This is a genomic window from Micromonospora inositola (genome assembly GCF_900090285.1).
In the GTDB taxonomy this organism is placed as follows: domain Bacteria; phylum Actinomycetota; class Actinomycetes; order Mycobacteriales; family Micromonosporaceae; genus Micromonospora; species Micromonospora inositola.
In genome coordinates this window covers 4,656,358-4,883,502 of the sequence record NZ_LT607754.1, presented here as the reverse complement: position 1 = coordinate 4,883,502, position 227,145 = coordinate 4,656,358, and the positions used below count along the sequence as shown (strand labels likewise).

Sequence of the window (227,145 nt, the reverse complement as noted above, 5' to 3'; positions counted from 1 at the left end):
CCTGCGGGAACGCGACGAACTGCTGCACACGTACGCGCCGCTGGCCCGCATGCGGGGCGCGACCGGCATCCGCCGGCGGACGGCCAGCCTGCTCAACGACGACCGGGGGCAGCTCGAACTCGCCTTCGCGTTGTTGTTGTCAATGCCCGGCGTTCCGGTCGTTTACTACGGCGACGAGATCGGCATGGGCAAGAACCTGTCGCTGCCGGGCCACCTGGCGGTCAACACGCCGATGCAGTGGGCACCGGACCGCAACGGTGGCTTCTCCGTGGCACAGCCGGAGAACCTGCCGGCGCCGCTGATCCACGAGTCGATCTACGGCTACATGGCGGTCAACGTGGAGAACCAGCTCCGTTCACGGTGCTCCCTGCTGCATGTGGTCGAGAAGCTGATCGAGACGCGTCACGCCTGGACGGCGTTCTCCCGCCCTGGCTGCCGCATCGTCCGGTCGACCAACCCGGCCGTTCTCGCATTCCTCCGTGGCGAGCGCGGCGACGACGGCGCCGAGTTCCCCAAGGTGCAGGAGTCCGGCGAATACGACTGCGGCGTGGCCGGTCATGGCTTCTTCTGGCTCTCGCTGTCGACAGCGGAGGCTCGGCCCTCGCCCGCCTGAGGCCGGGCCCACGCCGCTGGCCGGCGCCGGTCGTCTTCCCGCCAGGCATGTTGGCGTCAGCCGTACCGGCGGAACAGGCATGATCGCCTGGGCGTGGTCATCCTGGCGAGCCCGCACGGCCTCGCACCGGTGCGCCGTGATGACGTCGCTGATTCGTGTCCGTCACGGAGGCGGTCGTGGCGTTGATCGTGAACGCGCAGCTCGCCGAGCTGCGGGGGGCTGAGCAGGTTCACGGCGGGTGGCGTCGACCTGGTCTGCATCGGGCGCGGAGCGGAGATGGATGAAGTCCGTCGCGCCGATCATCCCGACGACCTGGCGGACGACCGGCGGCATGTCCCGGCGGGTGGGGTCGTGCACGAGGCGGGGACTCGTGAGGCGCGCTCGCCGGCCGCGGATCTCCAGCTCACAGCCGCCCGCCGCCAGCACGTTTCTCGCCCAGTCGGTGACCCCGTAGGTCAGGGCGGCGACGTAACCGTCGGACGTCCGGAAGATGTTGATCGGCGTCCGGTACTCGCGACCCGAGCGACGGCCCCGATGGATGATGACGCCGAAGCCGGGCAGCCACCCGGCCAGCGGACCGGTCACGCGGTTGGTGACGACCCGGTTGAACCGCGCCAACCGTCTGGGTAACACCATGGCCACCATGTTCCCCCAAGCTGCGAGCAAACGTCGGCGCGACGCGCCACCCGCTCGCGGTCCGGGTGCACCTCACCGTTCACCGGGCTGAACCGATTGTTCATCGGCAGTTAGCCGGGTCACCTCGACAAGGCACCCGTGGGAGCCGCTAATTGAGAGCGCCTCTGCACGGTCTCTCACTGCTGGGAGGCGTCCTCTTCCACCGCTGGTCCTGATGCCCTTCCCGCAGGGTGGGGCAACTGGCACGCCTGTTACCCATCGGAGTCCACGTGGATGACGCTGCCGTACTCACGGAGGCCACCGCCGCAGCCTATGTCGCCGCCGCCGCTTTCCGGATCGGCACCCCGGGAAGGGTCGGGGTGGAACTCGAATACACCGTACGAGACCCCGCGTACCCCCTCGACCGGCCGGAGATCGCGCGGCTCCGCGCCGCCCTCGCCCATTTGGGCGACCCGCTGCCCGGCGGCGGCCGGATCAGTATCGAGCCCGGCGGCCAGGTCGAACTGTCCTCGGCGGTCGGTGCCACCATGCAGGACTGCATCGACGCTGCCGCGAGCGACCTCGCGCTCATCCGGGCCGCGCTCGCCGCGGATGGCCTCCTGCTCGAGGGCACCGGCCTCGACGTCAGCCGCGCACCGCGGCTCGTAACCGAGCACCCGCGCTACGTCGCGCTGGCGGCCTACCACGACCGCGCCGGCCGGAAGGGTCGCGAGATCATGTGCAACTCCGCCTCCGTTCAGGTCTGCCTCGACGCGGGCGACGACTCGGACGGCTGGACCGGATATCGCCGCCGCTGGCGGCTCGCTGATGCGATCGGCCCGGTGCTCCTGGCATCGTTCGCCAACTCACCGCACCGCACCCGATCCGGTGTCCGCTGGGTGTCCCAACGGCAGGCCCTACGCTTCGGCACCGACGCGAGCCGCACCCGGGCGCCGCGCCACAGCGCCGACCCGCGAACCGCGTGGACCCGCTACAGCCTCGCTGCACGCGTCGCCATGATCGCCGAACCCGAGTCACTGCCGTGGCTCGTACCCACGGGCCTGACGATGCGGGACTGGCTGCGCGGTCACGGGCCGCGTCCGACCACCCTCGGTGACCTGGAGCGTCACCTCGGCACTCTCGTACCGCCGATCCGTCCCCGCGGACACCTCGAGTTCCGCATGATCGACCAGCAGCCAGGTGACGGCTGGATCGTGCCAGTGGCCGTCGTGAGCGCGCTGCTGGACGACCCGACCGCCGCCGAAACGGCGGCGGCGGCGACCGAGCACCTGCGCTCTCCCCTACGGCGGCACCGCGACTGGCTGACCTCAGCCCGCGAAGGCCTGGCCGATCGAGAGCTCGCGGGCGCCGCACTCGCCTGCTTCACCGCCGCAGCCGACGCCCTGCAACGGCGAGGCGCGTCAGCCGAGGTCAGACGGACCGTCGCCGACTTCATCAACAACTACGTCGCCCACGGTCGCTGCCCCGCTGACGACCTCCGACCCCAGGCACCAGCGCTTCTGCAGTCCTGACCGGCGCCGCTCGATTCCCAAAACCAGACCGGTGAACGTTCGTGGTCGGCGCACCAGTCGGGCGTGTGGTGGTGGTCCGGGGCCGCGGGCCGCCCCGGACCACCACCGCACGGGTCACGCCGTACGCAGCCAGCCGAGGGTCTTCATGGTGGAGAGGCTGGTCGCCTTGAGGCCGGCGTCGGAGACGGTCCAGAGCACTCCGTCGACCACCAGTGACCGGCGGATCGGCGCCAGATCCTGGGGACGCCGCGTGCCCAGGGTGTGGTCGATCGTGCCGACCTCGGTGAACCCGCCGTCTCCGACCCGCAGAGCCACCGCCACACTGGTCGGCAGGCCCGGGCTGCCAGCGCCTTTCTGGTCGTTCACCGCACCACGGCTGCTCGCGGCGCCCGTGCCGTAGACGGTCAGTGGGACGACGACCAGGCGCTCGGCCGGCCAGTAGAGGAACGCGTGCGGGTCGAACTCCGCCTCGGAGTGTCCCTGCTTGACGTGATACTGGGCGATCCGGGTCGGCTTGGTCGGATCGGAGACGTCGAAGAGCGAAAGCTGGGTGCCCTGGACACGGCCCCGGTCGGACGCCTCCTGCCCGACACCGAGCAGCCGCCCTTCGCCGGCCGGGTGCAGGTACGCCGAATACCCGTTGATCTTCAGTTCGCCGCTCACCTTCGGCGCCGTCGGATCACGCAGATCGACGGTGTAGAGCGGGTCGGTCTGCCGGAAGGTGACGACGTACCCGGTGCCGCCGACGAACCGTACGGCGTGGATCCGCTCCCCCTTGCCCAGTCCGGTGACCTTGCCGACCTGGGTCAGGCTCTTGCCGTCGGCGCGCAGGGCGTACACGCTGGACGTCGAGTCGGGCTTGTCGCCCCAGGTCCGGCCACTGGTGGTGGCCACTCGCAGGTGCCCGTCCCACTCCGACATGGCGTACTGGTTGATCAGCCAGCCCGGTACGGACGCGGCGGCGACGTACTGCGGGGCATCCGCCCCGGAGGTGTCGAACTGGTAGATCTCGGTGGTCTCGTCCTTGGGACCGGGTGCGACGTTCCGCGCGGTCAGCATCGGCAGCACGCGCCAGCGCTGGTCGTTGGCGACGTACAGCCGGGGTCCGTTGCTGTAGACGGTGTCGCCGTCGGCGATCACGGTGACCGGGTCGCCGGCGCCGAGCGTGGCGACACCGAGGTCGAAGCTGAGCACGGTCACCAGCGACGTGCCGGAGTAGCTGGCCGGCCTGCTCACCCGCTCGCAGCCGACCCGTCCGGTGCTGGTTCGCCCGCCGGAGGCGACCTCGTACCGGGGCAGCCAATCGTCGGCGGTGGCGTTGTCGATGATCTCGCGGTTGGCGGCGGTGCGCTGCCCGTCGGTGGCCTGTTCCCGGTACGGGAAGTTCAGCCGCGGCGCGGAGCGGACCACGACGCGGACGGTCGTGCCCACCTGGCGGGCGTCCACCAGATTGCCGTCGATCCGGTATTCGCCGATGACCTTCGGCGCGCCGGAGAGGTCGACCATGACCAGCCGTGGACCGACGATGTCGTCCGGCATCGGGGCAAAGCCCCCATCCGCCGGAGCGGGGCGCCCGCCGCCCTCCGGGACGGCGGGTTTCGCCATCCCGGCCCACCCCTCACGGAGCAGCACCAGCGCCCGGTCACCCTGTAGCAGCAGGCTGTCTTCGGCCCCGCCGAACCCGTCGGCACCGGGTACCAGTTTCAGTTCCCCGGTCAGCTGGCGGGTGGCCGGGTCGATGACGTAAAGCTTGCCGTGGTGGACGGTGACGATCCGCTTGCCGTCGGTCTTGACCAGGTCCGGTTCGTCGACCCCGGCCTCGTGCGTGTTGGTGCCCGAGTAGCCGGGGGCGGCAGCGCCGGCCGCCGTGTCGCCCGGAGCTGCCGCGTTGCCCCCGGGCCCCGCATCCGCCCGCTTCGCTACGGCCGGCGCCCCGACCTGTTCCGCATTGTCGAAGGCACGGATGCCCCCGTTCGGCCCGAACCCCCAGGGCCCGACGTACGCCTTGGCAGCCGTCTTGAGCTGCTGCAGCGCCTCCGCGCAGGAGTCGAACGCGACGAGCCGGAACCCGCCCGCCGGCACTCCCCGGTCACGTGGTGGCGCGGGGACCCGCTCCGCAGTACAGCCGCTGAGCAGGGCCAGGCTGGCGACCAGGGCCAGCCCCATGACTCGGGCTGGAGTCATGACTCGGGGAACGCCGCTGGCGTCCGTTCGACGGCGTGCGTGGACGCTATTACCTGTCATGCGTCCTCCGACGTGTCTGCCCCGGCCTGGGTTCCCAGTCGCGGGCAGACACCGCGTTGAGTGGTTGACCTGGCGTGCGGTGCGCGGCTCGCGTCCGACGAGTCGAGCTGGATCACCGGCGTCATCGTCGACATCGCTGGCGGCGCGGTGCTGACCTGAGCCCGAAAGTCGGCCGCCCCCGGCAGCAGCGATCAGCGGATTGTGGACGGTCCATCATCCGGCGTTCTATTCATTGCGAGCAAATTTCCCGGCCACCGCATGCCTGGTGTGAGCCACCATTCCGTCTTCCATCAACTCCTTCAACCTTTGCAGATTCGACGGCACCTCGCCGGCCGGGGGCTTCCCGATCAGAGCGAGACCGACGCGGCCCAGCCTCCCGAACGGTGTCTTCATCACCGCGCGAACCTCCGTCTGCCCAACCTCGGAGCCGGGTGCGAAATGGACTTCCCAGGAGGTCCTCAGCCCGGTCGGAGCTACCGTCTCGTAGCGAATCAACTCGTTCGCGCGCTCCTCGGTCAGCCTTACCGTCCACTTCACTCGAACGCCCAGGGGACCTTGTATGGTCCACCGGGAGCTTCCCGGCCCGATCTGCTTCACGGTCATGACGTCTCCCAGGAAGCGGGGCAGATTCGTGAAGTCTCGATAGAACCTGAAGACGTCCTCCACGGCGCACCGAATCGTTATACAAGCCTCAACCCATTGAGGTTCCGCGGCGGCCGCGAGCTCCTTTGCATTGTGACCTCCGGTTGGTCTGGCCGGGCAGGTGGGCCGCGCCGATCACTGACGGTAGGCAGGACGGGTCGGCGGCGGCCGGCGGCCAGTTGGCGCGGCCCTGCGCGGACATCAGATCGCCGCCGCAGCGCCACTGCCCGGTCATCTCGGTCGGGCACGCTTCGCGTCGGTTCATCTACCTCGAGGGGAAACCGATGCGACGCGCTCATATCGCCGTCCTTGCCGGGTCCGTCATTGCGGCGGTCGCCATGGTCGCCACGTCTGCCCAGGCAACGGAGCAGCACCGAGACGACGCGGTCACGGCCGCCTTCGCGAAGACCACGCGTTCGACCGCCTGGCAGCAGGTGCAGAAGATCCCGCTGCGCTTTCCGACGTACCACCCGCAGGGCTTCGCGCTCGTCGGCGACAAGATCTTCATGTCGACGGTCGAGATCATCGAGCGGCCGGTGCCCTATCCGCAGCCCGTCGATGGATACGACCGCACGCCGGGCAAGGGTGTCGGGCACGTGCTCGTCCTGGACCGACAGGGCAACCTGCTCAAGGACGTGCAGCTCGGCCAGGGCACGGTTTACCACCCGGGCGGCATCGACTTCGACGGCGAGTCCGTGTGGGTACCGGTTGCGGAGTATCGGCCGAACAGCCAGGCGATCGTCTACCGGCTCGACCCGCAGACCTACCAGGTCACCGAGGCGTTCCGGGTCGCCGATCACATCGGCGGGTTGGTCCGGGACCGGGTGAGCGGCAAGGTGCATGGCGTCAGCTGGGGCTCGCGCACCGAGTACTCCTGGACGCCGAACGGCCACCAATTGAGCAAGCAGGCAAACCCGGACCACCTCGTCGACTACCAGGACTGTGACTACAGCGGCTGGCAGAAGCAGATCTGCTCCGGCGTCACCGGGCTGCCGCGTTCGGATGGCGGAAGCTACGAGCTGAGCGGACTGGCCCTGTTGGACCTTCGGGACAACCGGATCCTGCACGAGATCCCGTTCCCGAAGTTCTCCACGGCCGGGCACGTCGTGACGCGCAACCCGGTCGCGCTCGAGGTGGCGGGCGACAAGCTTCGGATGTTCGCCGCGCCCGACGACGGCGAGGAAGCCGCCGGGACTGAGCTGCTGGTGTACGAGGCCCCGCTCGGCTGACCCTGCGTACGGGCGCCAGCGGCGCCGCACCCACGAGGGCTCTTTCCCGCGACCCGGCGGGGAAGAGCCCTCTGCCGGGTCGGAGACAACCAGTCTGGCTCGGGTCACGCCCCGAATCCGCGGCCCACCGGATGAAGCAGCTGCCGGATGTCCTTCGGCAGCTCGGATTCCAGGTCTTCGAGTTCTTCGGCGCTCACCGCCTCGCGCAAGGTGGTCAGCACCGCGCGGGCGCCCTCAGCAGCCCGCTGGTCATCCATTCCCGCGCGCGCCTGTACCTCGCTGAGGAACTCCACGAGATCGAGCTGTTCGGCGAAGTCCACTTCCTTGCGCAGGTACCCTCGGAACTCCTCGGGGAGCTGCATGGCCAGGTCGTGGGCCTCGCCGCCACTGATTCGTTCCGTCAATGTCGTGAGCGTGGCTCGGATGACGTTCGCCGCCTCCGCCGCCGGCATTCCCGCCCGCTTTCCCACCGCTTCGAGAAAATCGGCGCAGTTCACGCGTTCTCCTTCCGGACCGTGCGTCGCGTCCCATCAGGCGGAGGGGCCCCTGCCCATCTCGGCGAGGATCCCGGTGCCCTGACCCAGCTCGATCAGGTAGCCGTCCGGATCCCGCAGGTAGCACCGGATCTCCACGCCATGGTCCTTCGGCTCGGTCAGGAACTCCCCACCCCGTGACCGCCACTGCTCATAGACCGCTCGGACGTCGGTGACCCGGACGTTCATCGCGCCGCTGAGCGTGTTCGGATCCGGCGGCGCCTGTGCTTGTACTCCGGGCTTGTCGTCGGTCGGACCGCCCTCGTTGTTGATCACGATGTAGCTGTTGTGGAACCGTAGGATCGCCGGCTGGCGTTCGCGCACCACCGTCGCTCCCAGCACCCGCTGGTAGAACTCCCGTGAACGGTCCACGTCCCGCACGATCAGCAGGTGGGTGAGCACCAGCCCGCCCTCGGGCTGAAAGTAGTCGGGCGCCTCGGTCGCCATCACGCCTCCCCCGGTCCAATCGGCAGGGGCTACCCGATTGCGGCGCCGGCACACCTGCCGTCGGGCGAGTGCCGACAATGCCGTCCGCCCTGGTCATGGCCGACTTGACCACGACGACAAGATCCTGCCCTCGCCCGTCCCGGCCCGGAACCGTTGCGTCGGCCCTCGGCCGAGGCACCGGTCCCCGGCGTCAGGCCGCGGCCGGGGCCGGTGCGGTGACCCGGCGGCGGATGAGGGCCGCCGCGGCGCCGAGCACGGCCACGCCGGCGCCGAGCAGCAGGACCGCGTCGGCGCCGTGGGCGCTGAATCCGCCGATCTGGCCGGCCGGCAGCAGGCTGGAGGCCACGGTGACGCTGGCGGCGACGCCGAGGGCGGAACCTACGTAGCGGGCGGTGTTGTTGGCGCCGGAGCCCATCGCGACCCGGTCCAGGGGGACGCTGGTGACGGCGAGCCGGGCGAGTGCCGCGTTGAGCAGACCGCTGCCCGCCCCGGAGATGAGCAGGCCGGGGATGGTGCGGACCCAGGAGTGCGCGTCGGCGTAGCCGAGCATGGCCAGGTAGCCGGCGGCGGTCAGGGCGAAGCCGAGGACGAGTTGCCGAGCGGGCGCGAAGCGCGTGCCGTGGTGGCGCATCTGGTTGCTGACCACGAACGAGGCCCCCGCCCAGACGAAAGCCAGGCCGGCGGCGCCCAGCGTGCTGACGCCGATCAACCGCTGCACCAGGGTGGGCAGGACGGTGCTCGGCCCGAGCGCGGCGAGCCCGGTGAAGAACGCGCCGACGGTGGCGATCCGGAAGTCCGGCCGGCGGAACAGGGCGAGGTCGAGCATCGGCGCCCGGCCGCGGGCCTCGATTGTCACGAAGGCGGCGAGCAGCAGCGCCCCGAGCACCAGGGGGATCAGCACCGCGGCCCGCAGCCAGCCGGTGCGTCCGGCGGTGACGGCGACGAGCAGCAGCGACAGGCCCGCGCCGAGGGTCAGCACCCCGGATACGTCGATGCGGGCCGTCCGGTCGGCGCGGGACTCGGTGAGCAGCCGTCCGCAGAGCGCCGCCAGCACCGCGGCCAGCGCCGCGAGCATCAGGTGGGACCAGCGCCAACTGCCGAGGCCGGTCAGGACGGCCGAGGCCAGCGGTCCGACGGCGATGCCGGCGCCGAGCATCGACGCCCAGCGGGCCGTGGCGTGGGACCGGCCATGGTTGGTGTGGAAGGCGTGCCCGAGCAGGCCGAGCCCGGCGGCGAGGATCGCGGCGCTGGCCACGCCCTCCAGCACCCGGGCGGCGATGAAGGTGCCGGCGTTGGGGGCGACGGCGGCGCCGACGGTGCTGACGGCGAGCAGCGCGAGGCCTGCCCGGAATATCCGGCGGCGTCCGAAATCGTCGCCGAGGCTGCCCGCCACCAGCAGGGTGGCCGCGAGCCCGAGGGTGATCGCGTTGATCAGCCAGGTCTGGGTGGTGAGGCCGGCTCCGAGGCTCCGCGCGGTCTGCGGCAGTACGGCCACCGGTGCGGTGTAGTTCATGAGGACGAGCAGGGTCGCGGCACAGACCGCGAACAGGGCCCGGGAGCCGGAGCGGGTCGCGTCCGGGACCGGGGCGGCGGACGGCGCGGTGACGCCGGCGGGTGTCGACATGCGGAAGGGCCTCTCGGTTCGGTGAGTGAACCGACATTAGCAGAGACGGTTCGTTGAATGAACCGACCGCGTGTAGGATCGATTCCATGGCACTGGGGAAGAACTACGAGGGGCAGCCCTGCTCCCTGGCCAGGGCGCTGGAACTGGTCGGCGAGCGGTGGACGCTGCTCGTCGTCCGCGACGCCTTCTACGGCGTACGCCGCTACTGCGACTTCCTCAGTCACCTGGACATGCCCCGGGCCGTGCTCGCTGACCGGCTCAACACCCTCGTCAACGCGGGCATCCTCCGGCGCCACCGCTATCAGGACTCCCCACCCCGGGACGAATACCTGCTCACCGACCGGGGCACCGAGCTCTGGTCCGTGATCTACCCGCTGATGTGCTGGGGCGAGCGGCACCTCGCCGTCGGCGAGCCGCTGCGGACCTTCCGGCACGCCGTGTGCGGCACCGAACTCGACCCGGCCAGCCGCTGCCCGGCCTGCGGCCACGTCGACGTGCCACCCGGCGACATCGAGGCCCACACCGGGCCGGGCATCCCGGCCCAGCCGCGCCAGGACCCGGTCAGCGTCGCGCTGCGCCAGCGCCCGCACCGGCTCCTCGAACCGCTGTTCTGATGGACCGGCCCGTCGGCTGCCGAGACGCGGGTCGCCGTGGCGCGAGCGGGCTGGTCGACGATCCTTTTCGGCACCTCTGTGCTCGCTCGCGAAGGATTGGAAGTGTTGGGCGGAAGAGCACGAATGGCGTCGTCGATGGCGACGGTCCGCGGCACCATCAGCTCGGCGCTGGCGGTGTCGCGTTCACCGGCTGTGGTGCAACCACCGGCCGGGTCGTGCGCGTAGGTCTGGAGGCACCCAGGCGGCGGGCCAGCCCGGCGACGACCGCCAACGTAGCCGCGACGAGGTAGGCGAAGGCGAGCCCCAGGGTGGGGTGGCTGTCGAAGAGTGCGCCGCTGGCTTGACGTTCTCTCCGCCCTAAAGGGCGGAGATTCCCTCCACGCTGCGCGTGGAACACGCGGCGTGCGGGATTCCTGCTTCTCGGCGCGGTGCCGGCACGGGTGCCGGTCTTACCTGCGCTCCACAGGCGTTTAGGCTCTCCCAGCGTCCCTGGGTGAGGATATTGATCGCCGCGTTGACGTCCCGGTCATGGACGGTCCCGCAGGGGCAGGTCCACGACCGGACGGACAGCGGTTTGGGTCCGTCGAGCCGCCCGCACGTAGAGCATGTCTGCGATGTGGGCGCGAACCGGCCGATGCGGCGGAAGGTGCGCCCGTAGCGTGCGGCCTTGTACTCCAACATGTGCGTGAACTGTGTCCAGCCGGCGTCGTGCACCGACTTCGCCAACCGGGTCCGGCCCAGACCGGTCACGCACAGGTCCTCGACGTACACCGCTTGGTTGTCGCGGATGATCCGTGTCGAGAGCTTGTGCTGCCAGTCCCGCCGCGCGTCGGCCACCCGGGCGTGCGCCCGGGCGACCTTGACGACGGCCTTGCTGCGATTTGCGCTGCCCCGCTGCTTGCGGGACAGGTCCTGCTGCAGCCGCCTGAGCTTGCGCGCGGCGCGGCGCAGGAACCTCGGCGCGGTGATCTTCCTGCCGTTGGACAGGACCGCGAAGTGCGTCAGCCCGAGGTCGATACCCACCTCGGAGGCCGCCGGCGGCAGCGGCTCGTCCGTGGTCTGCACAACGAATGAGGCGAAGTACCGCCCGCCGGCGTCCCGAACGACCGTGACCGAGGTGGGCGCGGCCGGCAGTTGCCGGGACCACCGCACCGCCACGTCACCAACCTTCGGCAGCCGAAGTCGGCCGTTGTCGAGCACCTTGAACCGGGCGTTCGCAGTGAACCGGATCGCCTGCCGGTTGTCCTTGCGCGACCGGAACCTCGGCGGCGCCACCGTGCGGCCCTTGCGCTTGCCGCTGATCGAGGCGAAGAAGTTCCGGTACCCGCTGTTCAGGTCCGCGAGGGCCTGCTGGAGCACCACCGCCGACACCTCGCCCAGCCACGCCCGCTCCGGCGTCCGCTTCGCCCGGGTGATGACCCGCCTCGACAGCTCACCATCGGACAGGAAGGACTCGCCCGCCTCGCGGGCCTGCTGACGTGCGCGCAGCCCGTCGTTGAACACCACCCGCGCGCACCCGAACGCCCGCGCCAACGCTGCCTGCTGCGCCGGCGTCGGGTAGACGCGGTAGTTGTACCGAAGCTGCACATCGGACAGCCTGGCATCGGCCTACGACAGATATCAGCATCCGCACTGGCATGCACTGCGTCTTCGTCCTCCACGCCCACTTGGTCTTCGTCACGAAGTACCGGCACAAGGTGTTCACCGACCGGCACCTCACCCGCCTGGAAGACATCATGCAGACGGTGTGCGCCAACGCCGACACCGAGCCGGTCAACTTCAACGGCGACGACAATCACGTCCACCTGCTGGTCAACTTCCCACCCTCGGTCGCCCCGTCGAAACTGGCCAACAACCTCAAGGGCGTATCCAGCCGCCGGCTGCGCCAGCAGTTCCCCGATCTCGTGCGCCACTACTACCGCGCCAACCGGCCCTGGTCGGGCTCGCACTTCGCCGGCTCCCTCGGCGGCGCACCGCTAACCGTGCTGCGCCAGTAGACGAGCAGCAGAACCGGCCAGGTTAGAGCACGCTCGGGCCTAGCCGGCCCTCCCGCGCGGGCCTTCACCCCCGCCCTGAAGGGCGGAGCACTGGCCCGCACCCTGGTAGCCGAGCAGCGCCGCCCAGACGGCCCAGATGGTGACCGCCAACGCGGTGAACCGCTGGAACCGGCCCAATGGGTAGCCGACCAGGCCGGCGGTGATCGCGGTCGCCGAGCGCCCACCCGGCAGGTAGCGGCCGAAGACAATCAGCGTCTGACCGCGCCGGTGCATCACGCGATGTGCCAGCTCCGCCATGGCGCGGGTTCGCCGGCGCCGCTGCAGCCGGGCGGTCATGGCTGGCCCAAAGCGGCGGCCCACGCCGTACGCGAGCCGATCTCCACCGTACGCACCGAGCGCCGCAGCGACGACGATGAAGACCAACGGCGGGCGTCCGCTGGCGGCTGACGCCACGGCGACCGCGATCAGAGTGCTCTCGCTCGGTGCCAACGGGACGAGTGCATCTGCCGCTGCCAAGACCGCGACGACGAGCAGCACCCAGTGACTTCCCGCGACCGTGGCCAACGTCGCGTCGACCGTGTCGAACACCTGGTCAGGTTCGGCCGGAAAAGCATCTCGCGTCGGACATCGGCCTGACGTCGCGGTGGCTACTGGGCGGCCAGTTCGTCGATGGGCTGGCCATCGACGCGTCCCCGACGCATCGCGGATGCCCTCCTCAGCCGCCGGGCGGCAGGTCAACGCCGACGAACCCGCCAGGATGCCTGAAGTTGGCCCGGCGACCATCCAGTCTTTAGCCCGTGGTCAGCGATCACCGCCTACTGTCCTGGGACCGCACACCCCAAGTGGGGCCTACGCACCGCCGAACCACCGGCGCGCGAGTTCGGCCACCTGATCCGGGTCCGACCTGACGAGAGCACCGCCCGCCGGTCGGACCCGGACCGCAGCGTCGCCCGCACCCCCGGTACCGCAGAAGGAGACCTGGTGTCCAGCTACACCGCCCGGGAGGGGAACGTCCCCGACCAAGTGTTGATCGTCACCGGCGGGGTCGGTGCCGGCCACGACGGGGCCGCGGCCGAGCTGCGCGCCCGGCTGGAGCGGGACGGGCTCCACGTGGAGGTACGCGACTTCCTCGACGCCGTGCCCCGGTCCTGCCGGCTGGTGCTGCGTAACGGTTATACCGGCAGCGTCCGCTACGCGCCGGCCCTGTTCGAACGCGTGTTCCAGGGCATCGAGCGCGGCACGTGGGTGCACGGGGTCGTGGACTGGATGTGCCGGGTCGCGCAGCGGCGGGTGGGCCGCTGGACGGAGGGGTTCCCCGTCGTGGTGTCCACCTATCCACTGGCCAGCCAGACCCTCGGCCACCTGCGGAGAGCCGGGCGACTGCACGCCACGGTCGTCACGTACCTGACCGACCCGGCCGTACACCGGCTGTGGGTGCATCCTGACGTCGACCATCACGTGACGGTCACGGAGGCCACGGCCGCGATGGGTACGCGTGAGTTCGGCGTGCCGATGCGCGCCGTCGGCGGCCTGGTGTCCCCGACGTTCGAGCAGGAACAAACGGCGGCGCAACGGATCGCGACGCGGCGGGCAGTCGGCCTTCCGGTGGAACGGCGGGTGGCGCTGCTGGTAGCCGGTTCCGAGGGCATGGGCGAGGTGGTTCCCACAGTCGACGCGATCGTGGCGTCCGGGGTCGCCGATGTGTTGGTCCTGTGCGGACGAAACGACCGGCTCCGCCGCCAGTTGTCCGGCCGGGACCGGGTGGTGGCGCTGGGCTGGCGTTCGGACGTGGCCGCGCTGATGGCGGCCTCGGATGTGTTGGTGCACAACGCGGGTGGGCTCTCGCTGACCGAAGCGCTGACCGCCGGCCTACCGGCCGTGACGTTCCGACCGATCCCCGCGCACGGCCGTGCCAATGCCGACCTGCTCGCGCGCGCGGGGCTGGTGCCGTGGCCGCAGGACGACGCGGAACTCTCGGCCGCCATTGTCGCGCAGTGCGAGGCCGGCCGACAGGACCGACAGGTGGTGCTGCACCACCAGGACGCCAGCCAACTTGTGCGCTCGCTGCTCAACCGGGGCGAAGCGGAATCGTTGCTGAGTTCCGGCGAACAGGTGCCCGATGCTGTGGTGGCCGGGTAGACGTGGCGCGGCCACTTGACCGAACGTAGTGACCGGGTCGGGCCCGCGGCGACGGATTGCCGAGGGCAGCCCAGGTAGCCCGATTAGCACCTTCTCGCCGTAGATGTGGCGTTGCAAGCATGGCACAACCCGTATGGCCAGGCGGGGAGACGTGCAGCAGCATGTAGGCAAGGCTCTAATGGGGTGGTTCCTGTGGTCAGCACCTGCAAGGCAGTTCGGAATTTTCGCCAGTTCCCCGTGGAAGCCCAGCGATCGGCGGAGGCGGCAGCGGAGGAGCGAGAGCAGCGTCTCCGGAAGATCACCACGAAGCGCAGCAGCAAAGCGGCAAAACTGTCGGCTGAGGCAAGCCACCGGCTGCGGCGCCTGCTGGGAGACGACAACTGGGCGGACCTGAGGGAACTGATGCAGCAGGAACGGATGACTGTTCGTGACCTGCTTCAGCCGCCCCAAGGGTTGGAGTCGAGCTACGACAAACTGAACAAAGCCAGGAAACGGAAGGCCGACGCATTCCTGCGAAGCCGAGACGTCCGGCGCGACGCGATCGTCGCGATAGCTGAGGACTACCACGAGGCGATGGCCGACGTGTTCGCGGCCGACGGGAACATCAGCCCCGGCTTCCACCTCTCGAACAACCTCGACAAATGGCTGAGCCTGTCTCCGTTCCACGATCGCGCGCTTCCGTGGGGGGTCTTCGAACCCGACGACAGCCAGGGCCCGCACCGGTGGGAGGTCTTCCGGCCGCCGTTCTTCGGGTTCAACTTCGGCTTCGTCCCGGTACACAATGACAACTTCGTCGTCGACCGGATTCACACGCTGAACCCGTCGGTCGGGGACGTCGGCATCTCCATCACGATGGAGGACAGCGATGCCGGCGACTTCGACTACGCCTCCGGCGACGCCTTCAGCGCAATAGCATTCGCCTTCGTTCCGCCGACGACGGGTCTGGTCGAGGTCCTCATCGACGCGCAATGCGTCGAGGCAACGCACCGGTTGGACACAGAGGACGAATGGGGATGGTCGAACTCCCACACGACCCAGCAGAACTTCCTGATGCTCGACGTCCTGCATCCCAACGTGTCCGAGCCGTCATACGCCGAAATGTCGACCCTCGACGAGAAGACCGACGACGACGAGAGCTTCCTGCAGGAGAAGTTGACCCGAGGTACCCACTACTTCGCGCAGCTGTTCAGCGCGGGGCCGGTGCCGGCTGGTCAGTCCGTGGTCGTGTGCGCCGGCACGCGTTCGTTCGACAAGAGCGGCACGAACGATGTGTCCATTGACAGCACGTCCGACTTTCGGTGGTTCATCAGCTCCGTAGAGGTCCGAATCTCACCGTAGGCCCGCGTGGAAATCGACCACCGAGCCGGCCTGCACCTTGGGCCCAGGCTTGTTGGCTGCGATTCGGTCTGCCGGGTCAGCGGCGCAGGCGGCGGGAGCAGGGGCCGTCGTGGTCGGCGCGGAGCAGGCAGCGCCGGCCGCCGGGCATCAGCAGGTCGCAGAAGAACCGATACGGAGGTTCTGGTCGTCCTCGGCGGAGACGGTGGTCTCCCCCGGGTCGGTCTGGGGCAGAACCAGCAGCCAGCGGCCGGCCACCCGGGCCAGGCGCTGCGCGGCGGGCAGGTCGGTGGCGACCACGGGCAGGTGGATGACGTACCGCTGGGTCACCGGTCGTGGCCCCGGTCGGTGCGGACGCGGGCCTGGTCGGACTGCCAGCGGCGCAGCGCGTCCTTGATGACGGCGGTCTCCCGGCGGCTGGCCGCCAAAGCGGCGTAGACGGAGGCCATGTCGCCGGCGACACGGTCAAGGAAGGCGTACACGTCGTCCGGGTTCGTGCCGCGGCTGGCGCAGACACAGCGATCGAGCGGCCTTCCGAAGGCTCCGACTGCGGCATCGGAGGAGCGCTACCTCGACCTGCTGATCGGCTCTGCTCAGATCTGGGCTCAACGAGTCGGTGCCGTATCGAGGTCACCGACGAGCGAGTCCGGGGCACGCATGCGCCACGCGTCGGTGACGAGCTCCTTCAGACGATCGACGCTCACCTGCGTCAACCGCAGCATGACCAAGGGCAACCCGTCATACGCCGGCGTGGTGAAGAAAAGCTCGGGTTCGCCGAGGAGCAACGCCTGCTTCTCCGCTTCGTCCCCGACGTACAGCACCGCGATATCGGTCCGGATGAGGCGCGACGTACCGGGTCTGCGCTCGGGGTAGGACCAGACCAACCCCTTGTCGGCGACCCGGAAGTCGAAGCCTTCACTGTCGATCTCGACCACGTGAGGCAGCGCCAGCGCCAGCTGACGGACATCGTCGGCATCAGACATCGAGGTCGCTCCGGGACACCGCCTCCTGCATCCGTACAGCTTAACCACCGCGCCGCTCCGCATCCGCCTCACGCCGTTCGAAGAAAAAGCGGTATGGCTGGACTAGTACTGGATCTGATAAAGTACATGCCATGTTTGAGAGAAGCGGGAGTGATGCCGCCCTTCTCGGTGACGCCTTCGCCGCCGACCTGCTACGCGGGCACACCGACACGATCGTGCTGGGGGTCCTGCGCCGCGGCGACAGCTACGGCTTCGAGATCTTCAAGACGATCCGCGACGCGACCGGCGGGGCGTACGAAATCAAGGAAGCGACGCTATACGCGAGCTACCGGCGCCTCGTCAAGGACGGACTGGTCGAGGCCTACTGGGGCGACGAGACCAAGGGCGGGCGCCGGAAGTACTACCGCATCACCGACGCCGGCCACGCCGTTTACCGCCGCAACGTCGCGGCATGGGTGGTCACGCGCGATCTCATCGACTCTCTGCTCGACCTCGGCGAATAACCCACCCCGGGCAACCGACCACTGGAAAGGCATCGCCATGACCGCCTCGAACGGCACCACGCGCGACACCGCAACGGACATCCACCGCCTCCTCGACCAGGCCTTCGCAGGCGTCGAGATGACCGCCGAACTCCAGGACCTGAAGGAGGAGATCCGAGCCAACCTGGTGGCCCGGGTAGCCGACCTCGAACGCGCCGGGCTCTCCCCGACCGCCGCCACCGGCCGCGCGATGGCCGAGTTGGGCGACGTCCGATCCCTGATCGATGAGATGGAGACCGGCTCCGACTCGCCCGCCGCCGCGTGGGCTCGTCACCGAGTCCGACCCAACCCCGGGTTCCTGGTACGCATGATCGTCCTGGCGGCGATCGCGGTCGCCGCGCTCGCCATCCTCGTCCTGGCCGCGGTCGACGTCGCGGTGCCCGAGCCGGCGCAGCTCACCGCGATCGTCGCCGTTGCGCTGCCCGTCGGCATCATCGTGGCCGACGCCCTGCGGCAGGAGACCACCACCAACTATCCGATGCCCAGCCTTCGCGCCGCCGGATACGGGGCCGCCGCGACCCTCGCCCTTGCCGGCGCCGGCTCCAGCTGGCGGTACCTGATCGGGACCGAACTGCCCTGGCTGATCGGCGGCGCACTCGCCATCGTGGCGTCAATCGTCGCGTTCACCTGCCTCGGCGCCACGCAGACCAACCGCCACAAGCCGTGGGTACTCCAGCAACACGCATCCCACCACGAAGTCGGCGACCGTTTCACGAACGACCCAGCGGCCGCCGCCCGGTTCGGCCTGTACACCCTCACGCTCTGGCTGATCGCCATCGCGGCGTTCGCGGTGCTGGGCTTCACCATCGGCTGGGCATGGTCCTGGCTCGCCCTGGTCGGCGGCCTTGCGGCGATGATGCTCATGCTGGCGCGCATGCTGTTCGCGCCCCGGAACTGACCCGACGATCAACCAGGCGGAGCTTCGGCTCGGTCAGGATTTGCGTGCTACGAGCCGGGGCGCCGCCGGCCACCGGCACCCACCGGTTCGATCACCTGCCAGAACTCCTTCTCAAGCTGGGCCATCGCGTCCTCGAACTCGTCACGGGAAACAGCCTCACGTAGCGTGGTGAGCACCGCGCCGACACCGGCACCGGCGAGCGCACGGTCGACGGCCGGGCGATCCCCCACCCGCCGCACGAACTCTTCGAGCCCGAACGACTTGGCATGTTCCCCTCTACCTCTGAGCGGTGGCGGTTTGCGCAGGGGATCGTCAAGCCCTTCCGGAAGCTGATAGGCAAGGTCCTCGGCCTGGCCGGCGCTGATCCGATCTGCCAATGTCTCCAACGTCGCGCGGGTGAGTGTCGCCGCCTGATCGGTCGACACCTTTGCCCGCGTGGCCACTGCGTTGATGAAATCCTGGTATTCCACCTGATTTCTCCTCTCCGGGCCCGATCGCCGTCGAACCGCCGGTTACGAGCCCTGACCTCAATGCGCCGCGGTACCTCGACAGCGTTCCGGGACGGGGGGTGACCCTGCCTCATCCCGATCGGGCGAATCACCAAGGCGCCCTACGGCGACATCCTCGACATTCCTACGGACCGGGACGGGAGGGCGAGCTGTTGGCGAAGCTGCGCCGGCGCGCTACGAGGTCACCCGCCACCACGAAGTCATCAACGTGCTCGCCCGGGGGCTGCCCGCCGATGCAGCGGTGGCACTGGCGCGTCGCCTCCAGGACCTGCCGCCGCACCCGGACGTGGTGCCCGCGCTCACCCTGCTCGCCGAAGCCGGCGCCCGCATGGCGACGCTCACCAATTCACCGACACCCGTCGTGCAGAACCAGCTGCGCAACGCCGGCCTCAGTGACTACTTCGAGGCGGCGATCTCCTGCGACCAGGTCCACGCGCTCAAGCCCGCCCCGCAGCCCTACCGGCACGCCGCCGACGTACTCGGTCTGCCGATCGGGGAGATCACCCTGGTGGCAGCTCACGGCTGGGACATCCACGGGGACCAGACAGCCGGGGCTCGGTGCGCCTTCGTCGCGGCCGCCGGGCGCGGGAGGTGAACATGCCGGAAGCTTTTCCATCGCGTTGCCCTCTAACATGCCGCCATGCCGACACACCTGAGCTTGGAAGATCACCTTGCGGCTCTTGTCCGCAGCGGCGCCGCCCTGCGCGAGGCGGCTGCCGCAGCTGGGTTCGATGCAACGGTCCCCACATGTCCCGGCTGGGATGTCACCGAGCTCGTGACCCATCAGGGCATGGTGCACAGATGGGCGGCGGCGAACCTGCGCGGCGACACCGACCACGACACCTCAGCTTCACAGGCCGAGGGCAAGGCCGCCGCCGATCTGCTCCGCTGGTACTCGGACGGCCTCGCCACCCTGGTCGATACATTGCATGTGAGGGCGGAGGACGTCCAGGCGATGGTGTTCCTCAAGGACGCCCCACCGCCGCGCCGATTCTGGGCGCGGCGCCAGGCACACGAGACGACCATCCACAGCGTCGACGCGATCTCGGCCGTCCATGGACGGTGGCCGGGAGCGTCGGACGTGGACATCGATCCGGTGCTGGCTGCCGACGGGATCGATGAGCTTCTGACCGGCTTCATCACCCGAGGCAAGGGCCGGCTCCACTCGGTCGAGCCGTACAGCGTGATGGTGAGGACCGACGACACCGGTCACGCCTGGATGGTACGGATCAGCGAAGGTCCGATCGTGACGACCCCGGGGGAGGCCAAGCGGGCGGACGTGGTGTTCTCCGGCACCGCGGTGCAGGTCTACCTGAGCCTCTGGAACCGGGCGGACGAGATCGCCACGGAGGGCCGATCCGACGTCGTCGACCAGTGGCGATCACAGATCCAGATTCGCTGGAGCTGACGTACCGAACGATCCCACAGCCGGCTGTCGATGCAGCTCGTCTGCCCTGTCGCCACCGGGTACGACAAGACCGCCACCTCGTACCAGGCGGCGGTCACGGTCGCCGCGCTACTGCAATGGTGGTAACCCTTTGACGACACGCCTGGGTCGGGACCGCGATGGGGGCGGAAAACCTCCAGGCGGAGTCGGATGGTTTCCGGCTTCCGACCGCCGACGGCGTTGCCTAGCGTCGATCGTGTGATCGAACTACGTGAGCTGACGAAACGCTACGGCGATCGGGTCGCCGTCGACGGGCTGAGCGTCCAGGTGCAGCCGGGGGTGGTGACCGGCTTCCTCGGCCCGAACGGATCCGGCAAGTCGACGACGATGCGGATGATCCTCGGCCTGGATGCCCCGGACCATGGCGAGGCACTGATCGGCGGCGTCCGGTACCCGGACCTGAACTGGCCGTTGAAGTCGGTCGGCGCGCTCCTCGATGCCGGGGCGTTCCATCCCGGCCGCAGCGCCCGTGCGCACCTGACCGCGCTGGCCGCGAGCAACGACATCGCCGGTTCCCGGGTCGAGCAGGCGCTGCGCATCGTCGGTCTGTCCGACGCGGCAACGCGGCGTGCCGGTACGTACTCGCTCGGCATGCGCCAGCGGCTCGGCGTCGCTGTGGCCCTGCTCGGCGACCCGGGCGTCCTCCTGCTCGACGAGCCGGTCAACGGACTGGATCCGGAGGGCATCCGCTGGATCCGGGACCTGCTGCGCGGACTCGCCGCCGAAGGCCGGACGGTGTTTGTGTCCAGCCACCTGATCGCCGAGATGGCGCTGACCGCCGACCGGCTGGTGGTCATCGGCCGCGGCCGGCTGCTGGCCGAGACGACCGTCGCCGAACTCGCCGCCGGCGACGACAGCCTGGAGGACGCGTTCTTCCGGCTCACCTCACAGGCCACCGACTATCGCGGAGTGGGAGCGTCATGAACGGGTACGGATTCCGGCACGCGGCCCGGATGGAGCGGATCAAGCTGGGCAGCGTCCGGTCGACGTGGTGGCTGGCGATCGCTGCGGTGGTCTCGATGGCCGCGGCCGGGGCCGGGGTGGGACTCGGGTACCGATCGCACACCCCGGTCGCCACCGCCGCCCAGATCCTGAACAACAGCCTCGGCGGCGCCATTGTGGCCCAGCTGCTCCTCGGAGCGCTCGGCGTCCTGATGGTGACCGGCGAATACGGCACCGGGATGATCCGCTCGACGTTCGCCGCCGTCCCGCGGCGTCGGATCGTCTTGGCCGCGAAGGTCGCCGTGTGCGGCGGCGCGGCTCTGACCGTCGGCCTGGTCGCGAGCTTCGCCGGCTATCTGAGCGGGCAGCTCGCGATCCGCGGCACCGCCATCCCGGCCGCTTCCCTCGGAGACCCGGCGATCCTGCGCGCGGTCGTGCTGACCGGCGTGTATCTGGGCGTCACCGCGCTGATCGGGGTCGGCATCGGGACGATCGTGCGGCACTCGGGCGCCGCGATCGGCACGCTGTTCGGTCTGATGTTCGTCCCGATGATCGTGGCCGGCCTCTTCGGCGAGAGCGGAATCCGGGTCGGCCGCTTCGTCCCGCTGTTGATGCTGCTCAACTCGATCGCGGTGACCTCGCCGGTACCGGGGCTGTTCTCCAGCTGGATCAGCGCGCTGCTGATGTGCGGGTACGCGGCGGTAGCGATTCTGTGCGGCGGCATGCTGCTCCGCCATCGCGACGCGTGACCAGCGACAATGGGCTGATGACCACGCTGCGCGCTTCGTTCACCACACTGGCCCTGCGCCGGGCGGTGTTCTGCGTCGTCGGCGTGGTCAGTGCGGCCGCGATCCTGAGCGTACCGGCGATCGTGCCGGCCCTGGGCGTCCTCATCCTCTGGGCGACCGGAGCCATGTCCAACCAGCCCGCACCTACCGTCGCACCGGTGTTCCTGGTCCTGTTTCCGCTCACCATCGCGCTCCTGGTCGTGCTGGCCGCCCCGATCGGGCGCGCGATGGGAGCCGTGCATCGCTCACTCGCCGACCGGCTGCTCGACGTGCACGTGGACGCCCCGCCGCCCCGGCTCTCGAAGCGGATCAGCGCCGTGGTCTCCGACGGACCGGGCTGGCGCGCCGTCGGGTACGGCCTGCTCAAGGTGCCACTGGCCATCCCCGAGGGCTACGGCGCGTTCTGCTACGTGTTCGGCCTGGTCAACCTCAGCTACCCGGTGTGGTGGCCGCTGTTTCGCAACCACCCGGCCGGAACGCGCCTCGGACCGGTGTGGGCGCTGACGCCGTTCGGCACTATCGGTACGCGGACGTTCGCCGGAACGTTCCTCATCGCCGCGGCCGGCCTCGCCATGCTGCTGGTCGCACCGTGGTTGATGCGGGCCGGTACGACACTGGACCTTGCCGCGATGCGACGGCTGCTCGGTCCGCGTCGGCTCGCCGAGCGGGTACGCGAACTGCAGGTCAGCCGGGCCCGCGCGATCGACGACGCGGCCGCGATGATGCGTAGGCTGGAACGGGACCTGCACGACGGCGCGCAGATCCGGCTGGCCACGCTGGCGATGAACCTCGGCATGGCGACCGAGAAGCTCGGTGGCGACGGCCCGCCACCCGACCTCGCACAGGCCCGCGAACTGGTCGCGCTCGCCCACCGCGGAGCGAAGGATGCCCTCGCCGACCTGCGCGACCTGGTGCGCGGGATCCACCCGCCGGTCCTCGACAACGGTCTCGGCGACGCGCTGGCGACGCTCGCGACGAGCAGCGCCATCCCGGTCGCGGTGAACGTCGAGCTGCCCGACCGCCCGGCGCCCGCGATCGAGACCATCGCGTACTTCTGCGCCTCCGAGCTGCTCGCGAACGCGGCCAAACACAGCCGGGCGACCCGTATCGGGCTCGGCGTCGTCCGATCCGGCGAGCGCCTGATGTTGACCGTCAAGGACGACGGCATCGGCGGGGCGAACCCGGACGGTCCCGGCCTGTCCGGCCTGGCCCGCCGCATCGCCGTCGTGGACGGCCGGATGCGCGTACACAGTCCGACCGGCGGTCCGACCCGGGTCGAGATCGAGCTGCCCACACACGTGTGAACGGAGGCGACGACATGCGGGTGGTGATCGCGGAGGATGCCGCGATGATGCGCGAGGGGCTGGTCCGGCTGCTCACCGACCGCGGTTTCGAGGTATGCGCGGCGGTGGCCGACGCGGATGCGTTGCGGTCCGCGATTGCCGCCAGCGTACCGAATGTAGCCATCATCGACATCCGGATGCCACCGACGCACACCGACGAGGGACTGCGCGCCGCGATCGACATCCGACGCGACCATCCCGACGTCGGTGTGCTGGTGTTCTCCCAGTACGTGGAGACCCGCTACGCGACCCGCCTGCTCGCCGACCGGCCGACCGGCGTCGGATACCTGCTCAAGGACCGCGTCGCCGACGTCGCCGATTTCGTGGACGCGCTGACCCGGGTGGCATCCGGTGGCACCGCGCTGGATCCGGAGGTGGTCGGCCACCTGATGCGGGCCGGGCAGGACACGGCCGGGAGGGCGTCGCTGACCCCCCGGGAGCGTGAGGTGCTTTCGCTGATGGCCGAGGGACGATCCAACGCCGGGATCGCGGCGGCTCTTGTCATCACCTCCGGAGTCGTGGAGAAGCACGTGGCGAACATCTTCGCGAAACTCGGTTTGCCGTCCTCGGATAGCGACAACCGCCGGGTCCTGGCCGTCCTCCGCCACGTCAGCGGCGGCTGATGTCACGTGATGCTGTTGTCTCTACGTGACGACGGTGTGGTTGGCACTCGGGGGGAGTTGACGGCGGAGCAGCGTGCTGAGCTCCCTGCGCTCATGACCAGCACGGAGGTGTCGGCGGCGCATCCACGACTACGTGCGGCACGGCACGACCAACTTGTTCGCCGCCTTGAACATGAACACCGGCGAGGTCGTCGGTGACTGCATGCCCAGCCACAACGGAGCCGCGTTCGTGGCCTTCCTCAAAAAGGCCGTCGCCCCGCATGCCGGCCGAGAGATCCATGTGTTGCTGGACAACCTGTCCACCCACACCACCCCCGTAGGTCAGCGTCGGCCGTCGTCTACGAACGCACCTGAGGTGAATCGGCGCTGCATGCGGCATTGCTCAGGGGAAATTGGCAGGATGGGGCCATGGCCACGGTCGCTGTGATCGGTCTGGGTGGGATGGGTAGCCGGATGGCGGGCCGGCTGCTCGATGCCGGCCATGACCTCGTTGTCTGGAACCGCACGCCGCAGCGGGCCAGCGATCTTGTGGCGCGTGGCGCGGTCCCTGCCGACAGCCCGGCAGAGGCTGCCCGCCGCGCCGACATGGTGATCACCATGCTGTCCGACCCGGCGGCCCTCCAAGATGTGGCCGAGGGCCCGCAGGGCATCCTCGCCGGTGTCACCGCGTCGACGACGCTCGTTGAGATGTCCACGGTCGGGCCGGCTGCCGTGCGACGGTTGGCAGGGATGCTGCCGGATGGCGTTGGCCTGCTCGATGCGCCGGTGCTGGGCAGCGTCTCGGAGGCCGAGTCGGGTTCGCTGCGGATATTCGTCGGAGGGCCGGAGCCGCTTGTCCAACGGTGGATGCCGGTGTTGGGCGCGCTCGGCTCGCCGCAGCATGTCGGGCCGCTCGGTGCCGGCGCGGCCGCCAAACTGGTCGCCAATTCGACCCTCTTCGGGGTGCTCGCTGTTCTCGGTGAGGCGCTCGCTCTCGCGGACGGGCTTGGGCTGCCGCGGGACATCGCGTTCGAGGTCCTGTCCGCGACTCCCGTCGGCTCGCAAGCGGATCGGCGGCGGCCAGCGATCGAGTCCGGTCAGTTCCCGCTGCGGTTCGCGCTGTCACTCGCCCGTAAGGACGTCGATCTGGTCCTGTCTGCCGCCGAGTCGGCAAGTGTCGAACTGCCGGTCGCGGCCGCCGCCCGGCAATGGGTCGTGGCAGCCCAGGAAGCCGGCCTCGGCGACGGGGACTACTCGGCCGTAATCGCGCACATCACCGACGCTGCCCGATCAGCCTGAAACCCGGGTGCGACCGGCCCGTCAGGTGGCGGGTGAACTCCGGCTGCACGGTTCAGCGGGGTCGGCTCAGCCGCTGCCAGGCGCGGCGCAGGTCCGCCTGCACCGGGTTGTGATCCGCGTTCTCGACCACTCCTACCGGCGGGTCGTCGCCCGGTTCGTGCATCTCGGCACCGGGTACCGACAGCACGACGCCCCGCTCGTACAGGTCGGCGATCTGCTCCCGGTGGGCGAAGCGGTGGGACTGGTCCGGCCCGGGCGGTGCCACGATGACGCCGTGGAAGATGTCCTGCCGTTCGTCGGCGACCACGTGCTCGACCACGCCGACGGGTGCCGAGTCGACGTCGTAGACCCGGGTGCCGACGGCGAGCGCGAGGTACGAGACCTTCGCGCCGAGATCCTCCACGACGTTCACGGTACCCGCCGCCTGATCACCATGGGCCCGATCACGACGGCCGGTCTGGCCATGACCTGGACTGCCGGCCGCGCCGATCGTCAGGCTCAGGCGGAAGCTGCCCGACCCATCTCGGCGAGGATCCCGGTGGCCTGACCAAGCTCGATCAGGTAGCCGTCCGGATCCCGGAGGTAGCACCGGATCTCCACGCCGTGGTCCTTGGCTCGGTCAGGAACTCGCCACCCCGTGACCGCCACTGCTCATAGACCGCGCGGACGTCGGTTACGCGGACATTCATCGCGCTGCTGAGCGTCATCGCCACCGCTCGCCCCGGTGCCGCCACCGACTTCGTACGACAGCTGGGCGCTGCCGAGGCGGTGGACCACACCGCCGACCTCAGCGGCCAGGTCCGGGCGGTCGCCCCGGACGGCGTACCCGCGGTGGTGCACCTGGCCGGCGACGGCGCGCAGCTGGCCGGGCTGCTCACCCCCGACGGGCGCCTCGCCTCCACCATCGGCTTCGGCCCCGACCAGCACCCGGCCGCCACCTCGATCATGGCCAGCCCACAGCCGGCAACCCTCGACCGGCTCGCCAGCGACGTCGTAGCCGGTCGACTGCGCGTACCGATCACCAGACGCTATGACCTGGCCGAGGTGCCCCAGGCACTCGCCGACTTCTCCGGTGCACTCGGCAAACTCGGCATCACCGTTTCCTAGCTCGCGCGAGCGGCGGTCGTACCGTTCTTTCAGTGGCCAGTTGGCGGGATCGCCGAAGGTTTGTCCGCATGCTTGGCCTTCTTCGCCGCCCGCTTTTCCTTCAAAGTCATGGCTGGCTTCTTCATACTGCTCTTCTGGGGAGACTTGTCGGACATGTCGACCTTTCCCACACAATGTCAGGATGGCGGTCCGCTGCGGCGACTTCGGTGCCCTGCCAAATGCGATCCGCCGGACGAAACCATGAACAACAGGCGATGCCCGGCGGTTGGCCACCCTGAGTCAAGAAACATGGTCAGACGACCACTTTCCCTAGCCTACTCCAACAGGACGTTGTGACCGTGGTCCTCGTCCACGCCGGGCATCACGGTCACCAGCGCTTCCCCAGTTCCTGGGCTGGTCGATGAGATCCACCGCGCTACGGAACCAGACCAACCAGACGCGGCCAGCGACGTGACGGACAACCGACACGCCCGCGGAGTTGTCAGCGGCGCAGCCGGCGGGTGCAGGGGCCGTCGTGGTCGGCGCGGAGCAGGCAGCGCCGGCCGCCAGGCATCAGCAGGTCACAGAAGACCCGATGGCGTACGTTCTGGTCGTCCTCGGCCGAGACGGTGGTCTCCCCCGGGTCGGTCTGCGGCAGCACGAGCAGCCAGCGGCCGACCACCCGGGCCAGGCGCTGCGCGGCGAGCAGGTCGGTCGCGACGACCGGCAGGTGGATGACGTACCGCTGGGTCACCGCTCGTTTCCCCGGGCGTCGCGGGCGCGGGCCTGGTCGGACTGCCAGCGGCGCAGCGCGTCCTTGATGACGCCGGTCTCCCGGCGGCTGGCGGCCAGGGCCGCGTAGACGGCGGCCAGGTCGCCGGCGACCCGGTCGAGGAAGGCGTACACGTCGTCGGGCTCAAGGCCGCGGCGTCCGAGCCCGACCAGCTTGAAGCTGCGCTCGCGCACCTGCCACGGCAGCAGACTGGTGTACGCGCCGGAGCGGTAGGTCGCTGCGCTCCCCCGCGTCGGTCGCTGGTTGCGGACGCTCATTCGCTGGCCTGCCTCTCGTCGTGATTGGAAGGGGTGGGCCACCCGCCCTCCCCGCACCGGCGGACCCACCCCGCCCTGCCACCGCAGCTTCGATCAGCGGTACGGCACCAGGGCTGCTCATGGACTGTGCTTGTCGGTCCTGGTAGCTACCGTCGGCGCCGCACCGGGCCGCGTCCTTGTAGTCAGCATGTGACAGTGCGAAGTGGAAGCGCAACGTTCCACGGCAGAATTCTTGCCAGAAGTATTGACTTCTTTTACTGAAACCTGTACGTGTTGCAGTGCGGCGTCACGCAGTGTTGCAGGACGGAATCAGGGAGTGCTCGGATGGCAGAGGACATCGGATCGACCGTGCCGCGCCGGCAGCTGGGCCGGCTCCTGCGCCAGTTCCGCACCGAGGCCGGCGTGACGCTCGACGCCGCCGCCGAGGCGCTCGAATACAGCCGGCAGAAGATCTGGCGCATCGAGTGCGGCCTGGGCGCGGTCCGGGTGCTCGACGTCAAGGCGATGTGCGAGCTGTACCACGTGTCGGCGGAGATGACCGAGGCGATGCGCGGGCTGGCCGCAGAGACGAAGTCGAAGGGCTGGTGGCACGCGTACGGGGACGCGGTGCCGAGCTGGTTCGAGCTGTACGTCGGCCTGGAATCCGCCGCCGCTTCCCTTCGGCAGTATCAGGAGACCGTCATCCCGGGCCTACTGCAGACCCGGGAGTACATCCAGGCCCTGGCGTGCGTCGACCAGCCGTCGGCGAACGATGAGGAACGCGAGCACGCCGTGCAGGTGCGCCTGCAGCGGCAGAACCTGCTGACTCGTCGGCTGCCGCAACCGCCCCGCTTGGACGCGGTCATCTCCGAGGCCGTGCTGCGGCGGCGAGTTGGCGGGCAGGCGGTCATGATCGGGCAGCTCAACGGGCTTCTCGAAGCCTCCGATCGACCCAACGTCTCGCTGCGGGTGGTACCGCTCGCCGCCGGGCCGCACATCGGGGCCGTCGCCGGCTCGTTCGTCATCCTGGATTTCCCCACCACCAAGGGCGGCCGAGCCGCACCTGAACCGTCCGTCGTCTACAGCGAGTCGCTCACCGGTGCGCTCTACCTCGACAAACCTGCCGAGCTGCGGGCATATGAAGACGCCTTCAACAGCGCAGCTCGACTGTCGCAAGGTGAGGCAGAATCAAGGGACACGATCAAGAGGATCATCGGGGAGCATCGACATGACTGACCTGACGCGCGCCGTCTGGCGCAAGAGCACCCGCAGCGGTGGCAACGGCGGCGAGTGTGTCGAGGTCGCCACCAACCTCCCCGGCATAGTCGCCGTACGTGACTCCAAAGACCAGCTTGGCGCAGTTTTGGCGTTCACGCCGACGGCTTGGGCCAGCTTTGTAACGCAGGCCAGCGCTCCCGGCTTCATCGGAGAAGAGTGCGGCTGATAGCAGTGAGAGCGCCACTGATGGCTCCTGGGCGGTCCAGCCTGAGGACCCGTCGCATGAGAGCCTCTCTACCGTGAGCGACCTGACTACTCAGGTGAGGGCCTTCGCCGAGGAGCGGGACTGGCAGCAGTTCCACACGCCAAAGAACCTCGCCATGGCCCTCGCCGGCGAGGTCGGCGAGCTGCTGGCCGAGTTGCAGTGGCTCACTCCCGAGCAGGCGGCCGCCGTGATGGAAGACCCGGAGGCCGCTGCCAGGGTGAGGGCCGAGATCGGTGACGTAATGATCTATCTGACCCGACTCGCCGACGTCCTCGGCATCGACCTGGTCGAGGCAGCCCTCACCAAGCTCGACGAGGTCGCCGTCCGCTATCCCGTCCATCAGTCGAAAGGGTCCGCCGCCAAGCGGTGAGCGGGCATGCGAGGAGTTGATCTCTTCGCTACAGTCCACCTCATAGAAGCGCGTTTCGACGGGCTTCCGGCTGTCGCCGGACACGCCCCCCATGCGCACGATCACTTCGTGCTGCCCGGGGGCAACTGTTGTCAGCGTTCCGCACCTCCGCCGACGGTCTCCTGCGCCTGGCCACCAGCGGCACCCTCGCCGATCGGATCGCCGAACAGGTCGGGCACGCCGTGAGCCCCAGCGAGCGCCGGTCTTGGGAACGCAGCCTCCCCATGCTGGCGCAGGATCTCGCCGATGCGGGTCTGGGGCAGGTGGAGATGCTGGTCGAGTACCAACTCCCGTTGACCAGCAAGCGGGTCGACGTGGTGCTCGCCGGGGTGCACCCCAAGAATGCCGACGACTCCTACGTGGTGGTCGAGCTGAAGCAATGGTCGCAGGCGGAGTCCTACGAGGGCTCCGACCGGCTGGTCCTGGTCGAGCATGCGCGCGGGCCGCGCCTCCACCCGGGCGTCCAGGTCGGTGACTACTGCGAGTACCTCACCGACTTCCTCGGCGTGCTCTCCCACCGGCGCAGCCCGATCGTCGGCGCCGCGTACCTGCACAACGCCGTCGACCGGGACGTCAACGACCTCTTCGCGCGCCGTCCGACCGAGCAGAGCCGGATCTTCACCAAGCAGCGGCGCGGCCAGTTCCTCGATTACCTCCGCACCCACCTGGCGCCCACGTCGGGCGCGGCCGCCGCCGACCGCTTCCTCACCAGCGCCGTCCGGCCCAGCAAGCATCTGCTGACGTACGCGGCGCAGGAGCTGAAGGAACGGTCGCACTTCACGCTGCTGGACGAGCAGCGCCTGGCGTACGAGCTGGTGTTGCACGCGGTGGAGCGCGCCCGCGCCGCGGACCGCAAGTCGGTCGTGGTGGTGTCGGGTGGGCCGGGCAGCGGCAAGAGCGTGATCGCGCTGTCGGTTCTCGGGGAGTTGGCCCGCCAGCAGCGCTCGGTCATGCACGCCACCGGCTCGCGCTCGTTCACCCAGACCCTGCGCAGATACGCTGGCAAGGGCTCAACCCGCTTGAAGAATCTATTCGGCTACTTCAACAGCTTCATGGCGGCCGAGCGGAACGGCCTTGACGTGCTGATCTGCGACGAGGCGCACCGGATCCGGGAGACGTCGGTCAACCGCTTCACGCCCAAGGCGAAGCGGGACAAGGCTCGCCCGCAGATCGACGAGCTGATCGCCGCCGCTCGGGTACCGGTCTTCCTCCTCGACGAGCACCAGGTCGTCAAGCCGGGCGAGCTCGGCAGCGTCGACGTCATCTCCGCGTACGCAAAGCAGCTCAACCTGGACGTGGAGGTCGTGTCGCTGCACGACCAGTTCCGGTGCGGCGGCAGCGAGGCGTACGAAGAGTGGGTCCTCGACCTGCTCGGCCTCGATGGCGGTGAGCCGTCGGTATGGACCGGTGACGGTCGGTTCGACCTGCGGCTGGCGGAATCGCCGGAGGAAATGGAGGCGTTCCTGCAGGCGAAGCAGACCGCCGGAGAGACCGCTCGCATGTCCGCGGGCTACTGCTGGCCGTGGAGCGACCCGCGACCGGACGATTCCCTGGTCCCGGACGTGCAGGTCGGTGGCTGGACCCGGCCCTGGAACGTTAAAAGCGACCGCAGCGTCGGTGACGCGCCGGGTAGCGCGTTCTGGGCCACCGACCCGAACGGCTTCGGCCAGGTGGGGTGCGTCTACACGGCCCAGGGCTTCGAGTACGAGTGGTCGGGCGTCATCATCGGGCCCGACCTCGTTGCCCGCGACGGCCGGCTGGTGACCCAGCGGACGGAATCGAAAGACCCGGCCTTCCGCAGTCGGAAGCAGCTAAGCGACTTCGAGGCGGACCGGCTGATCCGGAACACCTACAAGGTGTTGATGACCCGAGGCATGCGCGGCACGATCCTCTACTCCACCGACCCCGAGACACGCGCCTATCTGGCTGCATTGGTCCACGTGAAGCGTCTAGTAGAGACGACTTACGAACCCGTCGTCGACGGAGCCGCGCTGCACAGCTGAGGCGCCCTGGCCCTGCGCCCAGGGTGCTGGCTAGAGTCGACCATGTAAGGCGGTCCGACAGGCTTCCGAAGACGGCCGGTTCGGCCTCGTCCACGGTCGTCGAGGGCCCCTATCAGGGCGTTCTCATCCGCCGCGCCGTATCGGGTGCCCCCACAGGGGCATTCGCCAGCGTCGGAGGTGGGGAGGCTCAGGCCTCCCGCCACATCTGCTCGAAGTCGGTGAAGGCGAGCTGTTGCTGATGGTTGATCACGTTGTCTCTCACGTTGAGGATCAGGCAGCGCTCGGTGCCGTTGTTCCGGGGCCCACGTAGGCCACGACCGATCATCTGCTGGTACACGTTCGGGCTATAGGTGGGCCGTGCCACGACGACGACTCGGGTCGCCGGCGCGTCGAAGCCTTGGTGGAGGACGCCGTAGTTGGTGAGGACTCTGAGCCTGCCCTTGCCGAACTGTTCGATGATCTGTTGCCGCCGCTTCGTGGGTGTCTCGGAGTCGACGGAGGCGGAGTGCACGCCCTGGTCGTTGAGGACGGCCGCCAGGAACCGCGCGTGGTTGACGGAGGTGGCGAAGACGAGCACCGGCCATTCCCGGTCGAGGCCGAGTAGAGCATTGATCAGGGTCCGGTTCCGGGAGTGGTCTTCGGCGAGACGCCGTTCGGCGTTCGGCGGGAGGGTGCCTCGGCCCATGGACATCATGTGCAGTTCCTGGGACGTGAGTTCGAGCTCGCCGCCTTCCAGGACGGCGTGGTCGGTGCGGGCGAGGATGCCCATGTCCTGAAGCCGGGCGTAGGGGTTCTCGCCCAGCGCTCCGTCGTCGAGTCGGTTGCTGCCGTAGCGAACGATCAGTCGTTTCGTCTCGTCGGTGCTCTTGCCGCGGAACGGGGTGGCGGTGAGTCCGATCAGCGGTCGTGTCAGGCGGTGGTGGGTGATGCCCATCTGTTCGAGCAGCGCGGTGTAGCCCTTGGTGGTCGATCCGTGGGCCTCGTCCACGATCACCAGCAGGGGCTCGCGCAACCACTGGTAGGCAGGCTGGTGCAGCCGGGCGGTCAGCTGGTCGTCGGTGGCCACGACCAGGTGCGGGTTGCCGGTGATCTGGGTCGCGTCGCGGCTGTTCCAGAAGCGGCTGATGCTGAGGCGGGTGCCGCCGAGGCCGCTCTTCTCCCAGACGTACTTCCAGCTCTGTACGGCCTGCTCGCACAGCTCGGTGGACTGGGCGATCCACAGGATCGGCCGGCCCGGGCCATCGGCGCCGAAGGTCTTGAGGTAGCGGATGACGGCCTCGGCTGCGACACGGGTCTTGCCAGCACCGGTGGGGAGGCTGAGCATGCCCCGCATCGGTTGCTTCTGCATCAGCAGCTGCAGCATTCGGGAGGCGAGCACTTCCTGGTAGTCGTGCAGCGGGTAGTGCGGCGTGGGTCCCTCGGCGGTCTCCAGCGGCGGCGGGGTCTCCTCCTTGGTGCCCGCGTACCGGTCGTCGAATCCGAGGTCGGCGACCTTCTGCCGGGACTTGGTGTCCCCGGTGAACGGCAGTTTCAGGCTCTCGTCGATCAGTTTCAGGTCGCCGCGGTGGTGACGCAGGATGGCGTCCCCGTGGGCGTGCAACGCGAGCTCGGCGATGCGCAGGTCCTCGACCACTGCGCCCCTCTGCGCCTGTTCCCAGGCGAGCAGGCCCTCAGGGAGTCCCCGCCGCAGCCGTTCGGCGCCGACGAGCAGCAGGATCTTCTCGATGTCGCTGTCCGTGGCGCGGACCTGCTTGAGGATGTCCTGGTTCTTGGCCTCCTCCCGCATGTCGAGGATCTTCTGCACCTCGGCGGGCGATAGGCGCAGGTCGAGTTCCTTCGAGACGGCCTGCAGGATGCGCCGTTCGTCGGCGGGGTGGCGCACGTAGACCACGCGGTCCCGGTTCGCCGACTCCAGCGGGGTCGTCCGCATGCCGGCGGGGGTGCGCTTCACCTCGTCGAGTTCGCCGCACACCACGTAGGACCAGCCGTTGGCGAGCCGGCTGCGCAGGACGGCCAAGTGCGGGAACTCGGTGACGACGGCGACCGGTTCGGTCTCCTCGGCGGTGCGGATCTCCATGCTGACGGCGTCGGCGTATCGCAGCATCCCCCACGTCTCGACCATGTTCTCGACGTCGGTCACGGTAGGTGCCAGCAGTGCGGGGACCCGCTCCATAACGAGGGTGTCGTACTCGACCCGGTCGGCTGTGACGCAGATCTGGTCGTCGGGTCGCGTGCCCCAGGTGTCCCCGATCCGGCACCGGGTCTCGCCTCCGGGCCATTCGATGCCCGAGCGCAGGACGAGCGCGTAGGCCTTCCCGGGGACCACGTCGTCCTGTGACTTTTCTACCGTCTGCACCACGTACCGCCACAGCGGTTCCTGAATCCGGTCGACGGTAGACGGCAGGTTGAGGACGTCGGCGACATCGCGGTCGACGCTCGCCACGGGCAGCACGTCGTCGTACTCCTGCAGGCCCGGGTTGACCGTCATGCGCACGGGCAGCAGCCCCTGACTACTGTCGATCTTGCCGTGCTGGCGGACCATCCACACCAGCGGCGACGGGACGTGCAGCGTGCTGCTGTGCGCCCGGGCGGTCCAGTCGCGCACCAGTCGCCCGGCGGGCAGGTGTTTGACGAACAGTGCCTTGCCTTCGTCGCTGAGTTCGGTAAGGACGCCGAGCGGGCCGGGCGGGGTGGTCCCGTCGACCTCGAGAGCGGACAGTTTGCGCAGCCGGACGTGCTTGTCCAGGCTGTCGTTCAGACGCTTCAACGCGAACTCGCGGTACTCCTCGAACCAGTCGTCCTCGCGTGGGTCGACGCTCATCTCCGGCACGTCGGACATGCCCAGTGCCGTCAGAGCCGGCCGGTCGGCGCCGTGGACGCGCAGGTCGACGACCAGGTCCTGGTCGCGGCTGCCGTCGGCGGGGATGACCCGCCCGGGCAGCAGGCACTCGGCCAGCGGCCGGAACCGGCCCGCCATGGTGCGCACCCGGATCGCGCGCATGGGATCGGGGAGGGCCTTGCGGATGGCGTCGGCGGCGTCGTGGGGTGTCACCCGGCCCACGAGCCCCCACAGGGCCTGCCAGTCCTTGTCGCCGTAGCCGTCGACACCGCGGTCCAGGACCGCCTTGAGCTTGCCCATCGGCGTCGCCTCCCGGACCCCCAGTTCGTTGAGGTCGCTGCGCAGACCGATCTCGTCGGTGACCGTCGCGTCGACGTAGATCAGATCGTCGGCGAGTTCGTCGAGGCCGCTGCGCTGGTACAGGCCGGGGTGGTCGACGGAGACCATGCCGTGGGACTCGGTCAACACGATCCGGGCCCGGCGCGCGGCGTCGGCGTGCTCGGAGTTCTCGCGGCGCAGCCCGGCGAGGATGCGGATCGCGCAGATGGACGCTTCGGCGGTGCCGTCGTGCACCAGCGACTGCAGCCACCGCACGATCGGCGCCTCGCTCAAGCCGGCGGTCTCGAAGATCAGACGCGCGCGGGCACGCCGTTCGCGCTGCTCGATCGACGGGTGGGTCCAGTCGTGCGGGCGCCCGCTGTAGCCGACCCACAGCTGCATCAGGGGGGCGGGGATGTTCTCCGGCGGCATGGACAGCTCGTCGGGAATGCGCAGCACACCGAGCTGGTCAGGCAGCGACGGACGCACCGCCGTGGTCTTCCAGACCTCCTTGGTCAGCCGGTCGTCGGCCCACTGCGGTGCCTCCCTTCCCCGGCCCGGCAGCAGCGTCAGGTAGGAGCCGGGATCGGCGATGTCGACCAGTTCCGGCAAGGACTCGACGATGAGCAGCGCCGCCTGCTCGATGAGTTCCTCGTTGAACGGGTTGTTGTCGTAGAGGTTCTGCCGGTCCTCGCTGGTCTTCCAGGGTGCGTTGAGCAGGCCGCGCAGGGTGGTGGCGTAGTTGGTGGGGAAGAACGCCCAGAAGGTGCCCCGCTCACCGCGGCCCTTGTCCTCCGGCACCGCCCAGGAGACGTCGATCCGGGGGCGGTCGTGCAGTTCACCGGCACCCTGCTGCGCGGTCGCAGAGGGGTGGAACGTGCGGGTGAAGACCCGCCAGCGGCTGGTCTCGTCCCTACCCGTGGTGGCACTGCTCTGGAGGGTGAAGCGGTTGCCGTCGTTGCGCACGAACAGCTCCCGGACCAGCGGCGGGCGGGGCCCGGAGCGGTCCTCGAGGATCAACGACCCGACGTGGGGTGAGAACAGTTGGAACTCGGCGGGAAAGCCGCGCAGGTCGAGGCTGAGCCGGGCGGCCTTCCCGGGTAGCAGCGGCAGCCGCACGACGGTGGCGGCCCACCCGAGCAGCTCGGCGAGGATCGGGTCGGACGCGGCCTCCCCGGCCGTGTCCAGGACTTTCCCCATCCGCAGGATGGGGATGTCGACGGCGCCAGGTACCACGGCTCGGATGGTCTGTTCGGCCCAGGCCCGGTCGAAGCCGAAGGAGCCGCCGGTGCTGAAGAACTGGGGGGTGTCGCTGACGCTGAGCACGGACTTGACACCCACGCCGAAGCGGCCGATCTGCCCGCCTCGCTTGCGGGAGACGCCCATGCGCAGGATCGTGTCCGCCCCTGCCGGGGTCATCGGGTTACCGGCGTTGGCGCAGTAGAGGTAGTCGTCGGTGAGGATCACCCGAATCTCACCGTCCGGCAGGCCTCGCATCTCGTCGGCGCCGTTCTGCACCAGCTCGTAGACCTGACGGTCGCCGTATCCGCCCTGGGTGATACGTCGCTCGCCGTTGGCGTGCTCCTGGACCATCCCGGCGTCGATCTCGTAATGCCGGAGCGCGACGGCGGAGAGCGCTTCGACGGTCTCACGGACGGACGCGTACGACGATGGGGTGGAAGAACTCATCAGATCCCGCCTCGAGCCGAACAGAACGAACACGCGGCGCACGACGCGACATCGATTCTCCGGATGCGCGCTCGGACTTCGATCTTGACGGCTCCGCCGTCCGGATGTCCCGGCCCGGCCGACCGGCCGAGCGCTTGTGCCCTACGCCCGCTCACCGTAGCACCGCTGTTAACATTGTCAACATCGGAAAACGGGTAGAGTTTTGTCAACGAAATCGGTCCGGTGATGGCCGCCACGACGATCGCGATCCTCCGTACATCATGGAGAAGCGCGCCACTCCCCCACGGCGTTACCGACGAGCGGTCTCCACCTCGGATCGATCGAGCGAAGACACCGCCTCACCCCGGAGAACGCCACAGATACTCGAAGTCGCGGAACGCGAGTTCCGCACCGAAGTGGGTGATGTTGTCGGCCACGTCCAGCACCAGGCACTCCTCCTTGCCGCGGTTCCTGGGACCGCGCAGACCTCGCCCGATCATCTGCTGATACACGTTCGGGCTGAAGGTGGGCCGGGCCACCACGATCGCCCTCGTCGCCGGTGCGTCGAAGCCCTGGGTCAGCACGCTGTAGTTCGTCAGCACCCTGATCTCCCCGTCACGGAAGCGACGGATCGTCTGCCGGCGCAGACCATGCTCGGTCGACCCGGTGACGGCCGCCGACCTCACCCCCCGCCGATTGAGCAGGGCGGCGAGGACGTGGGCGTGCTCGACGGAGGTCGCGAACACCAGGATCGGCCACTGCTGCGGCAGTGCCGTGATCTCCTTGACCAGCATCGCGGTGCGCTCCTGATCGGCCGCCAGACGGTTCTCCGCGCTGGTCGGCAGCCACGGATGAACCGCGGCTTCGGCGCGTTCGCTCTCCGACAGCTGGATGGTCGCCCCGTCCAGCTCACGATGACGTATGCGTGCCAGGACGCCCATCTCCTGCAGGCTCTCGTACGGCCGCGGCGCCAGCACCTCCCGCCCGTCGACGTCGAAGTCGAGCCGGTTGCGGTTGTAGCGGCGGGTCAGACGCTCGGTCTCCGGCGCATTGGTGCCGATGAACGGGGTCGCGGTCAGCCCGATCAACGGGCACCTCGTGCGATGCGGCGTGATACCCAGCGACGCCAGCACCGACGTGTAACGCGGGCTCAGGGACGTGTGCGCCTCGTCGATGATCACGCACTGGGCGTCCCGCAGCCACTCGTAGTCCGGCGAGTCGATGATCAACGCCAGTTTCGCGTCGGTGGCGACCACCAGATGGAAGCCGTCCGTGACCGGATCGGCCGTGTTGCCGGACCAGAGCCTGCTGATGGTCAGCCGCGCGGCGCCGCCGAGGCTGCGCCACGCGCTCTGCCAGCTGTGCACCGCCTGTTCGCACAGCTCCTCCGACTGCGCGATCCACAGGATCGGCCGCAAACGCGGCAACGCCTCGTCGCGCATGGACTCGATGAGAGCCTGGACCGCGGTGCGGGTCTTGCCGGCACCGGTGGGCAGACACAGCATGCCGCGCAGCGGCGGCCGCGACTCGGCGACCGAACGGACCCGCCGCACCATGATCTCCTGGTACTCGTGCAGCGGCGGGAACGCGGCCGGGCCGTCGACCACGACGCTGGCCTCCAAGGAAGGCTGCCGCTCCCCGGCGAACGTCACGGGGAAGCCCAGGTCGGTCACGAGTCGACGGGCCCGATGGCCGCCGGCCCACTGCTCCGGCACGTCGAGACCCAGACGGTCCAGGTCGCTGCGGTACTCCCGCAGCACCGTGGAACCGAACACATCCAGGGCGAGCTCGGCCACCGTGCGATCGTCGAGCGGCCCCTCGGCGGCGGCCACGGCCTCCAGGACCGGCTGCGGGATGCGGGTGCGCAGAACGTCGGCGCCGAGCAGGACGAGCAGCCGAGCAGCGTCGTCGGGCTGGTCACGGACGGCGACCAGACGCGCGTCCCGTCGCACCTGCTCGTTGTGGGCCAAGATCTGCTCGACCTGCTGATCGGTCAACTGCAGACCGAACCGCTCCCGAAGCCGACGCAGCAACGTCGCGTCGTCATAGGGTTCCAGGCTGTAGACGACGTCGTCGGACCTCAGCACCGACGCCGGCCGCGCCCGCCGCCCGTTCGGCCCGCTGACCAGCTCCTCCAACTCACTGCACGCGACGACCCGCACGCCGTGCAGGGGCCGGCCCGGGAGGAAACGCAGCCGCGGGAACAGGTCCTCCACCGGCACCGGCTCGCGCACGGGAACCGCCCTCACCTCGTTGCTGAGCACGTCGTCGAGGACTGACAGACCCCACGCGGCCCTCAACCCGTCGACCGCCTCCGGCGGTACCGGCAGCACCGGGACGTCGTGGTCGCGCAGCCGCCGCCGTTGCCCGGCGTCGGCGGCCATGGTGACCTCGCCGGGCGCGGCCCACCCCGGGTCGGCGCCGACCAGGCAACGGATCCGGGGCGGCGCGACGGGCAGATACGAGCAGGCCAGCCCGTAGAGTTCACCCACCTGCTCGACCTGAAGGTGCTCCTCGGCATGAGCGACCATCCGCCGCCACCGGGCCTCGCCGATCTCGTCGGTGTGTTGCGGCAGTCCCAGAGCCGTCGCCAGGTCGGCGCCGATGTCGGCCGCCGGCAGCACTCCCGTCGGGAGAGCCAGCCCGGGACCCACACTGTCGTCGACGGGCAGGAGACCCCACGCGGTCTGCAGATGTCCGTAGCGACGCGCCGCCCACACCAGCGGCGACGGCACGTCGAGCCGCCGGTCGACGCGGGTGGTCGCGGTGACGTGCCACGTCGTGACGACGCCGGCGGGTGGCACATGTCGGAGGAACCGCGCCGTCTCCGACGGGGTGAGGGTGGTCAGCAATCCGAGGGGGCCTGCAGGTGCGACGCCTGCGACCTTGATACCGCGCTCGACCGGCCTGCTCGCCGACGGCGGCAGTGACGCGTAGAAGGCCAAGATCATCTTTCGTCGGTACTCGTCGAGCCACCCGTCCCGGCCCGGATCGTCGGACTCCCTCGGCACGTCGCTCACATCCAGCAGCCCCAGCAGCGCCACATCCTCGCGGTGGAAGTCGACGTCGACGGCGACCGAGGAGCCGGCCAGCACCACGCGACCGGGCATCAGGCACTCACGCAGCCCCATGAACGCACCCGAGCCGACGCGGACCCGCACCCGTGCGGTGAACCCCTGCTCGTCGATCATCTCGGCGGCGACGGACGGGACGAGGCGTCGGGTCAGGGCCCAGAACGTCTCCCACGACTCGTCGTCGGCATCCGACAGGTCGCTCTGCAGCAGGGACAGCAGCCGCCCGGCGGCATCGGCCTCGTAGATCCCGAGATCGGTCAGAACCTCGTCGAGCTCCGGGTCCTCGTCGAGGCGCCGGTCGATGTAGGTGAGCCCGTCGGCTTCGGGCTCACCCGGTGTGCGGCGGAAGACCTGGTCCGACAGTGTCAGGACCCGGCCGTCGGCGACGAGCACGATCCGCGCGATGTGACCGTCGTCGAGCAGGGGATGCCTGCGGTCGCTCATCTGCGCGACGATGCGCAGCGCCGCCGCCGTCCCCGGCGGGGAGCCGGGCAGCGCCACGGCCTCCAACCAGTGCCGAAGCGTGGCCGGCCCTCTACCGGCTCCGGCCAGGATCTGTTCCGCCCGTGATCGCCGCACCGTCTCCTCGACGGAGTGATGACACCAGTCGTCGGGACGTCCGGGCACGCCGCGCCACCGCGAAAGCCACTCTGGATCGAGCCGGGCGGGATGCAGCCGGACCTCGGTGGGGGTGCGCAGACGACCGGTTTGATCCGGCAGGCTCGGACGCCGCGCGGCGAGCCGGTAGATCGCGGCGCTCAATTCCTTGTCGGCCCAGTTGCGGGCCTCACGGCCGCGGGCGGTGATGAACAGCAGGTGGCGGGCCGGGTCCTCGTCGGTGCTCAACTCCGGCAACGAGTCCACGATCAGCTCCGCCGCGGCGGTCATCAGCTCATCGTTGAACAGGTTGTCCTTGAGCAGGTTCTGCCTGTCCTCGTTGGTCTTCCACGGGGCGTTCAGGATGCCGCTGAGCGTCGTCTCATACGTCGTCGGGAAGAAGGCCCAGAACGCACCGGTCCCCTGGCCGCCGCCGGAGACCGGCACGGCCCAGGACAACGGGATCTCGTCACGGTCGTGGAACTCCCCGGCGTCGCGGCGCGCCTGCTCACTGGGGCGGTGGATCCGTTCGAAGACCTTCCACGTAACGGTGCGCTCCGCGCCGCCGGACTGCTCGACGACGACCCGGTCGGTGCCGTCTCCGCTGACGGTGACGGTCTTCCGCTGTGGCACGAGCCCGGTCCGGTCGTCGAGATCCAAGCGGCCGATGTGGGGGGAGAAGATCACGAAGTCACTGGGGAAGTCGCGCAGGTCCTGGGCGAGCCGGTCCAGGTGCCCCTCGAGCAGAGGCAGCCGGATCACCGTCGTCGCCCAGCACATGAGCTCGTCGAGCACCGGGTCGCCGGCGCGGGCCGCGTCCGCGTCCAGCACCCGCGCCACCCGCAGCACCGGCGTCGGCCCCGTCGTGCCCGTGTGGGTGCGGATCGTCGCCTCGGCGTGGCGCCGATCCCACCCGAACGATCCACTGCGGCTGAAGAAGTCCGGGCTGTCGCTGATCGACAGCACGGACTTGAAGCCGAGCCCGAAACGTCCGATCTCGGTCCCGCGCTTGCGGGACAGATGTGAGGCCAGGATGGTCTCCGCGCCGTCCTGCGTGATCGCCGTCCCCCGGTTCGCGCAGTACAACGCGTCGGGGGTCAGCACGACGTGGATCCCGCCGCCCGGTTCGCGTTGCAGCTCGTCGGCACCGTTCTGGATCAGCTCGTAGAGCTGACGCCGGCCGTAGCCGCCCTGGGTGATCGACCGCTCGATGTTGGCGTGTTCCTCGATCAGTCCGGGATGGGCCGCATAGGCCCGAAGGTACTGATCCGACAGCTCCGTCACCCGACGGGCGACGGCGCTGTCGGGTCCCTCCCAGAGCGGCTCCGGTGCCATGGTCTCAGTCCTCCAGGCGGGCGAGCCGGTAGAAGCCCGGGGGGATCTCCGGGTCGTCCTCGTGGCTGTGGATCAGCCAGCCCTCGTCGATCAACGTCTGCAGGTCGGTGCGCCACCCCGCCGACCTCGCCACGCGTTCCAGTCGGGCTGCGGCGACCGGCCAGGGCGCGACGTGGAAGAGGTATTCGATGAGGCGGTCCTTGGGGTTTCCACCCCTGATCTGCGCGATCAGCGCGTCGTCGTCGACGACCGACCGGTCCAGCTGGTCGGCTCTGAGCCGGTAGGAACGCCCCGGCCCGCTGCCGAGCGCCTCGATGTCCCAGCCGAGGTCACGCAGTTCGCGGATACGACGCGTCCACTCCTCGATCCCGGAGACACCCTCCAGCTCGCCCGCCGTGACCGCGTGGCCGACCCGTTGCCGCAGGTACGCCAGGACGGCCGTGCGCGCCCCGCCCAGCAGTTCCTGGCGAACGCCGCTCAAGGCGTCACGTTCGCCTGCGACCAGACGCCCGATGTCCGCGGAGGTCGTCAACCATCCGGTGGCCGTCTGCTCGGTTCGCTGGGCCCGGTGTACCAGGTCCAGCGCCTCCCTCAGCCGGCGTTCCAACACGTCCAGGTGATCGGCGACGTTCTTCCTCGACACCGCGGCCTTCCTCGACACAGCCTCCCCCTTCCTCTCACCGTGTCAGCGGACGCTGAAGAACCCGCCGTCGGGATGCGTCGGCCAGCCGATCAGCAGACCCCGGTCCAACAGTGTGTTGTTGTGCTCGCAGCTGGTCTCCGGCAGCAGGCTGCACACGTGACAGGCGGCGAGGTTGAGGCTGTCGGCCCCTCCGGTCTCCGACTCCATGCACAGCGGGTCCGCCGAGCACCATTGAGCCCGTCGCAGCGCCGAGCGCAGCGTGCGGGCCAGACGGTCCGGGTCCGCCTGGCGGACGATGCCGCCGAGGCTGCCGGCGGAGTCGCTGGTGGCGGTGTAGATGAGCAGACCGGCCGTCTCACCGTCGGTGTACAGCCGCTCGCGCATCGCCGACGCAGAGTATCCGGAGTCCAGACTCCACTCGTTGATCAGCAGGTGCGCCAAGGTGTGCAGCAGGATCGCCCGCGCCGTCAGCCGGGTCGGCGGGGCGGGACGACCAGCGGCCTCCGCCCGCCGGCGAAGCAGGGCGGCGTGGTTGGCGATGAGCAGCCCGGCACGGTCGACGACGGCCTCACGCTGCTCCCATTCCCGCAACAGCGGCTCGCTGATCCGCAGGAAGACGCCCTCCCCGATGACCTCCATCGCCGGCAGCCACTCCGGGTCGCCCACGGTCAACGCGGCGTGTCGGGTGGCCGCGTCCGCCGCGCTCGGCGGCTCCACTCTGGTGAACGACTGCAGCACGCGCACCTCCCGCAGCCGGGTCACCTTCATCACCTGACCGATCTGCGGCATCGGCGGATCACCCTCGACGGGGCGGCACTCGAAGTCGTCGTACTCCTCGTCACCACTGGTGCCGGTGCACAGCTGCTCGTACTCCTCGGCGCGCAGTTCGGCGTCCAGGTCGCCCGGCTCCGCGGTGGTCCCCTCCTCCTCGAAGCGCGCCCGCTTGCGCACGGCGTCGACGACCTGCGTGCCGGTGATGCCCCTCTTCAGGATGCCGACGGCCTCCGCCTGCTGGGCGATGACCTCATCGCTGGACGTGCGCCACATCGTGTAATAGCGGTCGATGGCCGTCTGCACCTTCTCCGACCACGGGGGGATCGCCAACGAGGAACGCACCATGCCGAACCACGCCGCCGAGGAACCGCGTTGCAGGGTCCGCGGCGGTCGGGCGCAGTCCACCTTGCCCGCGTCGCGCAGCCACGGACGCGCCCCCGAGCAGCGGATCCCCAGTCTGCGCAGCTCGCTGCGCCGGAACGCGCCCTCCATCGACGCCTTGCGGCCGCACCCGCACTCGATCTGGATGGACCGCAGGCTCGCCGTGCGTCCCGTGGTCACCATCTTGAGGTCCCGCATGCACGACACGGCACCGTCCGGAGATCCGCGGTGCACCCACTTGCGGTAGGGGAAGTCCTCCAGATGCCCGTCGTCGCAGGCCAGCACGAATCGGCTGGGGATGAGCGAGCCGCCGCAGGCGCACGTCGAGCCGCGGCCGCCGAAGCCCCCGTAGGGCTGCAGCAGCCGGCACTCGTGACAGGTGTAGAACTCCGGGAACCGCTTGAGGCCCGCACCGTAGTCTTCGCTCTCCGCCGGCGGCAGGTAGAGCTTGTCGACGCGCAAAGCACGCTGCAGCCGCGGCTCGCTAGTCTCCTCCCGATTGTTGATCCGCCAGCTGTCCAGGCCCAGCACGATGTAGGAGGCCTCGTCGATCGCGATCATCGATCCGACGCCGTACGTGGTGATCATCTGGGCGCGACGGGCCTTACCGATCGTCGGCTTTCTGGCCGGTGCGCTCCGCGTCGGCCGCTGCGGCCTGCGTACGGGCATGCTTATCGCCCCTCTCGTGGGAACAGGCTGGTCTCCACGTCGACGTCGCGGAGACTGTTCATCGTCTCGAAGGAAAGCGGCAGGTCGTCGTCCTCGAAGGTGCACAGCAGCGCCGAGTTCTCCGGGCGGGCTCTGGGGTCGTTCGGACTCCTGTTGACCCGGTACTTCAAGCCGCTGTTCCAGTCGACCATCCCGACCCAGCGTCGGATGATGTCGTCGAGGTGTTCGGCGGTCGCCTGCACCTCGTCGGGAGCGACCCGGCGCACCCGCTCCAGGATCCGGTCGGCCAGGTCCCTCAGATCGGCCTCGAACATGTCCAGGTTCCCGGCGGCGTCGTTGTCACGGGCGTCCGCGACCGTCATGCGCACGGCGCTGATCAGCGCCGCGTGCAGCGCCCGGTCCCGGGCACGGGCGGAGAACGGCGTGACGCTGGTCGACTCCACCTGCCGGTACAGCGCCGAGTGATACGAGCGGAAGTTCTCGTAGTGCGAACGGTCGCGCGAACGTGCGGCGTTGTAGAGCATCACCACGATCCCGGGGTGCTTGCGCCCCACCCGGCTGGTGGCCTGGATGTACTCGGCGGTCGTCTGCGGCTGACCGGTGACCGCCATGAGTCCGAGACGGTCCACGTCCACCCCGACCGAGATCATGTTCGTGGCCAGCATGACGTCCAGCGCATCGGGCTGCCCGTACGGCACGTCGAGCTGGCGCAGCAGGCGCGGGATCTCGCTTGCGTTGGCCCGGCTGGTCAACTCGCGGGTCTCCACCTCACGCGGCTCGCCCTCGCCCTCTCCGGCCAGGCGCTGCAACCGCAGCACCACGTCGTCGTTGACCTGCAGTTCCGCAGCCGCCAACAGGCGCAGACTGTTGAAGTAGCCGACCAGCGTCCAGTAGGCGTCCCGGACCTCGTCCTTGGCGTCGATCTGCGCGGCGTGATGCAGCAGGGCGGCGTACGCCCGTACCAGCAGCGTCGCCTGGCTGGTTCCCGGCGCGAACAGGCCGACGTAGCGACGCGTCGGCTTACGGTCCGCCGGCGCCTGCACCGCGAACCACGAGTCACGGGCGTCGAGCCCGGACGGCGGGAACTGGTGCACGTCCCGGTCGAAAAGCGCCTTGCCCTGTTCCCGGGCCCGCCGGATCGTCGCCGTCGACGCGACCACCTTGGGCCGGTCGCAGGCGATGTCGAGAGCGGACTCGTACAACCCGACCAGGGTTCCCAGCGGACCCGAGATCAGGTGCAGCTCGTCCTGGATGATCAGCTCCGGAGGCGGTGTGTCCGCCGGCGCGCCGACCCGGTTGAACAACGCCGCCGGCTCCGGCTTCCACGCCATCTGGGCGAACTTGTCCACCGTGGCGATGATCAGCGTCGGGCGGTACGCGTACACCGCCTCGTCGACCAGGTGCACCGGCAGACCGTCGCCGAACTCGCACTCGTCGTTACCGCACGCGACGACCATCCTGGTGATGCGGCGATCGACCCGGTAGTGGACCGCGTCGATCTCGATCCCGCACCAGGGGCAGCGCCGCAGCTGGACCGGGTTCTTCTCGCGCAGGGTCTCCTGGTTGCGCAGCTTGCGCAGCGCCGCCTCGGCGTCGTCGAGGTCGTTCGGGGTGGCGCTGGCGCCCACCCACATGCCGATCGACACCTCCTCGGCGCCCAGGTCCGGCTCGTCGTGTCTGATCCGGTCCATCGCGCAGATCAGCGTCGCGGCGCGCTCGAACTGCTGCAGGGTGAGCAGCCGCAGCGTGTAGCGCATCAGGACGGTCACCCCGGCGCCACCGTCGCCCCGGCGCAGGCGGCGCAGGAAGACGGTGAAGGCGACCAGCCCCAGATACGCCTCGGTCTTGCCGCCACCCGTGGGGAACCACAGCAGATCGGCGACCTGCCGGTCCTCGTGGTCGGGATCGGCGATCCCCTGTAGGCACAGCAGGATGAAGCCGAGTTGGAACGGATACCACCGCCCGGCCGTCAGGTCCAGGGCCGCGGTCCGGTCGCGCAGGTGCAGCGTGCGGGCGCGTTGCAGCGCCATGGCCCGGTTGGCCAGCTGGAAGGCTCGCAGCACCTGCGCGTCGCGGGCGAGCAGGTCGATGCCCGCCACCATCCGGTCGTGCGCCGTGGCGCACAGCCGCGCCTGCTCGGCGGCGACGCCGCCGTGGGGCGTGTCGGCCAACGCCGCGGCCCGGTCCTGCAGGTCCCGAACCCACTCCCCGTATCCGGACAGCAGCGTCCGCAGCCGGCCGACGACGTCGTCACGGTCGCCGGTGGCCAGCGCCCACATGCCGAGGCCGGAGGCGTCGATGCCGCTGTTGGACTCCGACAGCAGCACGTCGAACGACGGCACGAACGACGAGCGCACCTCGGCCACCCGCCGGGGCAGGCCGGCGCCGTCCGGCTCGACGGGATCGCTCCATTCGCCCGCGCAGCCGTGTCCGGTGGCGAACGACGGGGCGTGCCGGTAGAGCAGTTCGGCCAGCAGCGTCTCCTGGTCGTCGCCGACGACCGGCGCCGACTGTTGGATGATCGCCGGTACGGTGCCCTGCGAGGCCACCGCCAGCTCGCATTGGAAGAAGCAGTACGGGTCGCGCATCGCCCCGGCGGCGACGTGGACGTCGACGAGGGTGACGGTGACGGTCACGAAGCCTCGCTCGTCGGCGGGCCGCACCAGGGTGCGCACCTCGAGCCCGGGCGCCGCCTGCACCGTGTCGGCGCCGGTCCGGGTCGGGTCCAGCGGGATCGCCGGCACCGACACGCCGTGCCGGCGCCACCGCACGTCCGACTCCTCGGTGGAGCGCGCCGCCTCCGACTGCGCCTCGGCCGGGCGCCCCGCCTCGTCGATCGGCTCGTACACACCGGCGGCGACCCGCACCTCGAGGCCGCCGGCGCGGGGGTCCGCCACGAACGTCAGCCCCATCGAGGACGGGCTCTGCACGTTGGCCATCGACACGCCGGTGTCGGGTCGTTCGTCGGTGTCGAGCCGGGCGGAGGCCAGGTCCACGTCCGACTCGGCCACGTCCTCGATCCGCAGTTCGATGTCGCGCTGCGGGAACAGCACCCCGGTCAGGTAGCTGTTGACCGGTGGATCGGTCAGGATCTCCTCGTCGCCGTCTGCGGGCCCGAGCAGGTCCAGCACGAGTCGTCGGGTCAGTTCGTCACGGAACCCGTAGTGTTCGTCGAAACCGCTCACCGGCGATTCACCCTTCTGCCTTCTCGTAGTGGAAACGGCTCAGGCCGCTGATCCGCGGAGCCAGCCAGACCCCATGCTCGCCCAGACCCGCACGGGCGCCCGCCGCGGTACTGCCCGCGGCCACCTCGACCGCCTCGACACGGCAGTCGGTGATCGTCGCCGGCCAGCTCCGACGGTCCCCGGCCGTGCGGCCGCCCAGATGCCTGCCCATCGCCTCTCGGAACGCCCGCGACATGACGGCGATGAAGCGGCCCCGGTGTTCGGCGCCGTACAGCGGTACGGGGCAGTCGTCGACGTCGCGGGCGAGCACCGCCATCCGCACCTCGTCGCCCGGCCGGACCACGTCGGCCAGGTACCGCTGCAGGGCGGCGGGGTCGTCGCTGAAGCCGCGCACACCGGCCGGGAACTCGTGGTCGACGTCCTGCCCTTCGACGGCCATCCCCAGGAAGGGACGCCGACTCACGGTGCGGCCGTGCATAGCCAGCCCCCACCGCCCGGACTCTGCGGACTTCCTGCGGTACACCCGTCCCCGGGCGGGCAGCGCCTCGAGCCGGAACAGTTCCCTACGCGACCGGGTCATGGCCATGTACGTCAGCCGGGCCTGCTCCAGCGGGTCCTCGTCGTCGCGGGGGTCGCTGTCGAGCAGGAACACCCGGTCGAACTCCAGACCCTTCGCCCGGTGCAGCGAGGATACCGTCACCGCGACCGCCGGTGCGGGCAGCCGCAGGCGACCGATGCCGCGTGCGGCGATCAGGGCACGCAACCGGGCCAGATCGATGCGGTCACGACCGCGCCCGAGCGCCCGCAGGGCCTGCCAGGCCGACTCCGCGGTGTCGGCGTCCAGACCGCAGGCGGCGAGGAACTCGTCGTGGGTGACGCTGAGCGCGGACCCGCTACCGAACAGCTCCAGCAACCAGCGGGGGTTGAGGTCGTCGCCGGATCGGCGCTGCAGCTGGTGCGCGACACCGGCGGCGTGCAGGACCGCGGAGACCTCCAGTGCCTGACCGTTGTCGCGGCACAGCACCGCGCAGTCCCCGTCAAGATAGGAGAAACCGGTGACGATGTCCTGCAACGCCCCGGCCGTCTGCACGTCGAGCAGCTCGCGCCGCATGGACGAGGCGATCTGCCGGGGGTCCACGATCCCGGTCTGTGACCGCAGCGCCTCCCCGCACGCGAGCAGTCCCGCCGGGCGCGGGGTCACGGCCCGGAAGTCGCGGGTCAGCGACAGCTCGACCAGGTCGTCTCGGTAGCGGCCCCGCAGCCACGAGAAGACGTCACCGGTGTCGCGCCCGCCGCGGGACTGGAAGTCGTAGACGGCCTGGGCGGGATCACCGACGGCGGTGAAACCGGTGTCCAGGGCCTCGAGCAGCGCCTGCACGAGTCGTCGGCGGTCGCCCACCAGGTCCTGGACCTCGTCGAGCATCACGTGCCGCAGACCGTCGAGGAACTCCTCGGCGTCCCCGGCGAGGATCGCCTCGGTCGCCGTGCGGATCCGCTCGTCGAAGCCGAGCAGCTGCCACTCCCCTGCGTAGGTCTGAGTCAACAGCTCCAACGCCCAGGCGTCGAAGGTGCGGGGTTTGACGAAACGGCCTGCGCCGGTGGATCGGCTGGAGCGCCGCTCCAACTCCTGCACGGCGGCGCGGGAGAACGACAGCACCAACACCTCGTCGGCGTCGAGACCCAGCGCCGACAGCCGGTCCAGACGCTGGACCAGCGTGAACGTCTTGCCGGTGCCCGCGGGGGCGATCACCAGCGTGCGGGCGTCCCACGGCTGGTCAACGACCTGCCGCTGCTCTGTGGTCGCCTGATCCTCACCGGCTCGGCCCGCGCTCACCGGATGCCCCACGTCGTCTATGAGTCCGCCCACACCAGCTCCCCACCGTGCCTCGAGTGCCCCGCCCCGGGCGCGCGGTCTCGGCCGGCCCGGTCGGAGCTGCGTGCTTGTTCGCCCGACCACGCCGCGGTCAGACTGACCTCTCGTCCTTCGCACCGACACGCTCCGCTCGACCGGCAGGCGAGTGCGCCCCGTGTCGTTTCAGCGGCTCGACCGGGTGGGAGGACCGCCTTCCGTCGCGGCTGGCGCTCACTTTAAACCCGGCTGTGAACCAAGTCAACAGAAGAATTTCGGGCCGCGTGTGTAAACACCGCTAGTATGGCGGTGGCAGTCCACCGAGGAGGCGCACGATGCGGTCCAGGCCCCACTGGCCCGAACTGACAAGCGGGGGCCGGCGCATGCCTCACCGAGCATCTCGCAGCGGCGCCACTCCCGCCAGCCGTGAGGACCGGCCACCCCGCTGTAAGACCCCCAGAAGCCCGCGACCTGCACAGGAGGACCTCGATCTCGCGAGCGAGGCCGCCGTATCGTCTCACCGTGACAACCGTCCCGAGGGACCGGGGGATGCAACCACCTCGGGCATCCGGGGTCCGGAGGCCGGCGTGGCCGCTCGCCGCGCGGGGGGAGTGCGCCATGCCCCGCACACGACCTGTAGCGGGGCGGTGTCCTCGCCAACGACGGATACAGGAGACTGCTCGGCGGGAACCTCACCGAGCGGCGAACCGCAGACGCTCGATGAGCGGTCGGTCGACGGGGGGCGAGGAACCGAGTGCGAGCACTGACGAGCCGGGACCCGCGCTGGATCGGCCGTAACCGGCGATACGAGATCCTCGCCGAGTTGGGCGCGGGCGGCATGGGGAAGGTCTACCTCGGTCGATCACGCACCGCGGAGCTGGTCGCCGTCAAGGTCATCCAGTCCCACCTGCTCGACGACGACACCGTCCTGCGCCGCTTCCGCGCCGAGATCGCGCACCTGCGCCGCGCCCAGGGTCTACGGGTCGCGCACTACCGCGGTTGCGAACTGAACCGGGACAACCCGTGGCTGGCGGTGGAGTACGTGCCCGGCTCGACACTGCGTCGGTACGTCGCGGACAACGGCGTGCTCGACGGCGCGGCCACCGCCGCCCTCGGCGCGATGCTCGCCGAGGGTCTGGAGACCATCCACGGCGCCGGACTGCTGCACCGGGACCTCAAACCCAGCAATGTCATGCTGGGTCCCGACTCACCCCGAATCATCGACCTCGGCCTGGCGGTCCTGCGTGAGCGCGACGACCGTCTGACGCAGCTCGGTCACGCGGTCGGCACCGTCGCCTACATGCCCCCTGAACAGGCGGTCGGCGAGACCGAGCTGACCGAGGCGGTCGACGTCTACGCCCTCGGCGCCACGCTGCTGTACGCGAGCACCCGGCGCCACCCCTACCCGCAGGCCACCCCCCTCGTGCTCACCGGCTGGATCACCGACCCCGCCCACAGCCCCGACCTGACCGGGGTGCCCCGCGACCTCGACCCCCTGCTGACCGCCATGCTGGCGCACCATCCCGGCGCCCGCCCCGGCGTCGCCGACCTCATCGCCGAGTTCTCCCGCATCGTCGAGGCCCACCCCGGCGGGTTCGCCGCCGTACGTCGCCGACTGCAGGACCATACGCCCGCCGAACCGCTTCCCGAGTCGCTTCGGTCCGTCGCCGTCACCGACGAGACCGACCCGTGGCCGGAGGGACCCACCGAACTCGTCATCACCGGCACGTCCGTGCGAGCACCTCGCACGACCGTGCACCACGGTCCGCCCACGCCGTCGAAGGAGCAGCCCATGACCACAGGGGGACGACTGCGCGTGCTGCAGAGCGCAGAGAAGGAGATCCTCAAACTCTCCCGGGCCGACGTCGGCGCCGTCTACGAGTTCCAGCACAAGTTCCGTTCCAACCCCGAGAACCCCGGACTGCGGCTCAAACAGCTCAAGGGCGGCGACCGGTTGTGGTCGGCCCGGGTCAACGCCGACCTGCGCGCGATCCTGCTGCACATCGCCGACCGCGAGTATCTGCTGGTCGACGTCAAACACCGCGGCGAGGTCTACGAGGAGCTGGACCGTTACGCCTACCGGGTCAACCGGGTCACCGGCGCCCTCGAGGTGGTCGACCTCGAACCCGTTCCCGACACCGTGCTCGTCGACGTCCTGCCGCCCGAGGCGCCCCCACTGTTCGACGACCACGCCGACACCGTGCTGCTGGACCTCGGCGTCGCCGAACCACTGCTGCCACGGATCCGCTCCCTGCGCACCGAGGACGAACTGTTGGAGCTCGTCGAGGGCGCACCGCAACTGACCGCGGACGTGCTGCTCTCGCTCTACGACGGCATGCACGTCGAGGACGTGCGACGGCTGATCACCGAACCCGTGCGCGTCACCGAGCAGGTCGACCCCGACGACCTCGCCGCCGCGCTGGTGCGCCCCGCCACCCAGGTGACCTCCGACGACAAGGCATTGCAGGCCGTCCTGTCGGAGTCGTTCGAGTCGTGGCAGGTGTTCCTGCACCCGACCCAGCGCAGGCTCGTCGACCGGGCGACCAGCGGACCGACCCGCGTCAGTGGCGGGCCCGGCACCGGCAAGACGATCGTGGCCCTGCACCGGGTCGCACACCTGGCCGCCGGGCTCAAGCCGGGCGACGGTCGGATCCTGCTGACCACCTTCAGCCGAAACCTCGCCGTCGATCTCCGCAGCCGCCTCGAATCCCTGGCCGGCGTCGAGGCGCTGCAGCACGTCGACGTGATCAACATCGACCGGCTCGCGAGGAGGATCGCGACCCAGTCGCCGGACGACGCCGGCCGCACCCTCGTCGACGACCATCGCATCACCGACTACTGGCGGGCTTTCCTCGGCCGGGAGGATTCCGACTGGACGCCGGAGTTCCTGTCCGCCGAGTGGACCCAGGTCGTGCTCGGGCAGATGCTCGACAGTGGCGATGAGTACGCCACCGCACGCCGGCCGGGACGCGGACGCCCGCTGAGCCGGCCGGACCGGGCCAGGATCTGGGAGCTGTGCCGACGCTTCGAGGAGTGGACCGCCGAACAAGGCGTCTGGACGCATGCGCAGATCGCCGTCCACGCCGCCCGCGCCGAGCAGGCACGCACGCGACGGCCCGGCACGGCCGCCCGCTACCGCCATATCGTCGTCGACGAGGCCCAGGACCTCAGCACGGCGCACTGGCGTCTGCTGCGGTGCATGGCACCGGCCGGACCCGACGACTTGTTCGTCGTCGGCGACACCCACCAACGCATCTACGACAACCGGGTCAGTCTGTCCCGGTTGGGCATCGACATCCGCGGCCGCTCACACCGGCTCACCCTCAACTACCGCACGACCCGCCAGATCCTCGCCACCGCTCTGGAGCTGATGAGCGGCGAACGGTACGACGACATGAACGGCGCGACCGACACACTCGACGGCTACCGCTCCCTGCTCAGCGGCGGACACCCGGCTCTGCGCCGAGCCGCCGACTGGCCGCAGGAGATGGACCTGATTCGGCGGCAGCTCAAGGCCTGGGGCGACGAGTCCGACGGCTCCGTCGCCATCTGCGTACCCACCCACGATCTGGCCGCCGATCTGGCGGCCCGCCTGAGCGCCGACGGCGTCGACGTCGTCGAGGTCGGCTCGGACGGTCCCGTTCGAACCGGCGGAGTGCACCTGGGCACCATGCACCGGTTCAAAGGTCTGGAGTATCGCCGGATGATCATCGCCGGGGTCCGTGAAGGGCTGGTCCCGCACCAGCGCATCAACGGCTTCCGGGAGTCGGACCCCACCCGCTACCAGCGGGAACGGCAGCGCTACCGCTCCCTGCTGTTCGTGGCCGCGACCCGCGCCCGGGACGACCTGGTGATCTCGTGGCACGCCACGCCGAGCCCGTTCCTGACCCACCGTCAGGTCACCGGCGCATGAGCGTCACGACATCCGGTGCAGCGAGGACAACGTCGACGAGCCCGCAGACGATCGGGCAGCGCTACGAGTTGTCGGGCCCCCCTCTGCGGGGCGGCATGGGCGACCTCTACCGGGCCTACGACCTGTCCCTCGACCGCGAGGTCGCGGTCAAACTGATGCGTGCAGACCTGGCCGACGACGACCAGCGCACCGAACTCGTGCGCCGCTTCCGCCGCGAGGCGAGGCTGCTGGCCAGGATGCGGCACCCCGGAACGCCTGCGGTGTTCGACACCGGAGAGGACGACGGCCGACCGTTCCTCGTGATGGAGTACGTGGAGGGTGCGACGCTACGCAATCTGATCGACGAGGTGCAGCCGGTCCCCCGAGACTGGACGGTATACGTCATCGCGCAGATCTGTGCCGTGCTGGCCCGCGCGCACGAGTTGTCGCTCGTACACCGCGACCTGAAGCCGGACAACGTGCTGCTGTGCGCCGACGGCACCGTGAAGGTCGTGGACTTCGGGTTGGCCATCGTCACCGACAGCAGCTCGACCCACCTGACCCCACCCGGAGTGGTGACCGGCGACTGGCGCTATCGGGCACCCGAGTGTGACCTGGGCATCGCGTCGTCCCGCACCGACCTCTACGCCGTCGGACGCATCCTCGAGGAGCTGCTCGAGCAGACACCCGCCGACGACGACCTGTGGGAGCTGGCCGCCTTGCTCACCCACAACCGCCCTCAAGACCGACCCAAGGACGCCACCGACGTCCTCGCGCCCCTGACACCCCTGCTGCGCCGTCCGTCACCACTGCCCGGCTTCGTGACGGCCACGACACCCGAGGGATACGTCGAGACCACAACCGGCCTGACCGGCGGGGCCTCCCGCCGCGGTCAGACCGGACACCCCGAGTGGACCCCGGCGGCGTTGCGACGGATACGCGCCTCCGCCGCCGAGCACGCCGAGCAGGGCCGACCCGGCCGAGCGGTCGATCTGCTGCGCACCGTCCTCGACGACCCCCACGCACCCGAAGACGCCCTCATGGACGTCCGCCGTGATCTCGCGAACCTGCTCGTCGAGGCCGGTGAGACCGGCGACGCCCTACGCGCCTGCAACGACGCGCTCACCGTCATGACCCGCCGGCTGCCTGAGGACCACCCCGCGGTCGTCTCCCTACGTCTGACGCTGGCCCGCCTGCACGCCCGCGCCGGTGACGTCACGACGGCCGCCGACCTGTACGCCACCGTCGCAGAAGATCTCGGCGGGCAGGCGTCGACGCGTTCCGAACGGGCGACCGCCACACGCGAGCTGGCGATCATGCAGGCGGGCGCGGGCGACAGGGCTGGGGCCGAAGCGATCCTGACGGGGCTGCTCGCGGACCTGCGCGATGCGGCACACGTCGACGACGAACAGGTCATAGCCACCGTCGACGCGTTGATGCTCGTGCGTGCACCCGTACGCCGCTACGTGCCACCCGCGCGTGGCGCACGCGGCTGACCCGTCCTCGCAACGGAGACGCCGCGAGGACGAGGTTCGGTGGCACACCTCTCAGGTCGGCTGCAACCTGCCCGAGGCCAGACCGTCCGCCGTGAGCCGCGTGATGTCGGCGCCCAGCGCCGCGGCCTCACGGATCGTCTCGGTCAACTCGTTCAGACGGCGGAAGACCTCGCCCTGTCGCCGCTGCTCGCCGATCGCCGCCCTCGGCAGCTGTATCCGGCGCACATCGAAACGCGACGTGCCCAAAAGGCTTCCGGCCAGTCTCTGGTTAACCGTCGTGAGCAGGTGGCCGGCGAGGAACCAGGAGTCGAGGGCCTGCGGGTCCGGACGTAGCAGCCAGAGGTGTCTGCCGAGCAGCGGACCCGACTCGGTGTTGACCCGGGCGGCGAGTCGTCGTTCGCTGACGGACACCACCACGTCCCCCGGCTGCAGGGCGATCCGCGGGGTGAGTCGATCGTCGGCCGTTCCCGAGGCGGGCCGGCCGACCATCAGGTCCTGCACGGTGAGGGTCAGTCCCTCAGCCTGCTGCCCCTCACCACCACGGACGGGTCCGAGGATCTGTAGCGATCTGCTGCGGAGCAGGTCGCCGACGGTGAACGGGGAGACACCGGCCTCGGCCGGGCCGTCCACCAGGTCGGACAGCAGGCCGGGCATCCGTGCGGCGGAATCCGTCAGACGCCGGTTGGCATCGGCCAGTCGCGATCCGATGTCGGCGAGGTCGGCATCGTCGAGGTGGCGACGCCCGGGTGACAGGTCGACCTCCTCGTCGAGCAGGTCGAGCACGGGGACCGTGTGCGCTTCGACGGATTCCGAACGGTCTTCGGAGCTAAGGAACGCCGTGACGATGTCAGCGATGCTCCGATAGGCCGCGTCGAGATCGCAGTCGGTGGTGTCCAGCAGCAACACCTCCGCTGCCCCCCTGTTCGCCTTCTGCAGGATCCACAGGTGCAAGGGCACCGCGTGCGGTGGTGCGGCGCCGGGCGGCAGTGCGATCACCGCGCGCAGGGCACCTCGGCGCAACATGTTGGCGCGGATACGGCGCCCCGCACGTCTCGTCGCCACTGACGGCGGCATGAGCAGCACGGCGCGCCCGCCCGGTCTCAGGTGGGCGATCGCGTGCTGTGCCCAGGCCAGTTCCGGTTCGGTGCGCGGCGGCGGCCCGAACTCCCACGGTGCGTTGCCCAGCTCCTCGTGTCCCCAGTTGGTCTGGCCGAACGGCAGGTTCGACAGGACGGCGTCCGCGGCGAGGTCGGGGAAGGCGTCTGCGCGTAAGGAGTCACCGGTGCAGATCTCGCCGGTCCTGCCGTTGAGGGCGAGCCACAGGTCGGCGAGGCGGGTCAGGGTCGGTTCGTCGTCCTGCCCGTACAGGTGTGCGGCACCGGCCCGGGCGGCGGCACGCAGCATGCCACCGGCACCACAGGCCGGATCGAAGACGGCCCCTCCGGCGACACCCGCCACCGTGGCCATCAGGTCGGCCAGATCGTCGGGGGTGACCACGGAACGTTGCGCGGGTAGGGCGGCGTAGCGACCCCACAACTCGTCGAACGTCGCCACCGGCCCATGAACCTTCGCGAGGTCGTCGAGTCCCGGCCGCGGGAAACCGCGCGGCAGAGCTCGTCGGCCGAGTAGGTGCTCACCGGCTGCGGCGAGCGCCTCGGCGGGGTCGCCGGCTGCCGCCAGCAGATTGCGCCAGAGCCGGTCCTCGTCCGCGACCGCGGGCGCCTTGCCCTGACCAGCGAGCCACTGCTCGACCTCTTCGAGGTCGAACTGAGGGGACGCAGCAGTCCCACCCACCGGTACGGGGAAGTCGTCGTACCGCTTGCGCCAGTTGCTGACCGCCGCCCGCCCCACGCCGGCGAGGCGGGCGATGTCAGCCGCGGTGACCCTCGCTCTCTGATGCACGACAGCAGTGTACAGGGCCGTCAAGCTACTCGCCTGTTTACACAGGTTTCGCAGCTTGACCCCATTTTCAACGTCGTATCGCTTGCCGTGGCGTGAACATGCTCATGGCGTCAGGAGCGCCCCCAGACCCGCATCGCCGGGATGGCGGGGTCCTGTGTCCTCGTCAACGGATACGCACGCCCATCGATGCTACCCGTTACCGGAAGCGGGTCACCGGCGCCGGCGACGGGAGCATGCCGCGCTGCTCCGAGTCCCCTATCAGTGGCTCCATGTCTCCCTCCAGATCTCAGATCGGATACCGATCCTCGCCTCCGCAGGGTCCGATCTCCGGCTTGACCTCCTGAGCCCTGAGAGGGTGAATGTCGTGACGGCAGCGTGGTGCCGCGGAAAGTCGCCGGGACCGGTGGCGGCTCAGAAGGCCACGCCGCCCTAGGAGTGAAATCGATGTCAACGGTGCGAAGAGGTGCCGCGCATCGCGGTGATCGTCTCGGCGATCCGGGCCGCGGCCTCGGCGACCGGTTCGTGCTCCCAGATCCGGATGACGGTCCAGCCCTGGGCGGCCAGCCGCTCGTTCGTGTCGGCGTCGCGGCGGCGATTCGTGGCGACCTTCTCCGCCCAGAACGGCGCGTTGGTCTTGGCGACCGTGTGATGTTCGGGGCATCCATGCCAGAAGCAGCCGTCGAGGAACACCGCCAGCTTGAGCTTCGGGAACAGCAGGTCAGCGGTGCGTCGCACCGCCTTGATCGGCCGGCGGTTGACGTAGTAGCGCAGACCCAGTGCGTGGACGGCACGCCGCAACGCCAGCTCAGGCTTGGTGTCGCGACCGGTATTGGCCTGCATCGACTTGCGGACGCCGATCGAGGACGCCCAGGAACTTTCGGACATGCGTTCTACCTCACCCGCGCGGCTGGCGTGTCGCAGACGGGAGGGGAACTATCATGTCGCACGTGAGTGATCGCTTGAGCATGATCGACCTCTTCGCCGGATGCGGCGGCATGACCGTCGGCTTCCATAATGAGGGCTTCCGTCCGATTCTCTCGGTCGAGTGGGATCGTGCCGCGGCCTCCACCTACGCCGCGAACTTCGGCGAGGAGCACACCCGGTGGGAGGACATCGAGAAGATCAAGGATGACGATATCCCCGACGCGGACGTCATCATCGGTGGGCCGCCATGTCAGGGCTTCTCCAACCTCGGCACCAAGTCGGTCGAGGACCCACGCAACAAACTGTGGAAGCAGTACCTACGCTTCGTCGTCAAGGCGAACCCGCAGGTCTTCGTGATCGAGAACGTCGAACGGTTCTCGCGCACCAACGAGTTCGAGTTGTTGATGGAGGAGGCCGACCACGGCATCCTCAAAGGCTACAAACTCACCCCCGGCGTCCTGCTGGCGGCCGACTACGGCGTCTCGCAACGCCGACCGCGCACCATCGTCATCGGGTCCCGGATCGGCAGGATCCCGCTCCCCGACCCGACGCACGCGAAGGTTCCCTCCGGGGACCTGAAGCCGTGGAGGACGGTACGCGACGCGATCGGATGGGTCGACGAACACCCGACGACCACCGAACTTCCGCAGAAGGACAGCTTGTTCTTCGGACACAGCATTCGCGGCGACTTCTCGGGATACGACATCCACTTCGGGCGACAGCCGACCCCGATGTCGCTCGCGCGCTACGACCACATCCCTCCCGGTGGCGGCCGGTTCAACCTGCCGGATCACCTGCTGTCGCGATGCTGGCGGGAGAAGAAGACCGGCACGACCGACGTCATGGGCCGTATGCGCTGGGACGCGCCGTCGTTGACGATCCGCACCGAGTTCTTCAAGCCGGAGAAGGGCCAGTACCTGCACCCGCAATGGGAACCGGACCGCCCGGAGCGGCGCGTGAACCGGGTCATCACTCACTACGAGGCGTCGCTGCTGCAGGACTTCCCGAAGGACTACAAGTGGTGCGGATCCAAGACGGAGATCGCCAAGCAGATCGGCAACGCCGTTCCCTCCGGTCTGGCCGCGGCCATCGCGAAACACCTCAAGAAGTATCTGAACTGACCCGCCGCTCCGGCAGCGGCATCCGGCACCGAGGTGATTGACCGGCGGTTCGCCGCTCTGACACCCTGCCCACGTGTCGAGCGTCCAGGGTGAGCTGTTCGAAGACGATGCGGTCTGGGCCGCACTTCCGCGCACGCTGCGCGTCCACCGCAGCAGGGTCCTGCCGGTCCGCCCGTCGACCGTCGGCAGGCCGCGGATGCTGACCGGGCCGTCGGCGTTCCGCACCGACGCCCGACCGCCGTCGCCAGCCGAGGATCCCGAGATCCAGGCGGTCCACGCGGCGATTCGCTCGGCCGATCCCGACGGCGTTCGGACGGGATACGCCATCCGGGAAGCGCTCGACCAGATCTACGACGGCCAGCGCACCGGGCGGTGGGACTACACCCAGCTGCTGAAGACGGAGAAGACGCACGTCGGCACTCTCGTCGAGATCTGGCTGCAGCGAGAGTTCGGGTTCGACGACGGCCAGGACCTCGACTACCGGATCGCCGGCGTCGACGTGGACTGCAAGTGGTCACTGAATCTGTACGACTGGGAGATCCCTCAGGAGATGTACAGCCGGGGCGACAAGATCGCCCTCCTGGTCTGGGCGAACGAGTACACCGCCCGCTGGGCGTCGGGCCTCGTCCGCATCAGCGAGGACGTGCTCCGACCGCTCGGCAGACAACGCGACGGCAAGCGCCGGCTGAACGATCGAGGCCGAGACCGCATCCTCTGGATCCATCCAGGCGCGGACCTGGTCAAGAACACCCTTCTACACATCAGCGACCCGAGAAAACTCGAGCTCATCGCCTACGCCACACACGGGCAGACGGCGGTCACGAACCTATTCCAGGAGCTGACCGGCGAGCTGATCAACCGAGCGACCGTACTCACCGCCGCTCAGCAGGTCGACAGCGCCAAGCGAGTACGGGACGCCCGCCGCAAACTCCAACCCGAAGGCATCGTGATCTTCGGCCACTACCAGCCGCATCCGCGGATGGCCGCGGAACTCCACCTCCCGGCGCCCACGTTGGGCAGGTTCGTCAGCATCCGACTGCACCCGTGGAAGCCCGGCGACGAGGAGCCGCACACCGAGATCGAGGGATCGCTGTGGCGGCGCGCGCGGCAGCGGGACCCGGTGGTGCCGGCTCCGACGCTGCCCAGCCAGGGCAGTGACGGATGAGCGCCGCAGGCCGCGTATCGGCCTCGATCATCGGCCCGCGAGGGCCCCGGTCCGAATTGCAGAACACATGAACAGTCCTGCCGGCACCGCAGATGAGGTCCTGAGTCTCTGCACAGCGCTGCGGGGGGCGAAGGGCTTGCTCGGCTTGACGGAAGCGGAGGAGCCGGATCTTCTCGAGCACGTGGCCCGAGCCCCGCAGGCCGCCCGGGCGACTCCGCTGGACCTCGCGGGCGTGGATACGCAGGTACGCGCCATCCGCTACCTCCTCGTCGAAGTGGCCGACGGAGGCGTGTCGGCCTTCATGGCCGATACGGCCGCACGCATCCTGGGTGACGGCATCGGTCGCCTGTTCTTCTAGAGTTCTGAGCTCTCGGACGGGTCGCGAAGCGAGGCAGGCGCCCGCCGTCGAGCCGGGCGTTGGTCAGCCGGTCCACCGCATCGTCGGCTGGTCGACTGATCCACGGCGTTACCGAAGCGCAGCGCCAGCCACAATCCGGCGAGCCGGGCCAAGTCCTCGTCGATTTCCTGGCCACACGCGGAGGTGCAACCGGCCCGGACGGCGGCTCGGAGCGTGGCGCCGGAGCCGGCGGCCGGGTCGAGCACGGGCTCGCCACCGACGCCGGCGAGCCCGGCCATCAGATCGGCCAGGTCGTCCGGGGTGGCGAAGGGGCGGCCGGGCCCGGGGGCGGAGAACCGTTGCCACAGCGCGTCGAAGGCGCCCTGCGGTCCGAGTTCATCGGCGAGGGCGTCGATGTCGGGCAGCAGCGGCTTGAGCTGCGGTCGGCTGATCGACCGGGGCCTTGACCGCGTTGCTGAGCGAGGAGCAGGGCGCCGACGGCGGCCAGGCCGGCGGCGGGTGACTGGCTGGCGGCGGCGAGGTGCCGCCACAGCCGGTCGGCGCTGGCCAACTCGGGAAGTTTCCCCTGGGCGTGGAGCCACTGCTCGACCTGCCCCAGGTCGAACTCGGGGCTGGCCGCGGTGCCGCCCACCCGAGTTGGGAAGTCGGCGTGCCGTTTGCGCCCGTTGCTGACTGCGGCCCGACCGACACCGGCGAGCCGGGCGGTCTCCGCTGCGGTGATGGTCGTTGTCTCCTGCACGTTTCGGAGTGTGTCACACCTGTCAAGCAGCATGTGTGTTGACAACGTTCACACGTGATGCTCTGATTGACGCCGCCACATTCATAGCAGGAGGAAAACAATGCGCAAGGCCACCACTCTCGCTCTGCTCGCCACTGGTCTCGTCGCCCTGGGCTGCGGCGCCGGCTCCACCGACGACGCCACCAGCAGCAAGGCCGAAGCCGGCGACGACAAGGGCGACGACAAGCCCGCCAAGGTCGCGAAGATCGGCCAGCCGGCTCGGGACGGCAAGTTCGAGTTCACGGTCAAGTCGTCCAAGTGCGGCGTCGCCAAGATCGGCACCGACCTGATCGGCGCCAAGGCCCAGGGTCAGTTCTGCCTGGTCACGGTCAACGTCAAGAACATCGGCAAGGAGTCGCAGATGTTCGACGGCAGCAGCCAGAAGGCGTACGCCGCCAACGGCACCGAGTACTCCGCCGACGGCGGGGCCGCCATCTACGCCAACAAGAACGCCGAGACGTTCCTCAACGACATCAACCCTGGCAACCAGGTCACCGGTGTGGTCGCCTTCGACATCCCGAAGAAGGTCAAGCTCGCCAAGCTCGAGCTGCACGACTCGCCGTTCTCCGGCGGTGTGACCGTCTCCCTCGCCTGATCCACCGCTCAACCCGGGGCGCGCGCCGCCGCCCGCCCCGCCCTTCCCCTATCCCCCACCACTGTTCACAGAGGAGACCGTCATGACCGAGCCGACCAACCCGGTGCCGCCCGATGAGGCCCCCGCCGTCCCCCCGCCCACCGCTCAGCCTCAGGACGGGACCCTTCCCGCCGTGGCCGTCCCGGCCGCTCCCGTCAAGCGCTCCAACGCCCGGGCCTGGGCGGTCGGTGGCATCGCTCTCGTCATCGCCCTCGGCGTCGGCGGTGCCGTCATCGGCGCCTCCGGCGACGAGCCGAAGACCACCGCCGCCACCCTGACCTCCGCCAGCCCGAGCACCGTCCCGCCGACGACCGCCGCGCCGACCAGCGCCGCCCCCACCACGGCGGCTCCCACCAGCGCCGCGCCGTCGCCGACGAAGACCACGCCGCCGCCGAAGCCGCCGTCGTACAAGACGCTGAGCGCCCGGCAGTGGAAGCTCATCGCCAAGAACCCGGACGCGTACATCGGCAAGCACTACGTCGTCTACGGCAGGGTCACCCAGTTCGACGCGGCGACCGGCACCGACACGTTCCGCGCCGACGTCGCCCACCGGCGGATGCCCGACGAGTACGACTACGAGACCAACACCATGCTCTCCGGCTCCGAGTCGGACCTGGCGGACCTCGTCGAGGACGACATCTTCCGGGCCAACGTCGCGGTGCTCGGCTCGTACAGCTACGACACGCAGATCGGCGGCGAGACGACGGTTCCGTTGCTCCTCGTCGACTCGATCAAGGTGCTCTGACTCTTTCCCCGACACTTCAGGAGGCGTCGTGCGTCCCGATGAGTTCCTCCGCGCCCTGCACCTGCTCCCTACTCCCCTGCACGCCCGCGCCCTCCCCCTGCGCCACTACGTCCGTCGCACCACTTGCGCGCACTGCCAGCGGACCGGCGACGCGGTCACCCTCGCCCTCACCGCCGTCCACTACGACGAGCTCGCCTCGGCCGAGCAGCTCCTCGACACCGCCGAACAGCTCGCCGCCGCGCACGGCGCGGCCTGCCGGCCGCTGCCGGACCAGCAGCACGGACGTGGCCGGGTCACGCGGTGGGCGGCGGCGTCCGCGCCGGTCGTCGCCGCGACCGACGCCAGCTGGAAGGGACGTGCCGGCGGCATCGCGTACGTGGTCAGCGACGGCCACTACGGCCTGCGCGGCCGGGGCACCGGTCGGCTCGACCCGACCGGGGCGTCGCGGGTGCTGATCAACGAGTTGCGGGCGGTCGACTTCCTGCTCTCGGCGTACGAGGAGGCGCCGGCGGGGATGACGGTGCTGCTGGACAGCACGGTGGCGCTGCGCTGGCTGCGCCGGTGGCAGGCCGGTGAGGTGTCGGCGATGCCGGCCGGCTACAGCCTGCGCCAGCGCCGGTGGGCCGACCGGCCGACGCTGGTCCGGCTGGCCGATCAGGTGAGCCGCCGGCCGGACCTGTCCTTCGCGCACGTCAAGGGGCACAGCGGGCACGCCCTCAACGAGGCCGCCGACGGCCTGTCGCACATGGCCCGTCGCCGGGTCGAGGAGACCTTCGATGTTCGCCCGCGGGCCCACGCCCTGGTCGGCGCCTTCCTGCGGGACTGGCACGCCGGTCTCCCCACTGACCCGGCCGCCGGGCCCGTCGGCTGACCACTGCCGACACAGCTCACCAGCTTCCCCACCACCCCTCGGGCGGGTCGACGAGTCGTCGACCCGCGGACACCACACGCCTGGAGGAGAAGACGATGACCTCTGTACAAGCAGCCTGGGCCGGTCCGGGATTTCACCCGCACCAGCCGCTGGGACTCCTGCCGGCCGCCGCGCCGACGGTCGACCCGATCGGTCACCGCGGCACTCAACCGGCCCTCGCCTGCCTGGCCAGCCCCGATTGTCCTGTTGCGCTGCCGGCTTGACCGCCGATCACTCTCACAGAGGGCAACCGCACAGCGTCGTCGCACCACCACCGCCAGCGAACCGGACCGAGCCGGAACCATCCAGCTTCGATGCCCTCCCCGGGAGGTCGCCTGATGAACCACACCGAACCCCTGGTCGAGCTGATCTTCGACCGGCTCGCCGCCGACCGCGTACCCGACGACACCGCCGAGGTGGTCCTCGCCGCGCTCAGCGGCGAGGCCGACCTGGACGCGGCGCTCGCCGGCGCGCCGACCGCGCTGGAGCCGCAGCGCCCGGCGGCGGACGAGCCGCGGGAGCGGATCTGGCTCTCCTCGGTCACCGTCGCAGGCTTCCGCGGCGTCGGCCCGGAGCGCACCCTCGCCATCGAACCCGGGCCGGGGCTGACCGTGGTGGTCGGGCGCAACGGCTCCGGCAAGTCGAGCTTCGCGGAGGCGGTGGAGCTGGCCCTGACCGGGGACAGCGCCCGCTGGGCCGACCGCAACAGCGTCTGGCGTACCGGGTGGCGCAACCTGCACGACGGCGACCCGTGCCGGGTCGCCGTCGAGCTGCGCGCCGACGGGGTCGCGACGCCCACTCGGGTGGTCCGCTCCTGGTCGTCCCGGGCGGAGCTGGGCGCGGCCGAGGTGACCGTCACCAGCGCGCGCGGCACCCACAAGGATCTCGCCGAGCTGGGGCTCGCCCGGCCGCTGGAGCTGTACCGGCCGTTCCTCACCGCCGCCGAGCTGGGGCGCCTCGCCGCCGGCACGCAGAGCCAGCTCTTCGACGCGCTCTTCGCCATCCTCGGCCTGGACGCCATCACCGACGCCGACCGCCGGCTGATGGCCGCCGCCCGGCCCGTCGACGCGGCCATCAAGGAGGTACGCACCCAGCGCGCCGCCAGCGCGGCGACGCTCGGCAGGGTGGATGACGACCGGGCCCGCCGGGCGGCCACCCTGCTCACCGCCAGTCGGCCCGACCTGACCGCGCTGGCCGCGATCCTCGACGAGCCGGACGACCCGACCGCCGACGCGACCGTGCTGCTGTGCCGGCGGCTGGCCGCCATGGTCCTGCCCGACGTCGACCAGGTTGTCGCGCTCGCCGGGCAGCTGCGGGACGCCGTCGTGGCGGCGCGCCGCCACGACGGTGGGCGGTCTCGCGCTTCGTTGCGCAGCGCGGAGCTGCTGCGGCTGGCCATCGAGCACCACGACGACCGGGGCGACGGACCGTGCCCGGTCTGCGCCACCGGCCAGCTCGACGGGGACTGGCGGACCCGGGCCGCCGCGTCCCTGGACGAGCTGCGGGACCGTACGCTCGCCGCGCAGGCCGCCGCCTCCCGGCTGAACGCCGTGGTGCAGCGGGCCCACCACCTGATCGACGACCTGGACGTGCCCGACGCGGATGCCCCGGACGTGCCGCTGGCCGGGCTGCGCGACGCCGTGGCGGCGTTGCGGCTGGCCCCCGGTGGGCCGGAGGAACTGGCCGAGCACCTGACCGCCCGGTACCCGGCGGTCGTGGCGGCCGCGGAGGATGTCCGCTCATACGCGAGGGCGCTGCTCCGCCAGCGGGACACCGGCTGGCAGGCCGCGGCGGCGGACCTGCGGGGGTGGCTGGTCGCGGCCGGGCGGCTGCCGGAGCGGGAGCGGACCCTCGCCCGGTTGAAGGCCGCCCGGAGCTGGTTGAAGACCACGGCGACCGAGCTTCGCAACCAGCGGGTGGCGCCGTTCGCCGAGCATTCGCAGCGGATCTGGGCGCAGCTGCGTCAGGAGAGCAACGTCGAGCTGGGCGCGATGGCCCTGGAGGGCACGAACACCCGGCGGCGGGTGGTCTTCCCGGTCAGTGTGGACGGCACCGACAACGGCACCGCCCTGGGTGTGATGAGTCAGGGCGAGATGCAGTCCCTGGGGCTGGCGACGTTCCTGCCGCGCGGGTGCGCGCCGGAGAGCCCGTTCCGGTTCATCGTGGTCGACGACCCGGTGCAGAGCATGGACCCGTCGAAGGTCGACGGGCTGGCGCGGGTCCTCGCCGAACTGGCCGAGCAGCGGCAGGTCGTCGTGTTCACCCACGACACCCGGCTGCCCGAGGCGGTGGAACGGCTGAACCTGGGCCGGGCCCGGATCGTCGAGGTGACCCGCGCCGAGCGGTCGGTGGTGACGCTGCGACCCGGCTCCGACCCGGTGACCCGCCACCTCGACGACGCGCACGCCCTCGCGCGCAACGAGGAGATCGCCGCCGAGGTGCGCGGTCCGGTGGTGGCGGAGCTCTGCCGCTCGGCGATCGAGGCGGCCTGCCACCGGATCGTGTGGCGGCGGCGGGTGGCCCGCGGATTGCCGCACGACGACATCGAGGCGGCCATTGCGGACGCATCACGGCGGCTGACCACCACGGTCGCGTTGGCGCTCTTCGACGACGCCGACCGGGGCGGTGACGTGCTCGGACATCTGAGTCGCCGGCACGGGTCGCGGGCGGTGGCCGCGTACAAGGCGTGCAGGGAGGGCGTGCACGGGGCGTACCTGGCGGACCTGCCCGGCCTGGTCGCGGACGCCCGCCACCTCGCGGCGGCCCTGTCGTGACCGCGCCGACACCCCTGCGCTGCCTGGCGGCGGCTGACCAGATGCTGCGCGGCGCCGGCGCGCTCGGCACGGCCGCGGTGACCGTCGGCTGGTGGCCACGGGCGTGCGCCTGCCTGATCCGGCTGGCTCTCGAGGGCGGCATCGACGCCTACTGGCGGCGGGTCAAGCCGACCGTGGCCGCGTGCCGGCAGGGCCGGGCGAAGCAGCTGATGCTGGGCGGTCGGCTCGGGCCCGGGGTCGGCGTCGCCCGCCGCGTCGCGTTCGCCTGGGCGACCCTGTCGGCCGCCGCCCACCACCACTGCTACGAGCTGGCGCCCACGGCCGCCGAGCTGCGCCGCCTGCACACCGAGGTGAGTGTCCTGCTCACCGAACTCGACCGAAGAACGGAACCGAAACGATGACGTACCCGCAGCCTGGCCACGATGCCACCCGCCCGCATCCGGCGGTCTCCGGCGTCCCGGGGCCGTACCCGCCGGTGTCCGGCCTGCCCGGCCCGTACCCGCCGGTCTCGGTCGTGCCTTACCAGCCCGGCGGCTACCCGCAGGTCGCACAGCGGATCAGCGTGCAGCCGCCGCTGACGTCGGGCATGGCCACGGCGTCGCTGGTGCTCGGGATTCTCGGCGTGCTCGGCGGTTGGTGCCTGTTCGGGCTGCCCTGCATCCTGGCCGTCATTCTCGGCCACGTCGCCCTCCGGGAGACCCGGGACGGCACGAGGTCGGGGCACGGCATGGCCGTCGCCGGTCTCGTCCTGGGCTACGTCTTCGTCGGCCCGATGATCGCCTTCACGGTCATGGCGTTCTTCGGCGGCGTTCTGGGCGCGGCCACCCCCGCTCCCTGAGCCCCGTCAGATCAACAGGTACGACTCCCACCGCCACCGGGGCGGGCAAACAGGTGCCCACGAGGCGCCGGAAAGAAAGGTACGCATGTCCCAGGAGAATCGCGATCGCGCCATGCCCGCCCGGCCCGCTGAGCTGTCCCGCGAGGACGCCGGCTGCATCATCACGGCACGATGGCACACCAACCCCGGACCGTCCGACCTCACCGGGCCCGACGAGGTCGTCATCCGCGTCGCCGATGACGCGGCGCCCGAGATCCGGGAGAGCGGCGTCACGTCAGCGGTCCTGCACCGCATTGGCCGGCAGGTCGACGACATGGTGGCCGAGTTCCACGAGCTGCCCAGCGTCGGGGGGTACCAGGTGATGGTGCGGCGCTACCTGGAGGGACGGCTCGCCGAGCTCGCCCAGGCGCGGGGTGCGAAGGCCGAGGGCTTCGAGTCCGACCTGCTGGCCGCCTTCCAGGACGTAGCCGGTCGCGGGCACGGTGACCCGCTCGCGGCGCTCGCCTCGGCGACCGGCCGGTCGCGGGAAGCCCTCGACCACCTGCTCGAGGTGGCCCGCCAGCGGAACGATCACGATGGGCACCCCGCGTGAACGCCGCGCCGGCCGGTACCGATACTGCCCAGGTGACATCGCCGAAACAGCGCCGCGCCTGGTCGGACGTCTTCCGCCGCAGCCGCATCTCGCCCCACGTGTTCGTCGTCGCTGAAATCGCGGCGCAGGAGGTCGACCAGGTGGTGGCCGGCCTCGGGCTGCCGGAGGCGTCCTCGAACAGCCTGTTCGACAACGCCCACTGGGCCACGCCGCTGCTCGACGGCGCCGTGACCCGGCTGCGCACCTACGGCCTTCCCCGCCTGCCCGGCGGCACTCGGGTGTACGGGCACCGGCCGCTGCGCCTGCTCTGCCACCTCATGGACCTCCAGCCACCGCGCGCGCTGTCCGGCGAGCCGTCCGTGCCGGATGTCGAGGAACTGCTGGGCGACCTTGAGCGGCAGCGGCAGGCCGACGTCGAGGCACAGCTCGCGCAGGCTCGTACGGCGATGGCCAACGATTCGAAGGAGGTACGGGCAGCAGTCCTGGCGCTCTTCGGAGTCGAGACTGTCGGCACAGCCGACACAGCCTGCTAGTGCGGTGTCCACTAACGTTCACCGGGTTTCCGGTGGGTGTTGTGGATCCTCGCCGTGGGGGCGAGCGACTCCCCACCACCGGGTGGTGGGGCGGGCCTCCGCGGGCCAACTGATCCTCGCGCCGCCCCGGGTGGGCGGCGGGGGTCACGTCGGGACCGGCCGGCACCGGGCAGGTGCCGGCCGGCTCGACGGTGCGTGACCACCTCCGGCAGCACAACCGCTGCGGGAGTGGTGGATCCGCCGCCCGGAACACGGGTGGCGATGCTGGCAGCCGCGACCAGGTCGCGGTGCCCGGAGAACGCGCAGTGCGGGCAGGACAACGTCCGCCCACGGGGTTTCGGCACCCGCCGGCAGCAGGCGGGGCAGGTCGACGAGGTGCCGCGCTCGTCGACCAGCCGGACGGTGATGCCGGCCAGCGCGGCCTTGTCGGTGAGGACCTGGATGAGCCGGCCGATCTGCCACTGCCGCAACCGCAGGTTGTGCCGCCGCCCCGCCGGCAGGTCCAACACCCCTCTGGGGTCACCGACATGCAAAACACCCACCCGCTGCCGCACCGCCCACGAGACGACCGTGCGGGCGGCCTCATGCTGGGCCTGACGCACCCGCCGCCGGTGACGGCCTTCCACCAGGCGGACCCGACGGCGGTACTGCCGCCACCGCCGGGATCCCTTCTGGCCCGGCTTCGGCGCCCGACGCGCCACAGCACGACGGCGGGATTTGGTGTCGGCGAGGTGCATGCGGTGCTCGGCGCGGATCGCCCGCCCCGACACCAACAGCCCCTCCCCGTCCGGGCCGGCCACGGCGTAGGGGTGGATGATCCCCAGGTCCACCCCGGCCACCCGGGTCGGATCCGGTTCCTGGCCGGGTGGGTAGACCGCTATCGGCACCTCGGCGGTCACGTCGAGGAACAGCCGGCCACCCTCACACAGCAAGGTGACCGAGCGGACCTGCCCGGCCGGATACGGCACCTCCCGCGCCAGACGCACCCACAACGGCGCACCGCCTTTCGCGGTCGGGATCCGCACCCGAAGTCCGTCGAGGGTGAACGTGCCGTGATACCAGCGCACCGGCACCAACCCCCGCCGACGACGCGGAAACCGCGCCAACACGTCACCCGCGCTGCGGCGCTTCGCCGCCGCGAACCACGCATCGGAGAACCGGCGCAACACCGACCGGGCCCCGACGGAGTCCAGCTCGGCGAACGTGCCCGGCCCGGACCCGGACAGCTCCCGACACAACTCCTGAAAGCCGACCAGCGGCGCGTCGTGCCGGCGACGCCGCCATGCGTTGACCTCCAACACACACGCCCACACATCACCGGCCGAACGCAACAGCCCGAAACACCGCCGCCGCTGCCCCGGCGTCACCCGCACCGCTACACGAGCGGTGCGATGCACGACCCGCGGAGCTGTGGGATCCCGACGACGAGGCACGAACCGAAGCCAACACCACCGGTATGACGTTTCCCCGCCGGCGACCAACCCGGCCAACGTTTGTGGTCAAGGCACTAGCGCCGCCGCGGCCCGCTTGCCGGAGTGGACCGCCGCGCGTCCGGCCCAGCGATGGCCGCGTCAACGAATCCGCGCGTTGACGCGGCCCGCGCCACTACGACACGGCATCACTCAGGAAGACCCGCTCGAACTCCGCTTCGGTGTAAAGGCTCGCGGAGCGCAAGGTCAGCGGCTCCCCCACCGACTCGAAAGCCCGCAACGCCGCCTCGACCCCGGACCGCAACACGTCTCCGACGTCGTCACCCTCGACGTACAGGGTCACGGTCACCTGCGGATCGTGCGTGGAGGCGAGGAAGCTCGGGCACAGCGGGGCCAGGCGCCCGCCGGCTTGGTCCGCCCGGTCGTCGTCCACCGGCTCACCGCTGGTGGTGTCCGTCTCGATCACCACGTGGTAGCCCACTGGCAGCCTCCTCACGGCCGTGTAAACGGCGTTGGTCGCTGGGAACGACGAAAGGCCCCGGAAGGGGCCTCTCACAAGGAGAAGATCATAACCCGGCGTCTCGCCGGCGACTTCCTCGAGCCGCGGCGACACCTTGCGGCGCGGCCCGCCCGCCTTCGGCCTGCTGAGCGGCGGTCGGTGACGATGGCGAGCGTGGGTCGGGTCGGCTGCCGGGGTCACGTTCTGGCGTAGCGTATTTGCGTGGCAGGGGTCTTCTCGATGATGGGAAGCGGTCGGTGATGCCCGAAGTGGCGGGCCTGAGGCGAGATCTGCTCGCGGTGGTCCGTGGTCGGGGTGGCGCTCAGGACAAGTCGGTCGTCGAGGCGCTGCTGGCGGTCCCGCGGCATGTGTTTGTGCCCGGGGCTGCGGTGGAGGCCAGAAGACATTCCTAAACTCGGAGTTTAGGAATGGTCCGTTCGCACCGGCTGATCACAGGCGGCGGCGCGGTCCAGCAGCAGGGTCCGCTCCCGCTCGTTGCGGGTCAGCGACGCCGCCCGCTCGAACTCCACCCGCGCCTCGGCGTGCCGGCCCAGCTTGGCCAGGAAGTCGCCGCGCACGCTGGGCAGCAGGTGGTAGTTCTGCATGGCCGGGAAGGCCATCAGCTGGTTCAACAGCGCCAGCCCGGTCTCCGGCCCGAACGCCATGGACAGCGCCACCGCGCGGTTCAGCTCGACCACCGGGGACGGCATCGCCTCGGCCAGCTGCTCGTACAGCCAGGCGATGCGCTCCCAGTCGGTGTCCTCGAAGCGGCGGGCCCGGGCGTGGCAGGCGGCGATGGCCGCCTGCAGCACGTACGGGCCGGGCTTGCCGTCGATCAGGGCCTCGGCCCGCTCCAGCGCGGCCAAGCCGCGGCGGATCAGCAGCTGGTCCCAGCGGGCCCGGTTCTGGTCGGCCAGCAGGATCGGCTCGCCGCCCAGGCCGGTGCGGGCGGCCGCCCGGGATGCCTGGATCTCCATCAGCGCCTCCAGGCCGTGCACCTCGGGTTCGCGCGGGGCCAGCCGGGCCAGGATCCGGCCCAGCCGCAGGGCGTCCTCGCACAGCGCCGGGCGCATCCAGTCGTCGCCGGCGGTGGCCGAGTAGCCCTCGTTGAAGATCAGGTAGACGACCTCGAGCACCGAGGAGAGCCGGGCCGCCAGCTCGTCGCCCTGCGGTACCTCGAACGGCACCTGGGCGTTGGCCAGGGTCTTCTTGGCCCGCACGATCCGTTGCGCCACGGTCGGTTCCGGCACCAGGAAGGCCCGGGCGATCTCGTCGGTGGTCAGGCCGCCGAGCAGCCGCAGGGTCAGCGCGGCGCGGGCCTCCGCGGACAGCACCGGGTGGCAGGCCACGAACACCAGCCGCAGCAGGTCGTCGCCGATGCCGTCGTCCTCGGCGACCATCGCGCCGACGTCCGGGATGGATTCCTCGAGTTCCCGGCCGACCTCCTCGACCTTGCGCCTGAAGGTCTCGGTGCGCCGGATCTGGTCGATGGCCCGGCGCCTGGCGGTGGTCATCAGCCACGCGCCCGGATTGCGCGGCACGCCCTCCGCCGGCCACTGCTCCAGCGCCGCGACCAGCGCGTCCTGCGCCAGCTCCTCGGCCACGCCGACGTCGCGGACGAGCCTGGTCAGTCCGGCGATGAGCCGGGGCGCCTCGATCCGCCAGGCAGCCTCGATCGCACGGTGGGTGTCAGTGGCCACGGCCCCCGTCTACACCACCGCGCGATCGGACGCAACAGTGCTCATGCCGCGCGGGCGGGTTCGCTCTTGAGCCGAACCCGTGTCTCCCAGGCTGTGCTGATCAGTTGTTCCCGGCGACCTTCGCGCGCCGCTTCTCCACGGCCTCCTGCTGCTCGGCGGTGAAGTTCTCGCCGAAGTCCTCGGCATGGAAGACCCGCCGGATCTCGATGTTGGTCGGCGCCCCCACGCCCGGCTGGATCGGGCAGCGCTTGAACCACTCGACGCACTCCTCGAGCGACTTCATCTCTACCAGGTAGTAACCGCCGATGAGCTCCTTGGACTCGGTGAACGGCCCGTCCACCACGGTCTTCTTGTCGCCGTCGAAGTAGATCCGGGCGCCCTTGGCGCTGGACTGGAGGCCGCCGGCGTCCAGCAGCACGCCGGCGTCGACCAGTTCCTGGATGAACTTGCCCATCGTGTCGAAATCTTCGGTAGCGGGCAGCACGCCGGCTTCGCTCTCCGCGGTGGCCTTGGTGATCACCATGAACCGCATCGCTGTCTCCTCATGTCAGGGTGCCTTCTCACCTACGCGTCGAACGGGGGTCGGCCCACTCGACACCCTGCCAGAAGTTTTTTCCGCCGACCCGCTACGCCGGGCTCGGCGGGTCGGCGTGCGGGAGCGAGAACCAGCGTTGGCTGCAACACGATGGCCGGAACGACCAGCAGGTCCGGCCACAGCCCTACACAGGTCACCGCGCCGAACACCACCAGCACCGCACGCGCGTCCCGGCCGCGCCGGAACCGGACACCGTTGCACCACAGGACAATCAAGTGCACTGTCATCGGCTACTTATCTACTGGTGGTACGACCGCAGCCCGGCCAGGCTTGGTCGAGGTGACCGGCGGGTTCGCTCTCACATCGGCTGCCCACCGCTGTTTGGTGTGGCTCATTCATGGCATGCGTCCTGCCGGTCACCGTGGCGCGGAGAGGCTCAAGAGGGGTCTGCCCAGCTCGAAGTAGCGCTGCCCTCCTCGCCGGATTCAGCCCCGGTCTGATCGAGGAGGACGAGCGTGGGACAGGTCATCATCGGTATGGACCCGCATAAGCGGTCCGCGACCATCGAGATGGTCAACGACCGCGAGAAGGTCCTCGCGCAGGGCCGGTTCGGCACCGACCGCGACGGCTACCGGACGATGCTGAAGCTCGGCCGGCAGCACAAGGACCGGGTCTGGGCGGTGGAGGGCTGCAACGGCATCGGCCGGCACATCGCCCAACGCCTCGTCGCAGACGGCGAAACCGTGGTGGACGTGCCGCCGAAACTGTCCGCCCGGGCCCGGGTGTTCGACACCGGTCAGGGCCGCAAAACCGACCCGGTCGACGCCCACAGCGTCGCCGTCGCAGCCCTGCGCGCCAAGGGTTTACGGCAGGTCACCGTCGACGATGTGACCGTTGCGTTGAGGCTGCTGGCCGACCGCCGCGACGGTCTCGGCCACGCCCGCACCGACCTGCTCAACCGCATCCACAAGCTGCTGCTGGAACTGCTGCCCGGCGGAGCGAAGAAGTTCCTGTCCGCCCCGCAGGCCCGCGCCCTGCTCAATACCGTTCGTCCCCGTGACCTGGTCGGGCGCACCCGCCGCCGGCTCACCTCCGAGCTGATCACCGAACTGGTCCAGGTCGACAAGAAGATCAAGGCCGCGGACAAGGAACTGAACGAGCTCGTCGCAACCACCGGCAGCAGCCTGCAGGACCTCCACGGCATCGGCCCCTCCGGCGCCGCCCGCCTGATCGGCGACGTCGCGGACATCAACCGCTTCGCCACCCGCGGACACTTCGCCTCCTGGAACGGCACCGCACCCCTGGACGCCTCATCCGGTGACCAGCAACGCCACCGACTGTCCCGGGCCGGGAACCGGCGCATCAACCGAGCCCTGCACATCATGGCCGTCGTCCAGCTACGCCACGACACCGAAGGCCGCGCCTACTACCGGCGCAAACTCGCCGCCGGCAAGACGTCGATGGAGGCCATGCGCGCACTCAAGCGCCGGCTGTCCGACATCGTCTACAAGCAAATGATCAAAGACGCCAAGAAAGCCGGGACGGGCCCGGGAGGACACGTGGGGGCGACTCTGCAATCCAGCGCGGCCGACCCGATCCCCATGATCGACACTTCGGAACAGTCACTTCCCGGACCCGCCGACACCCAGCCTAGAACCAACGCCGTTCAGTTAGGGCGGTGGTCGGCGTGTCAAGGGTCGGGGCTGATGATGTCGATGCTGGTGGTGGCTTTGTAGCTGTGTCGGTCGATGTTCGGGCCGCGGGCTTGGTATTTGGAGTTCGAGCGTTTGATCATGCGGGTCTTGGTGCGCAGGCGGCGTTCGGGTAGCAGGTTGGCCAGGATCTGAGCGCCGATGACGCCGACCAGGTCGATGACGGTCTCGGCGATGACGCCGGCGGCGTGCACGATCTGGTCACGGGCGGTGTTCAGGGCGGTGGTGAAGCTGGCCCGGTCGGGGTCGAGGCCGGGCTGGCTGTCGGTGGCGTCGGCCATGGCGGTGCGTAAGAGCTGGTAGACGATGAGCAGGGCGTGGATTTCCTGGTCGATGCCGTCGGGGGTGCGGGCGCGTAACACACGTCCGGCGAGGATCGAGGATTTCAGTTCGAGGTAGGCGGTCTCGATCTCCCAGCGTTCGTGGTAGATCCGGATCAACTCGGCGGCGGGATGAGTGTGTGGGTCGAGCAGGGTGGTGATCAGCCGGTAGTCGCCGGTGTGGGTGCCCGCGGTGGTGGTGATACTGATCCGGGCTTCGACGACCCGGACCGTGAGGGCGCCGATCTTGGACAGCCAGGATCCGTCGGGCAGGCGAGCGATCATCGCCAGACGACGGTTGGCTTTGCTGCGGATCAGCAGATGCGCGCCGGTCGCGGCGATGGTGGTCAGCAGGTCGGCGGCGGCGTAGTTGCGGTCGGCCAGCAGCAGCATTCCTGGCTGCAGGCTACGGGTCAGCGTCCGGGCCTGGTCGAGTTCACCGACGGTGACGGGGTCGAACACGGCATCGATCACCGAGCGGGTGCCGCAGGTCAGCAAGGCGCTCAACCGCAGCTGGGGGTACCCGGAACTACCGTTGGCGCAGCGATGCTTGGTGTATCGGCCGGTGTTCGCCGGCGAGTCCGCGACGACCAGGGTGGTGCCGTCGATCACCGTCAGCAGCAGACCTCGCCAGCGCACCTGCCTGGCGCTCGTAGCGGCAGGGCCGCGTAACAGGTCGAACAACGCGCGCACCGGTCGCGGGCCGAGGCGTTGCCGGGCCTGACGTAACGCGCTGCCGCTGGGCGAGGCGATCGGCAGGCCGCGCAGGCCGCTGGTGAGTTTCGACCACACCTGCCGGTAGCCGAGTTCGGCGAACAGGCATCCCGCGAGCAGCAGATACACCACGACCCGCGCCGGCAACAGCCGGACCCGCGACTGTGTACGCCCGGTCGCGACCAGAACATCATCGACCATCTCGAACGGCACCAGCCGGGTCAGCTCGCCCAGATGACCCGGCGCGAACACCCCTGCGGCTACCGTCACCGACCGGGATATGGCAATCTGATCTGCCAGCGGAGCTCCAGGTGTCAGGGCGTCTTAGAGTGACCACCCTCTATACCGGAGCTCCGCTGCTTTACGTCTCAGACACGCCTTGACACGCCGACCACCGACCTAACTGAACGGCGTTGAGCCTAGAACACCACTCCTCGCCGCCTCTTGATGACACAGAGGGGTGTGCCTACATGACATGACATGACATGACGTTGCGTGAGGGTGGTCTGCACGCCAGACGCGACACGCCCCCGTGAAGCCCGCCGTGACCCGCGGCACCAACCCGGGGGTCATCCCATCAGCAGTACCCGCCGACGTTGGGCACGCATCGGCGCGTGGCGCCGAGCCGGGTTGGCGGAAACCATGCGGCTCCCAGCACCTTTGCGAGTAGTCTCCGGGGTAGCTGCGTCGTACCGATTCACGCAGCTCGTCGAGCCTGCAACGCCCCGCTGCATTCGGTTTGTTGCCTCCCCGGCTCCGGGCCCAGCCCCCGCCCGCTCACCAAGCAATCCCTGTAAGCAGTTGGGCCGGAGGAACACAATGTCCACCAAGTTTTCGCCCGTGACTGCGTTGGCGCAGCTACGCATCGCCACGACCTGCCCGTCGCCGACCACGGCCCGGGTCGCCGTGGTCGGAGAGGTCGACCTGGCAACCGCAACAGCCCTACGCGACAGGCTGCTCAGCGTGTTGCACGATCACACTCCCGCTGTACTCGACGTCGACCTCGCCGGGGTTACGTTCCTGGACTGCGCCGGGCTCGGCGCGCTCGTCGCCGGGCGCAACGCCGCCGTCCAAGGCGGACGCCAGATGCGGGTCACCCACCCGCAACCCATCGTCCGCCGGGTATTGGAAGTGACCGGGCTGCTCGGCGTCCTCACCGCCCCGATCGACCAGCCGAAGCCCCTGCCCACAAGATCCGAATACCGGTCGCGGACTGGACCCACCCCCGCGACCGTCACGGAGCCGCCCGGCGTGATCGTTGCCGCCTGACGGAAGCCGGAAGTGGACGTCGCCGACCTGATCGCCGCCGCCCTGCGACCGGGAGTGGTCGCTCGCCCAGGCGATGGACTCGGCTGTCTCGGCGGGCCGCTAGTCGCGGGCGCGCCAGCCGGCGCAACTGTGATGCGAGCCGCGCCACCTTCACCGCGCCAGGACAGCCAGCGCCGTTCTTTGCGGAGTTTCGGCCATGGCGAACCGCACGCTCATCGGCAGATCCGGTCGTTCAGCGACCGGTGAGCCGGCGCCCTGATCGCGGCATAGAAAGACGTTCTGCGTGTCGATGCAGGACGTAGGAACGTCCCCCTGATGCGCTTGTCGGGCTTGGTGTCCCATCGCAGGAGGAGGACGTTCATGGGTAACGGTAGCGGTGTGTCCCGGGGTGATCGCAACCGCAACGCCCGGCTTGCTCGGCTGCGGGCGTTGGTGCCGGTGACCAACGCGATCGTGGGGATCGATTTGGCCGACGCGAAGCAGATGGTCGTAGTCACCGATCACGACTCGAAGGTGTTGGCCCGTAAGACATTCCGCTGCCGGGCCTGGAATCTCGGGGCAGCGCTGGACTGGGCCGCCGAGCGGGCCACGGCGAAAGGCTGGGCGGGGGTGACGGTGGCGTGCGAGCCGACCGGGCACCGGTGGCGGGTCCTCGGCCAGCTCGCTGCGGACCGGGCGATGCCGTTCGTGTGTGTGCAGCCGATGCTGACCTCGTGGGCGCGGCGCAGCGAGGACCTGACCTCGGACAAAACCGATGAGAAGGACGCGGTGCTCATCGCCCGGCTGACCGCGCAGCTGCGCTGCTACGTACCCGAGCCGGTCGATGAGACCTGGGGCCGGCTGCGGCATCTGGGCGCCCGCCGCGAACAGCTCATCATCGAGATGGTCAGCCAGGTCCAGCAGATCCGCGCGCTGCTCGAGTGTGTGTGGCCCGCCGCGCTCGACACCGCCAAGCAGCCGTTGCGGTCCCGCACCTGGGCGGCGGCGATGACGGTGATCTGCCAGCGTGACGGCGGTGACCTCGCCCGCACCCGACGCCTCGGTGCGGCCCGATTCGAGCAGGCCGTGCGCCGTGAGATCACCCGCCGCGGTGGGTGCAAACCCTCGCTGCGCATCCTGCGGCACCTGTTCACCGCGTTGACCGACCCCACCGGGGTGACCGCCCACCGGCCCGGTGCGCTGGAGCGGGTCGCGTTCCTGCTGCAGGACTGGCACACCGCCGCCGACAAACTCACCGACACCGACACCCGGATGACCCGCGTCCTCGACGAGCTCAAGCTGACCGAACTGGCCACCTCCATCCCCGGCCTATCCGCGGTCGGCGCGGCGGCGATCCTCGCCGAGACCGGTGACCCGAACCGGTTCGCCACCGCCCGCGCCCTGGTCAAGCACGCCGGCCTCGCACCGCGGGAGAAACTGTCCGGGACGTTCGTCGGCCGCACCAAACTCACCGGCCAGGGCCGGCCCGCGCTGCGTCTGGCCGCCTGGCGGGCGGTCTGGGGCGCCCAGCGCAGCAATGCCGTCTATGCCGCCCGCTACCAGCATCTGACCACCCGGGAGACCAACAAACTCACGGCGACCCAAGCCCAGACCGTCATCGCCGCGGCGATCCTGCGCCAGTTGCACGCCGTCATCACCACCGGACGAGCGTGGAACGCCGACATCGCCACCTACGGCAGCCACCACCGCAGGCAGGTGGCTCTAGCCGCCTGATTCCTCGTCGCGGCGTTCAAGCTGACGGCCGGGGCGAGCCCTACGCGGCATTGAGACACGCACTGTGATCTCGCCGGTCATCATGGGCAGCCCCGGCCCGTCGTCTCATCAACCCGATTACACGTTGCCGGGGACCAACCCCATCACCGCTATGCAGGGACAGACGACGGCCGAGGCACCGACCAAAAGCTTGACACAAAACGACTTACGCTGATGACCGGATGTTGCTGCGAGCGCCGCTCGGTCGGCGTTTGGGCGTGGCGCGGCCACCGGTTGCGAGCGTCGCGCGGTCCGGGGGCGGCTCGTTACGGTCGGGGGGTGAGGTCGCCACCGCTGGTTGGTGTTGCGGGTGCGGTGTGGAGCCACGACCCGATCCGACGAGCGGCAGCGAAGCTTGCCCAGCCGGCCGCCGCTACGAGCGCTTCGTCTCCGGCTGGTCCGGGGCGCGCCCGTGCGTCGTTGAGCACCTGAGCGTCGACCTGGTAGGAGGCGAGCGCGGCCAGCAGCGCGAGCCGCCCGAGTGGCCGTTGTGGTGCTGGCAGCGTCTCGATGGCGCTTTCGACCCAGCCGCGAGATATGCCTGGCTCCTCGCCACGCCATGCGCTGAGCCGGGTGGCCACTAGTTGTCGCACGTGCTCTGGGAGTGCCTGCTTGCCAACCGCATCGAACGCGGCCGCGGCTCGGCCGAACGCATCGGCGATGACCGGATCGCCTTGAGCCCAGCCGAGGTCGTCGGGCAGCGGGACAGGGGGAAGTAGGTCGAGCGACGCGCCGGGTCGTACCTCGCGAGCGAGCAGCCTCCGGAAGACCGGCACGGCGATGCGTCTGGCGATCGGCTTGATCTTCGAGTCCCCGAACGGGAACGGCGATGCGACAGCGAAGATGTTGACCATGCGGTTGATGTAGTGGTACGCGAGGGCGACGCCGATCAGCTCGGGCGCGTGCTGGTCAGGAAACGGCCGTTGTTGCAGGATGGGCGCGTCCGGCTGGCGGTTCGCGCGTGCCCAAGCAACCACCGCACGCAGGTCCGGATCCGCAATGCCGTCCGTGTCTCCGGAAACGATGGCCGCGGCCGGGGCTCGGTCTCCAAGGGCGTCGAGCATCGTCGTGTGGACGTCCACGCAGTAGGGACACGCGTTGATCGCTGATACCGCGGCGGCAACAGCTTCCTTCTTCGCGCGATCGACAAGCCGGCCGCAGGTCGGTTCACGAACGATGGCCCAGTACGCGCAAAGGACGTCGGGCGCCGGCAGGTGGAGCGCGAACGGCGGTACCAGCATGCCGAAGTCCCGCGCGATCTGCCGACGTACGGCGGACGTATGCGGGTCGTGCACGGCGGGATTGAGGTGCCGGACCTGGCGTCGGAACGGGAGGTCGCGGATCGACATGGTTACCTCCGCTAGATCCCGCTAGATCGGGAGAAGTAGGTAGAGACAAGTTTTCCAAGCTATGCCACGACCTATCAAACTCTTCGATAGGACTACTCGTCAACTGTTCGGTAGCATTAGGCGCATGTCTCGACGCCGATACAGACAGTTCTGCCCGCTCGCCAAGGCGCTCGACGTCCTCGGCGAGCGTTGGACCCTGCTGATCGTCCGTGAGCTCTTGAGCGGGCCGAAGCGGTACACCGACCTGCGGCACGAACTGGAGGGACTGGCCACCGATCTACTTGCGGCGCGACTGCGCGAACTCCAGGAGGCCGGTGTGATCGATCGGCGCGAAGTGCCGCCACCGACGCCGGCGACGGTGTACGAGCTGACCGAGCGCGGCCACGCGCTCAAGCCGACGATCCTCGAGCTCGCGCGCTGGGGACGCCCGCTGCTGCGCGATCCCGCCGACGACCGCCTGCCCGACAGCGCCCTCTTGCTCGGCTTTGAGGCAGCGTTCCACCCGGATGCCGCAGTTGGCCTGGATGAGACCTACGACATCGAGGTGGACGGTGAACGAGTCACCGTTCGGGTTCACGACGGCACGGTCGATGTCACATCAGGTGGCGCCGGGGAACACGCCACGCTCAGGATCGTCACCGATCGACAGGGCTTCATGGAGCTTGCCCGGGGCCACGCAGGAGACCGCGTGCGGATCGACGGTGACGCCGACGCGTTGGTCCGGCTGCAGCGGGTCTTCTCTCTGGCGTAGACCGTGCGCTCCTCTTGCAGGGACAGGGATCGGGCAGCAATAGCCGCGGTTCGTGTTCCAGCGGGTTTCGGCGGATGGCCGAAGAGGAGCTGAGGCGGAAACGCCCGCTATTCGGCAGATCCGGTCGTTCAGCGACCGGTGAGCCGGCGCCCTGATCGCGGCATGACAGCGTGTTGCGCACGAGGTCGCGCCTCGACCGGGGGAATACGGAGCGGCGCTTGCTGGTGAAGCTGCCGAGGGAGCGTGTCGTCGCGCTGATCGCGGCCGGGCACGGCGAACCGTTCGCACCGGCTGGGCGGGTGTTCCGGATAGGGTGGCGGTCCCCCAGGCGTCGCGGACGCGGTGGCGGGCCTGCCAATCGAGGCGCGCGATCACGCCGGGTCGACGGCCGGAGAATAGTTCCGCCGAGGATGTCCAGAACAGGGTGGCGGCTCCGACCAGGAGCCGCGTCCCGGATGAGGGCGCCGGACGGAGAGGATGCGGCATGAAGTATATGATCATGATGTTTGGTGGGCTCGGTGAGACGCTCGCGAACCGGTCGCCGGAGTGGATCAGCGGCATGCAGAAGCTCATGATGGAGATCGACGGTGAGCTGCGGGAGAACGGCGAGCTGGTGGCGAGCGACGCGCTCGTCGACCCGGCGCAGGCGACCACGGTGCGCTTCCACAACGGCGCGCCGCTGCCGACGGACGGGCCGTTCGCCGAGGTGAAGGAGTCCCTCGCGGGCTTCTGGATCGTCGATGTGAGCGAGGAGCGGGCCATCGAGATCGCGTCGCGGGCGGTCGCCTACATCGAGTTTCCGATGGAGGTCCGCCGCCTCATGGACCACCAGCCGCCCCAGTCGTAACCGAGTGAGCGACCAGTCCGTCGGGGACCTGCTGCGCGAGTTCGCGCCGCGGGTCCTCGGCACGCTGGTGCGCCGGCACGGGCAGTTCGACGCGTGCGAGGACGCGGTGCAGGAGGCGTTGCTCGCGGCGGCCCAGCGCTGGCCGGCCGACGGCGTGCCGGAGCGGCCGCACGCCTGGCTGCTGACTGTCGCGACCCGGACGCTGGTCGACTTCTGGCGCCGCGACAGCGCCCGGCGGCGACGCGAACTGGAGGCCGCCGCGCTCGAGCCGGCCGGGGTCTCGGAGACGGCGGACGTCGACGACACGCTCGTCCTGCTGTTCCTGTGCTGCCATCCCGACCTGTCACCCTCGTCGCAGCTCGCCCTGACGCTGCGCGCCGTCGGCGGTCTCACCACCGCCGAGATCGCCGCCGCGTTCCTGGTGCCGGAGGCGACGATCGCAAAGCGGATCGTCCGGGCCAAGCAGCGCATCCGCGCGTCCGGGGCCCGGTTCGAGCTGCCCGCTGCCGAACAGCGGCGGGCGCGGCTCGACGTCGTCCTCCACGTGCTGTACCTGGTCTTCAACGAGGGCTACACCACCAGCGCCGGACCCGTCCTGCATCGCACCGACCTCACCGCCGAGGCGATCCGGCTGACCCGGCTGCTGCACCGGCTTCTGCCCGTCGAGGGCGAGGTCGCCGGGCTCCTCGCGCTGATGTTGCTCACCGACGCCCGCCGGGCCACCCGCACCGACGCCGCCGGCGCGATCGTGCCCCTCGCCGAGCAGCGGCGCGAACTCTGGGACGCGTCCGCGATCGCCGAGGGCATCGCGCTGGTGACCCGGACATTGGGGACGGGGCCGGTCGGGCCGTACCAGATCCAGGCCGCCGTCGCCGCGCTGCACGACGAGGCCGCGACCGCCGACGACACCGACTGGCCGCAGATCCTCGCCCTCTACGACGTCCTCAACCACGTCGCGCCCGGCCCGCTCGTCACGCTGAGCCGTGCCGTCGCCCTCGCGATGGTGCGCGGCCCCCGCGCCGGGCTGGCACTCCTCGGCACGCTTGACGGCGACGACCGGATGGCACACACCCACCGCCTCGAAGCGGTCCGCGCCCACCTGCTCGACCAAGCCGGCGACGTGGCCGCGGCCCGCGAGAGCTACCTGCGCGCGGCGCGGATGACTGCGAGCCGTCCCGAACGCGACTACCTCACGCTGCGCGCCGCCCGCCTCGCCTGAGCGCAGCTACCGGCGCCCATGCGGTTGTTGTGGGCGTCGCCGACCTTTCCGGCGTGCGCTGGCCGGTACTGGGTGGCCAGCTCCACGCCCGGCACGCGCCCGGCAGCGTGGTGAGCATCGCCCCGCTGGAGCGTCTCGGCGACGGTGACGCGGTCGCGCAGGTCCAACAGCATTTGCAACGCGTGGGCGCTGTAGCCGGCGAGCGCCACGACCGCGGCCCGCTCGCTGACCCCGAACTTGTGGGGGCGGTCCCACGCGAACCAGGCATACCAGGACGCAACGAAGCCCTGCTGAAGACCCAGCCACGCCCTCACATCGGCTATGATCGGACGCCCTCATCTCGGCAGATCCGGTCGTTCAGCGACCGGTGAGCCGGCGCCCTGATTGCGGCAGATCCGGATGCCGGAATGCGGCACTGATCATGGCATCAAGCGACGCAGAACTCGTTGCCCTCGGGGTCATGCATGACGACGTGCCCGAGGACGTCGCCGTACCACTCCTCGCGGACCACCGTCGCGTCGGCGGCAACCAGCTCGGGCACCTTCTGCCGGATCAGTCGGGCGCGCTCGGCCATGTCCCAGGGGCCTGGACCGGCACCCGGATATCGATATGCATACGGTTCTTGGCGGACTTGCCCTCGGCCTCATACAGGAACAATCGGACATATTTGTGCGGGTGGCCGGAGCAAGTCCGGCGAACCAAGAACCGATCGACCGCCGGAACTCTACGCCCGGGTGCCTAGCAACGACCGCCTGGCCCCGCCAAGCGGAGCCGAACAGGCGGATCGTTACGTTGGGCCACCACTGAGCGTCCCAGATTGGTGGGAGCAGATTTCCGGCCGGTTGCGGGAGAGGGCACCGGCCCAGGGTTGGAGCATGATGTGCTGGCGAGCGACGGGCACTTTACGAATCGGCACTATGCATGTGTCTTGTCGCCTTGCTCAGTCGGTGCACGCCTTCGGATAGCTGCGCCAGGTCGGCCGTAGCCGCGAAGCCGAGACGTAGATACGCCCCTGTGGGTTCGGCGGCAAAGTAGCCGCTGCCGACGCTGACCGCGACGTCTCGGGCGTGGGCAGCATCGGCGATCGCGGTAGCCGACTGGAGGGGTCCCGGTACGCGTACCCACAGATGCAGGCCGCCCTGGGGGACGCTGGAGAGCGTCCATTCCGGAATCTCCGTGGCGAGTGCGGTGGCGAGGGCCGCGCAGCGTTCGCGCAGCGCGGTGGCCAGCCCGCGCAGGTGCCGATCCCATGACGGTGTGCTGATCAGTTCGACGGCGGCTTCCTGCAGCGGTCGGGCGAGGAAGAAGTCGTCGACGAGCCTGGTCGCGCGCAGCCGGTGGGCCACGGGGCCGCGGGCTATCAGTGCGCCGATGCGCAGGCTCGGTGACGCGGGCTTGGTCAGGGAGGTCAGGTAGACCACTGTGCCGTCGTTGTCGTCGGCTAGCAGGGGGCGGGGCATCGGTCCGCCGTGGCCGAGCAGTCGCGCGAAGTCGTCTTCGAGAATGAACGCCCCGACGGCGCGGGCGATGTCGAGGACCTGGCGGCGGCGCTCGGGTGGCAGAACCGCGCCGGTTGGGTTGTGGAAGGTCGGTTGGCAGTAGAGCAGCCGGGCGCCGGTCGTCGCGAACGCGTCTGCGAGCAGGTCGGGGCGGATGCCATCGGCGTCGATCGGGACGGGAATGGGGCGTAGTCCGGCGGCACGCGCGGCGGCCAGGGCGCCTTGGTAGGTGGGCGACTCGACCAGGATCGGGCTGCCGGGCGCGGCGATGGATCGAAACGCCATGGAAAGGGCGTCTTGTCCGCCGCTGGTGATCAGCACGTCGTCGGCGTCGACGTCGGCGTCGACGAGCCGGGCGAACAGCGAACGCAGTGTTTCCAATCCGGCGGTTGGTGCACGGTCCCAGGCGTCGGGTCGCCGGGCTGCCCGGCTCAGCGCCCCGCCCAGGGCTTTGGTCGGCTGCAGGGAGCGGTGCAGGTAGCCGCCCGCCAGGGTGATCGTGTTCGCCGCTGGCGGGCTGAGCAGGTCGGTGACGGTGCGGGCGTCGACGCTGCGGTCGCCGAGCGCGACCGTCTGCCACGACGTATCAACCGCGCCATGGGGCGGGCGCGACCGGCGGGCCGCCACGAAGGTCCCGCTTCCGGGCCTGGTCACCACTGTGCCTTCGGCGGCCAGCGCCGCAACTGCCCGCGCCACCGTCACTGGGCTCACGCTGTGACTACGCACCAGGTCACGATTGCTGGGCAGCCGGTCACCGGGTGCCAGGCGGGCGATCTCCGCCCGCATCGTGGAGACCAGGACGTCAATAGTGCTACTCTCGACCATGAGAGAACATGATAGCGCTATCACCGCTTCTGGAGAAACGCTCCTCGACCTCACCGCCCTACGGGCCGACACCCCCGGCTCCGAGTCGGTAATCCATTTCAACAACGCCGGCTGCGGCCTGCTCGCCCGGCCGGTACACCAGGCGATGGTCGAGCACCTCGACCTGGAGGCGCGCATCGGCGGCTACGAGGCCGCCGACGTCCGCGCCGCCGAGGTCAGCGATTTCTACGCCGCCACCGCGGAGCTGATCGGTAGCCAGCCAAGCGAGATCGCCTTCGCGGCCAGCGCCACCGATGCCTACACCCGGGCGCTGTCGTCCATCCCGTTCCAGCCCGGTGACGTCATCCTCACCACCCGCAACGACTTCATCTCCAACCAGATCGCCTTCCTGTCGCTACGCAAGCGGTTCGGCATCGAGATCGTGCACGCACCCGACCACCATGACGGCAGCGGCGTTGACGTCGACGCGATGGCGCAGCTCATGCGAACACGGCGTCCGCGCTTGGTCGCGGTAACCCACATCCCCACCAACTCCGGGCTGGTCCAGCCCATCGCGGAGATCGGCCGTCACTGCCGGGACCTGGACCTGGTGTATCTGGTCGATGCCTGCCAGTCGGTCGGCCAGTACCCGATCGACGTCGACGAGATCGGCTGCGACTTCCTGACCGCCACCTGCCGCAAGTTCCTGCGTGGACCACGCGGCACCGGCTTCCTCTACGTCGCCGACCGGATCCTGCGCGACGGCTTCGAGCCGTTGTTCATCGACATGTACGGCGCGCGCTGGACCGGTCCCGACACCTATCGCCCGGTCGACACCGCGGCGCGGTTCGAGGACTGGGAATTCCCCTACGCAGCCGTCATCGGCAGCGCCGCCGCCACCCGCTACGCACTACGCGTGGGCATCGGGCCGATCTCCCGGCGGACTCCCGCCCTGGCCGCCCGGCTACGCGACAAGCTCACGCAGATTCCCGGCGTACGCGTGCTCGACCGCGGCCCGAACCCCGCCGCGCTGGTCACCTTCGACGTCGCCAGCTGGGAACCGGTGCCGTTCAAGCAGGCCCTGGATTCACACCGGATCAACTCGGCACTCAGTTACCAGCACTTCGCCCAGTACGACTTCGCCGACAAGGACGTCGCCTGGGCGCTGCGGCTCTCGCCGCACTACTACAACACCGAGGACGAGGTCGATGCCGTCGCCGACGCCGTCGCCCACCTCACCGCCAGCCGGCGCACCAACGAAAGGTAGCAAGGTCGTGCAGACCCTGGACATGACAGACCAGGCATCGACGGTCGGCCCACCGGCAAGCCTGCGGCACAACCGGGACTTCCTCAAGTTCTGGCTCGGCGAGACCGTCTCCCTGCTCGGCACGCAGGTCACCACCCTCGCCATACCACTGACCGCGATCAACGCCTTCGGCGCCACCGACGAACAGGTCGGCCTCCTGCGCTTCCTGCAGCTCGTCCCGTACCTCGGGCTCGCCGTGCTGTTCGGGGTATGGGTCGACCGCGCCCGGCGCAGACCGATCATGCTCGCCGCCAACCTGGCCCGGATGCTGCTGCTGGCCCTGGTGCCCGCGCTGTACTGGACAGGCGCGCTGAGCATGACTCCGCTGATGATCATCGCGTGCGCTGTCGGTGTCGCCTCGGTGCTGTTCGACGTGAGCTGGATGTCGTATGTGCCCACGCTTGTTCGTGACCCCAGGCACTACGTCGAGGCCAGCGCCAAGATGGGCATCAGCTCGTCGGCCGCCGACATCGCCGGACCAGGCCTCGCCGGGGCCCTGATCAGCGCGGTGACCGCGCCGGTCGCCCTTGTCGTGAACGCTGCCTCGTATCTGGTCTCGCTGGTGTCGCTTCTGCTGATACGCACCCGAGAACCCCAACCGCCGGCCGCCGAACGCCGCCACCTGAGGATCGAGTTGCGCGACGGCCTACGGTGGGTGATCGACAGCCCCATCCTGCGCTGGCTTGCGGGAATCGGCTTCTGCTGCAACTTCTCGATGATCACCGTGTGGACGATGTTCCTCCTCTACGGCACCCGTGATCTGCACCTGAGCTCGACCATCCTTGGTGGCGTCTTCGCAACGGCATCGGTCGGTGGGCTCTTCGGCGCGGTCATCTCGCATAAGGTGATCCAACGGTTCCCCATCGGGCGGGTCTACCTCGTCGCCCAGTCAGCCCTGCTGCTCGGCCCGACGCTGATCGTCGTGGCAGCCGGTCCACGACCGCTGGTTGTCGGGCTGTGCGCCCTGTCGTTCTTCACCACGTACCTCGGGCTCGGCGTAGCCGGCGTCATCATCGTCAGCCTCCGCCAGGCGGTCACCCCGCAATCGATGATGGGCCGGATGACCGCCGTCTTCCGCACCCTGCTCTTCGGCGGCGGCGCGCTCGGCGGACTCACCGCAGGTCTACTCACCGGAGCGATCGGCGCCAAAGCAGCGCTGGCCGTCGCGGCCATCGCCTCGGCCGCCGTGGTGATCGTGCTCGTCGCATCACCCGTGAGCCGGCTGCGCGCCTTCCCTACGGCGGCAACGGCGAAATAGCACAGACAAACGCCTGGTGGCCGGCAGCCGCAGCAGGCTGCCGGCCACCAGGCGTCACAACGCGCTGAAGCACCCAAAAGTAGGCACAAGGTCCAGGTGATGACCGGTTCTTGGTTCGTCAGGGTTCCCCTGGGGCACCTTGAGGAAACCAATGGCAGGGCCCCGGCCATCCAGGTCGACGATGGACGCGTTGTCGGGCTCGTCGAAACCGGATTCCTTGACATAGCCGAGGGCCAGCGCCCAGAAAGCAGCGATCCGCTGGGGATCGTCGGCATCGCATCCCAAGGTCCAAAAGTCGCCACGGCGCCAACGTCCGCGAGCTACGACACGCTGTCATCGACATGACCATGCACCATGGCCAGCATCATGGGCGCCCGGACAGCGGCAGATCCGCGCATGCAGACCTCGCTGCGGCATGCCTTTCTTCGGGGCATCCAGGGTGCAACGGCGACTGGAACCGCTTCTTTTCACCAATACAACGGCTGCTCCATGGTGGGATCGGCAGAGACCACGTCGAGGAGCGGGTCAGCGATGAGCTGGTTGACCAGCAGCGCACCGCCACCGATCCCGGCCCAGTGCGGATCGACGTCCAGGGCAACGCACCAGGCGTGATCGGCAGGCCAGACGAACGCCGGTTCCACCGCATCGAGCCGGCACTGCCCCGGCCACGCCTCGGCGGTGTCCCACGTGCCGATCTCGGCCAGAGGCCCACGGAACAGCCAATACGCGCGGTGGGGCACCTCCACCTTCGGCGCCTGCAGGACCGAGGGCGAGGCACCGGACGTCGGTGCCAGTCCCGGCCGGGCGGCTGCCCGCCCGATCTGGTCCTCCAAGTTGTCGACGCCCGCGTACGCGGCATCGTCGTCGGTGACAGGCCCGGCGTTGGCGAAGCCTTCCCAGACACAGAAGTAGCACTCGTCCGGGGTGGTGGTGCAGGCCGCCAGTAGCTCGAACAGCCTCGGCAGCTGATCTGTGCGCCAGTCCTCGGCCTCCACGTCGTTCTCGCTTTGGCCCGGGCGTACCGGATCAGGCAAGAGAAGAAGCCGCGCGTAGGCGTCCAAGCCGGCAGGGCCGAAGCGCACCAGCTGCTGCCACGGCAGGGTGGTGTGGACGATCCAGTCGGCGGCCGCCAAGTCCGAGCAGAAGGTGAGAGTCACCGTCCAGTTCTATCGCCACACCCGTTCGGCCGCACCTACCACGCCAGGCATCCCCGCGTCGAGGAGCTGGGTCATTGTGACGGCCGCCGCAGCATCAGCAGCCGCAACCTGGCACGAGAGGCACACTCCCGGCTCAGGCCCACTGTCCGCGGGCCGAACCTGCTGGACTCGCCACTGGAGTGCACTCAATTCGCACGACCGCGCGCCGAGCACCGCCGCGCGTCCGTCGCACCGTGACGCCCGGTCGGCGGCAGTTGAGTGCGCGACCGAACGCGCGCACCGCGACATTGTGCGCACGGAACGCGGCATGGTCGAACGCTTCACCGCGTCAGGTGGGGACGCCCTCCGCGACGTGGGCTCGCTATCGGGATGGCGGCAGCGGGATTGGTCAGCCTGGTGGGGATGGGGCTGGTAGGCGTGGTCGCGGCGAACTCACCTGGTGTGGTCGAGGCCACCCAACTTCACTGACGCAGCCTGTCAGGGAAGTTCCCGGAGGCTGTGCACATGACCACCGCCACCACCCCGCCCACGCAGATGCTTGCGGCCCGGACCGCATCGATCGATTCTCGCGTGCCGCTAGTCGAACCGTTGGCTACGCCACCGACGGGGGGTCGAGCCGAGCGACTGCTCCTGCCGGCTACCTTTGTCACGAGCCTGGGCAACGGCATCCAGCTCGTCGCCTCCGCGATCCTGGTCTTCACTACCGCGGGCAGCGCACTGTCGGTGGGGTGGCTCGCCGCAGCCATGATCGACCGGCTCGTCCACCACGCCGAAGTCATCTCGATGAAGGGCGACAGCTACCGGCTCAAAGACCGCGACCTCGGCCGCGTTCCCGCAGCCACCAAGGCCAACGACTAAAGATCAACAAGACCAGAGGTAGTCAAAGTTCAGCCGGAACCCGATGGTCAGGATTCGAGCGGCGTTGACATGGTCCAGCAATTCTTCCTCGGCAGAGGCGCCAGTAACCCCGAACGAAGTCACGCACCCGGTGGCGGGGCTCCGGCCTGCGAAAACGCCGTCCGACAGTCAACATCAGGTCATCGAACAACACCCGCCACCGCTGGGCGTCTACCCTGTATCCCGCAGCCACCGCTGCGTCATGGTCAGTCCACACAACCGTCCATGATTGACGGTGGCTGCCTTCGTTACTGCACCACCTCAACCCGCAGCTTGCCAAGGTGAACATCACGGCTGGAGTTGCTATGGGGTGTGCTCAAGCGGCGAGCTGTCGTTCAGGTCCCCACACTTCAAGTTCCCTTGTCAGACAAGGACGTCAAGTGAACAACACACCGCATCTCGGTCCCGTGCCCCAGCGCATTGCCGTCGACGCGGAACAGGTGCGTCGGCTTGTCGCCGACCAGTTCCCTCAGTGGGCCGGCCTCCCGGTTCAGCCCGTAGCCAACGGTGGCTGGGACAACTGGACCTTCCACCTCGGCAACCGGATGTCGGTGCGTTTGCCCAGCGCATCCGAGTACGCCTTGGCGGTCGACAAGGAACACGGGTGGCTTCCGGCGCTTGCCCCCCGACTCCCGCTGCCCATCCCCGCCCCACTGGCAAAAGGCGAACCCGGCGCGGGCTATCCCTACTCGTGGTCGGTCTACCAATGGCTCGACGGCGAGTGTGCGAGCGCGGACCGTATCGCCGACCCCGTCCGGTTCGCGCTCGACCTGGCCGGGTTCCTGGCGGCCTTGCAGAGCGTCGATACCACTGACGGTCCCCGCCCCGGACAGCACAACTGGTACCGGGGCGGCACGCTGCGCACCTACGATGGAGAAGCGCAGCGCGCGCTCACGGCACTCGACGGCCACGTCGACATCGACCTGGCTCGGGAGATCTGGCAGAGCGCACTGGACGCACGCTGGGACGGTGTGAAGAGCTGGTTCCACGGTGACGTCGCCCAGGGAAATCTCCTGCTCATCGACGGGGAGTTGGCAGCCGTCATCGACTTCGGGACATGCGGCGTGGGTGATCCGGCCTGTGATCTGGCAATCGCGTGGACATTGCTGACCGCTGACGGCCGGCAGGCGTTCCGGGAGCGACTGTCCATCGATGAGGCGACATGGGCGCGCGGGCGCGGCTGGGCCCTCTGGAAGACGCTCGTCACCTGCTCCTACACCGTGGGCGATGCCGACGAGCCGGCCGCCAACGCGCTGCGCATCCTCGGCGAAATCTTCTCGGAATAAACGGCCGGCACCGTTTGTTGGCAGGGCGTGAGTCCACATGCGAGACCCCGCCGCACGGTGTGCAGCGGGGTCTGCTCACGCGCCGCTGCCGCCACGATCCAGTCAGCAGCAAGGCGTCGGGTGCTTGGGCGACGACCTCAGGGCGTGAAGGTCACCACCGACCCGTTACCGAAGGCATCGACGGTTGCGTACAGCCTCCCGTTGGCCCACTCGAGTGCGGCCGGGGTCGGCACTTCTGCAAACGGCTTAGCACCGCCAGCAGAGACGGTGGAGATCCGATTGCCGAACATCTCCGCCACGTAGATGGTGCCGTCGGGAGCGACGGCGAGGTTCGTCGCGGTGAGGAAGCCCCCGGCGACCTCCGCGACGTGACCGGTGGCGAGGTTGACCGAGTAGACCGAGCCTCGGGCGCCGAGGCTCGGATCCTCCGGGCCGCCGGGCAGGCTCGACACGTAGAGCAGACCGTCCGGACCGAGCTCGACATCCGTGGGTACCGGCTCGAAGTTGTAGGTCTTGCCGACGGTGCATTCGGGCAGCCCGATGCCGGCAGCAACCTCTGCGGTGACTACGAACGGCTGGGGCGGCAGCACCGCGACCGTGCTGATTCTGCCGTTGGGTGCGACGCGGACGATATCGTTACCTGCCGCATCGCCGACGATGCGCGACCCGTCCGGCAGGATCGCGACGGAGTACGGGTGGGACTCGACAATCCCGGGGTAGGGATCGCCGCCGATTTCCACCGGCACCTGCTCCGCGCACCCCGGTGCGAGCCCCTGGAAGCCATAGCCGTTGACCTGGTCCGGGTTGACGGTTGCCTCATACTCGCCGACATCGCCGAGAGACCGTACCTTCCCGCTGGCCAGAACGCGCCTCACCTCGGCGAAGAGTCCGTCCTCACTCTCACCACTGGTGGTGAAGGTCACCGTTCCCGGGCCGTCCGCGGCAACACCCGCGATCTCCGCGCCGGGCGTCGACACGAGGTCGGTCGTACCCTTCTTTCCCACCGCCGTCAGCTTCCCCGCGAAGGACTGGGAGACGTAGACCGTCCCGTCACTACCCACCGCCAGCTGGAGCGGTCCGGCCAGACCGTCGACGATCGGGGCGGATGCGGTTGCGGCCGCCGCGGGCGTCGCCGAAGGCAACACCAACGCCATGGCCGCGACGGCCACGACGGCCGCGTGTGAACGTCTTCGTACCATGCTTGACCCCCTGTTGGACATGCTTGTCCCCCTGTGGCGCGCCCATTGCGCCCGGCAATTGTCACTGCACGTAGGACCTGCGGTTCCGTATCGGTCACGATTCAGACAGTGCCAACCTCAAGGAGGACCGCAAGGAGGGGTACGACAGCCGTCGGTCAGGTGCCTGTAGCTGGCCAACTAGGGCGGTGGCGATGACTGTTCGGGTGGGCGCCCGCGGGCGCGGGCCGCGTGGGAGATGGCGATTCCGGCTAATTGGCGGCGGCCCCAAGGGGCTCCGCCAGGGCGTCGAGTAAGGGCGCGTCTCATTTGGATGGTCGTTGGCCTGGGGGCATGATTTGCTCCCGTGGACGAGGCCATGATCCGCACCTGGGCGCCGGATGATCTCTGGGAGATAGCGGCGCCGTTGATCCCGCCCGCGCCGGTTCGTCGGCAGGGTGGTGGTCGCCGGCGGGTGGATGACCGGGCGGTGCTGGCCGCGATCGTGTACGTGACCCAGGCGGGTTGTTCCTGGTGGAAGCTGCCTGAGGCGTCGTTCGGTGTCACCAGGGCCACCGCGCACCGCAGGTTCACCGAGTGGACCGCGGCCGGGTTCTGGCTCCGGCTGCACGAGGCGACCCTGGACCGGCTCGGCGCCGACCGGCGGATCGACTGGTCGAGGGCGGTGGTCGACTCGATCAGTGTGCGGGCGGAAAAAGGGGCGATCTGACTGGCCCAAACCCGGTCGACCGCGGCAAACCAGGCAGCAAACTCCACGTCATCTGCGACCGGAAGGGGCTGCCCCTGGCTGTGCTGGTCACCGCCGCGAACGTCCACGACAGCCAACTGCTGCTGCCCATGCTCGACAGCGTCCCGGCGATCCGCACACCCAACGGGCGCCGCCGGTGGCGGCCAGACAAGTTGCACGCCGACAAGGCGTACGACGCCCGCGAGCTGCGCCGCGAGGTCCGGCGACGGGGGATCAAGGTACGCATCGCCCGTAAGGGCATCGAGTCCTCCACGCGTCTGGGCCGGCACCGCTGGGTCGTTGAAGCCTGCATGTCCTGGCTGATGCGCTACCGGCGCCTCGTTCGCCGCTATGACCGCAAGGGCGATCACTTCGAAGCCTTTGCCACGATCGCCAGCACCCTGATCTGCTACCGCCGCCTCACCAAATGAGACGCGTCCTAAGATGCGTCGCGATTATCGACGGTGATTCGATCGATGCCATCCCACCGGGTGCCCGTCTCCCCGGTCGCGACCGCGGTGTCCAGCGACCGGGCGAGCAACGAGGGCTCGATGTACGGCGTGTCGTCGTCAAGGGCTAGCTCGTCGGCGAGGAAACGCTGAGCACCGAAGAGCAGCACGTAGAGCGCCACCCGGGGCACCACCACCCAAGTCGTCACGCGCGCGAGCAAGTACGTTGGCACGGCGGCCGGCAGCCGGCGACGCCGCTGGCGAATTTCATCCAGACTCAGGTCCGGACGCACAACAGGCACGCCCAGCGCTTCTTCACAACCGCTGCACGACCGACGTGGAGCGCCGGCGTCGGCGCAGGCGCCGATACGCCAGCCCGGGCAGCGACACCCTCGGCCTCGTGTGGGCTCGCCTCTCCGCGACGACCAGCGCACAACGACTAACCCGCTCCCTGGCCGCGTCATAGAACTCGGGCCGACCGAGGTGGATCATCGGAATGAGGATGAACCGAAGAGGGTCTCCCGGCACTCCAAGCGGATGATCGCACTGCGCACACCCAGGCCGGTGACCCCGATGATCTGCACCGCGACCCCTGACTGACCGCTGCACGGCAATCAATTCGCCGCCGGGATTTCCTCCAGCCGTAGCTTTAGGACCTGCTCGTGGTTGAACATCTGTCCTGTGGGTTGGAACCCGTACCGCTGGTAGAAGCCCATCGGCGAGCCCTCTCCCGGAACCACGCTCGTCATCAACACATCCGCGCCCGGACGGGTCTTCACATACGTGACCACACAGTCCAGGGCCGCGCGACCGTAGCCGCGGCCTTGGAAACGCGCGTCGATCAGCAGCCGCCAGAGGTAGAAGCGCCAAGGTATGTGGGGACTACCAGGGGGAACGTCATCGCCGAGCATCACGAAGCCCACCGGGGCCTTTCCCGAGTAGACGGCCCGGTACCACGGCCTGGCGTGCGGAGTGGCTGCTGCTTCGACAAGCGATTGCCCGACGCCGTCAACGAAGGCCTCTTGCCCCGCCGCTACTCGCAAGCCCTCGATAGACATACGATTGCTCTCCGTGATCACACGCAGCGTCACCGGTTCAGACGCCTCAGGCGTGCGACGGTCCGCCGAGTTCATGACCTCATCATCGCGCATCTGCACCCTGCTATGAGACCACCGACCGACTCACGTCCCACGGCTGAACATCCTCAATTCGGCAGATCCGGGAGCTGGGCGATCCAACTCGTCGTGACCTTCGTTGGAGCGCGGATCGCGGCAGATGAGTGCACATGATCATGAAGACGCCGATTACGGCGAGTTCGAAGGCTTGGCCTTCTGCGGGTAAATCGTCTCGTGACGGGCCAGCATGGCAACGAACTCGCTGATCTTCCGCTCGCGGGTCTGCGCCCGTTTGACGGCATTGACGCGGTGGATGAGAGCGAACCGGTTGGTCTTGGTGAGTACGTCGAACATGGCCTGGGCGGCGGGGTCGGCGGCGATGGCGGCGAGGAGGTCGGCCGGCACCTCGGCTTCCGACGGCGGGGCGTAGGCGGCCGCCCACCGCCCGTCCGCCTTCGCGGCTTCCACCGCGACGCGGCCTGGGGGCAGCATTCGCCCCTGCGCCTGCAGCCGGGCCACGTGGGCGACGTTGCGTTGTGACCAGGAACTGCGGGGCCTGCGAGGGGTGAACCGGATCCAGGAGGTCTCCTGATCCCGTTTACGGGCCTGCCCGTCGATCCAGCCGAAACACAGGGCCTCGTCGACCGCCTGCTGCCAGGTCACCGTCGTGACTGTGCCGCCCTTCTTGGTCAGGGCGAGCCAGACGCCGGGCGACGTGGCGTGGTTGGCCAACAACCACGCGCGCAGCGCGTCGGCGTCCGCGACGATCAACTCATCCAGCTCGGCACTCGCCATGACGGCAGGCTATCGCTGCGCCGTGGCCGCAGCCTCTGCCTGTTGGACCGCCCGACTCGTCGGGCTGCCGGCGCGCCGGTCGCTCGGCGGACCGTCGGGGGCAGGACCTCGATGCTCAGGACGGTCTCGACGTCGGGCCGGCATGTCGGACTCCTCGTGCACGTGCCGGTTGCGGCGAGCGTCGTCCACGACCACGGGCCTCTGCCAATCGCCAGCGCCATCCACGGTGGCCGCCAGACGCCGTACGAGCCGGCGACGCCCGGCGATCCAGCCGCGACCTCAACCGCTCGGTCTGCGGCAGATCCGGACGTTCGATCTTGGCCCCGGGGAAGCTGGCGGGCCTGTCGCCGTCAACGGTCCGGCCGCGGGCGATCATTTCTCTCGAGTAGCGGTCCATGTAGGACCAATGCTCTTCCAGCCGCTCGTCACGCAGCGCCACAGAGCTGGGCCGGTCGCGGTGGTAGCAGAAGAACTCCATGCCCCAAAGTCTGGCCTCCATGCCAGACACCGACGCGGACGGGGACCACCCAGCCGTGTCACGGTCCCGGCAAGGTCCCAATATGTCTGATTGATCCAGGGGTGAGGCGGCCGACGCTCACGATCGGCGGCAGATCCGGATGCCGTCGCCCAGAGATCTCGGACGTCGTCCGACACGAGGTCGGTGGCCGTCACTCAACAGGCAGAGCACCGGCGTTCGACGGAGGTTGAGGGTTCGAGACCCCCGGCCATCCGGCGCCTCAGGGCTGCCGGCCGACATGGCGGCAGCAGCGGATGGCTGGCGCCGCCGATGGTGTGGCAACGGTCCGGCTACCCGGCTGCCGCCGGCGCCCGTGCGGCCGTGTTCTCAGCTGCCGCGGCTCTACGCTCGACCAGCAGGAATAGCGCCACGAGGCTGATCAGCCCCCCGGCTACGCAGGTGAGGAACGTGCCGGTTGCGTGGGCGGCGAAGGTTTGGCCGGTGGGCGCCCACTGATCGCCGGACAGGATGGTGGGCATGCTGAGGAAACCGGTGCCGACCATGCCGCCGGCACCGAGCCACGTCGCGATCAGGGGCAGCGTGAACCGCCGCTCCTTGCCCCATCTGTGGACGAGCACCAGTACGCCCAGGACAGCGCACAAGATCTGCATCGCCGCCACAACGTCGCCGAGCCGCAGCCAGACGTCCCGCGGCCCGGGGTGCAGCCCGACGGTAGCGCCGAACGCCCAGGACAGCCGCAGGCCGGCCAGGCCGGTGGCCAATACTGCGGCTGCCCACGCCAACGGAACCTGCGCCAGGTGCGTTGAACCCGCCGGCACCTGCCCCACGGTGCCCAGCAGAGCAGTGCGGAACCGGGCCCACGCGTAGACCGGGAGGGCGACCGCGAGTCCGGCGCCCAGCACGATGAAGCTGCCGTAGACGATGACGAAGGTCCACGGCTCGAGTGTCGGTTCAGTGCCATCTGCAGCCGTGGCCGGGGGTGCCCACCAACCGGCAGCCACGAATACCGCGGCCGCCGGCATGAGGACGATGAACGGAGCGAGCAGCCCGGCGCTGACCCACATCGGCACAGCGATCAGCCAAAGTGGGATGCGCATTCCCCAGGAACGTGCCGTGGCCAGCGCCACGATCGCCCCCACGATGCCGAGGCCGGCGGTACTGATGTTGCCGGCCATCCAGTCAGCACGGGAGAGTCCGCGCATCTCGCTGATGCCGACCGAACTTCCGGCGATCCAGGCAACCTTCAGCAACGTGTAGGTCAACGCCGCACCGAACGCCGCATAACCAGCGATTCGCCCCGCCTTCACCGCACCCCCCGGATGGTCGACGCTGCGGATCCGCAGACTTCAGTGATTGCGATAAGCATTGCTGAGCAACAGTGTGAGAGCGCGACGGGCGATCATCGGGCCAGCGTGCGCCGGCGCCAGTAGTTGGCCGCGACCGCGAGAACGAGCGGCCCCCACGCCAGCAGCGGGACGTAGAGTGACACGATCCCCGGCCCGGGCGGGGTCCGCTCGACATCGTGCTGCCCGACCAACACCGGTCCCCGATCGACAAAGTGAAAAGTCATGTTGAGCACGGCGTACAGGCAGAGTCCGATGACCAGCGAAGCCCCGACCAGCGCGGGGACCGCGGCCGCCCGGGCTGGAATGGTCCGACCACCGACGCCGGGCACCCAGCCGGGGATTCGCTCACCCCAGTGGTGGACGAGGCCGAGGGTGAGCAGCGCGAGCCCCATGGACAGGCCGGAGAGCAGGAGGAGGTACCAGCCCCCGTTCGCCATGCTGACCGTGCCGTCAATTGCAGCGGTAGCGCGCCAGATCGTCGATGGCAACACGCAGAGCGGCACCGCATAGGCCGCCCACACCGCCCAGCGCGGCGCGGCCGTCGAGTCCCGACTTGTCGTTGACTTTTGCATGGCTCTCCCTCGTTCTGGGCCTGAAGCCATGCTCGTAGACCAGACCTGACCCGGAATCCACCACGGGAGCTAGCACCGTCCCCCGGCGGAGGGAGAACGAACCGCGCTTCTGGGTCAGCCCCGCGCACTTCGCAGCGTGACCGGTCCTCAGCGAGTCGTGGTATGCGTCGACGATCCGGGCCACGCGTCGCGCGTGCATGTCGGCTTCGGCCTCGGCGGGCAGGTCTGCACATTGACCATGGTCGCCGGTCATCCGCTGCCCGCCGTCCTTACCGCCGGGGGTCGATCTCTCCCGGCCGGCCGAACTCGGGTTGATGTTGGATGGTCACAACTCGCCTCTTTCGCGTCTGGCAGCTGCGGTGACGCTTCTGGCGGTGCCTCTCGGGATGAGGCGTCGCCGTATCGGCGTCTCCGGCGGAACAGGCGTCCGCTTCTCGGCAAGACCGAGTGCTGTGCTGCGTTGAGCCTTTTCAACCTCCCCCGTCACAAACAGCGCTCCCTGCCCCGCCGGCTACGGCGTGGCCGCCTCCCGCAGGCGTAGGTGTCAGGGCTCGGCTGCGAGCGCGTCCTGGCGCGGCTTGAGCCTGACGTCGACCCGAGAGAGGGTCAGATCCCGGCTCAAGCCGCCGCGCAGGAGCCGAATCCACGTGGGAGGCGCGCGACGGCGGGGTCGGCCAGGGTGAACGCGACTGGGGTACCCGGTGCGCCCCGACCGAAGCGGATGGCGTTTGGTCTTCATCCCGCAAGGTGCCCTGTGCTTCTTCGCACACGCGACTCAGCTTTCGAATTGACCAAGAAAAGGAATGGAGGGTGGCAGCACCGGGGGCCACGTTAGTGCGCTCGCGCACGCCCTTGCGCCGCGCGTTGTCCCGTTGCGGGATCGTCAATCGGTCCGGGTGCGGAGGCTCCGCGCCAGGGTGGGGATCATCACCGTCGCAGGGACGAGGTGTAGCCCGAGGAGGGCGGTGGTGGTGGCGGTGTTTGCCTCGGAGAGGAGGGGCGGGATCAACGAGATCGCGGTCAGCGACACTGCCGTCCACACGAATCGCTCGGCGGGGCGAGCGCTCCAACGAAGAAGAGCGACGGCAATGACGATGCCCACGACCGAGAAGAAGCCGGTCACCACGGCGAACCCGGACAACGGGATCGTCTCGCCACCATCGGGGACCTCGAAGTCGACGCCAACGGCCTGGGCAAGCGCAGCGGCGAGGGTGGTGGCCACCATCGCTGCGAGCATGGCAATGAAGCCGGTGCCGGCAAGCCCGCGGAGTCGGTGGGTGTGGCTGGTCTGGCCCGATGCCGGGCCTGCGACGACCCCGGTGTCATTCATGCTGTTCATGTCGTTCCTCCATCATTCGGTAACTGGCGTACGGGGTGTGTTGACTGGCATGTGACGGTCCTGGCCCTGGGGGTGACAATGCGCACCCTCGCCGTACGACGGCCGGGGTTCCGCAGGGCGCGGACGCCGGTGCCGCGGAGCCAGAACCCGGCGTCGCGTCCGAGGACCGGCCCGGGCTCGCCGTCGCGCAGCTCCAGCTGCACCCGCCCGCGGGTGACGACGCCGAACGCGTCGCACCACTGCGCCGCGACCACCGCGACACGCGCGCCACCGCGCAGCGCGAGCGTCCACACCGGGACTACTCCGTGCCGTCCGCCGGCAGGCGCTCCGGCAGCCCGAGCCGCGGGAACTGGTCGTCGTGGAAGATGACGATCTCGGTGATCGCCCCGCCGGTGACGCGCAGGACGTCGATCGTCAGCGGCAGGTACGCGCCCTCCTGCTCCCGCCACAGGTAGAAGGCGACGGCCGGCTGCCGGTTCACCGAGGTGGGGACCGCGCGCAGGCCCTTCATGCCCTCGAAGCCGTCCTCGACCCAGCTGTTCACCACCGCGTCGCGGCCGACGTACAGGCCCGGCGTGGGCGGCATCGAGCAGCGGACGTCGTCCCGCAGCATGGCAGCGAGCACGTCGATGTCCGTGGCCACGCTGGCGTCGGTGAAGCGGCGCACCAGCTCGCGCGTCCCGGCGTCCTCCTCGCCGCCGGTCCAGTCCTGCCGCTCGGCAGGCAGGTGCTCCCGCATGCCGGCGCGGGCCCGCTGCAACGCGCTGTTCACGGAGTTGACGGAGTCCCCGAGGAGCTCCGCGACGTCCTTCGCGGGCCAGCCGAGCACGTCCCGCAGGATCAGCACGGCCCGCGGGCGCGGCGCGAGGTGCTGGACTGCGACCAGGTACGCCAGCTCGATCGTCTCCCGCGCGACGGCGACGGTCTCCGGCTCGTCCGCGTCGCCTGCGGGCAGCTCGTCGAGCAGCCGGTCCGGGTAGGGCTGCAGCCACAGCACCTCGCCGCCGGTCGCGGGCTCCGGGCGGCGCCTGGCGAGCAGGTCCAGGCAGGCGTTGGTGGCGATCCGGTACAGCCAGGCCCTGAACGTCGACCGCCCCTCGAAGGTCTCCCGCCGCCGCCAGGCACGGAGGAACGTCTCCTGCACGGTGTCCTCGGCGTCCTCGAACGACCCGAGCATCCGGTAGCAGTGCACGTGCAGCTCCCGCCGGTGCCGCTCCGCCAGCCCCGAGAACGCCGGCTCGTCGACCTTGCCCAGACCGCTCCCGCCCAGCCCGCTCACGCCCAGACCGCTCACGCCCAGCTCCTCCAGCCGCGTGTCCGCACTCATCACGTCATCCTTCCGTCTCGTCGTGTCCCGTCGTAGGTGTGACGGGTGCGGGCGAGACAACTCATCACTTGATTGACCAACGGTGACGCTGCGTGACGCGCTGTCGACGGCAGAAGCGGATGTTCGCTGCGAGACGATGCTCTCGGTCTGACCCATTTTGAATGTGTTGGTGAGCCCGCAGTGGGTGGTGTCAGGAACGCTGAAGGGTCGCCCTGATGCTGGAGATGGCCCCGTTCCGGCGCTGGGCCGTTCACCGACCGGTCACTTGGTCTGCTCGGCCAGCGCGACGATGATGCCTGCGGGGCCGCGGAGGTAGCAGAGCCGGTAGCTGTTCTCGTACCGCACCAGCTCGCCGACGAGTTCGACTCCGTGTGGCCGCAAGCGGTCGAGGATGTCGTCGATGTCTTCGACGGCGAACATGATGCGATGGCTGCCCAGCGTGTTCGCCGGAGCGCGCGGGTCAGCGTCTCGGCTCGACGGCGTGTGGTACTTGGTCAGCTCGAGCCGTCCGTGGCCGTCTGGGGTGCGCATCATCGCGATGTCCGATCGGACTCCCTCGAGCCCAACGAGGCGATCCACCGCGGTGCCCTCGACTGTCGCCTCGCCTTCCAGCTCCAGTCCGAGTTCGACGAAGAACGCCTTAGCAGCCGCGAGGTCGTCGACGACGATGCCGATGTTGTCCATCCGCTGGATCGTCCCGCGCCCAGGGTGGGGGCCCCGCTGGTCGGTGTCGTCCATGATGATCTCCTTTCGGGTCGGCCGCCGGGTTCGGCGGCGCGTGTGCGTGTTCAGGCGCGCTGGCGTTCCTTCTGTTGCTGCATGAGCTCCTCGATGGCGGTGGGCAGAGTGGTCTCGAAGTCGATCAGCTTGGCCCAGGTCGGCTTCACCACGACCCGGACCATGCCGTCGTAGAGCGACCGCACGCCGGCCTCCCACTCGGCCCGTTGCTCGGGCGTCATCTCGTAAGTGCCGTTCCACTGGAAGTACTCCTCGGGTATGCCGTCGACGACATCCAGCTCCGCCCGGCCGCGGATGAGCAGGACCTTCGGCGGGTGTGACTCGGTGTCGATCGTCAGCGCGACCGCGGGATTGCGGCGCAACGCCGGGAGTTTCCGCGCGTTCGTCGCGGTGCACATGACGATTTCCGTGCCGTTCCAGACAATTCCGATCGGGATCGACCGCGGGGTGCCGTCCAGCCCGATGAAGGCCAGCCTGGCCAGGTCACGGGCCAGCAGTTCCTGGCTGAGTGGGCGGTTCAGTACCTCGTCGATGGCGTGCTGGTCCATGGTTCGAGTTCCTCAGTTGTAGTAGCGGCGGGCGCTGGACCCGACGCGGGTGATGTCGGTGCCGTAGATGTGCAGGCTGATGGCGGTCTCGTCGCCGACGTTGCGGATGCGGTGGATGTCGCCGGGCGGCGCGAAGCCGCTGACCTCGCCGGGAGGGTTGTCCCGCGTGCCAATGGGGTTGAGCGCTTCGTCGAACAGTTCCTCGTGCTCGATGCCCGACAGCACGCCCACGACGCACCAGGTGATGTGGTCGTGGATCCGGGTGGTCTGCCCGGGACGCCAGACCAGGCCGAGTATGGAGAACGCCCCGTCGGGCTCGGCGTGCAGCAGGTGGCCCACGACCCGGTCGGGCCGGCCGAGACGCTGATCGGGCGTCAGGATCCCGGGGCCGGGCAGGTGCGCGCGGAGCTGATCGGCGACCAGTTCTGACGTGTCCGTCCAGCCGGTCCGCACGTCGATCGCCTGGCGCACGGCCGCGACGAGATCGGTGAGCGTCGCCAGTGAGCGAGTCATAGCCGCGTCCTCCTTCGCAGAGCGGGGTTTGTCCCCCTCAGCGTCCCGCGCGCCGACCCATTCGTCTAATGACAATACTTGGGCGAACTCATGCGTATCCTTTATGCATGCTGGATATCCTGCGGTTACGGGTTCTCGCGGCGATCGCCGCGCAGGGCTCGGTCACCAAGGCCGCCAAGCACCTGAACTACTCCCAGCCCGCCGTCAGCCATCATCTGGCCAGGCTGGAGGCCGAGACCGGGGCCAGGCTCGTCCAGCGGGTCGGCCGGGGCATCCGGCTCACCCCGGAGGGCGAGCACCTGGCCCGCCGCGCCACCGAGATCGTCGGCCGGGTCGACACCGCCGCCGCGGAACTGTCCGCGATGGTGGGCCTGCGCACCGGCCGCGTCCGGGTCGCCGGCTTCCAGTCGGCGCTCGCCGCGCTGGTGCCGCACGCCGCGGGCACCCTGCGCCGCGAGCACCCCGGCATCGAACTGCACCTGATCGAGGCCCACCCGCGCGTGGCACTCGATCTGCTGCGGGCCGGGCAGGTCGACGTCGCGGTCGTCTTCCGCTACGACGACACAACCCCGGACGACATCCGCGCCACGCATCTGTTCGACGACCCGATGTACCTGCTCAGCCTCGAACCCGGCCAGACACTGGCAGGCAACCGCGACTCCGCCTGGATCGCGGGCTGCGAGAACTGCCGCCGCGAGTTCCTCGAGGCCTGCGACCAGGCGGGCTTCGTCCCGCCCATCGCCTACACGAGCGACGACATCATCGTCCAGCAGGCACTGGTCGCCGCGGGCATGGGCGTGACCACCATGCCGGGGCTGGCACTGCGCACCCACCACGCGCCCGGAATCGAGGCCAGCGTCCTTCGCGACTTCCGGCGGCACGTCTACCTGGCCACCTATGGCGACCCGCCGGATCCGCCCGCGACCACGGCCTTCGTCAGCGCGCTGCACCACGCCGTCCAGCAGGCCCGACCAGGCGAGCCGCCCCCACCCACGTAGGGTCCCGCACTCGACGAGCACCAAGGAGGCGACAGAAGATCCACCGAATCCACAAAGCCATCCCGGACGTCCGCTGACCGAGCCGTCCAGATCGACACAGGCGAGTCCCAGCTCAGTGAGTCGACCAACCATCAACCTGATCAGGACGGGATGCCAGCTGGGGAGCTTCCGAGGGGGACTGAACGGCCTTGTCTCCAGACGGCCGGGGGCCTCGTTGCTCTGAGCGGTCGGGAGGTTAGGCGTCGTACGTCCTTCGTGGTGGTGCGAGAACCGAGGACGGCGCCCATGTCGGCCGAGGTTCGACAGCAGGCTGTCACCGCGCTTGCCGTGATGATTCACAGTGGTGGTCGGGTGGCCAGGCGATGGCCAGGGCCGCAGCGCCGGTGCTGTTCGCGGATCGGATCAGTCAGGCGGCGCTGCGGGGGGTGACGCGAGCTGAGCGGGTCAGGGGGTGTGTCGGCGAACGGCTGACAGCGTCACGACCGGCCCCTGAACAGCGTGAAAGCGGTTCGGGTTCTGCCACATCCGGTCCACCTGTAGCACGTGAACTGGGAAAACATGATTCCGAATGTGGCGGTGCCCGAACCGCCTCGGCGCGCTACGTCGTGACCTGGGAAAGCAATCGCACATGCTCAGCAGCCATGGCTGCGCGGTGCAGCTCTCTGGCGGCGTTCTCGCGCACGGTAATTCAGGCTACGAGCAGGCGGAGGCCGAGCTCTGCCGTGTCGAGGGCGACGAGGTCGCGGTTGCGCTCGGCCCACCGGCCTGAGGAAAGGTCTTCGCGGAGTGTGCTGACTGCCCGTTGCTCGGCCTGCGGTCCGACTCTGGTCCATACCGAAACCGCGCGGCGTACATGTTCGTCCAGGTACGCCTCAGGCCGGCGCCAGTATGCCTCGAAGAAGCCGTCAGCGCAGTCCCACGGGACGAGCATCGGCTCCGCGCGTCCTCCGATCGCGCGGGTCAGGTCGGCCAGGGACGGCCAGCCGACGAGGAGGTCTGCGAACTCAGGTAAGTAGTCGCGGGTGAGCCAGAACCGCTGACGCCAGCCGGTGTCATCGGCGTCGTACGTGAACACCACCACGCGGCGGGCCACACGCCGCAGCTCACGCAGCCCGGCGACCGGGTCCGGCCAGTGATGAACGGTGCTGACCGCCATCGCGGCGTCGAAGGACTGGTCCCCGAACGGCAGACTCTCCGCAGCGGCGGCCACGCAGGGCGCCGCGCCCGGGGGACGCTGCGCCCGCATGACCGCCGAAGGTTCCACCGCCGTGACGTCGCGGTCGGGGGGTTCGTAGGAGCCGGTGCCGGCCCCGACGTTCAGTACCGTTTGTGCATCCCCCAGCGCATCCCAGATGCGCGCGGCGATCCGTGGCTCAGTGCGCCGCGTCGCTGGGTAAGCGGATCCGATGGCATCGTACAACCGCGCGCCGAACACTTTCAGTTGCTCCTCTGGCGTCGTCCTGATTCCCATTGCTCGTGCCTCCAGTTCCCTGTCTATGGCCGTCACCATGGCAGCAGCGCGGTCGCGCTGGTCCATCAACAGGCCGCGCAGCCGGCACAGGTGCGCGACTGCGTCGGTAGCCGGATCGTCAACCAGATCCGCGATCTCCCGCAATCCGAAGCCGAGCCGCCGGTAGGCGAGCACCTCCCGGAGTCGCTCCACGTCGTCCGCGGAGTAGGCCCGGTGCCCAGCCGCGGTCCGCGTGGACGGCTCCAGGAGGCCGATCTCGTCATAGTGATGCAGTGTGCGGACGCTTACGCCGGCCAACTCCGCCACACGCCCCACGGTCAGGTGTTCCTCCACGCCACCGACTATGCGGCATGACGCCGCGTGAGGGGCAAGCGCTTCGCTGCTGGAATGATCGAGTTTCCGCTCATCGGCACGTCCGGACGCCGGCGACCGGCGCCGACGTCACCTTCGGTGACGAGCGCTTCGCGGCAGAAGAGTATGGCCGCCGGCATCCCAGCGCGTCGGTGGCATGATGCGATCATCGTTCGGTGGACGACGAGCATGCCCAGGTTCTGGCGCATGGCGGGAACACAGCCGTAACCCACCTGGCGGGCCGCGCCTTCCCAGGGATACACGTCCAAGGCGACACGTTCGCCGAGATGCGGCGGCAACTCGCCGGCGCGGCCAGCCGGTTGCGGCACACCGAGGGCGGCAGTGAGCCGCTGGACGATCTCGACTATGTGATCGAGGAGATGACGCAGATACTTCGCTTCTACGAAGCCGTCCTCGCCGAGCGCGGGATCCAACTCCCATACCCCGGGGAGCGACCGGCTGGGTAACGCATCCGCTTCGGCAAAGTCGGGTGTCGGCATGGCCGGTTGCCGACGGCGTGACTCCCGGCCATGAGCGGATGTCCTGGCCTAGTTACGCCTCGCGGGTGCGAGAGATCAGGTCTGACGGGTCTGGCTGATCAGCGCTTGCCTGAGCGCATCGAGAATCCGGCGGCTGAACGGGCTTTCGGCGTCCGGCGTCACCACCGTCACGAGTGACAGGCCAGCAGTGATCAACGTCGCCGAGTGCGGCTCGAATCGAAATCCGGACGGACCATATGGGTCCTCGTCGACCTGGATCTGAACCGTGGTCCGACCGGATGGTTGGTAGAGCAACGCGAATGGTCCCTCGTCGTGCTCCATGAGCGAGTAGCCGACCTCGTCCCAACGCTGCTCCATCTGGGCATCACGCGCGACGAGCACCTCGCCGGTGCCAGCGGGTACGTCGTTACGCGACGTCTGCCAGGGCAGGAACACGTCATCGGCAACCCCGCTCACCGCAACAAGCATGTTGGGCCATCGGCAATGGAGAACGTCCAGCATCGTCCGGATGCCGGCATCGACGGGTGCGCCGGTCACGAAGACAGTGTCGTGCCCTGTAATCATCACGCTCCGCCCGCCGTGGATCATCGCGTACTTCGTCGCTGCACGAACGGTGTCAGGTCACTTGCACCTTCGTCCGCAAGCCATGATCTCACCGGGCCTGCGAACAGACATCCGCAGTTCGGCAAAGTCGGGTGTCGGCATGGCCGATTGCCGACCGCGCGATTCGCGACATGGGCGGATGCCGCGTGCGCGGCGGACTGGGAGATCGGTTGCTGGGGGCGATCGGTGTTTGCGTCGCGACGGCGCATGGTCAAGCTTGCCGGGTGGCTGATCTGGACTTCTTCGTCGACGTGGTCGTCACCGGCGCAGTGCTGGGCGTGGGCTTGACCGACTCGCCGGACGACGTAGCTCGCGCACTGGGTAGTGACTTCGTGGAGGACCGCGACCGCGTCGCGATGCGTCGCGACTACGGCCTGGTTGAGTTCTTCTGGGCGCGGCGAGACGGATCCGATCCCTGGCATGCGACCGGTTTCACCGTGCAGACGCACCGTTTGACGTCCATCGACGTCACCGGGGGTCTCGTCCATCGGTACGGGCCGTTCGGCCGACGGCTGCGGTTCGCGCGGCTAAACGCCGAGTTGGAGCGCCTCGGCTATCAACTCGAAGAGGTCACTCAAGAGGCTGATGCAGGCTACCGGCGGTACTGGCTTGCCGAGTCGCGGGTATCCCTCGCCGTCGCCACCACCCCGTACGGGGAGCTGATCGACGCCGGCGATGTCTGGTCGATCAGCGCGCCCCACCCGTGCGAGACCGTGAGCGCCGCGGGCTTCGGCGCGCAACGTCAGGCAATCAAGGATGGGCTGACCCATCTGCTCCGACTCGGCGACGACCAGCGCAGGGACTGGCTGGACCGCCGCCAGCCGGCACCGAGCGAACGGGTCAACTGGTGGCTGTATGTTCTCCTGGTCATCGACCAGCAGCTTCGCCACCAGCCACGTCGGCGGGCGGACTGGGTGGAGCTGAAACTCTGGCTGCTGCGCCAGGGACAGGCCCGGGGTGTCGTCACCCGAGCCGAGAGCGCCGAGAAGGTGGCGTACTTCGTAGCCGACATGCGGCGCACGGGGGCCGAGTTGCCGGAGCTGCTGCCGTCCGCTGACGACGTCGTCCGGGCTTGCCTTGAGGCCATCCCAGTCGGCCGGAACCAGGTGGCCATGCTCGACGACCGTCGAGACCTACGCGGCCTTGACCGCATGCAGATGCGCCTCTCCCGCCAGGCGAGGATTTTGATCAATGCTGCTCAATGGCACCTGGACGAGGTCCAAGATGAGCGCCTCGCGGACCAACTGCGGGAGTGGATCGCCGTCAAGCCGCGCCTCGTGTAGAAACCTGTTCGCCGAAAGGAGCAGCACCACGCTCGCCTCGGCCCAACGCACGCTCATCGGCAAGTCCGGACGTCGGCTCCATTCGCTCGAACATGACGCTCCGTAACGCGCGGATCGCGGCAGAAGAGTGCGCCCGGCGCAGTCCGGAACTGATATCACGCAGGCCATGAGGGCAGAGCGCCTGGCTCAGCGCCTAGCATGCCCGTCATGCTCGAACTTTCGGACGAGCTATTGCGGCTGCGAGCCCGGTCAGATCGTCTACCTGTCACCGCTGCGGTCAGGCCCAGCTGCCGGTACCTGGGCAGTCACGGTACCGCTCGCGCCGTTCTCCGCAGCCGACCGTTTCGACCCCACGACCTTCCGCCCCGGCACTGATGGGCCCGAGATCATCAAGACGGTGATCCGGCGGGGCGAGTTCATTGATTTGCCCGGCAAGGACCGGTCTGCACTGACTGCCGCAGGGGCGCAGTGATACGCGTACAGCGGTTGACAACCTTGATTGTCGGGCGGACTCTGAAGTGTGAGACCACTGAGGAGGGGTCGTCATGCGGGATCTGACACCTGACGAGCGGCAGGAAATGCGATGGCAGTTGAGGACGATCGCCATCGGTTGGGCACAGCGGCTCGAGGAGCCCGGGCTGGATGCCAGGCGTAGGGCGGACCACGAGCCGAGCTACGCGGAGCGGATGCGGACTCATCTCGCACGCATGACGGTCAGCGAGCAGATGCGGGCTGTGCTCGCCGAGCTCGTGTCGGCAAGCGCCGAGGAAGCGGTGGAGTGCGGTGCCGGCTATCCCGAGCTTGGCGCGGCGGTGGGCGCCAGCCGGCAGGCGGCGCGTAAGCGGTGGCCCAACCTGCCGATCGCGAAAAAGCGTGCTGCCGAGTGGAAGCAACCGCCAGGGGGTACCGGCTGGGCCGCCGAGGTAACACTCAAGTACCCGGGCCCAGGAGGAGCCTGAGGCATCTCGTCTGCTGATCTGGGCGGCAACCAGACCTCACTCGCGCTGCGCTGACTGCCGAACCTTCGACTTCCCGATCAACCCGCATACTGGCTATATTGATACGAGCGTCTACCTGGGTGGGCGCCAAAACCCGGTCGACATCACCCGCATGGAGTTCGGTGCGGCCCATTCGCAGTACATCGACGTTGTACTGCACGCCGCGTTCGACTTTTACCCAGGAAGGCGTCGAGATCGCGAACACGTCAGAGGTCCTGCACGCCAACCTCCAGTTCGAGCAGCTCGACTGACCCCGACCGAAGACCGGCAGGCCAACGTACTCAACTCGGCACGACAGGATGCCAGCGCCGCCGACCTCCGCTACGCCATGTGACGAGCGGATCGCGGCAAATGAGGATGTTGGTCAGTAGGGCCCGTTCGGTGCCGCTCTTGGAGCGGAGGGCGCCGGCATGAGTGATCGGATCTTGTAATCGGCTTGCCCCGGACAGAGGCGGATCGGCACTATGCGGTCGTGGGGTCGGACTGGATCTGGGAAGTGCGGGTACCCGTGGCGGCCGGGCCGGCTCTTCGCCAGTTGTATGCACTGGCAGCTGAGCGGGACCTGCGCCCGCAGCGTCCCGATGGGTTGATCAACCTGTTCACCAATCCCGACGCCGACCTACGCACGGTCGAGGATCCCGACACGGCGGTCGCCGCAATGGCGACGGGCACGGAGCACGGCCAGTTCTGGACGAACGGCGACATCGACATCTTCGTCAACTGGGAAGACGGGCGCCTGGTCTGGGCGCTGGACGCGTGCTTCTGCTATCGCCGCTCGGTGTCCGAGGCGGACACCTTCCGCGAGCTGCACGGCCGCCTGACCGGCTTGTGGCTTGATGTCGCGCAGCGTCTGAACGCCGACGTCGGTCGAGTCCTCGACGAATGGTCGAGTGATCAGATATGGGAATGGGGCATCCACGACGCGCTGCACCCGGCCGGTGGTTGGCCGGCTGAGCTCGGCTGGTGGACCTACCTCGGCCCCGACGGCCGTCTGCCACCGCCACGGCTGCCCGAGGTCGCCGCTCGCACGCGCCGACTCCCGAACGGCGCCCTGCTGGTTACCCTCCTGGACGACCCGGCCGCCGTCGACCCGCTGCGCTACGAGGACATCCACGGCCGCTGGCTCAGGGCGGCCTGAGCTCCCCGGGGCAGCACCCTGTGTATGCCTTCGGCGGCCCAGTGCGCGCGCACGGCGGCAGATCCGGACGTTCGATGAGGAGCCCACGATCACGGAGTGACGAATTCCCTGCCGGTGGGTCGTCATGCAGTCTCTGACTCGCCGTGCCAAGATCGCCTCGTGCGCAACGAGCAACGCCTACGAACACGGACGCCCGAGTCCCGAGCCTTCGCGGAGCGCGTACAGCTCGTCATGAACCTGACCTCGCGCCTCAACGTGCTGCCGTTTGACGACCTCGACGCGCGCAGGACGGTGCTCAACGAGATCTTCGGTGGACCCATCCCTGACTCGCTGTCCATCTTGCCCCCGTTCTATTGCGACTACGGGCTTGGAGCATCGTTCGGAGAGCGCGTGTTCATCAATCAGGGATGCTTCTTCCTCGACTACGGGGGCATCACCATCGGTGACCGCGTCCTGATCGGTCCCCGAGTGACTCTGAGCACGGCCGGACACCCCGTCGAGCTCGACGAACGGTACGACTTCATCACGCACGCGCCCATCGTCATCGAGGATGATGTGTGGATCGGCGCCGCAGCCACGATCACCCCTGGAGTGACAATCGGTCGGGGCTCGGTCGTCGGCGCGGGCGCCGTTGTCGCGAAGGACGTGCCGCCGCTGAGTGTGGTGACAGCAACAAGCGTTGTCGAGCGCAAGCGTCTGAAGCCAGCGTCTACTGCAACCTGAAACCGGCGGCTCACCCACGCACATCGGCAGAACCGCGCGTCGAGCGCCGCCACGTCCGTCACTCAACGTGACGCACGGTCGGCGGCAGATCCGGATGTTCAGTCGCGAGGGCCGCCCGGCGCGTACTGCTGTTGGTCCGGGGAGATTACGAGGGCAACTCGTACTCCTCCGCGAGCCGCTCGGCGTAGCCACGTACCAGGTCGTCACCGGTGGCGCGTACCCGCCGGACCAGCTCAGCTGCTTCACCGGTTGCACCCCGGTCCAACAGCAGCGCAGCGAGCAGGCATCGGCAACGGTTCTCCAACAGCGCGGCACCTTGACGCAGCACGGCCTCCGCTTCGACCTGTCGATGCGGCACCGTCAGCAAGAGCGCGCCGAGGATCGGCAGAGAACCGGTGTCGCCGGCCGCCACCTGGCGACGGCGATGCTCGATCGCTTCACTGAGCTCGCCGGGCTCGCCGTGGTTGTGCAGGAAGGCGCATACATCGTCAACGCGTTGACGCTGCCGGACTCGATGGCCACCGTGAACACCACCCGAGCTTCGGCCGTGTCGCCCTGCCGGGCGCGCAGCGCCGCCAAAGACGCCCACGACTGAACGTCACCGGCCGTAATCGCCGCCCGATACACGGCCTCCATCGCAGCGCGGTCCTCCCGGATACCAGGCCAGTTGACCAGCTTCACGACGGCCCGGTGGTCTCCGGCTTCAGCCGCCTTGCGGTACAGGGCCTCCGCCATAGCGTGCTCGCCCTTGGCCGACATCCCTTCCGCGGCCTGGACCAGAGCAGCGATCGCCCGAGGCCGGCTCGCTCTGCGGAACACCCCACGCGCGTACCCTGCGGCATACGCTTCGGCATAGGAGGACGACAAGCGATCGACGATGGCTGACCATCGCGCCCGTAAACCCATACCGCCGATTCTGGCAACACCGTGCACGTCGCAGTATCCGCGGTTCTGCATTGCGGATGGATTCGGACTACCCCCGATGCGTCCAGCGACTCCTCTACGCACTCATCTCGGCAGAAGCGGATGGGCCAACCCTCTCCGGCCGCCCCGCGTTCACAGCGCGTAGCCAACGAGCCAGCGCATCGTGTCACGCATCAAGTGAAGCCACGACGTAACGCATCAAGCGGAGTACGACACCGGACTGCCGGCGATGTCGGGCTCCACTTGATGGGTGACACATCGACTCCACTTGACGCGTGACGGGTTCCCGCGCGATGGGCTGTCGCTGTTACACCGAGTTACTACTCAGCCGGACGGCGGGGCGGACTCGACGGTCCGTCAGAGGCGCGCGGTCAGCGGCAGTTCCGGATGCCGGGCGTTGGTGCAGGATGGATGCATGATCGGTGACCGGTGGGGCGTAACCGACAGCGAGATATTGCGCTGCTATCCGTGCGACGACTTCGTCGTCTCGCCCGTGCTGCAGGCGTGGCGGGGTGTGCACGTCGAGGCGTCTGCCGACGTGGTGTGGCCCTGGGTCGCACAAGTGAGGCTTGCGCCATACTCCTATGACTGGATCGACAACCTTGGCCCGCCCTTCACCTCAAGAGCTGGTAGGCCTTCCCGAGCCGCAAGTCGGAGAAGGATTCACTACTGCAGGCGGGCGGAAGCTGGGCAGGATCGTCTCGGTCGACCCGGGGAAACAGCTGACGGGCACCATCATGGGCGCCTTCATGTCCTACGTCCTCGTGCCCCAGGAGCACGACACGCGCTTGCTGCTCAAGGTCGTCATGCAGACCACCCGCTGGGTCGCCCTCGGGCTGTCCGTCGGCGACCTGATCATGGCTCGACGTCAGCTACTGAACCTGAAGCAACTCGCCGAGCGCCACCACCACCGCGGCACGGCCAAGGATTGAGGATCAGCCTCATCGGCATGACCGAGCGCCTCGCGGCAGAACCGGATACCTGCGCCACCGTGATCCGGCTCAGGCAGCTCCGGTATCGACCCGACCCGATCAAACCGACGCGCAAACCGGAAGCAACTCCGCCAACCCGGCATCCTGCGACCCGACCAGTTGCGCATCCACAACAACCAGCCCAGCGATCAGCAGCCGAAGCTACGACCCGCCGTTGCAGTATTAATGGCGGGTTTCCGGATTCGCCCTTGATCATCTCGGTGGCCAGGGCGCATGCTGAGCCGGTGAGAAAGCTCTACGTCGCAGCGCACGTCTACATGATCCTCGGCCTGGTCAGCGGTCTGGCATACCGCGAGATCACGAAGATCGAGCACTACAGCGGTGACACGCAACTCGCTCTGGTGCACACCCACCTGCTCGCGCTTGGCATGTTGTTCTTCCTGATCGTGCTGGCGCTGGAGAAGCTGTTTACGCTGACCGCCAACCGCCGGCTGTTCGCCGGGTTCTTCTGGGTCTACAACGCCGGACTCGCCGTCACGATCACCGCCATGATCGTCCACGGGGCGCTGACGGTATACGGCCGTGACAGCGGCGACGCCATCGCGGGCCTCGCCGGGCTCGGCCACATCGCGCTTACCGTCGGTCTGATCCTGCTCTTCGTCAACCTCGGCAAGCGCGTGCCCAGATCCGCAGACCTGAGCGCCGTATCGCCGAACGAGCAGAAGTCAGCAAACGCGGTGGGCCAGGGAGGCATCCGGCCAACAGCGCCAGCCGAAGACAGTCGCGTCGCGTAGGCGAACGAGCGTTCCGGGCAGTCAGACACGTGAGCTGTCGCGCATGGTCTACGGGGTGAGCCAGCGGCCGAACATCTCCCGGGCGACCAGCACCTGCGCGAGGTCCGCGGGTTCGCGGTCGCCGAGCGCGGCGGCGACCGCGCCAGTGAATGCGGTCCCGCTGTGACCACCTGAACTTCGACCACCGCTGGCGACCGAGACCGGCCCCGCCACGTCACCTGCCGGCGATCACAGCGCCTACAGCGGTGAACCGCAGACTTCGACGCGCTGAGCCCGGCCGCCCTGACCGCGGCATGAGAGGTTGCTGGCATCTGAGGCACCGCCTTGGCCTCAACATCGCATCTCCTATGGGATGACGCAGTCCCATGAGCCCGAGACCACGGCGCCTGGGCAGGTTCGCCCAAGAACGCTGTGCTCGCCGAGCACCGAGAACCCGTCATTACTGCCCGGCCAGAACAGGGCGACACGACGGCTACTTCCAGCCGCTTTGAGAAGGCGGTTCACCTCAGCGGCGGGCTCGACAGAGCAGTTCATCCATGGGTCTTCGGTTGCTGGAACTCCGGGCTCGTCCTCGGCGAACGCGTAGAGATTGAGCATCGTTCCGTTCACCCGCACTGAGTAGCCGGCCGAGCCCACTTCGAGGGGACCGGAGACAGTAGCGACTCGGAGTTCAACGCCACAGTCGTTTAGCGGCCCCGCCATATTGCCCAACCACGCCTCGACATCTCCATCGGCGAGATCCTCACCATCCGCACGCCAGGCGCCGCCAGCGGTCCACGTCACGTCTTCGCCGGAATCCAAGGCCCGGATCAGCGCGCGCTTCTGATCTTCGGAGGTACCCGACCACAGCCCAGCGCCCTCCAGCGCATAGAGGAGTTCTTCGAACGGAGTCACGACGGTCATGATGCCCCAGCCACCGGCCCGGCCAAGTCCGCTGGCCCGCGTAGGCCCACCCCAACCGGCACTGACGGTGGCACGAAATAGGTTGGCGACATGCCCCGTCAGCGGCATGAGAGTGCCCGGTGCCGGCCCCTCGACGCAGCGAAGCGAAGCGCCCGGATGCCGGGCGACGTCGCGCGAGGGAGCGAGGACTCAGCGGGCGGGAACCGGCTCGGACGACGGCCGCCACTCCCGCCTGATCAGCCCGTAGACCCACGAGTCGGAGACCTCGCCGTTCACGACGCAGTCTTCCCGCAACGTCCCTTCACGCACGAAGCCGAGCTTCTCCAGCACGCGGGCAGATGCCACGTTGCGCGTATCGGTCTCAGCCTGCACGCGATTCAGGTCCAGCGTGTCGAATGCCCACCGCAGCAAAACGCGCGCGGCCTCCGTCGCGTAGCCGTGGCCCCACGCTGCATCGTCGAAGCAGTAGCCCAGCGACGCGCTGCGGTAGTCCGGATTCCACCGGTTCAGGCTGCACCAGCCGATGAACGCCCCGTCGGAGACACGATCCACGGCCAGCCGCGCCCCGGTGCCCCCCTCTGCCATCTGCCGGCAAGCCGTGATGAACCGCTCGGCGCGCACGCGTTCGCTCCACGGCGGCGCGTCCCAGTAGCGCAGCACGTAGGCGCTGCTGTGCAGCGCGAAGAGGTCGTTCGCGTCGGCGTCGTCGAAGGGGCGCAGTCGAAGGCGAGCGGTGTGCAGCGTGGGGGTGGGCAGCGACATGCGCGTCATGTTCTCTCCCGTGATTGGTGGCCGATCAACCAGACATCCGATGCCGGCCACTCGCAACGGGTTTGCTCCGCGGGCGGGCAGAACGACGTGCCCGCTCATCGGCATGACCGTGCACCATGGCCAGCATCGCGCGCGCCCGGACAGCGGCAGATCCGGACGTCCGTGGACAGGGCCTTACTGTCTCCGCGTCGCGGGGGTCTGTGGCTCTTTCTGCTACTGGCTCGCTTCGAACGGGGGGAGCCTTCCGCAGTGTCGCGTCGTGACTGGCTAGGCGGCCTCGTCTTTCACTCTGGCGGGCGACGCGGCATTGGGCGATCACAGACCATCGTTGCCAGCTCTTCGCGAGTTGTACGCCCTGGCAGCCGACCGGGACCTGCGCCCGCAACGCCCCGATGGGCTGATCAACCTGTGCACCAACCCGGATGCCGACCTGCGGACGGTCGAGGACGCACAGGCGGCACTCGACGCCATGGCGACGGGCACGGAGCATGGCAAGCTCTGGGCGAACGGCGACGTCGGCGTCTTCGTGAACTGGCAGGAAGGGACTCTCGTGTGGGCGTTGGACGCCGCCTCTTGTTACCGCCGCCCGACACCCGAGGCCGACACCTTCCGTGAGTTGCATGCCCGACTGACCGGCTTGTTGGCTTGACGTCGCCGAGCGCCTGAACGCTGACGCCGGCCGAGTCCTCGACGAGTGGTCGTGCGAGCAGGTGTGGGATCTCGGCATCCACGACGCCTCCCACCCGGCCGGTGGTTGGCCGGCTGAGCTCGGCTGGTGGACCTACCTGGGCCCCGATCGCCACCTGCCACCGGCGCCGCTGCCCGAGATCGCTTCCCAGGCGCGCCGACTCCCGGACGGTGCCCTACTGGTCAAACTCCTCGATGACCCGGCCGCCGTCGATCCGCTCCGCTACCAGGACATCCACACCCGCTGGCTCCGGGCGGCATGAGTTTGCAGAGCAGGATTCCTTTGCGCCACTGGCGGCCCAGCGCACGTACGGCGGCAGAAGCGGATGTCTGCTCTGCGTCCGGAGGTGGGTGGAGATCTCTGCTGGCTGGGCGCGATTCACGACGTGCGGGGTGCGGCTGAGGCTGACTTCGGCGTCGCGTGCTGTCGCTTTGCGCGCGTGATGACCAGCGTGAGCGTGAACACTGTACATACCGTGAGCAGGGCAGGCAGACCTTTGAGCGCCTCGGCCAACTGGCCCGCCGGGGCACCGACGAGCCCGGGGTCGATTCCGGTGATCACTACCGGGTAGGCGCCGAACGCGGACGACGAGGGCAGTCCGTACGAACGGTGTACGAGCAGCACGTACACGGTGCAGGTGAGTTCGAGGATGGCGACGCCGCCCAGCGCCATGACCATCCAGGCGGCGCCGGTCCTTGCCCGCTGAATCAGTGCGGCGCCGCCGGTGGCAAGCGCGAACGTGGCGGCGTACCAGCACAGCGACGACATCAGCGTTGCCCACCATGTTTCGCCCAGGGCTTCGCCTATGTATTGCAGGCTCGCCACCGCGACGATCCCCAGCGCCAGGGCCGTGGGTACGACGAATATCGGCGCGGCGATGTGCTCCCTACGCCCGGTTCGGCGCGCCATCCATACCGTGCCCACAGCGACCGGCACCACGGAAGCGGCGATCACAACGTCCGCGAGCCGGTACCCGACCCGGTAGCCGAAACCTTCCAACAAACCGAGGACGGCGACAGCAACGCTGGCCAGGGCCGCCAGCGCGACTCCGAACGCGAGCGGGGCGGCGAGCAGCCCCGTCAGTCTGAGCAGGTGTGGGCGAGCGTGAGACATGGTCAGTGACGCTCCTCGGTCGACAAGGGCGCACCACGCCACGTCGGCGAGGTCACGTCCCGGCGTGGGTGAGTGGGTGAGCAACTCGGCGATTTCGGCGCCGTAGCGGTCGCGGACGCGTCTCGGGTAGAGGGCGAGCACCACGTGGACCAACCGGCTTCGGTTCGCGGGCATCAGGCGACCGCCAGCCGACGCAGCCCGGTGCTGGCGACCGTGCGCATGCGCTGTAGCTCGGCCTGCAGCGCCGCCCGGCCTCTGTCGGTGAGTTGGTATGGCTTCCGGCGGTCCTGCTCCGGCAACGACTCGATGTAGTCCTGCTCTTCTAGGCGGCGGATCGCGCCGTACAGGGTGCCCGGTCCTGGCCGTTCGTCGGTAAGGGCGGCGATGTCATCCTGCATCGCATAGCCGTGCTTCGCCCCGTCAGCAAGGCTGACCAGGATGAGCAACGCGGGCTCCGAGAACCTACCGAGTTGAGACAGCCCAGACATACTTTCCTCCAGTTACTACGTCCTGCGTAGCATCGCAGGACGTAGTAGCGACGTCAAGCCGCATCGCGGGGGGCGACCCGAGCCGCTCCGGTACATCAGCCTGAACGAACGCCCTGTCATCGGCTTCCGGACGATCCCTCAGTGAAGAGCGCGCTACTCAAACGCCTCGTCTGGCCTCCGATCCGATCAGGAATCGAGAAGCGCCAGGGTGTCGTCGGGCCTAGCCTTCTCCCAGATGGCCGGCATCTCGCCGAGCCTTGAACGGCGAAAGGCAGCCCGAGAATGTCCGCGAAGAATTCCACGACCGGGTCCGACGGCTTCAGCGCCGAGGAGCGTGCCGCGATGAAGGAGCGCGCCGCCGAGCTGCGCGCCGAGGGCAAGAAGGGCGCCAAGAAGGCCGACGAGCTGCAGGCGGTCCTCGACAGGATCGCGCAGATGGCGCCGGAAGATCGTGCGCTCGCCGAGCGCGTTCATGCGACAGTGACCGCTACCGCCCCCGAGCTGTCGCCAAAGACCTGGTACGGGATGCCCGCCTACGCGAACGCGGACGGCAAGATCGTCGTCTTCTTCCAGGACTCGGGCAAGTTCAACTACCGGTACTCGACCCTGGGCTTCCAGGACACGGCCACCCTCGACGACGGGGACCTGTGGCCGGTGTCGTACGCGCTCCAGAAGTGGAGCCCCGTGGTAGAGAAGAAGGTCGTCGAGCTGGTCAAGGCTGCGGTCTCCTGACCGTTGCCTTGACCGCCGCGTTGCACGAGTGGCTCTCGGTTAGCGGTGCGGACGGCTCCGCCTCAGCACCCGCCGTCACGACCCTCCCTGCCACATCTCTGAGCGCTTTCTCGCATGCAGTCGCGTGTGAAGGACGGGCACTGACAGCGGCAGATCCGTGCATCCGTCGACGCTTGGTGGAGGTACACAGCCGCTACGTCTAGAGTGCCGCTGTGACCGCGCAGCGACCGCTCGACAGCGAAGAACGGGTGAGCACCGCCCCGGAGCGTGACGTCCTCGAGGCATTCCTCGACGCTTACCGGGAGGAGCTCATCAGCAAGCTGCAGGGATTGTCGGAGCAGGACGCTCGGCGACGCCTGGTGCCGTCGCTGACCACACTCATCGGCATTGTCAAACACGCTGCCGCAGTTGAACGAAACTGGTTTCTCCACTGCCTGGCCCAGCTTCCGCGAGAGCAGATCGCAGGCAACTCCACGGGGGACGACGCCAGTTGGGAGGTTGACCCGAGCGAAACCATCGCCGACATCGTCGCGGAGTACGAGGATGTCTGCGGGCAATCAAGGCGGCTTGCGGCGGATTTCGAGCTGGACGACAGCGTGCCCCATCCCCGATTGGGCAGGGTGTCACTGCGCTACATCTACGTACACATGATCCGAGAGCTGGCGCGGCACTCCGGCCACGCCGACATCCTTCGAGAGCAACTCGACGCAAGACCCGAGGAGAGAGGATGATCTCTGCGGCTACGCCTGACTGCACGAGCCGCATCCTCTTCTCGGCACGTCCGGATGCGTGCACCCGTGAGCTGGTTACCTTGCGTGACGAGCGCTACGCGGCATTTGAGTGTGGGGAATGTATCGCCTCGCTTGCAGATCGAAGCTGCGTCTGTCCTTGTGCCGTGCGGGGCAGGACACGCGGGATGGGTGCGTCGTAGCGAGTTCACGTTGCCGTACGGGCATGAGCTGGTTCGACTCCGTTGGCTCGGCCCGCACCTAACCTGACTGCGCGTGTCCCGGCCGGCGTTGAGACGCTTGCATCCGAATCGGCCACGAGGGAGCAGCCGGTGCACCGGGACAGGGAAACCAACTCACCGCCGGCCGGGGACCCGCTGAAAACGTCTCTTCGGCTATTGGCCGGATGCCTCGATGTGCCACCGCCGGATGACATGAGCGACGAGCACCAGCGCTGGCCGCTCTATCAAAGGGCGATACCCGTGGAGACTTGTCATCTACTGCTCCACTGCCGTCTCCGTGGACCAGGACGACGCCTTAGTCGCGGCCGTTGTGGTGCAAATGGTGGAGTGGGTGGATGCGCCTCACCGCGAGCGATGGATCGGCCTGGCACGCAGTGAAAGAGACCGGCAGTACGCATACCGGCGCGCTCGAGAAGTCGACATCCTGCGACCTCAGGGCGCCGTGTCGGAGCTGAGTGAGGAGACGTTGTCGGGTTGGACCGACTGGTTGCAGATCATGCTTGCGGAGACCTCGACCGTGGTCCGCACCCTTGAGCAGTTGGCGCAATATGGCCGAACGAAAAGGATTCGGCGGATAGCCGCGAAACGGCTGACAGCAGTATGAATCGTTTCGACACAAGTTTGCAGGCGCTGCACTCATCTCGGCATGGCCGGATGTGCCTCACCCGCTGAGCTGCCAACGCCCGACCAGCGGCAGATCCGGATGTCGCTTCTTGGCTGGACGGCTCGACCGGAGGCCGTTCACCGCAGCGCGTCGATCGCCGCATCACGATAACGGTCGATGCGTTGTCGGCGGGCATGCCCGCGGTGCGAGGGTGAGAAATGATTTGACAGCGGAGATAATCTGATCCTCCGTACTTTCGGCGGACCGTGAGTCGCGAGGGGGCCCTGCCCTCTCGACACTCAGGAGCCGCAATGCGCCGGGCGCCCGCCCTCTCCTTTCTCCTCGTCACCGTCTTCCTCGACATGCTCGGGCTCGGCCTGATCGTGCCGATCGTGCCGGCCCTGATGACGGCCGTCACCGAGGACGCCACCGCCGCTGTCCGCTGGTCCGGCCTGCTCGGCTCGATCTACGGGCTGCTGCAGTTCGTCGTCTCGCCGCTGCTCGGACGGCTCTCCGACCGGTACGGCCGGCGTCCCGTCCTGCTCGCGTCGCTGACCTGCCTCGGCGTCGACTGGCTGGCCCACGCGATCTCACCCAGCCCTTGGACACTCTTGCTGTTCCACGCCCTCGCCGGTGCGTCCGCGGGTACGAACACCGTGGTCAACGCGTACATCGCGGACGTCACGGAACCCGAGTCGCGGGCTCGCGCGTACGGGCTGATCGGCTCCGCGTTCGGGCTCGGCTTCGTCGCCGGCCCGACCATCGGCGGCCTGCTCGGCGCCGTCGACGTACGCCTGCCGTTCTTCGCCGCGGCCGCGCTGTCCTTCGCCAACGTCGCGTACGGCTGGTTCGTCCTGCCCGAGTCGCGGCCCGGCGACCGGATCCCGCTGACCCTGCGGATGGCGAACCCGGTCGGTGCCGTCGCTGTCGTCCTGCGCCGGCCGGTGCTCGGGCGGCTCGCGTACGCCCGCTTCTGCGCCGACGTCGCGCGCATGACCCATCAGTCGGTCTGGACGTTCTTCCTTACGTACCAGTTTGCTTGGAGCACCGCGCACGTCGGCGTCGTGATGGCGGCGGGCGCGCTCGCCGGCGCGGTCTTCCAGGCCCGGGCCGTCGGCCCGGTCGTCCGCCTGCTCGGCGACAAGCGTGCCGCGGTGGCCGGCAGCCTGCTCGGCGTCGCGGCGCTGCTAGGAACGGCGTTCGTGTCCGTGCCGTGGATGCTCCACGTCCTGCAGGCGGTCGGCGTGCTCGGCTCGGTCGGCAGTACGGCCGCGCAGTCGTGGATCTCTCGCAGCGTCCGAGCCGACGAGCAGGGGACCGTGCAGGGTGCGCTGACCGGAATCGGTGCCGTTGCGGAGACCGCGGTGCCGCTTGCGGCTGGCGCGGCGTTCGGGTGGTCGCTGGCGTACGCATCACCGGGTTTGGTCTTCGTCGGTGCCGCCGCTTTCGGGGCCGTGTCGGCGCTCCTCCTGGCCGCAACGCCCGATGTCCGGACAGTACCGCTCAGATAAACCGTCGCGGCCAATGCGCCCGTCTCGGGATGCACAGGATCCCGAGACGAGCGCCCGGACGACCGCAACGCATGGCCATTCGACGCACCCTTCTCGGCACGACAGTGCGGCGCCGAACGCGCGCGGTTGGCGGATGCCAGATGAGCGCCGTTGATCTTGGGGACCTTCGATCTTGGCCCCAGTGAGGCTGACAGGCATCGACGAACCAGACACACCGGGCATGCCCCGCCTGCCGCATCCACGCCTCTCGACACGCTGGACCGACTCCACAGCCAGCATCGGGTCATGACGGCCGCCCGCCAAACTGCCAGTTGTGCACCTCGATGTCGGCGTACCGGTCCGGCGTCAGCACGGCGCGTGCCTTGTCCGGATCCGGTGCCCGGACAAGTACCGCCGTACCCAGCCAGGTGGCGGCGCCGCCGCGGATTCCGGGTGGGCGATGGGGGCCTCTCCCAGCCGATTCACAGTCCCGGGCCTGACGATCGGCCCGTCGAGCGCATACCCTGGGCCCGCTTGGCTTCCCGTCCGGAAGGGGCATCTGTGCCGCACGCCACCGTGCGTTCCGACAACCGCACACAGAAGGACCCGGTGCCGCCCGCACGCCCGGCCCGCCGGCCGTCGCCGCGCTGGACCCGGTGGTGCGTGGCGGTCGGCGCGACGCTGATGATGTTCAGCGGCGTGGCGCTCGGCGGCAGCCAGTTCGTGCTGCACGCCGCGACCAGCAAGGTCACCCGGCAGAGCCTGATCGGCAAGGCCGCCGCCCCTCGGCAGCACCGCACCATCACGGGAGCGAAGAACATCCTGCTGGTCGGGATCGACACCCGCCCGCACCAGGACTCCAGCCAGCTCACCCGCTCCGACTCGATCATGCTGGTGCACATCCCGGCCGACCACCGCCAGGCGTACCTGGTCTCGCTGCCGCGCGACTCGCTGGTCACCATCCCCGCGTACGACAACGGCGCGACGCCGTTCCACGGCGGGAAGAACAAGATCAACGCAGCCTTCGCCTTCGGCAGCCGCGGCCTCACCGGCCCGGCGGCGCTGTCGCACGGCTTCGAGCTGCTCGCCCTGACCGTGCGCGACCTCACCGGGATCACCCCGGACGCCGGCGCGATCATCGACTTCCAGGGGTTCAAGCAGATCGTCCAGGTACTCGGCAAGGTCTGCATGTATGTCGACGAGACCACCACCTCCATCCACCTGGGCAAGGACGACGCGACCGGGCGCACGGCGGCCCCGTACAAGATCAATCCCGACGGCACGGTGAATCACCGCATCGCCGGGGTCACGCCGAACATCTACACCAAGGGCAACCACTGTCTGAACCCGTCGCAGGCGCTGGACTTCGTCCGGCAGCGGGACCTGCTGGCCAACCACGACTACGACTACGGCCGGCAGCGCCACCAGCAGCAGTTCCTCAAGGCGGTGCTGCACCAGGTGATGACCGACGGGCTCAACTCGCCGACCAAGCTGCCCGGCCTCCTGACGGCGGTCGGCAAGACGATGACGGTGGACGACGGCGGCATCCCGCTGGAGGACTGGGCCTTCGCCATGCGGGGGATCGACCCCGACGCGATCAGCACCATCAAGACCAACAACGGCACCTTCAACAGCCGTACGGTCCCCGGGGTGGGCAGCGCCGAGATCCTCAGCCCGACCAGCCTGGAACTGCTGCGGGCGGTCCGGGACAACAACGTCGCCTCCTTCGTCCAGGCCCACCCGGACTGGGTCGCCCCGTCCGGCCCGACCCCGGCGAACTAGCCCGGCCCGCGCGGCGGCGTCAGCCGGCGACCAGCACCCGGTAGCGGTCGCGCCCGGCCGGCACCTGCCGGACGGCTTGATCTGATAGAGCGGAATTCGGCAATGCGACGCGGTCGATGCCTGTTCTCCGTCGACTGATGTCCGACAGTCGTCCGCCAACTGATCTGCGACATCTCAGCGCCCTGATCGCGGCAGATCCGGATACTTGGGCCGGCAGCCGGTAGCTCTGGGCGCCGAGGCCTGCTCAGCGGGGCTGGGCCTCGTATTGCAAGCCGGCCGCTCGGCGCCAGCGGGTGACTTCGGCTTCGTGTGAACCGGTAGCGGTCGCGGCCGCGACCGCCGCCAGATCCGCTCCGCCGGTCAGTAGGGTCAGGGGCCAGGCCGGCACGCCGCCCGCGCTGTCGTAAGCGGCCCAGGTCCATGGACCGTCGAAGCGCCACGCACCACCGTCGGCGTCGGCGACGTCGTCGCCGGCCTCCAGGAAGGCGTACGGCCGGAAGACCAGTTCGAGCGTGAACGGAACACCGCCGCCGGGCTCGATGCTCGTGCCCTGGAACTCCGATGCCGCGTCCGGAGCCTCACCGGCGCGCAGAACGAGCAGGCTCAGGCTCGGGCGGGGCAGCCAGCCCGTCTCCTGCGGCGGGTCGTACCCGTGAACCTCGATGACGTGGATGATCCGCGCCGGGATACCGACCCGGCAGGTATCGCCGGGTGCGAGGCGGAGGGTGGGCGGGTCGGTCGCGTACAGCTCGTCCGGATCAGCGCGGCCCAGGGCCGCCTCGCCGTTCCAGCGCGAGCCCGCCGCGTCCGGGTCGATCTCCCACCAGGGCCAGCGGACGCTGACGTGCGCCTCGTCGACGCCGGTGACAACCGTTGGCGTGAACGGGCAGGAGATACGCAGCACGTCCCCGACGCGGTAGACCATGCGCGGCAGATTAGCGCGCGGCGCGCCGGGCGCCGGCCATGAAAGGGTGCCAGGGATCGGCGGTCGCTGACTGCTCGAAGTGGTTCGCGCGGCCGCACGGACGGCGCCGCCCGCCGTGCTGCGGCCGACGAACGCGCTGTTCGCGGCATAGCGGATGCCACCGCCGCCCATGTTGAAACGACGGACCGTCTCATGAACGGTGGTGTATCGAACGCCAGGCTGGCTACCATCGTGACTGGCTCGGTGCAGCCGGCCGCTCGCGCCCCTTCAGGGTTGGGTGAATGCACTGGATGGTTGCCGAGCATCGGCTCTCTAACCGCGGCGCTAGCCGACAACGCGAGCATCGGCAGGACGGGCCGTGTGAAAGGCCGACGCAATGACGCTCCCCAGCACAGAGCATGCCAAGAAGCTTGCCAAGCTCCTGCGAGATGACCTTGCCGTAGCCGGGTTCAACATCCCGCACAGCCTCGCGCTGGAACTCATCGCCCACCAGTTCAACGCCAAGGACTGGAACGTGCTGGCCGCGGCGGTGGGCCGCCCCAGACGCTCAGCCTCGCCGGAGATCCGACCAGGCGTGCCGGTACTCCGGGTGATGTCCGTCGAGGTTGCGCTGCCGTTCTATGTCGACTACCTCGGCTTCAAGCCGGACTGGGAGCACCGATTCGAGCCCGGCCTACCCCTGTACGTACAAGTGTCCCGATCGCAGGCCGTACTGCACTTGTCCGAGCACCACGGCGACGGCAGCCCACACGGTGTGGTCTGGTTCCCTGTCACTGACGTGTTCGGCCTACACAAGGAGTTGCTTACCAGACCGAACGCGCCGGTCCGCCCGGGCATCGACGAGGACGCTCCCGGCGGCCCGACGCTCGAGGTCATCGACCCTTACGGCAACGTGCTGCGATTCGCCCAGCCTTCGGCAGCCGGGGAGCACTAGAGATCAGGAGGCTATGACGCCTCTTCTCGACAAAGTCGCGCGACCAGCGGCGAGGTCGCTGTCTCGCACGAGAGCGCCAAGCACGCCTACGGGTCTCTCGTTGTCGACCACGACGAAGATCTGGTATCGCTGCAGGGCGGAGACATCCTCCGGAACTGGAGCGCGAGCAGGAGGTCACGCCGCCATGCCGACTCGACCGTCGTTCGTGGTCACCGGGGGCGCTCGAGGCGTCGGTCGGGCCATCACCGAACGCCTGGCTCGCGACGGTCAGGTCGTCGTGCTGGATGTCACCGGTCAACTTGCCTGGCAACACGAACGCATCGTGCTGGTCACCGGCGACGCCCGCGATCCTGAGACGGCCCAGCGAGCGGCCGCGACCGCCGAGGCCACGGGCCCGCTGCTCGGCTGGGTCAACAACGCCGCGATCTTCCGCGACGCCGGTCTCGGCGACGCCTCGGCCGCCCAGATCCTGGACCTCGTGACCGCGAACCTGGCCCTGGCCCTCACCGGCTGCCACACTGCGGTCAACCACTTCTTGGCGCGCGAACGCGACGGCGCCATCGTCAACGTCTCCTCCCACCAGGCGCAGCGCCCTGTCCGCGGAGCACTGCCCTACGCGACCGCGAAGGCGGCGGTCGAGGGCTTGACCCGCGCAGTGGCCGTGGATCACGGGTCGGCCGGCATCCGCACCAACGCCGTCGCGCTGGGCTCCATCGCCACCGACCGGTTCGAGCAGTACCGTGCCCAGCACCCCGAAGTGGACGTCCAGATGGCCGCACTGCATCCGCTGGGCAGAGTGGGCGACCCGAGCGAGGTGGCAGACGCCGTCGCCTTCTTGTTGTCTCCCGCCGCCGGATTCGTCAACGGCGTCGTCCTTGCCGTTGACGGCGGACGAGCAGCCAACGGCCTCGACCCCGAAGCCACCTGACCGGAACCGAGCACCCATCGCGGCTATGAGCGCTCATCTGGCGACCTTGGCCGGCTATCCACCGACCCCCTGGTCTGGTAGATAGTGACCATGGCGAAACGGTCTGGCGGATTCGGTAGAGCGCTCATGCGAGGGTTTCTGCGTACGGCCGTGTGGCTGTACCGGCGCAGCGGCGGGAAGCTCGGCGGCAAGATGTTCGGCGCACCGGTGCTGTTGCTGACCACGACCGGGCGCAAGTCGGGGCGGTCGTGGACGGTACCGTTGATGTACCAGACCGACGGCGACCGATGGGTGATCATCGCGTCCAACGGCGGCAGCGCCAGGCACCCCGCCTGGTGGCTCAATCTGCGCTCGCAGCCGGACGCCTCCGTACAGATCGGCCGGCAGACGTACCTGGTCACCGCCGTCGAGACCGCTGGCGAGGACCGCGAGCGCCTGTGGCGGCAGATGGCCGACATGTACAAGGGCTACGACGGGTACGCGCGGAAGACCACCCGCCAGATCCCCGTGGTTGTACTGCAAAGGCGCTAACGCATGCTGCCCGACGGTTTGCACGCCCGCACTGCGGCAGAAGCGTGCGTTACCGGGATCCCAGCCGGCCGATGAACCCCAACAGCACATTGACGCCTACCAGCACGGTGCCACCGATCAGGAAGAACATGCCGATGATTCGGAAGGTCTCGCGGCTGGAGCTGGACGCGCGGTTCGTATCGATCTTCAGATCCCGCACCTCGATGTGGATGCCCGCGCCATTGGGGTAAGCGTAGGTCCTGACGAAATTGGCGTGCGGTGCGCGACTCGGCGCTCTACCGTCCGCCCGTGACCATCGACATCGTGAGCCTGGCGGATCGGCCGGACCTCGCCCCGCTGCTGGACGAGGACTTCGACGGGGCGTGGCCGCCGTTCATGCTCTGGGATCCGATGGGCGCGGTGTACTACAACGTCGCTCACGACCTCTACCCCGAGTTCGTGTTCGCCGCCGTCGACTCCGCCGACCCGGGTCGCGCGGTCGCCCGGGCGTACGCCGTGCCGCTGCGCTGGACGGAGCCGGAGCTTCCCGACGGCGGCTGGGACCGGGTGATCCAGCGGGCCGCCATCACCCGGCTCACCGGCGCCACCCCGAACATCGTCTCGGCGTTGGAGATCTGCATCCGACCCGACCGGCGGGGCGACGGGTTGTCCGCGCTGATGCTCACCGCCATGCGGGAGGCCGTCGGGAAGCTGGGTTACGACACCCTGGTCGCGCCGGTCCGCCCGAGCGGCAAGCACACCCGCCCCGACCTGCCGATGACCGGGTACGCGGCGCAGGTCCGCGACGACGGCCTGCCGGTCGACGCGTGGCTGCGGGTGCACGTGCGCGCTGGCGGACGCATCGAGCGGGTCGCCACCCGGTCGATGATGATCAGCGGGACGCTGGCGGAGTGGCGTCGCTGGACCGGCCTGCCGTTCGACACCAGCGGGCCGGTTCACGTGCCGGGGGCCCTGGTGCCGGTGCACTGCGACGTGGCGCACGACCACGCCGTCTACGTCGAGCCGAACGTCTGGGTCAGGCACCGACTGTAGGCCCGAGACCGCAGGGGACTCGCACCCGTCCGGGCCACCCGTGGTTCGACTGGGCCTACGGCCGGATGTCCAGGGCGCCGATCAGGCCGTCGCGGATCGTGAACCGGTGGCGCAGCCGTACGGGACTGCCCGGGAAGGTGCCCGAAACGAGGGCGGTCACCACAAAGTTGCCCCCGGCCTCCTCCTCCACCGACTCCGGGATGGCCTTGTAGTCGAACTCGGCGGCGGTCCGCTCGCGCCAGGCCCGGATCGCCGCCGGGGTGTCATAGGTCCGGTCCTCGTCGGCGACGACCGCGTCGTCGGTGAAGCAGGAGACGAAGGCGTCAATGTCGGTTTCGCTGATCAGCCGGTAGTAGCGGACGACCACGTCGGGAACGGTGATGGTCATGCGGCCCTCCTCGCGTGTCGCAGCCGGCGTACCCGACCAGAGAGCAGTCATTCGTCACGCAGCCGGTGCCGGTCCCGGCCATGCCACATGCTTTTGCCCCGGTGGCTCGCATGGCCCACGCCGCATCGGGTACGGCGGCTCAATGGGACGCTACGACGACGAGGTGACCGGGCTTGCGGCGCCGCTGGTCGACCCGGGAGACCTGGACGTGCTGCTGGACCGGGTCGGTGACGCCCGGGTGGTGATGCTCGGCGAGGCCAGCCACGGCACGCACGAGTTCTACACCTGGCGCGCGGCGATCAGCCGGCGGCTGATCGAGGAGAAGGGCTTCTCGTTCGTCGCCGTAGAGGGCGACTGGCCCGACTGCGACCGGGTGGACCGCAGCGTACGCTGCCTGCCCGACGCGCCCACCGACCCGCGCGACGCGCTCGCCACGTTCGAGCGCTGGCCGACGTGGATGTGGGCCAACGAGGAGGTCGTCGACTTCACCCGCTGGCTGCGCACCCGCAACGCCCGGGTGGACGAGGCTGCCCGGGCCGGTTTCCACGGTCTGGACCTGTACTCGCTGTGGGAGTCGCTGCGCGAGATCCTCACCTGGCTGCGGGAGCGCGACCCGGAGCAGGTGCCGGTGGCGCTGGCCGCCTACGGCTGCTTCCAGCCCTACGACGAGGACCCGCAGCAGTACGCGCTGGCGACCCGACTCGTGCCGACCAACTGCGAGAACGAGGTGGTGGACCTGCTCGTCCGGCTCCGCGAGCGGGCTGCGGCCGACGGCGCGGGCCGCTTCGGGGCCTGGCAGAACGCCGAGGTCGTGGCCGGGGCCGAGCGCTACTACCGGACGATGGCACGCGGTGGCCGGGAGTCGTGGAACGTCCGCGACCGGCACATGGACCACACCCTCGACCGGCTCCTGCGCCACTACGGGCCGGCTGCGAAGGCGGTCGTCTGGGCGCACAACACCCACGTCGGTGACGCCCGCGCCACCGACATGGCCGATGCCGGCGAGGTCAACATCGGCCAGCTCGCCCGGGAACGGTACGGCCCGGACCAGGTGGTGCTGGTCGGCTTCGGCACCCACCGCGGCACGGTCGTCGCCGGCGACGCCTGGGGTGCGCCGATGGAGGTGATGCCGGTGCCCCCCGCGCGTCGGCATTCGCTGGAGGAGGCCCTGCACGGCGCCGCGCCGTCGCCGGCCCTGTTCGTCTTCCCGCGCGACGGCCGGCTCGACCTGCTCACCGACGAGCTCGACCATCGGGCGATCGGCGTCGTCTACCACCCCGAACGGGAGAGCTGGGGCAACTACGTCCCCACCGCGCTCGGCGACCGCTACGACGCCTTCTGCTGGATCGACGAGTCGCAGGCTGTCCGGCCGCTGCGGGTCCGGCCCACCAGCCTCGCCGAGCCCGAGACGTACCCGTCCGGCGTCTGACCCCCAACCCGTTTGTCGAGGTACGCCTCGGGCAATCGCGTGGCGGAGCACCGTCACGCAGGGAGGAGCAGGGGATGAAGATCCACGACCCGTCCAGCCAGGCGATGCAGAAGGACTACGACGTCACCGACATCGAGCGCCTGATGGGCAAGCGGGAGTGGAAGGGCTACGACGAGGTGATCAAGTGGCTGAAGAAAGAGGGTGACGAGGACAGACGGTTCACCCCTGGCGAGGTGCAGCACATGATCGACGACTTCTCCCGGGCGCGCGACAAGGGGATCGACTTCGTGCGTGATCCGGAGCAGCTCTGCAAGAAGCTCAAGAGCAGCCGGTAGGGAGTCCGTGTGGGGCGTCGACCCGCCGGCGACCGCGGCCGGGTCGCGCTGGAGGACCGCTTCCAGCGCGGCCCGGTACGCCCGTGGGGGCAGCACGACCAGGGACATCGCATCGGTGGAGAGCCAGGGGGCGTACGGGACATGCGGCGAGATGTCAGGGTGGCGCCGGAGGTCACCGGCGGTGAGTCGGTGGGGCTGGCCGATGTGGTGTGGGAGAACGCGCAGCGGAGCCCGGACGCGGTGCAGTTCCTGCGCCCGGACCCGGACGTCCGGTCGTGGCCGGCGCACCGGTCGGAGACCGGCGCGACGTCCGCGGTGACCTGCCGACAGTTCCGCGACGACGTGTTGGCGTTGGCGCGTGGGCTCATTGCGGCTGGCGTGGAGCCGGGGGCCCGGGTGGCACTGATGAGCCGGACCCGGTACGAGTGGACGCTGGCCGACTACGCGTTGTGGGCGATCGGGGCGGTGACGGTTCCGGTCTACGACACATCGAGTGCCGAGCAGCTGGCCTGGATCCTCGCCGACTCCGGCGCGGTGGCGTGCGTGGTGGAGACGGCTGACCACGCCGCGCTGCTGACCGGCGTGCGCGACGGGCTGCCGGAACTGCGTCAGGTGTGGCAGATCGATTCCGGTGACCTGATCCAGGTGGCTGAGCAGGGCCGGACGGTCGACGAGGATCGCGTCGAGGGCAGACGTGGCGCGGTGTCGGGCGGGGACACCGCGACGATCGTCTACACCAGCGGGACGACGGGCCGACCGAAAGGCTGCGTGCTGTCGCACCGAAACATCCACCTCGACGTCGGCAACGCGGTCGCGCTGCTGCCGGAGTTGTTCAACCCGGGGGCCTCGACGGTGCTCTTCCTGCCGTTGGCGCACGCCTTCGCCCGGATGATCCAGGTGGGGATGGTGCAGACCCGGGCGACGATGGTGCACACCGCCAGCATGGGCGGCGTGCTGGATCAGCTACGTCAGTACCGGCCGACGTTCATCCTCGCCGTGCCCCGGGTGTTCGAGAGGGTGCACAACCGGGCACGGCAGAAGGCCGTCGACGAACACCGAGGTTGGCTCTTCACCGTCGCGGACCGGGTGGCGGTGCGGTACAGCCGAGCGCTCGACACCCCGTCCGGCCCGCGACCGGGCCTGCGGCTGATCCGGCGTGTCCTCGATGCGCTGGTCTACCGAAAGCTGCGGGCGGCGTTCGGCGGGCGATGCCGCATCGCGATCGTCGGCGGCGCCCCTCTCGGCGAGCGGCTCGGACACTTCTTCCGCGGGGCCGGGCTGACGGCGCTGGAGGGGTACGGGTTGACCGAAACCTCCCCGGCGCTGGCGGCGAACCGGCCCTCGGCGATGCGAATCGGCACCGTCGGCCGACCGCTACCGGGCGTGGAGTTGGCCGTTGCCGACGACGGGGAGGTCCTGGTCCGCAGCGACGTCGTGTTCCAGGGCTACTGGAACAACCCGGCCGCAACCCGCGATACGTTCACCGCCGACGGCTGGTTCCGCACGGGCGACCTCGGCAGCCTCGACGACGACGGCTTTCTGCGGATCACGGGACGCACGAAGGAGATCATGGTGACCGCGGCGGGAAAGAACGTCGCCCCCGCCCCCATCGAGGATCAGGTCCGCGCGCACCCCCTGGTCAGCCAGGCCATGCTCGTCGGTGACGCCAAGCCGTACGTCGCCGCTGTCATCAGCATCGATCAGCATGCGTGGCAGCGGTGGCGGAGCGCGCACGGTCGTCCGGACGCCTCGGTGGCGGAGATGCGTGACGACCCCGCCCTGCGCGGCGAAGTCCAGGCCGCGATCGACCGAGCCAACCGGTCGGTCTCCAAGCCGGAGGCGATCAAAACGTTCCGCATCTTGCCCGATGACTTCACCGAGGCCAGCGGTGAGCTCACTCCCACCTTGAAGATCAGACGCGAGGTGGTGCGGCACCGCCGCGCCGGCGAGATCGACGACCTCTACCGCGGCCACTGAACATGCGGAACGCCCCCGGCCCGACAGCCCTGTTCGCGGGGCGTTGACGGCGGGCGTCGGGGGAATGCCACCGACGCCCGCCGTGCTGCCTCCGCAAGGGCTGCCGGGGCGACCCGGGCCGTGCGGCGCATGAAGAACTATTCGCTGCGTGCGGTCTCCGGGCCGGTGATGCGCTCCAGCAGCGGCAGGGTGGAGGCGATGATGCCGAGGCAGGCCGCCAGCCCGACGGCGACGATCGCGTAGAACCCCACGCTCGGCGCGGTGAGGGTGTACTCCATCTGCGCCTTGAGGAACAGTTGTGCGGCGAGGAAGCCCATCCCGACCGCGACCACCGCGACGGCGAGCATCGGTACGGCGGTTTCGAGCGCCACCACGCGGCGCAGGACCCGGACCGGCGCGCCGCTGAGGCGGAGCAGGCTGAACGGGCGCTTGCGCTCGCTGAGACCGCCGACCACGCTGACCGCGAGACTGCAGCCGGCGAGCGCGAGGCTGGCGATGATGATGACGTTGGCCAGTTGCTGCCAGCCACGCAGCGTGTCGGCGAAGTCCGACTCGAAATCGCCGGGAACGTTCGGGGCCACCCAGAAGGTCGGGTAGGCCGACTCGAGGACGGTGCGCGAGCGTTCCAGCGCGGCGGCCGAACCGTCCGTGCCGACGACGAGGGACGTCACCGGCAACCGCTGGAGGTCGCCGAGCGGCACCGACGCGGCGGGCCACATCCTCGTTGCCGACGCCGATCCGCGGAAGGGGATGAAGTCCATCGGTACTTCGGCGACCGTGGCGCCGTCGGCGCACCGGCCGTACGCCTTCGGGATGTCGGTGCACGCGACCACCCCGGGTTCGTGGGCGCCGGCATTGACCGGGTTCTCGCGGACCACGGTCGCGGTCTGCACGCCGGGGATCGAGCGCAGGTCGGCCAGTACCGTGTCGGGCACCGACCGCGGCGGGTTCTCGACGAAGACGGTGGACAGGGTGCCGGCGTCGGTCGAGCCGATCGGCGCCGGGCCGCGGTTGGCGACGATCGTGGTGATCACGCCGACGGCCACGCTCGTGACGAAGAGCGCGAGCATGATGCCGCTGATCGCCCGGAAGCCGGCCTTCGGGTTGTCGGCGAGGCGTCGCGCGGCGATGAGCGCGGCGGGTCGGCTGGCGCGCCGGGCCATGAGCCGGGCGCCGACCATCGTCAGCCAGGGGCCGGCGAGGACCAGGCCGGCCATGATGAGCAGGAGCCCGGGCAGGAACACCGCGGTCTGGCCGTCGGACGTTTCGGGCCGGTGGCCGATGGCGAAGGCGAGCACGCCGACGCCGAGCACGAGCGGGATCAGCCGGTACGCGCGCGGGGGGCGGGGGGTGACCCGCCGGGTGACGCCGAGCGGGGAGATCCGGACGCGGCGCAGCGAGATCTGCGCCGCCACCGCCGCGCCGGCCGGAACGCCGAGCGCGACGAGCAGGACGTCCAGCACACCCAGCGACATGTCGCTGGTGAAGAACGGCATGCCGGTGAACGGGATGTTCGCGAGCGAGCCGCGGAACGCGAAGAACAGGATGAAACCGAGGGCGGTGCCGGCGACGGCCGCGGCGGTCGCCTCGACCGCTGCGACCACGGAGATCTGCTTCGGCGTCGCGCCGACCAGGCGCATCGCGGCGAACCGCTGCTCGCGGCGGGCGGCGCTGAGCCGGGTGGCCGTGCCGATGAAGATCAGCACCGGAAACAGCAGTCCGCCGGCTATCACGCCCAGGATGAGGTCCACCGTGGTCTCGGGGAGCGCGGGAATGTTGTCGCCGACGCTGGTGAGCTGCTTGGCGAAGGGTAGCTTGGCGACCCCTTCGGGGGTGCCGCCGACGATGACGAGCAGGGCGTCCGGCGACGGCAGCGCCGCCGAACCGATGGTGCCGAGGTCATGTCCGGGGTAGCGGTCGCCGAGCTGGTCGGCTGGGTTGGCGGACAGCAGCTTCTGCAACGACGGCGAGGCGTAGTACTCCCCCGGCCCAGGCGTCGCCGGAATGCCGATCGGGGTGGGCGGGCTCGGTCCGGTCGCGGCGACGTCGATGCGGGTGATCTGCTTGCCGTGGAAGTAGTCCTCTCGCGTCGACCACCACAGTGGATCCGCGTCGCCGCCCGGCGACGCGTGGGGGTACATCGACGCGTACCGCGTGAGCTGCGCGTTGACGGCGTTGACCCCGGCGAAGGTGGCCAGCAGCAGCCCGGCGCCCACCGCGACGGCGGCGGCGATGATGACGAGGCGGGTCAGCGCCTCCCGGCCGCCGGCCACGGCGAGGCGTAGCCCGAAGCCGATCATGACGGGATCCGGTCCGGCGCGTTCACGCGCCCGTCCCGGACGATGACCTCGCGGTCGGCGTACGCGGCGACCCGTGGCTCGTGGGTGACCAGAATGACCGTGGTGCCCTGCTCGCGGGCCGCGGCGACCAGCAGCTCCATGACCTGTTCGCCGGTGAGCGAGTCGAGCGCACCGGTCGGCTCGTCGGCGAAGAGGACCTCCGGCTCGGCGACCAGGCCGCGGGCGAGGGCGACGCGTTGCGCCTGACCCCCGGACAGCTCCCCCGACCGGCGCTGCTCCCTGCCGTCCAGGCCGAGGCGCTCGAACCAGCCGTACGCCTTGCGCAGCGCCTCCGGCCGGCGGACCCCGCTGAGCAGCAGCGGCAGGGCGACGTTCTCCACCGCGGTGAGCTCGGGGACGAGCTGGCCGAACTGGAAGACGAACCCGAAGCGGTCCCGGCGCAGACTGCTGCGCTCGGTCTCGGTCATGGAGTCGAGCCGGGCCCCGTCGAACCGGATCTCGCCGGAGTCGGGCACGAGGATGCCGGCCAGGCAGTGCAGCAGCGTGGACTTGCCCGAGCCGCTGGGACCCATGATGGCGAGGATCTCGCCCGCGTCCACGGCGATGCTCGCGCCCCGCAGCGCCGGGGTGTTGCCGAACGAGAACATCACGTTCCGCGCTTCGATCACGACGGTCATGCCTTCACCGTTTTCCTCAGGGCGTCCAGCCGGGCGCCGGTCATCTCGATCCACCGGAGGTCGGCCTCCAGGTGGTACAGGCCGTGGTCGGCGAGCAGCGCGTCGACGAGACTGCCGGTGCGCTTGACCTCGGTGAGCTCACGCATCCGCTGCAGGTGTGCGGCGCGCTGGGTGTCGAGGTATTCGCCGGCGGGACGGTCCAGCATCAGCGCGAGCACGACCTTGGCGAAGAGCACGGTCTGCAGGTGCGGCTCCGGATCGACCGGCTGGGTCAGCCACTGCTCGACCTCGGTCGCGCCCAGATCCGTGATGATGTAGCGCTTCCGGTCGGGTCCGGCGCCGGGGCCGACCTCGCTGATCACCACCTTGCCGTCGCGGGCCAGCCGGCTGAGGGTCGAGTAGACCTGACCGAACGGCAGTGGCTTGCCGCGCCCGAAGTAGGCGTCGTAGTCGCGCTTCAGGTCGTACCCGTGACTGGGCTCCCGTTCGAGCAGGCCCAGAAGGGTTAGGGGAACGCTCATGCCAGCAGACTACACTGAGGGTATACCTCGCGTATATACGCTCAGGATGTTCGTCCCCCACGAGGCCCTGGGGCGCATCAGCCGGCATCGATGAGGTCGGCAAGAGGTACAGAAGGGACAACGCCCGGCGGACGCCCGCCGCTCGGCCTACAGTGTGGGAATGTGGGAATCGGTCGCCGCACCGGTGGTGGGCCTGATGGCCGCCGTGGCCGCGGCTGCTCCGACGCCGACACCAGCCCGTCCGGTGGACGCCGCGCCGGTGCTGACGTCGACGCCGTTCGGCGCGCTGCCGGGGCAGCGGGTGACCCACACCGTCACGATCTCGGGTAACGGCACCCTCACCGCCGCGCGGGTCACGTTCACCACCTCGGCTGATCTCGACGATGTCACCGCCCGGGCCGAACCGGGTCGGTGTACGGCGTCCCCTCGTACCGTCGTCTGCGAGCTCGGCGACCTGCGCCTGGGCACCGCCCCGGCGGTGCCGCGGATCACGATCACCGGGCGGGTCCGCCCGGGTGCACCGCCCGGCGCACTGGTCCGCAACCGGGTCACTGTCACCTCGGTGGAGTCCGCCGCGACGGGTGCCCAGATCGCCAGCAACGCATATCTGCTCCCCGGGGCCACGCCCACCGATCCGCCGCTGGAGTCGTCGGCCGCGGCCACCGAGATGCCGCCGCCCGGGCGGTCGATGCGGGTGCCGGCCGTCACCGCGGTGGTGCTGGCCGGCGCGGTCGTCGTGGGTACGCTGCTGACGCGTCGACGGCGGCGGCACGGCCCGCCGCCGCATGGCCGGCTGTAACGACCAGGCCCCGGGATCCGATGTAGCAGAGGGACGGGAAACGGGGTCGGCGGCAGGAGTACAGCATGGACCGACGGTGGTGGAGGCAGGCCACGCTGGCGACCGTCGCCGGGGCGGCGGCACTGGTGACGACGCCGCTCTGCCTGGATGCCGGGGCGGGGGCCGCCGCGGCGCAGACCTCGGCGCAGGGGCCGCTGCCCCTGCCGACCCTGCCCCTCCCGTCGCTGACCGTGTCGCTGCCGCCGGTGACACCGCCGGCGGTGACGCTGCCGCCCATCAAGCCGCCCTCGATCAAGCTGCCGACGGTGAAGCCGCCGACCGTCCCGTCGGCCAGTCCGCCGGCCGGAGAGCCGACGCCGCCCGCGAATACCCCGCCGACCGCCGCGAGGCCACCGCAGGTGGGCGTCCCCGGCCCGGCTGACAACGGCGGTTCCATGGTGGATCCCGGATCGGCTGCGGCGGTCATCGCGGCCGACCCCGGCGCCGACCTGTACCCGCAGCCGCCCGTCGACGCCGCCGGCACGCCGCAGGCCCGTCAGGTCGCCGGGCTCAGCGACGTCCAGCACCGGATCCAGTACCTGCAGAACATCCTCGCCCGGACCCGCGACGACCTGACCAGGGTGCAGCGCGGACCGGATCCGGTGCTGCAACTGCTGACCGCCCTGACCGCCGGCGGGGATGCGGATGCGGCATCGCCCTTCGCCGTGGCGGACTCCGCGGACGTCGTGGACACCCCCACCGGCCGCGCTGTCGCCCTGTCCGGCGCGATCGCCTCCGGCCAGGCCGAACTCACCCGCCGCCAGCAGGAGGAGGCGCGGCTCCAGCAGGAGATCAACCGTCGCGTACGCAGGGTGCCCGCCGCGGCGGCACCGGCCCGCAGCGTCGCCACGGCCGGCGGGGCGCCGCTCGGCCGTCCGCTGTCCGGCCGGCTCACGAGCGAGTTCGGCACCCGGTTCGACCCCTACTACCACGTGTGGCAGCTGCACCCCGGGGTGGACCTCGCCGCCCCGATCGGCACCCCGATCGTCGCGGTCGCCGACGGGCGGGTGTCCCGCGCCGGCTGGTACGGCGGCTACGGCAACTACACCTGCATTGACCACGGCCGAGCGGACGGGCAGCGACTGTCCACCTGCTACGGCCACCAGTCCAAGCTGCTCGTGTCGCCCGGTCAGCGGGTCCGCGCGGGTCAGGTGATCGGGCTGGTCGGGTCGACGGGCGCCTCCACCGGTCCCCACCTGCACTTCGAGGTACGGCTCGGCGGCCGCCCGGTCGACCCACTGCCCTGGATCTGAGCCGCACCGTCCCCCGGGCATGACGCCACGGTCGTCGGCCGGCGCCGACCTCGGCGGACCGCGCAACGGCGTCCCAGGGCAGCCTTCCGCGCCGTGTCGCGGGGGTTTCCGGACAGGGCAGAACCATCGCGAGCACCGCTCGAACTTGGCCCGGTAACCGGTTACAGTGCTCGGACCGGACCAACCGAGAGGCCTGGAGGTGCCCGGTGACGAACGTCAACGACCAGCAGCCGTCCGCCCGATCCGACTGGGAGGCCCGCATCGCCCGGCACAGCGACGACAGTGGGGTACGGCCAGCACCGCAGCTGCCGCCGCCGGCCGGGCTGACCGCCACCGCGGGCGTCGGCCACGTACGCCTCTCCTGGCAGCAAGTGGACGGCGCCGCGGGCTACCTCGTGCACCGCGCCCCACTGGTCGACGGCACGCCGAACGGTGAGTTCACCCCGGTCGACCACCTCGGCGGTGACGTCCTCGCCGTGCCCGACACCTGGTACGTGGACACCACCGGCGAGCCCGGCCAGCCGTACGCCTACGCCGTCGCCTCCGTACCGGAGGTGACCCTCACCGGCCCGCTGAGCGAACCGGTGCGGGCCACCGCTGAGCCGGCCGGCGCCGAGCCGCCGACGGTGTCGCTGCTGCTCGACGCCGCCGCCGAGGGGTCGCCGCTACACCGGCCGTGGCGGCCGATGATCGGCAGCGAGCGACTGTCCCAACTGCTGTGCCGGGACACCTCGGGTGGCCGGGAGATCGGACCGGAGTTGCTGGCCGCCCTGCGCCGGGTCCACGACGAGATCGGCGTCGAGACCGTCCGCGCACACGCGATCCTGCACGACGACCTCGGCGTCTACCGCGAGGTGGACGGGCAGCCGGTCCACGACTTCAGCCGCGTGGACGAGGTCTACGACCTGGTCCTCTCCGTGGGCCTGCGGCCGGTGGTCGAGGTCGGCTTCATGCCCCGGGATCTCGCCAGCGATCCCGAGCGCACGGTGTTCGGCTACCGAGGAGTGATCTCCCCGCCCCGGGACTGGGACCGCTGGGCCGACCTCGTCCGCGCCCTCGTCGCCCACCTGCTCGACCGCTACGGCGAGCAGGTGCTCGGCTGGGACTTCGAGGTGTGGAACGAAGCCAACCTCGAGGTGTTCTGGTCGGGCAGCCGGGAGGAGTGGATGCGCCTGTACGACGTCACGGCCCGCGCGGTCAAGGATGTCGACCCCCGCATCCCGGTCGGCGGCCCGTCGTCAGCGGCGGCCGGCTGGGTGGACGCCCTGCTGGAACACGTCGCCGCCTCCGGCGCCCCGGTGGACTTCGTCTCCACCCACACCTACGGCAGTCCCCCACTGGACCTGCGGCCCGCTCTCGCCCGGCTGGGCGTGCCGGACGCGCGGATCCTGTGGACCGAGTGGGGGGTGACCCCCACCCACTTCCACCCGGTCAACGACGGGGCGTCCGCCGCGGCCTTCCTGCTCACCGGCATGCGGTCGGCGGCGGGCCGGGTCGACGCGCTGTCCTACTGGGTGGCCAGCGACCACTTCGAGGAACTCGGCCGGCCACCCCGGCTGCTGCACGGCGGCTTCGGGCTGATCACCGTGGGCGGTATCGCGAAGCCCCGCTACCACGCCCTGTGGATGCTCGCCCAGCTCGGCGACACCGAGCTGCCGGTGACCGCCGACGGCGACGGCGCGGCGGGCCTGGTGCAAACCTGGGCCAGCCGGCGCGACGACGGCAGCCTGGCGATCCTGGTCTGGAACAGCACCCTCGACCAGTCCAGGCGCGACGGTGCCGCGGCGCTGGCCCGGCGCGTCCGGCTGACCGTCGACGGGGCCGCCGGCCGGCCGGCGATCGTGACGCGGCTCGATCGGGAGCACGGCGACGTCACCAGCCTCGCCGAGCGACTCGGGATCGGCGACTGGCCCACCGACGAGCAGTGGGAGGCGCTGCACGCCGCCGACAGCCTGCCGGCGGAAAAGGTGCAGTCGGCGACCGACGGCGGCGACGCCTGCGTCATCGACCTCGCACTACCGCAACCCGGCGTGGTCCTGGTCGAGGTCGCCCCGGCCTGACCGGAAAAGCGGCCTGGCACCATCGGGCTCCCGACGGCCGGATGGCCGCCGGGAGCCGCGAGACCCGCTACTGTCGCGCGGGTACGGAGAACTCCTCGATCCGCATCACCGGGCGCAGGAGCCGCTCGGCACCGCCGCGGGTGAACTCCTTCCGCAGGATGTCGCCGCCGTACAGGTTGCCGAGCGCCGCCATGATCATGCCCTGGTCCAGCGCCAGATACCGCTTCGCGACGGTGCCGCTGTGCACGGCCACCGAGTCGTAGAAGCCGCCCGGTCCGTAGCTGTCGAACTGGCTGCGCAGCCGCGTCAGCTCGGCCTGCGCGTCGGCTGGCGCGTACCGCATGGCCAGGAACACCGCGTGCGGGGTCACCACCCCGTCGCCGTACGCGGTGGGCAACGGCTGGGCGGCTCGCCCGGGGCAGCCCTCGAAGCCGTAGTCGACGCTGGTGCGCTCCTCGTCGCTGGTGTAGCCGTTGGTGTCGAGCCCCATGGCGTCCACGCCGTACTCGCGGTACCCGCCTTGCGGATCCGAGGCCGGCGAGAAGCCCCAGTGGCCGTACTTCGCGTCGTTCATGCCGTGCTCGATCTGGCCGCGCACGTAGACCGGGTGGTTCCGGGCCCAACTGTTCGGGCCCCACTGCTCCTCGGGCACGAACATGTCCGGCATGAGAGCCTCGAACATGTCACCGCCCCAGGTCGGCACGAACTGCAGGCCCCGGTAGCGGTAGGCGCCCTCGAAGACCGGCACGCCCAGGTAGTCCCGCCACTCGCCGACCGGACGCATCTCCTGCCACGACCAGTCGCAGGTGTCGGGGAAGGTACGCCACGGCGCGAAGTAGTGGGCGGGCGGCACCTGGCCGAGCGCGATCGCCACGTAGCTGATCATCCGGGTCTCACTGTTGAACGCCCCGTACGTGTGGCAGGTGTAGTAGACGTCCGGACCGCGGTGCTCGTAGTTGCCCTTGGTCGAGCAGCCGGGGGGCGGCTCGACCCAGAAGCCGCCGCGCATCAGCCCGACCGGCACGTCCGGCCCGCGCGCCTGGGAGTCGTAATAGAACCCGAAGTCCATGGCGTCGAGCAGCGGATCGGACTTGTCGCGCAGTTGCGGCACCCCGTTGTGCACGATCATCAGGGCGGCAGCCAGCCAGGCGTTGTCGACGCTGGACACGAAGGGGTAGACCGTCGAGCCGTTCTCCGGCCAGGTCCGCAGCAGTTGCAGGGTGGACGGGTCATACCAGTTGTAGAACATGCCGGAGTCGGCGTGCCGCTCCAGCCTGCCGAGCGAGTCGAGGGCGCGCGAGATGCGCTGCACCTGCTCCTGTTCTCCGATGACGTGCAGCTTGCGGGCGGCGATGGCCGACCAGATGTACGCCCCGATGTTGGTGGGCGAGGTGTAGCGGGCGCGGCTTGCCGGAGCGAGGGTGCCACCGATGTTGTCGGCGGGCAGCCCGGTACGCGGATCGGCCATCGCGGCCATCGACCGCCACGTATCGATGGACCACGTGGTGATGCTGTCCGGCGTGACGGCCGTCGTGGCCGTCTGCGCCCGCGGGCCGTGCGGTGGCGCCGCGGCGGCGCTGGCCTCGCCGGGCGTTGCGAGGGTGAGCGAGAGCGCCGCCGCCACGGCGATACGGCAGGGACGGATCATTGGGTACCTCCGGAGGTCGATGTTCCGGGTTGTCACGTCACCATCCGGGCGGCTATTTCAGGCCGGTGGTGGATATGCCGCGCACGAAGTGCCGCTGGAGCAGGAGGAAGATGATCAGCACGGGCAGCACCACCACCACGGAACCGGCGAGCAGCAGCCCGAACCTGGTCTGGTTCTGGCCCACACTGAACAGGGCGAGGGCGACTGGAAGGGTGTACTTGTCCTCGGTCGTGGCCACCACGAGCGGCCACAGGAAGCTGTTCCAGAACGTGAGGAAGCTGAGGATGCCGAGGGCGGCGAGCGCCGGGCGGCACAACGGCAGGACCACGCGGAGGAAGATCCGGATCTCGCCGGCGCCGTCCACCCTTGCGGACTCGATCAGCTCGTCCGGGATGGACAGCATGAACTGGCGCATGAGGAAAGCTCCCAGCGCCCAGGCCAGGAAGGGCAGCACCAGACCGGCGTAGGTGTTGGTCAGGCCCATGTTGGCGACCAGCACGAACAGCGGGACGAAGGTCACCATGCCGGGGACCATCACCGACCCCAGGACCAGACCGAACAACGCCCGGCGGCCCGGAAAGCGCAGCTTGGCCAGGGCGTAGCCGACCGCCGAGCAGAACATCAGATTGCCGAGGGTGATCAGGCCGGCGACGATCGCCGAGTTCAGGAAGTACGTGGGGAAGTTCAGCCTGGCGAACAGGTCCCGGTAGTTGCCGAGCGTCGGGTGGTGCGGCCACCAGGTGGGTGGGACGAGCCGAATCTCGCCCTCCGGCTTCAACGATGACAGCAGCATCCACACGAACGGGCCGACCATCACCACGAGTCCCACCACCAGCACCGCGTGCAGGACAATGCTGGCGACGCGGTCACGAGGACGCCGACTCGGACGACGTCCCGTTGTCTCCGACGCATCCGGCACACGTGGCTGGCGGCTGGGCGCCCTCACTGGCGTCGACATCGGGTCAGCTCTCCTGCTCGGAACGCAGCAGCCGGAACCACAGGATCGACATCAGCACGATCGACAGGAAGAGGACGTAGCTCATCGCTGACGCGTAGCCGTAGTTGCCGAAGCCGAACTGGTTGTAGATGTGGTACGACACCGACAACGTCGAGTTGAGCGGCATGCCCTGGGTCATCACGAGCGGCTCCTCGAAGAATTGCAGGTAGCCGATCGTCGCGATGACCCCGACGAAGAGCAGCGTCGGCCGCAGCGAGGGCAGCGTCACGTACCGCAACTGTTGCCAGGTGGTCGCCCCGTCGATGCGGGCCGCCTCGTACAGCTCCTGAGGGATGGCTTGCAGGCCGGCGAGGAAGATCACCATCTGGTAGCCGAGGTTGCGCCAGGCAGCCATCACGATCAGCGACGGCAGAGCGAACCGGGTGTCGAACAGCCAGTTCGGCCCGTGCACTCCGACCAGCCGCAGCAGGCTGTTGAACAGACCGGAGTCCGGCTGGAGCAGGAAGCGCCAGACCACGGCGACCGCCACGATGCTGGTCACGACGGGTAGGTAGTAGCCGACCCGGAACAGGGCCCGAAACCGGGTCAGGCCCGAGTTCAACCCGAGCGCCGCCGCCAGTCCGGCCACCATCGTCAACGGCACGCCGGCGAGCACGAAGATGGCGGTGTTCACCGCGGCCTTGACGAACAGCTCGTCGTGCAGCAGCCGACTGTAGTTGTGCATCCCGACGACGTTGACGCCGAGCGGGTTGCGCAGGTCGGCGCTGCGAATGTCGGTGAAGCTCATCAGCAGCGAGGCGATCACCGGCCCGGCCATGAAGGCCAGGAACAGGACGGTGAAGGGAAGGGCGAAGCCCCAGCCGACCGCCCCGCGGCGGAGGCGCAGGCCGCTGCGCCCCCGCCGGGTGGACCCGTCGGACGTGACCGCGGTCATGTCAGGCCCCTGTGCCGATCGCGGTGGCCTGCTGCTGCATGGCCTTGACGGCGTCCTCCGTCTTCTCCCCCGTCTTGCACATCTTCTCGACCTCGGCGTCAATTGCCGCGGCCACCTGCTCCCAGGTGGCGATGGTCGGTGGAGACTTGGCGTCCTCGAGTTGCTTGCCGAACGCCGAGAGCTGGGGGTCGCCGCTCAGCGTCGGGTCGTCCCAGCCCTTCTTGACCGCCGGCAGGTCGCTGGCCGTCTTGTACCACGTGGCCTGCACTTCCGGACGGGACAGGTAGGAGACGAACTTCCAGGCGCCGTCGCGGTTCTTGGCGTCCTTGAAGACCGCGAGGTCGCCGCCGCCGACGAACGACGTGCCCGCCTGTTTGGTCGGCATTGGCCACAGGGTGTACTTGTCAGCGCCGCCCTGGTCCTTGAGTATGCCGATGTGCCAGGGACCGGAGACGAACGCGCCGATCTGCCCCTTGACGAACGCCGGCTCGAGAGCGCCCTGCGGAAGGTCCTTGGGTGAGAGGCCCTCGTCGAAGAACGACCTGTAGAAGGTGAAGGCCTCGGTCGCCTCCGGGCTGTCGAGGGTGAACTTTCCGTCCTTGGCCACGTCGCCGCCGTTCTGCCACACGAACGGCATGACGGTCTGCCAGGAGCCGGTGGCGCCGGGCTGGAGGTTGATGCCCCACTTGGCGCCGCCCTTGTCCTTGAACGCCTTGATCGCGGACTTGAGCTCGTCCCAGCTCTTCGGCGGGGTGGTCACCCCGGCCTTGGTGGCGACGTCCTTGTTGACGTAGAGCAGCCGCGTCTCCACGTACCACGGCACCCCGTAGGACGTGCCGTTTACGACCGTGGTGTTCCACGCACCCTCGTAGAAGTCGTCCTTCTTCACCAGGTCGGCCGGAGTCGGGTCGAGGCCGCCGGTCTTGGCGAACTCGCCCATCCATGTGGTGCCGATGAGGCTGACGTCGGGCGTCTGCTTTCCGGCGATGGCCGTGGCGAGCTTGTCGTGTGCCCCGTCCCACGGAACGGCCGTCACCGTGACCTTCGCGTCCGGATTCTCCTTCATGAAGGCGTCGGCGATCACCGAGAGCTTCTCGCCCTCCGTCCCCATCGCCCAGACCGTGATGTCGCCTTTCGCCTTACCCTCCCCGACCGGCTTGGCCGCCTCCTGGTTGCCGCCACCGCTGTCGCGGCCGCAGCCGGCCAGCGCCAGCGCCGCCGCCAGGGCCACGGCGACGCCCCTGCGGGTCCCTGTTCTCATCACGAAACCTCCATATCAACCGGATGTTGGCCGCAGCTTTCGCGGATGACCAGCTGTGTTTGCAGCACCTCTCGACGCACCGGGAAACGGCTGACGACCATCCGGTCCTGCAGCCACCGCGCCGCCGTCGCGCCCAACGCGCGCATCGGCTGGCGCACCGTGGTGAGCCCCGCGTACCGGGCGGCCATCACGTCGTCCCAGCCGACGATCGCGACGTCGTCGGGAACGGACAGACCCAGCTGTTGCGCCGCCGCCAGCGCCCCCAGTGCGACCTCATCGTTCGCGCAGACCAACACCTGCGGACGGGGCGATCGGGCAAGCGCTCGCTGGCCGGCCTCCCGCCCGGCTGGTACATCAAAGGCGCAGCGCAGCGGTGCGCGCGGGGGCGGGCTTCCGGCGTCGACGAGCGCCGCGCGAAAGGCGTCGTAGCGGGCGGTCACGTCGGGCGACTCGGCGGGGTCGCCCAGGTAGGCAAACCGCCGGTAGCCGTGACCCAGCAGGTGGGCGACGAGCTCGCGGGCACTGGCATCGCTGTCCGTCGTGACGGTGTCCAGCTCGCCGACCGGGGGCCGGGCCAGCAGCACGGTCGGCATGCCGGTCGCGGCGACCTGGGCGACCACGCCGTCGGACACGGTACGACCCATGATCGCCATGCCGTCGACGCGACGGGCCAGGTCGAGAACCTTCCGGTCCGGGTCCGCCCGCCCGTGCGTGGCCAGGATCAGGACACTGCTGCCCAGCTCGGCGGCTACCTCTTCGTACCCGAGAATCACCTCGGCGTAGTACGGGCCGGACAGATCCGGGAAGACGATGCCGTTGGCCGCGTGTCGGCCCTCCGCCAGCGACTGACCCAGGCGACTGGGTCGGAACTGCAGCTCCTCTACCGCCTCGAGGACCCGACGACGGGTTTCCTTGGCCACCTCCCCATGACCCCGCACAACCCGGGAAACCGTGGCGATCGAGACGCCCACCCGCTGCGCGACCTCGTAGATCGTCACCTGCGGTCGATCCTGTGGCTTCACCAGGGCTCCCAAAACGGTACGGAAAGCGGTTACACCTACCGGAAGCGCTTACAGTGGACTCACTGTGGCATCGGTCACAATGATTGTCAATCGATTGATCGACGGGGCTCAGCTGCTCTTACAACTTGTTGCCGTCCGCGCACCCGGACAGGGATCTCCTCACGTGCCGGTACCTCCAGTCATGAGGTCCGCCGGACAGCCGCAACTGCGGCGCAGGACGAGTTCGGTGGGCAGCACGGTGTCGCCGGATGGAGCGCGCTCCGGCTCGTTCACCGCGGTCAGGATCAGGCGGGCCGCCTCGGCCGCCAGCTCGCGGACCGGCTGGCGGACGGTGGTCAGCGCCGGGTTGACCAGCGCGGCGATGGGGGCGTCGTCGAAGCCGGTGATGACGAGGTCCTGCGGCACGCGCAAGCCCCGGCCCAGCGCCCCGACGAGAACGCCCAGGGCGGTCTCGTCGTTGGCACAGACCACGCCGTCGGGGCGGGTGGTGGCGCGCAGCAGTTGTTCGGCGGCGAGGACGCCGTCGGCCTGCTGCAGGCTCACCGCGACCGGGGCGATCGGCGGCGTGACCCCCGCCGCGCGGTGGGCGGCGAGGAATCCGGTCCACCGTTCGCTCACGTCGGGCGAGCCCTCGGGGTTGCCGACGAACACCAGGTCGGTCCGGCCGTGGTCGATCAGCAGGTGGCGGGTGAGCGCGGCCATCGTGGCGGTGTTCTCGGCCCGTACCGAGGGCACGGAGCCGGGACCCTCGCCGGCCACCACCACGACCGGCACCATCTCGGCCAGCCGGAGCAGGGTCGGGTCCGAGATGGTGCCACCGATGACGGCCACCCCGTCCACCCGGCGGCCCATCTCCAGCACCTGCGCGTCGGAGTCCGACCGCAGGTGGGTACAGAGGATGTGGACGCTGGCCCGCGACGGTACGGCCTCGGACTCGAAGCCCTGGATGAGCTCGGTGAAGTACGGGCCGGAGAGGCCCGGAAAGACCAGGCCCAGCGCGCCGTGCCGGCCGGCGGCCAGGGCGCGGCCGAGGTGGTCGGGGCGGTAGCCGTGCTTCTCGATCGCCTCGAGCACCCGGCGGCGCATCTCCTCGGACACCTGGCCGGTGCCGTTGGAGACCCGGGAGACGGTCGCGACCGACACGCCCGCCAGCCGCGCGATCTCCCGGACGGTGAGCCGACTGTTGCCCATGACTCCCCCGATCCGTAACGTGCGAACGACAGAAACCGGTTTCAGGCGACCATAGGCAGGCGAGTCGAAGTTCACAAGTGTCAGGTCCACAATCTCCGGTGAGGGGAGCTCTGCTCCACATGTCCACGGTGCTACTCAAGGACCGCAGGATCGTCATCGACGGCCGGCCCCAGCTGCTGCTCTGCGGGGAGGTGCACTACTTCCGGCTGGCCCGCGCCGACTGGGCCGACCGGCTCGACCGGCTGCGGGACTGCGGCGGGGACACCGTCGCCACGTACGTCCCATGGCTGTGGCACGAACTCCCGGACGGCTCGATCGACCTCACCGGACGAACCCACGAGCAGCGGGACCTCGCCGGCTTCCTGGACCTGGCGCACCGGCGCGGGCTGCGCGCGGTGGTTCGACCCGGCCCGTTCATCATGGCCGAGGTCAAGAACGAGGGCATCCCCTACCGGGTGTACGAACAGCACCCGCACCTGCTGCCGACCACCTGGGACGGCGGGCCGATCAGCACCCGCACCATCGACTACCTGGCGCCGGAGTTCCTCGCCGCCGCCGACGCCTGGTACGCCCAGGCGATGCCGGTGATCGCCGAACGGCTCGCCGGGCGCGGCGGCCCCGTGGTGGCGGTGCAGTTGGACAACGAGATCGGGATGCTGTCCTGGCTGACCAACTCCCCCGACCTCACCGACGGGGTCTGCGCGGACCTGGCCCGCTGGGCCGTCGACCGGTACGGCAAGGACGGCGCCACGGAGCGGGTCGGCGTTGACCCCACCGACCCGCGGGCCTGGGCGACGGCCCTGCGCACCCCGGCGGAGCAACAGTCCCTCGCACTCCACGACGACCTTGGCCGTTACATGCGGGACCGCTACCGCCGCTACGTGGCCGCCCTGCGCGACAGCGCCGAACGGCACGGCGTCCGGGGGGTGCCGATGCTGGTCAACGTGCACGGCACCGCCGGCGGACGGGGCCGTACCTTCCCCGTCGGGATCAGCCAGCTCTTCGAGTCCTACCGCGGCCAGCCGCAGCTCACCTCCGGCTCCGACTACTACCTCGGCGACCTGACCGTCACCAACGTCGCCGACCTGTACGTCTCCAACGCCTTCCTGGCCGCCACGCACGGACCCGACCAGCCGCTGACCTGCCTCGAGTTCGAAGCCGGCAACGGCGACTACGGCGAGGACCTGGCGGTGCTCCACCCGCCCGAGGCGACCGAGCTGAAGACCCGGCTCTGCGTGGCCCAGGGCAACCGGCTGCTCAACCTCTACCTCTTCGCCGGCGGCCACAACCCGCCGCTGGCAGAGCCGGTCGGCGACGGCAACGACCGGATCGCCTTCACCGGCGAGCGGCACGGTTTCGCCGCCCCGGTCGATCCGGAAGGACGCCTGAACTCCACGTACGACGCCGCCCGCCGCGCCCTGCACGCCGTCCGCGGCGTGGCCGACCTGCTGGCCGACGGAGTTGAGGAACACGACGGGCTGGCGTTGGGCTTCGTGCCCGACCACTACCTCACCGAGTACGCCCACCCCGCCTCCACCGCCCGGACCGCCCAGGTGAGCGAACTGGAGCGATTCCGCGGCATGGGCTCACGGGACGTGCTGGCCCGGGCCCTGCTGCTCGGCGGATTCTCCTTCCCCGCACTGGACCTCCAATCGCCGCCACCGGCCGACGCCCCGCCGGTGATCGCCCTGGCCAGCGCACCCACGCTCGGGACGGACGTGCAGCGCCGGCTCGTCGACCACCTCCGGACCGGTGGACGGTTGCTGCTGCACGGACCGTTGCCCGAACGGGACCACGACGGCACCCCCTGCACACTGCTCGCCGACGCGCTCGACGTGACCGCCGACGGGTGGCTGGAAGGCGGAGCAGACTACTTCCCCTCGGTGGTCGGACGCGACTGGGCAGCGGGACCGGCGGAGGTACGCGTCGGCTACGCCCAACTGCTCGCCGGCGCCGGCGAGCCGATGCTCGTCGAGGTGGGCTCCGGCCGCCCGTGTGCGATGGAGGTCTCGGTCGGCACCGGGCGGGCCGTGATCATCGCGGCGGACTATCCCTGCCACCTCGACTTCTGGCGGGCGGCGCTGGACCGGCTGGGGGCGCGACGTCGGCTGCGGCACGATGCCGACGCACCGGGCCTGGTGCTCACGTCCACCGTCGACCGCGCCGGTCAACGCCTGCTGCATCTGCTCAACGTCGCCCCGTCGGAGCTTGACTTCACCCTGCATCATCGGGACCGGCCGCTCCTGTCCGGGCGGCGACTGCGAATTCCCGCGCGGACCGGGCTCATGCTGCCGGCCGGGGTGCGGGTCGGGGCCGCGACGCTGGTGGAGACGAGCTGCGAGCTGGTGTCCCGGTCCGACAGCGAGGTGCTGCTGCGGCCCACGCAAGCCGAGGATCTCGCGGTGTTCTCCACCGACCGGGAGGTGCGGGCCGACCGGGGGCGGGTGGATGTCGACGGCACCACGGTCACCGTGACCATCCGGTCAGCCGATCGCGCGCCGGTCAGGGTGACGTTCGTCTGACCGGCCGCAGGAGCCTCGAGTACGGGTGGTCGGCGGTCATCATCGGCCCCGACCGTCGATGGCACCTGCACGGTGGTCTTGGGCGTCCGTAGGGTCTGCGGCTGTACCCGTACCCGCCCCATACTGGCCTGGTGCAGGTCGTCGGAGTGATGTGGCACGTCGGGGTCCCCCTGTTCATCGTTGCGCTGAGCGCCGGCCTACTGCTGGCGGCTCTCTTCGTACGCGGGGAGCCGCCGGAGATGTCGCGTGGCGACCGATGGATGTCCGGCCTTGTCTGTCTCACCCTGGCTGGCGATGCGGCATTCGGTGACAGCCGGCCGGCGATCGAGCGCGAGTGGAAGGGAGCCGCCGCACTGTTCGCGGGCCTGGCCCTCGCTATCCAGATGTGGCGTCATTACGCGTGGCGTCGGCGTAGCGCGCGGGAGCCCTCGCCGGTACCGCCTGCGGCCGGCGAAGAGCGGCCGGCCGGGGAGGTCACCCCGGCGGAAACCGCATTGGGACGCAGCGAGGCAATGGTCCTCACGATGCCCGTCCTCGGTGAGAGGGTCACCGAGGGTACGGTCACCCGCTGGCTGAAGCAGGTCGGCGACACGGTCGCGGCCAACGAGCCGCTGCTGGAGGTCTCCACCGACAAGGTCGACACGGAAATCCCCGCTCCCACCGCCGGCACCCTGCTGGAGATCAAGGTCGCCGCGCAGGTAACTGTGCCGGCCGGTGCCACGCTTGCAGTGATCGGTGCCCCTCCGCGTGAACTGACGTGACGACCATGGAGAAAGGTCAGACGCGGTCGGTCAGCACCGACAGCCCCTGGCGTAGACACTCCGCGAGACGACCGGCGAGCTGACCGTCGGGGTCGAGGCGGGGGTTGAAGATCGTCACATCCAGGCCGACCGCCTGGCCGCTCGCCATCGCCGTGCGCAGCACGGTCGCCAGCTCGGCCCAGGTCAAGCCTCCGGGCAGGCGGTAGTCCACGGCGGGCATGACGGCGTCGTCGAGGACGTCGACGTCGAGGTGGACCCAGTAGCCGGCGGTTCCACCGGTACCCAGCCACCCGACCGCCTGCCGGGCTGCCGCCGCTGCGCCGGCTTCCCGCACACCATTGAGATCGATCGTGCGTAGTCCCGGCGGCAGCGGCTGCATCCCGGCCTCCGCCGACTCCGCGGAGTCACGGAAGCCGAAGGCGACGACATGTTCGTCCCGCACCAGCGGCCCACGGCCCTCGAGGTCGGTGAGCAGCCGCGGTCCGCGGCCGGTCGCCAGGGCGAGATCCATCGAGGCGGCCTCGCCGTTCGGCTCCGCCGCCGGATGGTAGAAGTCGGTGTGACCGTCGACAAAGAGCAGGCCGTAGCGCCCACGCCGGCGCAGGGCGAGCAGGTTGCCGAGGAGGATGCTGCAGTCACCGCCGAGGACGACCGGAAACGAACCGCGGGCGAGGGCCGCGCCGACCACATCAGCCAGGCTGACGCCGTACTGCGCGATGCCGCGCGGGTTGAGCACCCCCGTTTCGGGGTCCCGGTTCGGATCGTACGGGGGTGGGTCGACCCGGCCGCCCGCCACCGCCCCTGGCAGGTCCCGCAGACCGGCGCCGAGGAGCGCTGCCGGCAGGTCCTCCACGCCGGAGGGCCGCAGCCCCAGCACCGACGGCGCCTCGACGATCGCCAGTTCCCGCACTCGTGACTCCCTCGCCGGCGAGGTGACAACCCCGCACACCGGCCTCGGACCGCCGCGGCCCGCGAGCGGCACCACCGCCCGGCCGGGTCGACCTGGTCGCGCTTGTGAAGCCGGTGCACGCCGACCTGCCGTGACACCTCACCGCACAGCCCCGGATCCCGGTCCCGCCACCAGCCAGCCTAGAACGTTGGTCGTTGCAAGACGGTCGCGTCGGGCGCGGTGCCGTGCACTCCTTGCAACGCAGACTCGGTGAGCGTCACCTCCGCGGACCGCTGCCCGCGTAGCCTCTAGCCATGATCTTCATTACCGCGAAGTTCCGGGTGCTGCCGGGGCACGCCGACCGGTGGCCGCAGATCGCCGAGGAGTTCACCACGGCCACCCGCGCCGAGCCCGGCTGCCTGTGGTTCGACTGGTCCCGCAGCATCGACGACCCGACGGAGTACGTGCTGGTGGAGGCCTTCCGGGACGACGAGGCCGGTGCGGCGCACGTGGGGTCCGAGCACTTCCGCACGGCGCAGCGGACCCTGCCGCCCCACCTCGCCGAGACGCCGCGGATCGTCAACGTGACCGTGCCGCAGGACGACTGGTCCCGGCTCGGCGAGATGGCCGTCCCCGGCAGCGAGTAGCCGGCGGGTCAGTCCTCGGTGGTCGGGCCGAGCAGCCGGATCTCCTCGATGTCGATGGCCGCCTGCACCTCCCGCTGCACGGCGTCGTCGATCTCGTTGCTGTCGCGCAGCCGGGTGATCTCGCGACGCTTGTGTTCGAGCAGCCTGAGCCGCAGTCGTCGGGCGGTCTCGCGTTCCTCCGCCGTCTGGTGGTCTTCGGGGGAGCGGACGTCGTCGAGGTGCTCCTGGTAGTCGCTGCGGAGCCGGTCGACAGCGTCCTGCGAGGCGCCGAGCTCGGCGGCGACCTCCGGCAGGGCGGCCAGCCCGGCCTCGGTGGCGCGGATCCGGGCCGTGCGTACCTCGTCCGCCCGCTCCTCGTCGCCCATCAGCCGCGCCCAGGTGACCACGGCGGGCAGCGTCGTGCCCTGGATCAGCATGGTCAGCACGATGACGGTCACGGTGACGAAGATGATCAGGTCGCGTTCGCGGACGGGCGTGCCGGCGCTGGTCGCCACCGGCACGGCGAGGGCGGCGGCGAGGGAGACGGCGCCGCGGAAGCCCGCCCAGCCGGCGGCGGTGCGTACCCGCCAGTCGAACTGCCGAGCTCGGCGGTCGAATCTCTGCAGGGCGGGGAGGGCGAGGTGCAGCCACCCCAGCCGGGTGACCACGACCACGGCGGTGACCGCCGCCGCGATGCTGAGCGACTGCGTCGGCGAGTGGCTGGTGATGCTGCGCAGCGAGCGCGGGACCTGCATGCCGAGCAGTACGAACAGGCTGCCGTTGATCATGAAGGTGGAGAGGTCCCAGAACGCGAACGCGGTGATCCGGGAGCGGGCCCGGATGACCCGCGGCCCGGCGTAGGAGAGCAGCAGCCCGGCGACCACGACGGCCAGGACGCCGCTGGCGTGCACCGTTTCGGCGAGCAGGAACGCGACGAACGGGGTGAGGATGCTCAGCCCGCCCTCGCGCATCGGGTCGTCGATGTGTGTGCGGATCAGGATGACCGCCCCACCCACGAGCAGGCCGGCGGCGATTCCGCCCGCGGCGGAGCCGACGAACCCGCCGAGCAGGCCGGGCGCGCTGGGCAGGGCGCCGCCGGCGATCACCCCGACGGCGACGGAGAAGAGCACCAGGGCGGTACCGTCGTTGATCAGGCTCTCTGCGCGCAGCGTGGTGAGGATGCCGCGCGGCATCCGTTTGGCCAGCCCGGCGACGGCAGCGGCGTCGGTCGGCGCGAGCACCGCGCCGAGCACCCAGGCCGCCGCCGGCTCGACCCCGAGAGCCTGCGCGGCGTACGAGACGGCGACCGTCGTGAGAACCACCAGGGCCACCGCCAGCAGGGCGATGGTCCGGAAGTTGGCCCGGATCTCGCGGAGGCTGATGACCAGGCTCTCCCGGTAGAGGATCGGGGGCAGGAAGAGCAGCAGCACCACGTCCGGTTCGAGCACCACGTGCCGGAAGGGCGGGAGGAGGCCGAGCAGGGCGCCCATCGAGATGAGCAGGACCGGCGGCGCGACGCTGTACCGGCCGCCGAGCGTGGTGCCGATCAGCACCGTCACGCCCAGCACCGCGATCAGCACGAGCCCGCTCACGCCGTACTCCCGTCATCCGATCGCCGCCGGCGCGGCGACGGAAGGATCAGGTACAGGCCGCCGCCCCAACATGGTGGTACGGCGGGTGCGGAGCGCGCGGTCGAACCGGGTAATTGACGCGGTGGCTACTCGAAGCGCGCGGTGTCTCCGGCCCCGCGGCGCAGGATCTCCGGCTCCGGTCCGGATAGGTCGACCACGGTCGTCGGCTCCAGGCCGCAGTCGCCGGCGTCGACCACGGCGTCGAGCAGGTGGTCGAGCCGTTCCTTGATCTCCCAGCCCTGGGTCATCGCCTCCTCCTCGCCGGGCAGCAGCAGGGTGCTGGAGAGCAGCGGTTCGCCGAGTTCGGTCAGCAGCGCCTGGGTGACGGTGTGTTGCGGCACCCGGACCCCGACGGTGCGTTTGCGCGGCTCCTGCAGCCGACGGGGCACCTCGCTCGTGGCCGGCAGGATGAAGGTGTAGCTGCCCGGAATGCAGGCCTTCACCAGCCGGAAGACCGAGTTGCTGACCTTGACGAACTGGCCGAGCTGGGAGAAGTCCCGGCAGACCAGGGTGAAATGGTGCCGGTCGTCGAGCCGGCGGATCTCCCGGATCCGGTCCAGGCCGCTCCGGTTGCCGAGCTGGCAGCCGAAGGCGTAGCAGGAGTCGGTCGGGTAGGCGATCAGGCCGTCGTCGCGGAGCAGGTCGACGACCTGCCGCAGGACCCGGGGTTGCGGATTGTCCGGATGCACGTCGTAGTACCTCGCCACACCGGTAAGCCTATGCCGCCGCCCGGGCGGGGGCCGGGCCGGCCGGGCGCCGAAAAAGATCTCGGGCGGAGGTTTGATCGACAGCGCGGCTGGAAATGGTGGGGGCCGCTCGAATAGGGGGGACCATTCATGTCCGAAGCCAGCACAGACCACGCCGACCGCCCGGCCGAGGTGACCGACCCGCTGCTGTGGGGCCTGGCCACCGCGGTGGCCGACGCCCACCAGGCCGACGAGGACGGCGCCTGCGTCAGCCCGAGCTGCGTCGGCGCGGCCTGGCCCTGCGCCGCCTGGAACAACGCGCAGGAGGGCATGCGCGCCGCTCAGGCGGCCACCCGCCCAGCCTCGGCGGCGACCACGGGCACCGTCGACCGGGACCCCGCGACTGCCGAGACTGTACGGTCGGCCGCGTCGCACCATACGCAGCCGGCGCCCGCCGCCGGGCGCGACGGGGCGGCGGTGGCGTCCGCCGCCTGAGGCCGTCCCGCCCGGACCCGGGATGCCGCCGCCGGGCGGCGCCTGCGTCCCGGCGGTCGGGGCGTCCCCCGTCGGCGGGTCAGTCCCAGCGCCGGGCGGTCGCCGCGAACGCCGCCGGGTCGCTGGCCACCGGGATGACGCAGAGCAGATGGCCGCTCGGGGCGCGCAGCACGTGACACTCCTGCCACTGCGACACCGGCGTGGCGCCGAGCGCGAGCAGTCGGTCCACCTCGGCCCGGACGTCGTCGGTCTCGATGTCGACGTGGTAGCGCGGCGCGTCGTCGACGGACTGGATCGCGGTGACCAGGTCGGGCACCACCTCCGGCAGGTTGGTGAACTCGGGTTCGTCGGCGTCGTGCCGGGGCGGTGCGCCGAGCGCGGCGGACCAGAAGTCGGTCGCCGACCCGGCGGCGTCCTGCGGCACGTCGATGATCAGAGCGTGGAGCCGGGACCGGTGCATCCGGGGAGTCTATCGACGGAGCCGGCCTGCGGCTCGGCTCAGTCGCCTGCCGTCCGGCTTGCCGCCGCTGGTCGGCCCGTACTCGTCCGGGAACCTCGGTCAGGACGGGTGCAGGTGGAGGCGGCGCGCCTTGCGCCCCGTCTCGTACGCGGCCCGGGCGGCCTGCGCCGCCGCGACGGCCGAGACCTCGGCGACCGGCACGTCCCACCACGCGCCGCCGTCCGGCCCGGCCGCCATCGGGTCCGTCGACACGTGCACGACCGTGGTGCGGTGTGCCGCCTTCGCCGCCTCAAGTCCGGCCCGCAGCTCGGCCATCGTGGTCGCCCGGATCACCACCGCGCCCAGGCTCGCCGCGTTCGCGGCCAGGTCGACCGGCAGCGGCGCACCCGTGCGGTCGCGGTACGCGGTGCCGAGCCGCTGCGCGCCGACGCTCTCCGAGAGCCGGCCGATCGAGGCGAAACCCTGGTTGTCGACCAGCACCACGACCAGCTTCACGCCCTCGGCCACCGCGGTGACCAGTTCGCTCGGCAGCATCAGGTAGGAACCGTCGCCGACCAGCACGAAGACCTCCCGGTCCGGCGCGGCCAGCCTCACCCCGATCCCGCCGGCGATCTCATAGCCCATGCAGGAGTATCCGTACTCGACGTGGTAGGCCTTGGGGTCGGTGCTGCGCCACAGCTTGTGCAGGTCGCCGGGCATCGACCCGGCCGCGCAGACCACGACGCCCCGGGGGCCGGCGGCGTCGTTGACCGCGCCGATGACCGCGGCCTGCGTCGGCGGCGCCTGCGGGTCGGCGTGCCGGGCGCGGTCCACCACGGCCGCCCACCGGGCGCCCAGCTCCGCGACCACCGACCGGTACGCCGGCGGGCTGGCCCAGTCGCCGCAGGCCGCGCCCAGCGCGGTCAGACTCTCCCGCGCGTCGCCGACGACCTGCACGCCGGACAGCTTGGCGGCATCGAAGCCGGTGATGTTGAGGTTGACGAACCGGGCGTCGCCGAACAGGGTGCCGGAGGCGGTGGTGAAGTCGCTGTACCGGGTGCCGACGCCGATCACCACGTCGGCGTTCGCGGCGACCTCGTTGGCCGCGGCGGTGCCGGTGACCCCGACCGCGCCCGCGGCCAGGGGATGGTCGTACGGCAGGGCGCCCTTGCCCGCCTGGGTCTCCACCACCGGTACGCCGTGCCGCTCGACGAAGCCGCGCAGCGCGTCCGTCGCGCCGCTGTAGATGACGCCGCCACCGGCCACCAGCACCGGCCGATAGGCCGCGGTGACGATCCGAGCGGCCCGCCGGACGACCCCCTCGTCGGGGCGGGGGCGCGGCACGTGCCAGGTGCGTTCGGCGAACAGCTCCTCCGGCCAGTCGTACGCCTCGGCCTGCACGTCCTGCGGCAGGGCGAGGGTGACCGCGCCGGTCTCCGCCGGGTCGGTGAGCACCCGCATGGCGGCCAGCAGCGCCGCCGGCAACTGCTCGGGCCGGTTGATCCGGTCCCAGTAGCGGGAGACCGGGCGCAGCGCGTCGGTGACGCTGACGTCGTACGAGCGGGAGTCCTCCAGCTCCTGCAGCACCGGGTTGGCCCGCCGGGTGGCGAAGCTGTCGCCGGGCAGCAGCAGCACTGGCAGCCGGTTGATCGTCGCCCCGGCGGCGCCGGTGACCAGGTTGGTCGCGCCCGGGCCGATGGAGGTGGTGCAGGCCAGGGTGCTGAGCCGGTCGGTCATCCGGGCGTACGCCGCGGCGGTGTGCACCATCCCCTGCTCGTTGCGGCACAACCGGTACGGCAGGTCGACGCCCGCGGCGGCGGCGCCGGCCAGGGCCTCGCCGAGACCGGCGACGTTGCCGTGGCCGAAGATGCCGAAGCAGGCCGGGATCAGTCGGCGGCGCCGGCCGTCGCGTTCGGACCACTGCCGGGCGAGGAAGGCCACCAGGGCCTGCGCCACCGTGAGCCTGCGCTTGGCTTCCTCCCCGCACCTGACGGCGGGGGATTCCCGTGGCTCAGGGTCGTTCATGCCGTAAGCCGTTCGGGTGGTTGGCGCTTCACAGACCGCCCAATGGCGAGGTCTCCACGCCCTGTCACCGCCAGCCCAGCGGCGAGAATGTTCTTGGCTGCATTTACGTCGGCATTCTCCTGGTGCCCGCAGGCGACGCACCGGAAGACCGCTTGGCTCTTGCGGGATTCACGGGCGACATGCTTACAGGCATTGCAGGTCTGCGACGTGCACGCGGGGTGCACCTTCACTACGGTTGCACCGTGGTAGCGGGCTGAGTTTTGCAGGGCGAGCAGAAAGCCTCCCCACCCCTTGGCGAGAATAGCCCTATTCAGGCCCGCCTTTGCCCTAACGTTGCGACCCGGCTGCCGGGACGTGCCCCGATGGGAGCGAATCATCTGAGCGACGCGCAGATCCTCAATCACGACCATCCCGTGACCGCGGACCAGTCTGTTCGCGGTCTGCGCGGCGAAGTCGCTTCGCCGATTGCGGATGCGCGCGTGGAGTCGGAGAAGCTGAGCGCCTATCGCGTCGCGACGCTTGGACCGTCGGTTGCGTCCGTAGCTCTCAACCGACCGGGACCGACCCTGTTGCAGTCGCTTGAGTCGCTTTGCCTCGCCCGGCTTGACGCACTGCTCGTCGTAGCGATCGCCGTCAGAAGTCACCACTGCGACTGCCACGCCGAGGTCAACGCCGACGGCGGGCTTGTGGTTTGGCGCAGCCGCGGCTACGCCGTCCTCAATGCAGAACGAGATGTACCAACGGCCGCCGTCACGGCGGAGGGTTGCGTTGCGGATCGTTCCACCGATCTCACGGGTCCACCGGAAACGAACCGGCCCGAGCTTCGGCAACCGCACCTCACCCCACCTGCGGTTGAGTCGGCGCACTTGGATTTGATTCGGGTCGGGAAACCGGAACGACGGCGCCGTGCGGGACTTGGACCGCCATCGCACACTGAACGTGCCGTGAATCTTGCAAGCCCGCTCCAGGTCCCTGAGAGTCTGCTGCAGCGTGTGCGACGGCGCATCGGCCAGCCAAGCGCAGGTCGGATCGCGCTTCGCCTCAGCCATCTGCCGAGCCTGCTCGACGTAGGTGATCCACACACCGCGCCGCTGGTATTCGCGGCGCTGCTCCAACGCCGTGTTCCACACCGCCCGGCAAATCGCGGCGACCTGTTCGGCGTAGTCGGCTTGCTCCGAAGTGAGAGCCAGCAGGTAACGGCGGCCGGTCAGCATCCAACGGCCCTTCTACTGTTCGGCGTACCGCTTCTCGGTCGTCAGCGGCGCTACGATGATCGTAGTCACGAAGTAGATATTCGTCCACGGCGTCGGCAGGTGGAAGGGAAGAACATTCAGTGCGACCAACCACGCCCGCTCCTTCCCAACGCATTGATGGATGGCACAGCGAAAACGTTCCTGCTCAAGCACAGTGAGACGGGCAGCGGGAGCAGTCTGCAGGCCGCGGTGTAATGCCCGAGGGAAGGGAGCCACGCTAACCCTATTGTCGAGGCCGGGGATCCGCGCCCGACGCAGAGTCATCGTCCGTCCCCCGTCGCGGCCCTGGTCAGCGGCAGCCGCGGGTCGACCCGCTGGTCGGCCCAGCTGCCCCGGATCCAGCCGTGCCGTGGATCGTCCACGCAGGCCATGGTGCGCGTCGGTCCGGGCCCGGCCAGCACGTTGAGGTAGTAGAGGTGGTACCCGGGCGGGGCCATCGACGGGCCGTGGTAGCCGTACGGGACGAGCACCAGGTCGCCGCTGCGCACCTCGGCGAGGACGTCGATCGGCCGCCGGTCGGTGCCGTACACCCGCTGGTAGCCGACCGGGCCGCCGTCGCCCGGCACCGCGCCGGACACCTCGAAGTAGTAGATCTCCTCCAGGGCCGCCTCGACCCGGCCGTCGTCGTGGACCCGGTCGTCCTCGTGCTTGTGCGGCGGGTAGGACGACCAGTTGCCGCCGGGGGTGAGCACCTCGACGGCGACCAGCCGGTCACAGTCGAAGGCCTCCGGGGCGCAGAAGTTGTTGACCTGCCGGCTGGCCGACCCGGCGCCGCGCAGCTCCACCGGCACGTCCCGGGCCGCGCCGTAGCGCGGCGACAGCCGGCGGGTGGCCCGGGCCGCCGGCAGAGCGAAGCGCCCCTCGCCGCGGACCGTCACGGTGGCGTCCCGGGGCAGGTAGGCGAAGTCGGTGACCGCGGCGAAGACCGAGGCGCGCCCGGTGAGCTTCATGCTCAGCCCGTCACAGTGGACGGTGGCGGCGCCGGCCAGCGGCAGCACCAGCATCTCCTCCTCGCCGGTGGCGAAGGTGACCTCGCCGCCGGCGGGCAGGGTGAGCACCCGCAGGCCCGCGTACGTCCAGCCGGCCCGCTCGGGGGTGAGCTCCAGCGCCCAGGGCGGCCGGGCCGTCGTACCCCAGGGCAGGTGCGGTCCGCCGGTCATGCTTCCTGCCGGGTCGGCAGCAGCGAGTGGGCCAGGTCGACCGCGGCGGCCACGTCGTCGTCCGGCGGGTAGAGCAGCGCCCGGCCGACCACCAGCCCGCGGACGCCGGGTTGGCGCAGCGCCCGCTGCCAGCGGGCGTAGACCACGTCGGGGGCCTCCGTCGGGTCGCCGCCGAGCAGCAGGACGGGCAGCGTGGTCGCGGCCATCACCCGGTCCATCTCGTCGATCGCCGGCAGCTTCAACCAGGTGTACGCCGAGGTCGTGCCGAGCGCCTGCCCGATGCTCACACTCTTGATCACCGCCTCGGGCGTCAGGTCGACGTGGACCCGCCCGTCGGTGCGCCCCACCCACATCGGCTCCACCAGCGCCACCGTCCGGTGCGCGGCGAGGGCGCTGACCGCCCGGGCGCAGGCCTGCAGCGTGGAGGCGGTGCCGTGGTCGTCCGGGTCGATCCGGCAGAGCATCTTGCCGCCGTCATAGCCCATCGCGGCGATGCTGTCGGCGTCGTACGCGGTGAACCGGTCGTCCAGCTCGAACGCGGCGCCGAACAGGCCACCGCGGTTCATCGAGCCGATCGCCAGCCGGTCCTCCAGCGCGCCCAGCAGCAGCAGGTCCTCCAGGACGTCCGGGGTGCCGAGCACCCCGTCGACCCCGGGCCGGGACAGCGCGAGCCGCAGCCGGTCGAGCAGGTCGGCCCGCCCGGCCATGGCCATCGGCTGGTCCCGGACGCCGAGGGCGCCGCGGGCCGGGTGGTCGGCGGCGATGAGGAACAGCGGCCGACCATGGTCCGGCCAGGGTCGGCGGGTCCGCCCGGCGGCGGCCTCGGCGATCGCCTGCGGCCGGTGCGCGCGGGTGCGGGTCAGGGCCTCGTACTCGGTGCTCACCGCACCCCCTCAGGAAGCCCGTCCCTCAATGCGGGGAGGAATGCGGGTCCCCGCAGAGTGGGGACGGCAGTTTGTCGTACCCTGCCGCTACGGTTAGAGCCATGACCGCGACGCCGGCTGGTGCAGACAGCGGGCACGCTCGCTACACCTACCGGATTCGGGTGTCCGCCACCGCCCGCGTCGCTCTGCTCGCCGAGTGGGGGCGCTGCCGGTGGGTGTGGAACGAGTGCGTCGCAAAGTCCAAGACGGTGCACCAGCGCAGCAAGGCCCACCCGCAGGACAAGCTGACCTGTGGTCCTGCGCAGCTGGACAAGATGTTGACCGACGCCCGCCGCATCACCCCGTGGCTTGCCGAAGGTGCTAGCGTGCCGCAGCAGCAGATCATCCGTGACTTCGGTAAGTCTCGGTCCAAGGCGCTCAAGGACATCAGGGACAGGCTGCCGATGCGGCGGCGCGCCGGGATGCCGAGGTTCAAGAAGAAGGATCTGTCCGACCCGAGCCTGAACTACACGCGGCGTGGTTTCCGCCTCTGCGACGGGCGGTTGCACCTTGCCGGCGGGATCGTGGTGACGGTCGTGTGGTCCCGGGAGTTGCCCGCGCAGCCCAGCTCGGTGCGCGTCTACCGGGATGGCCTCGGCCACTGGTACGCCTCCTTCGTTGTCCCAGCCCCTTGCGAACCGTTGCCTGCCACGGGCGCGGTGATCGGCGTTGACTGGGGTGTGCGGCAGATCGCGACCACCACTTCCGACGTCCACGATCTTCCCCACCCCAGGCATGGCAAGAAGGCGGCGGGGAAGCTGGCCCGGTATCAGCGGATGATGGCCAGGCGGGAACGGCCGAAGGGCAAGCCCGCCACCCGCGGCTACCGGAAGGCGGCGCGGCAGGCCGCGAAGGTCCACAAGAAGATCGCCCGGCAGCGGCAGGACACCGGCCGTAAGTGGGCGAAGAAGGTTGCCCGTAACCATGATGTGATCGCGGTGGAGGACTTCCGCCCGACGTTCCTCGCGAAGACGTCGATGGCCCGTAAGGCCGCTGACGCGGCGGTCGGTGCGACGAAACGGGCCCTGATCGAGATGGGCCGCAAACACGGCCGCACCGTGCACCTGATCAATCCTGCGCATACCACGATGGATTGCGCGCAGTGCGGAGCGAGAGCCAAGCACGCACTTCCCCTTTCCGAACGTACGTACACATGCACCACGTGTGGGGCTGTCTCACCGAGAGACAAGAACTCCGCCCGTGTCATGCTGGTCCGGGCTGGTCTGTACCCGGCTGGTCTTGATCGCGTAAGACCTGATCGTCCGCAGGGCGACCAGGCAGCGTGAGCCAGGAATCCCCTCCGTTCAGGCAGGGAGCAGTCAACGGTCTCCTTCCGTCGCTGCGGCCGGCTCCACCTGGGCCACCAGCGCCTCGGTCTCGGCCTCGTCGGGCATGGCGGACGAGCAGGCCAGCCGCGACGCGACGATGGCGCCCGCGGCGTTGGCGAAGCGCAGCGTCCGCTCCAGCGGCCAGTCCCGCAGCAGGCCCAGGCAGAGGGCGCCGCCGAAGGCGTCCCCGGCGCCGAGCCCATTGACCACCTCCACCGGCACCGGCGGCACCCGGATCGCCTGCTCGGCGGTGCTGGCCAGCACCCCGTCCGGGCCGAGCTTCACCACGGCCAGCCGCGGCCCACGGTCGAGCAGCAGCCGGGCGGCCCGCTCGGGGTCCCGGGTGCCGACCGCCACCTCCACCTCGTCGAGGTTGCCGACGGCGACCGTGACCCTCGGCAGCGCCTCGGCGTAGGCCGCCGCGGCAGCTGCCGGGTCGGGCCAGAACATCGGCCGGTAGTCGAGGTCCAGCACGGTGTGCGGGCGGCCGTCGCGGGCGGCCAGCGCGGTGGTGTGCGCGTCCCGGCTGGGTCGCTGGCAGAGGCCGGTGCCGGTGATCCAGAAGACCCGGGCGGCCACGATGGCGGCGAGGTCCAGCTCGTCCGGACGGATCTGCAGGTCCGGGGCGGTGGGCATGCGGTAGAACCAGATCGGGAAGTGGTCCGGCGGGAAGATCTCGCAGAAGGTCACCGGGGTGGGCAGCCCGTCGACGGGGCGTACCTGGCTGTCGTCGACGCCGAAGTCCCGCAGTGCCCGGTGCACGTAGTCGGCGAAGGCGTCGGCGCCGGTGCGGGTGACGACCCCGGCGCGCAGCCCGTACCGGGCGGCGGCGACCGCGACGTTGGTGGCACTGCCGCCGAGGAACCTCCCGAAGGTCTCGACCTCGGCCAGCGGCGTGGCGATCTGCAGCGGATAGATGTCCACTCCGACCCGGCCGATGGTGAGCACGTCGAGCATGCGGCGTCCTTTGTCCCGGCCGGCGACGGCGTGACCGCCAGCTCGATCCTGGTCCCTGATTGGTAACAGTGGCCGAGAGTTGTGTCAATGTGTTGTCCTGACATCCAGCAGGCTTGCTCAACGCCCGCTTCGGTACAGTGGCGCCCATCATCGCGCCCCCGACCCCCCGGGCATCCGTGACGAGGAGGTCCCCCGTGACCGGCCCCGAGATCGTGGTCGACCGGAGCAGCCCGGTCCCGCTGTACTTCCAGGTCGCCGAGCAGTTCTCGGCCGCGATCCAGCGCGGCGAGCTGGCGCCCGGCGACCGGCTGGACAGCGAGTTGCAGCTCGCCGACCGGCTGGGACTGTCCCGGCCCACCGTCCGGCAGGCCATCCAGCACCTGGTGGACAAGGGACTGATCGTCCGCCGCCGCGGCGTGGGCACCGAGGTGATCCGCGGCGAGGTGCGTCGCGCGGTGGAACTGACCAGCCTGCACGACGACCTCGCCCGGGCCGGGCGGCAGCCGTCCACCTCGGTGCTCGAACTGGCCACCGTGGTCTGTCCGGCGCAGGTGGCGGCCGCGCTCGGGGTCACCGCCGGCAGCGAGGTGCAGCACCTGCGCCGGCTGCGCTTCGCCGACCGGGAACCCCTCGCGGTACTGGAGAACTGGCTTCCCCTCGACCTGGTCCGGCTCACCCTGGACGGCCTGCAGAGCCGGGGCCTGTACGCGATCCTGCGCGCGGCCGGCCTGCGGGTGCGCGGCGCCCAGCAGCGGATCGGGGCCCGGGCCGCGACGGCGGCGGAGGCGCAGATGCTCGGCGAGCGGCGCGGCGCCCCGCTGCTGACCATGACCCGGACGGCCTACGACGACCAGGGCCGCTACGTCGAGCACGGCGCACACATCTACCGGGCCTCCCGGTACGCGCTGGAGGTGACCGTCGCCGAGCGGTGACGCGCCTGTTTCGGGCTCATTTCAGTGACAGGTATTTACGTCGTCAGGCTGTCATGACATTGTGGCCGACAAGCACCGCCGGCATGGACCTGCGGCCGGCGGGCGACCCGCGAGTCTCTTCGAAGTCACTCCTTGCGAAGGGAACAATCCATGTCACTCACATCGACACGCGTCACGGGCGTGCTCGCCACGCTCACCGCCGTCACCCTCGCCACGACGGCCTGCGGTGGCGGCTCGGAGCCAGCCGGCAAGGACGCCAAGAACATCACCCTCACCATCGCCTCCAACGCGATCGCCGGCGGCAAGAACGCCACCGGCGCCGAGTGGATCGAGAAGTGGGTCATCCCCCGGTTCATCGAGGCCCAGAAGGCCAAGGGCGTCACCGCCAAGGTGTCGTTCGTGCCCAGCGGCGTCGACGACGAGCAGTACAAGACCAAGCTGGCCCTGGACCTGCGGTCCAAGGGCGGCGCCGACGTGGTGTCCGTCGACGGCATCTGGGTCGGCGAGTTCGCCCAGGCCGGCTACCTCAAGCCGCTGTCCGAGGTGGCCGGTGACCAGGCCGACAAGTGGGACGGCTGGTCGCAGATCCCGGAGAGCGTGCAGGGCCTGGGCACGTTCGAGGACAAGCGGTACGGCATCCCGCAGGGCACCGACGGCCGGGTCCTCTACTACAACAAGAAGCTCTTCGCCCAGGCCGGCCTGCCCGCCGACTGGCAGCCGAAGAGCTGGCAGGAGATCCTCGACGCCGGCGCCAAGCTCAAGGCGCTGCCTGGGGTGACCCCGATCCAGCTCAACGCCGGCACGGCGATGGGCGAGGCGACCACCATGCAGGGTGCGCTGCCGCTGATGGTCGGCGCCGGTGGCGAGATCTGGAAGGACGGCAAGTGGGCCGGCGGGAACCAGCCGGTCAAGGACATGCTCGACCTCTACACCAAGATCTACGGTGGCGGCCTGGGTGACCCGAAGCTCCAGCAGGAGGCCAAGGGGCGCGACAAGTCCTTCGAGGAGTTCGCCGCCGGCAAGATCGGCATCCTCGCCGAGGGCGACTACTTCTGGCGCAGCGTCATCAACCCGAAGGACGGCATCGCGAAGATGCCCGACCGGGACAGCACCGTCGGGTACGCGATGATCCCGGCCAAGCAGCCCGGCGCGGGCATCCGGGGGCAGGACTTCGTGAGCATGTCCGGCGGCGGCGTCGACGTGCTGAACCCCCACTCGAAGTACCCGTCGCAGGCCTTCGAACTGCTCGCGTTCATGCACTCGGCCGAGGCCACCAAGGCCCAGCTCGCCGGCGATGCGCGGATCACCTCCCGAATGGACGTCAACAAGGAGGTGCTCGCCGGCGACCCGATGCTGAACTTCGTCGCCGAGAAGGTGCTGCCGCTGACCGCCTACCGGCCGCCGCTGGCGGTCTACCCGCAGGTGTCGGTGGCGCTGCAGGAGGCGACCGCCGCCGCGACGTCGGGCAAGAGCGCCGACGAGGCGGCTGCGGCGTACCAGAAGAAGGTCGAAGGGATCGTCGGTGGTCCAGGTAACGTCTCGTCCTGACGAGACGGTCGGGGGAGAGCGCCCGGTCCCAGGCGCCTCCCCCGCCCCCGACGCCGCCGGGCTGGGCCGGGCCCGCGCCGCCGGGTTCCTCGTCCCGAGCATGGTGCTGATCCTGGTCTTCCTCGTGGTCCCGGCCGCCTGGACGATCTATTTGGGCGTCACCAACTACCGGCTCACCGGGCTGGCCGCGGCCAACCCGGAGATCGTCGGCCTGGACAACTACACCGCCGCCCTCGGTGACGAACGGTTCCGCACATCACTGCTGCTGACCCTGCAGTTCGTGCTCGGCTCGGCGGTGATCGGCCAGGCCGGCCTCGGCTTCGCCATCGCCTTCGCGCTGCGCGACCGGCGGGGCCCGCTGCGCCGGGTGGTCGAGGCGTTCATCCTGCTGTCCTGGATCCTGCCCAGTTCGGTCGTCGCGTTCCTCTGGATCGCTCTGCTCGACCGGGACGCCGGCACGCTCAACGTACTGCTCGGCACGCCCGGCATGGCCTGGCTGCTCGACCACCCGATGCTGTCGATCATAATCTTCAACACCTGGCGGGGCACCGCGTTCTCGATGATGCTCTACGCCGCCGCGCTGGAGAACGTGCCCCGGTCGCACCTGGAGACCGCCCGGCTGGCCGGCGCGTCCACCTGGCAGCAGCTGCGCGACGTGGTGTTCCCCCGGATCCGCGGCCACGTGCTGACCAACCTGCTGCTGATCAGCCTCTGGACGTTCAACGACTTCACGCCGTTCCTGATCACCGCCGGTGGTCCCGAGCAGCGTTCCGAGATCCTGGCGGTCTACGTCTACAAGGTGGCGCTCTCCGGCGGCGAGCTGGGCTTCGGCGCGGCCATCTCGTTCATCATGCTGCTGATCAACCTGGTGATCGCGCTGGTCTACCTGCGCCTGCTGGGCCGGCGGAAGGAGCGGGCATGAGCACCGTGACCACGACGGCGGAGGGCACCGGGACCGACGACAGGTCGACGGCCGCCGTGCGGCACCTGCTGGCCCGGATCGGCCGGTACGTCTTCCTCTGCCTGGTGCTCGCCTTCTTCGCCCTGCCGCTGCTCTGGCTGGCCACCGCGCCGTTCGACGACACCCCGACGATCGGCACCTCGCTACCGGACTTCACCCTCGCCAACTTCCGGGCCTTGCTGGACAACCCGTACGCACTGCCCTCGCTGGTCAACTCGGTCTGGCTGGCCGGCGGCACCGCCGCGCTGGTGGTGGCGTTCGCCGCCCTGGCCGCGTACGCGCTGAGCCGGGTCCGGGTGCCGGGCCGCGACGCGCTGCTCTACGGGCTGCTGCTGCTGTCGTCGATCGTGACCGGCACGGCCACCATGGTGCCGCTGTTCGAACTGGCCGTCCGGGTCCACCTGATCGACTCGCGGCTCGGGGTCATCCTGATCCTCACCGGCGGCCTGCTGCCGGCGGCGATCTTCATCCTCAAGGACTTCATGGACGCCACGCCCACCTCGTACGAGGAGTCGGCGCGGGTCTTCGGCGCCAGCCCGCTGCAGATCATGCGGCACATCGTGGTGCCGCTCGTCCGGCCGGGGCTGGCCACCGTAGGCGTGTGGGCGGTGGCGAACGTGTGGGGCAACTTCCTCGTCCCGTTCCTGCTGCTCGGACCGGACAAGAGGCCCGCCGCCGTGATCATGTACACCCTCTACACCGAGGGCGGCCAGGCCGACCTGCGGCTGCTCTCCACCTTCTCACTGCTCTACTCGCTGCCGGTGGCGCTGATGTTCGTCTTCGTCAGCAGCAGGTACGGATTCCGCTTCCACGGAGGGATCAAGCGCTGATGTCCGCCATCACCCTGCGCGAGCTGACCAAGGTCTACCCCAACGGGGTACGCGCCCTGGACGCCCTCGACCTGGAGATCGCCGACGGCGAGTTCTTCGCCCTGCTCGGCCCCTCCGGCTGCGGCAAGACCACCCTGCTGCGCACCATCGCCGGGCTGGAACTCGCCTCCGCCGGCAGCGTACGCATCGGCGAGCGCGCGGTGACGAACCTGCCGCCCGGCCAGCGGGACGTGGCAATGGTCTTCCAGGACTACGCGCTCTTCCCGCACATGACCGTGCGGGACAACATCGCGTACCCGCTGCGGATCAAGAAGGTCGGCAAGGCCGCCCGGCATGACAAGGCCGCGGCGACCGCCGACGAGCTGGGCCTGTCGGCGCTGCTGGACCGCCGGCCCGGGCAGCTCTCCGGCGGCCAGCAGCAGCGGGTCGCCCTCGCCCGGGCGATGGCCTGCCATCCGCAGGTCTTCCTGCTCGACGAGCCGCTGTCCAACCTGGACGCCCGGCTGCGGCTGGAGGCGCGGACGTTCCTCAAGCGGCTGCAACGCGAGCTGGGCGTCACCACCGTCTTCGTCACCCACGACCAGGCCGAGGCGCTGGCCCTGGCCGACCGGATCGCGGTGATGGAGGGCGGCCGGATCCGGCAGGTCGGCACCCCCACCGAGGTGTTCCGCCGCCCGGCCAACACCTTCGTCGCCGGGTTCATCGGCTCGACCCCGATGAACCTGGTCCCGGCCCGGGTCCACGGCGACGAACTGGCCGTCGCCGGGGTGCGGCTGCCGGTGCCCGAGGACGTCCGCGGCGAGCTGACCGACGGGGAGCAGGTGGTGTACGGGGTCCGGCCCGAATACCTCGACTACTCCCCCGAGCCGGTCCCCGAGGCGCTGACCGGTCAGGTGGTCGTGGTGGAGAACCTCGGGAGCTTCTCCCTGGTGTCGCTGGACGTGCCGGGCGAGGACGACGCGGCGACCAGCGTGCAGGTGGTGGTGCCCGAGGGGCGGGAACCGGATCCCGGCGACACCGGCTGGGTGGTGCCGCGGCCGGGCCGCTCACTGGTCTACCGCGACGGCGAGCTGGTCGGCGGCGAGAAGGCGGCACCGGTGCCGGCGCCGCGTACCGGTGTCGGGGCGGACGCCTGAGAATGGTCACGCACCGGGGCAGGTGGACGCTGCGGGACCGCGCGGAAGGCATCATGCGCGCCCTGCCGATCACCGTCGCGCCGGGCACCGCCGCGCTCACCGTACGACTGGACTACCCGCGCGCAGCGGGCGTGCTGGACCTCGGCTGCGTCGGGCCGGCCGGCTTCCGCGGCTGGTCGGGCGGGGCCCGGGACGGCTTCACCATCGCCGCGGACCGGGCCACCCCTGGCTACCTGCCGGGTGAGCTGGAGCCCGGCGAGTGGCAGGTGCTGCTCCGGCTGCACCGCGTCCCGCCCGAGGGCCTCGATTTCGAGGTCACCGCCACCACCAGCAGCACCCCACCGACGGCGCCGCCCGCACCCGACGCGCCGCCCCGGCCGGAGCGTCCGCCCCGACCGGCGGTCCCCGACGTCGACGGCAGGCGGTGGATCGCGGGTGACCTGCACGCGCACACCGTGCACAGCGACGGCGTGCAGACCATCGACGAGCTGGCCGCCCTCGCCGTCTCCCGAGGCCTGGACTTTCTCGCCGTCACCGATCACAACACGGTCAGCCACCACCCCTGGCTGCCCGGAGCGGCCCGCCGGTACGGGATCACTCTGGTGCCCGGCCAGGAGGTGACCACCGACCGGGGGCACGCCAACGTGTTCGGGCCGGTGGGCTGGATCGACTTCCGGCGACCGGCCGACGAGTGGCTCGGCATGGCCGAGCGCGCGGGCGGGCTGCTGTCGATCAACCACCCGCTCGGCGGGGACTGCGCCTGGCGGCAGCCGGTGACCACCCGCACCCGGCTGGTCGAGGTGTGGCACTCCGGCTGGTGGGACCGCACCTGGGGAGCCCCGCTGGCGTGGGCGCAGGCCTGGCGGCCGAACGTCGTACCCGTCGGGGGCAGCGACTTCCACCGGCCCGACGCGGACGCGCTGCCCGGCGCGCCGACCACCTGGGTGCTCGTCGACGGCGACCCGGCCGACGAGGCGGCGGTACGCGAGGCGCTGGCCGCCGGCCGTACCGCCGTCTCCGCCGGCCCCGACGCTCCCCTGCTGCTGCGGCTCGGCGACGAGCTGCTCGCGGTCGACGCGGACGGCGCGCTGCTCGCCTACCCGGACGGCCGCCACCGGGTGGTCCGCGGCGACCGGTGCCTGCTGCCGGCCGCCGACGGGCTGCACGTCCTGGAGTCCCACCGCATGGAGGTGATCGCACTGTGCAGCTGACCGGACGCACCAGAGTGGCCGGAGCGCCGTGCAACTACGGCATCTACCAGCCGGCCGACCCGATCGTCGGTCCGGATGAGCTGCTGGCCGGGCTGGCCGGGGACGGTTACACCGGCGTGGACTCCGGACCGATCGGCTACCTGGGGACCGGTGAGGTGCTGGCCCGGCGGCTCACCGGGACCGGCGTCGGACTCGCCGGCGGCTGGGTCGACCTGCGCTTCGCCGACCCGGACGGGTTCGCCGACGACCTCGCCCAGCTCGACGCGGCGTTGGACGTGTTCACCGCCGCGCCGGTGGACGATCCCCGCTTCGCGCCCCGACCCACCCTCGCCTGTCCCGGCAACCCGGCCCGGATGGCCCGCCCCGGCACCCCGCCGGACCTGGCCTCCGCGCTGCCGGCCAGCGCCTGGCCGGGCTTCGCCGCCCGGGTGCAGCAGGCCGTCGACCGGTGCCGGCACCGCGGCCTGGAACCGGTGTTCCACTACCACCTGGGCACCGACGTGGAGACCGAGGCGGAGGCCGACCGGCTGCTGGAACTGACCGACGTCGCGGTCTGCCTGGACACCGGACACCTGCTGCTCGCCGGCGGTGACCCGGTCGCGGCCGTCCACAAGTGGTCCGGCCGGATCTCCCAGGTGCACCTCAAGGACGCCGACCTGGCCGCGCACCGGCGGGTCCGCGACGCCGGGGGCGGCCTGGCCGAGGTGGTCGCCGCCGGCGGCTTCTGTGCCCTGGGCAGCGGCGACGTCGACCTCGCCGGGGTGCTGCGCGGCCTCGACGAGATCGGCTACGCCGGCTGGCTGGTGATCGAGCAGGACGCGCCGGAGCAGGGCCAGGACCTGGACCGGATCCGCGCCGACCAGCACGGCAACCGGCGGTGGCTGGCGGAGGCGTTGCAATGAGCGAGGCGGGCAAGCGGGTCAGGATCGCGGTCGCCGGGCTGGGCGTCATCGCCCGTACCGTGCACCTGCCGCTGCTGCGCCGACGGGCCGACCTGTTCGACATCGTCGCGCTCAGCGACCTGTCCCCGTCCCGGCTGGCCGAACTCGGCGACCGGTACGGGGTCGAGCCGGCCCGGCGGTACGCGAACGCGGCGAGCATGCTGGCCGGCGGCGGCTGCGACGCGGTGCTGCTGGCGACCTCCGGCTCGCACGGCGACCTCGCCGCCGCGGCGCTGGACCGGGGACTGCCGGTGCTCTGCGAGAAGCCGCTCGCCTGGACCCTCGCCGAGGCGGACCGGCTGACCGGCGCCGGCACGGCACCGCTGATGGTCGGCTACATGAAGCAGTACGACCCGGCGGTGGCCGAGGCCGCCCGGCTGCTCGACGAGCTCGGCGGCCCGGCCGCGGTGCACGCGGTCGAGGTCACGGTCCTGCACGCCGCCGGGGACCAGCAGCTGGCGTTCGCCAACCTGCCACCCGCGCCACGGGACGTGCCGGCCGCGGAGCTGGCCCGCCTGCAGGACGCCGACGAGCGGCTGCTCGACGCGGCGGTCGGCGGGGACGCCGGAGCACGCACCCTCTACCAGATCCTGATCAACAGCGTTTCGCACGACCTGTCCCTGCTGCGGCTGTTCACCGGCGCGCCGGCCACGGTCGACCACGTCGCGACCTGGCCGCTGGCGCCCGACGGGCCGGCCGAGCCGTCGGTGGAGATCGCCGGCCGGCTGCCCGCCGGCGGCCGGTACGGCATCCGGTGGCTCAACCTGCCGGACTGCCCGGCCTACCGGGAAACGGTGACGCTGCACCACGCCCGGGGCGCGCTGGAGCTCGTGTTCCCGTCGCCGTACCTGCTCAACGCGCCGACCACCCTGACCGCGGTGGACCGGCACGGCGACGGCGAGCGGCGGACCGTGTTCCGGTCGGTGACCGAGGCCTTCGAACAGGAACTGGTCGCCTTCCACGCGATGGTGACCGCGGCCGCGCGCCCGCTGACCGGCCTCGCCGAGGGCGCGGCCGACCTACGGACCAGCCAACAGGTGGTACGCCGCTACGGGGAGCTGACCGGGGCGGCGATCGGCGGAGAGGCGGCGAGCTGATGGACCGACCGACCGAGATCATCGTGGTGCCGCACACCCACTGGGACCGGGAGTGGTACGAGCCGTTCCAGCGGTTCCGGCTGCGGCTGGTGGCCCTGCTCGACGAGGTGTTCGACCGGATGGCGCACGACGAGCGCCAGCGGTTCACCCTGGACGGGCAGCTCGCGGCGGTCGACGACTACCTGGAGGTCCGGCCCGAGCGCCGGGAGCAGGTGGTCGCGCTGGTGCGGGCCGGGCGGCTGGCCGTCGGGCCGTGGCAGATCCTGCTCGACGAGTTCCTGTGCTCCGGGGAGAACATCGTCCGCAACCTGGAACGCGGGCTTGCCCGCAGCGCGGCACTGGGCGGGGCGATGCCCGTCGGCTACCTGCCCGACATGTTCGGCCACATCGCACAGATGCCGCAGCTCCTGGCCGGGGCCGGGCTGGCCCACGCCTGTGTGTTCCGGGGCGTACCGGACCGGATGCGGTCCCACGCCTTCGCCTGGCAGGCACCGGACGGCACCGCGGTGCGCACCGAGTACCTGCCCGGCGGCTACGGCAACGCGGCCGGGCTGATGGACGACCCGCGCCTGGTCACCCGCCGGGCGACCGACCTGGCCGAACGGCTGCGCGGCTGGCGTCCCGACGGCGACGACACCCCGATCCTGGCGATGTACGGCGCCGATCACGCCGCGCCCGCGCCGGACGCCCCGGACGTCCTCGCCGCCGCCGGCGTCGACGGGGTGCACCTGCGGCTCGGCACGCTCGCGGAGTACTTCGCCGCCCAACCGACCACGGTGGACGGGCTGCCCACCGTCGCCGGCGAGCTGCGCTCACACGCCCGGGCCAACATCCTGCCCGGCGTGATCTCCGTACGCGCCCACCTGAAGCAGGCGATGGGCCGCGCCGAGCGGCGGGTCGAGCGGTACGCCGAACCCCTCGCCGCGCTCTACCACGACCCGTCCGTGCAACGGTTCCTGGACATGGCCTGGGCCCGGCTGATCGACGCGAGCTGCCACGACTCGGTGACCGGGTGCGGCTGCGACGAGACCGCCGAGCAGGTGGCCGCCCGGCTGGCCGAGGCGGACCAGCTCGGCCGGGCGGTCTGCGACCTGGTGGGGGCCCGGCTGGCCGGCCCGGTGCCGCGCGACGGGCACCTGCTGTTCAACCCGACCCCGGCGACCCGGACCGCCCTGGTCCGCCTGGACGTCGAGGCGCCCGCGGACGGGGCGGTCGGGCTGGTCGACGCCGACGGCACCGTCGCCCCCGCCCAGGTCCTCGACCGGGCCCGGACGCTGCTCGCCGACGACCTGGTGCCGGCGGCCGAACTGCCGGCGGTGCTCACCCGGGTGCACGGGCGCGAGCTGTACGGGCAGGAGATCACGGCTTGGTCGGTGTCGCCCGACGACGCCACCCTCACCTTCGAGGTGGCCGCGCACGGCGACCCGGCCTTCGACGTCGAGGACGTGCGGCTGGCGCTCGCCGCCGCGGGCGGCCCGGACCGGTGGCGGGTGCGGATCGTCGCCGCCCCGCGGCTGACCGTCGCCGCGCTGGTCGAGGTGCCGGCGCTCGGTCTCGCCGCGGTACGCCCGGTGGCCGTGCCCCGGGGCGGCCCCACGGCACGGGTGAACGGCGCCGCGCCGGGGCCGGAGGCGGCAGCGGCGCCGTCGGCGGGTCCGGCGCCCGTGACGGTGGTCGACCGGACCGTCGACAACGGTCTGCTCCGGGTCGAGGTGGCGGAGGACGGCACGCTGCGGCTGTCCACACCCGACGGGCTGAGCGTGGACGGGGTGGCGCGGATCGTCGACGGCGGTGACGTCGGCGACAGCTACAACTATGCCCCGCCGGCCGCGGACGAGCTGGTCGACAAGCCGCGCGCGGTGCGGACCGTGGTGGTGCACGACGGTCCCGTGGTCGCGGTCCTCGACGTGGTCCGCGAGTACCGCTGGCCGGTCGGCGCCGACGTGGGCGCGGGATCGCGCCGGGTCGACCGGGAGCCGGTCACCGTGACCACCCGGGTGGAGCTGCGGGCCGGGGAGCCCTTCGCCCGGCTGCGGCTGAGCTTCGACAACCGCTGCGACGACCACCGGGTCCGCCTGCACCTGCCGCTGCCGGCACCGGCCCGGTCGTCGTACGCGGAGGGTCAGTTCGCGGTCGTCGAGCGCGGGTTGACCGCCGAGGGCGGCGGCGGTGAGGTGCCGCTGCCGACGTTCCCCGCCTCCGGGTTCGTCGCCACCGGGGGCGCCGAGGGGTCGCTCGCCGTCCTGCTGACCCAGCCGACCGAGTACGAGCTGACCGACTCCGGCCGGGAACTGGCGATCACCGTGCTGCGCGCGATCGGGATGCTGTCCCGCAACCGGCACGCGCTGCGGGACGAACCCGCCGGCCCGCAGCTGCCCACGCCGCTGGCCCAGTGCCGCGGCGGGCGCAGCGTCGAGCTGGCGGTGCTGCCGTTCCGGGGCGACTGGGACTCCGCCGGGGTCCTGGCGGCGGCCGAGGCGTACCGGCACGAGCTGCTCGTCTTCCCGGGCAGCGGCGAACCCTCCGCCGGGCTGCCGGCGCCGGTCACCGGGCTGACGGTGAACGGGGACGGCGTCGCGCTGACCAGCGTCCGGGACCGGGGCGGCCGGGTCGAGCTGCGGGTGGTGGCGACCCGCGACACCACCGCCGTCATCGGGGCCGGCCGCGGCGTACGCGGCGCGTGCCGGGCCGACCTGATCGGCCGAGCGGGCGAGCCGCTGCCGGTCGACGGCGACGGGCGGGTCCGGCTGCCGGTCCGGGCGTGGGAGATAGCCACGATCCAGCTCGACCTGGCCGGCTGAGGCTTCTCCTGGTCGGGCGGTCACGGCGACCGCCCGACCCTCAGGTCGCCTGGGTGACGGCCGATACCCGGGCCGGCGGGGTCAGCCCGGCTGTCAGGTCGCCGGGGGTGACCGCCCGCAGCCAGGCCTGGGCGATCAGCGCGAAGGGTTCGACGAGCACGATGCGCGCGCCCAGCCGCCGGGTCCGCTCGAGGACGTGCCGGTAGTCGTGGGTGTACTCCACGACGCTGGTCGGGTCGTCATGGGTGTACCGCCATCAGGTGTCGTTGATGCCGATCAGCACCGACACCACCTGCGGGTTGAGGGCCAGGCAGTCGGTCTCCCCAGCGGGCGCGCAGGTCGCGTAACCGGTCGCCGCTTACGCCGCGGTTGACAAATGTGACCCCGTGGTCGGGGTGGCGGGCGCCACCGTCATCGCCCGCCTCCTCCCCCTCGACGTGCCCGTCATGATCATGCCTTGACGTTCTCTCCGCCCGAAAGGGCGGAGATTCCCTCCACGCTGCGCGTGGAACACGCGGTGTGCGGGCGGATTCCTGCTTCTCGGCGCGGTGCCGGCACGGGTGCCGGTCTTACCTGCGCTCCACAGGCGTTTAGACTCTCGGCGCGTCCCGCCGCGAGGATGTTGATCGCCGCGTTGACGTCCCGGTCGTGGACCACCCCGCACGGGCAGGTCCACGACCGGACGGACAGCGGTTTGGGTCCGTCGAGCCGCCCACACGCCGAGCAGGTCTGCGATGTGGGCGCGAACCGGCCGATCCGGCGGAAGCTGCGCCCGTACCGTGCGGCCTTGTACTCCAACATCGCCGTGAACGATGCCCAGCCGGCATCGTGCACGGACTTCGCGAGCCGCGTCCGGGCGAGACCGGTGACGCACAGGTCCTCGACGTACACCGCTTGGTTGTCGCGGATGATCCGGGTCGAGAGCTTGTGCTGCCAGTCCCGCCGACTGTCGGCCACCCGGGCATGCGCCCGGGCGACCTTGACGACGGCCTTGGTGCGATTTGCGCTGCCCCGCTGCTTGCGGGACAGGTCCTGCTGCAACCGGCGCAGCTTGCGCGCCGCCCGGCGCAGGAACTTCGGCGCGGTGATCTTCTTGCCGTTGGACAGGACCGCGAAGTGCGTCAGGCCCAGGTCGATACCCACCTCGGCGTCGACCGGCGGCAGCGGCTCGTCCGTGGTCTGTACGACGAACGAGGCGAAGTACCGTCCGGCCGCGTCCCGAACGACTGTGACCGAGGTGGGCGCCGCCGGCAGTTGCCGGGACCACCGCACCGCCAGGTCGCCGATCTTCGGCAACCGGAGCCGGCCGTTGTCCAGGACCTTGAACCGGGCGTTCGCGGTGAACCGGATCGCCTGTCGGTTGTCCTTGCGCGACCGGAACCGGGGCGGCGCCACCTTGCGGCCCTTGCGCTTGCCGCTGGTCGAGGCGAAGAAGTTCCGGTACGCGTTGTTCAGGTCCGCGAGGGCCTGCTGGAGCACCACCGCCGACACCTCGCCCAGCCACGCCCGTTCGGGCGTCCGCTTCGCCTGGGTGATGACCCGCTTGGACAGGTCGCCGTCGGCCAGGTACGGCTCACCCGCCTCACGGGCCTGCTGACGTGCGCGCAACCCGTCGTTGAACACCACCCGCGCGCACCCGAACGCCCGAGCCAGCGAAGCCCGCTGGACGGGCGTCGGATAGACGCGGTAGTTGTACCGAAGCTGCACACCAGACAGCCTGGCATCGGCATATGACAGAAATCGGAAGCCTCCGCAACAGATCCACCTGCTGGTCAACTTCCCGTCCACGGTCGCCCTGTCACAGCTCGTCAACAGCCTCAAAGGTGTTTCCAGCCGCCAGCTGCGCCAGCAGTTCCCCGACCTCGTGGCCCACTACCGCGCCAACCGGCTCCGGTCAGGCACATACATCGCCAGCTCCGCCGGCGGCGCACCGCTCACCGTGCTGCCCGGGTACATCGAGCAGCAAACCGGCCAGGTTAGAGCACGCTCGGGCCTAGCCGGCCCTCCCGCGCGGGCCTTCACCCCCCGCCCTGAAGGGCGGAGCACTGGCCCGCACCTGGTAGCCGTACCGGCGGGCCGGCGCCCACCCGCGAGGATCAGAAAGTTTCTCCGTCCGGCTGTTGCGTTTCGCCGAGTCAACCCGATGAAGCCTTCGTGGCAGCACGGCGAGCTGGGTGTGAAAACCTCCCCAAGTTGACCTTGCCCGTTGCTATCGGCACACAACGGTGGTTGACTGCTGCACCATGCCAGAGCCGATGATCACGGACAGGCCGGTAATTTCGTGAGACGCACCGATATCACCCCAGTGTCGTCGGCGGGTCGACGCAGGGCGACGTGGCGGCAGCGGGCGGCGCGCTGGTTGGATCCGACGGTCGCCCAGTGGGACGTCGCACCACAGGAGACACCCCCGCCACCGCCGCCACCCGCCGAGGAACCCCCGAATCCGTGGCCGGCGATCTGCGAGCAGTTCGCGATGCGGATCATGGCCTCCGCGTACCAGATGGGTTCCCACCTGGAGGCCGTGGAGGCCGACGAGCAGGACCCGGACCGGCTGGAGCGGCTCTACCGCATCGACCACGCGAACACCCGGATCCGGCGGCACGCGGAAAACCTGCAGGTGCTGCTGGGCCGACGGGTCGAGGACGCCAACCCGCAGACCGTCACCCTGGTCGACGTCGTCCGGGCGGCCAACTCCGCGGTCGAGCACTACGCCCGCATCCGGGTGGGTCACGTGGTGGACCTGGCCGTGGTCGAGTTCGCCGCCGACGACGTGATCCGGGTGCTCACCGAGCTGCTGGACAACGCCACCCGGTTCTCGCCGCCCACCGCGCCGGTGATCGTGTCGGCGTTCATCACCGAGGACGGCAGCGTCCTGCTGCGGATCGAGGACGCCGGAGTGGGCATCCAGCCCGACCATCTGTCCCAGCTCAACGCCCTGCTCAGCGGCCGGCCGGTCACCCCGGCCAGGCTCGACCCCGCCGCCCACCTCGGGCTCGCCGTCGTGGCCCACCTGGCCGTCGCCCACCAGCTGCGGGTCATCCTCACCAACCGGCCCTCCGGCGGCGCCACGGCCACGGTGCTCGTCCCCGGCGCACTGCTCTGCGAGATTTCCACCGCGGGTGCGCCGGCCGGCGCACCCGCGCCGCCGGCCTGGCCGTCCCCGTCCGCCGGGATCCCCTCCCCGTCCCCCGGCGGGACCCACTCCTGGAGTACGCCGATGGCCGCGCCCCATGACAGCACCAACTCGCCGACCGTGCCGTTGAGCACGCTCGCCGGGCAGGCCACCGCGCAGCAGCCGTCCGGCAGCCTGCCCCAGCGGGTGCCGACGAGTGTCCGTGACCAGCCCGCGGCGACCACCCGACCCCCGGCCGACCCCGGCGCCGGATCCCCACCCGAGGCGTGGCCGGACGAGACGGCGGACTTCGCCGCCGGCGTCAGCGACGCCCGGACCACCAGCGACGAAGGACAGCAGCGATGACCCACGCATACCCCGGCAACGGTACGGCGACCACCGGCCAGGGACTGCCGGACTGCGCCTGGCTGATCCGTCAGTTCGCCGAGGACGTACCCGGGGTCACCCACGCGATGCTGGTGTCGTTGGACGGCCTCCAGCTCGCCGCCTCCCGCGGCGTGCACCGCGACCTCGGCGACCAGCTCTCCGCGCTGACCGCCGGCCTGCTCAGCATGGCCGACCGCAGCGCGGCCCTGCTGGACCTCGGCTCGTCCGAGTACCTCACCGTACGGCTGCCGCGGGGGCACCTGCTGTTCATGCGGGTCGGCGAGTCGGCGGGCCTGGCGGTCGCCGCGGCCCCCGGCTGCGACCTGCGGGTCGTCTCCTACCGGATGACCCAGTTCGTCGGCGCGGTGTGGCACGCCCTCACCCCGCAGGTCCGCCACGAGCTGCACCGGATGACCGCCAGTCAGCCCCGCTGACGGGCCGAAGGAGCTAGATCATGCCGATGACGTACTGGAAGGTGCGGCCCTACGTGCTGACCGCCGGACGCACCCGCACCCGGCGGCCGCTGCTCGTCCACACCCTGGTGTCGGTGCCGTACTACGACGCCGTCTTCGCCTCGAGTCTGCTGCCCGAGACCCGGACGCTGTACGAGCAGGCCCGGGGCTCGGCGCGCTCGGTGGCCGAACTCTCCGCGGTCTGCGGGATGTCGTTGGGTGTCACCCGGGTGGTCGTCGACGACCTGGCCGCCACCGACCGGCTGCTGATCCACACCGACCACGACAATGTCGACTTCCGCCTCCTGGAGAGACTGCGCGATGGCCTCCGCAAGCTTGCCTGACACCCCGCAGCTGACCTCGGCGAAGATCGTCATCGCGGGCGGCTTCGGCGTCGGCAAAACCACCTGCGTCAGGTCCATTTCGGAGATCCCGCCGATCAACACCGAGGCGTGGATGACCGCCGCCAGCGAAACCGTCGACCGGATGGATCCGGGGATCGACAAGAAGACCACGACCGTGGCGATGGACTTCGGCCGGCTGACCATCGGCCCCGACCTCGTGCTGTACCTGTTCGGCACGCCGGGCCAGCCCCGGTTCTGGCCGATGTGGGACGACCTCTGCCGGGGCGCGGTCGGCGCGCTGGTGCTCGCCGACACGCGGAACCTGGCCGCCTCGTTTCCGGCGATCAACTACTTCGAGCAGGACAGCGACCTGCCGTTCGTGGTCTGCGTGAACCTCTTCGACGGGGTGCTGCACCACCCGCTCGAGGATGTTCGCGAAGCGCTCGCGGTCCCCGCCAGCGTACCCCTGATCGCCTGCGACGCCCGCGATCCGTCGTCGGTGGCGCGGGCGCTGCTGGTGGTCGTGGAACACACCATGTCCCGCACCGCACGGCCCACCGCGGGCGCGCTCGCGGCACGGTAGCTCAACCTGGAGGAAACAATGCGCAAGATCCTTGTCGTCGGGGCCGGACAGTCCGGGCTCCAGCTCGCCCTGAGCCTGCTCGCCGAGGGCTACGACGTGACCGTCATGTCCGCCCGTACGCCGGACGAGATCCGCCGCGGCTGGGTGATGAGCACCCAGGCGATGTTCGGCAACGCGCTGGGAATCGAGCGCCGGTACGGGCTGGACCTGTGGCAGGAGCAGGCACCCCAGATCGAGGGGCTGCACGTCTCGCTGTCCGCTCCGCCCGGCGAGCGGGCGCTGCGGATCCCGTGCCCGCTGGACGAGCCGGCGCAGAGCGTCGATCAGCGGGTGAAGATGGCGGCCTGGCTGGAACTGTTCGAGCAGCGCGGCGGCACCGTGCTCTACCAGACGGTGACCACCGCCGATCTGGACGGGCTGACCCGGCTCGGCCGGTACGACCTGACCGTCGTGGCCGCCGGCAAGGGCGACCTGGTGGGCGTTTTCGACCGGGACCCGCAGCGGTCCGTGTACGACGCGCCGCAGCGGGGGCTGGCCGTGGCGTACGTGCATGGCATGACCCCGGATCCGCTGTGGCCGGTGCCGCACGTGAGCTTCAACGCCGTGCCGGGGCTGGGCGAGCTGTTCGTCATCCCGGGGCTGACCAACTCCGGTCCCTGCGAGATCCTGTTCTGGGAGGCGGTGCCCGGCGGGCCGCTGGACCTGTGGGCCGAGCGGCGCGACCCGGCCGAGCACCTCAAGCTCACCCTCGACCTCGCTCGCCAGTACACGCCGTGGATCTACGACCGGTGCGCCGACGTTCAGCTGACCGACGGGCGGGCCACCCTGTCCGGCCGGTACACCCCGACCGTGCGCCGCCCGGTCGCGGAGCTGCCCTCGGGCGGTGTCGTGCTGGGCATGGCCGACGTGGTGGTGGCCAACGACCCGATCACCGGGCAGGGCAGCAACACCGCCGCCAAGTGCGCCGACTCCTACCTGGGGTCCATCCTGGAGCGCGGGGACCGGCCGTTCGACCGGGAGTGGATGGGGCAGACCTTCGAGCGGTTCTGGTCGGGCGCCGGCCAGGCGGTCACCGGCTGGACCAACGCGATGCTGCAACCGCTGCCCCCGCACGTGCAGCAGATCCTGGGGGCCGCCGCGGCCAACCCGACCATCGCCCGACGCTTCGCCAACGGCTTCAGCGACCCGAACGACTTCCAGGACTGGTTCATGACGCCGGACGCCGCCGACCGCTACCTGGCCTCGGTCGCCGCTGGCTGATTCCGGCAGATCCGCCGCCGCACGGCGTTGGTTCGCCGCGGTCGCGGGTAAGCGCGAGGCTCCGGATCCAGTACGACGGAGGTGACGATGACTGGTCGGGAGCAACTTCACGATCTGCGTCAGCAAGCCCACAAAGCGGGCATCGAGGGCAACTCCAAGATGACCGAGGGGGAGCTACGAAAGGCACTCAACAAGGTCGGTAAGGGCATGGATCCGCAGGCCGCCAAGCAGCAAGTGAAACGGTGACGCACCATCGGTGACGCCGAGGCGGGCGGAAACGCCCGCCTCGGCCCGCGTCGCCCGCGCACCGCCCCGCAGCGGGGACACTGGCCGTCGCCTACGTGCACTGGATGACCCGCACCCTTAACCGAACTAACGCAGGGCGAGTCAGTCGCGTTCGACGTCGCCCCGCTCCCAATCAAAGGAGACGCAGCACAGTAGGCACCGGTGGTCGCGGTAGGTTGCACAGTCATGGCCACGACCGCGGACGTCCGTCACGAACTCGCCAGCCTCGCCGACCCGCGCCGGGCGGAGGGAGTGAGCCGGTTTCTGCAGATGATTCCAGGCGGGTATGGCGAGGGCGACCGAGCCATCGGCGTCTCCGTGCCGGAACAGCGCAGGGTGGCTGGCCGGTACTGGCGCGACCTCTCCCCAGCCGAAACGGCGAAGCTGTTGACGAGCAGCGTGCACGAGGAGAGGCTGACATCGCTCTTCATCCTGGTGCGAAAGTTCACCAAGGGGGACGAGGAGGAACGGGGCCGGATCTTCAGCATCATCCTGGCCAACACCGGCCGCATCAACAACTGGGACCTGGTGGACTCATCCGCGCCGTACATCGTCGGCCCCTGGCTGATCGACAAGGACCGGAGCGTACTGGATCGGTTGGCCGAGTCGAGCCTGGTGTGGGATCGGCGGATCGCCATCATGGCAACTTTCGCCTTCATCAAAGCTGGAGACTTCCATTGGACCTTCCGGCTCAGTGAACGGCTCCTGCGCGACCCACACGACCTCGTCCACAAGGCGGTGGGCTGGATGCTGCGCGAGGTGGGCAACCGTGACAGAGCGGCGGCGGAGGAGTTCCTGGCCCGACGTTACCGGGCCATGCCACGGGTCATGCTGCGGTACGCGATCGAAAAGTTCGAACCGCAGCGCCGTAGGGAGTACCTATCCGGCGTGGTCTAGATGATCGATGCTCGCCGGATGGTGGGCGTCTCTTTGATAGGACTCGCCTTTCGGTCACAACACGCAGAACTCGTTGCCGTCTGGATCGGCCAGCACCACCCAGCTGACCTCGCCCTGGCCGATGTCGATTCGAGTAGCCCCGAGGGAGAGCAGACGATCGACCTCCGCCCGCTGATCACCGTGAACAGGTGGAGCGAGGTCGAAATGCAGCCGGTTCTTGCCTGCCTTCGGCATCAGCGGTGGACCACCCCACGTGATCTTCGGACCGCCGTGCGGTGAGCGGATCGCGGTCTCCTCGTCTTGGTCCCAGACCAACGGCCACCCCAGCGCCTCGCTCCAGAAGTATCCGACTTCCTGCGAACCGTCGCAGGCCAGCGCTCCGATGAACCCGCAGTCGGCGAGGAAGTTGTTGCCCGGCTCGATGACACAGAACTCGTTGCCTTCGGGGTCGGCGAGCACCACATGACCCTCCTCCGGGCGTTGGCCGACATCGATGTGCTGTCCGCCGAGCCCCAGCGCCCTGGCCACCGTCTGCTGCTGGTCCTCCACGGACGTACTCGTCAGATCGAAGTGCATCCGGTTCTGGCCGAGCTTCCGCTCCTGGCTCGGAAGAAAACGGAATCGGAACCCGGGTGTCATCACTGGGCAGGAGCGCGACGCCGTCGCGTGGGTCGTCGGTCATCTCCCAACCCAGCAGCCCGGACCAGAACTGTGCCAGACGCAGCGGTTGGTCCGCATCGAAGCAGAGCGCAAACAGTTGACAAGGCATTCCGCTGCTCATCTCCGATCGCTGACCGCCCGCTGTCGACAGGGCGCATTACTCTGCCCCTCGGATGGAGCGTAAGGGTGAGCCGGCGTCACCCGCAGCCGAGTATTCGATGGCAGCCAACGGTGATGTGGTGGCGGGTGCGGCAAGCCGATCAGCGGCAAGGGCATCCTGTTGGTGGTTGGCGGGCTCAGCCCAGGCGGGTACGCACCACCACATCGTGCAGGGCGTCCACGGCTACCGGGTCTGCGTGGTCGGGCAGCGCCGACGTGTCCCGGGCCGCCTCCAGCTCGGCGCGCAGCCGCGGCACGTCGGTGGCGAGCCGCTCCGCGGCGCCCGCGGGGAGCGGTCCATGCTCGGCCTCCCGCTTGGCGGCGATGAGGTCCGGCACGTACGCCAACCTCGGCGTGCACCGCGGTGGTCACTACCACCAGCGGCGACAGCAGCTGCTCCAGGACGTACCCGTTGCGGCTGTTCAACAGCTTGGCAAACTTCAGCAGATCGTGACTGACCACGTCCAACTCGACACCGTCGCGCACGCCGGTGTGCTGCAACGTCTGCGGCCCGGTGCGCAACCCGACCACCTCCCCTGGCGACAGCAGGTGCGCGGCCCGCAGATCCAGGTCGGAGTCGACGGACGCGAACCCGTACAGGTGTGCACCGCTGACGGTGGCGAACAGCAGCGGACGGGGCAGAGCGCGGGCGGCCTCGGCGGCCCACGACGGCACCTCGGTGGTCACTGCAGGTTCCTTTCCCGTACGGCGGTGAGCAGCCGATCCACGGCTTCCCGGTCGGGCTGTTCCGGCAGCGCGGTGGTGGCGGCGGCGTCGGCGAGCTCGGCGAGCAGGTCCGCCGCCCAGGCGGCGACCGCGTCCCAGGGCAGCTCGCCGCGCCGCACCGCCAGCAGCCGGTCGCGCAGGTGCCGCACGTCGAGCAGGATCTCCCCGGTACGCAGCACGTGCGCCCCGGCGACCAGCAGCCGGATCATATGCATGGCCTGCTTGTGATTCGTCTCGCCGGTGCGCTCGCGGCGGGCCGCCACCCGGTCGAGCTGATCCCGGGCGTAGCTGCCGTACGTCTCGGCCACCCGCCTCGACAGGAACGCCCGCCGCGCCGCCAGCAACCGTTCCCCGTCCGCGGTGATTGTCTCGATCAGCGGGGACCAGAGCACCTCCAGAACCGTCGGGTTGCCCTGCAGGGCAAGCATGCAGAAGCGTTCGAACTCCCAGGAGAACTGCTCCGCCGCCGGCCCGTCGAGGTGGGTGGGCGGCTTGTCCAGGTGCCAGAACGCGCGGGTCGGTGCCGCATACACACCACGCCGGTCGTAGTCGGAATCCGGGCCGTGCAGCCCGTACGCCCGCGACCCGACCACAACGGCGAGGACGGTATGCCGCTCGACAAGCTCGATCACGCCGGGCAACGCTACCCAAGCGCCGCCCGGCATGCGTGATCTTTTCCAGGCAGACCGGGCCAACAATTCCATCCCGTTCGGTCTTCATGCGCGTGAGGTCGTCGGGCGGACGCTACGCCGGGCCCGTCGCTGAAGATCGAAAGTAAGCACCAACGCCCGGCTGAGGACGTCCGCTCATCGGCTACTTAGAGACTTTCTGCAGGATCGATGTCCGGCCAGACTCGGTCCAGGTGCTCGGCATGTTGGCCGCGCACCATCAGCGGCATGTGCCGACGACTAGTCAGGGTCTTCTCGATCTGGTATCCCAGAGCTCGTCCGCACTGGGCGCGCATGAGGAAGTGGAGCGCGGTCGCCCCGAAACCGTCGCGCTGTCGGATCACTACAACCGGCGTACCAGAAAGTCCTCGAAAGAAGTCCCCGAGGCGGTGTCGGATCGGGGCAGAGTTGTTCGTAGCAGGGGTGAGAGGCCGCCCACGAAGGGCGCCCCGAGCCACAGGAGATGATCCGAGATGCAGTACCTGATTTCCGTGATCGACGACACGACCGACGAAGAGCTCCGTCGCACCGGCTCCGCCACCCCGGCCGAGATGGCGGCGATCGACGTGTTCAACGCCCGGCTCGAGGCCGAGGGTTACTGGGTCTTCGCCGGTGGCCTCGCGTCGCCCAGCTCGGCCACCGTCATCGACAACCGGGGTGGGGAGCCGCTGTTCACCGACGGGCCCTTCCTGGAGTCGAAGGAGTACCTCGCCGGCTTCTGGATCATCCAGGCCCCCGACCTCGACGCGGCGCTCGAGCTCGCCGCCGCAGGATCGAAGGCCTGCAACCGGAAGATCGAGGTGCGGCCGTTCCACGGCGAGTGAGCGGGAACGACGTCCGGGAGGCGATCACCCAGGCCCACCACGAGGAGTGGGCCCGGGTGGTCGCCTCGCTGACCCGGCGTTTCGGTGACCTCGACATCGCCGAGGAGGCGGCGGCCGAGGCGTTCGCGACCGCCGTCGTGCGGTGGCCGGCCGACGGCGTACCTCCCAACCCCGGCGCCTGGCTGACCACCACCGCCAACCGCAAGGCCATCGACCGGATCCGGCGCGAGAACAAACGCGACGACAAGCAGAAGGAGGCTCAGATGTTGTACAACGACGACCCGCCCGAGTCTCCCGGCGCCATCGACGACGACCGGCTCCGGCTGATCTTCACCTGTTGCCACCCGGCGCTCGCGATGGAGACCCGCGTGGCGCTGACGCTGCGCATGGTCGGCGGTCTGACCGTGCCCGAGATCGCCCGCGCTTTCCTGGTGCCGGAGACCGCCATGGGGCAGCGGATCACCCGAGCGAAGACCAAGATCAAGGCAGCGCGCATCCCGTATCGGGTGCCGTCCGCGGCGGATCTCCCGGCCCGCGTCTCCGGCGTGCTCGCCGTCCTCTTCCTCGTCTTCAACGAGGGCTACCTGGCGACCGGCCCCGACACCGATCCCGTACGTCACGACCTGAGCGCCGAGGCGATCCGGCTCACCCGCCTGATCCGTGCCCTCATGCCCGACGACGGCGAGGCGGCCGGACTGCTGGCGCTGATGCTCCTCACCGAGGCCCGCCGTACCGCCCGGGTTTCCGTCAGCGGCGAACTGGTCACCCTAGACGAGCAGGACCGAGGGGCCTGGGACGCGGCGCTGATCGCCGAAGGCCATCGACTCGTGCGCGAGCGCATAGCCGCCGGGATGGCTCCGGGCCGCTACCAGATCCTCGCAGCGATCAACGCCGTACACACCTCCGCACCCGACATGCGCGACACCGACTGGTCACAGGTCGTCGCCCTCTACGACCGGCTCGTCCGCCTCGACCCCTCGCCGATCATCGCCCTCAACCGGGCCGTCGCGGTCGCCGAACTGGACGGCCCACAGGTGGCATTGGCGACCATCGACCAACTCGACGACAAGTTGGCCGGCTATCACGCCTACCACGCCACCCGCGCCGACCTGTTGCGCCGGCTGGGCCGCAGTCAGAAGTCGCGCGCTGCATACGACAAAGCCATCGAGCTGGCCGGCAACACCGCCGAGATTGCCTACCTGACACGCCGCCGCGACCAGCTGCGGTAGCGCCCGCGGATCCCGATCGAGACCCCGTGCAAAGCGGTGGCCGACCTATGGGCGCCCTGCCCGCGCACTCCGCAACCTAGCGCGCCACCGACGAGGCTCTCGGTTCGTCCGAGCTTCGAGTGCTAGACCGCGAGCACGCATTTCGCGACCCCAGGCGCGCAGATGATGGCCCGGTAATGGCAACCAGCTTCAGCCTCATTCCCATGAGGTCGTCAGCTTCTGACGATCCGCACTGCACTGTCATCGGCACGACCGGACGTTGACTTGATCAACGCACGTGACCGCTGCGTGACGCGCGGTCGGCGGCAAGAGCGGATGTTCAGGCAGGCAGTGGTGCCGGTCAGCGGGGTTGGGCAAGCAGGGCGGCGATCATCGTCTGGGGTTCGATGGTGGCTGGTCGGTCGCTGACCTGACCGTCGCCGAGTTCGATGACCCGCCACACGCCGTCGCTTCGCAGGGCGAGGTCCACGGTGAGGAACGGCAGGCCCAGCCCGGCGATCAATGGTGCGACCGGGGCCAGGTCGACCTCGACCGGAGGAGAGTCGTTCGGGGTGTCCGGATGCGGCCCGACCAGTACGCACACGCCGTCGACCCACCACGTGCGTACCTCGGCGGAGGTGAACCGCTCGAAGTCACGCAGCACGAACCCGCCCACGAAGTCGTGCCGATCGACAGCGTCGGCCCTGGATCACGAGCTACCGCCGCCGGCGAATCCGCTCCGCGAGCGTGTCACGCGTAGATCGTCGGGCAGCCCGTCGACCCGTCAGGGCCTGGTTGGAACTTTCGCGCTGCTGGTCAGGGCCGACGGCGCCTTCCTGAGAGCTGCAAGTCTCTGCACATGGCCTTGTTCTCTAAAAGCAGCCTTGGTGAAGTTTGCTGCTGATCCTTTGGCTGCGGTCTCGTTGGCGGGTCAGGGCGTGGTCGACGGCGGCGCCGATGGCCTCGACGCTGGCATGGGCGCGGTGGGGATAGCGTCTAGCCATGCTGAGCTTCGAGATCACCCCGATAGGTACGGTCCGGAACGACCGGACGGATGTCCAGCACACGGACAACTGGGGTGCCGTCCGCAGCACGATCACCATCGACGAGCGCTTCGGCGAGGCGTGCCTCCAGGGTCTGGAGGGCTTCTCCCACGTGGAGGTCCTCTTCATCTTCGACCAGTTCCCGGAACACGGCGATTACCGCGAACCCCGCCCCTACCGCGGCCGCTCCGACCTCCCGTCCGTTGGCGTATTCGCTGGCCGCGGCCCCCGCAGACCGAACCGCATCGGGGTAACGTGCTGCGCCATCGAATCCGTCCACGGCCGCGAATTGACGGTGGTGGGCCTCGATGCGGTCTCGGGCACCCCGGTCATCGACCTGAAGCCGACGATGGCGGAGTTCCGCCCAGTGAACATCAAGCAGCCGGAATGGGTCAGCCGCCTGATGTCGGAGTACTTCCAGCCGTAAGCGGGGTTTGGGGCGAAGCTCAACCCTGTGTTGGGTAGGGGCTTTCTGGTTGCCTGGTTGATGGTGTCGCGGTTTGCGTGACTCCTTCCTGCCGCAGTTCCAGGATGTAAGGCTGGTCGTTGGTCTGTAGGAACCGGACTTCCAGATCGAGTCCTGGGTGTAGGTAGCGACCGTCTGGGTCTGCCAGTAGTACAACCGGTTGCTGGGCAGCGGCGGCGAAGGTCAGTTGGCCGTTGGTGACCGCGATGTCGATCGGGTAGTCGTCGTGTAAGACGTAGCGGCCCGTCACGTCACTAAGCGGCGCGGCTGTGATACTGGTGGCGTACCGACGGTCCGCGGCGGCGCGGATGCTGGCCAGCAGCTCCCATCCATCCTCAGAGTTAGTCATCGCAGCGACCGCGGTGCCGCTGTCTGGCCACACGTAGGAAAAGCAGGTATAGCCAACGTTCAATCCGGTGTGTCCGAAACGCCGGCGCCCGGCGCGGTCGTCGACCTCAGTGCCGAGCCCATAGATGCCGCCAGGAATCTGCGATGTCCACATCTCGGTGGCCAGGTCGCGGTCGAGCAGCTTCGAGTCTCCCGAGGCCGCCCGGGCGATCTCGAGGTCGAGCCGGAGCAGGTCGGTCGGGGTGCTCCACAGTCCACCTGCGGCCGTCTCCGGTTGCACTCGCCAACCGCCGGGAATCCCGGTGCCGCCACCGTGATGGCCACGAGCCACCAGATGCGGTCGCTGGTGCGGAAACTGCTGGTCGAAGCTGCTGTCGGCCATGGCCACCGGTTCCAGCACCAGAGTTTGCATGAGGTCCTCGAACGGGGTTCCGGTCGCGTCCACCATCAGCTGCTGAAGCACGGAGTAGTGGCTGCCCGAGTACCGGAAACGGCTACCCGGCAACAGGGTCGACCGAACCGGTGGAGTAGTCGTCGAGCCGCTGCCTTCCAGGACCTGCAACAGCGACGGGGCGCGATCTGCGGCATAGCCGCGGTACCAGGTGTCGGACAACCCCGCCGTGTGCGCCAGCAATTGTCGTAACGTAACTCTCGGTTGCTGACCCTCGCGGTCGAGTAGTTGCCACGAGGTGAGGTACTCGCCGATGTCGGTGTCCAGATCCAGGACACCGTCCTGGACCAGTAGCAATGCGCCGAACGCGGCGACATGCTTACTGATCGAACAGGCCGCAAACGCGGTGCCCGCGGTCACCGGCGTCGACGTCTCGCCACCCGTGACGCCATACCCCGCCGCCCACACCCGCCCGCTCACGTGCCCGACGGCGATGCTGACCCCCGGCACCTGATAGATGCTCATCAGATCGGACAACGCCGCCGTGTCCGGCGAAAGCCGCCCGGAAGACACATGCCGGTCAAGTTGGCCCAGCAATGGGACCCAGTCCTGAGAGAAATCCACGTCTTCCACGGCGTCGATTCTCGACCACACGTACCCGGTGGATCAAATTGATCGAAGAATCTCTCTATATGCGATGCGACAGCCGTCGACAGCAGCGGCATCACTCAGGCAGTCGCTGACGAAATAGAGATCCGCACACTGCCGTAACTGGGTTATAAATTCGGCAGATGCGGATGCTCGGCGCGGATGGCGCAGGTCTCGGCCCGTGACAGAGCATCACTCTGACGGCGTTGATGAGGTGAATTCCGACTACTCGATCAACGGAGCCTGCCAGTCAGTCTCAACCCCCGATCCGTGGCCCGACCCGTCAGGGTCGATGATGGAGTCGGGGCGTTCACCTTCGTCGCTGGTATCGGGCCGGCCCTGACCTTCGTTCGCGCCCGGTCATGAGCGACCGCGCGCGGACCGCCGCGTGATGCAGTCCGGGGCAAGGCCACCTTGCCTCTCGCCCCGGCTCAGGCCCACGGCGGCGGCTCATAGCAGGACGAACGAGAAGTCCCTGCGAGTTCTGCGGTTCAGCGGAATGCCGATCTTGACGCGGCGAGGGATCTCCCCGCGGCTGATGCCCAACCCCTGGGCGATGAGCCGTTCGGGGCGAAGGGGCCACGGGCTCGTCGAAGATGACCGAAACCTGGACGGGCCAGGGGCTTTCGGGAGAGGACGAGGCGAGCAGTTCCCAGCATGAGTCCCACTCCAGGGCGAACCGGTTGCGCCGGGCGATCAGCGGGTCGAGAAGGACGCGGGCGACGAGGGCAGAGGAGTTGCCGGAGCAGCCCTCCAGAAGGATCGGATCCAGGTACCGGACCAGGACGCGATCGTGAACGGTGATTTTGCTGGTGCGGTCGCAGGAAACGCAGCCGACCAGGAGCCAGATGTCGAGGAGTTTGCCGTTGGCATTGACGCGGAACTTCCCGTCGCCGGTGCTGGCGAGGCCGGAATGGCAGTGGACGCAGCGGAACGCGAGCAGGGGAAGGCGCGTGCGCCGAACGGTCCAGGACAGCACGATATGAGGACGCGTAGACATGATCTCTCTGAAGACCTGATGGAAGGCATGGGAAAAGAGCCGACGGCGACGTCGGCGACCGATGCACGGGGAAGGTGTCAGGTCTAAAGAGCAGGCGGCGTCACGCGGGGTGAAGTCCTTTTGTGAGTGGTCGGAGAAGAAGATCCAGTTACAAGGTAGGGCGGGGCGGGCTGGCGAGGCCACCCATTTTTGTCCTGGTGCCGAGCACTGAGGGGCGGGGCCGGCGAGCTGGGCGTCGACCACGCGCCGATCGCCCCGCCGCCCCTTGCTGCCGTATTCCGGCCACCCCCCAACCTGACGTGCAGGCATGGGGCAGAGGCTCTGCAATAGCGCCGCACGGCGCACTCTCATCGGCTATGACAGCGCAGCGCGGTGGGCTGGGCGCGGCCAACGCGCGGACAACGGCAGATGTGCGCACTCGATCAGCGATGGGGTTCCCAGATCCCGCGTTGCCGTCCGCGTAGCTTGACCTGCTGTTCGCCTGTCCGGCGCGTGCCGCGCCGAGCTTCGTCCGGTCAGCTTGTCGTTGTTGCCGCCGGCATCTGGCCGGAAATGGCTGGATGCCGGCTGTTGGTGAAGGTTTTTTACACCTCGGCGCGGCCGACCGCAACCCATTGACACGCCGGACCTCCGCGACAAGGGTGACCACTTGAGTCCACCCCCCGAACGGAGGTCCCATGCCCCGATCACAAGCGCGGATGGGCAGGCGAATCCTGCTCAGCACCGCGCTGGTCGGCGCCGCGACGCTCGTGCCGGTCAGCCCTGCGCCCGCGGCGAACCCGACGCCCGACACCAGACAGCAGCAGTACGCCGCGGCAGCCGCCGAGTACGGCGTCCCCGCGTCCGTCCTGCTCGCCGTCTCGTACCTGGAGTCCCGCTGGGACACCAACGCCGGCACCCCCAGCACCAGCGCCGGGTACGGTCCGATGCACCTCACCGACGCGAAGTACGTCAACAGCCTGGGCGAGCCCCACTACGGCCCCCAGGAGGACCCGCGCGGCGACGACTCCCGAGCCCCGCTCCACGCCGCGGAACCCGCGGTCAACCCGCCGGCCGACGCGGCGCTGCAGACCCTGGATGCGGCCGCGGCGGTCACCGGTAGCGGGAAGGAGGTGCTCAGGTCTGACACCACGGCCAACGTCCGCGGCGGCGCGGCGCTGCTGGCGTCGTACCAGAAGCAGATCGGCGCCCCGGTCGGCGCCGACACCGACCCGGCCGCCTGGTACGGCTCGGTGGCCCGGTATTCCGGCTCCGACAGCACCGACTCCGCGGCGAGCTTCGCCGACGAGGTGTACGCGACGATCCGGACCGGCGCGGCCCGGACGACCGACGACGGGCAGCGGGTCACCCTCGCCGCACGGAACGTGACGCCGCAGAAGTCCTGGCTCGACAAGCTCGGCCTGCGCAAGGTGACCCGGGCCTACGGCGTGGAATGCCCGGAGGAGCTGGCCTGCGAGTCGATCCCGGCGCCGTACCAACTGCTCGGCGACGGGACGGACCCGGAGTACTACGGCAACCACGACCTGTCCGACCGGCCCGCCCGGCAGAAGATCGAATACATCGTCATCCATGACACCGAGGAGACCTACGCCAGGACGCTGGAACTCGTGCAGGATCCGGCGTACGTGAGCTGGCACTACACGATGCGCTCGAGCGACGGCCACACCGCGCAGCACGTCAGGACCAAGGACGTCGCCTGGCAGGCGGGCAACTGGTACATCAACGCCAAGTCCATCGGCATCGAGCACGAGGGCTTCGCCCGTCAGGGCACCTGGTACACCGAGACGATGTACCGCACGTCCGCCAAGCTCGTGGGATACCTCGCGAAGAAGTTCGACATCCCGCTGGACCGGCAGCACATCATCGGCCACGACAACGTGCCGGGCACTATCCCGTCCACCGTCCGTGGCATGCACTGGGATCCGGGCCCGTACTGGGACTGGTCGCACTACTTCGACCTGCTCAAGGCGCCGTTCCACGGCACCGGCACGCCGGCCACCGGGCTGGTCACCATGGACCCGGACTTCGCCAGCAACCGCCCGGCGTTCTGGGGCTGCCAGTTGGACGAGAAGGGCAACCCGACCAGCGAGCCCTGCCCGCTGCGCGGCTCCTCGTCGGTGATCCTGCACAGCGCGCCCAGCCAGGACGCGCCGCTGGTCAAGGACGCCGGCCTGCACCCGGACGGATCACCCTCCACGATGGAGGCCTCCGACCACGGCGCCCGGGCGTCCACCGGCCAGACGTACGCCATCGCGGACCGGCAGGGCGACTGGACGGCGATCTGGTATCTCGGCCAGAAGGCGTGGTTCTACAACCCGGCCTCCGCGCCGGTGGCGAAGTGGGCGACCGGCTTCGTGGTGACGCCCAAGCCGGGCAAGGCGACGATCCCGGTCTACGGCCGGGCCTATCCGGAAGCGGCGGCCTACCCGCCCGGCGCGCCGTACCAGACCCTCCAGCCGCTGCAGTACACGCTGTCCGCCGGGCAGCGATACGCGGTCGGTCTGGTCGCGCCGAGCGAGTTCTACAAGGCCTACACCTTCGCCGGCACCTTCCCGGGTGACTGGACGGTGATCCGCGGCGAGATGCAGTACGTGCAGATCCAGTTCGGCCATCGGATCATGTTCGTCAACTCCGACGACGTGGACATCCGGCCCTCGGCAGTGGGTACGCCCAGCTGAGCTCCCCCTGGCGAACGGCCCCCTCTCCGCGTGGAGAGGGGGCCGTTCGCACCCGCTGCGACACCGATGCAGTTACCTTTCTTGACGCGGTGCTGCTGATCGGCGGCGCGCTCGCCGACGACAACAGCGCCGTCCAGTGAACGGATCGGCCGCCACGTCGTTCACCGACCTGGCTCTCTCCATCCAGGCGGGCTGCCGGCGGGTCGGGCAGACTGGGTCGGTGGAGACGGTTCGAAGCGCACTGCTCGGGGTGGATGTGCCGGTGGTCGCCGCGCCGATGGCGGGTGGACCCACCACCCCCCGACTGGTCGCGGCGGTGGGGTCGTGCGGCGCGTTCGCCTTCCTGGCGGCCGGCTACCAGCCGCCGGAGGCGGTGGCGGAGGAGATCGCCGCGGCGCGGGCCACCGGCCTGCCGTTCGGCGTCAACGTGTTCGTGCCGACCCCGGTGCCGGTCGACGACGCCGCCTTCCGCCGCTACGCCGCCCGGATCGCCGACGAGGGCCGGCCGTACGGGCTGGACCTGGCGGCGGCCCCACGGACCGAGGATGACGACCACTGGGCGGAGAAGATCGCGCTGTTGGTCCGCGATCCGGTGCCGGTGGTCAGCTTCACCTTCGGGCTGCCCACCGCGGCCGTGGTCCGCGACCTGCGGCGAGCCGGGAGCCGGCTGCTGGTGACGGTCACCGACCCGGCGGAGGCCGCCGCCGCGGCGGACCTCGGGGTGGACGGGCTGGTCGCCCAGAGCGGACACGCCGGCGGCCACTACGGCACCTTCACCCCCGGACTCCCCCGCACCCGTCCGGCCCCTCGCGGAGCTGGTCGGTCTGGTCGGCGCCCGCACCGGCCTGCCCGTCCTCGCGGCGGGCGGCGTGGGCGGGGGCGCTGACGTCCGCGCGGCGCTCACCGCCGGCGCCACCGCCGTCCTGGTCGGCACGCTCCTGCTGCGCGCCGACGAGAGCGGCGCCAGCCGTACCCACCGCGAGGCGCTGGCTGACCCGCGGCGCGACCGGACCGTGGTCACCCGGGCGTTCACCGGACGGCCGGCGCGCGGGCTGCGCAACGACTTCATCGACCGGTACGAGGCGGACGCGCCGCTGGGCTACCCGGCGCTGCACCACCTGACCCGGCCACTGCGGCGCGCCGCCGCCCAGGCCGGTGACGCGGACCGCCTGCACCTGTGGGCGGGCACCGGCTGGCGGGCCGCCCGGGCCGCCCCGGCGGCCGAGATCATCGCGGAACTGGCCCGGCCGCTCTGACCCGCCGCCGACGGGCACCCGTCAGCGGGTCGCCTCCTCGAGGAGTTCGAGCAGGTGACGGTACGGCTGACCGGTCGCCCGGGCCATCCCGATCTCGCAGGTGCGGTTGACCGAGGCGTACCCGTCGAAGTGCCGCCCCGACACCGCGCGGGCCTCCGCGCGGGTGGCGGCGGCGGTCAGCTCCGGGTGCAGCAGGCCCCGGTCACCGGCGAAGCCGCAGCACTGCCAGCCGTCGGGCACCACCACCTCGTCGGCGACCGCCCGGGCCACGGTGAGCAGCGCCTCGTCCAGCCCCAGCCGGGTGGACGAGCAGGTCGGATGCAGGGCGAGGGAGGTGAGCCGGCGCCGGACGGTCAGCCGGGGCAGCAACTCGGTGGCGGCGTACGCGACGGCGTCGACCACCGCGACGGCGTCGCCGCCGTCGGCCACCAGCTTCGCGAAGCCCTCCGTGCAGGACGCGGCGTCGCTGACCACGGGCAGCGTCCCGCCGCGGCTGGCCTCCCGCAGCGCTGGCGGCACCCGGTCCCGCACGGCCTGGTAGCCGGCGGTGAGGCCCTTGGAGGACCAGGGCGTGCCGCAGCAGACGCCGGCGATCCCGTCGGGGACGAGCAGGCGGACCCCGGCGCGCTCGGCGAGGGTCAGCAGCGCGGCGGCCACGCCCGGGCCGCCCTCGGCCGCGGCGAAGAGGGTGCCCAGGCACGACGGGACGAAGACCGCGTCCGGGTCGCTGACCGGGTGGGCGCGTCGGACCTCGCCGCCCCGGGGCAGGTCGCGCCGCCACTGCGGGACCCGCTCGGGGCCGAGGACGGCCCGGGCGGCCCGGGTGGCGGTCTCCGGCAGCGCGGGCGGGAGGCTGCCGGCCAGGTCCAGGCCGCGGGCCATGCCGCGGGTGGCGGTGCCCCAGCGGCCGGCGGCGCCCCGCCAGCCGGCCTGGGCGAGGCCGCCGTTCCGCTCGGCGCGCAGGCGTTTCACCAGGTCGCCGGTGTTGATCAGGACCGGGCAGGCGGTGGCGCACATGCCGTCCACCGCGCAGGTGTCCACCGCGTCGTAGTCGTAGTCGTCCGCCAGCTCGCGGGCCAGCCGTTCGTCACCGTCGGCGCGCGCGGCGGCGATCTCCCGGCGCAGCACGATGCGCTGCCGGGGCGTGGTGGTGAGGTCCCGGCTGGGGCAGACCGGCTCGCAGTAGCCGCACTCGACGCAGCGGTCCACCTCCGGCTCGACGGTCGGCACGGACTTAAGGTGGCGCAGGTGGATGTCGGCGTCGTCGCTGAGCAGCACGCCGGGGTTGAGCACGCCGTCCGGGTCGCAGAGCACCTTCAGCTCGCGCATCACCTCGTAGAGCTCGTCGCCGAACTGCCGGCGGACGTACGGCGCCATCACCCGGCCGGTGCCGTGCTCGGCCTTCAGCGTGCCGCCGTGGGCGAGGACGGCGTCCACCATCTCCTCGGTGAACGCGGCGTAGCGCTCCGGCGCCTCGCCGCCGGCGAACCGCTCGTTGAGCATGAAGTGCAGGTTGCCGTCCTTGGCGTGCCCGAAGATGACGCTCTCCTCGTAACGGTGCCGGGCGAAGAGGTCGGCGAGTTCGGCGCAGGTGTCGGCGAGGGCGGCCACCGGCACGGCGATGTCCTCCAGCAGGGCGGTGGTGCCGGAGGGCCGGGCGCCGGCGACGGCCGCGTAGAGGCCCTTGCGGATGTGCCAGAGGGCCGCCCGGGCCGCCGCCTCGCCGCTGAGCCGGGCCGGAGCGGACAGCGGCAGACCGGCGAGCACGGGCCGGGCCGCCGCCACCCGGTCGGCGAGCGCGTCCGGGTCGGCCTCCTGCCACTCGACCAGCAGCGCGGCGTGCTCCCGGACCGCCAGGCCGCGCAGCGTGGCATCCGCCTGCGGATCGAGCTGCGCGACGCGCAGCGCGGCGGCGTCGAGCAGCTCGATCGCCGCCGGACCGGCGGCGACCAGCGCCGGCATCGCGGCCATCGCCCGGGCCAGGGTGTCGAAGACGAGCAGGCCGGTCGCGGCGTGCCGGTGCACCGGTACGGTGCGGAAGGTCGCCGCCGCGACGAAGGCGAGGGTGCCCTCGCTGCCGACGACGAGCCGGGTCAGCAGGTCGGTGGGCGAGTCGTGGTCGAGGAACGCGTTCACCCCGTAGCCCATGGTGTTCTTCATGGCGTACTGCGCCCGCACGCGGCGGACCGAGTCGGGGTTGCCGCGGACCCGGTCACGCAGCCGCAGCAGGCCGGCGTGCAGATCCGGCTCGGTGGCCCGCAACCGCTCGTCGGCGTCCGGGGCGCCGGTGTCCAGGACGGTCCCGCTGGGCAGCACCAGCAGCAGCGACTCCAGCGTCCGGTAGGTGTTGAACTCGGTGCCGCAGGTCATCCCGCTGGAGTTGTTGGCGACGACGCCGCCGATCGTGCAGGCGGACTCGCTGGCCGGGTCGGGGCCGAGCTTGCGGCCGTACGGGGCGAGCCGGTTGTTGACCTGGCGCAGCACGACGCCGGGTTGCACCCGGACCCGTCGGCCGTCGTCGAGAACCTCCAGCTCGCGGAAGTGCCGGCGGGTGTCGACGAGCAGCTGGTCGGTGACCGACTGCCCGCTGAGGCTGGTCCCGCCGGAGCGGAAGGTCAGCGGCGTGCCGCTCCGGCGGCTGTGCCGCAGCAGGGTGGCGATCTGGTCGGCGTCGGCGGGGGTGACCACCGCGCGCGGGTGCAGCAGGTAGTGCGACGCGTCGTGGGCCAGGCGGAGCCGGTCGGCCGCGCGGGTCGCCACCGCGCCGGGCAGCGCCGCGTCGAGCGCGGCGAGGTCCGGCTCGGCGGTGCGGCTCACCGGAGGCGCCCGGCGGTGGAGCGGGCGGGCCGGCGGGCGGCGGTGATCGTCGTCGTCATGGCGGTACCTCCCCGGTTGACACCCTAGCCGCGGGCCGGCCACCGCCGCCGGACCCCTTGCAAATTGCATCGAGCCTGATAGATACTCGCCGCTATCACGTTCGCCGAGGGTCGATACCCCGAGTCGGGACCACGGCGACGCCTCACGGGTGCCGCCCGCACCGGTCGCCCGCCGCCCTCCAAGGAGGAGACCGTGAGAATCCGATCCACCTCCGGCCGGCTCACCTCGTTGCTCGCCGCCACCGTCGGCCTGGTCGCCGCCGGCGCGTTCACCGTGCCGGGCGCCGCCTCGGCCGCCCCGTCGAGCTGGAGCGCCAGCCAGCTCGCCCAAGCCGACCACGCCGTCGCAACCTCGGGCGTCGAAGGCATCGCCTGGCGCGTGGAGGCGGGTCGGGTGGTGGTGACCGCCGACGACACCGTCTCCGCCGCGGAGCTGGCGACGATCAGGAAGGGCGCCGGCGCCAACTCCGGCGCGATCCGGATCGACCGGGCGCACGGGACGTTCCGCCCGATGCTGTCCGCCGGCAACGCCATCTACGGCGGTGGCTACCGCTGCTCGCTAGGCTTCAATGTGGTCAAGTCCGGCGTGTACTACTTCCTGACCGCCGGGCACTGCGGCGACGTCGCCAACACCTGGTACACCGATTCCGCGCACAAGACGCTGATCGGCCCGACCATCGGCTCCAGCTTCCCGGGCAACGACTACGCCCTGGTCCGGTACGACAACACCGCGCTGAGCCACCCCGGCGGCTACGCTGCCGCCAACGCGTTCGTCGGCGAAGCGGTGAAGCGCACCGGGTCGACCACCGGCACCCACAGCGGCACGGTGACCGCGCTGAACGTCACCGTCCGCTACACCGGCAGCGGCACGGTCCGGGGCATGATCCAGACCACCGTCTGCGCCGAGCCCGGCGACTCCGGCGGACCGCTCTACGACGGCACCAAGGCGCTCGGCATCACCTCGGGCGGCAGCGGCGACTGCCGGTCCGGTGGCACCACGTTCTACCAGCCCGTACCCGAGGCCGCCGGCGCGTACGGCGTGACGGTCTACTGATCCGCGATCCGGCCCGCCCCGGTCGTGTGCCGGGGCGGGCCGGTCCTGCTCAGGCGGTCTTTCGGGCGACGGCGCCGTACTCCGAGGTGGGGGTGGTGTCGTTGCCGTCCGGACGCCACCGGGAGCAGGTGACCAGGCCCGGTTCGAGAAGTTCGAGGCCGTCGAAGAAGCGGGCGATCTCCTGCGGGGTCCGGATGCTCATCGTTGCCGCGCCGCCCTCGTTCCACATCGCCAGCGCCCGGTCGACCGCGTCGGGGTTGACCTCCCGGGTCGGGTGCGAGACGACCAGGTAGCTTCCGGCGGGCACGGCCTCGACCAGCCGCCGCACGATCCGTACCGCCTCGTCGTCGTCGACGATGAAGTTCACGATGCCGAGCAGCATGACGGCGATCGGCTGCCCGAAGTCCAACGTGCGGCTGGCCTCCGTCAGGATGCGGTCGGGGTCGCGCAGGTCCGCCTCGATGTAGTCGGTGGCGCCCTGCGGGCTGCTGGTCAGCAGGGCCCGGGCGTGCACCAGCACCATCGGGTCGTTGTCGACGTAGACCACCCGGGACTCCGGCGCGGTGGCCTGGGCCACCTCGTGGGTGTTGTTCGCGGTGGGCAGCCCGGTGCCGATGTCGAGAAACTGCCGGATGCCGGCCTCACCGGCGAGGTGGCGGACCGCGCGGCCGAGGAAGTCGCGGTTGAACCGGGCCGACTGGACGAGTTCCGGCATGTAGGCGAGGACCTGCTCGGCGGCCTGCCGGTCGGCGGCGAAGTTGTCCTTGCCGCCGAGGAGGTAGTTCCAGAGACGGGCCGAGTGCGGGACGCTGGTGTCCAGGGCGTCCGCGCGCGACGCGGCGGTCAGGGGCTTCTCCGTCACTGACGCTGCCTTGTGTCCGGTGGGTTCGACACAGCCTAGGTGGCCGCCGCGGCGAACATCAACACGCCCCGGCGCCGGGCGTCACCGACACCCCGGCCGTCCGGGCCCGGCCACCCGGCGGCATCGGGGTGTCCGCTCAGGACTGGCGCAGCGCCGGCATCGGCACCGGGACGGCCAGCGCGGTCGCCCCGGCGCCGGCCCCGCCCTCACAGGTGTTCGGCGGCACGGTGCCGATGCCCCGGGTCGATGGGCGTTCGGCCGCCCAGAACATGAACCCGAGCATGCCGGCGGTGGCGCCTGCGCCGTTGGGGGCGACGCTCTGCACGTACGGCGCGGCCGCGCGCTGCACGGAGGTGGCGTAGTCGACGCATTCCGGCAGCGGCTTGCCGCCGTAGGCGAGGTAGAGGCCACCGGTGAACTTCGCCGGGGCCAGCGGCGGCACCGGTGGGCTGTACTGCGGCTTACCGTCGACGTGCTCCTGCCAGCTCGCCTGCGCGCTGCTGGCCGAGGCGGGCCGGGCGGAGACCATGGCGTTGGCATAGTCGAGGACCGGGGCGTCGGTCCGCAGCCAGTCGGCGGTCGCCTTGCGGTTGAGGGCGATCAGCCACCGGTCGCCGGCGGCCACGTCGATGGTGAGCCGCGCCTCGGGCCGGGCGCCGCTGGGGTCGTACGGGTGGACGGCCCGGTAGGCGTCGATGAAGGACTGAAGGCCGGCGAGGTTGGGGCCGGTGTTCTGCTCGTAGTCGATCTCGATGCCGACGCCGAGCCGGGTGGCGACGGCGGCGGCGCGCTGGCCGAGCAGAGCCGGGTTCTCGGCGAGCGTCGTGTCCCAGTCGTCGGTGTAGGTGATGCCGCCGATGGAGAGCATCACCCGCACGCCGCGGGCGGTGAAGTAGTTGACGATCTCGGGCGTCATGCCCCGCGGCACGCCGTCGAGGGTGGTGGCGTCGGTGCTCTGGCGCAGCAGCGCGAGCGGGTTGACGAAGCTGAGCACCACCAGGTTGACCGAGGGGCGGCCGTCGCCGCGGTCGACCAGCCAGTGGTTCTGGCTGTCGAATTCGGTGACGGTGCGGGCGGTTCCCCAGGTGCAGTAGTCGTTGCCGCAGTGCCAGGCGCCGTAGACCTGGACCGGGGTGGCGGCGAGGGACGCGGCGGCCGGGGGGTGTGGCGGCGCGGCGGCGGCCGGGGTGGCAGTGGCCAGCGCGAGCAGGAGGACTGGCAGGAGTACCGAGCGTCGCATGGGGACCTCCCCGACTCATCAGTACGCCTTGTTTACAGTACGGTCGTGATCGGCGTCAATGCGCGCCGTCCGCCAGCAGCTCGGCGAGGACCCGCCGTTGGAAGGCCCGCGCCTCGGGGCCGCCGGGCGGCGGACCACCCCGGCGGGCCGCGATCGACCGTCCGATCAGGTCGACGTGGTCGCCCCGGCCCAGCAGCCGACGCCCGGCGTCCGCCTTGGACAGCCAGTGGCCGTCGCGGACCTTCACCAGCGCCCGGCAGGCCCCCAGCACCGCGTCCTCCGCGCCGGGCGCCGGGGCGTCGCCGGGCGGGGTGGGCAGCGCCAGCCACCAGGCCAGCGCCTCGGCCAGCAGCCGCCGCAGGTCACCCGGGGCGAGATCGGCGAAGGCCTCGGCGGCCGGCGGGCCGAGCACAGCCAGACCGGCCTGGTGCAGGATGCTCCGGTCGAGCGCGTACCAGAAGCGCCCGTCGGCGGCGGGCCGGTCGGCCGGCGCGTACGTGGCCCGGAACGGCATGGCCGGGCCGGTGTTCAGCTCGACCTCGAAGCCGGGGTCGGGAGTGCCGGAGGCGGCCACCTCGCGCCGGTAGACGACCAGCTCCAGGCCGCGCGCGGGGCAGGGCAGCGCCTCGTGCCGCAGCCGGTCCACCAGCGCCCGCTTCGTCGGCCCGGCCAGCGCCCGCGCGACGACCAGCGCCACGTCCACGTCGCTGCGCCCCGGCTGGTACGCGTCCAGGCCCACCGAGCCGGCCGCGTACGCGCCGACCAGCTCGTCGCCGAGCACGTCGCGCGCCCGGTCGACCAGCTCGCCCAGGTAGCCGCCCACGTCGTCGTTCATGCCGGCCATCCTGCCCGCCCGCCCTCGCCGGACGCGGTCGGGGCCCGGCCGGCGGGCCGCGGCGCCGCCCGGCGACCCGGCGGTTCAGGCCGGGCGGTCGGGGCAGCAGACCGTGAGAGCGCCCGGCACGATCTTCACCTTCAGCCGCTTCGCCGTGGTCCGGGCGCCGCCGTCCAGCTCGTACGTCTTCGGTTCCGCGAAGCGAACCGTCACCTTGCGGCCGCGGGTGATCCGCACGAACGGTGAGTCCTCGGAACGTCCGGCCGCCATCCGGCCCAGGGTGCGGGCCCAGTCGACGGCGCCGCTGGCGGTGGAGACCCCGACCTCCAACGCGCCGTCGTCGGGGCGGGCGTCGTCGAAGGCCGGGATGCCGCCGGTGATCGTGCCGACGTTGCCGAAGAGCACGCAGCTCGCCTCGCCGTCGAACCAGTCGGCGCCGTCGACCCGGATGCGGGTGCGCACCAGCTCGCCGCGGACGTGCCGCAGCCCGGTCCAGACGTACGCGACCCGGCCCAGCCGGCCCTTGAGCTTGCGGTCGGCCTCCCGGATCAGGTCCCCGTCGAAGCCGGCGCCGGCCATCACCGCGAAGTGTTCGCCGTTGAGCCGGCCGAGGTCGAGCGTGCGGCGTCGGCCGTGCAGCGCGATCCGGACCGCCTCCGGCAGGTCGGCGGGAATCCCGAGGTTGGTGGCGAAGAGGTTGGCCGTGCCGGCGGGCAGGATGCCCATCGGGACGTCCGTGCCGGCCAGGGTGTCGGCGCAGCGCTGCACCATGCCGTCCCCGCCCCAGACGATGAGCAGGTCGGCGCCCTTCTTCAGCGCCTTGCGCACCTGCTTCGGCGCCTTGCGGCTCTTCGGCACCTCGTACCAGAGGAGCTGCCCGACGCCGGCGGCGATCAGGCTGGCCCGCAGTTCGTCGAGGCCGCCGCCGAGGGTCTTCCTCCGGTGGGCGACGACCGCGACGGTGCCCACCGCCCGGGCGGCGGCCGGTTCGATGGCGGGGCTCTCGACGGCGCTCGTACTCATGGCCGCCGTGGTACCCAGGGCGGCGAGGTTCCACTCCTGCCCGGCCGCGACGCGCCCGACTCTGATCAGCCGCGCTCTGTGATCGACCGAGCGCTTTCGGTAGAGTGCGGGCGTTGGCCCCGACGCTGTCCGGGGCTCGGAGAGGTGCCGGGGATGAGGCGACGCGGCGAGCGGCTGACGCGGATCGCGCTGCGTCTGGGCCTCCTGGTCGCCGGGGTGACCGGTGCGTGGAGCGTCTACGACGCGGTCACCGGCGACACCGCGTACGCCGCCGACCCGCCGCCCGCCGTCACGGTCACGGGCCCGGTCGACCTCCTCCGGGACGTCCGGTCCCACGTCCTGCCGCCGACGGACCGCCCTGATCCGCCCGGCGCCGCCATGCCGCCGACCAGGAACCGCGGGGCGACGCCACCGGCCGCCTCGACCCGGCCCGCTCCGCCGCCCCTGGCCCACCCGCACCGCACCGCGCCGGGCGCGCCGCCGCACCGCCGGCCGGCGGCCGCGCCGGCCCGCCGGGCCCCGACGCCGGTCCCAGGCACCGGGCCAACAGACCGGGCCGATCCCCCGGTCGACGAGGCGGCAGGTCCACCGCCGGGCCGGACGGCGCCTGCCGCCCCGACGCCGGAACACGCCGGCCGCCCGCCGAACGCCGACGTCACCAAGCGCCGGCCGGACACCGCGGTGCGCCAGTGGTCACCGCGGGAGACGGACGGCACGCACCGCCGCCCCGCACCCCCGCTCCGGTCGGACATCGACCAGCTCCTGCTCGGGTCTGTTCCCGACCCGAGCAGCGCCGGTTCCTCCGGCGCCCCGCACTGCGACGCCGCCGTCGCGTCGGCGGCGGCCTGGACGCCGCCCGTCGTACGGAGACAGCGCTGCCACCAGGCCCGCCCGGACGGCCTCTCCTCCCGATCGCCGCGGCCGGGGACCAGACCCGCCTGAGCAGCGGCCGCCGGAGTGCGCCTGGTGGCCGCTCCGGCCAGTCGTGCGGATCAGTGCCCCGACGGCCCCAGTGGCCCCGTGGCCGACCCGTGGACCGCCGCGCCGGGTGCGCGGCGCCGGGTCGGCGACGCCTCCGATCGTGATCGTCACCAGGAGCTCTTCCATGACCGTGACAACATCCGTCGTCCGCGCCCGATGGCGCGACATCGACCGGATCGTCGATCTCATCACCGACACCCTCTCCCCCACCCCCCTCGGCGCCTGGCTCGTTCCGGACGAGCCGGGCCGATCCGGCGCGCTGGCCGCCGTGGCCCGCATCTGGACGGAGCACGCGCTGCTCTTCGGCGACGCGTTCCTCCTCCAGGACGGCACCGCCGCCACCGTCTGGTTCCACCGCTACCGGCCGATCCCGGCGCCCGCCGGGTACGACGAACGCCTGGGGGCCGCGTGCGGCGCCCACCGCGACCGCTTCCTCCGCCTCGGCCGGACCCTCGCCGCGCGGCGTCCCGCCGAAGCCCACAACCATCTGGCGTTCCTGGCGGTGCCCGGCCCCGACTGGAGGAAGCGGGCCGCCGCCGTCCTCGCCGGCAGTCAACGGTGGATGGACACGCTGGGCCTGCCGACCTACGTGGAGGCGCTCACCACGGCCGACCGGGACCTCCACCAGCGAAACGGGTACTCCAGCGGCGAGGCCTTCCCGCTGCCGGGCGGGGGGATCGCGCATCCGATGTGGCGGCTGTCCCCGTTCTGGGCGGGCCGGATGAGCGGCAACACGGTCGCGCGATGGGCCGCCCGCCACTCGCCCGTCCGGGTGCGCAACGACCGCCTGAGCGGGTACGCCCACCGGTGACGGTGGCCGGCCGGCCAGCGTCAGCGGCCCGGCCGGGACGGACCCGGGGCGGTCCCCCATGAGGGACCGCCCCGGTCGGGGCGCACCTGGATGAGCTAGTCCTGACCGGCCCGGTCGGGCACGGATCCAGCGGCGGCCGCCGAGCCGGGCGTGCCGGCCGAGCCGGACGGCGGACCGGCGGCGGGTTCGAAGACGACCCGGGAGCGCAACTGCCGGAATCCGGTCCGTTCCAGTTCCGCCAGCACCGCCACCCGGTGGGCGTCCACGTCGGCGATCACCTCGCGGGCGCCGCCGGCGGCCAGTACCCCGACCGCCTCGGCCAGCAGCTCGCCCCGGACGGCCTCGTCGAGCAGGCCGAGGTAGGCGATCAGCGGGTAGCAGGCATCCCCGGCCGGTCCGACCACGCCGACCGGCTTCCCGGCGTCCAAGGCGATGCGCCAGTCCCCGACGGGACCGGTCAGCCAGGCCAACGGGTCGGTCGCCAGGTCCACTCCGCCGACCGCCCGCGCCACCTCCACGCCGGTCAGCACGTCCGGCTCGGCGATCCGGGCGACCAGGGCGTTGATCTCCGCCGCGTCGACGGCCGGGCGGAAGGTGTACCGCCCGGAAGTCGCCGGTAGCGGGGTGCCCGTCCAGGAGCATCTCAGCCGCTCCCCGCGCTCGACCAGCCCGGCGAGCCGGGCCGCCGCCATCGGCGCCTTCACCACGGCCAGCACCTCCGGCCGGCGCCGCCAGTGCGCCGGCAGGGCGGCGTAGTACAACTGGGGACCGCCGAGTGCCTCATGGGCGGCGCGCAGCAGCGCGGCCCCCACCTCCGGCTCGGCGTCCAGGTCGAACCGTTCCAGCCAGGGGGCGCCGACGGCACCCGGCAGGAGGAGCCACGCCGCGCGGCCGACCACCCGGCCGGCTCGGAGGGCGACCCAGGTGTTCTCGGGCCGGTAGCCACCGCCGGCGATCCCGTCGGCGTAACCGACCTGGCGCAGTTGGGGCAGCGGGTCGGGCATGGAATCGAACAGACTCTCCTCGCCCGCGACGAGCGGACGGATGACCAGATCGGTCACAGGTTGATCCTCCGGAAAGCGAGCGCCCCGGGGTCAGATCCGCGTGGACGCCGGGGCGCGGAGGGGGCGCAGAACATCGGACATTGTTCTGACCTCCTCCCAGCTCGACGGCGTGCGTGGGAACCTACTCCATGGGCTCGCCCGCCGCAATCCGGTTGACCACCGAGCCAGCGTTCCCTGCCGTCGGCCAGCATGAGCAACGCGCACCTCCGCTAGCCTGGCACCGCGAACGAGCTCACGATTCGGCCGACCAGTCGGAGGGTATCGGGTGCGGGTGCTTCATAACGGTGACAACTACAACGCCGCCGACGGTTCCGGAGCGCGGGTCGCCCCCGCGGGACGGAAGCGTCGGCGCCACCGCATTCTGATCTTCCTGGCCGTGTTCGCGCTGCTCGCCGGCTCCGGCCTGGTGGCCGGCGGCTACTACTTCGACAGCGTGCCCACTCCCACCGACCTCAGGCTGCCGGAGTCGACCACGGTCTACTACGCGGACGGCCGCACGAAGATGGCGACGCTGGGCGCGGAGAACCGGACGATCGTGCCGTACGACCAGATGAACGACTCCGCCAAGCAGGCGATCGTGGCGGCCGAGGACCGCAGCTTCTGGACCAACAAGGGCATCGACTTCTCCGGCGTGCTGCGCGCCGCCTGGTCGAACGTGACCGGCGGCCAGCGGCAGGGCGCGTCGACCATCACCCAGCAGTATGCGCGGGTCGCCGCCGACCTCAAGGGCGTCACCTATTCCCGCAAGCTCCGGGAGGCGGTCATCGCCTGGAAGCTCGACGACAAGTACGCCAAGGAGGAGATCCTCGGCTTCTACCTGAACACGGTGCCGTTCGGGCGGGGCGCGTACGGCATCGAGGCGGCCGCGCAGACGTACTTCGGTAAGACGGTGCGTCGGGACGCGCCGGCGGCCAACCAGTTGACCCCGGCGGAGGCGATGGTGCTCTGCGCGATGGTGAAGCAGCCGGAGGCCGACCCGAACGACCCCGAGGGCTCGCCCGGCTACGACCCGCGGCGCAACGCGAAAGCCCGGCAGAACTCGATCGACCGGTGGAACTACATCCGCGACGGCATGGTGAAGCTGGGGTACCTGTCGGCGGAGGACGCGGCGAACCTGGCGTACCCGGACGACGTGAAAACGATCGACCCGAACGCCGGCCGGTCCGGGCTCGACGGGCCGACCGGCCTGGTGGTCAACCACGTGCTCAGTGAGCTGCGGCAGACCGACGCGTTCAAGGGCAAACCGGCCGACTTCATCCGCAACGGTGGGTTCAAGATCGTCACCACCATCGACAAGCGGGTCCAGGACGCCGCCGAGGCGGCCGCCGACATCCGGCGCGACAGCGCGCCGGAGGCGGTCCGCGGGCAGCCGAAGAACTGGCAGGCCGCGCTGGTGGCGGTGGAGCCGGGCACCGGCCGGGTGCTGGGCTACTACGGCGGCAACGACGGCAACGGCGCCGACTACGCCGGGTGGTACTACGACGAGAACGGGGAGGCCCGCGGCTTCGGCCAGCACCCGCCGGGATCGTCGTTCAAGGTGTACGACCTGGCCGCCGCCGTACGGGACAAGATCTCCGTGAAGGAGCACTTCGACTCGCCGGAGACCAAGGAGTTCCCGGAGTCGGGCCGGACCAAGGGCAGCCCGGCCGGCCCGATCCGCAACGCCGAGCACGCACCGTGCCAGCCGGACTGCGCGCTGTGGGAGGCCACCGTGGCCTCGCTCAACGTCACCTACTTCGAGCTGACCGAGAAGCTCGGCACGGCGAAGGTGATCGACATGGCCACCCGGGCCGGCGTCGACTCGATGTGGGCCACGGAGAAGGGCAACCCTCGGCCGCAGCGGGTCGAGCTGCGCGGCCAGCCGGCCGAGGAGATGGCGGGACGCTTCTCCACCGAGGTCGGCATCGGCCAGTACGGCATCGCCGTGCAGGACCACGCCAACGGGATGGCGACGTTCGCCGCCGGCGGGAAGCGGGCCGAGCAGCACTTCGTCCGGTCGGTCACCAAGGGTGACGAGCGCGTGTTCGCCGAGCGGCTGGTGCAGACCGACGTCGGGCTCGACAAGGAGGCGATCAACCAGCTCGACTGGACGTTGAGCCGGGTGAAGGCCGCCAAGCTGGACAACGGGTGGGACTCCGCCGGCAAGACCGGCACCTGGCAGGCCGGCCAGAGCACCACCCAGAACGTGCACACCTGGATGGTCGGCTACACGGGCGCGCTGGCGGCCGCGGTGTGGCTCGGCACCAGCGACGGCAAGCCACTGAAGACGAAGGACGGCAGCTACGAGGTGTACGGGTCCTCCGGCCCGGGGCCGATCTGGCGGCAGTTCATGGAGCAGGCCACCGCCGCGCTGAAGCTCGACCCGGACAAGTACCGGTTCGGCACCCCGGAGTTCCCGGACGACGCCCCGGAACCCACCGCCACCCCGGAGACGCCGAAGCCGACCACCGCGTCCCCGACGCCGACCGCCCGGCCGACGCCGAGCGCCCGGCCGACCTGCGACCCGGCGCCCTGCGGCAGCGCGAGCCCGAGCGGCCGGCCGACGAGCACCCCCACCCGGTCGCCGTCGCCACTCCCCTCCCTGACCCTGTCGCCGTCCCGCACCAGGAAACCGGGGTGACGGTGACCGCCGGCCGCCGGCCTCAGCGCAGCCGGTTGGCCCACCGCCAGTTGGACAGGAAGCCGTGCTTGCGGCCACCGAAGAAGTAGGACCAGGCGGGGGCTCGCGACGTACGGGCCGATCTCGTCGAAGACCGCCCTCGCCTCGGCGCGGCGGTCGGAGAGCGCGTAGGCGAGGGCGATCCAGTTGCGGCACACCATCGCGTCGGCGTGGGTGGGCGGCCCGGCCGCCCGCCACTTCGCCACGCACGCGTCGAGTTCCCGCTGCATCTCGGGGCGCTGGAAGTACCGGCGGCAGGCGAGCACCCCCTTCGGGGTCGGCGTGCCCCAGTTGAACTCACGCATCGCGTACTCGAAGTGGGCGAATTGGTTTCGGAACACCGCGGGAGCATAACGGCGACGCCCGACCTGCACGGGCCGGACGGCGCCGATGCCCACGCCCGGCGCCGGGTACGGAGACAGCACCCCCGCACCCGGCGCCGGTGCCGTCACAGCTCGCGTACCCGCACGTCGCGGAACTCGATCAGGTCGTTGGTGCCGTGGTTCTGCAACCCGACGAACCCGCTGAGGAACTGCCGCAGGTCGGTGGGCGGGTCGCCCTGGCGGGACGACGCCTTGCCGGGCGTGTTGTCGAACTCGTTGATCACCACGCCGTTGCGGATGATCGTGTAGTGCTGCCCGACCACCCTGACCTCGTAGTCGTTCCACTGGGCCTTCGGGGTCACCCCGGCCTGGTCCAGCCCGATCGGGTCGAAGTTGTAGATCGACCCGGTCTTCTGCGGCTCACCGGTGGACCCGTCGTAGATCTGGATCTCGTGGCCGCAGTAGATCGCGACCCAGGCCTGGGAGGTCCGGGCCGATCCGACCGTGCCGCAACTGCCGGCCGGCCGCTGGTCCACCGGGGTCCGCGGGTCCGGGAACCGGGTGAAGACGCCGCTGTTGGCGTTGACGCCGGCGGCGGAGACGTCCCGGAACTTCATCCGCAGAGAGAAGTCGGCAAACTCGTCCTTGGCGTACCAGAGCATGCCGAGCCCGCCGGAGCTGCGGATCGAGCCGTCGGGTCGCAGCGCGAACGACCCGCCGGGCGCCTGCCGCCAGTCGGCCAGCGACTGCGCGGTGCCGTCGAACAGCGACCGGTACCCGCCGACCTTGCCGATCTCCGACTGGGCCGCCGCCCGGCTCAGCGTCGCCGACTCCCGGTTGTCGAGGACGCCGTCGGCCCGGAGCTGGTTGACCACGTCGTTGACGTGGCTGACGAACTGGCCGTGGTTCGACCAGTTGCGCTCGTCGTCGATCAGGTCGTTGACGGTGCAGTTGCCGCCGGCCTGCCGGTTGGCCACGCCGGTGTCGGTGTCGAGCAGCTGCACCGTCTTGCGGGCGTCCGGCGCCGCGCAGCCGGCGACGACCTCGATCTTCGCGGTGGCCACCTCGCCGTCGGCGTAGGTCACCTTGAGCGTGGCCTGGTAGGTGCCGTAGTCGGCGTAGGTGTGCGTCGGGTTGGCCTCGTGCGACGGCGCGCTGCCGTCACCGAAGTTCCACTCCCAGGCGACGCCGCCGGCCTTGGCGCTGGAGAAGGCGATCGTCTTCGGGCTGCTCTGCGCCACGGCCCGGGCGATGGCGTCGCTTGGCCGCGGCGTCGCCGGGCCGCCCTGGTAGGCGACGCGGATCAGCTTCTGGTTCGAGTGCAGGCTGAAGAAGCCGCCGGCGTAGTCCAGCATGTAGAGCGCGCCGTCCGGGCCGAACTTGGCGTCCATCCAGGACTGGAGCTGGTTGGCGCCGCTGCCGGAGCGGATGATCTGGCGCAGGTCCTCGGCGAACGCCGGCGGGCCGTGGTCGGCGACCTTGTCCGGGTCCACGGTGACCGCGATCCGGTTGTTGGCGTTGGACTCGTCACCGATGAACCACTTGTTGTCCCAGTACGCCGGCCAGGCGACGCCGCTGTCGACGTCGACCTTCTCCCGCTGGTAGGTCGGGCCGTTCATGATGGCCTGGCCGCCGCCCTTGAGGTACGGCTGGGTGAACGTCTCCTCGCCCGGCACGTACGTGGGCAGGCCGCTGCCGTCGGTCCGCTTCGGGTAGACCGGGCCGCCGCCCTGCGGCGAGTACCAGATCATGTTGTCCCGGGCCGGCGGGATGTTGACGAGCCCGGTGTTGCGCGGCGACTCGTTCTTCAGGTTGTCGCAGTCGTACCAGCCGGTCAGCACGTTCGCGTCGGCAGAGCTGCGGTCCCGGTACGGCTGCCGGTTGCCCATGCAGTACGGCCAGCCCTGGTTGCCGGCCGAGGTGATGATCGTGGCGGTCTCGTACTTCGCCGGTCCGAGGTCCGGGCTCGGGCCGCCGGCGTCGGGGCCGACCCACGCGGCCGTCAGCCAGTGGTTGACCGGGTCCCAGGCGATCCGGGCGATGTTGCGCACGCCCATCACGTAGATCTCCGGGCGGGCCCTGCCGCCGCCCTCCTCCTTGCCGGTGAACAGGTTGCCCTGCGGGATCGTGTAGGTGCCGTCCGCCTCCGGGTGGATGCGCAGGATCTTGCCGTTGAGGTCGTTGGTGTTGCCGGCGGTACGCCGGGCGTCCTGGAACGAGGTGCCCTTGTAGTCCTGGGTCCAGTTGTTGCCGGAGTACCCGTTCGACCCGCCGGAGGAGTTGCTGTCACCGCTGCCGATGTAGAGGTTGCCGCTCTCGTCGAACGTCATGCCGCCGCCCGCGTGGCAGCAGCTGTGGATCTGGGTGTCCCAGTGCAGCAGGTCCTTGCGGGTGCCCTGGTCGAGCGACTGGTTCGCGGCGTCGTAGGTGAACCGGGAGACGGTCCGCTGGCCGATCCGCCGATCCCGGTCGATGGACTCGTGCGGCATCCAGTAGACGTAGACCCAGCCGTTCTGCGCGAACTTCGGGTCGAGGGTGATGCCGACCAGACCCTCCTCGTTCTTCACCAGTTCGCTGCCGCTGCCCCGGTTGCCCATCACGGCCAGAGTGGTGAGCAGCTTGGCCTGCTTGGTCTTCGGGTCCCACTGGTGGATGGTGCCGCAGCCGAGACCGACCTTCGGGTCGTCCCAGCTGGCGATCGGCCCGGTCGGGCAGGCCGCCTTGCCGATGTAGAGGACCTTGCCGTCGGGGGCGACGGTCAGGCCGTGCGGCTCGCCGATCTGGTCGAGCTGGCCCGCCTGGTTGGTCGCGGTGAGCCGCTCGATCCGGTAGTTCGACGCGATGGTCGCCTGGCAGTCACCCCGCACCATGCCGGTCGTCCACTTGATGGCGCCGGCCAGGTGGCCCTGGAACTGCTTGTCGGTGGTCCAGCTCGCCTCGGTACGGCCCATGCCGGTGAAGAACGAGCGGCCGCCGTCGTAGTCCTGGCACCAGGAGATCGGGTGGAACGCCCCGTTGCCGCTCAGACCGGCGTTGTAGGTGCCCTCCTCGACCTGCGCGATGGTGTGGACCTTGCCGATCGGGCTCGGGTCCCAGTTGATCCACTGGTCGGAGCGGGTCCAGGTCAGCGGGAGCCCCTTGTTCGCCGCGTGCTGCCGGTCGGTGACGTCGACGACCGCCCGCTGCACGGTGCTGTCCGGAGCGGGTCCGGCATCGGGGCCGATCAGCCACAGCTCGGCCAGCTGGACCAGCGGCTCGCCGCTGTTCGCGGTGACGTTCAGCCGGTAGTGCTGGTACGCCGTGCCGTTGTCGAAGCTGTACTGCTTGGTCTGGAACCGCTGCGGGAAGCTCTCCCCGGTCCGGGTGTCCAGGTCGGTCCAGGTGGTGCCGTCCTGGGAGCCCTGCAGGGTCCAGTCCTTCGGGTCCCGGCCGGGGGAGTCGTTGGCCGAGGTCAACGCGTAGCGGGACACCACGACCGGCTTGGCCAGCTTGGCCGCGAGCCACCCGGTCGGGGAGAACGCCAGCCACTTGGTGCCCGTCGACCCGTCGATCGCCTTCGCGGCGGTCTCGTTCGGCGGGTTCTCGGCGCTCGCCGTGGCCGAGACCGGCTTCTCGGCGTTGGGCAGGCCGGCGGCCGGACGGGTGCCGATCAGACCGGTGAACCAGGAAGACTCCGGCTGGGCCCGCGCGGCGTCGTGGACGCCGACGAAACCGCCGCCACCCTTGACGTACGCCTGGAAGGCCGCTTCCTGGGCGTCGTTGAGCGTGACCCCGTTGGCGGAGAGGAACACCACGCCGCGGTAGCGGGCCAGGTTGCCGAAGGTGAACACCGTCGGGTCGGCGGAGTCGTCGACGGTGAAGCCGTGCTGCTCGCCCAGCTCTCTGATGGTGGCGGTGGCCTTGGCGACCGGGTCGTCCTGCTTGTCCGTCGGACCGTGGAAGACCAGCACCTTCACCGCCGCCGCGGCCTCGGCGGCGGCCGCCGGGGTGGGGCTGACGGCCTGGGCGGGCAGGGCCAGCACGCCGAGCGCCAGCGCGGCGCTCGACGCCAGGGCGCCGACGCGGCGCGGCGCGGGGACGCGACGCGGAGTGGTCAGGGTGGGTGGTGTGGGTGTGGTGGAACCCGTCGAGTCGGCGCGGAGGCGTCCGACCCAGCGGGAGATCCGGAAATGGCGTCTGTGAGCCATCTCGACTCCTCCTGGGTTGAGGGACAAAATCTTCCGGTCGTCCGTCGATGACGGCGGACGGAACCGCTGGTCAGTTGTGCTGGTGCGCTGCGCCCTCGGTGGCGGTCGCGGAGGTGGTGCCGGCGGTGGCCGGTGCGGCCGCCGGGTGCTGGTGATCCATTCCCGGGGGCATCTGCCCGTTCTCGTCGAGGACGTGCAGCATCGTCGACATGCCGGCGTCGGAGTGGAACTGCATGTGGCAGTGCAGCATCCAGTGCCCCGGTCCCACCGCGTCACCGGCCACCACCTGTACGCCGAAGGAGTCGCCGGGGCCGAGCGTCTTGTTGTCGATGACCGGTACTGAGTCGGCGAACGGTTGGCCGTTGCTCACCACACCCGTCCGGGTGTCCGCCCAGGAGTGGCCGTGCAGGTGGAAGGTGTGCATGTCGTTTCCGATGCCGACGACGATGAACTCCACCCGCTCCCCCTTCCTGGCGACCAGGCAGGTCGGGCCGGGCTGCGGGTTCTCCGCGGCGCAGGTGTCGGTGGCCTCGCCGCGGCGCAGGTTGATGCTCTGCCGGTCACCGAAGGCCGTCACGTACGTCCGGTCCGGCTTCGGGTCGCCCGGACGGCGGACGACCAGCCCGCCGAAGAGCCCGGCGGAGAGCCCCTGGGTGCCGTGCGGGCCACCCACCACATGGTCGTGGTACCACCAGTAGCCGGCGGTGCCCTGCGACCCGGTCCGGTTGTTGCGGGGCGCCGCGTACCAGGTGTAGGTGCGCGACTCACCCGGCGGGACGTACGACGCGCTCTGCACCGTGCCGTCGGACTGCTGGGTGTACTTGACCCCGTGGACGTGCAGCGAGACTCCCAGCGGGTGGGCGGGGTTGGTGCGAAGCTGCGCCAGCGTCTCGGCGGGCACCTGGTTGTGCAGGGTGATGGCGAGGCACTCCCCCTCCATCATCTCCATCGTCGGCCCCGGGTAGGAGGCGGTCTGCGGGGTGAGGCCGTAGCCGAGCCGGATCTGGGTGCCGTCCTTCGGCAGCTCCACCGCGTACAACTGGAGGCTGCGATCCGGCTTGACGCAGCCGTCCGGGCGCTCGGCGAACATCCCGGTGCCGGCGGCCGCCAGCCCGCCGGCACCGACCAGGGTCAGCAGCACGACCGCCGCAACCACCAGCATCCGCCGCCCGCCGGGGCGGGGCCGGTCGGACCGGGTCACCGGTCCGGGCTCGGCCGCCGGGTCGTCCTCCACCAGCCGCCAGGCCGTCATCGGGCACCCCGCAGCTCGACCATGCGCTGGTAGCTGCGCTCGGCGGCGCCCAGTGAACCCGGCGGGTTCGGCTGGGCGTTCGGCGCGGTGTCCTGCTCCCACAGGAACTCGAAGCGTCCCCGGCCCTTCAGCTCACCGAAGAACTCGGCGAACGGGATGACCCCGGCGCCGAACTCGACGTCCAGGTAGGAGTTGCCCTGCTGGGGGTCGGGCAGCGGGACGCCGTCCTTGACGTGGAACAGCGGGAAGCGCTCGGGGTGGGCGTTGACGTAGTCGACCGGGCGGAAGCCGGGGTACTTGCGGGCCCCGCCGTACGCCCAGAGGATGTCCATCTCCAGGTACACGTACCGCGGGTCGGTGAGTTCCAGGAACAGGTCGTACAGCCGCACGTCGGGGCGGTCGACCGCGAAACTGAACTCGATGGTGTGGTTGTGCTGGTAGAGCTTGATGCCCCGGGCAGCGGCGGCGGCGCCCCACGCGTTGAACTCCGCGGCCGCCGCCTGGTACCCGGCGATCGTGCGGTCACCGGTGGGCGCCTGGGCGGTGCCGAGGGTCGGCATGCCGAGGGTCTCTGCGACCTCGAGCTCCCACTCCAGGTTGGTCCGGAAGTCGTTCAGTCCGCGGTGGCTGCCCGCCGCCTTCAGGCCGTTGTCGTCCAGCAGCTGCCGGATCTGAGCCGGAGTGATCGCGCCGACGGCACCCTGGGTGTAGCCGGCGAACTCCACCTCCTGGTAGCCGATGCGGGAGAGCTCCTCGAAGACCGCCGCGAATCCGACCTGCGCGATCTTGTCCCGGACGCTGTAGAGCTGGATGCCCATGCGTCCGCGCGGGATGAGCTGGCCGTTCGAGTCCGCCGCCGAGGCCGCGGCCGGCAGGGCACCGGTGAGGCTGGCGGCGCTGACCGCGACCGTCGACCCGGCGAGCCCGCGCAGCAGTGCGCGGCGGTCGATTCTGTTCCTTGCCATGGTGGTGGTTTCCCTTCGCTCGCTCAGCAGCAGGAGCTCGAGTTGCCGGCCGCTCCGTCGGGGCAGCACGGGTTCAGCGGTGCGATCCGCACGTCGCGGAAGCTGATGACGTCGGCGGTGCCGTGGTTCTGCAGGCCGATGTATCCGCGCGCGCTCTGCCGTCCGGCCCCGCCGGGGTCGTCCGCCCGGGGCGGGCTGAAGACCGCGTCCGGGCTGTTCACGTAGTCGTTGATCAGCTCTCCGTTGCGGAAGACGGAGTAGTGCTGCCCGACCACCCGGATCTCGTAGTCGTTCCAGGTGCCCTTTCCGGTGACGTGGGCGCTGGCCAGGTCGACCCGGTCGAAGCCGTACACCGAGCCGCTCTTGTACTGGTCACCGTCGGGCCGGTCGAGGATCTGGAGCTCGTGGCCGTACTTGATGGCCACCCACTCGGGGCGGGACTCGGCGGGGTGCTGGCGCACGTCCGGGAAGCGGACGAACACCCCGCTGTTGGCCCGGGCGTCCCCGGGGGCGTCGTCGCGCCACCGCAGCTTCAGCGAGAAGTCGCCGTACGCGGACACCGGGAACCAGAGCATGCCGAGGCCCGGTACGGGCTTGCTGGTGATGGACCCGTCCGCGTTGCGGGTGAAGCCGCCCGCGCCGACCTGCTGCCAGCGGCCGAAGGACGCGGTCGTGTTGTCCAGCAGCGGCTGGTAGCCGTTCTTCTCGTCCGGCTTGCCGACGCCGGAGCGGCCGGCGGCGCTCACCAGTCGCCCGTGCTCCTGGTGGCTGATGACGCCCAGGTGGTGCAGGTGCTCGGCGATCGTCGTCACGTGGCTGACGAACTGGCCGTGGTTGGGCCAGCTCCGCTCGTCGGAGATGACGTTGTTGATCGTGCAGTCGCCCTCGACGACCCGGTTGGGCACACCGCTGTCCACGGTGCCGAGCCACACGGTCGGGCGGGTGTCCTTGACCGGGCAGTCGGGGCCGGGCCCGCTCGCCACCACGGTGAACGTGACCGACGCGGTGCCCGAGGTGTTGCCGGCCTTGTCGGTGGCCCGGTAGCTGAACGTGTGCTGGCCGGGCTGGTTCACGGTGACCGGTGCCGAATACCGGCTGTAGGGCTGCCCGTCGAGGGAGTACTCGATCCGGTCGACGCCCGAGCCCGCGTCCGCGGCCGACAGGATGACGGTGGCGCTGCCCAGGTAGGCGCCGTTGTCGTCCAGTTGGCCGGACACGGCGGCGGTCGCGGTGGGCGGGGTGGTGTCGGCCGGCGGCGTCTGCACCACCGTGAACGACACCGACTGCGCCGACGAGGTGTTACCCACCTTGTCGGTCGCCCGGTACGACACCGTGTGCTGACCCGGCTGGTTCACCGTCACCGGCGCCGAGTAGCCCGCGTAGGGCTGCCCGTCCAGGGAGTACTCGACCCGGTCCACACCCGAGCCGGTGTCCGTCGCCGACAGGGTCACCGTCGCGCTCCCGACGTACGCGCCGTTGGCGTCCTTCTGACCGCTCACCACCGCGGTGGCGGTGGGCGGCGTCGTGTCGGCCGGCGGCGTCTGCACCACCGTGAACGACACCGACTGCGCCGACGAGGTGTTACCGGCCTTGTCCGTGGCCCGGTAGCTGACCGTGTGCTGACCGGTCTGGTTCACCGTCACCGGCGCGGAGTAGCCGGTGTAGGCGCCCCCGTCGAGGGAGTACTCGACCCGGTCCACACCCGAGCCGGTGTCCGTCGCCGACAGGGTCACCGTGGCACTGCCCACGTACGCGCCGTTGGCGTCCTTCTGCCCGGTCACCGCCGCCGTCATCGTCGGCGGCGTGGTGTCCGCCGGCGGCGTCTGCACCACCGTGAACGACACCGACTGCGCCGACGAGGTGTTGCCGGCCTTGTCGGTGGCCCGGTACGACACCGTGTGCTGACCCGGCTGGTTGACCGTCACCGGCGCCGAGTAGCCGGCGTAGGGCTGCCCGTCGAGGGAGTACTCGATCCGGTCCACGCCCGAGCCGGTGTCCGTCGCCGACAGGGTCACCGTCGCGCTGCCCACGTACCCGCCGGTCGCATCCTTGTCCCCGGACACCGCGGCCGTCACGCTCGGCGGCGTGGTGTCCGCCGGCGGCGTCTGCACCACCGTGAACGACACCGACTGCGCCGACGAGGTGTTACCCGCCTTGTCCGTGGCCCGGTAGCTGACCGTGTGCTGACCGGTCTGGTTCACCGTCACCGGCGCGGAGTAGCCGGTGTAGGCGCCCCCGTCGAGGGAGTACTCGACCCGGTCCACACCCGAGCCGGTGTCCGTCGCCGACAGGGTCACCGTCGCGCTGCCCACGTACGCGCCGTTGGCGTCCTTCTGCCCGGTCACCGCCGCCGTCACCGTCGGCGGCGTGGTGTCCGCCGGCGGCGTCTGCACCACCGTGAACGACACCGACTGCGCCGACGAAGTGTTACCCGCCTTGTCCGTCGCCCGGTAGCTGACCGTGTGCTGACCCGTTTGGTTCACGGTCACCGGCGCCGAATAGGTGCCGTACGGGCCCCCGTCCAGGGAGTACTCCACCTTGTCGACACCCGAACCGGTGTCCGTCGCCGACAGGGTGACCGTGGCACTGCCCACGTAGGCGCCGTTGGCGTCCTTCTCGCCGGTCACCGCCGCCGTCACCGTCGGGGCCGTGGTGTCCGACCCGCCGTCGCTGACGACCAGGAGACCGGTCATGCCGCCGTGGCCGGGGATCGAGCAGAAGTACCGGTAGGTGGCGGGCGTGAGGACCACGTCGACCGTCCACCGGCCCCCGTTGCTGTCCGATGGGTCGGCCAGGATGTTCACGTCGACATCGCTGTTGTACGCGGGGTTCCCGGTCTCGAAGGTGAGGGTGTGCTGCATGCCGGTGGTGTTGCCGGTCGCCGCGCTGTTCTCGAACACGAGGGTGGCCGGTCCGGCCGTGGCGGTCGTCGGCGCGGACCGGTACGACAGAAAGTTGTCGCCGGCGGTCCAGGTGAGGACCTGGGCCTGGAGCTGTTGCGACGGCGCGGTCGCCGCCGGCCGTTCCGGATCAGTCGGACGCGCGTTCGCCGGGGACGCAGCCACGGCGGCGGTCAGCAGGAGGACCATCGTGGCGATGGTCGCCATCGGTCTCCTGAGCCGGCTCACGGCGAGCCGGCCGCGCGGTGGATGTGAATTCATGGATGCCTCTTTCACGGTCCGGAGGAGCACCGGGCGGAGCGTGCGTCGGCCCGTCGATGTCAGGAGTTGTCGGAGCTACCCGGCGGCCCCTCCCTGGCCGCGCGGGATCCCCGGCCGTGGCGGTCGCCACGGTCGTCCTGTGTGGATTGATGGCCCGATGTCGGCGGCGAGCCGGATCGCACGCGGCATCGGACGCGGTTCCGCGTCGGAGCTGACGGGTAGTCGTCGGGTACGGACGGACGTCGGTCGACCCGCGGCGCGTGCCCGCGCCGGGTCGCCGTGGTGCGGCGTTGACCCGGGGACGGCCATCCCTGGCCGGTCGTGGCCTCCGGACGGGTTGCGCCGCCTGAAGGTCACAGTCGAGAACTACCGTGCCGGTTCATCTCGACGAAACATATTGACAATGACCGACCCTACTAACTTCCTCTCAGGGTGTCCATAGCTTTCGTCGATGTGCCAGCTACTTTTCGCTTGCACAAACGAAAGTAGCCTCGCGAATCGCCAGGCGGTCGTGCCACGCGTGCCACGGTGGACGGAGCGCGTTGCGGCGACGCAGACGTCTCCGGAGCGGGTCCCCGACGCCGGCGGCCCCGAAGTCGATGACGCCGCCGGGGCCGCCCGTCGCGGAGCAGCACATTGCCGGGGGGGCGCCAAGGCGCACCATCAGCGGATAGCGGCATATGCCGCAAGTCGGGCCGCCCTCCATCGACTGCCATGAACATAAGGGCTGATCAGGGCCATTGAAGATCATGGCTGTCTGAATTGTCGATGTCGCCCCGGCGACCGGAACAAGACGGTTGCCCCGGTCACCCATTGATCTGCACCCCTGCCCGTGTGATCGTGCTGCCACGAGTCACCGATCCCCGGTGGCTCGGGATGGTCGGTCGGTCGACCCGGGGCACGCCGGCAGCTCCGGACGACCACCATCGCCCGCCTCGCAGCTTGACCGCGGCGCGCGCCCCTACCGGGCTCCGCGCGCCGCCAGAGAACAGGAGCGCACCCCCTTGAAGCTCTCACCTCGCCTCGTCGCGCTGTCCGGCGCGGCCGCGGCCGGTCTGATCGCCGCCGGCACCGCCGCGGCCGTGCAGGCCGCGCCTCACAGCCCCGCCCCCGACGCGGCCCAGGCCCGCACGCTCGCCGCCAACTCGGCCAGCGCGCTGGTCGCCAGCCGCCCGCAGTACCTGCACGCCAGCTCGGACGAGGCGTTCGTCCAGAGGCCCGTCATCTCCTCCGAAGGCACCCAGTACGTGCCCTACGAGCGCACCTACAAGGGCCTGCCGGTGACCGGCGGCGACTTCGTCCTGGCGACCGACTCCGCCGGCAACCTGAAGTACGCCTCCGTCGCCCAGCAGCAGAGCATCGGCAGCCTCGCCACGACGCCGAAGCTCAAGGCCACGGCCGCGGAGAAGACCGCCCGCGCCCAACTGAAGAGCGTGACCACCGTCGAGGGCACCACGCTGGTCGTCTACACCCTCGACAGCAAGCCGGCCCTGGCCTGGGAGACCACCGTCCGGGGCACCACCGCGGACGGCCCGAGCCGGCTCACCGTGGACGTCGACGCCCTGACCGGCAAGGTGCTGCGCACGCAGGAGCACGTCGTGCACGGCAGCGGCACTGGCGCGTGGAACGGGCCGAGCCCGCTGACCCTCAACACCACGCTGTCAGGCAGCACGTACTCGATGAAGGACCCGACCGTCACCAACCAGAGCTGCCAGGACGCCGCGACCAACACGACGTTCTCCGGCTCGGACGACGTCTGGGGCAACGGCACGGCCACCAACAAGGAGACCGGCTGCGTCGACGCGCTGTTCGGCGCCCAGACCGAGCACAAGATGCTCGCCCAGTGGCTCGGCCGCAACGGCGCCGACGGCGCCGGCGGCGCCTGGCCGATCCGGGTGGGCCTGAACGACCAGAACGCCTACTACGACGGCACCCAGGTCCAGATCGGCAAGAACACCTCCGGCCAGTGGATCGGTTCGATCGACGTGATCGCCCACGAGATCGGCCACGGCATCGACGACCACACCCCGGGTGGCATCTCCGGCAACGGGACCCAGGAGTTCGTCGCCGACACCTTCGGCGCGGCGACGGAGTGGTTCGCCAACGAGCCCTCCAGCTACGACGCTCCCGACTTCCTGGTCGGCGAGAAGATCAATCTGGTCGGCAGCGGCCCGATCCGCAACATGTACAACCCGTCGGCGCTGGGTGACCCCAACTGCTACTCCAGCAGCATCCCCAGCACGGAGGTGCACGCGGCGGCCGGTCCCGGCAACCACTGGTTCTACCTGCTGGCCAACGGCAGCAGCCCGACCAACGGTCAGCCGACCAGCTCCACCTGCAACGGCAGCAGCGTCACCGGCCTGGGCATCCAGAAGGCCATCAAGATCATGTACAACGCGATGCTGCTGAAGACGACGTCCTCGTCGTACCTGAAGTACCGCACCTGGACGCTGCAGGCGGCGAAGAACCTCTACCCGACCGGCTGCACCGAGTTCAACACGGTCAAGGCCGCGTGGGACGCGGTCAGCGTGCCGGCCCAGTCCGGCGACCCGACCTGCAGCGGCACCACCACCCCGCCGCCCACCGGCAGCTGCTCCGGCCAGAAGCTGGCCAACCCCGGCTTCGAGTCCGGCGCCGTGAGCTGGACCGCCACCTCCGGCGTCATCACCAACTCCACCAGCCAGGCCGCGCACGGCGGTTCGTACAAGGCGTGGCTTGACGGGTACGGCTCGACCCACACCGACACCCTGTCGCAGGCGGTGAGCATCCCGGCCGGATGTCGGGCCACGCTCTCCTTCTACCTGCACATCGACACGTCCGAGTCGGGCAGCACCGTCTACGACAAGCTGACCGTCAAGGCCGGCAGCACCACCCTGGCGACGTACTCAAACGTGAACGCCGCCGCCGGCTACGTCCTGAAGTCCTTCGACGTCTCGTCGCTGGCCGGCACCACCGCGACCATCTCGTTCAGCGGTGTGGAGGACAGCTCCCTGCAGACGTCCTTCGTCATCGATGACACCGCGCTCAACCTGAGCTGATCAACTCCGAAGCGGTCGGTCGTCGTCCTCCCGGCGACCGACCGCTTCAGTGCGTCAGCCGTAGGCGGGGTGCTGCGGCCAGCCGGGCGGCCAGGGCGTCCACGTCGGCCCGCGCCGTGGCGCTGACCTGGGCTTCCAGGTCGGCGAGGGCGGCGTTGACGGCCGCCACGATGTGCCCGCAGACCGTCTCGATCCCCGCCGCCGACAGCCGCGGGTCGACGGTGACGGACTCCAACCGGCCACCCTGGACGACCACAGCCCGCACCAGCCCGTCGGCCGCCGTGCCATCGGCGCGGAGCAGTTCCGGCGCATCGCCGTCGGTGTGCTCGGCCGGCCGGGAGCGCATGGCCGACAACGCCTGCTGCGTCCGGGTCAGCAGCTCATCGAGGCTCGCGGCCGCGGAGAACGGTTCGTTGGTCATAGCCGCGCTTTCTTCACGTCCCTTCACGAGCACCGTGACGATAGCAATCCGCGTCCCGACCCGCCCGCCACACCGTCGCCACGTCCACGGCGGGTTGCCGGACGGCGAACGCCCGGCCGGAGCACCGGCCGGGCGTTCGTCGGCTGCGTCGGTTCCGACCGGTGGGGTGGGAACCGGTGGTACGTCAGCGCAGCCGCAGCTGCTGGCCCGGGAAGATCAGGCCCGGGTCGTCGCCGACCACGCGCTTGTTGCGCTCGTACAGCGCGTGCCAGCCGCCGGCCAGGTCCTGCACGTCGGCGATCATCGACAGGGCGTCGCCCGGCTTCACCACGTAGGCGCCCGAGCCGCCCGAGGCCGGCGCGGTACGCCGGTGGCTACGGGTGGCCGGCCGGTCGCCGCGCGAGGACCGCTCCGAGGAGCCGGCCTTGGACTTCGACCCGGAGTCCGAGCGGGACTTCTTCTTCGTCCCTGAGTCCGACTTGGACGAATAGTGCTTCGTCGAGCCGCCCTTCTTGCCGCAGACCGGCCAGGCGCCGATGCCCTGCCCGTCGAGGACCCTCTCGGCGATGGCGATCTGCTCGCCGCGGCTGGCCAGGTCGGCCCGGCTGGCGTACTTCTGGCCGCCGTAGCCGTTCCAGGTGCTCTTGGAGAACTGCAGGCCGCCGTAGTAGCCGTTGCCGGTGTTGATGTGCCAGTTGCCGCCGGACTCACACTGGGCGATGGCGTCCCAGTTCACGCTGGCCGCGCTGGCCGGCGCGGCCGGCCCGAGGATCGCGGCGGCGCCGGTTGCCGCGCCGACGACGAGTGCCCCGACGGCGAGCCGACGCGGGCTGGTCCGGTGGTGGCGTGCGGTGTGTTCAGTTGCCATGTTGGGTTTCCTCCACGCCGACGAGGTGAGCTGTCGGGTTCGGGCCGAGGAGCCCGGCCGCCGGTAGGCGGCTTCACCCCGAGGTGTCGAGCACCGAGGAACGTGTGGGTCCCCCGCTCCCGCCTGAGGTCCAGGTACCACCGGGCCGGCGGCGGAATTAGGCGTTACCGGCCCGTGGTGTCCGCAATCGCGAACGCATACGACGTTAGGAACGGTTTGGGGTGATCGCCCACTTCTTGTGAAGTTCTTCACCCGGCCGAGCGAAGGCGCGGCATTACGAGTTGCGAGGTGTCCGGATGTGCAATAAGGAGGCTGCCGGGCGGGTGCCGGACAGCGGGTCCCCACGCAGGTCGGTGGCGCTGGGCGTCCCTTCTGGCCTCCGGCTACGGTGGCGAAGGCCGGTGGCCGGCCGAGCGGCACGGGACGCGAACGAGGTAGCGGGCGCACATGACGGACTACGGGCACCAACTCATCTTCGGCAGCTTCCTCACCCCCACCGCCGACCGGCCCGAGCAGGTGGTGGCCCTCGCCAAGCTCTGCGAACAGGTCGGCCTCGACCTCGCCACCTTCCAGGACCACCCGTACCAGCCGGGCTTCCTGGACACCTGGACGCTGATGTCGTTCCTGGCGGCGGCGACCAGCCGCATCCGGCTGGCCGGCAACGTGCTGAACCTGCCGCTGCGGCAGCCGGTGGTGCTGGCCCGCAGCGTCGCCAGCCTGGACCTGCTCAGCGACGGCCGCGCCGAGCTGGGTCTCGGCGCGGGCGCCTTCTGGGAGGCGATCGAGGCGAACGGGGGGCGGCGGCTCACCCCCGGCCAGGCCGTGGACGCATTGGACGAGGCGATCCGGATCATCCGGAGGGTGTGGGCGGTCGACCGGCGTGGCGGGATCCGGGTCGAGGGCGAGCACTACCGGGTGGTCGGCGCGAAGCGGGGACCCGCGCCGGCGCACGAGGTGGGGATCTGGATCGGCGCGTACAAGCCGCGGATGCTGCGGCTGGTGGGGCGGGCGGCGGACGGCTGGCTGCCGTCGATGGCGTACCTGCCCAAGGGGCCGGCGGAGCTGGCGGACCTCAACGCGCTGGTCGACGAGGGCGCCGACGCGGCCGGGCGGGATCCCCGCTCGGTGCGGCGGCTGCTCAACATCTCCGGGCGATTCACCCGCTCCCGCTCCGGCTTCCTGGCCGGGCCCCCCGAGCAGTGGGTGGAGGAGCTGGCGGGTCTCGCCCTGGACCACGGCACCTCCGGGTTCATCCTCGGCGCCGACGACCCCACCGCGATCCAGCTCTTCGCGCAGGAGGTCGCGCCCGCCGTGCGGGAGCTGGTCGCCGCCGAGCGCGCCGAGCCCGGCAGCCGGGCGAAGGCCGTTGAGGAGCAGCGCGAGGTGGTCGAGGCCGGCGGCTCCACCACGCTCGCCGTCACCCCCACCCCCGATCCGGAGGTCCGGCTGACCGACCACGAACTCTGGGACGAGTCCACCCGCCCGGCCGCCCCGCCGGCGCCGGCCGGGCACGTCTACACCCCGCACGCGCAGGCCGTCGGCGGGCACCTCGTCGACGTGCACGACCACCTGCGGCAGGAGCTGGCACAGGTACGTGACCTGCTGCAGCAGGTGCGGCGGGGGGTGGTCTCCGCCGGCGCCGCCCGGGCCGTGCTGAACCAGATGACCATGCGGCAGAACAACTGGACGCTGGGGGCGTACTGCGCCGCGTACTGCACGGCGGTCAGCCAGCACCACGGGCTGGAGGACAATTCGATCTTCCCGCACCTGCGGCATTCCAACCCCGGGCTGGTCCCCGTGCTCGACCGCCTGGAGGCGGAGCACGTGGTCATCCACGACGTGGTGGAGGGCGTGGACCGGGCCCTGGTGGACCTGATCCGCAATCCGGGCGACTTCACCGAGCTCCAGAAGGCGGTGGACATCCTCAGCGACACCCTGCTGTCGCACCTGTCGTACGAGGAGCAGACCATCGTCGAGCCGCTGGCCCGGTACGGCTTCTACGCCGGGCAGGTGTGAGACAGCGGCGGATCCGCCGTCGGTATTCCCCGGGGTCGCGTGACCTAGCTGACTTTGGCTTTCCTAAGTCAGCGGGGTAGCGTCGCCGGCATGACGGACTTCCTCGAGCAGCGCGACGCCTGGCAGAACAGCAACTGCTCGATCGCCCGGGCGATCGAGGTGGTCGGAAACCGGTCCACCCTGCTGCTGCTGCGCGAGGCCTCGTTCGGCACCCGCCGCTTCGACGACTTCGCCCGGCGGGTCGGGATCAGCGAGCCGGTCGCCGCCGCGCGACTGAAGCAGCTCGTCGCCGACGGCCTGCTCGAACGGCGCCCCTACCGACAGCCGGGGCAACGCACCCGGGACGAGTACCTGCTGACCCGCAAGGGGCAGGAGCTGCTGCCCGTGCTCACCGCGCTGCGCCAGTGGGGGGACGCCTGGGCCGCCGACGAGGCCGGCCCGTCGGTCCGGGTCGAGCACCACGACTGCGGTGCCGCCGTCCACGCGCGGCTGCGCTGTGCGGCCGGGCACGACGTACCGCCCGGCGAGATCGACGTCCTCCCGGGTCCCGGCCTGCTACGTGCGTGACCGGTCGGCCCGCCGACACACCCCCTCGACCCGACACACTCAGGAGCAGGACATGAAGATCGCTGGACGCAGTGCCCTCGTCACCGGGGCCAACCGCGGCTTCGGCCGCCACCTCGCCGCCGAGCTGGCGGCCCGCGGCGCCACCGTGTACGCCGGCGCCCGCAATCCCGACAGCGTCGACCTGCCGGGCGTCACCCCGGTCCGGCTGGACATCACCGACCCGGACTCGGTGGCCGCGGCCGCCGCGCTGGCCGGCGACGTGACGCTGCTGGTCAACAACGCCGGCATCAGCACCGGGGCGGACCTGCTCGACGCCGACCTGGCGGCCATCCGGCTGGAGATGGAGACCCACTACTTCGGCACGCTGTCGGTGGTGCGGGCGTTCGCGCCGCACATCGCCGCCAACGGCGGCGGGACGATCCTGAACATCCTCTCCGCGCTGTCCTGGGTGAGCTTCCCGGGGGTGGGGGCGTACAGCGCGGCCAAGGCCGCCGAGTGGTCGCTGTCCAACGCGCTGCGAACGCAGCTCGCCCGCCGGGGTGTCCGGGTCGCCGGCCTGCACGTCGGGTACATGGACACCGACATGACGGCCCAGGTGTCCGGGCCGAAGTCCGACCCGGCCGAGATCGCCCGGATCGCCGTCGACGGGATCGAGGCCGACCGGTACGAGATCATCGCCGACGAGACCTCCCGGCGGGTCCTCGCGGGCCTGTCCGGCGGGGTGGCCGCGCTCTATCCCGAGCTGCCCTGACACCCGGCGCGGCGGGTCCCCCGGTGGATCCGCCGCGCGCAGGGGCGGGTGGGCGCACAATGGCGGCATGCGACAGGGCTTCGCGCACCAGGCCGTCCTCGGCATGGGCCCGGACGACGATCCGGCCGCCCCCGGGGCCGCCATCACGACCGTCCTGTGCGGCCACTGGGAACACGAACCGCCCTGCCCGGTCGCCCCGCACCACACCGAGGCGGAGCGGAACGGCGACGAGGTGCGCCTGCGGATCCTCTTCGCCACCGACCCGGACCTGGAACTGCGGGTACGACGCGACATCGACCGGGCCCTCGCCCACGGCGAGCTGACCGGCCCCGACGGGCGGACGTCCCGGTGGCGGCTGCTCCGCAGCGAGCCGGGTGAGCCGTCTGTCCAGGAGGCGGCGCGCCTGGAGCGGCTGGCGCTCGGATAGCGGGCGTCCGTCGGCCGCGGCGCGGAGGGCTGCGGCCGACGGACGGCAGACGCGTTACAGCGTGCGAGCGAGCCGGTCGGCGAGGATCCGGGTGAACCGGGACGGGTCGGCCAGCTCCCCACCCTCGGCGAGCAGCGCCATGCCGTACAGCAGCTCGGCGGTCTCGGTGAGGCCCTCGATGTCGCCGCCCTGCTCGTGGGCCTTGCGCAGGCCCGTGACCAGCGGGTGGCTCGGGTTCAGCTCCAGGATCCGCTTGACCCGCGGCACCTCCTGCCCCATCGCCCGGTACATCTTCTCCAGCGTCGGAGTCATGTCGTGCGCGTCGCCGACCACACACGCCGGTGAGGTGGTCAGCCGGGAGGAGAGCCGGACCTCCTTGACGCTGTCGGCGAGCGCGCCGGTCAGCCAGGTCAGCAGCTCGGCGTGGTCCTTCCGCTCCGCCTCGGCCTTCGCCTTCTCCTCGTCGGTCTCCAGGTCGACCTGGCCCTTGGCGACCGAGCGCAGGGCCCTGCCGCCGTACTGGCCGACCCGCTCGACCCAGACCTCGTCGACCGGGTCGGTGAGGATCAGGACCTCGTAGCCCTTGGCGCGGAAGGCCTCCAGGTGCGGCGAGTTCTCGATCGTGCTCCGCGACTCGCCGGTGGCGAGGTAGATCTCGGACTGGCCGTCCTTCATCCGCGCCACGTAGTCGCGCAGCGTGGTCAGCTCGGCCGGGTCGTGGGTGGAGGCGACCCGCACCAGGTCCAGCAGCGGCTCGGCGTTGTCGGGGTCCTCGAGCAGCCCTTCCTTGACCACCGCGCCGAACTCGGCCCAGAAGGTGCGGTACGACTCCGCCGGCATCTCCTTGAGGGTGGCGAGGACCTTCTTGACCAGGCGACGGCGTACAGCGCGGATCTGCCGGTCCTGCTGGAGGATCTCCCGGGAGATGTTCAGCGACAGGTCGTGCGCGTCCACGACGCCCTTGACGAAGCGCAGGTAGTTGGGCATGAGCGCGTCGCAGTCGTCCATGATGAACACGCGCTTGACGTAGAGCTGCACGCCCCGGCGGCCCTGCGGGGAGAACAGGTCCAGCGGCGCGTGGGAGGGCAGGAAGAGCAGCGCCTCGTACTCGAAGGTGCCCTCGCCGCGCATGTGGATGGTCTCGAGCGGGTCGGCCCAGTCGTGGCTGACGTGCTTGTAGAACTCCTTGTACTCGGCCTCGTCGACCTCGTCGCGGGACCGGGCCCACAGGGCCTTCATCGAGTTGAGGGTCTGCGCCTCGCGGGTGGTCGCGCCATCCTCGCCCGCACGCTCGACGGTCATCCGGATCGGCCAGGCGATGAAGTCGGAGTACCGCTTGACGATCTCCCGGACCGTCCACTCGGCGGTGTAGTCGTGCAGGTTGTCCTCGGTGTCGGCCGGCTTGAGGTGCACGGTGACCGAGGTGCCCTGCGGGGCCTCGTCGACGGCCTCGACCGTGTAGGTGCCCTCGCCGGTGGACTCCCATCGGGTGCCGCCGCTCTCCCCGGCCCGGCGACTCAGCAGGGTCACCCGGTCGGCGACCATGAAGGTCGCGTAGAAACCGACGCCGAACTGGCCGATCAGCTCCTGGGACGCGCCCGCGTCCTTGGATTCCCGCAGCCTACGCAGCAACTCAGCGGTGCCGGACTTGGCGATGGTTCCGATCAGCGACACGACATCGTCCCGGGACATGCCGACGCCGTTGTCCCGGACGGTCAGCGTCCGGGCGTCCTTGTCGACCGCGATCTCGATGTGCAGGTCGGAGACGTCGGCCGCCAGGTCCTTGTCGACCAGCGACTCCAGCCGGAGCTTGTCCAGCGCGTCCGACGCGTTCGAGATGAGTTCGCGCAGGAAGACGTCCTTGTTCGAGTAGATCGAGTGGACCATCAGCTGGAGCAGCTGACGTGCCTCGGCCTGGAACTCCAATGTCTCGACCTGGTCGCTCACACCGACTCCCTTCCTCCGTGCGGGGCCTTCCGGCGAAAGGATACGAGCCGCGCCGGCGCGGGTGGCGGAGGGTGGCCGCCACCCGTGTGGTCCAACCAGTTGACGGGTTGATGTGTCCGGGGCCACACTCTGCCCATGGCCTTCGCCCCGGTCCCCCGCGCCTCCGTCTCCGACCACGTCTTCGGCCAGCTTCGCGACGCCATCGTCAGCGGTCGCTACCGGCCGGACGAGACGCTGCCCGGCGAGCGGGAGCTGGCCGCCGCGTTCGCCGTCAACCGGCACGCCGTCCGGGAGGCGCTGCGCCGGCTCCAACAGCTCGGACTGGTCCGGGTCAGCCAGGGCGGCGCGACCCGGGTGCTGGACTGGCGGGTGCACGCCGGGCTGGACCTGGCGCTGTCGCTGACCCAGTCGGGCGACGTACTCCCGGTGGAAACGCTGGTCCGCGACATGCTGGAGATGCGGGCCTGCGTCGGGACCGACGCGGCCCGGCTCTGCGCCGAGCGCGGCGACCCGCCGGTCACGGCCGCGGTGGTCCGGGCCGCCGAGGAGTACGCGGCGCTCGCGCCCGACCTGCCGCAGATGGCCGAGGCCAACATCGCCATGTGGCGGCTGATCGTCCGCGGCTCCGGCAACACCGCCTATCTGCTGGCGTTCAACAGCCTGGTGACCGGCACGTTCGCGGTGGGCGACGTTCCGCCCGACAGCCGGGCCGCCGAACTGCTCGACATCGCCGGCCATCGCCGGCTCGCCGCGGCCATCGCCGCCGGCCAGGGCGCGGCCGCCGCCCGGCACGCCCGGGCCCTGCTGACCGCCCCGGTCACCACCCCCACCACCCCGTCCGGAAGGGAAGCCCGAGCGTGATTCCCGCCGTGCTCTACGCCGTCCCGGCGTTCCTGCTGCTCATCATCGTCGAGGCCCTCTCCTACCGGTTCGCGCCGGACGACGACGAACGCGGCTACGAGCTGCGCGACACCACCACCAGCCTCTCCATGGGCCTGGGCAGCCAGGTGATCGGCTTCCCGTGGAAGCTGGCCACCGTCGGCCTCTACGCCGGGCTGTGGACGATCGCCCCGGTCCACCTCTCCCCCGGCTCCTGGTGGACCTGGGTGCTGCTCGTCTTCGCCGACGACCTGGCCTACTACTGGTTCCACCGGCTGCACCACGAGGTACGACTGCTCTGGGCGAGCCACGTCGTGCACCACTCCAGCGTCTTCTACAACCTCTCCACCGCCCTGCGGCAGAGCTGGACGCCGATGACCTCGCTGCCGTTCTGGCTGCCCCTCGCCCTGCTCGGCATCCCGCCCTGGATGATCTTCCTCCAGCAGTCGATCAGCCTGCTCTACCAGTTCTTCCTGCACACCGAGCGGATCAGTGTGCTGCCCCGGCCGATCGAGTGGGTCTTCAACACCCCGTCCCACCACCGGGTCCACCACGGCTCCAACGCTGAGTACCTCGACCGCAACTACGGCGGCATCCTGATCGTCTGGGACCGGCTCTTCGGCAGCTTCGAGCCGGAACGCGCCACCGTCCGGTACGGGCTCACCAAGAACCTCACCACATACAACCCGTTGCGGGTGGCCACCCACGAATACGCCTCGATCTGGGCGGACGCCCGGGCGGCCACATCCTGGCGGCACCGGCTCGGCTACGTGCTCGGCCGGCCCGGCTGGCAGCCGGCCCGGTGACGCGGCCCTGGCTGCGCGCGTTCGGGGTCGTCGCCGCCGTCGAGCTGGTCGGCGTCGCGTTCGACCTGACCGCGCTGCAGTGGCTGGCCAAACCGCTGCTGGCACCGTTGCTGCTGGCGTACCTGTGGGCTGCCCGCCGCCGGGCCGACGCACGGATCATCCGCGACAACCAAGCGGTGTACGTCGAGGACCTGTGCGTCGTCGGTCTCGGCCGGACCCGGCTAGCCAAATCGGTGCACGACGCCGGATGGGACAGCTTCACCGCGATGCTGGAATACAAGGCCGCCCGGCTCGGGCGGACCTTCGGCCGGATCGACCGGTTCTTCCCATCGACCCGGATGTGCTCGCAGTGTGGACGCATCAACGCCGCCATGAACGTGTTGGCCGCCGGACGGGCGGACAACTCAAACGACCGTGGAGCGCAGGTAAGACCACCAGCAATGGTGGCACCGCGCGGCGAAGCGGTAATCCACCCGGACGCCGCGTGTTCCACGCGCAGCGTGGAGGGAATCTCCGTCCTTCTGGGCGGAGAGAACGTCAATTCTTCTTCACCTTGGGCGGCAGCGTCGCGACGTACGCCTGTGCCTTGCTGACCCACCGGGTCGCCTGCTCGGCGGTGAATGACGCAGGCAGCGACAGGTATCCACCCATCGGCCGCTCGGCTGGGCCGAACGGTCCCGCACCCTCGATCGTCGCCAGTTCCGCCAGATCGTCGGTGGCGAGCTTCACGCCGACGGACGAGCCGAACAGCCCGGCGAACATGTTGCCGTTCACGAACGCGCCGAGGTTGCCGAACATCGGCTTGACCTCGACCCCCGGCTCCTCGGGGACGACGGTCCGGAAGAACTGCTTGTCACCGTCGGTGGGCTTGGGCATCTGCATCGTTGGATCCTGTCACTCAGCCACGGGGCGCCGGCCGGCGAAGGCGGCCAACCGCTCCATTGGGTCGGCACCCGTCGACGGGGCCACCTCGTCGCCGAACGAGGCACCGCGCGCCCCGGGGACGATCTGCTCGGCGAGCTTGTGGACGTAGGCCACGACCTCGTCACTGACGACCAGGGGCGTGCCGCTGCCCTGGGCCATGTCCCACGCGTGCAACAGGAACTCCACCGGCATGATGCTCGCCGCGAACCTGGCCGGCATCTCGTCGCCGCCGGGGGCGGGCACGGTGCCGTCGAGACCGCGGGCGCGCCATCCCTCGATGGCCTGGGCCGCCATGGTGGCCACCCGGTTCTCCAGCGAACCCGTCTCGGGGTTCACCACCTCCACGCCGGCCATCGCGCCGAAGGCGATCATGGAGCCGAACAGGTGCTCGGCGAGGTCGTGGCAGGTGAAGTCGGCGCACGGGGTCTGCTTGGGGCGGTCGGCAGAGGTCAGCTGGCGCAGGACCGTCTGGAGCACGGCCAGGGTGGCGTCGGCGGCGGACAGTTCGTCCAGCCGCTCGGGAGCGGCGGACCACTCGTCGGGGCCGGCGTCCCCGGCGACGGCAGCCTTCTCGAGACGGCCGAAGTAGTGGTTCCAGCCCTCGGCGTGCATCGCCGCCTGCTCATCGGTCAGCCCCTCGTGGGTCAGGGTGACCTGGGTGCCGTCGGCGACCGGCTCGACCGTGATCATGACGGTCGAGGCGTCGGGGGCGAGATCCGGGTTGCCTTCCCAACCCCAGCCGAACACGACACGCTTGCCGGGCTCGACCTCCCGGAACGTGCCGGCCGCCACGTGGCCGGGGGTGATGGTCCAGCGATAGTCACCGCCCACGCGCAGGTCGACCCGGGCCGACACGGCCTGCCAGCGACGTAGCCGCTCTGGCTCGGTGATGAGG

Annotated in this window: 210 protein-coding genes, 5 pseudogenes and 1 riboswitch (2 of these 216 cut by a window edge); of the genes and pseudogenes, 113 read left to right on the top strand and 102 right to left on the bottom strand. The window is 70.3% G+C overall.

Annotated features, from left to right (window positions below; translation table 11 throughout):
• Positions 1-613, top strand: partial view of an alpha-amylase family glycosyl hydrolase gene (locus tag GA0070613_RS23225; protein ID WP_089014221.1) — the 3' portion only. Its footprint begins 77 nt before the window's first position; 613 of the gene's 690 nt are visible here — the last part of the coding sequence; the start codon falls outside the window, past its left edge; its stop codon occupies positions 611-613.
• 162 nt (positions 614-775) lie between these two features.
• Here the strand turns inward: GA0070613_RS23225 and GA0070613_RS23220 are convergent, their stop codons facing one another.
• Entirely contained in the window at positions 776-1,258 is a 483-nt protein-coding gene (locus GA0070613_RS23220) for a nitroreductase family deazaflavin-dependent oxidoreductase (protein ID WP_231929401.1), read from the bottom strand.
• 260 nt (positions 1,259-1,518) lie between these two features.
• Between GA0070613_RS23220 and GA0070613_RS23215 the strand changes: the two genes are divergently transcribed.
• Positions 1,519-2,760 carry a glutamate-cysteine ligase family protein gene (locus GA0070613_RS23215; protein WP_089014220.1) on the top strand — a complete coding sequence of 414 codons (1,242 nt, stop codon included), beginning with the start codon at positions 1,519-1,521 and terminating at the stop codon, positions 2,758-2,760.
• Between the two features lie 114 nt (positions 2,761-2,874).
• On the opposite strand, the gene GA0070613_RS23210 is transcribed toward GA0070613_RS23215, so the two are convergent.
• Complete coding sequence (locus GA0070613_RS23210; protein WP_231929400.1) at positions 2,875-4,944, bottom strand: beta-propeller domain-containing protein; 2,070 nt, start codon at positions 4,942-4,944, stop codon at positions 2,875-2,877.
• A 285-nt stretch (positions 4,945-5,229) separates the two neighbouring features.
• Positions 5,230-5,688, bottom strand: coding sequence for an SRPBCC family protein (locus GA0070613_RS23205; protein WP_089014219.1), 459 nt, complete (start codon positions 5,686-5,688; stop codon positions 5,230-5,232).
• Between the two features lie 242 nt (positions 5,689-5,930).
• Here GA0070613_RS23205 and GA0070613_RS23200 point away from each other — a divergent pair, with 242 nt between their 5' ends.
• The gene (locus GA0070613_RS23200) at positions 5,931-6,875 is read left to right on the top strand and encodes a DUF6454 family protein (RefSeq protein ID WP_089014218.1); all 945 of its coding nucleotides are present in this window, start codon (positions 5,931-5,933) and stop codon (positions 6,873-6,875) included.
• A gap of 104 nt (positions 6,876-6,979) precedes the next feature.
• On the opposite strand, the gene GA0070613_RS23195 is transcribed toward GA0070613_RS23200, so the two are convergent.
• The 3 genes from GA0070613_RS23195 to GA0070613_RS23185 form a co-directional block, all read right to left on the bottom strand.
• Positions 6,980-7,372, bottom strand: a complete 393-nt coding sequence (locus GA0070613_RS23195) for a DUF2267 domain-containing protein (protein ID WP_197698963.1) — start codon at positions 7,370-7,372, stop codon at positions 6,980-6,982.
• Positions 7,373-7,405: 33 nt separating this feature from the next.
• On the bottom strand, positions 7,406-7,855 hold the full coding sequence (locus tag GA0070613_RS23190; RefSeq protein WP_089014216.1) for a VOC family protein: 450 nt from the start codon (positions 7,853-7,855) through the stop codon (positions 7,406-7,408).
• A gap of 190 nt (positions 7,856-8,045) precedes the next feature.
• Positions 8,046-9,479, bottom strand: coding sequence for an MFS transporter (locus GA0070613_RS23185; RefSeq protein WP_089014215.1), 1,434 nt, complete (start codon positions 9,477-9,479; stop codon positions 8,046-8,048).
• An 86-nt stretch (positions 9,480-9,565) separates the two neighbouring features.
• Here GA0070613_RS23185 and GA0070613_RS23180 point away from each other — a divergent pair, with 86 nt between their 5' ends.
• Positions 9,566-10,093 carry a winged helix-turn-helix transcriptional regulator gene (locus tag GA0070613_RS23180; protein ID WP_089014214.1) on the top strand — a complete coding sequence of 176 codons (528 nt, stop codon included), beginning with the start codon at positions 9,566-9,568 and terminating at the stop codon, positions 10,091-10,093.
• Positions 10,094-10,450: 357 nt separating this feature from the next.
• Here GA0070613_RS23180 and GA0070613_RS23175 read toward each other — a convergent pair whose 3' ends face one another.
• A complete protein-coding gene (locus GA0070613_RS23175; protein ID WP_089014213.1) occupies positions 10,451-11,680 on the bottom strand; it encodes an RNA-guided endonuclease InsQ/TnpB family protein in 1,230 nt (409 codons plus the stop codon).
• 50 nt (positions 11,681-11,730) lie between these two features.
• On the opposite strand from GA0070613_RS23175, the gene tnpA reads away from it, so the two are divergent.
• Complete coding sequence (tnpA, locus tag GA0070613_RS23170; RefSeq protein WP_089014212.1) at positions 11,731-12,090, top strand: IS200/IS605 family transposase; 360 nt, start codon at positions 11,731-11,733, stop codon at positions 12,088-12,090.
• Positions 12,091-12,129: 39 nt separating this feature from the next.
• Here the strand turns inward: tnpA and GA0070613_RS23165 are convergent, their stop codons facing one another.
• The gene (locus GA0070613_RS23165) at positions 12,130-12,678 is read right to left on the bottom strand and encodes a DedA family protein (RefSeq protein WP_157746466.1); all 549 of its coding nucleotides are present in this window, start codon (positions 12,676-12,678) and stop codon (positions 12,130-12,132) included.
• Between the two features lie 393 nt (positions 12,679-13,071).
• On the opposite strand from GA0070613_RS23165, the gene GA0070613_RS23160 reads away from it, so the two are divergent.
• Both GA0070613_RS23160 and GA0070613_RS23155 read left to right on the top strand, forming a co-directional pair.
• Entirely contained in the window at positions 13,072-14,229 is a 1,158-nt protein-coding gene (locus GA0070613_RS23160) for an MGDG synthase family glycosyltransferase (protein ID WP_089014210.1), read from the top strand.
• Between the two features lie 192 nt (positions 14,230-14,421).
• On the top strand, positions 14,422-15,567 hold the full coding sequence (locus GA0070613_RS23155; protein WP_089014209.1) for a hypothetical protein: 1,146 nt from the start codon (positions 14,422-14,424) through the stop codon (positions 15,565-15,567).
• Positions 15,568-15,643: 76 nt separating this feature from the next.
• On the opposite strand, the pseudogene GA0070613_RS23150 reads toward GA0070613_RS23155, so the two are convergent.
• The 3 genes and pseudogenes from GA0070613_RS23150 to GA0070613_RS23140 form a co-directional block, all read right to left on the bottom strand.
• Positions 15,644-15,894 (bottom strand): annotated as a pseudogene (locus GA0070613_RS23150) (hypothetical protein).
• Positions 15,891-16,046 (bottom strand): annotated as a pseudogene (locus GA0070613_RS23145) (DivIVA domain-containing protein); the annotation flags it as partial. The pseudogenes GA0070613_RS23150 and GA0070613_RS23145, both read right to left, overlap by 4 nt.
• Positions 16,047-16,169: 123 nt before the next feature.
• Positions 16,170-16,547 (bottom strand): MmcQ/YjbR family DNA-binding protein, encoded by a 378-nt coding sequence (locus tag GA0070613_RS23140; RefSeq protein WP_089014208.1) that lies wholly within the window; start codon positions 16,545-16,547, stop codon positions 16,170-16,172.
• 131 nt (positions 16,548-16,678) lie between these two features.
• On the opposite strand from GA0070613_RS23140, the gene GA0070613_RS23135 reads away from it, so the two are divergent.
• Together GA0070613_RS23135 and GA0070613_RS23130 are read left to right on the top strand one after the other, a co-directional pair.
• Entirely contained in the window at positions 16,679-17,050 is a 372-nt protein-coding gene (locus GA0070613_RS23135) for a PadR family transcriptional regulator (RefSeq protein ID WP_089014207.1), read from the top strand.
• Positions 17,051-17,087: 37 nt separating this feature from the next.
• A complete protein-coding gene (locus GA0070613_RS23130; RefSeq protein WP_089014206.1) occupies positions 17,088-17,987 on the top strand; it encodes a permease prefix domain 1-containing protein in 900 nt (299 codons plus the stop codon).
• A 47-nt stretch (positions 17,988-18,034) separates the two neighbouring features.
• On the opposite strand, the gene GA0070613_RS23125 is transcribed toward GA0070613_RS23130, so the two are convergent.
• Complete coding sequence (locus GA0070613_RS23125; protein ID WP_089014205.1) at positions 18,035-18,457, bottom strand: DUF2267 domain-containing protein; 423 nt, start codon at positions 18,455-18,457, stop codon at positions 18,035-18,037.
• Positions 18,458-18,737: 280 nt separating this feature from the next.
• On the opposite strand from GA0070613_RS23125, the gene GA0070613_RS23120 reads away from it, so the two are divergent.
• From GA0070613_RS23120 to GA0070613_RS23085, 8 genes are all read left to right on the top strand, one after another.
• Positions 18,738-19,091, top strand: coding sequence for an HAD-IA family hydrolase (locus tag GA0070613_RS23120; RefSeq protein ID WP_157746465.1), 354 nt, complete (start codon positions 18,738-18,740; stop codon positions 19,089-19,091).
• A 45-nt stretch (positions 19,092-19,136) separates the two neighbouring features.
• Positions 19,137-19,904 (top strand): maleylpyruvate isomerase family mycothiol-dependent enzyme, encoded by a 768-nt coding sequence (locus GA0070613_RS23115; RefSeq protein WP_089014203.1) that lies wholly within the window; start codon positions 19,137-19,139, stop codon positions 19,902-19,904.
• Positions 19,905-20,141: 237 nt separating this feature from the next.
• Complete coding sequence (locus GA0070613_RS23110; protein WP_089014202.1) at positions 20,142-20,867, top strand: ABC transporter ATP-binding protein; 726 nt, start codon at positions 20,142-20,144, stop codon at positions 20,865-20,867.
• Complete coding sequence (locus GA0070613_RS23105) at positions 20,864-21,634, top strand: ABC transporter permease subunit (protein ID WP_089014201.1); 771 nt, start codon at positions 20,864-20,866, stop codon at positions 21,632-21,634. Before GA0070613_RS23110 ends, GA0070613_RS23105 begins: the two co-directional genes overlap by 4 nt.
• Before the next feature lie 17 nt (positions 21,635-21,651).
• Entirely contained in the window at positions 21,652-22,977 is a 1,326-nt protein-coding gene (locus tag GA0070613_RS23100; protein ID WP_089016137.1) for a sensor histidine kinase, read from the top strand.
• A gap of 14 nt (positions 22,978-22,991) precedes the next feature.
• A complete protein-coding gene (locus GA0070613_RS23095) occupies positions 22,992-23,639 on the top strand; it encodes a response regulator transcription factor (protein ID WP_089016136.1) in 648 nt (215 codons plus the stop codon).
• Between the two features lie 121 nt (positions 23,640-23,760).
• Positions 23,761-24,066 (top strand): transposase, encoded by a 306-nt coding sequence (locus GA0070613_RS33665; RefSeq protein ID WP_408631012.1) that lies wholly within the window; start codon positions 23,761-23,763, stop codon positions 24,064-24,066.
• The gene (locus tag GA0070613_RS23085) at positions 24,048-24,917 is read left to right on the top strand and encodes an NAD(P)-dependent oxidoreductase (protein WP_089014200.1); all 870 of its coding nucleotides are present in this window, start codon (positions 24,048-24,050) and stop codon (positions 24,915-24,917) included. Before GA0070613_RS33665 ends, GA0070613_RS23085 begins: the two co-directional genes overlap by 19 nt.
• 52 nt (positions 24,918-24,969) lie before the next feature.
• Here the strand turns inward: GA0070613_RS23085 and GA0070613_RS23080 are convergent, their stop codons facing one another.
• Positions 24,970-25,320, bottom strand: a complete 351-nt coding sequence (locus GA0070613_RS23080; protein ID WP_231929398.1) for a PRC-barrel domain-containing protein — start codon at positions 25,318-25,320, stop codon at positions 24,970-24,972.
• 95 nt (positions 25,321-25,415) lie between these two features.
• Positions 25,416-25,517, bottom strand: a complete 102-nt coding sequence (locus GA0070613_RS34505) for a VOC family protein (protein WP_408630962.1) — start codon at positions 25,515-25,517, stop codon at positions 25,416-25,418.
• Positions 25,518-25,604: 87 nt separating this feature from the next.
• On the opposite strand from GA0070613_RS34505, the gene GA0070613_RS23070 reads away from it, so the two are divergent.
• Complete coding sequence (locus tag GA0070613_RS23070; protein ID WP_089014198.1) at positions 25,605-26,024, top strand: zinc-binding dehydrogenase; 420 nt, start codon at positions 25,605-25,607, stop codon at positions 26,022-26,024.
• Between the two features lie 29 nt (positions 26,025-26,053).
• Here GA0070613_RS23070 and GA0070613_RS32300 read toward each other — a convergent pair whose 3' ends face one another.
• The 3 genes from GA0070613_RS32300 to GA0070613_RS23060 all read right to left on the bottom strand — a co-directional run bounded on the left by GA0070613_RS32300 (position 26,054) and on the right by GA0070613_RS23060 (position 27,053).
• Entirely contained in the window at positions 26,054-26,194 is a 141-nt protein-coding gene (locus GA0070613_RS32300) for a hypothetical protein (protein ID WP_157746464.1), read from the bottom strand.
• A gap of 311 nt (positions 26,195-26,505) precedes the next feature.
• Positions 26,506-26,757: a hypothetical protein gene (locus tag GA0070613_RS23065; protein WP_089014197.1), complete on the bottom strand. Its 252-nt coding sequence runs from the start codon at positions 26,755-26,757 to the stop codon at positions 26,506-26,508.
• A complete protein-coding gene (locus GA0070613_RS23060; protein WP_089014196.1) occupies positions 26,754-27,053 on the bottom strand; it encodes a DivIVA domain-containing protein in 300 nt (99 codons plus the stop codon). Before GA0070613_RS23060 ends, GA0070613_RS23065 begins: the two co-directional genes overlap by 4 nt.
• A 324-nt stretch (positions 27,054-27,377) precedes the next feature.
• Between GA0070613_RS23060 and GA0070613_RS23055 the strand changes: the two genes are divergently transcribed.
• From GA0070613_RS23055 to GA0070613_RS23040, 4 genes are all read left to right on the top strand, one after another.
• Positions 27,378-28,268: a helix-turn-helix domain-containing protein gene (locus GA0070613_RS23055; RefSeq protein WP_089014195.1), complete on the top strand. Its 891-nt coding sequence runs from the start codon at positions 27,378-27,380 to the stop codon at positions 28,266-28,268.
• On the top strand, positions 28,261-28,476 hold the full coding sequence (locus GA0070613_RS23050; RefSeq protein WP_089014194.1) for a DUF397 domain-containing protein: 216 nt from the start codon (positions 28,261-28,263) through the stop codon (positions 28,474-28,476). Before GA0070613_RS23055 ends, GA0070613_RS23050 begins: the two co-directional genes overlap by 8 nt.
• Before the next feature lie 73 nt (positions 28,477-28,549).
• Entirely contained in the window at positions 28,550-28,885 is a 336-nt protein-coding gene (locus tag GA0070613_RS23045) for a nucleotide pyrophosphohydrolase (protein WP_089014193.1), read from the top strand.
• A gap of 128 nt (positions 28,886-29,013) precedes the next feature.
• Positions 29,014-30,927: a DUF2075 domain-containing protein gene (locus GA0070613_RS23040; RefSeq protein ID WP_089014192.1), complete on the top strand. Its 1,914-nt coding sequence runs from the start codon at positions 29,014-29,016 to the stop codon at positions 30,925-30,927.
• 187 nt (positions 30,928-31,114) lie between these two features.
• Here GA0070613_RS23040 and GA0070613_RS23035 read toward each other — a convergent pair whose 3' ends face one another.
• The 6 genes from GA0070613_RS23035 to GA0070613_RS23010 all read right to left on the bottom strand — a co-directional run bounded on the left by GA0070613_RS23035 (position 31,115) and on the right by GA0070613_RS23010 (position 48,244).
• Positions 31,115-35,773: a DEAD/DEAH box helicase gene (locus tag GA0070613_RS23035; protein ID WP_197698961.1), complete on the bottom strand. Its 4,659-nt coding sequence runs from the start codon at positions 35,771-35,773 to the stop codon at positions 31,115-31,117.
• Positions 35,774-36,111: 338 nt separating this feature from the next.
• The gene (locus GA0070613_RS23030) at positions 36,112-40,758 is read right to left on the bottom strand and encodes a DEAD/DEAH box helicase (RefSeq protein ID WP_089014191.1); all 4,647 of its coding nucleotides are present in this window, start codon (positions 40,756-40,758) and stop codon (positions 36,112-36,114) included.
• Between the two features lie 4 nt (positions 40,759-40,762).
• Positions 40,763-41,401 carry a hypothetical protein gene (locus GA0070613_RS23025; protein WP_089014190.1) on the bottom strand — a complete coding sequence of 213 codons (639 nt, stop codon included), beginning with the start codon at positions 41,399-41,401 and terminating at the stop codon, positions 40,763-40,765.
• 42 nt (positions 41,402-41,443) lie between these two features.
• Positions 41,444-43,225, bottom strand: a complete 1,782-nt coding sequence (drmB, locus tag GA0070613_RS23020) for a DUF1998 domain-containing protein (protein WP_089014189.1) — start codon at positions 43,223-43,225, stop codon at positions 41,444-41,446.
• Between the two features lie 2 nt (positions 43,226-43,227).
• Positions 43,228-46,410: a helicase-related protein gene (locus tag GA0070613_RS23015; RefSeq protein WP_089014188.1), complete on the bottom strand. Its 3,183-nt coding sequence runs from the start codon at positions 46,408-46,410 to the stop codon at positions 43,228-43,230.
• 7 nt (positions 46,411-46,417) lie between these two features.
• A complete protein-coding gene (locus tag GA0070613_RS23010; RefSeq protein WP_172875881.1) occupies positions 46,418-48,244 on the bottom strand; it encodes a UvrD-helicase domain-containing protein in 1,827 nt (608 codons plus the stop codon).
• 769 nt (positions 48,245-49,013) lie between these two features.
• On the opposite strand from GA0070613_RS23010, the gene GA0070613_RS23005 reads away from it, so the two are divergent.
• Positions 49,014-52,172 (top strand): protein kinase domain-containing protein, encoded by a 3,159-nt coding sequence (locus GA0070613_RS23005; RefSeq protein WP_089014186.1) that lies wholly within the window; start codon positions 49,014-49,016, stop codon positions 52,170-52,172.
• Entirely contained in the window at positions 52,118-53,647 is a 1,530-nt protein-coding gene (locus tag GA0070613_RS23000) for a serine/threonine-protein kinase (RefSeq protein WP_157746462.1), read from the top strand. The genes GA0070613_RS23005 and GA0070613_RS23000 overlap by 55 nt, the downstream gene beginning before the upstream one ends.
• Before the next feature lie 51 nt (positions 53,648-53,698).
• Here the strand turns inward: GA0070613_RS23000 and GA0070613_RS22995 are convergent, their stop codons facing one another.
• The gene (locus GA0070613_RS22995; RefSeq protein ID WP_231929396.1) at positions 53,699-55,498 is read right to left on the bottom strand and encodes an HsdM family class I SAM-dependent methyltransferase; all 1,800 of its coding nucleotides are present in this window, start codon (positions 55,496-55,498) and stop codon (positions 53,699-53,701) included.
• Positions 55,499-55,996: 498 nt separating this feature from the next.
• A complete protein-coding gene (locus GA0070613_RS22990; RefSeq protein WP_197698959.1) occupies positions 55,997-56,434 on the bottom strand; it encodes a very short patch repair endonuclease in 438 nt (145 codons plus the stop codon).
• A gap of 80 nt (positions 56,435-56,514) precedes the next feature.
• Between GA0070613_RS22990 and GA0070613_RS22985 the strand changes: the two genes are divergently transcribed.
• The 3 genes from GA0070613_RS22985 to GA0070613_RS22975 all read left to right on the top strand — a co-directional run bounded on the left by GA0070613_RS22985 (position 56,515) and on the right by GA0070613_RS22975 (position 59,117).
• Entirely contained in the window at positions 56,515-57,594 is a 1,080-nt protein-coding gene (locus GA0070613_RS22985; RefSeq protein WP_231929394.1) for a DNA cytosine methyltransferase, read from the top strand.
• 73 nt (positions 57,595-57,667) lie between these two features.
• Positions 57,668-58,759 (top strand): NaeI family type II restriction endonuclease, encoded by a 1,092-nt coding sequence (locus GA0070613_RS22980; protein ID WP_089014182.1) that lies wholly within the window; start codon positions 57,668-57,670, stop codon positions 58,757-58,759.
• Positions 58,760-58,826: 67 nt separating this feature from the next.
• Positions 58,827-59,117, top strand: a complete 291-nt coding sequence (locus GA0070613_RS22975; protein WP_089014181.1) for a hypothetical protein — start codon at positions 58,827-58,829, stop codon at positions 59,115-59,117.
• A gap of 277 nt (positions 59,118-59,394) precedes the next feature.
• Here the strand turns inward: GA0070613_RS22975 and GA0070613_RS22970 are convergent, their stop codons facing one another.
• A complete protein-coding gene (locus tag GA0070613_RS22970; protein WP_231929393.1) occupies positions 59,395-59,856 on the bottom strand; it encodes a hypothetical protein in 462 nt (153 codons plus the stop codon).
• Positions 59,857-59,956: 100 nt separating this feature from the next.
• On the opposite strand from GA0070613_RS22970, the gene GA0070613_RS22965 reads away from it, so the two are divergent.
• The 8 genes from GA0070613_RS22965 to GA0070613_RS22930 all read left to right on the top strand — a co-directional run bounded on the left by GA0070613_RS22965 (position 59,957) and on the right by GA0070613_RS22930 (position 66,921).
• On the top strand, positions 59,957-60,490 hold the full coding sequence (locus tag GA0070613_RS22965; RefSeq protein WP_089014180.1) for a DUF4352 domain-containing protein: 534 nt from the start codon (positions 59,957-59,959) through the stop codon (positions 60,488-60,490).
• 82 nt (positions 60,491-60,572) lie between these two features.
• On the top strand, positions 60,573-61,274 hold the full coding sequence (locus GA0070613_RS22960) for a hypothetical protein (RefSeq protein WP_089014179.1): 702 nt from the start codon (positions 60,573-60,575) through the stop codon (positions 61,272-61,274).
• A 28-nt stretch (positions 61,275-61,302) separates the two neighbouring features.
• On the top strand, positions 61,303-62,145 hold the full coding sequence (locus tag GA0070613_RS22955) for a ribonuclease HI (RefSeq protein WP_089014178.1): 843 nt from the start codon (positions 61,303-61,305) through the stop codon (positions 62,143-62,145).
• A 377-nt stretch (positions 62,146-62,522) separates the two neighbouring features.
• Entirely contained in the window at positions 62,523-64,958 is a 2,436-nt protein-coding gene (locus tag GA0070613_RS22950) for an AAA family ATPase (RefSeq protein ID WP_157746461.1), read from the top strand.
• Positions 64,955-65,359 carry a hypothetical protein gene (locus GA0070613_RS22945; protein ID WP_089014176.1) on the top strand — a complete coding sequence of 135 codons (405 nt, stop codon included), beginning with the start codon at positions 64,955-64,957 and terminating at the stop codon, positions 65,357-65,359. The genes GA0070613_RS22950 and GA0070613_RS22945 overlap by 4 nt, the downstream gene beginning before the upstream one ends.
• Positions 65,356-65,796 carry a DUF4190 domain-containing protein gene (locus GA0070613_RS22940; protein WP_089014175.1) on the top strand — a complete coding sequence of 147 codons (441 nt, stop codon included), beginning with the start codon at positions 65,356-65,358 and terminating at the stop codon, positions 65,794-65,796. Before GA0070613_RS22945 ends, GA0070613_RS22940 begins: the two co-directional genes overlap by 4 nt.
• Positions 65,797-65,881: 85 nt before the next feature.
• Positions 65,882-66,388 carry a hypothetical protein gene (locus GA0070613_RS22935; RefSeq protein WP_157746460.1) on the top strand — a complete coding sequence of 169 codons (507 nt, stop codon included), beginning with the start codon at positions 65,882-65,884 and terminating at the stop codon, positions 66,386-66,388.
• Between the two features lie 32 nt (positions 66,389-66,420).
• Positions 66,421-66,921: a hypothetical protein gene (locus GA0070613_RS22930; protein WP_157746459.1), complete on the top strand. Its 501-nt coding sequence runs from the start codon at positions 66,421-66,423 to the stop codon at positions 66,919-66,921.
• 11 nt (positions 66,922-66,932) lie between these two features.
• Here GA0070613_RS22930 and GA0070613_RS22925 read toward each other — a convergent pair whose 3' ends face one another.
• The 4 genes from GA0070613_RS22925 to GA0070613_RS22910 form a co-directional block, all read right to left on the bottom strand.
• Positions 66,933-68,288 (bottom strand): RNA-guided endonuclease InsQ/TnpB family protein, encoded by a 1,356-nt coding sequence (locus tag GA0070613_RS22925; protein WP_269459064.1) that lies wholly within the window; start codon positions 68,286-68,288, stop codon positions 66,933-66,935.
• Positions 68,289-68,526: 238 nt separating this feature from the next.
• Entirely contained in the window at positions 68,527-68,832 is a 306-nt protein-coding gene (locus tag GA0070613_RS22920) for a hypothetical protein (protein ID WP_089014171.1), read from the bottom strand.
• A 440-nt stretch (positions 68,833-69,272) separates the two neighbouring features.
• Complete coding sequence (locus tag GA0070613_RS22915; protein WP_089014170.1) at positions 69,273-70,550, bottom strand: RNA polymerase sigma factor; 1,278 nt, start codon at positions 70,548-70,550, stop codon at positions 69,273-69,275.
• Between the two features lie 100 nt (positions 70,551-70,650).
• Complete coding sequence (locus tag GA0070613_RS22910) at positions 70,651-71,082, bottom strand: YciI family protein (RefSeq protein WP_089014169.1); 432 nt, start codon at positions 71,080-71,082, stop codon at positions 70,651-70,653.
• Between the two features lie 518 nt (positions 71,083-71,600).
• Here GA0070613_RS22910 and GA0070613_RS22905 point away from each other — a divergent pair.
• Positions 71,601-72,821, top strand: coding sequence for an IS110 family RNA-guided transposase (locus GA0070613_RS22905; RefSeq protein ID WP_231929391.1), 1,221 nt, complete (start codon positions 71,601-71,603; stop codon positions 72,819-72,821).
• Here the strand turns inward: GA0070613_RS22905 and GA0070613_RS22900 are convergent.
• Entirely contained in the window at positions 72,776-74,101 is a 1,326-nt protein-coding gene (locus GA0070613_RS22900; protein WP_231929389.1) for an IS4 family transposase, read from the bottom strand. The two genes, GA0070613_RS22905 and GA0070613_RS22900, sit on opposite strands and share 46 nt — an antisense overlap.
• Positions 74,102-74,671: 570 nt before the next feature.
• Between GA0070613_RS22900 and GA0070613_RS22895 the strand changes: the two genes are divergently transcribed.
• Both GA0070613_RS22895 and GA0070613_RS22890 read left to right on the top strand, forming a co-directional pair.
• Complete coding sequence (locus tag GA0070613_RS22895; protein ID WP_157746458.1) at positions 74,672-75,100, top strand: STAS domain-containing protein; 429 nt, start codon at positions 74,672-74,674, stop codon at positions 75,098-75,100.
• A 360-nt stretch (positions 75,101-75,460) separates the two neighbouring features.
• Positions 75,461-76,813, top strand: a complete 1,353-nt coding sequence (locus GA0070613_RS22890; RefSeq protein WP_157746457.1) for an IS110 family RNA-guided transposase — start codon at positions 75,461-75,463, stop codon at positions 76,811-76,813.
• A gap of 305 nt (positions 76,814-77,118) precedes the next feature.
• Here the strand turns inward: GA0070613_RS22890 and GA0070613_RS22885 are convergent, their stop codons facing one another.
• A complete protein-coding gene (locus tag GA0070613_RS22885; protein ID WP_089014166.1) occupies positions 77,119-78,201 on the bottom strand; it encodes a carboxymuconolactone decarboxylase family protein in 1,083 nt (360 codons plus the stop codon).
• Positions 78,202-78,325: 124 nt separating this feature from the next.
• Here GA0070613_RS22885 and GA0070613_RS22880 point away from each other — a divergent pair, with 124 nt between their 5' ends.
• The 3 genes from GA0070613_RS22880 (at position 78,326) to GA0070613_RS22870 (ending at position 81,018) form a co-directional block, all read left to right on the top strand.
• Positions 78,326-78,952: a winged helix-turn-helix transcriptional regulator gene (locus GA0070613_RS22880; RefSeq protein WP_172875879.1), complete on the top strand. Its 627-nt coding sequence runs from the start codon at positions 78,326-78,328 to the stop codon at positions 78,950-78,952.
• Between the two features lie 484 nt (positions 78,953-79,436).
• Positions 79,437-79,799, top strand: a complete 363-nt coding sequence (locus GA0070613_RS22875; RefSeq protein WP_089014164.1) for a YciI family protein — start codon at positions 79,437-79,439, stop codon at positions 79,797-79,799.
• 4 nt (positions 79,800-79,803) lie between these two features.
• Positions 79,804-81,018, top strand: coding sequence for an RNA polymerase sigma factor (locus GA0070613_RS22870; RefSeq protein ID WP_089014163.1), 1,215 nt, complete (start codon positions 79,804-79,806; stop codon positions 81,016-81,018).
• Here GA0070613_RS22870 and GA0070613_RS22865 read toward each other — a convergent pair.
• The 3 genes from GA0070613_RS22865 to GA0070613_RS22860 all read right to left on the bottom strand — a co-directional run bounded on the left by GA0070613_RS22865 (position 80,985) and on the right by GA0070613_RS22860 (position 83,342).
• Positions 80,985-81,332, bottom strand: a complete 348-nt coding sequence (locus GA0070613_RS22865; protein ID WP_089014162.1) for a hypothetical protein — start codon at positions 81,330-81,332, stop codon at positions 80,985-80,987. The two genes, GA0070613_RS22870 and GA0070613_RS22865, sit on opposite strands and share 34 nt — an antisense overlap.
• A gap of 113 nt (positions 81,333-81,445) precedes the next feature.
• Entirely contained in the window at positions 81,446-81,592 is a 147-nt protein-coding gene (locus tag GA0070613_RS32295) for a VOC family protein (RefSeq protein ID WP_157746456.1), read from the bottom strand.
• A 328-nt stretch (positions 81,593-81,920) separates the two neighbouring features.
• Positions 81,921-83,342: an aminotransferase-like domain-containing protein gene (locus tag GA0070613_RS22860; RefSeq protein WP_089014161.1), complete on the bottom strand. Its 1,422-nt coding sequence runs from the start codon at positions 83,340-83,342 to the stop codon at positions 81,921-81,923.
• Between GA0070613_RS22860 and GA0070613_RS22855 the strand changes: the two genes are divergently transcribed.
• Positions 83,326-84,588 carry an aminotransferase class V-fold PLP-dependent enzyme gene (locus GA0070613_RS22855; RefSeq protein WP_231929388.1) on the top strand — a complete coding sequence of 421 codons (1,263 nt, stop codon included), beginning with the start codon at positions 83,326-83,328 and terminating at the stop codon, positions 84,586-84,588. The genes GA0070613_RS22860 and GA0070613_RS22855 overlap by 17 nt on opposite strands.
• Before the next feature lie 22 nt (positions 84,589-84,610).
• Positions 84,611-85,885 carry an MFS transporter gene (locus GA0070613_RS22850; protein WP_089016133.1) on the top strand — a complete coding sequence of 425 codons (1,275 nt, stop codon included), beginning with the start codon at positions 84,611-84,613 and terminating at the stop codon, positions 85,883-85,885.
• 54 nt (positions 85,886-85,939) lie between these two features.
• Here the strand turns inward: GA0070613_RS22850 and GA0070613_RS34500 are convergent, their stop codons facing one another.
• Together GA0070613_RS34500 and GA0070613_RS33085 are read right to left on the bottom strand one after the other, a co-directional pair.
• Positions 85,940-86,170, bottom strand: a complete 231-nt coding sequence (locus GA0070613_RS34500; RefSeq protein WP_172875878.1) for a VOC family protein — start codon at positions 86,168-86,170, stop codon at positions 85,940-85,942.
• Positions 86,171-86,352: 182 nt separating this feature from the next.
• On the bottom strand, positions 86,353-87,042 hold the full coding sequence (locus GA0070613_RS33085; RefSeq protein WP_197698958.1) for a hypothetical protein: 690 nt from the start codon (positions 87,040-87,042) through the stop codon (positions 86,353-86,355).
• Between the two features lie 504 nt (positions 87,043-87,546).
• Between GA0070613_RS33085 and GA0070613_RS34060 the strand changes: the two genes are divergently transcribed.
• Entirely contained in the window at positions 87,547-87,900 is a 354-nt protein-coding gene (locus GA0070613_RS34060) for an ATP-binding protein (protein ID WP_331716699.1), read from the top strand.
• Between the two features lie 419 nt (positions 87,901-88,319).
• A complete protein-coding gene (locus tag GA0070613_RS22835; protein ID WP_089014158.1) occupies positions 88,320-89,225 on the top strand; it encodes an aminoglycoside phosphotransferase family protein in 906 nt (301 codons plus the stop codon).
• Between the two features lie 137 nt (positions 89,226-89,362).
• Here the strand turns inward: GA0070613_RS22835 and GA0070613_RS22830 are convergent, their stop codons facing one another.
• Positions 89,363-90,394, bottom strand: a complete 1,032-nt coding sequence (locus tag GA0070613_RS22830; RefSeq protein ID WP_089014157.1) for a ScyD/ScyE family protein — start codon at positions 90,392-90,394, stop codon at positions 89,363-89,365.
• 385 nt (positions 90,395-90,779) lie between these two features.
• Between GA0070613_RS22830 and GA0070613_RS22825 the strand changes: the two genes are divergently transcribed.
• A protein-coding gene (locus GA0070613_RS22825) for an IS5 family transposase (protein WP_172876011.1) occupies positions 90,780-91,579 on the top strand; the annotation gives its coding sequence in 2 pieces (ribosomal slippage) (positions 90,780-91,125 and positions 91,125-91,579; 801 coding nt in all).
• 8 nt (positions 91,580-91,587) lie between these two features.
• Here the strand turns inward: GA0070613_RS22825 and GA0070613_RS22820 are convergent.
• The 11 genes from GA0070613_RS22820 to GA0070613_RS22770 all read right to left on the bottom strand — a co-directional run bounded on the left by GA0070613_RS22820 (position 91,588) and on the right by GA0070613_RS22770 (position 100,368).
• Positions 91,588-91,899, bottom strand: coding sequence for a hypothetical protein (locus GA0070613_RS22820; RefSeq protein WP_157746454.1), 312 nt, complete (start codon positions 91,897-91,899; stop codon positions 91,588-91,590).
• 312 nt (positions 91,900-92,211) lie between these two features.
• Complete coding sequence (locus GA0070613_RS22815; RefSeq protein ID WP_231929387.1) at positions 92,212-92,748, bottom strand: GNAT family N-acetyltransferase; 537 nt, start codon at positions 92,746-92,748, stop codon at positions 92,212-92,214.
• 153 nt (positions 92,749-92,901) lie between these two features.
• A complete protein-coding gene (locus GA0070613_RS22810; RefSeq protein ID WP_089014155.1) occupies positions 92,902-93,507 on the bottom strand; it encodes a YdeI/OmpD-associated family protein in 606 nt (201 codons plus the stop codon).
• Between the two features lie 807 nt (positions 93,508-94,314).
• Positions 94,315-95,247: a hypothetical protein gene (locus tag GA0070613_RS22800; RefSeq protein WP_157746453.1), complete on the bottom strand. Its 933-nt coding sequence runs from the start codon at positions 95,245-95,247 to the stop codon at positions 94,315-94,317.
• 137 nt (positions 95,248-95,384) lie between these two features.
• Complete coding sequence (locus GA0070613_RS22795) at positions 95,385-95,768, bottom strand: hypothetical protein (RefSeq protein ID WP_197698956.1); 384 nt, start codon at positions 95,766-95,768, stop codon at positions 95,385-95,387.
• 13 nt (positions 95,769-95,781) lie between these two features.
• On the bottom strand, positions 95,782-96,156 hold the full coding sequence (locus tag GA0070613_RS33075) for a hypothetical protein (RefSeq protein ID WP_197698955.1): 375 nt from the start codon (positions 96,154-96,156) through the stop codon (positions 95,782-95,784).
• A 630-nt stretch (positions 96,157-96,786) separates the two neighbouring features.
• On the bottom strand, positions 96,787-97,242 hold the full coding sequence (locus GA0070613_RS33655) for a DUF6069 family protein (protein WP_231929386.1): 456 nt from the start codon (positions 97,240-97,242) through the stop codon (positions 96,787-96,789).
• A gap of 298 nt (positions 97,243-97,540) precedes the next feature.
• Positions 97,541-98,569: an RNA polymerase subunit sigma-70 gene (locus tag GA0070613_RS22785; protein WP_089014152.1), complete on the bottom strand. Its 1,029-nt coding sequence runs from the start codon at positions 98,567-98,569 to the stop codon at positions 97,541-97,543.
• A 261-nt stretch (positions 98,570-98,830) separates the two neighbouring features.
• Positions 98,831-99,307, bottom strand: coding sequence for a VOC family protein (locus GA0070613_RS22780; protein WP_089014151.1), 477 nt, complete (start codon positions 99,305-99,307; stop codon positions 98,831-98,833).
• A 50-nt stretch (positions 99,308-99,357) separates the two neighbouring features.
• On the bottom strand, positions 99,358-99,855 hold the full coding sequence (locus tag GA0070613_RS22775) for a pyridoxamine 5'-phosphate oxidase family protein (RefSeq protein ID WP_089014150.1): 498 nt from the start codon (positions 99,853-99,855) through the stop codon (positions 99,358-99,360).
• 12 nt (positions 99,856-99,867) lie between these two features.
• On the bottom strand, positions 99,868-100,368 hold the full coding sequence (locus GA0070613_RS22770; RefSeq protein ID WP_089014149.1) for a cysteine dioxygenase family protein: 501 nt from the start codon (positions 100,366-100,368) through the stop codon (positions 99,868-99,870).
• A 107-nt stretch (positions 100,369-100,475) separates the two neighbouring features.
• On the opposite strand from GA0070613_RS22770, the gene GA0070613_RS22765 reads away from it, so the two are divergent.
• The gene (locus tag GA0070613_RS22765) at positions 100,476-101,366 is read left to right on the top strand and encodes a LysR family transcriptional regulator (RefSeq protein WP_089014148.1); all 891 of its coding nucleotides are present in this window, start codon (positions 100,476-100,478) and stop codon (positions 101,364-101,366) included.
• Between the two features lie 688 nt (positions 101,367-102,054).
• On the opposite strand, the gene GA0070613_RS22760 is transcribed toward GA0070613_RS22765, so the two are convergent.
• Entirely contained in the window at positions 102,055-103,170 is a 1,116-nt protein-coding gene (locus GA0070613_RS22760) for a MerR family transcriptional regulator (protein WP_089014147.1), read from the bottom strand.
• A gap of 194 nt (positions 103,171-103,364) precedes the next feature.
• Here GA0070613_RS22760 and GA0070613_RS34495 point away from each other — a divergent pair, with 194 nt between their 5' ends.
• Complete coding sequence (locus tag GA0070613_RS34495; RefSeq protein WP_089014146.1) at positions 103,365-103,655, top strand: DUF6959 family protein; 291 nt, start codon at positions 103,365-103,367, stop codon at positions 103,653-103,655.
• 108 nt (positions 103,656-103,763) lie between these two features.
• Here GA0070613_RS34495 and GA0070613_RS22750 read toward each other — a convergent pair whose 3' ends face one another.
• Positions 103,764-104,225: a hypothetical protein gene (locus GA0070613_RS22750; protein ID WP_157746451.1), complete on the bottom strand. Its 462-nt coding sequence runs from the start codon at positions 104,223-104,225 to the stop codon at positions 103,764-103,766.
• Positions 104,226-104,515: 290 nt separating this feature from the next.
• Between GA0070613_RS22750 and GA0070613_RS22745 the strand changes: the two genes are divergently transcribed.
• The 4 genes from GA0070613_RS22745 (at position 104,516) to GA0070613_RS34055 (ending at position 108,433) form a co-directional block, all read left to right on the top strand.
• The gene (locus GA0070613_RS22745; protein ID WP_089014144.1) at positions 104,516-105,574 is read left to right on the top strand and encodes a hypothetical protein; all 1,059 of its coding nucleotides are present in this window, start codon (positions 104,516-104,518) and stop codon (positions 105,572-105,574) included.
• Between the two features lie 545 nt (positions 105,575-106,119).
• Positions 106,120-106,533, top strand: coding sequence for a hypothetical protein (locus GA0070613_RS22740; protein ID WP_089010811.1), 414 nt, complete (start codon positions 106,120-106,122; stop codon positions 106,531-106,533).
• A 511-nt stretch (positions 106,534-107,044) separates the two neighbouring features.
• Positions 107,045-107,710 carry a hypothetical protein gene (locus tag GA0070613_RS22735; RefSeq protein ID WP_157746450.1) on the top strand — a complete coding sequence of 222 codons (666 nt, stop codon included), beginning with the start codon at positions 107,045-107,047 and terminating at the stop codon, positions 107,708-107,710.
• A gap of 159 nt (positions 107,711-107,869) precedes the next feature.
• Positions 107,870-108,433 carry a sugar O-acetyltransferase gene (locus tag GA0070613_RS34055; protein ID WP_269459006.1) on the top strand — a complete coding sequence of 188 codons (564 nt, stop codon included), beginning with the start codon at positions 107,870-107,872 and terminating at the stop codon, positions 108,431-108,433.
• A gap of 145 nt (positions 108,434-108,578) precedes the next feature.
• On the opposite strand, the gene GA0070613_RS32270 is transcribed toward GA0070613_RS34055, so the two are convergent.
• A complete protein-coding gene (locus GA0070613_RS32270) occupies positions 108,579-108,737 on the bottom strand; it encodes a hypothetical protein (RefSeq protein ID WP_157746449.1) in 159 nt (52 codons plus the stop codon).
• A 12-nt stretch (positions 108,738-108,749) separates the two neighbouring features.
• Here GA0070613_RS32270 and GA0070613_RS32265 point away from each other — a divergent pair, with 12 nt between their 5' ends.
• The 3 genes from GA0070613_RS32265 to GA0070613_RS22715 all read left to right on the top strand — a co-directional run bounded on the left by GA0070613_RS32265 (position 108,750) and on the right by GA0070613_RS22715 (position 111,083).
• Positions 108,750-109,028, top strand: coding sequence for a hypothetical protein (locus GA0070613_RS32265; protein WP_157746448.1), 279 nt, complete (start codon positions 108,750-108,752; stop codon positions 109,026-109,028).
• Positions 109,029-110,106: 1,078 nt separating this feature from the next.
• On the top strand, positions 110,107-110,289 hold the full coding sequence (locus tag GA0070613_RS33635; protein ID WP_231929384.1) for a hypothetical protein: 183 nt from the start codon (positions 110,107-110,109) through the stop codon (positions 110,287-110,289).
• A 17-nt stretch (positions 110,290-110,306) separates the two neighbouring features.
• On the top strand, positions 110,307-111,083 hold the full coding sequence (locus GA0070613_RS22715) for a DUF2871 domain-containing protein (RefSeq protein ID WP_197698954.1): 777 nt from the start codon (positions 110,307-110,309) through the stop codon (positions 111,081-111,083).
• A 48-nt stretch (positions 111,084-111,131) separates the two neighbouring features.
• On the opposite strand, the gene GA0070613_RS32260 is transcribed toward GA0070613_RS22715, so the two are convergent.
• The 3 genes from GA0070613_RS32260 to GA0070613_RS22710 form a co-directional block, all read right to left on the bottom strand.
• A complete protein-coding gene (locus GA0070613_RS32260; RefSeq protein ID WP_157746447.1) occupies positions 111,132-111,296 on the bottom strand; it encodes a hypothetical protein in 165 nt (54 codons plus the stop codon).
• A gap of 132 nt (positions 111,297-111,428) precedes the next feature.
• The gene (locus GA0070613_RS32255; RefSeq protein ID WP_157746446.1) at positions 111,429-111,977 is read right to left on the bottom strand and encodes a hypothetical protein; all 549 of its coding nucleotides are present in this window, start codon (positions 111,975-111,977) and stop codon (positions 111,429-111,431) included.
• A gap of 198 nt (positions 111,978-112,175) precedes the next feature.
• Complete coding sequence (locus tag GA0070613_RS22710) at positions 112,176-112,856, bottom strand: GNAT family N-acetyltransferase (protein ID WP_231929383.1); 681 nt, start codon at positions 112,854-112,856, stop codon at positions 112,176-112,178.
• Positions 112,857-113,103: 247 nt separating this feature from the next.
• On the opposite strand from GA0070613_RS22710, the gene GA0070613_RS22705 reads away from it, so the two are divergent.
• Both GA0070613_RS22705 and GA0070613_RS22700 read left to right on the top strand, forming a co-directional pair.
• Positions 113,104-113,406 carry a hypothetical protein gene (locus GA0070613_RS22705; RefSeq protein WP_089014139.1) on the top strand — a complete coding sequence of 101 codons (303 nt, stop codon included), beginning with the start codon at positions 113,104-113,106 and terminating at the stop codon, positions 113,404-113,406.
• 61 nt (positions 113,407-113,467) lie between these two features.
• Entirely contained in the window at positions 113,468-113,707 is a 240-nt protein-coding gene (locus GA0070613_RS22700) for a hypothetical protein (protein ID WP_089014138.1), read from the top strand.
• A gap of 116 nt (positions 113,708-113,823) precedes the next feature.
• On the opposite strand, the gene GA0070613_RS22695 is transcribed toward GA0070613_RS22700, so the two are convergent.
• Both GA0070613_RS22695 and GA0070613_RS22690 read right to left on the bottom strand, forming a co-directional pair.
• On the bottom strand, positions 113,824-114,702 hold the full coding sequence (locus tag GA0070613_RS22695) for a hypothetical protein (RefSeq protein ID WP_157746445.1): 879 nt from the start codon (positions 114,700-114,702) through the stop codon (positions 113,824-113,826).
• A gap of 29 nt (positions 114,703-114,731) precedes the next feature.
• Positions 114,732-115,004 (bottom strand): PadR family transcriptional regulator, encoded by a 273-nt coding sequence (locus GA0070613_RS22690; RefSeq protein WP_231929381.1) that lies wholly within the window; start codon positions 115,002-115,004, stop codon positions 114,732-114,734.
• A gap of 324 nt (positions 115,005-115,328) precedes the next feature.
• Between GA0070613_RS22690 and GA0070613_RS22685 the strand changes: the two genes are divergently transcribed.
• The 5 genes from GA0070613_RS22685 (at position 115,329) to GA0070613_RS22660 (ending at position 120,624) form a co-directional block, all read left to right on the top strand.
• Positions 115,329-115,778 (top strand): iron chaperone, encoded by a 450-nt coding sequence (locus GA0070613_RS22685; RefSeq protein ID WP_089014135.1) that lies wholly within the window; start codon positions 115,329-115,331, stop codon positions 115,776-115,778.
• Between the two features lie 212 nt (positions 115,779-115,990).
• A complete protein-coding gene (locus tag GA0070613_RS22680) occupies positions 115,991-116,509 on the top strand; it encodes a DinB family protein (RefSeq protein ID WP_089014134.1) in 519 nt (172 codons plus the stop codon).
• A gap of 516 nt (positions 116,510-117,025) precedes the next feature.
• Positions 117,026-117,352 carry a hypothetical protein gene (locus GA0070613_RS22675; protein WP_089014133.1) on the top strand — a complete coding sequence of 109 codons (327 nt, stop codon included), beginning with the start codon at positions 117,026-117,028 and terminating at the stop codon, positions 117,350-117,352.
• Between the two features lie 311 nt (positions 117,353-117,663).
• The gene (locus tag GA0070613_RS22670; protein WP_089014132.1) at positions 117,664-118,863 is read left to right on the top strand and encodes an MFS transporter; all 1,200 of its coding nucleotides are present in this window, start codon (positions 117,664-117,666) and stop codon (positions 118,861-118,863) included.
• 588 nt (positions 118,864-119,451) lie between these two features.
• Positions 119,452-120,624, top strand: coding sequence for an LCP family protein (locus tag GA0070613_RS22660; RefSeq protein WP_231929379.1), 1,173 nt, complete (start codon positions 119,452-119,454; stop codon positions 120,622-120,624).
• Between the two features lie 244 nt (positions 120,625-120,868).
• Here GA0070613_RS22660 and GA0070613_RS22655 read toward each other — a convergent pair whose 3' ends face one another.
• The gene (locus GA0070613_RS22655) at positions 120,869-121,720 is read right to left on the bottom strand and encodes a hypothetical protein (protein WP_231929377.1); all 852 of its coding nucleotides are present in this window, start codon (positions 121,718-121,720) and stop codon (positions 120,869-120,871) included.
• 205 nt (positions 121,721-121,925) lie between these two features.
• On the opposite strand from GA0070613_RS22655, the gene GA0070613_RS22650 reads away from it, so the two are divergent.
• From GA0070613_RS22650 to GA0070613_RS22640, 3 genes are all read left to right on the top strand, one after another.
• A complete protein-coding gene (locus GA0070613_RS22650; RefSeq protein ID WP_089014130.1) occupies positions 121,926-122,483 on the top strand; it encodes a glyoxalase superfamily protein in 558 nt (185 codons plus the stop codon).
• A 184-nt stretch (positions 122,484-122,667) separates the two neighbouring features.
• Positions 122,668-123,411 (top strand): SDR family NAD(P)-dependent oxidoreductase, encoded by a 744-nt coding sequence (locus GA0070613_RS22645; RefSeq protein WP_089014129.1) that lies wholly within the window; start codon positions 122,668-122,670, stop codon positions 123,409-123,411.
• Between the two features lie 126 nt (positions 123,412-123,537).
• Positions 123,538-123,942 (top strand): nitroreductase family deazaflavin-dependent oxidoreductase, encoded by a 405-nt coding sequence (locus GA0070613_RS22640; protein ID WP_089014128.1) that lies wholly within the window; start codon positions 123,538-123,540, stop codon positions 123,940-123,942.
• Between the two features lie 49 nt (positions 123,943-123,991).
• Here the strand turns inward: GA0070613_RS22640 and GA0070613_RS32245 are convergent, their stop codons facing one another.
• Positions 123,992-124,141, bottom strand: coding sequence for a hypothetical protein (locus GA0070613_RS32245; protein WP_157746443.1), 150 nt, complete (start codon positions 124,139-124,141; stop codon positions 123,992-123,994).
• A gap of 89 nt (positions 124,142-124,230) precedes the next feature.
• Here GA0070613_RS32245 and GA0070613_RS22635 point away from each other — a divergent pair, with 89 nt between their 5' ends.
• Entirely contained in the window at positions 124,231-124,974 is a 744-nt protein-coding gene (locus GA0070613_RS22635) for an N-acetyltransferase (protein ID WP_172875877.1), read from the top strand.
• 55 nt (positions 124,975-125,029) lie between these two features.
• Here the strand turns inward: GA0070613_RS22635 and GA0070613_RS22630 are convergent, their stop codons facing one another.
• A complete protein-coding gene (locus GA0070613_RS22630; protein ID WP_157746442.1) occupies positions 125,030-125,362 on the bottom strand; it encodes a nuclear transport factor 2 family protein in 333 nt (110 codons plus the stop codon).
• A 142-nt stretch (positions 125,363-125,504) separates the two neighbouring features.
• Here GA0070613_RS22630 and GA0070613_RS22625 point away from each other — a divergent pair, with 142 nt between their 5' ends.
• From GA0070613_RS22625 to GA0070613_RS22615, 3 genes are all read left to right on the top strand, one after another.
• Positions 125,505-126,791, top strand: coding sequence for an erythromycin esterase family protein (locus GA0070613_RS22625; protein WP_089014126.1), 1,287 nt, complete (start codon positions 125,505-125,507; stop codon positions 126,789-126,791).
• Between the two features lie 74 nt (positions 126,792-126,865).
• A complete protein-coding gene (locus GA0070613_RS22620) occupies positions 126,866-127,126 on the top strand; it encodes a hypothetical protein (RefSeq protein ID WP_089014125.1) in 261 nt (86 codons plus the stop codon).
• Positions 127,127-127,267: 141 nt separating this feature from the next.
• Positions 127,268-129,103: an AMP-dependent synthetase/ligase gene (locus GA0070613_RS22615; protein ID WP_089014124.1), complete on the top strand. Its 1,836-nt coding sequence runs from the start codon at positions 127,268-127,270 to the stop codon at positions 129,101-129,103.
• A 137-nt stretch (positions 129,104-129,240) separates the two neighbouring features.
• Here GA0070613_RS22615 and GA0070613_RS22610 read toward each other — a convergent pair whose 3' ends face one another.
• From GA0070613_RS22610 to GA0070613_RS22600, 3 genes are read right to left on the bottom strand one after another with little or no spacing between them, the layout of a single operon-like run.
• Entirely contained in the window at positions 129,241-131,403 is a 2,163-nt protein-coding gene (locus GA0070613_RS22610) for an ABC transporter permease (RefSeq protein WP_089014123.1), read from the bottom strand.
• Positions 131,400-132,080, bottom strand: coding sequence for an ABC transporter ATP-binding protein (locus GA0070613_RS22605; RefSeq protein WP_089014122.1), 681 nt, complete (start codon positions 132,078-132,080; stop codon positions 131,400-131,402). Before GA0070613_RS22605 ends, GA0070613_RS22610 begins: the two co-directional genes overlap by 4 nt.
• Positions 132,077-132,601 (bottom strand): PadR family transcriptional regulator, encoded by a 525-nt coding sequence (locus GA0070613_RS22600; protein ID WP_089014121.1) that lies wholly within the window; start codon positions 132,599-132,601, stop codon positions 132,077-132,079. The genes GA0070613_RS22605 and GA0070613_RS22600 overlap by 4 nt, the downstream gene beginning before the upstream one ends.
• Before the next feature lie 160 nt (positions 132,602-132,761).
• Here GA0070613_RS22600 and GA0070613_RS22595 point away from each other — a divergent pair, with 160 nt between their 5' ends.
• The 3 genes from GA0070613_RS22595 (at position 132,762) to GA0070613_RS22585 (ending at position 136,752) form a co-directional block, all read left to right on the top strand.
• Positions 132,762-133,400: a hypothetical protein gene (locus GA0070613_RS22595; RefSeq protein WP_089014120.1), complete on the top strand. Its 639-nt coding sequence runs from the start codon at positions 132,762-132,764 to the stop codon at positions 133,398-133,400.
• Between the two features lie 65 nt (positions 133,401-133,465).
• On the top strand, positions 133,466-134,692 hold the full coding sequence (locus tag GA0070613_RS22590) for a M23 family metallopeptidase (RefSeq protein WP_231929376.1): 1,227 nt from the start codon (positions 133,466-133,468) through the stop codon (positions 134,690-134,692).
• A 206-nt stretch (positions 134,693-134,898) separates the two neighbouring features.
• A complete protein-coding gene (locus tag GA0070613_RS22585; RefSeq protein WP_089014119.1) occupies positions 134,899-136,752 on the top strand; it encodes a GH39 family glycosyl hydrolase in 1,854 nt (617 codons plus the stop codon).
• 67 nt (positions 136,753-136,819) lie between these two features.
• On the opposite strand, the gene GA0070613_RS22580 is transcribed toward GA0070613_RS22585, so the two are convergent.
• The 6 genes from GA0070613_RS22580 to GA0070613_RS22555 all read right to left on the bottom strand — a co-directional run bounded on the left by GA0070613_RS22580 (position 136,820) and on the right by GA0070613_RS22555 (position 143,766).
• A complete protein-coding gene (locus GA0070613_RS22580) occupies positions 136,820-138,400 on the bottom strand; it encodes a glucoamylase family protein (protein WP_089014118.1) in 1,581 nt (526 codons plus the stop codon).
• Positions 138,401-138,452: 52 nt separating this feature from the next.
• The gene (locus GA0070613_RS22575) at positions 138,453-139,238 is read right to left on the bottom strand and encodes a carbohydrate ABC transporter permease (protein ID WP_231929375.1); all 786 of its coding nucleotides are present in this window, start codon (positions 139,236-139,238) and stop codon (positions 138,453-138,455) included.
• Between the two features lie 124 nt (positions 139,239-139,362).
• On the bottom strand, positions 139,363-140,292 hold the full coding sequence (locus GA0070613_RS22570) for a carbohydrate ABC transporter permease (protein WP_089014116.1): 930 nt from the start codon (positions 140,290-140,292) through the stop codon (positions 139,363-139,365).
• A 1-nt stretch (position 140,293) separates the two neighbouring features.
• The gene (locus tag GA0070613_RS22565; RefSeq protein ID WP_089014115.1) at positions 140,294-141,553 is read right to left on the bottom strand and encodes a sugar ABC transporter substrate-binding protein; all 1,260 of its coding nucleotides are present in this window, start codon (positions 141,551-141,553) and stop codon (positions 140,294-140,296) included.
• Positions 141,553-142,551 (bottom strand): LacI family DNA-binding transcriptional regulator, encoded by a 999-nt coding sequence (locus GA0070613_RS22560; protein ID WP_089014114.1) that lies wholly within the window; start codon positions 142,549-142,551, stop codon positions 141,553-141,555. Before GA0070613_RS22560 ends, GA0070613_RS22565 begins: the two co-directional genes overlap by 1 nt.
• Before the next feature lie 183 nt (positions 142,552-142,734).
• The gene (locus tag GA0070613_RS22555) at positions 142,735-143,766 is read right to left on the bottom strand and encodes a LacI family DNA-binding transcriptional regulator (protein ID WP_089014113.1); all 1,032 of its coding nucleotides are present in this window, start codon (positions 143,764-143,766) and stop codon (positions 142,735-142,737) included.
• 119 nt (positions 143,767-143,885) lie between these two features.
• Here GA0070613_RS22555 and GA0070613_RS22550 point away from each other — a divergent pair, with 119 nt between their 5' ends.
• Complete coding sequence (locus GA0070613_RS22550) at positions 143,886-146,288, top strand: beta-galactosidase (protein WP_089014112.1); 2,403 nt, start codon at positions 143,886-143,888, stop codon at positions 146,286-146,288.
• Positions 146,289-146,803: 515 nt separating this feature from the next.
• Positions 146,804-147,025: pseudogene (locus GA0070613_RS32815) on the top strand (biotin/lipoyl-containing protein); the annotation flags it as partial.
• A gap of 40 nt (positions 147,026-147,065) precedes the next feature.
• On the opposite strand, the gene GA0070613_RS22540 reads toward GA0070613_RS32815, so the two are convergent.
• Positions 147,066-147,959 (bottom strand): arginase family protein, encoded by an 894-nt coding sequence (locus GA0070613_RS22540; RefSeq protein WP_089014111.1) that lies wholly within the window; start codon positions 147,957-147,959, stop codon positions 147,066-147,068.
• A gap of 293 nt (positions 147,960-148,252) precedes the next feature.
• On the opposite strand from GA0070613_RS22540, the gene GA0070613_RS22535 reads away from it, so the two are divergent.
• Entirely contained in the window at positions 148,253-148,585 is a 333-nt protein-coding gene (locus GA0070613_RS22535; RefSeq protein ID WP_089014110.1) for a putative quinol monooxygenase, read from the top strand.
• Positions 148,586-148,593: 8 nt separating this feature from the next.
• On the opposite strand, the gene GA0070613_RS22530 is transcribed toward GA0070613_RS22535, so the two are convergent.
• Both GA0070613_RS22530 and GA0070613_RS22525 read right to left on the bottom strand, forming a co-directional pair.
• Positions 148,594-150,156 carry a Na+/H+ antiporter gene (locus GA0070613_RS22530; RefSeq protein ID WP_172875876.1) on the bottom strand — a complete coding sequence of 521 codons (1,563 nt, stop codon included), beginning with the start codon at positions 150,154-150,156 and terminating at the stop codon, positions 148,594-148,596.
• A gap of 125 nt (positions 150,157-150,281) precedes the next feature.
• Positions 150,282-150,902, bottom strand: coding sequence for an L-threonylcarbamoyladenylate synthase (locus GA0070613_RS22525; RefSeq protein ID WP_089014109.1), 621 nt, complete (start codon positions 150,900-150,902; stop codon positions 150,282-150,284).
• Positions 150,903-151,031: 129 nt separating this feature from the next.
• Between GA0070613_RS22525 and GA0070613_RS22520 the strand changes: the two genes are divergently transcribed.
• A complete protein-coding gene (locus GA0070613_RS22520) occupies positions 151,032-151,376 on the top strand; it encodes a hypothetical protein (protein ID WP_089014108.1) in 345 nt (114 codons plus the stop codon).
• Positions 151,377-151,455: 79 nt separating this feature from the next.
• Here the strand turns inward: GA0070613_RS22520 and GA0070613_RS22515 are convergent, their stop codons facing one another.
• From GA0070613_RS22515 to GA0070613_RS22495, 5 genes are all read right to left on the bottom strand, one after another.
• Positions 151,456-151,836, bottom strand: a complete 381-nt coding sequence (locus tag GA0070613_RS22515) for a VOC family protein (protein WP_089014107.1) — start codon at positions 151,834-151,836, stop codon at positions 151,456-151,458.
• Between the two features lie 99 nt (positions 151,837-151,935).
• Entirely contained in the window at positions 151,936-153,771 is a 1,836-nt protein-coding gene (gene iolD / locus GA0070613_RS22510; RefSeq protein WP_231929374.1) for a 3D-(3,5/4)-trihydroxycyclohexane-1,2-dione acylhydrolase (decyclizing), read from the bottom strand.
• Between the two features lie 65 nt (positions 153,772-153,836).
• On the bottom strand, positions 153,837-155,054 hold the full coding sequence (locus tag GA0070613_RS22505) for an RNA-guided endonuclease InsQ/TnpB family protein (RefSeq protein ID WP_089014105.1): 1,218 nt from the start codon (positions 155,052-155,054) through the stop codon (positions 153,837-153,839).
• A 299-nt stretch (positions 155,055-155,353) separates the two neighbouring features.
• Positions 155,354-156,253: a 5-deoxy-glucuronate isomerase gene (gene iolB, locus GA0070613_RS22500; RefSeq protein WP_089014104.1), complete on the bottom strand. Its 900-nt coding sequence runs from the start codon at positions 156,251-156,253 to the stop codon at positions 155,354-155,356.
• The gene (locus tag GA0070613_RS22495) at positions 156,250-157,137 is read right to left on the bottom strand and encodes a Cgl0159 family (beta/alpha)8-fold protein (RefSeq protein WP_089014103.1); all 888 of its coding nucleotides are present in this window, start codon (positions 157,135-157,137) and stop codon (positions 156,250-156,252) included. Before GA0070613_RS22495 ends, iolB begins: the two co-directional genes overlap by 4 nt.
• 101 nt (positions 157,138-157,238) lie before the next feature.
• On the opposite strand from GA0070613_RS22495, the gene GA0070613_RS22490 reads away from it, so the two are divergent.
• Entirely contained in the window at positions 157,239-158,462 is a 1,224-nt protein-coding gene (locus GA0070613_RS22490) for an RNA-guided endonuclease InsQ/TnpB family protein (RefSeq protein ID WP_089014102.1), read from the top strand.
• A 33-nt stretch (positions 158,463-158,495) separates the two neighbouring features.
• Here GA0070613_RS22490 and iolC read toward each other — a convergent pair whose 3' ends face one another.
• Positions 158,496-159,461, bottom strand: a complete 966-nt coding sequence (gene iolC / locus GA0070613_RS22485; protein ID WP_089014101.1) for a 5-dehydro-2-deoxygluconokinase — start codon at positions 159,459-159,461, stop codon at positions 158,496-158,498.
• A 194-nt stretch (positions 159,462-159,655) separates the two neighbouring features.
• Between iolC and GA0070613_RS22480 the strand changes: the two genes are divergently transcribed.
• From GA0070613_RS22480 to GA0070613_RS22440, 9 genes are all read left to right on the top strand, one after another.
• A complete protein-coding gene (locus tag GA0070613_RS22480) occupies positions 159,656-160,393 on the top strand; it encodes a GntR family transcriptional regulator (RefSeq protein ID WP_089014100.1) in 738 nt (245 codons plus the stop codon).
• 150 nt (positions 160,394-160,543) lie between these two features.
• A complete protein-coding gene (locus GA0070613_RS22475; RefSeq protein WP_089014099.1) occupies positions 160,544-161,941 on the top strand; it encodes an extracellular solute-binding protein in 1,398 nt (465 codons plus the stop codon).
• Positions 161,916-162,863, top strand: coding sequence for a carbohydrate ABC transporter permease (locus GA0070613_RS22470; RefSeq protein ID WP_197698953.1), 948 nt, complete (start codon positions 161,916-161,918; stop codon positions 162,861-162,863). The genes GA0070613_RS22475 and GA0070613_RS22470 overlap by 26 nt, the downstream gene beginning before the upstream one ends.
• Positions 162,860-163,732 (top strand): carbohydrate ABC transporter permease, encoded by an 873-nt coding sequence (locus GA0070613_RS22465; protein ID WP_089014097.1) that lies wholly within the window; start codon positions 162,860-162,862, stop codon positions 163,730-163,732. Before GA0070613_RS22470 ends, GA0070613_RS22465 begins: the two co-directional genes overlap by 4 nt.
• A complete protein-coding gene (locus GA0070613_RS22460) occupies positions 163,732-164,868 on the top strand; it encodes an ABC transporter ATP-binding protein (RefSeq protein ID WP_089014096.1) in 1,137 nt (378 codons plus the stop codon). The genes GA0070613_RS22465 and GA0070613_RS22460 overlap by 1 nt, the downstream gene beginning before the upstream one ends.
• A gap of 53 nt (positions 164,869-164,921) precedes the next feature.
• A complete protein-coding gene (locus GA0070613_RS22455; protein WP_197698952.1) occupies positions 164,922-166,079 on the top strand; it encodes a CehA/McbA family metallohydrolase in 1,158 nt (385 codons plus the stop codon).
• A complete protein-coding gene (locus tag GA0070613_RS22450; RefSeq protein WP_197698951.1) occupies positions 166,070-166,981 on the top strand; it encodes a sugar phosphate isomerase/epimerase family protein in 912 nt (303 codons plus the stop codon). Before GA0070613_RS22455 ends, GA0070613_RS22450 begins: the two co-directional genes overlap by 10 nt.
• The gene (locus GA0070613_RS22445; RefSeq protein WP_089014094.1) at positions 166,978-168,117 is read left to right on the top strand and encodes a Gfo/Idh/MocA family protein; all 1,140 of its coding nucleotides are present in this window, start codon (positions 166,978-166,980) and stop codon (positions 168,115-168,117) included. The genes GA0070613_RS22450 and GA0070613_RS22445 overlap by 4 nt, the downstream gene beginning before the upstream one ends.
• A complete protein-coding gene (locus tag GA0070613_RS22440; protein WP_089014093.1) occupies positions 168,117-170,918 on the top strand; it encodes a glycoside hydrolase family 38 N-terminal domain-containing protein in 2,802 nt (933 codons plus the stop codon). The genes GA0070613_RS22445 and GA0070613_RS22440 overlap by 1 nt, the downstream gene beginning before the upstream one ends.
• 40 nt (positions 170,919-170,958) lie before the next feature.
• On the opposite strand, the gene GA0070613_RS22435 is transcribed toward GA0070613_RS22440, so the two are convergent.
• A complete protein-coding gene (locus tag GA0070613_RS22435; protein WP_089014092.1) occupies positions 170,959-171,141 on the bottom strand; it encodes a hypothetical protein in 183 nt (60 codons plus the stop codon).
• A gap of 227 nt (positions 171,142-171,368) precedes the next feature.
• Positions 171,369-172,625, bottom strand: a complete 1,257-nt coding sequence (locus GA0070613_RS22430) for an RNA-guided endonuclease InsQ/TnpB family protein (RefSeq protein WP_089014091.1) — start codon at positions 172,623-172,625, stop codon at positions 171,369-171,371.
• On the opposite strand from GA0070613_RS22430, the gene GA0070613_RS22425 reads away from it, so the two are divergent.
• The 8 genes from GA0070613_RS22425 (at position 172,609) to GA0070613_RS22395 (ending at position 178,238) form a co-directional block, all read left to right on the top strand.
• Positions 172,609-173,115 (top strand): transposase, encoded by a 507-nt coding sequence (locus GA0070613_RS22425; protein WP_089016123.1) that lies wholly within the window; start codon positions 172,609-172,611, stop codon positions 173,113-173,115. The two genes, GA0070613_RS22430 and GA0070613_RS22425, sit on opposite strands and share 17 nt — an antisense overlap.
• Before the next feature lie 162 nt (positions 173,116-173,277).
• Entirely contained in the window at positions 173,278-174,396 is a 1,119-nt protein-coding gene (locus tag GA0070613_RS22420) for a sensor histidine kinase (RefSeq protein ID WP_157746441.1), read from the top strand.
• Positions 174,393-174,851 (top strand): roadblock/LC7 domain-containing protein, encoded by a 459-nt coding sequence (locus GA0070613_RS22415; RefSeq protein WP_089014089.1) that lies wholly within the window; start codon positions 174,393-174,395, stop codon positions 174,849-174,851. Before GA0070613_RS22420 ends, GA0070613_RS22415 begins: the two co-directional genes overlap by 4 nt.
• A gap of 20 nt (positions 174,852-174,871) precedes the next feature.
• Complete coding sequence (locus GA0070613_RS22410) at positions 174,872-175,213, top strand: DUF742 domain-containing protein (protein WP_089014088.1); 342 nt, start codon at positions 174,872-174,874, stop codon at positions 175,211-175,213.
• Positions 175,191-175,796, top strand: coding sequence for a GTP-binding protein (locus tag GA0070613_RS22405; protein WP_172875875.1), 606 nt, complete (start codon positions 175,191-175,193; stop codon positions 175,794-175,796). The genes GA0070613_RS22410 and GA0070613_RS22405 overlap by 23 nt, the downstream gene beginning before the upstream one ends.
• Before the next feature lie 18 nt (positions 175,797-175,814).
• On the top strand, positions 175,815-177,056 hold the full coding sequence (locus GA0070613_RS22400) for a styrene monooxygenase/indole monooxygenase family protein (RefSeq protein ID WP_089014087.1): 1,242 nt from the start codon (positions 175,815-175,817) through the stop codon (positions 177,054-177,056).
• Between the two features lie 87 nt (positions 177,057-177,143).
• Positions 177,144-177,302 (top strand): hypothetical protein, encoded by a 159-nt coding sequence (locus GA0070613_RS32240; protein WP_157746440.1) that lies wholly within the window; start codon positions 177,144-177,146, stop codon positions 177,300-177,302.
• Positions 177,303-177,527: 225 nt separating this feature from the next.
• Positions 177,528-178,238, top strand: coding sequence for a DNA alkylation repair protein (locus tag GA0070613_RS22395; protein ID WP_089014086.1), 711 nt, complete (start codon positions 177,528-177,530; stop codon positions 178,236-178,238).
• 54 nt (positions 178,239-178,292) lie between these two features.
• Here the strand turns inward: GA0070613_RS22395 and GA0070613_RS22390 are convergent, their stop codons facing one another.
• From GA0070613_RS22390 to GA0070613_RS22380, 4 genes and pseudogenes are all read right to left on the bottom strand, one after another.
• Positions 178,293-178,877, bottom strand: a complete 585-nt coding sequence (locus tag GA0070613_RS22390) for a VOC family protein (RefSeq protein ID WP_331716698.1) — start codon at positions 178,875-178,877, stop codon at positions 178,293-178,295.
• Positions 178,780-179,007 (bottom strand): annotated as a pseudogene (locus GA0070613_RS34490) (VOC family protein); the annotation flags it as partial. The pseudogene GA0070613_RS34490 and the gene GA0070613_RS22390, both read right to left, overlap by 98 nt.
• Before the next feature lie 187 nt (positions 179,008-179,194).
• A pseudogene (locus GA0070613_RS22385) lies at positions 179,195-179,744 on the bottom strand (DNA polymerase beta superfamily protein).
• Complete coding sequence (locus GA0070613_RS22380; protein ID WP_089014085.1) at positions 179,741-180,415, bottom strand: nucleotidyltransferase domain-containing protein; 675 nt, start codon at positions 180,413-180,415, stop codon at positions 179,741-179,743. Before GA0070613_RS22380 ends, GA0070613_RS22385 begins: the two are co-directional and overlap by 4 nt.
• A gap of 509 nt (positions 180,416-180,924) precedes the next feature.
• On the opposite strand from GA0070613_RS22380, the gene GA0070613_RS33630 reads away from it, so the two are divergent.
• Both GA0070613_RS33630 and GA0070613_RS22365 read left to right on the top strand, forming a co-directional pair.
• Positions 180,925-181,275 (top strand): YciI family protein, encoded by a 351-nt coding sequence (locus tag GA0070613_RS33630; protein WP_089014083.1) that lies wholly within the window; start codon positions 180,925-180,927, stop codon positions 181,273-181,275.
• The gene (locus GA0070613_RS22365) at positions 181,272-182,504 is read left to right on the top strand and encodes an RNA polymerase sigma factor (RefSeq protein WP_089014082.1); all 1,233 of its coding nucleotides are present in this window, start codon (positions 181,272-181,274) and stop codon (positions 182,502-182,504) included. The genes GA0070613_RS33630 and GA0070613_RS22365 overlap by 4 nt, the downstream gene beginning before the upstream one ends.
• Before the next feature lie 340 nt (positions 182,505-182,844).
• On the opposite strand, the gene GA0070613_RS22360 is transcribed toward GA0070613_RS22365, so the two are convergent.
• On the bottom strand, positions 182,845-183,159 hold the full coding sequence (locus GA0070613_RS22360) for an ATP-grasp domain-containing protein (RefSeq protein ID WP_172875874.1): 315 nt from the start codon (positions 183,157-183,159) through the stop codon (positions 182,845-182,847).
• Between the two features lie 326 nt (positions 183,160-183,485).
• Between GA0070613_RS22360 and GA0070613_RS22355 the strand changes: the two genes are divergently transcribed.
• Positions 183,486-183,953, top strand: coding sequence for an SAM-dependent methyltransferase (locus tag GA0070613_RS22355; protein ID WP_089014081.1), 468 nt, complete (start codon positions 183,486-183,488; stop codon positions 183,951-183,953).
• Between the two features lie 19 nt (positions 183,954-183,972).
• On the opposite strand, the gene GA0070613_RS22350 is transcribed toward GA0070613_RS22355, so the two are convergent.
• Together GA0070613_RS22350 and GA0070613_RS22345 are read right to left on the bottom strand one after the other, a co-directional pair.
• Positions 183,973-185,364, bottom strand: coding sequence for a serine hydrolase domain-containing protein (locus GA0070613_RS22350; protein ID WP_089014080.1), 1,392 nt, complete (start codon positions 185,362-185,364; stop codon positions 183,973-183,975).
• A gap of 325 nt (positions 185,365-185,689) precedes the next feature.
• Positions 185,690-186,220 (bottom strand): DUF1062 domain-containing protein, encoded by a 531-nt coding sequence (locus tag GA0070613_RS22345; RefSeq protein WP_231929862.1) that lies wholly within the window; start codon positions 186,218-186,220, stop codon positions 185,690-185,692.
• On the opposite strand from GA0070613_RS22345, the gene GA0070613_RS33625 reads away from it, so the two are divergent.
• The 4 genes from GA0070613_RS33625 (at position 186,173) to GA0070613_RS34045 (ending at position 190,313) form a co-directional block, all read left to right on the top strand.
• Positions 186,173-186,466, top strand: coding sequence for a hypothetical protein (locus GA0070613_RS33625; protein ID WP_231929921.1), 294 nt, complete (start codon positions 186,173-186,175; stop codon positions 186,464-186,466). The genes GA0070613_RS22345 and GA0070613_RS33625 overlap by 48 nt on opposite strands.
• Positions 186,467-187,077: 611 nt before the next feature.
• The gene (locus tag GA0070613_RS22340; RefSeq protein WP_089014079.1) at positions 187,078-189,057 is read left to right on the top strand and encodes an N-acetylmuramoyl-L-alanine amidase; all 1,980 of its coding nucleotides are present in this window, start codon (positions 187,078-187,080) and stop codon (positions 189,055-189,057) included.
• A 220-nt stretch (positions 189,058-189,277) separates the two neighbouring features.
• Positions 189,278-189,943 (top strand): nitronate monooxygenase, encoded by a 666-nt coding sequence (locus GA0070613_RS34050; protein WP_269459005.1) that lies wholly within the window; start codon positions 189,278-189,280, stop codon positions 189,941-189,943.
• On the top strand, positions 189,873-190,313 hold the full coding sequence (locus tag GA0070613_RS34045) for an NAD(P)H-dependent flavin oxidoreductase (RefSeq protein WP_331716737.1): 441 nt from the start codon (positions 189,873-189,875) through the stop codon (positions 190,311-190,313). The genes GA0070613_RS34050 and GA0070613_RS34045 overlap by 71 nt, the downstream gene beginning before the upstream one ends.
• A gap of 21 nt (positions 190,314-190,334) precedes the next feature.
• Here GA0070613_RS34045 and GA0070613_RS22330 read toward each other — a convergent pair whose 3' ends face one another.
• Positions 190,335-193,130 (bottom strand): FAD-binding and (Fe-S)-binding domain-containing protein, encoded by a 2,796-nt coding sequence (locus GA0070613_RS22330; protein WP_089014078.1) that lies wholly within the window; start codon positions 193,128-193,130, stop codon positions 190,335-190,337.
• 252 nt (positions 193,131-193,382) lie between these two features.
• Between GA0070613_RS22330 and GA0070613_RS22325 the strand changes: the two genes are divergently transcribed.
• On the top strand, positions 193,383-194,243 hold the full coding sequence (locus GA0070613_RS22325) for a S1 family peptidase (protein ID WP_089014077.1): 861 nt from the start codon (positions 193,383-193,385) through the stop codon (positions 194,241-194,243).
• Positions 194,244-194,292: 49 nt separating this feature from the next.
• On the opposite strand, the gene GA0070613_RS22320 is transcribed toward GA0070613_RS22325, so the two are convergent.
• The 4 genes from GA0070613_RS22320 to GA0070613_RS22305 form a co-directional block, all read right to left on the bottom strand.
• On the bottom strand, positions 194,293-195,105 hold the full coding sequence (locus GA0070613_RS22320; RefSeq protein WP_172875872.1) for an SAM-dependent methyltransferase: 813 nt from the start codon (positions 195,103-195,105) through the stop codon (positions 194,293-194,295).
• Positions 195,106-195,241: 136 nt separating this feature from the next.
• Positions 195,242-196,345 carry a glycoside hydrolase family 18 protein gene (locus tag GA0070613_RS22315; RefSeq protein WP_157746439.1) on the bottom strand — a complete coding sequence of 368 codons (1,104 nt, stop codon included), beginning with the start codon at positions 196,343-196,345 and terminating at the stop codon, positions 195,242-195,244.
• 55 nt (positions 196,346-196,400) lie between these two features.
• Complete coding sequence (locus GA0070613_RS22310) at positions 196,401-197,180, bottom strand: nucleotidyltransferase (protein ID WP_089014076.1); 780 nt, start codon at positions 197,178-197,180, stop codon at positions 196,401-196,403.
• 84 nt (positions 197,181-197,264) lie between these two features.
• Positions 197,265-198,203: a diacylglycerol/lipid kinase family protein gene (locus GA0070613_RS22305; RefSeq protein ID WP_089014075.1), complete on the bottom strand. Its 939-nt coding sequence runs from the start codon at positions 198,201-198,203 to the stop codon at positions 197,265-197,267.
• A gap of 153 nt (positions 198,204-198,356) precedes the next feature.
• Between GA0070613_RS22305 and GA0070613_RS22300 the strand changes: the two genes are divergently transcribed.
• Positions 198,357-199,145 (top strand): hypothetical protein, encoded by a 789-nt coding sequence (locus GA0070613_RS22300; protein WP_089014074.1) that lies wholly within the window; start codon positions 198,357-198,359, stop codon positions 199,143-199,145.
• Positions 199,146-199,308: 163 nt separating this feature from the next.
• Entirely contained in the window at positions 199,309-199,995 is a 687-nt protein-coding gene (locus GA0070613_RS22295) for a hypothetical protein (protein ID WP_089014073.1), read from the top strand.
• Between the two features lie 95 nt (positions 199,996-200,090).
• On the opposite strand, the gene GA0070613_RS22290 is transcribed toward GA0070613_RS22295, so the two are convergent.
• Entirely contained in the window at positions 200,091-201,056 is a 966-nt protein-coding gene (locus GA0070613_RS22290) for an acetyltransferase (RefSeq protein WP_231929372.1), read from the bottom strand.
• A 268-nt stretch (positions 201,057-201,324) separates the two neighbouring features.
• Between GA0070613_RS22290 and GA0070613_RS22285 the strand changes: the two genes are divergently transcribed.
• Positions 201,325-203,679 (top strand): transglycosylase domain-containing protein, encoded by a 2,355-nt coding sequence (locus GA0070613_RS22285; RefSeq protein ID WP_231929371.1) that lies wholly within the window; start codon positions 201,325-201,327, stop codon positions 203,677-203,679.
• A gap of 487 nt (positions 203,680-204,166) precedes the next feature.
• Here the strand turns inward: GA0070613_RS22285 and GA0070613_RS22280 are convergent, their stop codons facing one another.
• From GA0070613_RS22280 to GA0070613_RS33070, 4 genes are all read right to left on the bottom strand, one after another.
• Positions 204,167-208,228, bottom strand: a complete 4,062-nt coding sequence (locus GA0070613_RS22280) for a ThuA domain-containing protein (RefSeq protein ID WP_089014072.1) — start codon at positions 208,226-208,228, stop codon at positions 204,167-204,169.
• Between the two features lie 70 nt (positions 208,229-208,298).
• Positions 208,299-209,480, bottom strand: coding sequence for a multicopper oxidase domain-containing protein (locus GA0070613_RS22275; RefSeq protein WP_197698949.1), 1,182 nt, complete (start codon positions 209,478-209,480; stop codon positions 208,299-208,301).
• Entirely contained in the window at positions 209,477-210,445 is a 969-nt protein-coding gene (locus GA0070613_RS22270; RefSeq protein WP_089016117.1) for a sugar phosphate isomerase/epimerase family protein, read from the bottom strand. The genes GA0070613_RS22275 and GA0070613_RS22270 overlap by 4 nt, the downstream gene beginning before the upstream one ends.
• A 23-nt stretch (positions 210,446-210,468) precedes the next feature.
• Positions 210,469-213,606, bottom strand: coding sequence for an OmpL47-type beta-barrel domain-containing protein (locus GA0070613_RS33070; RefSeq protein WP_408630961.1), 3,138 nt, complete (start codon positions 213,604-213,606; stop codon positions 210,469-210,471).
• 1,004 nt (positions 213,607-214,610) lie between these two features.
• Here GA0070613_RS33070 and GA0070613_RS22260 point away from each other — a divergent pair.
• On the top strand, positions 214,611-216,644 hold the full coding sequence (locus GA0070613_RS22260; RefSeq protein WP_089014071.1) for a M4 family metallopeptidase: 2,034 nt from the start codon (positions 214,611-214,613) through the stop codon (positions 216,642-216,644).
• Positions 216,645-216,690: 46 nt separating this feature from the next.
• On the opposite strand, the gene GA0070613_RS22255 is transcribed toward GA0070613_RS22260, so the two are convergent.
• Both GA0070613_RS22255 and GA0070613_RS22250 read right to left on the bottom strand, forming a co-directional pair.
• Positions 216,691-217,065: a YbaB/EbfC family nucleoid-associated protein gene (locus tag GA0070613_RS22255; protein WP_089014070.1), complete on the bottom strand. Its 375-nt coding sequence runs from the start codon at positions 217,063-217,065 to the stop codon at positions 216,691-216,693.
• Positions 217,066-217,249: 184 nt separating this feature from the next.
• The gene (locus GA0070613_RS22250; RefSeq protein WP_089014069.1) at positions 217,250-217,933 is read right to left on the bottom strand and encodes a LysM peptidoglycan-binding domain-containing protein; all 684 of its coding nucleotides are present in this window, start codon (positions 217,931-217,933) and stop codon (positions 217,250-217,252) included.
• Between the two features lies 1 nt (position 217,934).
• A riboswitch (cyclic di-AMP (ydaO/yuaA leader) is annotated at positions 217,935-218,107 on the bottom strand.
• A 273-nt stretch (positions 218,108-218,380) separates the two neighbouring features.
• Between GA0070613_RS22250 and GA0070613_RS22245 the strand changes: the two genes are divergently transcribed.
• From GA0070613_RS22245 to GA0070613_RS22230, 4 genes are all read left to right on the top strand, one after another.
• Complete coding sequence (locus GA0070613_RS22245; RefSeq protein ID WP_089014068.1) at positions 218,381-219,949, top strand: LLM class flavin-dependent oxidoreductase; 1,569 nt, start codon at positions 218,381-218,383, stop codon at positions 219,947-219,949.
• Between the two features lie 90 nt (positions 219,950-220,039).
• Positions 220,040-220,516 (top strand): winged helix-turn-helix transcriptional regulator, encoded by a 477-nt coding sequence (locus GA0070613_RS22240; protein ID WP_089014067.1) that lies wholly within the window; start codon positions 220,040-220,042, stop codon positions 220,514-220,516.
• A 52-nt stretch (positions 220,517-220,568) separates the two neighbouring features.
• Complete coding sequence (locus GA0070613_RS22235) at positions 220,569-221,267, top strand: SDR family oxidoreductase (protein WP_089014066.1); 699 nt, start codon at positions 220,569-220,571, stop codon at positions 221,265-221,267.
• A gap of 67 nt (positions 221,268-221,334) precedes the next feature.
• Positions 221,335-221,694 carry a hypothetical protein gene (locus GA0070613_RS22230; RefSeq protein WP_089014065.1) on the top strand — a complete coding sequence of 120 codons (360 nt, stop codon included), beginning with the start codon at positions 221,335-221,337 and terminating at the stop codon, positions 221,692-221,694.
• Between the two features lie 54 nt (positions 221,695-221,748).
• Here the strand turns inward: GA0070613_RS22230 and htpG are convergent, their stop codons facing one another.
• Positions 221,749-223,641, bottom strand: coding sequence for a molecular chaperone HtpG (gene htpG / locus GA0070613_RS22225; RefSeq protein WP_089014064.1), 1,893 nt, complete (start codon positions 223,639-223,641; stop codon positions 221,749-221,751).
• A 135-nt stretch (positions 223,642-223,776) separates the two neighbouring features.
• On the opposite strand from htpG, the gene GA0070613_RS22220 reads away from it, so the two are divergent.
• The 3 genes from GA0070613_RS22220 to GA0070613_RS33620 are packed head-to-tail and all read left to right on the top strand — an operon-like array spanning position 223,777 to position 225,919.
• Positions 223,777-224,502: a FadR/GntR family transcriptional regulator gene (locus GA0070613_RS22220; protein WP_089014063.1), complete on the top strand. Its 726-nt coding sequence runs from the start codon at positions 223,777-223,779 to the stop codon at positions 224,500-224,502.
• Entirely contained in the window at positions 224,499-225,326 is an 828-nt protein-coding gene (locus tag GA0070613_RS22215; protein ID WP_089014062.1) for a sterol desaturase family protein, read from the top strand. Before GA0070613_RS22220 ends, GA0070613_RS22215 begins: the two co-directional genes overlap by 4 nt.
• On the top strand, positions 225,323-225,919 hold the full coding sequence (locus GA0070613_RS33620) for a zinc ribbon domain-containing protein (protein ID WP_231929369.1): 597 nt from the start codon (positions 225,323-225,325) through the stop codon (positions 225,917-225,919). Before GA0070613_RS22215 ends, GA0070613_RS33620 begins: the two co-directional genes overlap by 4 nt.
• Here GA0070613_RS33620 and GA0070613_RS22205 read toward each other — a convergent pair.
• Both GA0070613_RS22205 and GA0070613_RS22200 read right to left on the bottom strand, forming a co-directional pair.
• Positions 225,864-226,208 carry a TfoX/Sxy family protein gene (locus tag GA0070613_RS22205; protein ID WP_089014061.1) on the bottom strand — a complete coding sequence of 115 codons (345 nt, stop codon included), beginning with the start codon at positions 226,206-226,208 and terminating at the stop codon, positions 225,864-225,866. The two genes, GA0070613_RS33620 and GA0070613_RS22205, sit on opposite strands and share 56 nt — an antisense overlap.
• Positions 226,209-226,220: 12 nt before the next feature.
• Positions 226,221-227,145 carry the 3' portion of a TIGR03086 family metal-binding protein gene (locus tag GA0070613_RS22200; protein ID WP_231929367.1) on the bottom strand. It continues 50 nt past the right edge of the window, so only the last 925 of its 975 coding nucleotides appear in the window; the start codon falls outside the window, past its right edge; its stop codon occupies positions 226,221-226,223.

What these genes read in the sequence shown, in the direction of transcription:
- GA0070613_RS23220 (WP_231929401.1), bottom strand. Translation starts at nt 1,258, where the DNA reads ATGGTGGCCATGGTGTTACCCAGACGGTTGGCGCGGTTCAACCGGGTC.
- GA0070613_RS23210 (WP_231929400.1), bottom strand. Translation starts at nt 4,944, where the DNA reads ATGACTCCAGCCCGAGTCATGGGGCTGGCCCTGGTCGCCAGCCTGGCC.
- GA0070613_RS23200 (WP_089014218.1), top strand. Translation starts at nt 5,931, where the DNA reads ATGCGACGCGCTCATATCGCCGTCCTTGCCGGGTCCGTCATTGCGGCG.
- GA0070613_RS23190 (WP_089014216.1), bottom strand. Translation starts at nt 7,855, where the DNA reads ATGGCGACCGAGGCGCCCGACTACTTTCAGCCCGAGGGCGGGCTGGTG.
- GA0070613_RS23185 (WP_089014215.1), bottom strand. Translation starts at nt 9,479, where the DNA reads ATGTCGACACCCGCCGGCGTCACCGCGCCGTCCGCCGCCCCGGTCCCG.
- GA0070613_RS23180 (WP_089014214.1), top strand. Translation starts at nt 9,566, where the DNA reads ATGGCACTGGGGAAGAACTACGAGGGGCAGCCCTGCTCCCTGGCCAGG.
- tnpA (WP_089014212.1), top strand. Translation starts at nt 11,731, where the DNA reads ATGCACTGCGTCTTCGTCCTCCACGCCCACTTGGTCTTCGTCACGAAG.
- GA0070613_RS23140 (WP_089014208.1), bottom strand. Translation starts at nt 16,547, where the DNA reads ATGTCTGATGCCGACGATGTCCGTCAGCTGGCGCTGGCGCTGCCTCAC.
- GA0070613_RS23135 (WP_089014207.1), top strand. Translation starts at nt 16,679, where the DNA reads ATGTTTGAGAGAAGCGGGAGTGATGCCGCCCTTCTCGGTGACGCCTTC.
- GA0070613_RS23130 (WP_089014206.1), top strand. Translation starts at nt 17,088, where the DNA reads ATGACCGCCTCGAACGGCACCACGCGCGACACCGCAACGGACATCCAC.
- GA0070613_RS23115 (WP_089014203.1), top strand. Translation starts at nt 19,137, where the DNA reads ATGCCGACACACCTGAGCTTGGAAGATCACCTTGCGGCTCTTGTCCGC.
- GA0070613_RS23105 (WP_089014201.1), top strand. Translation starts at nt 20,864, where the DNA reads ATGAACGGGTACGGATTCCGGCACGCGGCCCGGATGGAGCGGATCAAG.
- GA0070613_RS23100 (WP_089016137.1), top strand. Translation starts at nt 21,652, where the DNA reads ATGACCACGCTGCGCGCTTCGTTCACCACACTGGCCCTGCGCCGGGCG.
- GA0070613_RS23095 (WP_089016136.1), top strand. Translation starts at nt 22,992, where the DNA reads ATGCGGGTGGTGATCGCGGAGGATGCCGCGATGATGCGCGAGGGGCTG.
- GA0070613_RS23085 (WP_089014200.1), top strand. Translation starts at nt 24,048, where the DNA reads ATGGCCACGGTCGCTGTGATCGGTCTGGGTGGGATGGGTAGCCGGATG.
- GA0070613_RS23060 (WP_089014196.1), bottom strand. Translation starts at nt 27,053, where the DNA reads ATGAGCGTCCGCAACCAGCGACCGACGCGGGGGAGCGCAGCGACCTAC.
- GA0070613_RS23055 (WP_089014195.1), top strand. Translation starts at nt 27,378, where the DNA reads ATGGCAGAGGACATCGGATCGACCGTGCCGCGCCGGCAGCTGGGCCGG.
- GA0070613_RS23050 (WP_089014194.1), top strand. Translation starts at nt 28,261, where the DNA reads ATGACTGACCTGACGCGCGCCGTCTGGCGCAAGAGCACCCGCAGCGGT.
- GA0070613_RS23035 (WP_197698961.1), bottom strand. Translation starts at nt 35,773, where the DNA reads ATGAGTTCTTCCACCCCATCGTCGTACGCGTCCGTCCGTGAGACCGTC.
- GA0070613_RS23030 (WP_089014191.1), bottom strand. Translation starts at nt 40,758, where the DNA reads ATGGCACCGGAGCCGCTCTGGGAGGGACCCGACAGCGCCGTCGCCCGT.
- drmB (WP_089014189.1), bottom strand. Translation starts at nt 43,225, where the DNA reads ATGCCCGTACGCAGGCCGCAGCGGCCGACGCGGAGCGCACCGGCCAGA.
- GA0070613_RS22990 (WP_197698959.1), bottom strand. Translation starts at nt 56,434, where the DNA reads ATGTCCGAAAGTTCCTGGGCGTCCTCGATCGGCGTCCGCAAGTCGATG.
- GA0070613_RS22985 (WP_231929394.1), top strand. Translation starts at nt 56,515, where the DNA reads ATGATCGACCTCTTCGCCGGATGCGGCGGCATGACCGTCGGCTTCCAT.
- GA0070613_RS22975 (WP_089014181.1), top strand. Translation starts at nt 58,827, where the DNA reads ATGAACAGTCCTGCCGGCACCGCAGATGAGGTCCTGAGTCTCTGCACA.
- GA0070613_RS22965 (WP_089014180.1), top strand. Translation starts at nt 59,957, where the DNA reads ATGCGCAAGGCCACCACTCTCGCTCTGCTCGCCACTGGTCTCGTCGCC.
- GA0070613_RS22960 (WP_089014179.1), top strand. Translation starts at nt 60,573, where the DNA reads ATGACCGAGCCGACCAACCCGGTGCCGCCCGATGAGGCCCCCGCCGTC.
- GA0070613_RS22950 (WP_157746461.1), top strand. Translation starts at nt 62,523, where the DNA reads ATGAACCACACCGAACCCCTGGTCGAGCTGATCTTCGACCGGCTCGCC.
- GA0070613_RS22940 (WP_089014175.1), top strand. Translation starts at nt 65,356, where the DNA reads ATGACGTACCCGCAGCCTGGCCACGATGCCACCCGCCCGCATCCGGCG.
- GA0070613_RS22935 (WP_157746460.1), top strand. Translation starts at nt 65,882, where the DNA reads ATGTCCCAGGAGAATCGCGATCGCGCCATGCCCGCCCGGCCCGCTGAG.
- GA0070613_RS22910 (WP_089014169.1), bottom strand. Translation starts at nt 71,082, where the DNA reads ATGCGGTTCATGGTGATCACCAAGGCCACCGCGGAGAGCGAAGCCGGC.
- GA0070613_RS22890 (WP_157746457.1), top strand. Translation starts at nt 75,461, where the DNA reads ATGGGTAACGGTAGCGGTGTGTCCCGGGGTGATCGCAACCGCAACGCC.
- GA0070613_RS22885 (WP_089014166.1), bottom strand. Translation starts at nt 78,201, where the DNA reads ATGTCGATCCGCGACCTCCCGTTCCGACGCCAGGTCCGGCACCTCAAT.
- GA0070613_RS22880 (WP_172875879.1), top strand. Translation starts at nt 78,326, where the DNA reads ATGTCTCGACGCCGATACAGACAGTTCTGCCCGCTCGCCAAGGCGCTC.
- GA0070613_RS22875 (WP_089014164.1), top strand. Translation starts at nt 79,437, where the DNA reads ATGAAGTATATGATCATGATGTTTGGTGGGCTCGGTGAGACGCTCGCG.
- GA0070613_RS32295 (WP_157746456.1), bottom strand. Translation starts at nt 81,592, where the DNA reads ATGGCCGAGCGCGCCCGACTGATCCGGCAGAAGGTGCCCGAGCTGGTT.
- GA0070613_RS22860 (WP_089014161.1), bottom strand. Translation starts at nt 83,342, where the DNA reads ATGGTCGAGAGTAGCACTATTGACGTCCTGGTCTCCACGATGCGGGCG.
- GA0070613_RS22850 (WP_089016133.1), top strand. Translation starts at nt 84,611, where the DNA reads ATGACAGACCAGGCATCGACGGTCGGCCCACCGGCAAGCCTGCGGCAC.
- GA0070613_RS34060 (WP_331716699.1), top strand. Translation starts at nt 87,547, where the DNA reads ATGACCACCGCCACCACCCCGCCCACGCAGATGCTTGCGGCCCGGACC.
- GA0070613_RS22815 (WP_231929387.1), bottom strand. Translation starts at nt 92,748, where the DNA reads ATGCGCGATGATGAGGTCATGAACTCGGCGGACCGTCGCACGCCTGAG.
- GA0070613_RS22810 (WP_089014155.1), bottom strand. Translation starts at nt 93,507, where the DNA reads ATGGCGAGTGCCGAGCTGGATGAGTTGATCGTCGCGGACGCCGACGCG.
- GA0070613_RS22795 (WP_197698956.1), bottom strand. Translation starts at nt 95,768, where the DNA reads ATGGCGAACGGGGGCTGGTACCTCCTCCTGCTCTCCGGCCTGTCCATG.
- GA0070613_RS33075 (WP_197698955.1), bottom strand. Translation starts at nt 96,156, where the DNA reads ATGACCGGCGACCATGGTCAATGTGCAGACCTGCCCGCCGAGGCCGAA.
- GA0070613_RS33655 (WP_231929386.1), bottom strand. Translation starts at nt 97,242, where the DNA reads ATGAACAGCATGAATGACACCGGGGTCGTCGCAGGCCCGGCATCGGGC.
- GA0070613_RS22785 (WP_089014152.1), bottom strand. Translation starts at nt 98,569, where the DNA reads ATGAGTGCGGACACGCGGCTGGAGGAGCTGGGCGTGAGCGGTCTGGGC.
- GA0070613_RS22780 (WP_089014151.1), bottom strand. Translation starts at nt 99,307, where the DNA reads ATGGACGACACCGACCAGCGGGGCCCCCACCCTGGGCGCGGGACGATC.
- GA0070613_RS22775 (WP_089014150.1), bottom strand. Translation starts at nt 99,855, where the DNA reads ATGGACCAGCACGCCATCGACGAGGTACTGAACCGCCCACTCAGCCAG.
- GA0070613_RS22770 (WP_089014149.1), bottom strand. Translation starts at nt 100,368, where the DNA reads ATGACTCGCTCACTGGCGACGCTCACCGATCTCGTCGCGGCCGTGCGC.
- GA0070613_RS22765 (WP_089014148.1), top strand. Translation starts at nt 100,476, where the DNA reads ATGCTGGATATCCTGCGGTTACGGGTTCTCGCGGCGATCGCCGCGCAG.
- GA0070613_RS22740 (WP_089010811.1), top strand. Translation starts at nt 106,120, where the DNA reads ATGCGGGATCTGACACCTGACGAGCGGCAGGAAATGCGATGGCAGTTG.
- GA0070613_RS33635 (WP_231929384.1), top strand. Translation starts at nt 110,107, where the DNA reads ATGTCCTACGTCCTCGTGCCCCAGGAGCACGACACGCGCTTGCTGCTC.
- GA0070613_RS22715 (WP_197698954.1), top strand. Translation starts at nt 110,307, where the DNA reads ATGACCGAGCGCCTCGCGGCAGAACCGGATACCTGCGCCACCGTGATC.
- GA0070613_RS22710 (WP_231929383.1), bottom strand. Translation starts at nt 112,856, where the DNA reads ATGAGCGGGCACGTCGTTCTGCCCGCCCGCGGAGCAAACCCGTTGCGA.
- GA0070613_RS22685 (WP_089014135.1), top strand. Translation starts at nt 115,329, where the DNA reads ATGTCCGCGAAGAATTCCACGACCGGGTCCGACGGCTTCAGCGCCGAG.
- GA0070613_RS22670 (WP_089014132.1), top strand. Translation starts at nt 117,664, where the DNA reads ATGCGCCGGGCGCCCGCCCTCTCCTTTCTCCTCGTCACCGTCTTCCTC.
- GA0070613_RS22655 (WP_231929377.1), bottom strand. Translation starts at nt 121,720, where the DNA reads ATGGGCGGCGGTGGCATCCGCTATGCCGCGAACAGCGCGTTCGTCGGC.
- GA0070613_RS22650 (WP_089014130.1), top strand. Translation starts at nt 121,926, where the DNA reads ATGACGCTCCCCAGCACAGAGCATGCCAAGAAGCTTGCCAAGCTCCTG.
- GA0070613_RS22645 (WP_089014129.1), top strand. Translation starts at nt 122,668, where the DNA reads ATGCCGACTCGACCGTCGTTCGTGGTCACCGGGGGCGCTCGAGGCGTC.
- GA0070613_RS22640 (WP_089014128.1), top strand. Translation starts at nt 123,538, where the DNA reads ATGCGAGGGTTTCTGCGTACGGCCGTGTGGCTGTACCGGCGCAGCGGC.
- GA0070613_RS22630 (WP_157746442.1), bottom strand. Translation starts at nt 125,362, where the DNA reads ATGACCATCACCGTTCCCGACGTGGTCGTCCGCTACTACCGGCTGATC.
- GA0070613_RS22625 (WP_089014126.1), top strand. Translation starts at nt 125,505, where the DNA reads ATGGGACGCTACGACGACGAGGTGACCGGGCTTGCGGCGCCGCTGGTC.
- GA0070613_RS22620 (WP_089014125.1), top strand. Translation starts at nt 126,866, where the DNA reads ATGAAGATCCACGACCCGTCCAGCCAGGCGATGCAGAAGGACTACGAC.
- GA0070613_RS22615 (WP_089014124.1), top strand. Translation starts at nt 127,268, where the DNA reads ATGCGGCGAGATGTCAGGGTGGCGCCGGAGGTCACCGGCGGTGAGTCG.
- GA0070613_RS22610 (WP_089014123.1), bottom strand. Translation starts at nt 131,403, where the DNA reads ATGATCGGCTTCGGGCTACGCCTCGCCGTGGCCGGCGGCCGGGAGGCG.
- GA0070613_RS22605 (WP_089014122.1), bottom strand. Translation starts at nt 132,080, where the DNA reads ATGACCGTCGTGATCGAAGCGCGGAACGTGATGTTCTCGTTCGGCAAC.
- GA0070613_RS22600 (WP_089014121.1), bottom strand. Translation starts at nt 132,601, where the DNA reads ATGAGCGTTCCCCTAACCCTTCTGGGCCTGCTCGAACGGGAGCCCAGT.
- GA0070613_RS22595 (WP_089014120.1), top strand. Translation starts at nt 132,762, where the DNA reads ATGTGGGAATCGGTCGCCGCACCGGTGGTGGGCCTGATGGCCGCCGTG.
- GA0070613_RS22590 (WP_231929376.1), top strand. Translation starts at nt 133,466, where the DNA reads ATGGACCGACGGTGGTGGAGGCAGGCCACGCTGGCGACCGTCGCCGGG.
- GA0070613_RS22580 (WP_089014118.1), bottom strand. Translation starts at nt 138,400, where the DNA reads ATGATCCGTCCCTGCCGTATCGCCGTGGCGGCGGCGCTCTCGCTCACC.
- GA0070613_RS22570 (WP_089014116.1), bottom strand. Translation starts at nt 140,292, where the DNA reads ATGACCGCGGTCACGTCCGACGGGTCCACCCGGCGGGGGCGCAGCGGC.
- GA0070613_RS22565 (WP_089014115.1), bottom strand. Translation starts at nt 141,553, where the DNA reads ATGAGAACAGGGACCCGCAGGGGCGTCGCCGTGGCCCTGGCGGCGGCG.
- GA0070613_RS22555 (WP_089014113.1), bottom strand. Translation starts at nt 143,766, where the DNA reads ATGGGCAACAGTCGGCTCACCGTCCGGGAGATCGCGCGGCTGGCGGGC.
- GA0070613_RS22550 (WP_089014112.1), top strand. Translation starts at nt 143,886, where the DNA reads ATGTCCACGGTGCTACTCAAGGACCGCAGGATCGTCATCGACGGCCGG.
- GA0070613_RS22535 (WP_089014110.1), top strand. Translation starts at nt 148,253, where the DNA reads ATGATCTTCATTACCGCGAAGTTCCGGGTGCTGCCGGGGCACGCCGAC.
- GA0070613_RS22520 (WP_089014108.1), top strand. Translation starts at nt 151,032, where the DNA reads ATGTCCGAAGCCAGCACAGACCACGCCGACCGCCCGGCCGAGGTGACC.
- GA0070613_RS22515 (WP_089014107.1), bottom strand. Translation starts at nt 151,836, where the DNA reads ATGCACCGGTCCCGGCTCCACGCTCTGATCATCGACGTGCCGCAGGAC.
- GA0070613_RS22505 (WP_089014105.1), bottom strand. Translation starts at nt 155,054, where the DNA reads ATGCTGACCGGCCGCCGTTACCTGCTGGCTCTCACTTCGGAGCAAGCC.
- iolB (WP_089014104.1), bottom strand. Translation starts at nt 156,253, where the DNA reads ATGACCGGCGGACCGCACCTGCCCTGGGGTACGACGGCCCGGCCGCCC.
- GA0070613_RS22490 (WP_089014102.1), top strand. Translation starts at nt 157,239, where the DNA reads ATGACCGCGACGCCGGCTGGTGCAGACAGCGGGCACGCTCGCTACACC.
- iolC (WP_089014101.1), bottom strand. Translation starts at nt 159,461, where the DNA reads ATGCTCGACGTGCTCACCATCGGCCGGGTCGGAGTGGACATCTATCCG.
- GA0070613_RS22475 (WP_089014099.1), top strand. Translation starts at nt 160,544, where the DNA reads ATGTCACTCACATCGACACGCGTCACGGGCGTGCTCGCCACGCTCACC.
- GA0070613_RS22465 (WP_089014097.1), top strand. Translation starts at nt 162,860, where the DNA reads ATGAGCACCGTGACCACGACGGCGGAGGGCACCGGGACCGACGACAGG.
- GA0070613_RS22460 (WP_089014096.1), top strand. Translation starts at nt 163,732, where the DNA reads ATGTCCGCCATCACCCTGCGCGAGCTGACCAAGGTCTACCCCAACGGG.
- GA0070613_RS22455 (WP_197698952.1), top strand. Translation starts at nt 164,922, where the DNA reads ATGCGCGCCCTGCCGATCACCGTCGCGCCGGGCACCGCCGCGCTCACC.
- GA0070613_RS22445 (WP_089014094.1), top strand. Translation starts at nt 166,978, where the DNA reads ATGAGCGAGGCGGGCAAGCGGGTCAGGATCGCGGTCGCCGGGCTGGGC.
- GA0070613_RS22440 (WP_089014093.1), top strand. Translation starts at nt 168,117, where the DNA reads ATGGACCGACCGACCGAGATCATCGTGGTGCCGCACACCCACTGGGAC.
- GA0070613_RS22415 (WP_089014089.1), top strand. Translation starts at nt 174,393, where the DNA reads ATGACCCACGCATACCCCGGCAACGGTACGGCGACCACCGGCCAGGGA.
- GA0070613_RS22410 (WP_089014088.1), top strand. Translation starts at nt 174,872, where the DNA reads ATGCCGATGACGTACTGGAAGGTGCGGCCCTACGTGCTGACCGCCGGA.
- GA0070613_RS22405 (WP_172875875.1), top strand. Translation starts at nt 175,191, where the DNA reads ATGGCCTCCGCAAGCTTGCCTGACACCCCGCAGCTGACCTCGGCGAAG.
- GA0070613_RS22400 (WP_089014087.1), top strand. Translation starts at nt 175,815, where the DNA reads ATGCGCAAGATCCTTGTCGTCGGGGCCGGACAGTCCGGGCTCCAGCTC.
- GA0070613_RS32240 (WP_157746440.1), top strand. Translation starts at nt 177,144, where the DNA reads ATGACTGGTCGGGAGCAACTTCACGATCTGCGTCAGCAAGCCCACAAA.
- GA0070613_RS22395 (WP_089014086.1), top strand. Translation starts at nt 177,528, where the DNA reads ATGGCCACGACCGCGGACGTCCGTCACGAACTCGCCAGCCTCGCCGAC.
- GA0070613_RS22390 (WP_331716698.1), bottom strand. Translation starts at nt 178,877, where the DNA reads ATGACACCCGGGTTCCGATTCCGTTTTCTTCCGAGCCAGGAGCGGAAG.
- GA0070613_RS33630 (WP_089014083.1), top strand. Translation starts at nt 180,925, where the DNA reads ATGCAGTACCTGATTTCCGTGATCGACGACACGACCGACGAAGAGCTC.
- GA0070613_RS22355 (WP_089014081.1), top strand. Translation starts at nt 183,486, where the DNA reads ATGCTGAGCTTCGAGATCACCCCGATAGGTACGGTCCGGAACGACCGG.
- GA0070613_RS22340 (WP_089014079.1), top strand. Translation starts at nt 187,078, where the DNA reads ATGGGCAGGCGAATCCTGCTCAGCACCGCGCTGGTCGGCGCCGCGACG.
- GA0070613_RS22315 (WP_157746439.1), bottom strand. Translation starts at nt 196,345, where the DNA reads ATGCGACGCTCGGTACTCCTGCCAGTCCTCCTGCTCGCGCTGGCCACT.
- GA0070613_RS22310 (WP_089014076.1), bottom strand. Translation starts at nt 197,180, where the DNA reads ATGAACGACGACGTGGGCGGCTACCTGGGCGAGCTGGTCGACCGGGCG.
- GA0070613_RS22305 (WP_089014075.1), bottom strand. Translation starts at nt 198,203, where the DNA reads ATGAGTACGAGCGCCGTCGAGAGCCCCGCCATCGAACCGGCCGCCGCC.
- GA0070613_RS22300 (WP_089014074.1), top strand. Translation starts at nt 198,357, where the DNA reads ATGAGGCGACGCGGCGAGCGGCTGACGCGGATCGCGCTGCGTCTGGGC.
- GA0070613_RS22295 (WP_089014073.1), top strand. Translation starts at nt 199,309, where the DNA reads ATGACCGTGACAACATCCGTCGTCCGCGCCCGATGGCGCGACATCGAC.
- GA0070613_RS22280 (WP_089014072.1), bottom strand. Translation starts at nt 208,228, where the DNA reads ATGGCTCACAGACGCCATTTCCGGATCTCCCGCTGGGTCGGACGCCTC.
- GA0070613_RS22275 (WP_197698949.1), bottom strand. Translation starts at nt 209,480, where the DNA reads ATGACGGCCTGGCGGCTGGTGGAGGACGACCCGGCGGCCGAGCCCGGA.
- GA0070613_RS22270 (WP_089016117.1), bottom strand. Translation starts at nt 210,445, where the DNA reads ATGGCAAGGAACAGAATCGACCGCCGCGCACTGCTGCGCGGGCTCGCC.
- GA0070613_RS33070 (WP_408630961.1), bottom strand. Translation starts at nt 213,606, where the DNA reads ATGAATTCACATCCACCGCGCGGCCGGCTCGCCGTGAGCCGGCTCAGG.
- GA0070613_RS22255 (WP_089014070.1), bottom strand. Translation starts at nt 217,065, where the DNA reads ATGACCAACGAACCGTTCTCCGCGGCCGCGAGCCTCGATGAGCTGCTG.
- GA0070613_RS22250 (WP_089014069.1), bottom strand. Translation starts at nt 217,933, where the DNA reads ATGGCAACTGAACACACCGCACGCCACCACCGGACCAGCCCGCGTCGG.
- GA0070613_RS22245 (WP_089014068.1), top strand. Translation starts at nt 218,381, where the DNA reads ATGACGGACTACGGGCACCAACTCATCTTCGGCAGCTTCCTCACCCCC.
- GA0070613_RS22240 (WP_089014067.1), top strand. Translation starts at nt 220,040, where the DNA reads ATGACGGACTTCCTCGAGCAGCGCGACGCCTGGCAGAACAGCAACTGC.
- GA0070613_RS22235 (WP_089014066.1), top strand. Translation starts at nt 220,569, where the DNA reads ATGAAGATCGCTGGACGCAGTGCCCTCGTCACCGGGGCCAACCGCGGC.
- GA0070613_RS22230 (WP_089014065.1), top strand. Translation starts at nt 221,335, where the DNA reads ATGCGACAGGGCTTCGCGCACCAGGCCGTCCTCGGCATGGGCCCGGAC.
- GA0070613_RS22220 (WP_089014063.1), top strand. Translation starts at nt 223,777, where the DNA reads ATGGCCTTCGCCCCGGTCCCCCGCGCCTCCGTCTCCGACCACGTCTTC.
- GA0070613_RS22205 (WP_089014061.1), bottom strand. Translation starts at nt 226,208, where the DNA reads ATGCAGATGCCCAAGCCCACCGACGGTGACAAGCAGTTCTTCCGGACC.